The organism is Methylophilus sp. E2MeOHC9 (assembly GCF_058744375.1).
On sequence record NZ_CP196024.1, the window covers coordinates 1722989 to 1953674 of the forward strand.

Consider the following 230686-nt stretch of genomic DNA (forward strand, 5'->3'; position numbering starts at 1 on the left):
TACCCCTTGGCTGCGTCCCTGTGTGGCAAGATTGGCCGGAAGCCAGTGTGTTGCAATAATCAGTCATGGCTCAATACTTTATTATTCACGCGGAAAACCCGCAGGCGAGATTGATACAGCAGGCCGCCCAGTTGATCCAGCAGGGCGGGGTGGTCGCTTGCCCGACTGATTCCAGTTACGCGCTGGTCTGTTCCATGGAATATAAAGAGGCGCAAACACGTATCCGGCGCTTACGTGGCGTGGATGATGAGCATCCATTCACGTTGATTTGCCGTGACCTGGCAGAGATTGGTACTTATGCCAAAGTGAACAACAGCCAGTTCCGCTTGTTGAAGGCACTGACGCCAGGCGCTTATACCTTTTTGCTGGAAGCCAGTCGCGAAGTACCCAGGCGCCTGCAACATCCCAAACGCAGCACTATCGGTTTGCGGGTACCCAAACATATTGTGGTGCAAGCCTTGCTGGAAGCGCTGGATATACCGCTGCTGAGCATGACGCTGCAATTGCCGGGTGATGAGGTGCCTATGTCTGTCGGCTGGGAGATCCGTGAAACCCTGGAGCACCAGGTCGATGCCGTGATTGACAGTGACATCGTGCATGTAGGCGCGACTACCGTGCTGGATTTGACCCAAGACCCGCCCGAGCTGGTGCGTGCCGGCGTCGCTCCCTGGCCTTAATGGAGGTCAGGAAATTAAAGTGGAATTAGAAAGCAAATGGAATTAACCGCTATACAAAAAATCGCAGCTTATGCCTTACCCATTTTGTTTGCGATCACAGTGCATGAAGCCGCGCATGGTTATGCGGCCAAGTATTTTGGTGATCTGACAGCCGAGCGCATGGGACGGATCACGCTGAATCCGTTCAAGCACATAGACCCCATCGGGACCATATTGTTGCCTGCCTTAAGTGTGCTGCTAGGTGGCGTGTTGTTTGGCTGGGCGAAACCGGTGCCGGTCAATTTTGCTAATTTGCGTCGCCCAAAGAAAGACATGTTGTGGGTCGCATTGGCTGGGCCTGCCTCTAATTTTGTGATGGCCATAGGCTGGGGGCTGATACTGGCGAGGATTGAATTGTTTCCGCATTCCGCACAGGATTTTCTGGCGCAGATGAGTATTGCCGGTATCCAGATCAACCTGGTGCTGATGGTGCTGAACTTATTGCCATTGCCGCCACTGGATGGCGGCCGGGTCGCCGTCAGCCTGTTGCCCATGAAAGCGGCGATTGCCTTTTCGCGTATTGAGCGTTATGGCATGCTAATTTTAATTGCGCTGTTATTCACCGGCATATTAAGCATGATTCTTTCGCCGGCGTTGCGGTTTTTCCAGCAGTTACTGACAGTGCTGGTGATGTGATTCGGCAGGGTCGTTACAACGGCCATGCCATTTCAACGCATTACCGTTAAATGCAATCGGCTTAGCGCTTCATCACATCTAAAGTCAGCTTGCTAGGCACCTGATCGTGGTCAGCTTTGACCGCAACAGGGGGCGCTGATGCTGCCCTATCCGCACTCACTCCTGCTTCACTCAATACTTTCTGAATAGCATCCGCACGGGCTTTTGCCAACGATTGCAGGTCAGTTTCAGACACCTGTATGCTGGTAGTCAACGCTTCCTGCGCCTGCGCATAAAACCCAGCCGGGGCTTTTTCCAGTTTGGCTGCCAAACGCTTGAGCAAGCCTTTGTTGGTCAGGCGGTCATGCAAGGCCTGGATCGCTGCTTGCGCTTTGGGGTTATTCAGGTCTATGGGCCCCGCCGTTTGATTTGCTTCCAGGCGCACACCCATTTCTTCGGCTACTTGTTTGCGCAAAGTGGTTTCCTGGATCGCACGCGTGTCTGTCGCACTGTCATAGCCGGGGATGATGCCCAGTTTTAATTGCTGGCGTTTACCCAGCGCAGTGCTGACAGCATGCAGTTTCTCCAGTTCTGGCGGGGAAACAATGGATTTCCCAGGCTCAAACACAATCGCTTCCGGCTTTTCGCTACTGCCAAACAGCTTGCCGAGCGCGCTGAAAGGGGAGGTCACGATTTTAGTCAGCACATTGGTGAAGGCCTTCCACAAAATACTGCCATAACTGAATTTTGGGTCATCCAGGCTGCCGCTGATGGGTAGATCCAGGTCGATCACGCCATCACTGTCTTCCAGAATGGCAATGGCAAGATCCAGCGGCAGATTGGGTGCGTCTTTACTATCGACCCTTTCACCCAGCGTGAGTTTTTTGATGATGAATTTATTCTCGCCAGCCAGTTGCCGCTGTTTGATTTTGTATTCCAGGTTCACCGATAGTTTGCCCGACTCAATTTTGCGGCCGGCGAACTTGCCCGAGTAAGGCGTCAGGTGATTCATTTCAAGATTGGTAAATGCCAGTTTGATATCGGTGAAGTCGGTGGCTTTGAAAGGTTGCAATGCGCCATAGATACGCGCAGAACCATAGTCATCGACTTTGCCATCCAGTTCTACCTGGGCTGTTGCCGCTGGGTTAGTCGAGATGCCATTAATCACCCCGCCAAGCGAGTGAATGTGCGTGCCAAAAGGTTGTGGCAACGACAGGTCGGCAAACTCCAGCTCGGCACCATTGATGCGCAAGGTATCAATCGCAACAGGAAAGTCTGCTGACTTGTTTTTATCATTGCTGTCGGCGGCAGTATTTTTGGAAGGCGTCACCGTGCCTGCCTGGTTTGCGATTGCCGGGTTAGTAGCAGATGCTTCGCTGCCAGCGGATGCCGGGTTGCGCATCACTTTTGAAATATTCAGGCTGCGGTCCGGGTAAATAATGAATTTTGTTTGCGGGTTATTTAGCGTCAGCGTACTGATCTGCAAGCGGTTGGGCGCCAATGACAGTGCCAGGCCATCACCCTGCAGTTTTTCCCAACGTAAAAAAGGTTGCTGGCTGGACTCTTCGAGTAATGACCAGTGATTAACGCTAAAGCCGCCATCAAATGTCGTCGTGCCGTTTGCCGCTTGTTGCAGTTTCCCCTGCACACTCGCACTGCCATCTTGCAGCTTAAGCAGCGCGACTTGCTGGATATAAGGCGCAAAAGGTTTGAGTGACAGATCGGCCAGCGATAATTGCAGGTCCGTTTTAAACGGCGCTGGAGATAACTTCCCCTGGGCGCTGAACTGCCCGCCCTGTTTCAGCTTAAAGGCCGCTTTAAGAGGTAAGGCGCGTGTCATCTGCTGGCTCAGGTCGGCCACTTCAATCCTGCCATCCGTCACATCAAGGATCACCGGTGTGGAGGTGGTTTGGTCTTCAATATGAATATCTGCGTGTTGCAAGGTAAAGCGTTTTAAGCCATATGCCCATGTGGACTTTGTTGCTGGTGCAGGCGTGGCTGTTGATGTGTTCACTGGCTGGGTTTGCATCGCCGGTGTATGTTTGAGTGCAGCCGGAGCGAGTAATGCTTGCCAGTTCAACTGTTGATCAGCTTGCCGGATGACGCTGGTTTTCAGGCCGGTCAGTTGCAAAGCACCCAGGCTGATGTTTTGCTGAGCCAATGCCACGTGACCATCTGTCAGTGCCAGGCTGGCCAGTTGCGCGACTGGTTTATTGTCTGATTGTACGCTGAGCTGATTGGCTTCGGCTTTGACCTGCCTGATCTGTAACTCTGCCTGCTGGGCTACTGTTTGCTGCTCTAGTGACAGTTGCAGGTTAAAGTCAGACACCGTCGCTTCCAGTGGTTTGGCAAATTGCTGGTCAAGGTAGGTGAGTTGCCAATGCGCAAGCGCAATGTTTTCAATAGCGATATGAAAAGGCGTTTCCTGCTTTTCTGCAGCGGGCGTTGCCTCTTGATTGGCTGGCGTTTTTTCGGTGGGCTGCGTCGCCGTCGCCGAGGCAAATGCCTGTTGCCAATCCAGGGTACCATCGGCGCGATGTGTCGCGGCCAGTTTGCCATCTGCCAGCACAATGTTGGCGATAGCGGCGTGGCGTTCGGCCAGGTTCAGGCTTACTTGTTCAACCGACAAGGCAGGCAAGTGGAAAAGGTTTTTTTGCTGGTGCTGTAACTGCAATTGGCCGAATTGCAGGTTCAGGTTTTCAAAACTCAGCTGCGCATGGTCGCTGTGGCTAAAGGCCAGGCCGGGTAATGTGGCATTGGCCGATGCCAGCGACAACGTGGCTTGCGGTTTTTGTAACTGCAGTTGATCCAGTTTAAAAGTAATTGTTTGCGTTGTGATGTTAGTAGCTTGCTGTTGCTCCAGCAGTAACTGTTTGATAAATAACGTAAGTTGGTTCAAGGCCAGGCGATCACCTTGCGCCAGTTTTCCTGCCAGGGCGTGGACTTCTAATTTGGCATCGCTAAGCAATAATCTCGGATGCTGGTTCGGCAGGGAGAAATCATATTTGAGCTGGCTGGAAAAAATCCCGGCATCGGGCTGTAAGGACAGCGATTGCGTATTGACCCATTGCGCGACTTTGGCTATTTGCAAGCCTTCGATCGCCAGCGAGCCTTGTGATGCCAGCGGATTAACGCCGAAATTACCTTTCCATTTTAAAGTGCCGCCCTGGTAAGGCAGTTTGGCCGCAATCAGGTAGTCGCCACGGTCTTCAGGCAGCGTCGAAAAGCCATCCAGTTCAAAGTCCAGCGGCTTTAATGAGGCTTGCAACGGCGTGGCATGATGATCATCCAGGTATTCGATATCGCCCTGGCGGATATCGATATTTTCAATAATCACACGCGGTAGCTCTTTTTCTGGCGGCGTAGGGTCCTCATTTAGTTTGGCGATCAGGTCAGCCCAGTTGAGGCGTCCCTGTTTGGAAATATGCAGGTTGATACGGGGAGAGGATACTGCCACCTGTTTCAGTTTCCAGGCCCAACTGAACAGGCCACTGAATTCCAGATCTACAACCAACTTGTCAAACGATGCCAATGGCGCGCCATTTTGCTCAGTCAGTGCAAAGCGATCTATGGTGGTCGTCAACCGGAAAGGGTCAAACGTGACTTTTTCAACGCTGGCTTTACTTGCCAGTTGCGATTCTGCCACCTTGGGCAGCAACCATTTCGCCAGCGGATTGACGGCCAGCCAGGCAAACAGGAAATAGAACACAACGAGTCCGGCAATGATCTTGGTAATCAGCGATTTGCGCAGTGCGGTAAGTACGGGAGTGAGGCGATTTAACATAGGCAGATAATTTAGCAGATTTGTGCCGAAAAGTGCCATTCACTGCGTGAAATCACGTACAAAGCGATGATTCCAGGTTTGCTGAAGGTGACATATTCATGGTTTTTAATGTATGCTTAAATCATCTCTTTACACAGGATGCTGTTTTCAGCAGTACGTATGGCTTCTGAGCCGGAAAAGTTGTCACATAAACCCTCTTTATTAGAACGATTAAGTCATTTTCTTCTGCGCGAGCCAGAAGATCGCGAGCAACTGGTTGAGTTGCTGCATGGGGCTTATGAAAACCACTTGATGGATGGCGATTCCCTCGCCATGATTGAGGGTGTCCTGCAGGTCAGTGAAATGCAAGTGCGCGATGTCATGATCCCGCGCTCACAAATGGATGTGATTGACATTGCACAACCCGCTGAAACCTTCCTCCCGTTTGTCATTGAAACAGCCCACTCCCGTTTCCCGGTCATTGAAGATAATAAAAATGATGTCATAGGCATCCTGCTAGCCAAGGATTTGTTGCGTTATTACGCTGACCAGTCTTTCGAGTTGCGCGATATGCTGCGACCGGCAGTGTTTATCCCTGAGTCCAAGCGCTTGAATGTATTGTTGAAAGAGTTTCGCAGTAACCGTAACCATATCGCCATTGTGGTGGATGAGTACGGCGGAGTGGCCGGCATGGTCACGATTGAGGATGTGCTCGAGCAAATTGTCGGCGATATCGAAGATGAGTACGATGATGACGAAACCGAAGGTAATATCATCCAGCAAGAGGCTGGTACCTATCGTGTTAAAGCGCTGACGGAAATCGGTGAACTCAATGAAGCGCTGGGTACCCAGTTTAGTGATGAAGAGTTTTCTACCGTGGGTGGCCTGGTGGTGAACCATTTTGGCCATTTACCAAAACGCGGTGAGCAGATTCGCATTGATAACCTGAGCGTCACTGTCGTGCATGCCGATAGCCGTCGCGTACATGTGCTGCTGGTAGAACAATTGCCGGAAGAGCCTTACCCGATAGAATCTGTCTAGTATTTGTGCATGCGGCGTTGGCGCGAACCAATAGTTGTTTTGATTGCCTGACTATCTGAAAAGGAGCGTTAAGATGAAAACACAATCCTGGTTTTATACGCTGGCGGCGGCGTTGCTATCGGTAAGCCAGCCTGCATGGGCTGGCCAGACGACTGAAAAACTTCCTCAGGACGAGCAAGGCTTTGTGAATGCAGTCAGCAAGCTCAAGCGCTCAGAAATTATTGCATTGCTGGGCGAACCTGCGCGTGCAGAAGATGTGAAATTAAAAGACAGTGGCCGCGTGGTGGCCTCTATCTGGCATTACCATAATATCAACAAGGACGAGCAGGGCGCTTTTTACCCTACCACCGAGCTGGATATTATTGATGACCAAGTCAGTGTGATCGTGTTTCTGAATAATGATGGTTCAGATTCTTCGCAAGGTCAGACCTACGAAGTGCAACCCCAGGAAGGGCAACCTTTTTAATAGGGAAGGCTGATTTTTGCTGAGTCATTACCCGAAAATATAAAGGGCGCCTCAGGCGCCCTTTATATTTCACACGAATGATAAGGTCGTTATTTTTTCAGGTTGTCACGAATTTCGCGCAACAGCAGAATGTCTTCCGGCGTGGCTGCAGGGGCTGGTGGCGGTTCAGATTGTTTCAGGCTGTTCATGAATTTAACCATCTGGAAAATAATAAACGCCAGGATAATGAAGTTCAGCACAATGGTAATGAAGTTACCGTAGGCCAGCACGGCGCCTAACTTCTTCGCTTCCACCAGTGCCAGGTCAGCAGATTGGCCATTCAGCGGCACATACATATTGCTGAAATCAAACCCGCCAAAAATCTTGCCGATCACCGGCATGATGATGTCGTTGACCAGCGAGTCAACGATTTTGCCAAACGCGCCGCCTATGATCACACCGACTGCCAGGTCCATGACGTTGCCTTTTAGCGCAAACTGTTTAAATTCCGATGCCACACTCATAGCTGATACTCCTCGAATTGTTAATTTTTGTTTACATAAACTTGCATGAGTGACTATAGTCTTTGATTTGCCTAGTTGTCAATTATCTGCTGCCATTCATTGAAAAATGGGCAGTGTTATATAATGCTGCCATATTAAGCCCAAAGGTCTGGCACCCATCCATGCAGTTGTTTCATACTTTGCGCGAATTGCGCGCGTTTCTTGAGGATCACACTGGCCAGTCTATCGGTTTTGTCCCCACCATGGGCAATTTGCATGCCGGGCATTGTGAACTGGTTCGGCAGGCTAAAAGCCGGGCAGGTATCGTGGTGGTGAGCATTTTTGTGAACCCGTTGCAGTTCGGGGCGAATGAAGATTTCGGTAGTTACCCACGTACATTGCAAGCAGATTGTGAGCAATTGCGCGCCGTAGGTGCAGATGTTGTTTTTGCCCCGGCAGTCGAGGAAATGTACCCTGACTTCAATGGCCAGGATTTGCAGCAGCAAGTCATCGTGCAGCCTCCGCCACTGGCGGATGGTTTGTGTGGTGCCAGCCGACCTGGGCATTTTGCCGGTGTGGCGACGGTGGTGACCAAGTTGTTCCATATGGTGAAACCTGATTTCGCCGTGTTTGGTAAAAAAGACTACCAGCAGTTGATGGTGATCCGGACGCTGGTGCGGCAACTCAATTTTGGTATTGAAATTGTTGGAGTTGAGACCATGCGCGAACTTTCCGGTCTGGCCATGAGTTCCCGTAACGGTTATCTGACCCCTGAGCAAAAAATACAGGCTGCCCAACTGTATGCACAATTGCAACAGGTGCGGGCGGCGTTGCAACATGGCAGGCGAGATTACGAGGCGTTGAGCCAGCATGCTGTTTTGACGCTCAAACAACTGGGCTGGCAGGTAGATTATGTAGAGATTCTTGCACAACATGATTTGAGCACGCCTTCCGCCAGCCAGACGGAACTAGTGGTATTGGCCGCGGCCAAACTGGGTAATACCCGGCTGATTGATAATTGTGAAGTGAGCCTTTAGGAAAATCGTCGCGTTTTTATGAAAATTATTTTGCGCTAAGCTATTGATAACTTTATAATTACGACCTTTTCCGCGCTGGCGGGAATTAACTGAAGGGATGCAATGCAAAGAACCATGTTGAAATCAAAGCTGCATCGGGTGCGTGTCACGCACAGCGAGCTGCACTACGAGGGTAGTTGCGCCATCGATGAAGCCTTGCTGGAAGCTGCCAATATTCACGAATATGAGCAAATCCAGATTTACAACATCAACAATGGCGAGCGCTTTACGACTTACGCGATCCGCGCTGAGCGTCATTCCGGAGTGATTTCTGTCAATGGTGCTGCTGCACACAAGGCAGATCCGGACGATCTGATTATTATCGCCAGTTATTCACAATATACCGAAGCTGAGTTAGCCAGCTATCATCCTCAACTGGTCTATGTCGATACGCATAATCGTATCGTCGAACAAAAAGACCATATCCCGGCGCAAGCTGCCTGAATCCATTGAATGTGCCCATGCAACCTATAGATAAAAATATCTCCCTTGAAGAGATGAAACTGGCCGTCGTCGACGCGCTGGAAGACATTAAAGCGTTTGATATTACCGTCATGGATGTACATAAGATGACGACGCTCACCAGCTACATGATTGTGGCGAGCGGTAACTCCACCCGCCAATGCAAGGCGATTGCGGATAATGTCCGCGAGAAGCTGAAAGAAAAAGGCGTGGACGCACGTGGTATCGAAGGTGAAAAAGATGGTGAATGGGTTTTGGTTGACCTAGACGAGATCGTCATCCATGTCATGGTGCCTGCCACCCGTGCTTACTACAACCTTGAGCAGTTATGGAGCGAGTCGCAGTCGCGACGCGCAGCTTCTTCCGCCGCTTAATCAACGTCATCTGCACCATGTGCGCGCAGACTAGAGTACAAGCTGTACTCAACACTAAAGCCGGAGCAACCTTGCAGGTTCTCAACGATTTTAAGTGGGCTCGCGCACTGGTTTTCTCCCGCTTCACTCTATTCGCCATCGCTGCATGAAGCTAAATATCATCTCGGTAGGACATAAAATGCCTGACTGGGTTGAATCCGCCTGTGCTGAGTATTTAAAGCGCATGCCGCGCGAGCTGGAAACGCGCATCATCGAGATCAAACCCGACAAGCGTGCAGCAGGCAAAAACAGCGAAGTCGTGCAAGAAGCTGAAGCCAAACGTATCCTCGAAGTCGCCGGTAAAGATTACCTGGTGGCGCTCGATGAGAGTGGCCAGGCGGTTACTACGCTGCAATTGGCAGAAAAGTTGAAAGGTTGGCAGGAGCTCGGCCGTGATGTATCGCTGGTCATTGGCGGTGCGGATGGCTTGCACCCGCAATTGAAGGCGCAAGCGCAGTGGCTATTCAGCCTTTCAAAGTTAACCATGCCGCATGGCATGGTGCGTGTGATGCTGGCCGAGCAACTCTATCGCGCGCATACGGTCCTAAGTGGTCATCCTTATCACCGGGAATAATCATGTCTAAAGCTTTGGTCTGGTTGCGTCGTGACTTACGCCTGGAGGATCATGCCGCCTTGTATCATGCGCTGAAGCGACACGAGCAGGTCTATGTGGCATTTGTGTTTGATAGCGATATCCTCGATGCCTTGCCTGACAAACACGACCGACGGGTTGAATTTATCTGGGAAAGCGCAACTGAGCTCAAACACGCGTTACAGCAGTCAGGCGCCGATTTACTGGTCCGCCATGGCAAAGCGCTGGAGGAAATCCCCAAACTGGCGCAACAGCTTGCAGTGGCAGCCGTGTACGCCAACCGCGATTACGAGCCGATGGCGATTGCGCGCGATGCGCAGGTGGCGCAGGCTCTGTTGCGCGCCGACCAAACCTTACATTTATTCAAAGACCAGGTGTTGTTTGAGCAGGATGAGATCCTGACCCAGACCGGCAAGCCTTATGGTGTATTTACGCCTTATAAAAGAGCGCACCTGGCCAAGCTGAATCCGTTTTACCTTAAAGCTTACCCCGTAAAACGCTATCTATCTTCTTTGGCCAATATAGCCAGCGAACCCATGCCGTCGCTGGAAAGCCTGGGTTTCTCCCGCACCAATTTAAAAAACATGCGTTTGCCTACCGGTATCGCTGGCGCGCAACAACTATTTAACGACTTCCTGCAGCGGATAGAAGATTATGAGGATGCACGCAACTATCCGGCCATCAAAGGGGTCTCTTATTTATCGGTGCATTTGCGCTTTGGCACTATCTCGATCCGCCAATTGGCAAATGCGGCCTGGCAATTGTCACTTGTCGGCAATGCGGGCGCAGCCACCTGGTTGAGCGAGTTGATCTGGCGGGATTTCTATTTTCAGGTTTGTTACCACCGGCCGGATTTGCAACTGGAAGGCCGTGCCTACCGCCTGGAATATGACCAATTACCTTTTCCCAACAATCGCGACTGGTTTGCGGCCTGGTGTGAAGGGCGGACTGGTTTCCCGATTGTAGATGCGGCCATGCGCCAGCTGAACCAGACCGGATATATGCATAACCGGTTGCGCATGGTAGTGGCCAGTTTCCTGGTGAAAGATTTGTTGATTGACTGGCGCTGGGGCGAGCAGTATTTTGCCGAAAAATTAATTGATTTTGATTTCTCTGCGAATAATGGAGGCTGGCAATGGGCGGCTTCTACCGGCTGTGATGCGCAACCGTATTTCAGGATTTTTAATCCGCAGTCACAGTCTGAAAAATTTGATGCACAAGGCAAGTTTATCCGTAAATATGTGCCTGAGTTAGCTGCGCTGGATAATAAGGTGATTCATGCACCATGGACAGGGTCAGTAAGCAAGAAAGACCAACTGGTTAGTATGCCGGAAGTGGACTATCCGATGCCGGTTGTAAACCATGCTGTACAGCGGCAAGAGGCGCTAGCACTATACAAAAATAATGTGAAGCAAAAATGACATTTGATGTAGAATAAACTCGTTTTACGCTGCGGTTGGTAAGGTGGTAGTAAGGTTTTCGTTGTAGGTCGTGATTACGTTGTTGCCCTTCAATTTCTGCAATGGGCGCCGTAAAAGTGATTGCAGGGTATTTGTAGGATAGATAAGCTTCTTACATGCCATGACTAAATTTATAAAGGCATTTATATCAATTCGCTTCATCTAAAATATAATGAAAAATATGAAAAAACTAAAATCCGTTTTATTGATTGCATTACTTGTAGGTCTTTCGGGGTGTGCAACCACCAATAAAGACCCGCTGGAAGGCGTCAACAGGGGAATATACAAATTCAATGATGTGGTGGATCAATATGCCATGAAGCCGGTTGCCAAGGCTTACAAAGCAGTGACCCCTTCACCCGTACGTACTGGCATCAGCAATTTCTTCAATAACCTGGGTACTTTGACCACGGTTGTGAATGACCTGCTGCAATTGAAATTCGCGCAGGCATTCACCGATGCTGGCCGTTTTGTGATTAATACCACTTTTGGTATTGCCGGTTTTATTGATGTTGCCAGCAAAGACAATATTCCAAAACACCAGGAAGATTTTGGACAAACCCTGGGCCACTGGGGTGTTGGTCCCGGGCCCTATCTGGTCTTGCCGATTTTAGGCCCTAGCACCGTGCGTGACGCGGGTGGCCTGGCATTTGATACGGTGACATCTGACCCTATCACTTACCTGCACAACACCGGTCAGATTCGTGCCCATAACCAGATACGTTTAGTACAGTTTGTGGATAAACGTACACAATTGCTGGATGCTAAAGACCTGGTAGATGATGCGTCGATTGACCCCTATGCCTTTATGCGTGATGCTTATCTGCAACGCCGCGCCAGCTTGGTTCAGGATGGCATCGTACCGCAAGAGTTGTTGCAGGATGAGTTTGAGCCGGAAGATGAAGAACCAGCTAAAGCGACTTCAGTTGAGCAGCCAGCCGCTGCTGATACGATAGTGTTGCAATCGGATGCGCCAATTGAAGAAAATGTCAGCGCTGTCGCTAGCGAAGTCCAGCAGCCTGCTGTGGAAGAAATCGCAGTTGCTACTGAGCAAGCTGTGTCAGATCAAACAGTGCCTGATGTAGCAGCAGATTCAACTGAAACACCTGCGGCGACACAAACTCAGGAAGTATTGCCGCCGCTGGTTGATCAAGTCAGCCAGCAACCTGCGGACGAAACGGTCGCGACGGAAGAACATACCGCCAATGTAGTGGCCGGAATTGATGAAACGTTGCTGACACTGGAAGTGCCTGCAAAATAATAGCGTTGGCAGCTAGGCAGGCCAGTAAGAAGTCATTCGCCTGAAGTCATCAAGCTTAATAAAAAAGGCTTTGCATTGATTGCAAAGCCTTTTTTATTTGTGTCGCAGCCAGCTTAATCGGCAGAGGCAATCGTCATACGATCAATCAGTATCGAACCGGTCAGTTTTGAGCTGTTCGGAATCGTATCGTTACCAATCGCAATAATGCCTTTCAACATCTCCAGCATGTTGCTGGCAATGGTGATCTCTTCCACAGAGTGAATAATCACGCCTTTCTCTACCCAGTAACCTGCGGCACCACGCGAATAGTCGCCAGTAATCATATTCATGCCATGACCAAGTAATTCGGTCACCAGCAATCCGGTATCCAGTGTTTGCAACAGTTGCTCTAATGACTGCCCGGTCGAACGCACCAGGATATTATGCGAGCCCCCGGCATTACCGGTCGATTGCATGCCTAGTTTCCGCGCTGAGTAGCTGCCCAGCAAATAGCCTTGTAATACGCCATTTTTGACCAGGGTACGCTTTTGGCAGGCAACGCCTTCATTATCGAAAGGGCTGCTGCCTGCGCCTTTGTGGATAAAAGGATCTTCATCGATATGCAGCAACGGGCTGGCAATCGTCTGCCCCAGGCTATCCAGCAAGAATGAAGATTTCCGGTATAAATTACCGCCTGATATGGCGCTGATCAGCGTACCAATCAGGCCACTGGCCAGCGGCGCTTCAAACAGCACCGGATACTGGCCGGTTTTAATCGGGCGCGCGTCCAGCCTTTTTACCGTACGTGAGCCTGCAATCTGGCCCACTTGTTCTGGCGATACCAGATCGTGTGCATCGCGGGCGCTGGTGTACCAGTAATCGCGCTGCATCTGGTTGTTTGATTCTGCAATCACTGAACAGCTGATACTGTGGCGCGAACTAGGGTAGCCGCCCACAAAACCATGGCTGTTGGCATAGGCAAACGCGCCACTCTGGCTATACACGCTCGCGCCTTCACTGTTGCTGATGCGCGAATCGACCGCCAATGCTGCCGCCTCACAGCGTGTTGCCAGGGCGAGGGCCTGCTCGACGTCGATATCCCAGGGATGATGCAGTGACAGGTCTGGAAATTCTGTGGCCATGCGCTCAGCATCTGCCAGGCCGCAAAATGTATCTTCTGCAGTGTATTTGGCAATATTACAGGCCGCCTGCACTGTATCTTTAAGCGCCTGCATGCTCAAATCAGACGTGCTGGCGTAGCCTTTTCTCTGCCCGAAATAAACGGTGACTGAGCAGCCTTTATCGCGGTTGTATTCGATGTTTTCCGTCTCGCCCTGACGCACGGAGACATTCTGTCCAGTGCCAAAACTCACGTCGGCTTCTGCACTACTCGCACCTGAAGCCTTAGCCAATTGAATGATGTCTTGCGAGATTTGTTTGAGTTGTTCCAGTTGCATGCTATGGGCGCTTGTTTTTTGCTTGGCAGTTAAAGCTGGTATCATACCGTGATTTGGCACAGATTGCTTTTCCCATGACCGCAGAACCCCTTGATGAATCTCTCCCCCCCAGTAAAACCAAACTAAAGGCAGAGGCAGATGCCGCGCAGGAAATTGGGCGTCAATTGCTTGAGTTACCGAAAGACAGGTTAAAGAAGTTACAACTGGACGAGGCCTTGAGTGACGCGATTGTAGAGGCTAAACGACTCACCGCTAACGGTGCCATTCGCCGCCAGAAGCAATATATCGGCCGCCTGATGCGTGACATTGACCTGGCGCCGATTGTGGAACAATTACAAAAATGGGAAGGCAAGCATCTCGAAGAGAATGCCCGCTTTCACCAGATGGAACGCTGGCGCACCCGCCTGATAGAAGACGCCAAAGCGTTTGAGTTGTTTCTTGTCGAGTATCCGCGCACGGATGTGCAGCAGATGCGTACACTGATCCGCAATGCGCAAAAAGAGCAGGCTGCCAACAAACCACCAAAAAGCAGCCGTGAGTTATTCAAAATGATTCGTGAACTGGCCGAAGGTACGAGCAGTGCGCCGGATGAGTCTGCTGAATAAAATCAGTGCTAGCGGCGCAATAGATGTACAGCACACTTAAATCAATTACATTTCATTTAAAACAGGCTTGTGCACTTACAGAAGAGTGCCAGCCACCAGGGGAGTGTCGTGCAGAATAATATTGATTTGGAACTGGATTTAACAGGACTGGAAAGCCCTGAACCGATGTTAAGAACCAAGGATGCCATAGACAGCTTGCCGCCTGGGCAGGTGATGCTGGTTAAAACCACGGCATTGGGCAGTGAGCAGAATATCCGTAACCTGATCAGCAATCACCCGGTGACTTTGCTTTCTTTTAAAAAAGAGAATGGGATATTTCATTTCTTGATAGAGAAAACATCCACGTCCGCCACTTCAGCAGATTCAAACAGCTAGGATTCTGTCCTTTTAGGAGGCAGCAAAAACCTCCACGGCTGACGATAGAGCAAGGTCATTAATTCCAGCGCAAATGCTTTCCAGTGCCGGTAACGCACCTGCCGTGATTTCATGGCCACAAAAATAGCCAGGCCAAAACTGGTCAGCAAATTGACTGTCCCCACCACCACAATACCGAGTAACGCTGTGCCCAGCAGGTAATAACTCAACTGAAAATCCAGCGCAGAAAATGCATAGCCGGAGAAGGCCGCGACAAAGGTGACATGGCGGATATCCAGTGGCAAGCCCAACATCACACCTAAACCGGAAGCAAACCCCAGCAGGCAGCCAAAATAGAAGTTACCCGCCAGCGCGCCAAGGTTGTGGCGGATATATTCCGCGATACGCAATAGGCGTTCTTTACCCAGCCAGCGTTGCAAGCGAGGCAGGTTGGCAATGCGTTCCGGGATGCGGTTATAGGCTGCCAGATTGTCATGGTAACCTGCAATCAAGCCAGATAGAAACAGGCAGACGCCAGCCACGGCGGCATATAGTGCGCTGAGGCTGATCAAGGGGTTGTTGGAATCAAGCAGGATATGCGCTTTGGCCTCACCGATAAAATGGTGGCCGCTGTATTGCACCACCAGCCAGTCGATCAACATCGCCATGGGGATCACCACAATCACATTGCCCAAAATGGCGATGGTCTGGCTGCTGGTGGTCTGCGCCACGATGTTGACCAGATTGTGGATGTTTTTACTGTCATGCCCGTCGTCGTCAATGGTGGCGGCGATAGTGGCCGCCGTCATCGCTGGCTGTTTGGTGGCAACGGTGAAATGCAGCAGGTGAATGAGAACAAAGCCCAACCCATAGTTAAGGCTGAAGAAAATGGCTTCGGCCAGGGGCGCAAAATGGTAGCTGGCGATGATGATTTTAAACATGGCCATAAACGCAATGATCACCCCGGCACCCATGGCTGAACCCATCAGCCTGTAATACTCCTGCCGGTGTTGCGCAATATAGTGTTCGCCGGTGTGGCTGGCATTTTCTGTCACGCGCAAAGCCAGTAATTCGGTGTTCTGGCGCCAATAGTCAGACAGATTATTTTTTTTGCATTCCGCATACACCAATTGTTTAAACAGCCGCGCAATCGCATCGCTGACATCGTGCTTGAGCAGCAAACCATGCAAAATATCCACCAGCAATTGCATGCGGTGGATTTGCTGCAGCATTCTTTGCATCAATGCAGTCAATGAAATACTGGTGCCGGTTTTGGCATTCGCCTTGCGGATGTCATTAGTTAATTGTTCGCAACGCTTGAGCACCTCATACAGATGCTGAATATCATCGGCGTTAATCACAGTCAGCGTGAGGAATTTCTGTATCTCGATATTCTGCGTGATAAAAGGTGAGGCATTATTCTCCAGGTCCTCATGCTGTAAGATCAGCTCAGGGTCAAGGCCGGAGGCGGACAGTCGATAAGAGAGTACCTGTAACGCATCCTTCAGTTCCTGGGTGCAACTTAGCTGCTGCGCGTAGTTGCCTTCGCTCAGCGCCAGGGTATGCATAAAGTCGCGCCAGACGGTATTTGGTACGCCGGTGACCCAATAGGCATCACTATTGCGGTAAAAAATCTGCCCGAATACATCTTTCAGGTATTTGGGGTCAGGGACTTCAGGCAGCAGTTTGTGAGAGAAGCGGCGGTAGATTTCGGTAAAAAAGCCGAGGTCAGACTGGATGCCATGCTCTGAATACAGCGAAATGACACTTTTTTCATCCAGCAGGCGCAGGATGCTATTGCGTAACGCCAGGGCGAATTGCGGCTGTTGTTGTAGCAAAAAACACAGTGCCTGTATGGATTTGCTGGCACTTTCGGTATCCGTGGCATGGTGAGGGCGGATGTCTTCAAATAATGCGCGTAGAAACGCAATGTCGTCGATATGACCAGAGGCGATACGCGCAGCCTGATGGTCGAATGTCACTTGAAACATGTGAAACACTTTCTTTTTTTGATAGGGGCGACTATGAGCAGGTAAAGCCTGCTGTTAAAGAGTCACTTGTAATGAGAGTGGTTCAGTTTTTCGCTCGATCTTTAAGGTCACCGGATTGCCCTTGAATCGTTTGACCAGGGCGGATAAAGTCGCAGCATCGTTGACTTTTTCCTGGTTAATACTCAACAACTGATCGCCGCGTAATAATCCGCCTTGTTCGGCGGCTGAACCATGAATCACGGCAATCACACGAACTCCCTCACTTGGTGAAGCCGGCTGGTCACCGTCTTGCGAGGATGGGCGGGATACCAGTTTAATCACGTGTACGCCCAGCACCGGCGGCGGTAGTTTTGCCCAGAAAGTGGCGTAATAGCGATATTTACCCGGCTCGGCAGCGACATCTTTTTCAGTCAGCGATTGGCCTTTTTTAATGGCTTCTTTAATCACCTCCATTTTTGAGGAAGGCGAAGCGTTGCCGGCTTTTTTAACGTAGACCAGAATCGTATCCGCCTGGATAGCGCGTCCATGGCTGCGGGCTTGCTCGGGAGGCACTTCTCCCGATTCAAAAGCGCTGAAACCCATCAGGTCGTAACCGTTTTCCAGCATGTTGATATTGTCATCGTCGCGGCGGTTACCGCTTAGTAACTCAGGCTCTGGGTTGGCTTGCAGTGAATGCAAGTTTCCCTGATTTTGCGCCTGGTAGTTTTTGGCGTAGAGATTGTCATCAGCAAAGGCGGTTGGCGAAGTCATGCATAAAGTCATCATCACCAGCAAAAGCGGCCTGAAAAAAACATGGCTTGATGCGCTGGTTTTAGATGTGAAATGCACTCTGTTGCATAAAACTTTCATCTGCTTTCTCCATAATCAATGACACGTTTTAGTCTGACTCATGTGCCGGGTAATGTTATGATGTGCCGGTACATTAACACAGACTATCTGGATTCTGAGCAATTCAATCCTGCCCGATCCAATCCAGGCCAATGCAACACAAACCTCAACGTTAATAGACCTAAAGTTATGCAAGCACAATTCACGCGTATCGGGCTGGTTTCCATCAGTGATCGCGCATCTCAAGGCGTGTATGAAGATAAGGGTATTCCCTCGCTGTCTACCTGGCTCGAAAACACCCTGATTTCCCCCTTTGAAACCGTTACCCGCCTGATTGCCGATGAGCAGGCGATTATTTCAGAAACACTCAGGCAACTAGTCGATGACGAGCATTGCCACCTGATTCTGACTACCGGCGGCACTGGGCCTGCGCTCAGGGACGTCACGCCAGAAGCCACGCTGGCCATTGCGGATCGCGACATGCCTGGCTTTGGAGAGCAGATGCGGCAAATCAGCCTGCGCTTTGTACCGACGGCCATCTTGTCGCGCCAGGTGGCGGTGATTCGCAAACAATGCCTGATCATTAATCTGCCAGGCCAACCCAAGGCGATACAGGAAACACTGGAAGGCTTGAAAGATGCCGACGGTAAGGTGCTAGTGCCCGGCATTTTTGCGGCCGTGCCTTATTGCCTGGATTTACTGGCAACAGAAAACCACCCTATGCCATATCTGGAAACAGCAGACAATATCGTCAAATCCTTCAGGCCAAAATCTGCCCAGCGCCCCAGCCCCCTTGTTAAAGAATAATTGAATCATGAATTACAAAAGCATTGCTACGCTGATTTTTATCGCGTGTTTCACCATTCTCACCTATTTGTTATTAATGGAAATGCCGCCAAGCAATGATGGCTCACTGTACAAAGATAAGATAGAGCATATTATTGCGTTTGGCGGCGTGACGTTTTGGGGGCTGATGGCTTTCCCCGCGCACCGGCTGCCTATCGCGCTTGGCTTAACTGTGTTTGGTGGCTTAATGGAGGTATTGCAAGGGGTGATGACTACCACGCGACAACCTAGTATTTATGACTGGTACGCCGACCTGGTCGGGATCGCATTGGCATGGGGCATGGTCATCTTGCTACAACGCTGGTGGGTAAAACGGCATGGCTGAGTTTGATCTCATTGCTCAATATTTCACACGTCCCGGTCGCGCAGGCCTGAGTACAGCGGATCTGGGAGTGGGGGATGATGCAGCTTTAATCAGTGTTGCTCCCGGCTATCAACTGGCTATCTCCGCCGATATGTCGGTGTCCGGCACCCATTTTTTTGCAGAGGCTGATCCTTACTCCATCGGGTGGAAATCCATGGCAGTCAACGTCAGTGATATGGCGGCGATGGGCGCAACGCCTAAATGGGCCACCTTATCGATTGCTTTGCCCGAGATTAATGAGGGCTGGTTAAATGCGTTTAGCCAGGGGTTATTCGCGTGCGCCGATGCGTATGGTGTCGCCCTGATCGGGGGAGATACTACGCGCGGACCACTGAATATCGCCATTAATATTTTTGGCGAAGTGCCAGTGGGTAAAGCCATTAAACGTGATGGGGCGCAGGCTGGCGATGATATATGGATCAGTGGCACGCTGGGACAAGCCGCTTTATGGCTGCAACATCGGCTAGCTAAGCTCAACTTGCATGCAGGCGATGTGGCTCATTTTGCGCCTGCCATGCATCAGCCACAACCACGCGTGGCGCTGGGCCTGGCATTACGGGGAATCGCGCACGCAGCGCTCGATATTTCAGATGGCTTGCTGGCGGATTTAAACCATATTCTTAAGGCTTCCGCCAAAGGTGCACAACTGGATTGGACGTTGCTGCCTAAACCGGCATTGCTTACAACTCAATTACCTTTATCAGTGATACAGCAGGCGGTACTGGCAGGGGGCGATGATTATGAGCTCTGTTTTACGGCTTCGCCGCAACGACGTGATGAAATATTGGCGTTGGCAGGCACACTTGCTATCCCTTTAAGCCGGATTGGTAGTATCACCCAAGCAGCAGGGCTAACCGTTTTCAATGGAGAAACCGCTATTGAATTGTCCCAGAAAGGCTATGTGCATTTTGACTGACCATCATTCACATACCGGGCCTCATGCTCTCGAGCCAGACCTTGCGTTGCTTGTCTCGCATCCTTTGCATTTTCTCAGCCTGGGCTTAGGCACAGGCTTGTTCCCGAAAGCGCCTGGCACGGCAGGTACTTTGCTGGGCTTTCCATTATTCTGGATGATCATGTCCTTACCGCCATTGCAACAATGGCTAGGGTTATTGCTGCTATTCCTGTTTGGTATCTGGTGTTGTGCATTTACCGGCCAGGCACTTGGTGTGAGCGATCATGGCGCTATTGTCTGGGATGAGATTGTCGCCATGGCCGCCATCCTGGTGACCGTGCCAATGACCTGGGCCTGGTGGGTGGCTGCATTTGTATTATTCCGTCTGTTTGATATCTGGAAGCCTTTCCCCATCAGCTGGGCAGACAGGCATGTAGGTGGCGGTTTCGGCGTGATGCTGGATGATGGATTGGCGGCAGTCATGGCGATTGTGGTGTTGCAGCTCATACAAAGGGGGTGTGATGTCGTCGCTTGAAACCTTAAGTGCAGAATTAGGTGATGCTTTGCAAGGGAAAAACTGGCAATTGGCGCTGGCTGAATCGTGCACCGGTGGCATGGTAGCGCAGGCAATCACCGCCATTGCGGGCAGTTCTGCGTGGTTTGACCGTGGATTTGTGACTTACAGCAACGAGGCCAAGGTAGATGTGCTAGGCGTACCGCAGTCGCTGATACACTCACATGGGGCGGTGAGTGAGCAAGTGGCGCAGGCAATGGCGGTTGGCGCATTGAAACACAGTCTTGCACGTGTTAGTGCTTCGGTGACCGGTATTGCAGGTCCAGGCGGGGGTTCTTTACAAAAGCCGGTAGGTACGGTGTGTTTTGCCTGGGCTATCAGCGAGGACTCTGAGCGAGCAGCGAAACTGGTGGTAGCAACGCGTCATTTTGAAGGGGATAGAGCTGCTATCCGTCAGCAAGCTGCCAGCCATGTGCTGACAGGCTTGCTAAACCTGGTTAAAGCATCAGGTTTGGGTTAGTGATGATGGTGGCCGTGATCATGGCCACCACGTCCCCAGCCACCACCACGCGGACCGCGTGGGCCGCGGTCATAACCGCGATAGCCGTTATTACCATAACCAAACTGGATGAAACCTTGCGCTGGTGGCGCATAAGCATAGCCTGGCGCACTGTAATAGCTGCTTTGCGGATGGCGGTAAATGACCACTGGCGGTGGTGCGTAATACACCGGTGGCGGCGCGTAATACACGGGCGGCGGCGCATAAGGGTTGCCTATGACAACACCGGCGGACCAGTTATTGTCAGCCTGAGCGGAGAATGCCGCCACGCTTAACGCAATTCCTAAAATGTATTTAATGATGTTCATAAAGGTTCCTCTCACGGAAAACGTTTAATGCTTTCTTGCTATTAAACGTGTGCACCTTATTACGGTTGACAATTCACTGCATTAATCGTTCGAATGCCATATCACTGATGGTCGATTTATGAAATAATTAGCAGTTATTTATCTGATTATATAGCGTTTAAACGAAAAGCGCTTTTTCCTCACACACAAAAGGCAACACCATGGATGACAATAAAAGCAAAGCACTCGCCGCCGCACTTTCCCAGATTGAAAAGCAGTTTGGCAAAGGCTCTATCATGCGTATGGGCGATGCTGATATCGGTGAAGATTTACAAGTGGTATCCACTGGCTCATTAGGCCTGGATATTGCACTGGGAGTAGGTGGTTTGCCCCGTGGGCGGATTGTCGAAATCTATGGTCCTGAATCCTCAGGTAAAACCACATTGACCTTGTCAGTGATTGCTCAGATGCAAAAACTGGGTGGCGTTGCGGCATTTATCGATGCCGAGCATGCACTGGACCCGCAATATGCTGCCAAACTGGGTGTGAATGTGCCTGATCTGTTGATTTCGCAGCCGGATACGGGCGAACAGGCGCTGGAAATCGCCGATATGCTGGTACGTTCCGGCTCTGTGGATATCGTGGTGGTTGACTCCGTCGCCGCGCTGACACCACGTGCCGAAATCGAAGGTGAAATGGGCGATAGCCATATGGGCCTGCAAGCACGCCTGATGTCGCAGGCTTTGCGTAAATTGACCGGTAACATCAAACGTACCAATACGCTGGTGATTTTTATTAACCAGATCCGTATGAAAATCGGCGTCATGTTCGGTAACCCTGAAACCACTACCGGTGGCAACGCACTTAAATTCTACGCCTCCGTGCGCCTGGATATCCGCCGTACTGGCGCCATCAAAAAAGGGGATGAAGTCACAGGCTCCGAGACCCGCGTCAAAGTGATTAAAAACAAAGTCGCTCCGCCATTCAAGCAGGCTGAATTCGACATCATGTACGGCGAAGGCATTTCCCGCCTGGGCGAAGTGATCGAGTTAGGCTCTAACGCCAAACTGGTCGAGAAATCTGGCGCATGGTACAGCTACAAAGGCGAAAAAATCGGCCAGGGCAAAGAAAACGCCAAGGAATTCCTGCGTGAAAACCCAGCGATTGCTGCCGAAATCGAAGCGCAGATTCGCGCTAACTCCAACATCCTGGCAGATGGCATGACGGCCGCCAGAACTGAGGATGATTAAACCACTTGCGTCCGCAGCCGGAAAAGTCACTGCGCCAGCGCGCCCTGGAATACTTAAGCAAGCGGGAATACGCCGCAGCTGAACTGGCGCAGAAACTAAAAGCCTATGCCAGCGACGCCGATGATATTGCCGCACTGATTGCAGATTTCAAAACGCGTGGCTGGTTAAGCGATGCCCGTTATACCGAGCAGATGGTACACGCCCGCCAGGCCAAATTTGGCGCTGCCCGGGTAGCCAATGAGCTGCGAGAGAAGGGCATTGATGATACGCTGGTGGCTGAGGCAGTGGCTGTATTGCAGGTAAATGAAGTGGAACGCGCCAGCGAAGTCTGGCGCAAAAAGTTTAAAGCGTCCCCGACAACGCGTGAAGACTGGGCGAAACAAGCCCGTTTTTTACAGAGCCGGGGGTTTACGTTTGATGTAATCAAGAAAATTTTGAATAGACACGCAGAAGATGACAGTCCAGAAGACTACAGTTAGTTACGGCAGTAACCCCAGCAGCAAACAGATCCGCCAGGCTTTCCTGGATTTTTTTGCTTCTAAAGGCCATCAGGTCGTGGCTTCCAGTTCGCTGGTGCCCCATGGCGACCCAACCCTGCTGTTCACCAATGCCGGCATGAACCAGTTCAAGGATGTGTTCCTGGGCTTTGATAAACGTGCTTACACGCGTGCAGCTTCTTCGCAAAAATGTGTGCGCGCCGGCGGCAAGCACAATGACCTTGAAAATGTCGGTTATACCGCCCGCCACCATACCTTTTTTGAGATGCTGGGTAATTTCAGCTTTGGTGATTATTTCAAACGCGATGCGATTAGCTTCGCCTGGGAATTGCTGACAGAAGTCTACGCCTTGCCCAAAGAGCGCCTGATGGTCACGGTTTACGCTGAAGATGACGAAGCGTATGACATCTGGCACAAAGAGATAGGCGTGCCTGCAGATAAGATCGTACGCATAGGCGATAACAAGGGTGCGCGTTATGCATCTGATAACTTCTGGATGATGGGTGACACCGGCCCTTGCGGCCCCTGTACCGAGATTTTCTACGACCACGGTGCACATATTCCTGGCGGCCCTCCGGGTAGCCCCGATGAAGATGGCGATCGTTTTATCGAAATCTGGAACAACGTGTTCATGCAGTTCAACCGCGATGAAGCGGGCGTGATGCATCCGTTACCAAAACCATCGGTAGATACCGGCATGGGTCTGGAGCGGATTTCTGCCGTCCTGCAAGGCGTACACGCCAACTACGAAATCGACTTATTCCAGGCGTTGATTAAAGCAGCAGCCCGTGAAACCAATACCGCTGATCTGGATAGCCCCAGCCTGAAAGTGCTGGCTGATCATATTCGTGCGTGCTCTTTCCTGATCGCTGATGGCGTGATTGCGGGCAACGAAGGCCGTGGTTATGTCTTGCGCCGTATTATCCGCCGTGCGATTCGTCATGGTTACAAATTGGGCTGTCGCGCAGCATTTTTCCATAAACTGGTTGCCGATTTAGTCCTTGAAATGGGCGAAGCTTATCCTGAACTGGTCAGCAGCAAGGCGCGCATCGCTGAAGTGCTCAAACAGGAAGAAGACCGTTTCTTTGAAACGATTGAAAATGGCATGCAGATTCTGGAAACCGAATTGGCAACCAAGCCTGCAGTTTTCAATGGTGACTTGGCCTTTAAATTGCACGATACCTTCGGCTTTCCGCTGGATTTAACTGCCGATGTTTGCCGCGAACGTGGCGTCACCGTCGATACCGCTGGCTTTGATGCAGCCATGGCGCGCCAGAAAGAGCAGGCGCGGTCGGCTGGTAAATTCAAGATGGCGCTTAACCTGGAGTATGAAGGCCAGGCCACCAGTTTTCACGGCTATGACAAGCTGGAAACCCCCGCCAAAGTGTTGGCCCTTTACAAAGATGGTAGCCCGGTGAAATCATTGAATGAAGGAGATCTAGGTGTCGTGGTGCTGGATGACACGCCTTTCTATGCCGAATCTGGCGGCCAGATTGGCGATAGCGGTGAACTCAAATCTGCTAACGGTATTTTTGCAGTGGAAGACACCCAGAAGATCCAGGCCGCAGTATTTGGCCACCATGGGGTGCTGAAAACCGGCACCTTGGCTGTAGGCGACACCCTGACTGCCAAAGTCAATCTGCAAGCGCGCCATGCGACCATGCGCAACCACTCGGCCACACACCTGATGCACAAAGCTCTGCGTGAAGTGCTGGGTGAACATGTGCAGCAAAAGGGCAGCCTGGTCGATACTGAAAAAACCCGTTTTGACTTTGTACACAATGCACCGGTCACCGATGCGCAAATTGCCAAAGTCGAAGCCATCGTCAATGCAGAAGTGCTGACCAATACCGACACGCTGGCCAAATTAATGGATATTGAAGCCGCGCAACAAACCGGCGCCATGATGCTGTTTGGCGAGAAATATGGCGACGAAGTGCGGGTGCTGGATATCGGGACTTCAAGAGAGTTGTGTGGCGGTACGCACGTGCGACGTACCGGTGACATCGGCCTGTTCAAGATTACATCTGAAAGTGGCGTCGCTGCCGGTGTGCGCCGTATCGAGGCGACCACGGGTGAAGGCGCACTGAAACTGGTGCAGACGCAACAGGCCTTGATCAATCAGGTCGCGGGTGAATTAAAAGCGCCTGCACACGAGCTGCCGGTTAAAATTTCCCAGGTACTGGATAACGTCAGGACCCTGGAAAAAGAGCTGGCACGCTTGAAGTCCAAACTCGCCAGCGCACAAGGTGATGACCTGCTCAGTCAGGCACAGGATATCCAGGGCATCAAGGTACTCGCGGCGAACCTGGAAGGTGCAGATGCCAATACCTTGCGCGAAACCATGGATAAACTGAAGGATAAACTCAAATCGGCCGCGATTGTGCTGGCCAGTGTGACTGACGGCAAAGTGAGTTTGGCAGCAGGTGTCACGGCAGATTTGATCGGAAAACTCAAAGCGGGCGAGTTGGTCAACCATGTTGCGGGCCAGGTCGGCGGTAAAGGCGGCGGCAAGCCGGATATGGCAATGGCAGGTGGTACAGATGCCAGCCAGTTACCGCAGGCGCTGGCCAGCGTCCCTGAATGGGTAAAGCAAAAATTAAATTAATTTTATCGTTAGCATTTATTTGATAGTTAGAGCGAAATAATGGCATTAATTGTACAAAAATACGGTGGAACCTCAGTCGCAAATCCTGAGCGTATCCGCAATGTGGCAAGGCGTGTTGCGCGCTACAAAGCCATGGGTCACCAGGTCGTGGTGGTGGTATCGGCCATGTCCGGTGAAACCAACCGCCTGATTGCGCTGGCCAAAGAAATCATGCCGGATCCTGATCCACGTGAACTGGATGTCATGTTGTCTACCGGTGAGCAAGTCACCATAGGCATGACAGCGCTGGCCTTGTCAGAGCTTGGCATTAAAGCCAAGAGTTACACCGGTTCACAGGTAAGAATCCTGACCGATGATGCGCATACCAAAGCACGTATCCTGGATATCGACCAGCACAACCTGAAGAAGGACCTGGATGACGGTTATGTTTGTGTCGTGGCTGGTTTCCAGGGTGTAGATGCCAATGGCAACATCACGACGCTGGGCCGAGGTGGTTCTGATACCACTGGTGTTGCCCTAGCTGCTGCTTTGGGTGCTGACGAATGCCAGATTTATACCGATGTCGATGGCGTATACACCACCGACCCACGTGTGGTGCCTGAAGCGCGCCGCCTGGAAAAAATCACCTTTGAAGAAATGCTGGAACTGGCTTCACAAGGTTCCAAAGTATTGCAGATCCGCTCAGTGGAATTTGCCGGTAAATATAAAGTGAAACTACGTGTGCTTTCCAGCTTTGAGGAAGAAGGCGATGGCACACTGATTACGTTTGAAGAAAATGAGGAAAACATGGAAGATCCAATCATCTCCGGTATCGCGTTTAACCGCGATGAGGCGAAAGTGACTGTGGCTGGCGTACCAGATAAACCTGGCATTGCTTACCAGATTTTAGGCCCGGTGGCGGACGCCAATATTGATGTGGACATGATCATCCAGAACGTAGGCGCCGACGGTACTACAGACTTCACCTTCACCGTACACAAAAATGAGATGAGCAAAGCGCTCAGTATTTTGCGCGACAAAGTCCAGGGCCATATCCAGGCACGTGAGATCAGCGGCGACGATAAAATTGCCAAAGTTTCTGTGGTTGGTGTGGGCATGCGTTCACACGTTGGCATTGCCAGCCAGATGTTCCGTACCCTGGCTGAAGAAGGTATCAATATCCAGATGATCTCTACCAGTGAAATTAAAATTGCTGTGGTGATTGAAGAGAAATATATGGAATTGGCAGTGCGTGTATTACACAAAGCTTTTGCTTTGGACGATGCATAAGCTGATCAAAAACATTCTTTCATTTTGCGTTGATTTACGAAGGCTTTTCGCGTACTATGGCGGCCTTCGATGCAGTAGCAATACTGTGTTGAGCAGTAATATTGCATAAGTTTAAAACGGTGAGCTGGCCGAGTGGTCGAAGGCACTTCCCTGCTAAGGAAGCATATGGGCTTAAACCTGTATCGAGGGTTCGAATCCCTCGCTCACCGCCAAAAATCTTAAACTTGTGTTATAATGCTGTCCTTGTTGCAACAGCGTTGTAACAACCTTGGCGCCCGTAGCTCAGTTGGATAGAGTATTTGGCTACGAACCAAAGGGTCGGGCGTTCGAATCGCTCCGGGCGCGCCAAAAATAAAAGCCTTGTTTCGTTAGAAACAAGGCTTTTTTCTTTCCCATTTCCCCTCAAGCCTAAACAGTAAAAAAGATGCGTCATTTTTCTCAGCAAGCACTTTTCTATCGCCGCTTACAAGAAAAGAAATATGTGTTCGAAAAGCGTTTGCCTAGCGGCTGCTTTTTTGTAAAGAAATTAAAATCCTGGCGCGCATCGTATTGAGTACTGTCGCTATCTACATCCCGGCATAGCGAGAGGGTTGTCAGGTATGGTATCCTCTAGCTTTGTTTTTTCAATGGTGTTTTAGTGTCTCTTAATGCTTGTTTGGCGCGGATTGCAGACGATATGCAGCAGGTGGATGTCGTCGTTCGCCAGTCTTTGTCATCCCAGGTGCCGCTGATTAACCAAATTTCAGAATACATCATCCATAGTGGTGGCAAACGCCTGCGTCCGGCATTGGTATTAATGTCTGGCGATTTGGCTGGTGGTGTCACGCCAGCGCATCATCAGCTCGCAGTGATTATCGAGTTTATTCACACTGCTACCTTATTGCATGATGATGTGGTGGATGCCTCAGACCTGCGTCGTGGCAAATCCACGGCCAACCATGTGTATGGAAACCCTGCCAGCGTGCTGGTAGGTGATTTTTTGTATTCACGTGCTTTCCAGATGATGGTCAAATTGCAGAATATGCGCGTGATGGAGATACTGGCGGACGCGACCAATACGATTTCTGAAGGCGAAGTACTGCAGTTGCTCAACGTGCGCAATATTGGTGTCAGTGAGCAAGACTACCTGCAAGTGATCCATTTTAAAACGGCTAAGCTGTTCGAAGCGGCCACGCGCCTGGGGGCGGTGCAACGCCGGGCAAGCCCGGCACATGAAGAGGCGCTGGCAACGTATGGCATGCATTTAGGTACGGCATTCCAGTTGATTGATGATGTGCTGGATTTGACCGGCGACAGTGACAAGATAGGTAAAACACTGGGTAACGACCTGGCAGAAGGTAAAGTGACTTTACCTATGCTGTATGCGATTCAGCAAGCACCGACGGCGCAGGCTGACCTGGTGAAACAGGCATTGCTGGAAGGGCAGGTAGCACAATTAGAGCAAGTGCTGGAGATCCTGCATGCGGTCAAAGCATTTGATTATGTACGTTCGGTGGCGCAGAAAGAGGCGCTGCTGGCCTGTCAGGCGCTAGATATTTTTGAATCAGGTGCCGCCAAGCAAGTATTGCTGGATCTGGCACAGTTTTCGGTCAGTCGCCAGCAGTAGCGCTGCAGCATGCGGTTGTAGTGCATGCTGCGCTGGTTCACTTGATGGGCTAGTTTTAAAAGTAGCCCGATTTAAGGATTTACTAGTTAAGCGCTATCGGTTCACCACTCACGTGGTAATAACTTAATCGCGCGCATTCATTGGTAGCGTTAGTCAACGCGCCGTCAAACAGCGACTCACCATTGACATCGACCACCGCATAGCCATTATGATAAAGCGTCACTTCTGCTTGCAAGGCATGGTCTGAGCGGCTGGCAATCGTTGGCATGCCATGTTTGTGTGAGGCGCGCATGGCGAAGCTGACACAATTTTCCTCTTCCTCTTCACTGTAGACTTCCCAGTGTGATTGTCCGGTCAGGTTTGCCAGCCATCCTGGCAGGTCGACTTCTACGCGGCAGATCACCGGTTCATCCCAGGCAGGGTGTTCAACCTGGCCCAGCTCAACTTCGGTAGGCGGCGTGAATTTGATTTGATCAGACATAGGCAACTTCCTTCACTAGTAAGATTCAGATGCGAAGTCACTCAACGGGAGTGGCATTCTCATCTTACACATAAATGGTGACATTAAATCTGTTTTCAAGCCGGTCATTTCTGTTTTGAAGCAGGCTTTGCCCGGCATACGCGGCTTTTAATCTTGCTTACTTGTATCAACGATGAGATGATGCAGCAACCTTAATAGTGTTATCGGTATCATGACAGAATTCCTTGAACCTGTTTTAAGTTTGTTAAAAACGCAACCCCATTTCTTTCAGGGTGTCTGCCTTGTCCTGGGCTTGCTGGTGGGTAGTTTCCTCAATGTAGTGATACACCGCCTGCCCAAAATGATGGAGCGTGAATGGCATGCCAATTGCCTGGATTTACAGGGGCAGGCGGTGCCAGAACAGCCAAAATATAACCTGGTGGTTCCGCGTTCCTCCTGTCCTCACTGCGGCCACATGATAAGCGCGCTGGAAAATATCCCGGTCATCAGTTACCTGTTTTTGCGTGGACGATGCAAAGCCTGTAAAGCGCCTATTTCAATCCGTTATCCGCTGGTAGAAGCACTGACTGGTGCATTGTCATTCGCGATGGCCGTGCAATATGGTTATAGCCATTTGACATTGTTTGCACTGATATTTGTCATCGCCTTGGTTGCTTTAACCTTTATAGATTTCGATACCCAGTTATTGCCGGATGATATTACCTTGCCATTACTGTGGCTGGGCCTGCTGCTTAACCTGAATAGCGGATTCACGGATATTACCTCTGCTGTCGTTGGCGCCATGGCTGGTTACTTGGTGTTATGGGCAGTGTATTGGCTATTTAAACTTGTCACCGGCAAAGAGGGCATGGGTTACGGCGACTTTAAATTGCTGGCGGCGATTGGTGCCTGGTTTGGCTGGCAATTACTGCCCGCGGTGATATTGCTAAGCTCGGTCGTCGGCAGTGTGATAGGCATAGGTTTGATTCTATTCAAAGGCAAAACCCGCCAGACCGCCATCCCGTTTGGCCCCTTCCTGGCACTCGGTGGCATCGCTGCCTTGTTCTACGGGCAAACGCTGTCCGCTTTCTATTTGATGCCTTAAATGAGTGCCAGATGACAGAAGTAGTGTGTTATGACTAAAGTGGTAGCCGTTACCGGCGGTATAGGCAGTGGTAAAAGCGAGGTATGTAAAACCTTTGTTGAGCTTGGTGTTCCCGTTATTGACCTGGATGAGATCGCACATGCGATGAGCGCCCCTGGCAGTACTGCCATGCAAACCGTGCGGCAAACATTTGGTGATGCCATGTTTGCAGAGAGTGGCCAGTTAGACCGGGCCAGGCTGCGCGAGCTGGTGTTTGCAGACCCGGATGCGCTGGATAAGCTTAATCTGATCATGCATCCGGCCATCCGTGCAGAGGCAGCGCGCCAGATTGCACAACACTCAGCTTCTGCTTATGTGGTGTTGGCGATCCCGTTACTGGTCGAAAGCCGTGATGACTGGTCTATGATCGATCATGTACTGGTGGTGGATTGCAGTGAAGAAACGCAACTGTCGCGCGTGATGCAACGTAGCGCATTTTCAGAGGCGATGGCGCAAGCGATTATTGCCGCGCAAAGTAGCCGCCAGGAACGCCTGGCGATTGCAGATTCCGTGATTGAAAATGATCAAAACTTGCAAGATTTGCACGAAAAAGTGCTTAAGTTTCATCAAATTTTCTCAAAAACTTGCCAGTGAGTAAAAAGGGTTTCATAATCAGGCTTTTATTGCATACTTTTCAAGTATCAGCTGACAGAAAAGGCTGCCGTGTCGAGCTACGAGTTTCCATTTAACGAGCGCATCAGAACATATCTCCGCCTGGAAGATCTGTTTGTAAAGATGTTGCACCACATAGAAGTAGGCCATGAGGTAAACCATCATGTGGCGCTGCTGACGCTGCTACAAATCCTGGACCTGATCGATCGTGGTGATTTGAAAGTCGATTTACTACAGGAGCTGGACAGGCATAAAGTCCAGCTTTCATTCTTGCAGAACAATCCAAATATCGACCAGAATGCATTAGGCGATACGCTGGCTAGCCTGGACCGTTGTGCTACGGCATTGCGGTCAGATCACCAGAAGCTTGGCCAATCGCTACGCGATAACGACTGGTTGATGAGCGTGAAGCAACGCGCAGGCATCCCTGGCGGCGTGTGTGAATTCGATTTACCTTCGTATCGCCACTGGTTGTATCTGGCGGTCGAACGACGCAGGACTGACTTTAGCCAATGGCTGACGCGGCTCATGCCCATGTACGAAGCCATTCGTATGATTCTGCAATTGCTACGTGGTAGCGGCCAGGTGTTATCACTGGTGGCGCATAAAGGCGCTTACCAACAGCAGTTATCCGGCCATAAACCTGCACAATTGTTGCGGATTGAAATCGGCCACGACGAGTGCTTCCCTGAGGTGAGTGCCAACAAGTACGCCATCAATATCCGTTTCCAGAAGCTGGATTTCGTGCAAAGGCCCAAAGCCTGCGAGCAAGATATTCCTTTCAAGATGATCATCTGTAACTTTACCGGCCCAGGACACAATTAATGCAAACAACGGTGAAACCACGCCAGGTGGCGTGCCCGGGCTGTGGCGAATTAGCTGAGTATTCAACCGCGAATGCCTACCGGCCATTTTGCAGTGAGCGTTGCAAACTGATGGATCTGGGCGATTGGGCCACGGAAAAATTCAGGATTCCTGACGCAACACCACCAGACCTCGACGAAGCTGAGTGATTAGCACGCTTGGCCGACCATGAATATGAAAGCACTCGCCAGTTTTCTGCTCAAACTGATGTCAGGCCTGATACTAGCCACTGGCATTGCGCAGGCAGATGTCGCTATCAGTGATGCCTGGGTGCGTGCTTCCAATCCTGGCCAAACTGTAGCCGCCGCTTATCTCACGTTAAACAGTCACGAGAATTTGAGTCTGGTGTATGTGGAAACCGGGCGCGCTGGCACGACTGAACTGCATAGCATGACCATGCAAAATGGCGTCATGAAAATGCGCCATGTGGAAGCGTTATCTATTCCAGCCAAAAAACCGGTAAAGCTGGCACCAGGCGGCTTGCACCTGATGCTGTTTGAATTGTCCAGCCCGTTTAAAGTGGGTGAGCAAATCAAATTCCGGCTGTGTTTTAAAGACGATACGGGCAAGATTCATGAGCAATTCGTCAGCCTGCCAGTCAGAGCAGCTAATTAAGCCGCATACACTGAACCTGATCCGTTCTGGATTCTGTAGCTTCGCACAGCAGGCTTTATTGGCTGGTGTTGCTGGTGCCATTAACATAATTTTTCTCCTGCCTTCCTTAACTTACTCCCCGTCCAGTCGTTATCAATGTGCAGACCTGTTATCTATTCGAGATGCATGTCTATTGATGATCGGTCATAATTTTAATAACAGGTTATAGTGCAATGACAACCAATGCATTGCAGCGTATGCGTACCGGAGAACTGGCGCTCGGTATGTTTGTCGCTGAATTAGACATTCCATGGCTGGATAGCCCATTTATCTTGCAGGGCTTCCTGATAGAGAATGAAACGCAACTGAATGAGTTGCGTACCTTATGCCGTGAAGTCATGGTAGATAAAAATATGTCTACAGGTGGGCATTTTGCGCCACAAAAACGTGAGAAAGCCGCTGGTGTTGCTCGCGCTACTTCTGCCACGCAGGTAAATGAGCGTTCAACCAACGTTACGCGTAGCCGTACTTCATCCTCACCAAATAGTTTTTTAAAAGTGGTGCATGCCTTGCGCGAAGGCAAAGTGCCGCCCGTGGTGGATGTGGCATATCCTCAATCAGTCTCTCCGGCATCAGCCCCTGCGTCTGCGCAGGCAAAGCCAGCGCCGGCGCCAGCCCCTCAAAAACATCATAAGCAAGCCTCAGTATCATTCTGGAACCGGCTTTACAGCTGGCTTTACGGCCTAAGCACGCCGCAGAAGAAAAATGCGGATAGTGACCTGATCAAACTGCAAAAAACAGCTTCTGCGCACCCGGAAACGGCCGCTGCAAATATTCCGGTGGAACTGGAGATTGTCGAAGTCTATCCGCAGTTTGCCAAAACAGAGGCGGATACCCGCGATGTGTTTGAAAAGATTGCCTTAGGCGCCAATGTTGACCTGGTACACGTCAGCCAGTCGCTCGATAATATGTTGCAAAGCATTGAGCGCAACCCGGATGCGTTGCTGTGGCTTTCCCGCCTCAGGCAAACCGATGATTATGCTTACAACAAGGCGTTGTATGTCAGCATCAATATGATGGCATTCGGCCATTTCTTGTCCTTGCCGCGAAAACAGGTGAAAGATTTAGGCATGGCTGGCTTGTTCCAGGATCTGGGCAAGATCCAGATCCCTACCGACATCCTGCAAAAACCAGGCCGGTTGGAAGAGAGCGAATTCCTGCTGGTCATGCAGCACGTGCAGGCCAGCCTCGATACCTTGCGCTCTAATACTGATATCAGCCAGGATGTGATGCAGATTGTGGCGGAACACCATGAGCGTTTTGATGGCAGCGGTTATCCCAATCAGCTGGCAGGTCCCGGCATTTCATTACTCGGGCAAATTGCCGGCATTATGGATACCTACTGCGCCATGACCAGCGATAAACCTTATGCCAAAGGCATGTTCAGCCACCAAGTGCTGGAACACTTATATACCAGCAAGAATGAGAAATTCAGCGAATCATTGATTGACCAGCTGATCCAGTTTTTTGGTATTTATCCGGTCAGTTCGCTGGTCGAGCTCAATAGCGGCGAAGTCGCCGTGGTGATTCAGCAGAACCAGATCCGGCGCTTGCAGCCGCGCGTCATGATATTGCTGGATACGCAAAAAATCCGCATGAAATCGCCGGTCACCCTGGATCTGATCCACGGTCCGCTGACACCCGCTGGTGAGCCTTACAGAATCGTGCGCGGGTTGCCGCCGGATTGTTACGGGCTTAACCCGGCACACTATTACGATTAAGCCATGCAATACATCCCCCAATCTGAGCACGCAGCGCGCCTTGAGACTGACAAGCCGCTACTGAAACGATCATTCAGGCGTTACCAGCCGCTATCAGCCGATGCATTGGCGGCACGCCTCATGCAATTTGGCTTGAAACCTGCAGATGTCACCCGTAGTGCGCTTCACCTGGCGCAAACACAAGTAGCGCAGATACAAACGCATTTAATGAGTGAGCCGCAGGCGAACACAGCGCTGGTACAACAATATATCGATGCGCTTGAGCGTCTGGGCCAACGCCATGATTGGTATGCATTTGCAGAGGCAATCAATGACCTGGCGGTGATCTGGATCGACCTGTACGCAGAGGGCGTTTCTATTACGTCTGTGGATACATTATTAAGTGCCATATCCGTTCCACAATGGTTCTCAGTATCTAAAACGCGAGCGCTTCAGCACTGCCTGTCGCATTTGTTGATAGAGTCAGCCGCCAGGTATGACCATACTGCGCTCGAGTTCGCCAGGCGTCATCATCAGCATAGCCATTTGCCGAACGGGCGGCTGCTGATTGAACAATTGCAGCAATTGCTGATTTTTAGCCAGGCCGAAGCAGGCTTGCTGCTGATCAGCTTTAAACTGAGTTCTACCATGCTGGATGGCCATCGCCACCGTATGCCTGAAGTTGCAGTCGAAATCATCAAGCGCCTGCAACAAAGCCTGCCCAAAGACCATACCTTGTTTCACCTGGATTCATATGAGTTTGCGGTGTTGTCGCCGCAATTAGACCATACCGTGAAACTTGACCTGCTATCGGCAAAACTGCGCCGACCTTTTGAATTCACCGTGAATGCCAATCATCAGCTTTTTTCGGTGAGCCCGGTGATCGGCGGTGTTTGCCGCGATGCCACGCACAAAAAAGCCGACGATATGCTTTCGCAAGCGCGCCTGGCGCTGGAACATGCAGATAACACTTACCAAGCTTTTGCCACGTACTCGGAGGCATTGAGCCGGCACGCGGATACCAATGCACAATTGCGGCAAGATGTGCTGGAGGCGTTCGAGAATGACCGCATGGCCTTATATTTGCAACCGATTGTGGATACCTATACCGGCCAATGCATGGGTGCTGAGGCCTTGTTACGATGCCGCAATGCACGCGGTGAATTCATTCCGCCGCCTGTGGTGATCGAAGTGCTGTACCAACAAGGCTTGGGCAACATGTTTATCCGCTGGCTGATTAATACTTCGTGCCGCTTAGCCAGCACGATTAAACAGAAAACGCAGCAACCTATTTTTCTTTCCATTAACCTAACGGCCGATGATTTGATCAACCGGGAACTACCTTATTTGCTGGGTCAGGCATTAAAATTATGGGGAGTAGAAGCCAATATTTTTACACTGGAAATCACCGAAAACGGCTTGCTGGTGGACGAAGAAACCGCCGTCGAAATCATGCGCGAATTCACCAGCATGGGTTGCCGCATGGCGCTGGATGATTTTGGCACCGGCTACTCCTCCATGTCACGACTGCGTAATTTGCCCATAGATCTGGTTAAAATCGACCAATCCTTTGTCCGTAACGTGGCGCATTCAGCACAAGACCGTGCCATCGTCCAGGGCATCATCACCATGGCACATGGCTTGGGTAAAAAAGTCGTGGCCGAAGGCGTGGAAGATGCCGATTGCCGGGCGATCATCGAGTCATTGCAATGCGAGAAAATCCAGGGCTATTACTTCTCCAGACCCTTGCCCTTTGAACAGTTTTTAGCATGGATAGAGCAGGGGCAAACACCCGCTGCGCAAGCCGTCACTATGGGGCAGCAGGCGACTGTATAAAGTGTAGGCGCCATTTGCTGCATGCCTGCAGTTATCAAGGCAATTAGAAAGATCAGTCTGAAGTGAATTTTTACTGAGTTTAAGGCTCATATCTGGGCGACTCATGTGAATACATGAATCATTCAGTCAATCAATCATCCTCACTGCCTATACTAACAACAATACATGCCTAATTTTTACACCAGCGCGCTCATCGTCATGGGTTTGTTAACCAGCGCCTGTTCGCCGGTGAATATACTCAATGCGGTGATTTCCGATAAAGCGTATCGGTTGACCAGCGGTGTTGCCTATGGTGATTTGCCCCGGCAAACGCTGGATATCTACACCCCGAAAAACCAGTTGAAAGGTAAGGCAGCAAGTAGTACTACAGGAAACGAGCGCCTGCCTGTGGTGGTGTTCTTTTATGGCGGCAGCTGGGATTCCGGCAATCGCGGCAGTTATAAATTCATAGGCGAAGCCATGACTTCGCAAGGGTTTATCGCCGTCATTCCCGATTATCGCGTTTACCCCGAGGTGCTATTCCCCGGCTTTATGGAAGACCCCGCCAAAGCCGCCAAATGGGTCAAATTACATGCGGCAGAGTTTGGCGGTGACCCTGAACGTGTTTTCCTGGCAGGCCATTCCGCCGGTGCGCATATCGCGGCTATGCTGGTGCTGGATCCAGAGTTTCTCGCCAAGCAGGGCAGCAAACCGCAAGACTTCGCTGGCATGATAGGCCTGGCTGGCCCTTATGACTTCCTGCCGCTAAAAAGTAATCGATTGAAAACGATTTTTGGTCCTGAAGACCAGCGGCCTAAATCGCAACCTATCAACTTTGTCACCGGCAACAATCCACCCATGTTATTGATGGTAGGCACCAAAGATGGCACGGTGTGGCCCAGAAACACTTACAACCTGGCGGCCAGAATCACAGCTGCAGGCGGCCCGGTTGAAGTGGCTGAATTTTCGGGATATGGCCATGTCGATATGGCCGCCAAACTGGCAAAACCTTTGCGCGACGAGCGTATGCTAAATACGATGGCGGATTTTATAAAACAGCACTAACGCTGTATTTACACATTAGCGCTGCATTTTTATATTAAAACGTAGAGAGATACAGGTTCTCCACTTGTTCTCTGGCCCAAGGCGTTTTGCGCAAAAACTTCAGGCTGGATTTCACCGATGGGTCGTTCTTGAAGCAATTGATATTCACTTTTTGCGCAAGCTTCTCCCAGCCATAGTGATCAGCGAGCCTGACCACTATGTTTTCAAGCGTAATACCATGCAATGGATTGTTGGACTGGGAGAGGTTACTTGTGGTCATTTCAACGATAGTTTAATTATTGGTTGATAGAGGCAGCAATTTGCTTGTAAGTAGATTTCGCCACCGATTCGCAAAGTGAATTCATGCCAAACCATGCATTCGCAGAATAATCACTCGCCGTAAATAGTTTCCCTTTATAGTTTACCTTCACGCCCAGCCTGTCCTTGCCAGCCATAAACCCAAACAGTGCCCGGTTTGCGGGGTTGCGTTGACGAAAGTCAATAATTGAAACCTCGGCCGTCTCTTCTTCTGATAAAGCGTAATTGTGTTGACTTGCCTCTGCTGTATAAGTTTTCTCAATCAGTGGAATCACCTTCTCGTTGATCGGGCAATCGCCACAATCCCAGCGGATACTGAGTTTGGGAATTTTTCTAGAGATCGTCGCTGGCTCAGATTCTGGTACTGGAGAAGGAGATGCCTCGACTACTTCATTTACTGTCGATATTTCTGAAGACTCTTCGGCAAAGGCAGGGAAAGCAACAAAGGACTGGGATAATACAAATACTGAGGTGGCTAAAAAATGTTGAATTTTCATCATGATTCCAAGAGAGTAATTAATAGGTAAAGCTGTTTTAATTTGAAACGTCCCGAGTGAACCAAAGAATACTTGAATATGTATAAATAATCCAAACCAGTTTTTAATGTTTTTCCTGATTAGATTGCGCTGCACGCAGTCGTAACGCATGAAAAAGCGTAGGCACATCATGAGTCCACTTCCTTAGCGTGAACGAAATGGCCAAACCTTCTATTTCTGCCACGATGCCCATATAGATAGATAAAGTCACGAATATGCCCTCATGATTGAAAGCAAGTAGAGACATAAACCCCAGGAAAAGAAAAATCCCCCAAAGCTTGGACGACCACATGTGATAGCTGGTCTCACGCCGATATTTATAGTAATCAATAGCATATCTAAGTATTTCTAACGCAAAAAGTATGAGGATCGCTAACAGGCGATCTTTAATGGCTTGCGGATGTAAAAGCCATGCTGCCCATGCAGCACATACATAAAAAATCGAATCCGCAATACTATCAAGGCGGCGCAAGCCTTCGGTGGCGATATTCAGTCTGCGGTCAATCATGCCATCAAAAATGTCAGACAGAAAAGCGATGGTCAGGCACAAGCCAAAGGCTATTGGGTGAGGCCATAAAAAAGCAAGCAACACGACTACAGGACCTAAAATGGCGCGAGTGACAGTTAAAGCTAAAGGGATTTTTATCAGTAGTGTCACGATAAATGTAATGTTAAGAAGGGTCGTTTTCCGGCCTGTTTGAATGATGAGGCAGCCTGTTTACTTTGAGCATTTAACACCAACTACAGTGTTTACTTTATCTTTTCTCCAACCCGTCTCACGCCAACGATAAATGCCTGGGGAGACCACAGAGAGTTCCCACTCGACCAAGCTTCCATCTTCTCTTGTCCTAGTTTCATTGTCGTATCGAATCACTAACGTTCGGTTTGTAGCACTTATAATTGTTGCTGAATAACGGTCAGTAGTTTCACCAGTGTCCAGCTTCCACATTCTGTCTAGGAGGATATGGAATTTTTTTTCGTTTGGTTTAATCTCCATCTTGAAATGCAGATTATCTGGAGAGCATGCTAGTTGGTTGTTGTAACTTTCCGCCCAATCCCCGGAAAGTTGCTTGGCATTAAAAGGAAAGCTCTCTGAATTGGCAGTGTATGGAATTGCCGCAACTGCAAATAATATGAATGCTAGTGAGTTTTTAATTTTTTTATTCATTCGTTCACTTTCAAATTTGCATACTAAATAAGGGTGGCCGTGACGTCGCTTGCGATACCAGATTGACAGAATTTACTTCCAGATCGCGCGTTGCATCGCGATCCCACGCGCGCCATTTGCCTGTGCTTTGGAGAGATGTTCCGAATGCATGCCACCCAGCCCGTAGACGGGAATTTCCAATCCATTCAGCATAGTCTCAAACTTTTCCCAACCAAGTTCTAGCGCTTCTGGGTGGCTTTGTGTTGGCAACACTGGCGAGAGCAGGGCGAAGTCAAGTTGCAGGGACTGCGCTTTTTGTAATTGATCTACATCATGGCATGAGGCGCCAATCAGCAGGTGGTCTGGTTTGATCGTCATTGCCATCAGGCGCTGGCTGTTCAAGTGTACGCCATGGTAACCGAGTTGTATGGCTTGCTCCGGGCTGTCATTTAACAGGCAGCGGCAGTCATAAGCGGCGCAGAGTGACAGCACCTGCGCACTTAACTTGGCTAGGTCATCTGCGCTGAGTTGCGACTCGCGGATCTGCAGTAGTTGCAGGCCTTGGTCCAGTTGCTGCTTCAGCGCTTGCAAGAATGCTAGCTCGCCCATCTCTTGCACATTGCTGATGGCGTATACAGGCGGTAATGAGAGTGCTTGCATGATGGGGGCATTGGCAGGCAGCACAGGGCTGACATTGAGCTTTTGCGGGTGTTGCCAGGCGAGTTGCTGGCCTTCTCTTGCGTGTAATTCGCCTTGCCATTCGCTCACAAAAAAGAAATGCAGTAATACGGTTTTGGCTTCTGCATCATGCGTGGCCGGGTAGTCATATCGCCGTTTGATCCAGGGTTGTATCTGGGTTGGGGTAATACCCAGTTCTTCCTGCGATTCACGGATCAATGCGTGTTCCGGGCTTTCTCCGCTTTCAATCTTGCCACCGGGAAACTCCCACCAACCTGCCCAGCCTTTGCCTTGCGGGCGGCTGGCGAGCAGGTATTCGCCGGTGGGTTTGGTCAGGATGGCAACGGCGACTTGGACGAGTTTGGTCATAAGTTTTATTTAATGGCGCATCATTGCGCGCGTATGCAGGTTAAGAATTGGTTTTTAAGAAAAGTCCGGCGTCAGCATTTTCGTTAAAGTGTTGTTTTTTCTGTCACGAGTTTTACCGCTAGGCTTTTAATTGAAGCTTGCCGGCATAATCCTTGGCAAACTGGAAAGCGACGCGGCCACTGCGGGCACCGCGGGTATGGTAAAACTGCAGGGCGGCATGCCTGGCGGTTTCATCCATGCTTACGCCAAAGGTTTGCAGCCAGTGTTCGGCAATGTTCAGGTATTCATCCTGGTCAAAACTATAGAAAGACAGCCACAGGCCAAAGCGTTCGGCGAGGGAGGTTTTCTCATCAATGGTATCGTTGGGGCGGATCTCGCCGGTTTTTTCCAGCACCGGCTGGTTATCGGCCATGTATTCCGGCATCAGGTTCTTGCGGTTGGAGGTGGCGTATACCAATACATTCGATGACGCATTTTCAATCGAACCATCCAGAATGACTTTCAGGGCTTTATAGCCGGTGTCATTCGCCTCAAAGGTGAGGTCGTCGCAGAAGATGATGAATTTCTCCGGGCGGTTCCTGATCAGTTGCGTGATCTGCGGCAGGTCGGTTAAATCCTGCTTGTCGACTTCAATCAACCTTAAACCTATCTCTGAATAAGCATTCAGCAACGCTTTGACTAGCGATGATTTACCCGTGCCACGCGCACCGGTCAGCAGCACGTGGTTGGCGGGCAGGCCTTGCAGAAACTGTTTGGTATTGCGGACCACTTCCGCTTTTTGTCTATCGATAAACCGGATATCTTGCAGCGAAACCGCGTGTGGATGTTCGACGGCTTGCAGTTGGCCTTGTGCGCCATGTTTGACCCAACGCCAGGCGGTGACTTGCCAGTTAGGTTCAGCCAGCGGTGCAGGTAACAGGGTTTCCAGGCGCGTGATGAGTTGCTCGGCGCGCTGTAGCAGGTGTTCAATCGAATTCATGCGGATTTTCTTAGATCATGGAGTAGGGTGAGGGGCTATTGTACACAATGCCGGAAGTGGCTGTCAGCGTAAGCGTTGCTTTGCTGATTGTAAAAACCTTGGCGCAAAAAATAGTAGCTTTGTGTTAACTTGTCAGGCTTATATTTAGTCACGCTTTTAATCCCAATAGGTCACTTACTATGCAACACAAAAAGATTATCCTGGCATCACGCAGCCCGCGCCGTGTCGAGCTGCTGGCGCAACTAGGCGTGCAATGCGAGATCGTCCCGGCGGATATTGATGAGTCCTGCCTTACAGGTGAAGATCCGGCTGTCTACGTTCAGCGACTGGCAAAAGCCAAAGCGCTGGCCATTGCCGCCACACATGCAGGCCGCGGACTGGCTATCCTGGCCGCAGATACCACCGTAGCATTGGGGCAAGAGATTCTGGGTAAACCAGCGGATGCAGATGAGGCGCTGGCGATGTTATCCCGCCTGAGTGGTAGCGTGCATCTGGTGCATACGGCGGTGGCTGTTTACCAGGTGGGTGAGGTGCACTGTTTACTCAGCACCACGCGCGTAGAAATGATGTCGGTGCCGATGGCTGTATTGCAGGATTATGTCGCCAGCGGTGAACCGATGGACAAAGCCGGTGCCTATGGCATACAGGGGCGTGCGGGCGCCTGGATCGCGCGTATCGATGGTAGCTACAGCGGGGTGATGGGCTTGCCACTGCATGAAACGGCGCAGTTGTTGCACGCGTGGTAAACTCTGGGAAAAACGGTAACGGTTTGGGATCGGGTAAAGCAAAATGTCATTGGCGCAGGAAGTATTAATCAACGTCACGCCGCAGGAGACGCGCGTGGCGATCCTGGAGCAGGGTGTGGTCCAGGAGTTGCATATTGAGCGGGCATCTTCGCTGGGCATTGTCGGTAACATTTATCGTGGCACCGTGGTGCGGGTGTTGCCAGGCATGCAATCCGCGTTTGTGGAAATCGGCCTGCCACGCGCGGCCTTTCTGCATGCGGCCGATATTATGGCGTGCCACTCTGAAGAAGGTGATGTCAAAACTGACAGGCCGATCCAGGAAGTGCTGCATGAAGGCCAGTCCATCATCGTACAAGTGATTAAAGAGGCGATAGGCACCAAGGGTGCTCGGCTGACTACTGAAATCAGTATTGCCGGACGTTTTCTGGTTTATTTGCCGTTTCAAAAACATATTGGCGTCTCGCAGCGCATTGATATAGAAGAAGAACGCGAGTTTTTGCGCAATCGCTTGCTGGGCTTGTTGCCGGAACAGCGTGAAGGCGGTTACATCATCCGCACCATGTCAGAAAATGCCACGGACGAAGAGTTGCTGGCTGATATCGAGTATCTGCGCAAGGTGTGGAGCAAGATACAGACGGAGAGCACCACCGTTGGCGAACGCTCGCTGATTTTTTACGACCTGAGTTTGCCGCGCCGCATATTGCGCGATGTGGTGTGCAAGGAAACCACCAATATCCGCGTTGATTCGCGCGAAATGTTCGAGCGGCTGAAAGAGTTTGCCGAGTTGTATGTATCGCACGCAGTCAAACCGCTCACGCACTACAAGGGCGAGCGCTCATTATTCGAGTTTTATGATATTGAAAATGAGATCGAAAAAGCACTGTCACGCAAGGTCGAACTGAAATCAGGCGGTTACCTGATTTTTGACCAGACAGAGGCACTCACTACAGTCGATGTGAATACCGGCAGTTTTGTCAGTGGCAAAAACCTGTCCGACACCATTTTTAAAACCAATCTTGAAGCCGCACAAACCATTGCCCGTCAGTTGCGGTTGCGCAACCTGGGCGGCATTATCATTGTCGACTTTATTGATATGGATGAAGATGCGCAGCGCGAGGCCGTGCTGGAAGAGTTACGCAAAGCGGTGATGCTGGACAGGGCGCGTATCAACGTCAATGGCTTCTCTACGCTAGGCCTGGTAGAACTGACCCGCAAACGCACACGTGAAAGCCTGGCGCATTTGCTGTGTGAGTCGTGCAAGGTTTGCCAGGGGCGCGGCGAGTTGAAAACGGCGCAAACCATCAGCTATGAAATCATGCGTGAATTGTTGCGTGAGTCGCGGCAGTTTAAAAGTGCCAACGCATTCAAAATCCTGGCCTCGCCTGAAGTCATCAATATGCTGAGTGATGAAGAATCACAAAGCCTGGCCAGCCTGTCGGATTTTATTAAAAAACCAGTGACTTTGCACCCGGATACCCAGTACGGGCGCGAAGAGTTCGATATCGTCTGGATGTAAATTAAATGCCGGGCGCCTAGGCAGACGCCCGGCATTCGCATTAAAAAATACTGTTAGCCAGGCCTGGCAACACGATATGGCTGATCATTTGCAGCAGGATCAGTGCAACCAGTGCCGAAAAATCAAAACCCTGAACCTGCGGCAACACCCGGCGTAATGGCTCAAGAATAGGGGCGGTGAGCTGGTTGAGCACACCATAAATCGGGCTGTAAGGATTCACCCAGCTTAAAATGGCCATCAGCAGAATGGCATAGAAAAATACATCTACGATCTGCCCCAGCACACCAAAAATCGCCTGCCATACCCACAATACCGGGGAAGCGCCTGCGCCTACCAGTATTGAGATCAGGGCGAACAGGAGCACCTGCATCAGGAAAGCGAGTATCAAGGTCGACATATCCCATTGCCTGACCGGGCGTATCAGTTTGCGCGTCGGTTTGACCATGAAATCAGTCAGTACCATGGTCATTTGCCCAAGCTGGTTTTGAAACGAGGTACGAGTCCATTGCATCAGGAAACGCAACACCAGTAAAAACGTCAAAATGCCGAATACCGTCCTCAGCAAAAATACAGTCATCTCACCTAACATTATTGTCCTCCCAGTTCGTCGCCCAGGGTTTTTGCCCGGTTGGCCGCTTGTTGTGCCGCATGTTGCATAATGGCATGAATATTGTGCTGATTCAGGCTCAGCAGGCCTTGTTCGGTAGTGCCGCCCTTGGAGGTGACTTGCTCGCGCAGGGTCGCAATCGGTGTTTCGCTTGCTGCGGCCAGCAGGCTGGCGCCTTTGAACGTCGCGATACTGAGTTGTAGTGCCTGTGATTGCTCCAGCCCCAAGGCAACGCCCGCTGCGGTGAGTGCTTCAATCAGTAAAAATACATAAGCCGGGCCACTGCCAGAAATTGCGGTGACGGCATCCAGTTGTGCTTCTTCCGTTAACCACACCACCTCGCCTGCTGCTTGCAACAGCTTATCTGCTAGTTGGCGCTGTTCGGCATTGACATCGGTAAGCGCAAACACGCCGGTCACGCCTGCCTGGATTTGCGCCGGGGTGTTTGGCATGGTGCGTACCAGTGTGCGATAGCCATTTAACCAGCGGCTAAGATCGGCGGTACGAATGCCAGCTGCGACAGAAATCACCAGTTGCGATTGCAGGAATGGCGCAAGGGACTCTGCCACCGCTTTCAACTGCTGTGGCTTCACGGCCAGCACGATCACATCCACTTGTAATGCCTGCCCAGATAAAGCTTGCACCGCGCGCACGCCCAGGTTTTTCTGTAATTGATCATGCTTGCTGGCATCGGGGTCAATCACGGTAATCTGCTGCATAGGGAAGGCACGCTGTTTCAGGCCTGTGATCAGGGCTTGTGCCATATTCCCGCCACCGATAAAGGCAATACGGGGTGATGCGAGTGAAGACATGGTTAAACAGCTCCTTTGGTAGCTACATCTGAATCAGGGGAAGGTTTGGGCAGGCGCGCACCAAAAATGGCAGTGCCTATACGCACCAGCGTGGCACCTTCGGCAATGGCGGCATCGTAATCACCGCTCATGCCTATGGAAAGGGTATCGAGTTGCAGGCCGTGCGTATTTAAATGCTCAAACAGCGCGCGTACCTGCCGAAATTGGTCACGTTGTGCGGCAAAATCTTGCTGTGGTGCCGGGATAGCCATCAACCCGCGCAGGTGCAGCTGCGGCAATTGTTTGATCTGTAAGGCAAGTTCCAATAGCTCCTGGCCACTGGCACCACTTTTGCTTGCTTCCTCACTAATGTTCACTTGCAGGCAAATGTTGAGCGGTGGGCGTTCTGGAGGACGTGCATCTGACAGGCGTTGTGCGATTTTTAAACGGTCAACCGAGTGTATCCAATCGAATTGACGGGCAATTTGCTGTGTTTTGTTGCTTTGAATCGGCCCGATAAAGTGCCATGCTATTGCACAGTCCTGTAACTGCGCCTGTTTGGTGAGGGCTTCTTGCAGATAGTTTTCACCAAATACGGTTTGGCCCGCTGTGTAAGCGGCACGGATAGCATCAGCAGGTTGTGATTTACTGACGGCACACAGCGTGACATGTTGCGACATATGAAAACGCGCTTTTGCTTGTGCAATCTTTTGCTGTATATCAGCAATATTGTCAGCAGGGGCGTGAATAGGGGCGGTCATGGCTGGGAAGTGCGAGCTCTGGTATGCAGGTTAAATAACAAAATAACATTATATAAATAATCACTGGAGTGAATTATGGATATTTCAGATTTATTGACGTTTTCTGTCAAAAATAAAGCGTCAGACTTACATTTATCCTCCGGTTTGCCGCCGATGATCCGTGTCCATGGCGACATCCGTAAGATCAATTTACCTGCCATGGATCATGCTGAAGTCCATCGCATGCTATATGACATCATGAATGATACCCAGCGCAAGGTGTATGAAGAAAAGCTGGAATGCGATTTTTCGTTTGAAATCCCTGATCTGGCACGTTTCCGGGTAAACGCGTTTAACCAACAACGCGGCGCCGGCGCGGTATTCCGTACCATTCCGAGCAAGGTGTTGACTCTGGAAGAGCTGAATGCGCCGAGAGTGTTTAAAGACCTGGCCGATACGCCACGCGGCATCGTGCTGGTGACCGGGCCTACCGGTTCCGGTAAATCGACTACGCTTGCTGCGATGGTTGATTACATCAATGAAACACAAATGTCGCATATTCTGACCGTGGAAGACCCGATCGAATTTGTACATGGCTCAAAAAAATCGCTGGTGAACCAGCGTGAAGTCGGCCCGCATACCCAATCGTTTGATAACGCCTTGCGTTCTGCCTTGCGTGAAGACCCGGATGTGATCCTGGTAGGTGAGATGCGTGACCTGGAAACCATACGTCTGGCACTGACAGCGGCTGAAACCGGCCACCTGGTGTTTGGTACATTGCATACAAGCTCCGCCGCCAAAACCATAGACCGTGTGGTCGATGTGTTCCCGGCGGCTGAAAAAGAAATGGTGCGCTCCATGCTGTCAGAATCTTTGCGGGCAGTGATTTCGCAAACACTCTGCAAAACCAAGGATGAACAGGGTCGCGTCGCTGCGCATGAAATCATGATAGGCACACCGGCGATCCGTAACCTGATCCGCGAAAACAAAATCGCGCAAATGTATTCTGCTATCCAGACCGGGCAAAACGTGGGTATGCAGACGCTGGACCAGAACCTGCAAGACCTGGTGAAACGCAACATCATCAGTGCTGGTGAAGCGCGTACCAAAGCGGCCAACCGCGATTCGATTATTGGGTAAGACACACCATGGATAGCATACAAACTGGCGCAGATCAGGCCCAGACAGAGAAGTTCGTCAATGACCTGCTCAAACTGATGGTGACAAAAAAAGCGTCTGACTTGTTTATCACTGCGGGCTTTCCGCCGGCGATGAAGATAGATGGCAAACTGACACCGGTTTCCTCACAAATACTGAATACACAGCAAACCGCCGAAATCGCGCGGGCAGTGATGAATGATAAACAGGCGCAGGAGTTCAAGGAAACCCGGGAATGCAATTTTGCCATTAGCATGTCCACCGTCGGCCGCTTTCGCGTGAATGCATTTATCCAGCGCAGCGCAGCCGGGCTGGTGTTCCGCGTGATCAATACGAATATTCCAAAGTTTGAGGATTTGAAACTGCCGCCAGTGCTCAAAGACGTCATGATGTCCAAACGCGGGCTGGTGATCTTTGTCGGCGGCACCGGCTCAGGAAAATCCACTTCAATGGCTGCCATGCTAGGCCATAGAAACGAAAGCAGTTACGGGCACATTATTACCATTGAAGACCCGGTAGAATTTATCCACGGCCATAAAAACTGCATCGTCACCCAGCGCGAAGTCGGCGTCGATACTGACAACTGGCATACGGCGCTGAAAAACACCCTGCGCCAGGCGCCGGACGTGATTATGATAGGCGAAATCCGTGACCGTGAGACCATGGATTATGCGATTGCCTTCTCGGAAACCGGGCACCTGTGCCTGGCGACCTTGCATGCCAATAGCACCAACCAGGCGCTGGACCGGATCATTAACTTTTTCCCGGAAGAACGACGTCAGCAATTGTTGATGGATTTATCGCTCAACCTGCGTTGTATCGCTTCACAACGGTTGATTCCCAAAGTGGATGGCAGTGGCCGGGTGGCCGCAGTTGAGGTTCTGCTGCATTCACCGCTGATCTCAGACCTGATTTATAAGGGCGAAGTGCACGCGATTAAAGAAATCATGGCCAAATCACGTGAACTGGGCATGCAAACCTTTGACCAGGCATTATTTGAGCTATATGAGGAAAGCAAAATCACCTATGACGATGCTTTGCGCAACGCCGATTCAGTCAATGATTTAAGGCTGAAGATCAAGCTGAACAGCAAGATCCCTAATTTGGAAAACCAGGATCAAAGCAGGATTTCTAACCTGGATATTTTATAAAGTCATTCTTTGGGTGCAGCATTGATACTGCGCCCATCAACAGGCCACCGCTCAATGGTATGAACGGTGGCCTTGTTGTTTTCAGACTGCGTGAATGGTTGGCTGTACGTTCAGTTGCAGTGTTTCCTGCTGGAACACCAGTTCACCGCTGGTGATGGTCGCGGAGACTTTGCCGGACAATGACTGGTTCAGGAAAGGCGTATTCTTGCCCTGGCTGACCAGTACACGGCTATCTACACGCCATTCTACTTCCGGGTCGTAAATCACGACATCGGCAATGGCGCCAACCTTCAAAGTACCCGCAGCCACACCGAGGATATTGGCTGGGGCCTGTGTGATTTTCAGCAGTGCTTGCGCAGGCGTAAGTTTGGCTTGCGCTGCCCATTTCAGGGTCAATGGCAGTAATAGTTCCAAAGCCGATGCACCGGGGTGGGATTCAGCAAACGGTAAGGCTTTGGCATCATCATCGACCGGGGTGTGGTCGGAGCAAATAGCATCCAGTGTGCCATCCAGCAAGCCGGCACGTAATGCATCGCGGTCACGCTGCGTGCGCACCGGTGGTTTCAGGTGCACCATGCTGTCAAAAAATCCGATATCCATTTCTGTCAGATGCAAATGCTGGATGCTGACATCGGCAGTCAGGCTAACGCCAGCTTGCTTGGCCTGGCGGATCAGTTCGACAGATTCTGCGGTAGAAACGCGCGCAATATGCAAGATGGCGCCGGTGTTTTGGGCAATGCGCAACATGGTTTGCAGGGCGATGCTTTCAGCTGCCACCGGAATGCCTTTCAGGCCTAGCCTGGAAGCAACTTCGCCATCATGGGCTACCCCGTTTTTCGCCAGGTAAGGATCTTCTGCACGCATAAACAGGGTGTAGCCAAAAGTGGCAGAGTATTCAAACGCGCGCCACAGCACTTGTGTGTCGACAATCGCGGTATCTGCTTGTGAGAAACCAACGCAACCTGCCGAGGTCAGCGCAAACATTTCTGTCAGTAAGTGGCCTTCCAACTGGCGGGTGACGGCACCTAGCGGATAGACATGGGCCAGCGCATGTGACTTGGCACGGTGCTTGAGCATTTCAACCAGGCCGGGTTCATCCAGCACCGGGTCAGTATCCGGCGGGCAGGCCAGGCTGGTGACACCGCCGGCCATGGCCGCACGCAGTTCACTCAGCAGGGTGGCTTTATATTCACTACCGGGTTCGCGCAAACGTGCGCATAAATCCACCAGGCCGGGCAGTACCCATTTACCATGCGCATCCAATGTCTGGTCTGCTTTGAAGCCAGCTGGTGCATCGCCGATGGCGACGATTTTGTCTGCGCTGATATAAATATCTTTGACGTCATCCAGCTGCTGGCTGGCGTCCATCACGCGACCTTGTTTGATGACTATGTTCATGCGGCGTTGCCTCCCCCCAGAATCGCCATCACCGCCATACGCACTGCGATGCCATAGGTGACTTGCGGCAGAATGACCGATTGTTTGCCATCTGCCACGCTGGAATCGATTTCTACACCACGGTTCATCGGGCCAGGGTGCATGACAATGGCATCTGGCCTGGCCAGTGTCAGTCGCTCCGGGGTCAGGCCAAAGGTCTGGAAGAATTCTTGTGTACTTGGCAGCAGGGCGCCAGACATGCGTTCGTTTTGCAGGCGCAGCATCATGATCACATCGACATCTTTCAGGCCTTGATCCATATTGTGGTAGACCTGCACACCGAGTTTTTCAACTTCGGCAGGCAATAAAGTTCGCGGGGCAATGACGCGGATTTCAGGCACACCCAGAGTGGCCAGCGCATGGATTTCGCTACGTGCCACGCGGGAATGGAGTACATCGCCAACAATCGCTACGCGCAGGTTATGCATCTCTGGTTTGTATTTGCGGATGGTAAATACATCGAGCAAACCCTGGGTAGGGTGCGCATGGCGGCCGTCACCGGCATTAATGACGCTGATATGTGGCGGTACATGCTGCGCAATAAAATGCGCGGCGCCGCTCTGCTGGTGGCGGACGACAAACATATCCGCATGCATGGCAATCAGGTTGTTGACGGTGTCGAGTATGCTCTCGCCTTTGGATTGTGATGAGGTACTGACGTTCAGGTTTAATACGTCGGCAGACAAACGTTTGGCAGCGATCTCAAAGGTAGTGCGTGTACGTGTACTGTTTTCAAAAAACAGGTTGCAGACAGTTTTACCTCGCAGCAGCGGCACTTTTTTGATTTCGCGTTCAGCCACGCCAACAAAGTTTTCGGCGGCATCCAGAATATCAGTGAGGATGCGTTTGGGCAGGCCTTCGATACTGAGCAGGTGTTGCAATTGCCCCTGCGCGTTCAGTTGCGGGTTATACATGTTAATTGGCTCCATTATCTGCAGGAGAGTTGGCTTCAGGCGGTTTGGAGGTTGTTTGGCTGGCGTCTGTCACACTGAGAAGTAATCGTCCCTGGGTGTTAATGGAAAGCTCGAATGCCTGGTGCGGTTGCAGTGGAATGTCGGCACCGATAATGTCCGGGCGTATCGGTAATTGCGCGCCACCGCGGTTGATCAGCGCTGCCAGCTCTATCAAGCCCGGGCGGCCATAATCAAATAGTTCGTTAATGACTGCGCGCACGGTACGGCCAGTATAAAAAATATCGTCTATTAAAATGATGTGCCTGTCATTGACGTCAAAAGGGATATGGCCAGGCTGGGCGGTTGTTTTCATGCCGCGTCTGGCGTAGTCATCGCGGTACATGGAGGCATTCAGTTTGCCATGCGCGATGTCGCGGCCGAGGTCGTTTTGCAGGCGTTGCAACAGTTTTTCCATCAACCACACGCCGCCGGTATAGATGCCGACCAAAGCGGTGTTGTCATGGATGCGCGGTTTTAATTGGTCGTAAAGCTGATCCAGTAGTTGTTCGGGGTCAGGCAGTATCATGAGAGTCCTGTGCTATGAACGTGAGTGATAAGCGTCAAAGTAAGATTGTAATATAGTTTGTGCGGCAACCTGGTCCAAATGTTGTTTCTGCGCGCGGCCCCTGATGCCTGCCTCACGCAGTGACTGCGCTGCTTCGGCCGAAGTCAGGCGCTCGTCTACCATCATCACCGGCAGGTTAAAGCGGCCTTCCAGCCGCTGGGCAAATTTTTGTGCCAGCGCGGTCATGGCATGGGCATCACCATCCATGGTCATCGGCAGGCCTACGATCAGTAACACCGGTTGCCATTCCTGCAAGAGTGAGGCTATCTGGTCAAACTTTCCGGCATTGTCTTCTGCGGCGATGGTCAGTAAGGGGTGCGCCAAGGCGAGCAAGGTCTCGCCCACCGCCACGCCTACACGTTTTTCACCAAAGTCAAACGCGAGCACGGTGCCGCTGATATCAGGGTAGCGGCGTTCTCTAATAGGCAGGTGGCTTTGATTCAGGGGTTGCTTGCCGTGCTTGAGCGCTTCAGGCATGCCCTGCCACCTCGGACAGGGTGGCATAATCCACCCCAAGTTGCTGCATGGCCCATAACACCTTGTCATCGTTTGGCAGGGTGAATATGAGTTTATGCAGATGTTCGCTGTCTTCCAGGGGTAAAGTGAGCCAGGCATTCGCCTGGATCTCATCCTCCAGCTGGCCGGAAGACCAGCCGGTGTAACCGAGGGCGATAAACATATCCTGCGGCGCCTCGTCGCGGGCCGCTGCTTCCAGGATATCCTTGGAAGACGTCATCGCCAGCCCTTCAGACAAACCTAAAGTCGTATTGAATTCTGTGGCAGGCGTATGCAACACAAAACCGCGTTCGACTTGCACCGGTCCGCCAAAATGCACCAGTCTATCCTGCTGATGCGGGGCATCACACGCCATTTCAAGTTGTTCAAACAAGTCGCCGACATTGAGTTGCAGAGGATGGTTGAGGATCATGCCCATGGCCCCATCATCATCGTGACTGCAGATCAGGATCACGCTTTTGCTGAAGTAAGGGTCTTGCATGGCCGGCATGGCGATCAGGATCTGGCCGGTCAGGTTTAATCGTTCGTTGATGTCAGATAAAGGTAATTGTTCACTCATACAGATGGCGCTTCCTCTTCACTGAGGTAGCCGGTGATTTCCAGGCCGAAGCCATCCATGCTTGGCATTTTGCGCGGCGCGGCCATCAGGCGCATTTTTTTCACACCCAGGTTCAGCAAGATCTGTGAGCCTATGCCGTAATTACGTAACTCCTGATTGAGAGTGATTTTCTGGTCAGCCCGCAAAATCCTGTCTGTCAGCCCCAGCCCATCTTCATCATGGTTAATCAGCACAATGACGCCACACGGAGCGTTGCTGATGGTGCGCATGGCTTGTAACAGATTCCAGCTATGCGATTGATGGCTGCTATCCAGCAGGTCTATCATGGATAAAGGCTCGTGTACGCGCACCAGGGTTTCTTCAGCGGTTTGCGGGTCGCCTTTGACCAGTACCAGATGGGTTTCCTGCGCGATATTGTCGCGATAGGCGATCAGTTGCATGGGCCCGTAAGCTGTTTCAATTTTGCGCTCGGCACTGCGTTCAATCAGGGTCTCATGCGCGGCACGGTAATGAATCAGGTCGGCAATGGTGCCGATGCGGATGTCATGCTCGGCAGCTACTTGCATCAAATCCGGCAGGCGCGCCATTTCACCGTCATCTTTGAGGATTTCGCAGATCACGCTGGCAGGTTCGCAACCGGCCAGTTGCGCCAGGTCGCAGCCCGCTTCAGTGTGTCCGGCGCGCACCAGTACGCCGCCGTTCATCGCCCCGATCGGGAAGATATGGCCCGGGCTGACGATATCGGTGGCATTGGCGTTTTTGGCGATGGCTGCGCGGATAGTCGTGGCGCGGTCGGCGGCTGAAATGCCCGTGGTGACACCTTCTGCCGCTTCAATCGATACGGTGAAGTTGGTGCCCAGGCGCGTGCCGTTTTTGCGGGTCATCGGTGGCAAATTCAGCTGGCGGCAACGTTGTTCTGTCAATGTCAGGCAAATCAGGCCACGGCCATACTTGGCCATAAAATTGATGTGTTCTGCGGTGACGAATTCAGCCGCGATCACAAAGTCGCCTTCGTTTTCCCTGTGTTCGTCGTCTACCAGGATGACCATTTTTCCGGCACGGATGTCGGCAATAATCGCTTCAATAGTACTGATCTGTGCCGACATTATTCCTGCTCCCAGGCTTGCATGCGCTCAACATAGCGCGCGATTAAATCAATTTCCAGATTCACTGCATCTCCGGGTTTGGCAAACTGCATGATAGTGTGTTGCATGGTATGGGGGATCAGGTTGATGCTGGCTTCATCCTGCGTGATGGCATTGACTGTCAGGCTGACGCCATTCACACATAATGAGCCTTTTTGTGCGATATATTTGCTCAGCGCATGCGGGGCACGCACTTTCAGCAACCAGCATTCGCCTACGGGTTCCAATGCGGTAATGGTGCCTACGCCATCGACATGGCCGGTAACGAGGTGGCCGCCAAGCCGGTCAGCCAGCCGCAAGGCTTTCTCCAGGTTCACCGGCCCGGGCTTGCTTAGCCCGGAGGTGACTTCCAGCGTGACTTTAGACGCCATCACTTCAAAAGTATTGTGGTCCAGGCTGGTCACGGTGAGGCATACACCATTGACGGCGATGCTATCCCCCAGCTGGACATCTTGCAGACCTAAATCGGAAGCTTCGATACGTAATGCGCGATCGTCGCCGTGCGTGACTACGTCGGCGATGTGGCCGACGGTTTGAATAATCCCAGTGAACATGGTGTGATTTTATCAGTGCTGCATGCTAAAGTAATCACATTCCCACAACATTTTTCATAATCCAATATTTTTTCATACTTGGCCGGGTGAGCATATGCGTTTAGATGATCTGGAAGAAAGTCAGCATGTAGAAGACAGTCGTGGCCGTGGCCTGATCGGTGGCCGCAGTATCGGCATAGGCACAATTGCCATTGCACTGGTGGTGATGTATTTCGGCGTAGACCCCAATCTGGTCCTGAACCTGGCGCAACAAGGGCAGCCTGCTGCGCAAACTTCAGCTGCGCCTGCAGATAGCAATGACCCAAAAGTGAAGTTTGTTGCCAAAGTCTTGTGGAGTACCGAACAGGTCTGGCAAGAAATATTCACTTCGGCAGGCAAGCAGTACAGCGCGCCCAATCTGGAGATTTTCGGAGGTGCCACGCAAACCGCCTGCGGCCAGGGCCAGGCAGCGATGGGGCCGTTTTATTGCCCGGCCGACCAAAAGGTCTATATCGACCTGAGTTTTTACCAGGAACTGCAAGAGCGTTTCAAGGCGCCTGGTGATTTTGCGCAGGCTTATGTGATTGCGCACGAGGTAGGTCACCACGTTCAAAACCTGCTGGGCACTTCGCAAAAAGTGCAGCAGGCAAGGCAACAGGCTGGCTCAGAAGCCGATGCCAATGCTTATTCGGTCAAACTGGAATTGCAGGCGGACTGCTATGCCGGTGTGTGGGCGCACCATGCCAACCAGCAATTCCGTATCCTGGAAGACGGTGATATTGAAGAAGCGCTACGTGCAGCCACCGCCATTGGCGATGACACCTTGCAAAAGCAGGCGCAAGGCTACGCGGTGCCAGACAGCTTTACCCATGGCAGTGCCGAACAACGGGTGCAATGGTTTAAAACAGGGCTGCAATCCGGCAGCGTGAACGACTGCAATACATTTAAAACATCAGCATAGCAGTATGGAATTTAAGGTATGACCCAACAAGGTAATTCTGCGCCCGCATCTGCAACCGATCTGCCAGACGATCAACATCTGATTGAAACCACGATTTCCAGCGAGATTCTGGCACAGGGCAACATGCTCACCGTACGCTATGACGAAGCGCGCTTGCCCAATGGCACTGTGAGTGGCCGTGAGTATGTCACCCATCCTGGCGCTGTGGTAGTCGTGGCGTTGACCGAAGATGGTGGGGTGGTGCTGGAAAGGCAGTTCCGCTATCCACTCAAACAGGTATTTATAGAACTGCCAGCCGGTAAGATCGATCACGGTGAACCCGTATTGCAGACCGGCCAACGCGAGTTGCTGGAGGAAACCGGCTATCGTGCCACTGCTTGGGTGAAACTGGGTATCCAGCATCCTTGTATCGGTTATTCGAATGAGGTGATTCATATCTACCTGGCAACCGGGCTGGCCTTGGGCGAGCATGCCAGGGATATTGATGAAGCAATGGATGTGTTTGTCTGGCCATTTGCACGTGTGATGCAAGCGATTGAAACCGGAGAAATCACCGATAGTAAAACCATGGGCGCCATGTTGCTGGCTGAGCGTTATTTGCGTCAGCATCCCGTATCAGGATTGAGTATTTAGAGAGAACGTGAATGAAGGTATTACAGATAGGCTGCGGTGGTTTAGGTACCTTGATCGCGCAGCAAACCCTCACGCATGGGCATGAACTGACGATAGTGCGTCGTTCCAGACAAGGGGTGCCGGAGGGTGCGCAGGTATTGCACCTGGATGTGGTTGCCGATGAGGCGTTGCCGGCGCTGGCTGAATTGCAGCCTGAAATCCTGCTCTATTGCCTGGCGCCCGTAGAAGGACAGTCTTATCAGCAAACCTATGTGCAAGGTTTAAAAAATGTACTGGCGCAAGTGTCCAAATCGGCGTTGCGGCACGTATTTTTTATCTCCAGCACCGGCATTTATGGCGAACATCAGGGTGAGTTCATTGATGACAGCACTGCCGTATTACCGGCTGACGCTGATGGGCAGGTCATGCTGGATGCCGAGCGTCTGCTTTATGATTTGCCCTGCGGGCATTCTGCTTTACGCGTGTCGGGTATTTATGGCCCGCAACGGTTGTATTTATTACGCGCCGTGCAAGATCCGGCCCGCTGGCCTAAGCATGCGCACTGGACTAACCGTATTCATGAGCAGGATGTGGCGCGGGCGGTGGTGCATTTGTATGAGCAGGTGGCGAACCAGGCGGTGTTGCCCGCGCATTGTATTGTAACGGATGGCGTGCCTGCCTTGCAGCACGAGGTGTTGCAGTGGATGGCGGGTCAATTGCAAGTGCCGTTGCCAGATACGCCGCCTATGCAGCCGCAATCTGGCAAACGTATCACCAACCAGTTTTTGCCGCAAAGCGGGTTTAAGTTGCAGTTCGCCGATTATCAGGCAGGTTATGCCGCGATATTGGCCGCTAAGTAATGATTGCCAGTCTTTAGTTGAGTGGTCCGGTGCGTAAGTCATCCCATTTTGGTTACAAGGTAGAAAGAATTTGCTAACGATGTTGAAAGTATTACTTGTTGCCGGGCTGATATTCAATAACGTGGTCGCCGTTGCTGATGACGGAGAGGGCTTTCAGTTATGGGTAGCCGCATTGCGACAAGAGGCGCTGACTCTGCATATTGCGCCGCAAGCGGTCGATGTGACGCTCAACCAGGTGACTTACCTGCCAAAAGTGATAGAGCTGGATCGTAAACAGCCTGAGTTTGTCACCAGTTTCTCAGCCTATGTGAACCGCCGTATCAACCAGCGCGTGGTCAATAAAGGCAAGCAGATGCTGCAGGATTACCAGGGCGTGTTGTATGTGGTCGAAGAGTTGTACCAGGTGCCCAAGGAGGTCCTGGTGGCTTTTTGGGGGCTGGAAACCAACTTTGGCGGCTTTATGGGCGATATTCCGCTTGCCTCGGCGCTGGCCACATTGTCTTATGAGGGGCGGCGTGCCGAATTCTTCAAGCGCGAGCTACTCAACCTGATGCGCGTGGTCGAGCGCGAGCATAGGTACGATAGCCCGGTCACTGGTTCCTGGGCGGGCGCCACCGGGCACATGCAATTTATGCCGAGCACCTTGCTCAAATATGGTGTGGACGCGGATGCGGATGGCAAAATTGATATCTGGGGTTCGTATCCGGATATATTCAGTTCAGCTGCCAATTATCTGTCACAGGCAGGTTGGCAATCAGGTAAGCCCATCAGCCTGCTGGTGGCGCTGCCACCCGGGTTTGATTACAGCCAGGCGCAGTTGCAGCTAAATAAACCGGTGAGTGAATGGGTCAAACTTGGCGTAGTCGGCATACCTGAAAATGCATTGAATCTGCTGCAAGCAGCCATCATTCTGCCGCAGGGTTTTGATGGCCCTGCCTATATGGTATTCCCTAATTTTGATGTGATCATGCAGTGGAACCGTTCGGTGAATTATGCGCTGAGTGTGAGCCTGTTGAGTCAGCAATTACGGCAAGATATGTATACGCTGGCGATGCCGCCCGAACCGCCAGCCCTCAGCTACCAGCAAATGTGGGCATTGCAGGAAGCGCTGAATGCAAAAGGGTTTGACAGCGGCACGCCGGATGGCTTTCCCGGTGCTAAAACACAGGCAGCCATCCGCCGTTACCAGGCGACGCAAAAACTTCCCCTGGATGGTTATCCTGGGGTGGAGATATTTAACCGCCTGACGTCAGAACCTTGATGGCGCGATGGTAAACTTGCTCACTTGCGGGTTTTGAACCATCCGGTCACGCTCATACGGGCTTGTGTTGCCGGTAGGACGGCATGCCAGAACCTGTCCGATAAAAACAATACCAGCCTGCCACCTATTGGTGCAATATTGATATGAGCGGCCTCTGGCAAAGGCGCCGCAGTGTGCTGGCCGGTATATAAACGTAATTCCCCGCCTGCGTCTTTCGGCCAGACCTCATTTAAATAGATAATCAAAGTCAGTGCGCGGGAGCCCGGGCCTTGTTTGTGCTGGTGGAACTGGTCTATATGCGTGCTATAGCCTGCGGAACCGGCTGGGTAGACTGCAAAATGTGTTTCAATCTCGTCCAGCCCCATCATCAGGTTTCTATTCACCAGTAATTTCAGCTCGGCTAGCAGCGCAAAATATTGGCGCACAGTCGGGTGTTCGTCGCTTTCATCCAGCCAGGCGATCTGGTCTCCGCGCAATGCCGGGTTGGTGACAGCGTTTTTGCTAGTACCCGCCTGATGCATGGCACCTTCTTGCTGGCTGGCCAGTGCCAGAGTGCGCAGGGATGCGATCAAGTCGTCAGGGATAAACCGATCAATCACACAATAGTGCTGGCGAGTCAGGGTGTCGAGTAACTGCGTTGCCATGTCGTCAGGCAAAAGGGCGGGGGCGATATCGTTGGAATTCATGGCGATATTATAAGGCGGATACCATTGCCTATCAGCCTGCTTTCGGATAGAATGCGCAACCTTATTGATTTGCAGCATGACTGTGAATTTATAGTCGCGTAGCTCAGCTGGTTAGAGCACCACCTTGACATGGTGGGGGTCGATGGTTCGAGTCCATTCGCGACTACCAGATAATAAAAAGCCACCTCAGTGAGGTGGCTTTTTTGTTTTGAGCTATTTTTGGGGTGATGCCAGGGTTTTTATGCCCTGTCTGGACAGGACGCATACGGTGTCCCGTTGCGGATTTTTCACGCGCTGTGCGATAATGTTTGTTTGGCTGTAAAGTAAGCGCCATGCGCTTGTTTTTATAGTGATTTTAACCTGAGTGAGAGAGATACATGCCTGTAATACGCTTGCCTGATGGGTCTACCAGAAGCTTTGAGCAGTCGGTGACCGTGGCGGATGTCGCGATGAATATTGGTGCCGGTCTGGCAAAGGCTGCATTGGCAGGCAAAGTCACGCAACCAGGACAAGAAGCGAAACTGGTGGATACCAGTTACCTGATTGAACAGGATGTCGATCTCGCTATCATTACCGATAAGAACGACGAAGGCCTGGATGTTATCCGGCATTCTACCGCTCACTTACTGGCTTATGCAGTCAAAGAACTGTTCCCCGATGCGCAGGTCACCATAGGCCCGGTGATTGATAATGGTTTTTACTATGACTTCAGCTACAAGCGCCCATTTACACCGGATGACTTGGCCGCCATTGAAAAGAAAATGGTCGAGCTGGCCAAAAAAGACGAAAAAGTGGAGCGCAAGGTATTGCCTCGCGATGAAGCGGTCGCCTATTTCAAAAGTATCAACGAGCATTACAAAGCCGAGATTATTGCCAGCATCCCCAGCAATGAGGATGTGTCGCTATATTCAGAAGGTGGCTTTACCGATCTGTGTCGCGGCCCGCACGTGCCAAATACCGGCAAGCTGAAAGCGTTCAAACTGATGAAACTGGCCGGCGCTTACTGGCGTGGCGACAGTAATAACGAAATGTTGCAGCGTGTTTACGGTACTGCCTGGCGCAATAAAGATGAGCTGGAAGCTTATTTGCATATGCTGGAAGAAGCCGAAAAGCGCGACCATCGCAAGCTTGGCAAGCAGCTGGATTTCTATCATATGCAGGACGATGCACCTGGTATGGTGTTCTGGCATCCGCGCGGCTGGGTGATCTGGCAAGAAGTCGAGCAATATATGCGGGCCAAGTTCAAAGAGTACGACTATCAGGAAGTGCGTACGCCGACAGTGCTGGATAAAACCCTGTGGGAAAAATCCGGCCACTGGCAAAACTACCGCGACAACATGTTTGTCACGCAATCGGAAAGCCGCGATTACGCAGTCAAGCCGATGAACTGCCCCGGACATATCCAGATTTTCAACAGCAGCCTGCATAGCTACCGTGATTTGCCTTTGCGCCTGGCGGAGTTTGGCTCGTGCCACCGTAACGAGCCTTCTGGCTCCTTGCACGGCCTGATGCGCGTGCGCGGCTTTACCCAGGATGACGCCCATATTTTCTGTATGGAATCGCAAGTCGAAGCCGAAGTAGCAGACTTCATCAAGATGTTGTACGAAGTTTACAAAGACTTCGGTTTTGATGATGTGATCGTCAAGTTATCTACCCGCCCTGAAAAACGTGTCGGTACTGAAGAAGCCTGGGATATGGCGGAAACTGCATTGGCCAATGCCATTAAAGCCAATGGTCTGGAATTCGAATACCAGCCGGGCGAGGGTGCCTTTTATGGCCCGAAAATCGAGTTTACACTGAAAGATTCACTGGGCCGGATGTGGCAATGTGGCACTATCCAGCTTGACCCTAACTTGCCAGAGCGCTTGGGGGCAGAGTATGTCGCTGAAGATAATTCACGTCAGAGGCCTATCATGTTGCACCGCGCCATCGTCGGCTCCATGGAGCGTTTCCTTGGTATCCTGATTGAAAACTTTGCTGGCGCGATGCCAGCGTGGCTGGCACCAGTGCAGGTCATGGTGTTGAATATTTCTGATGGCCAAGCCGATTATGTACGCCAAGTGGTTGAAAGTTTGAAGAAAAATGGCATTCGATGCGATTTTGACTTGAGAAATGAGAAGATTACCTATAAAATACGCGAACATAGTTTGCAGAAGTTGCCATACCTGATCGTGGTGGGCGACAAGGAAATGCAAAATGGTCAAGTGGCCGTACGTACCAGAAAAGGTGAAGATCTGGGTGTGATGACGGTAGACGCGTTTGTAACGCGTGTGCAGCAAGACATCCAAAGCAAGGTCTGATTTTCCTTGGTGCCGTGCGGCTTTGTTTATTGTTTAGGGGATTGTTATAGCTCAAGATAAAGATACACGCATCAATGGCGATATTACCGCGCCACAAGTGCGTTTAGTTGGTGTAGATGGCGAACCGTTAGGTGTGATGACTCTGAGAGAGGCCTTTGCCAAAGCGGAAGAAGCTGATATTGATATTGTTGAAATTGCACCAAATGCTGCACCACCAGTGTGCCGTTTGATGGATTATGGCAAATTCAAATACGCCGAGAGCAAACGTCTGCATGAGCAAAAGCTGAAACAAAAACAGGTGCAAATTAAAGAGGTCAAGTTCAGGCCCGGCACCGATGATGGCGATTACAACATCAAGTTACGTAATATCATCCGCTTTTTGGGCGATGGTGATAAAGCAAAGATTACTTTGCGCTTCCGTGGGCGTGAGATTACGCACCAGGAATTTGGTTTGGCCCTGTTAAAACGTCTGGAAGCGGATTTGTCAGAGCACGCTTTGGTTGAGCAATATCCTAAAATGGAAGGCCGCCAAATGGTGATGGTGCTTGCACCGGCAAAGAAAGCGATACCAGTCGTGAAAAAAGCAGATAAACCTGCTGAAAAAGAAACGCCAGCCGCTGAATGATTTCGGCGCAAAAGTTTTAAAGCAATACATAAAGTTTTTTTGGAGTAATACGGCTAAATTGGCTGCCTAGTTACTCTCTATTCAACCTCTAAGGAGACCAAAATGCCAAAGATGAAAACAAAGAGCAGCGCCAAAAAGCGCTTCAAGTTCTTGGGTAATGGTAAAGTGAAGCGTACGCACTCTCACTTGCGCCATATTCTGACCAAGAAAACCACCAAGCAAAAACGTAAGCTGCGCGGTACTTCCATTATTTCTGCAACTGATGTCAAACGCGTTCGCGCAATGATGCCAACACAATAAGGAGACCGATATGCCTAGAGTAAAACGTGGCGTCATAGCCCGCGCAAGACACAAGAAAGTTTTAAAAGCCGCTAAAGGTTACCGTGGTCGTCGTAAGAACGTTTACCGCGTTGCCAAGCAGGCAGTGATGAAAGCCGGTCAATACGCATACCGTGACCGTCGTCAGAAAAAACGGCAATTCCGTACTTTGTGGATTGCGCGTATCAACGCTGCAGCCCGTGAAGCTGGTTTGACATATAGCCGTTTCATGAATGGCTTGAAAAAAGCTGCGGTTGAAGTAGACCGTAAAGTATTGGCTGACCTGGCTGTGTTTGATAAAGCTGCTTTCGCTAAATTCGTAGAATTGGCAAAATCAGGTTTAAGCGCCTAGTCTGACCTAACGAAAAAAGAGGCTGCGGCCTCTTTTTTTTATTTCAATCGCTGTACAAAACACAATTGCTAGAAAATATACCTATGGCCGATCTTAATCCCTTAATCGCAGAAGCACAGCAAGATTTTGCTAACTGTCATGATGTGCCTGCCCTGGAAAATGCCAAAGCTAAATACTTGGGAAAATCTGGCGCGCTCACCGAAGCCTTAAAAGGCCTTGGCAAACTGTCTGCCGAAGAACGTCCGGCAGCCGGCGCTGCGATTAATGTGGTTAAACAGGCGGTAGAGCAGGCACTCAATGCGCGCCGCGACAGCATTCTCGCCGCTGAACAAGCCAAACAACTGGCAAGTGAAAGCATTGATGTCACCTTGCCTGCCCGTACCCAGTCTGCTGGCGGCTTGCACCCGGTGACGTTGACTTTACGCAGGGTAGAAGCGCTGTTTCATTCGATTGGATTTAGCGTGGCGAATGGCCCCGAGATCGAAACGGATTTTTATAATTTCACTGCGTTGAATATTCCTGATAATCATCCTGCACGTGCCATGCATGACACTTTCTATGTGGATAGCGGTAATGACAGCATGGAGCATGTGCTACGTACGCACACGTCGCCCGTGCAGGTGCATTACATGCAAGATAACACGCCTCCGCTGAAGATTATCGCGCCTGGCCGTGTCTATCGTGTGGATTCCGATGCCACCCATTCACCTATGTTCCACCAGGTGGAAGGTTTATGGGTCGATGAGCAGATCAGCTTTGCCAATTTAAAAGGCGTGGTGCAGGATTTCCTACAGAAATTCTTTGAACGCGATGACCTAACGGTGCGTTTCCGCCCTTCATTCTTCCCGTTCACCGAACCCTCTGCCGAAATGGACATGAGCTGGAACGGCGGCTGGCTGGAGATTGGTGGTTGCGGCATGGTGCATCCTGAAGTTCTTAAGCACGTGAATATCGACAGCGAAAAATACCGCGGCTTTGCCTTCGGTCTCGGTGTCGAGCGTCTGGCCATGCTGCGCTATGGTGTGAATGATTTACGTCACTTTTTTAATAATGACCTGCGCTTTTTGCAGCAGTTTATTAAATAACCGCCCGTTACTTTTAACTCTGATTAATTAGGTAAAGACAAGAATATGCAGTTCTCAGAACAATGGTTACGCTCTATGGTCAATCCAGCGCTGGATACTGCGCAATTGGGTCACGCATTGACCATGGCTGGTCTCGAAGTGGAGGAGTTGACCTCGGTCGCACCTGCTTTTAACCGCATTGTTGTTGCAGAAATTCTGGAAGCGGGCAAGCATCCGGATGCAGACCGTTTGCAGGTCTGTAAAGTCAATGTCGGCGGCGAGATACTGCAGATCGTATGTGGTGCAGCCAATGCCCGTGCGGGCCTGAAAGCGCCTTGTGCCCTGGTCGGTGCCGAGTTGCCAGGCATTAGCATCAAGCAGGCCAAAGTGCGCGGTGTCGAATCCTTTGGCATGATGTGTTCAGCCAAAGAACTGGGCATTGCCACTGAAGCGAATGGCATTCTAGAGCTGCCAGCGGATGCACCAGTCGGGCAGGATATCCGTGAGTATCTTGACCTGAACGATCACACATATACGCTCAAGCTCACCCCAAACCGTGCCGATTGCCTGAGTATTCTCGGTATTGCACGCGATGTGGTCGCCATGACCGGCGCGCCTATACAAGCGCCAGCCATTCAGACAGCAACTGTCGATAGCCAACACACCAAGGCCGTCACAATTGCCGCCAGCGAGGCATGCCCAGCCTATTACGGCAGGGTGGTTGAAGGCGTCAATGCACAAGCTGCAACGCCAGATTGGATGGTGCGCAGACTTGAACGCAGCGGCATCCGCAGCATCAGCGCCCTGGTTGATATCACCAATTACGTATTACTTGAACTAGGCCAGCCATTACATGCCTTTGACCTGAACTTGCTGCAAGGCGATATTCAGGTGCGTTTTGCGCAAGCGGGCGAAAAACTGGCGCTACTGAACGATACTGAAATCACTTTAAAAACGGATGACCTGGTGATTGCAGATGCTAATGGTCCAGTCGCTTTGGCTGGTATTATGGGCGGCAAACCTAGCTCAGTCAGTGATGCAACACAGGCTATTTTCCTGGAAAGTGCGTTCTTCACGCCAGATATCATGGCCGGCAAAGCACGTCGTCTGGGCCTGAGTACTGACTCTTCCTACCGTTTTGAACGTGGCGTCGATTTCGGCAATACCTTGCAAGCATTAGAGCGCGCAACTGCGCTGGTGCTTGAGATCTGTGGCGGCAAGGCCGGTGCAGTCACCACCAGCACCAACCAGTTGCCAGCACGTAAACAGGTCACCTTGCGCTATGACCGATTGATTTCAGTGCTTGGCATTGATATTAGTGCAGCGCAAGTTGGCCAGCTACTGACGCAATTAGGATTCGTGTATAGCGAAACCAGTGGTGTGTTTAAAGTCAGTGCACCTAGCTTCCGCTTCGATATTGCGCGTGAAGAAGATTTAATTGAAGAAGTCGCGCGCCTGCATGGCTATGAACATATCCCTGCATTGACGCCAGTCGCTTCACAAGCCATGCTGGCCGCGCCGGAAGCCCAGCGTCACCCCGATCACTTGCGTGACGTCATGGTGCAGCAAGGCTACCAGGAAGTCATCACCTACAGCTTTGTCGATGCTGCCTGGGAGCGTGATCTGTACGGCAACCAGCATCCAATCTCCCTGAAGAATCCAATCGCCAGCAACCTGAGCGTGATGCGCTCTGGTTTATGGGGTGGTTTGCTCGATACTTTGAGCTACAACCTCAATCGCCAGCAATCGCGCGCACTGTTATTTGAAGTAGGCAGCAGATATGCGCGTGAGGCACAAGGTTATGTTGAAACCCTGGCTTTATCCGGGCTATGTTACGGCAATGCATTGCCTGAGCAATGGGGCAGTGCAGCCCAAGCCTTTGATTTTTATGATGCGAAAGCACACGTTGAGGCCTTGTTTGCCCAGCCAGTACGTTTTGTGTCTGAGCAGCATCCGGCATTACATCCTGGCCAGTCAGCGCGTATTTTCGTCGGTGAAAAAGCCGTTGGCTGGCTGGGTAAACTACACCCGCAATGGCAACAGCAATATCAATTGAATCAGGCCTGTTTCCTGTTTGAAATTGATGCAGAAGCTATCCAGGCCAGTCAGGTTCCGGCTTACCAGGAAGTCAGTAAATTTTTGCCGGTGCGTCGCGACCTGGCCATGGTTGTTGAGCAAAATATCTCTGCACAAGACATGATAAATGCCATTATTGCAGAGAAAATTCCGCAGCTGCAAACAGTGAAATTGTTTGATGTTTACCAGGGAAAAGGCGTGCCAGAAAACAAAAAAAGCCTTGCATTTCTTGTACTTATGCAAGATACTGGCAAAACTATGGTCGATGAGGAAGTGGATGCAATCGTGTCACAAATCCTCAAAAATTGGTCATCAAATTTTTCTGCAGCACTACGTTAAATTTCGAACATCGCTACGATAGTTTTTGAACATCACTAGGATAGTTCTTGAAATAGTGCCAGGATAATTTCGAAATAGTATCTGGCATATTCTCTGGGAAAATCATTGGATTAAACCCGAATAACCAGTTGATTTAATACTAGCGTCATCTCACATAATAAGAAGGTTCAGGGGATCGTTAATGACACTCACAAAAGCTGACTTGGCTGATTTGTTGTTTGAACAAGTCGGGTTAAACAAACGTGAAGCCAAAGACATGGTGGAAGCGTTTTTTGAAGAAGTGCGTAATGCACTGGAAAACGGCGATAGCGTAAAACTTTCCGGATTCGGTAATTTTGAATTACGCACCAAATCCGAACGCCCAGGCCGTAACCCAAAAACAGGTGAAGAAATACCAATTTCGGCACGTCGCGTGGTGACTTTCCATGCCAGCCAAAAATTGAAGTTACGGGTTGAAGAGCATTACGCAGAACAACCCTTGCAAGCCCAAGCATAATTTAATATCCAGACATGGTCGAAGCGCAAAAAATCACGTTACCGCCTATCCCCGCCAAGCGCTACTTCACCATCGGTGAGGTCAGCGAGCTTTGCGGTGTAAAACCACACGTATTGCGCTACTGGGAACAAGAGTTTACCCAGCTCAAGCCGGTCAAACGCCGCGGCAATCGCCGTTACTACCAGCATCATGAAGTCCTGCTGATCCGTAAAATCCGCGAACTGTTGTATGAGCAGGGGTTCACCATCAGTGGCGCACGTAATCGCCTGGATGGTGTAGAAGAGAAAGCCGATAAAGCAGGCCGCCTGGCCGCTGAATCTGCGGCTAGCTTGAATACAGCAGCTCTTGCTGCTGAAGCTTCAAGATTACCCTCTGTCGATATTCTGGCGTTAAAAGAGCAGATCCAGCAGGTCATTAACCTGCTCAAAGTCGCCGCTTAATCAGCCTTCCAAATACACAAAACCGCATATTCTGCTTAGCGAATATGCGGTTTTGTTTTATAATTCAGCCTTCTTTTCAGGCGGGTTCCCGCTTGAAATCAAATGTCGGGGCGTAGCGCAGCCTGGTAGCGCACTTGCATGGGGTGCAAGGGGTCGTGTGTTCGAATCACACCGTTCCGACCAACATCAAATCTACACAAGTCCTGTCACATTCATCATCATTTATTTTTGCGCTGATCTAAGTATTGATCACCAGCTTTATGATTTGCCGCATACATTTCATCTAGCCTTTTATTCAATGCGTCACATTTATCTTTTAGCTGTTCGGAATCTTCTAGCCCATCATTAAGGTGTGCCATTGCAACATCATATCTCTGGTTTTTCTGCTTTTGCGTTAAGCCTGGTTCATTCATGGATGCATTGATTTCTTTCATCCGCTTTATGCGAATGTTTGATTTGCTTGAATATTTAGCGCATGTTGCTTCTTGCTCAGCTTCAATTTTTTTGATTTCGGCTTTAGAAAATGGCATTGCCTTTTCATAAGTATTAGTTGTGGTGATTGATTGCTGCGCGCATGATGCAGTGAGTAAGACAGCCAAAGAAATTATTACTCTTATCACAATAGGCCTTACCTTCTACACGTAATTTGAAATACAGGTTGTGTCAGGTTTCGCATTTTATCGATGTTTAAGGATCCTTGATGGTGCGAAATAAGAGCCTCGAACCTTTCATGCTATTGATAAACTTGCGTTTGTAAAGTCATCTACCGGCGGATATCACTGCCATTAAAACAACACAAAGTTTCCTAGAACCCTGTTAAATGGCGGGTATTCTCAAATTTTAGGCACTGATATCAGTGGCAACGGCAGCCTGGCTAGTGGTTTGTTTTTGTGAGGGGTGGTGGGCAGAAAAATGCCGGGAGAGCGCTTCGCTCAGCGGCGCTGGCCTGTTGAGGTAAAAGCCCTGTGCATATGCGACACCCATTTCGTTCAGGCAGTCCAGCGTAGCCTGATCTTCCACATATTCAGCAATGGTTTGAATGTTCATCGATTCAGCCACGCTTTGAATGGCTTTGGCCATCGCCAGGTCCACCTTGTTGATGGTGATATCTTTTACGTAAGCGCCATCCATTTTGAGAAAGTCTACCGGTAAGTGTTTCAGGTAGCTGAAAGAAGACATGCCACTGCCAAAGTCGTCCAGCATAAATCGTGTCCCCATCGCTTTTAATTCAGTAATCAATTTGATGGTGTGGTCGATATTGATGATGGCAGAGGTTTCCGTGACCTCAAAGCAGACATGGCTGGGTGAAATCTCATAGTTGGCAAAGCAGTTTTTAATATAGGGCAGCAGGGTAGCGTCACCTAAAGACATGCCGGAAAGATTGATGCTGACGATAAATGGCTTAGTGGCCGATTGTGTTTTGAATAATGGCTGCAATGCCATAAATGCGTGCTGAATCACCCAACGATCGATTTTGGTCATCAATTGATAACGTTCGGCGGAGGGCAGGAATTCGGCTGGAGGAATAATGCCGCCATTTTCGTCGCGCTTACGGATCAGGATTTCGTAGAAAGGCGGCAGCTCTTTCTGCTGCATGGGGAATATGCCCTGGCAATACAGCACAAAGTCATTGTGTTCTATGGCTTCGTTAATGCGTAATACCCATTCCATTTCAACGTGGCGCTTGAGTAACACATCATCTTCAGGATGGAACAGGTGAATCTGGTTACGGCCATTATCTTTTGCGACATAGCAGGCTGCATCTGCATGGCGGGTGACCTGGCCCACATCTTTCAGGTCTGCGGTGACTTCAACAATGCCGATACTGATGCCGGTCTGGAACAGGCGGCCTTCATGCATGAATCTGAATGCTTCTACCATTTGGCGCAACTGCGCTGCGATCTCGATCGCTTTTTCAACCTGGCAATAGCTCAGTAATAAACCGAATTCATCGCCGCCCAGCCTGGCAAAAGTGTCTTCAGCACGAATACGCTGACTCAGGATCATGCTGATCTGCCTGAGCATTTCATCGCCAGCAGGATGGCCGCAGGTGTCGTTGATCACACGGAACTGGTCCAGATCCATATAGCAAAACACATGGTTGGCTTTGTGCTGTTTCACGTCTTCCAGCGCTTGTTGCAAACGCCTTTCCAGTTCCTGACGGTTGACCAGGCCAGTTAAGGCATCATGCCGTGCCTGGTAACGTAATTGCGCCTGGGCATCCTGGATACGATGACGCATGTCGGCTTCAACATGCTGCATCTCTCTGGAAATCTCATTGATCGTGGTTTGCAGGGAATGGATTTCCGGCAAGCTGTTTTTGACCTGACTGATGTGCTGGTTACCCACCACAAAACGTTTGAGCGCAGCCGTCATTTCGCGTATGGGTTGGCTGATAGAACGGCTCACCCAATACACCAGCACCGAACATAGCATTAGCCCCAGGGTGATGTAACCGATATTCCGGATAAATGCCTGACGGTGATCTTCTACCATCGCGGCTTTATCAATGGCGACAAACACATATCCTAGCAGGGCGTGCTTAGCTTCTGTGGTGAAAATTCTCACCATGGTCACGTCATGCGTAGCCTGCTGCATCACATGGGTATCTTGCTGTGGTAATGATTCGTCCACGATGAAAGAAGCGCCAAGTTGCGCCAGCGGGCGGTTAGCCGCATCGGAAATCATTAATGAAAGATAAGGCTCACGGTCAAGCTGGCTGGCTTTTAGCAAACGATCAATGTAAGGGCGGCCATGCAGCTCTGATTGATTATGCACAACGGCAGAGAGGAATTTTGCGGTGGTTAACGCATGTTGGCTCAGCTTGTCTTCATCGCTCTGCAATTGCTTTTGAAAATCAAATAGCAAGAAGGAACAGGATAAAGCAAATACTGGCGCAATCACCAGTAATAGTAGTCTGGACTGAATACCTAAGGTTTGGAAAAATTGCATGGTTCCAGATAATTCATTTAATTCAAAGCAACGGCTAATACGTAGTGATGATCATGGTCAATGGCGCTTGCTGCAGTCATGACATCCCCCCAGATTTCGTGTATAAGTCCAAAAGATACTTAAGGTAACATTTTATCTGCTGTGTTTTACCAAGCCAGCAAAGTTTACCAGATCGCTAATCCGGCCCGCCAGCAAGTTGAACCAGCCAGCAGATTGTTAACTTGTTTTTGCAGAAGAGTGTATTTGTTTTTTCATGATACAGCAAATTTATATCACAGATTATTTGTCTGATGCAGCCGCCGAATCCGCGGCGGTGATTCAGCGTATTACCGATCAATGCCCCTTGCTTCTGAAAGCTGACTGGCAAGTAGATGCTGCCACGCCGTTGAATGCTTTATTTAGCACCTTGCACGATGTAGATCGCACACCTGGCGTATCAAAAGTGGCTGCAGTCCTGCGTGGACGGCAGGCTTCGATCACCGGTGTGCCTGCGTTATGTCTGTTGCCAGTGCATCTGGGTTTACAGCGAGATACTTTTTCGCTGCAGGGAACCGTTCAAATGTCGCCAGAGAGTTATGCGTATTTGACGGAAACCCTGCAACAGCACTTTCAGCAGGATTTTATCGTACATGCCACCGCCGACCAGCGATTCTGGTGGATACAGCCCCTGAATCCGCTTGAAGTACAGTGCTCCTGGCCGCAAGACTGTTTATACCAGCAGGCATTTCAGTGGCAGCCACAAGGCACACACGCTTCGTTGATACGGCAATGGACCAACGAAAGCCAGATGCTGCTACACCAGTTTTCTAATGCCCCTCACTTGCCGGGCTGGCCGGAGCAATTGAATAGTCTCTGGTTTGCCAGTGTGCCGGAAATGCCGGTATGGAAACATCGCTGGCAAGCTGTTTTTGGCGCCGGGGTTGTGTTTGACGGCTTGCGTGTATCGCAGTTGCCGGCCGTGAAGCAGTGTTCAATGGCAGAGGCGCTGGAAGATGAAACCATCACTAACGCGCTCATGGTCGTTGACCAGATAGAACAGGTGGACTGGCATCGTCTTTCTGCTGCATTGATGAAAGGTCGCATATCCATGCTTGAGATCACCTTGCCACTTGCAGAGCGTAGCGTAAAAGTGACTTATAAAAAGCGCTATCGCTGGCAGTTCTGGCGCAAGACGCATACCTTGCCGGGCCTGTTTGAAAAACTTGAAGCGTCATTGCCAACCTTTAAATTACCAGCGTCCGTTTGAGCGTGTGGTCGTTATCCGGAAATAAAACTCAGCAAAGATGAAGATTCAGCAAAGACAATACACAACTAGCGCGTTGCAGGCCTTGCAAGCGCAGGGCTTACCCGAAATATTGGCCCGTTTGCTGGCAGCCAGGCAAGTGTCAGCCGATGACTGGGGCTTGCAGGAGATGCCGCACTTGCTCAAACCGCAGGCGCTGACTGGCTGTGGCGAGATGGCCAGGCTGCTGGCAAATGCCATCCAGGAAAAGAAAAAACTCCTGATCATTGGTGATTATGATGCTGATGGCGCGACTGCCACCAGCGTGGCCATGCGTGGCTTAAGCATGATGGGGGCGCAGGTGGATTTCCTGGTGCCTAACCGGTTTGAATATGGTTATGGCTTAACGCCTGAAATTGTCGCGCTAGCCTCACAACAGCAACCGGATGTGATCCTGACAGTAGATAACGGCATTGCCAGCATTGATGGCGTCAGCGCGGCGAAAGCCTTAGGCATGCAGGTGTTGATCACCGATCACCATTTGCCTGCCGAACAAACCCCGATAGCAGATTGTATTGTGAACCCGAATCAGCGGGGCTGTGATTTTCCGAGTAAACATCTGGCTGGTGTCGGGGTGATGTTTTATGTACTGATTGCCTTGCGGGCCGAACTCAAGCAACGTGGTTTATTGGCAGGCGAGGAAGTTCACCTGGGAAGCTTGTTGGATCTGGTGGCTTTAGGTACCGTGGCTGACCTGGTTAAACTGGATGCGAATAACCGTATCCTGGTACGGCAGGGCTTAAAACGTATCCGGCAAGGGTTGGCTTGTCCTGGCATCCTGGCGATTTTAAAACTGGCCGGGCGCAATGCCGAGCAAGTCACTGCACAAGACTTGGGATTTTATGTTGGCCCACGCCTGAATGCAGCTGGCAGGCTGGATGATATGACGATTGGTATCCGTTGCCTGCTGGCGACCACGCCGCAAGAAGCCATGATTTATGCGCAGCAGTTACACGTATTAAATGCCGAGCGCAAACAAATCGAAGCCGAGATGCAGTGGGATGCCATGGCTGACCTGACGCAGGACTTTCAAGATAGCCAATACACCATCAGTGTGTTTCAGCCAGACTGGCACCAGGGTGTGATTGGTATCCTTGCCTCACGCATTAAAGAGCGTTTCCACCGGCCGGTGATTGCATTTGCCGATGCTGGTGATGGCCTGATCAAGGGCTCAGGGCGTTCGATTGCCGGGCTGCACCTGCGTGACGCCCTGGATCTGGTGACCAAGCTGCAACCTGATTTGATCCTCAAATTTGGCGGGCATGCCATGGCCGCCGGCCTGAGCATACGCGAACAGGATTTTGCCCTTTTTCAGCAAACGTTTGAGCAAGTAGTGCAGCAACTGATTAATGCGGAAACGCTGCAACAAGTGCTGGAAACAGATGGCGCGCTAGCCGTACAGGAAATGACGCTACACAATGCAGAAATCCTTGGCCATCAGGTATGGGGTCAGGGCTTTCCACCACCTTTGTTTTATGATGATTTTGAAGTCATACAGCAACGCATCCTGGGTGAAAAACATCTTAAACTACGTTTGCAAAAACAGGGTGCGCAGTTCGAGGCCATTTATTTCCAGCATGCGACCTTGTTGCCTGATCAGGTGACACTTGCTTATGCCCTGCAAATCAACGAATTTAATGGCGCCAGGAATCTGCAATTACAAGTGGTACATGCAGACATAGCCTGATGCCGGACATACGTATTTAAATTCCCCCGGGCAAGTTGCATGCATCCTGCCGTTTCCAGGGCGGGGGTTCAGCCAGGGTTTTCTAGCCAGACAAGATTTAGCCTTAGGGCGAAGCTCTTAAATACGGTAAAATACAGCCTTCATTCAAGAGGTTAAACATGGCGCGTCCATTTAAAACACCTAAACCAGGTTCCCCCGCAAAACGTCCAGCAGCACCCCAGCCACCTGTTGCAGAAGTAGAAGGCGACGAGCCGGGTGCTCCCGCACGTGCCGGACATCGCTTGCATAAACTGCTGGCACTGGCAGGGTTCGGGTCGCGGCGCGATATGGAAACACTGATTGAAAGTGGCCGCATCACGATTAATGGCCAGGTGGCAGTGTTAGGGGCCGTCGTCATTGAGCAGGACATCGTGCGCCTGGATAGCCGTATTCTGCACTTGCCGTTTGAACCGGAATTACCGCAGATATTGCTGTACCACAAACCGGAAGGCGAATTGGTCAGCCAGGATGACCCGGAAGGGCGCGCCACGGTATTTGATAAATTACCCAAGATCAAACAGGGTAAATGGATTGCGATTGGCCGCCTGGATATGAACACCAGTGGCTTGCTGATCTTTACCAATTCAGGTGAGTTAGCTAACCATTTTATGCATCCGCGTTATGAAGTCGAGCGCGAATATGCCGTGCGTATCCTGGGGGAACTGACAGAAGACCAGCTCGCGCAACTGAAACAGGGTATTGAGCTGGAAGATGGCCCGGCCAACTTCGAGAGCATCCACGCCAGTGGTGGCGAAGGTGTCAACAAATGGTATCAGGTCGTCATCAAAGAAGGCCGTAACCGCGAAGTACGCCGCTTGTTCGAGGCATTTCACTTGCCAGTCAGCCGTTTAATGCGCGTGCGCTTCGGCCCGATCAATTTACCGCCACGCCTGAAGCGCGGCACCATGCTCAAGCTGGAGCAAAAACAGGTGGTGGGTATTCTGGAGTGGGCAGGTTTGCCGGTGCCACACAAACCACTCAAGCAATTAAGCCCGCGTGAAAAAGACCGTGCGACCAGTGTGTTTGTGCCTAAAGTACGCAAACAACGCCGCAGCCTGCTGGAAAGCGCGAATGGCCCAGCGCCTGCAGAAAAACCTGCACGTCCTGCACCGCCACCGGGCTCTCGCCGTATTCGCCAGGATTCAGATTTAAAACAGGCTTCACGCCAGAATGCACGCGTGAACACGGGTGCTAAAAAGCGCAGTGACAGGGATCGCGGACGTGGTTAACTGCTTAAATAAACCTCACTGAGGTTTATTTAAGCGAATATGAGGCGCGTGGAGTAAGTTGTTTTTACGCTTGATGCGTCTCAAGCAATGACCCGGAATCAATCTTCAAAATACTCAATCTGATTCCGTTAGCTCGCTTGCTCAATGCTGGTATGGGTTGGTCGTTAAACCATGGTTGCACCGCAAGCGATGACCGTCTATAACCAGTCCCTGGACTGGGGAAGTAACGTTTTGTTTGGGTCGCCTTAGCTTTACTCCGCTTGCAAACCAGCTTCAGTCAGGTCTTCTTTGGTCAGCATAAACACAAACTGGTCACCACCGCTGGTATCCAGCCAGGTGAATGGCAGGTCAGGATAAGCCTCATGCAATGCATCGCGGTTGTGGCCAATCTCTACGATCAGTACGCCGCCATCATTCAAGTATTCGCTAGCCTGCGTCAACAAGGTGTGCGTATGATCAAGTCCGTCATCGCCGCTACCTAATGCCAGTTGTGGTTCCTGGCGATATTCTGCCGGCAGTTCAGCCATGCTAGGTGCATCGACATAGGGCGGGTTACTGATGATCACATCATATTTGCGCCCTTTGAGTGCGGCAAACATATCGGATTGCACTGCTTGTACCTGGTCTTCCAGGCCGTAGCGCTGGATATTGATATTGCTGACATCAATCGCATCCGGTGAGATATCGATGACATCGATATGCGCATTGGGGAAAGCTTCAGCCAGTAAAATACCCAAACAGCCAGAGCCAGTGCAGATATCGGCGGCGGATTCGACCATTTCAGGAAACTCTACCCACGGTTGCAAGCCATTTTCCAGCAGTTCGGCGATAAACGAACGTGGCACAATCACACGTTCATCGACATAAAATTTATATCCGCGCAGCCAGGCTTCATTGACCAGGTAAGCGGTCGGCGTGTGCTCGATGACGCGTTTCTCGATCAGGGTAGCCAGGTGCTGGTTTTCTTCCGTGGTCAGGCGCGCATCCAGGAAGTTATCCAGGGTGTCATGTGGCAGGTGCAGGGCGCTCATGACCAGCCAGACGGCTTCGTCATAGCTGTTGTCCGTGCCATGACCATAAAAAATATCTGAATGTTCAAAACGACTCACCGCGTAGCGCAGCCAGTCACGAATGGTTTGTAGAGTGTTGGTCATCAATTTATTTCAGCAGTAATTGCATGGTGCGTTTGTAGGTTTCTTTAAGCGGTTCGATATCAGCCACCGCCACACATTCGTTTAGCTTATGAATCGTGGCGTTCAAAGGCCCGAACTCAATGACTTCGCGGCAAATATCGGCAATAAAGCGCCCGTCAGAGGTGCCGCCTGTGGTCGATAATTCAGGCGTGATGCCGTAACTTTGTTTAATCGCCTCGCTGATGGCTGCCACCAGTTCACCGCGTGGCGTGATATAGGACTGGTTATGCTCCCAGTCCAGCGTATATTCCAGCGCATGTTTATCCAGAATGGCATGCACACGTGAGCGCAGGCTGGTTTCTGCACTGCCTTGGCCATCGACTTCAGGGCAATAGCGGAAGTTAAACAATATCTCGACTTCGCCCGGCACGACATTAGTTGCGCCGGTGCCGCCATTCATATTGGAGATTTGCCATGAGGTAGGCGGAAAGTATTCGTTACCGTTATCCCACACTGTTTCTACCATGTCTTTAATCGCCGGGGCGACTAAATGAATCGGGTTTTTCACCAGGTGCGGGTAAGCAATATGGCCCTGAATACCTTTGACGACGAGCTTGCCGGATAAAGAACCACGACGACCATTTTTAATCATGTCGCCCACCAGCTTGTTGCTGGTTGGTTCGCCGACGATGCAATAATCAAACGTTTCGCCGCGCGCCTGTAGCGCTTCTACCACTTTCACGGTGCCTTCAATCGCAATGGCTTCTTCATCCGAAGTCACCAGCAAGCCAATCGAACCCGGATGATCCGGGTTTTCAGCAATGAATTCTTCAATACTGGTGATAAAAGCTGCCAGTGAGGTTTTCATATCTGCTGCACCGCGGGCATACAGCATGCCGTCTTTAATGGTCGGTTCAAACGGCGGGGTATGCCATTGATCCAGCGGGCCCGTGGGTACTACATCGGTGTGCCCGGCAAATACGATCAGTGGGCTAGTCGTGCCACGTCGCGCATAGAAATTGTCTACCTCGCCAAAGCGCATGCGTTCGATCTTAAAGCCGAGAGGCTCCAGGCGAGCGATCATGGTTTCCTGGCAATCGGCATCTTCCGGTGTCAGTGAGCGGCGTTTGAGTAAATCAATGGCAAGTTCCAGCGTCTTGGACATAAGCATTATTCTTTGGCAAAAAGTTGGGAGTAATCGGCTTCGTTAAAGCCAAGCGCGATGATCTGATCGTTATTGACCAGTAACGGCCGTTTAATGACTGAGGTTTTGTCCTGCATCAGCGGCAATGCACTGGCTGCATCTACCACGGCATTTTTTTCGGCGTCACCCAGGTTGCGCCAGGTCATGCCACTACGGTTGACCAGCTTCTCCCAAGGTTGCTGGGCTAGCCATTGTTGTGCGGTGGCGGTGTCCAGGCCGAGTTTTTTAAAATCGTGGAATTCATAAGCGATGGCGTGCTGATCCAGCCAGGCGCGCGCTTTTTTGACGGTACTGCAATTGGGGATGCCGTAAAGTTTCATGGCGATAATTTTTGTGCAAAGAAACTATTTTACCAGCCAGTGACTTGGGCGTTGCAATTTATTCGGAGCATACGGCATGGATGGCGCATTCAGGTTGAATGCAGGCGACGAGCGTGAAGGTTAAAACAGGCTTTTGGTGGTGGACCTGAGTTGCAGTTCACTGAATACATCAAACAGGAATTTCTGTTCTACCGGTTTAGAGAACAGGTAGCCTTGCATCTGGTCGCAGTTGATGCTGACCAATGCCTGGCGCTGATCTTCATCTTCCACCCCTTCAGCGACGACATTCAGGTCCAGGGCATGCGCCAGTTTGACGATAGCTTCGACAATAGACAGCGAGGTTTTTGAAGCGGCTACGCCTTTGGTCAATGACCTGTCCAGTTTCACTTCGCTGATCTCCAGGTCTTGCAGATGCGTCAGGCTGAATGGGTGCAAGCCAAAATCATCCAGTGATATTTTCAAACCCTGTTTCTTGAAGTGGCGCAAGGTTTCCTTGAACTGGGCCTGGTGGTGGATAGCCGTGGTTTCCGAGACTTCCAGTATCAGGTTACGCGCTTCCACCTGATGTTGTTCCAGGATGGATTGAATATGTGTATCCAGGTGTTTGTTCCTGAATTGCTGGTTAGACAGATTGACAGAAATACTCAGGTCTATGCCTCTATCCCTGGCCTGGCTGATGGTGCTGCAGGTTTGCGAAATGACCCAGGCGTTGATTTCTTCAATCATGCCAAAGCGTTCGGCTGCCTCGATAAAGTGGGTAGGCGAGAGCAGGCCGCGGGTCGGGTGCTGCCAGCGTAGTAACGCTTCTGCGCCATGCACCAGACGGGTGACGGCATCGACCTTGGGCTGGAACAGCAGCCTGAATTCCTGCTCGCTGATGGCTTTTTTCAGCTCAATGCGCGTTTGCTGCATTTCGTCTGAAGCCTGCTCGATTTCGGCATCGAAGAAGCGGTACTGGTTTTTACCGTTTTCCTTGGCCTTGTACATGGCGGCATCGGCATTCAATTTGAGTTTTTGCAGATTGCCATCCTGCGGATACATGGAAATGCCGATAGAGCAGGAAATCTCGATCACGTGATTTTCAATGACGAAGGTTTCACGCAAGGAATCGATAATGCGCTGGATGACAGTCACCGCGCTCTGGTGATTTTCGATCTCACTAAGCACTGCAATAAACTCATCGCCACCGGCACGCGCCACGTAATCACAATTACGGATGGCATTGCTGATGCGTTTGGCCACCTCGATCAATAGCAAGTCACCTATGTGGTGACCAAACTGGTCGTTCACCGGTTTAAAGTGGTCAAGATCGATATAGGCGAGCGCCAGGGACTCACCATTGCGGTCACAGCGATTGGCGCTGATGGCGAGATGCTGGTTGAGCGCATCACGGTTAGGCAGATGGGTGAGCGGGTCGTAGGCGAGGAATTTTTTGTTGGCGGTTTGCGTATTGCGGAAAGTCAGTTTGCTTTGTGTGATATCGACATTACGCTCATAAAAAATCACCAGGATAAACGAGGTGATAAACAGCAGCACCGGTGCCAGTGTGAGCAGCAGCACCAGGTAATTGCCCGCCTGGTCGGTAGGCTGGCCGATAAACATATTGTTGTGCAGGATGCTGAGATTGATCGCTGCATGCGAGGCCAGGAAGCCAAGTGCTATTTCAATTGAAAACATCACTTTCAGTCGTTGCAGGGCTTTGCCTTCATAACTCTTGATCCACAGCATGGTGACAATGGCGAGTGCGGATGTCAGGCAGGTGAGGAAAAATGCAAATAAAGCAGTCCAGGTATCAATGCGGGCGTTAATCGTACCGGCGCTGATCTGGTAGAAATAGGAAAGCAGGTAACCACTGATGGCGGCTGCGAATGACGCGTATAGCAGTTCACGCAAAGGTAGTTTTTTCTTGTTGACGGTATTCAGTAACGAGAGTGCGAGCATATATGCGCACAACAGGCTACCGATAAAGTCGACCGGGTGTTCAGTGATTTTGGGGAAGTTATCTGCGGACATCTGATAGCCGCAATGTAGCAGGAATACGCCCAGCGCAACGATAAGCGCATTTTTCCTGAGCATGGAATCGTGGTGTTTGGCAGTGACTTTACGTAGTCTGTCCACCAATTCAAACGCAAAATAGCACCCGACCACACTGAGTGTGAACAGAATCGGGATAAAGAGTTGCGTTGTAGTCATATGAGTAATTACACGATTATTTTGATTGTTTGTGTTGTGACACTACTACGGTTTTTAACTTGTACGTTTTGTTACTTGATCTTTGCTGCTTGTTGAGTGTTTCTCCACATTAAATACTTCCTGTTTTCATACATCATGACGGGAATCAAATGAATAACGACCTTTACAACTGATAACTTGAGCCCGGCCTGAAAGTCAGACCAGGTCAAGCTATGGCATACGCAATCACCCAGGCTAGGCCTGGCAAGGTGTAGGCAATGATTCCCGTTGCTACAGGCCTTGAATTAAATGCCGCGTAATAATTCGTTAATGCCAACTTTGCTCAATGTTTTAGCATCGACTTTTTTCACGATCACAGCGCAATACAGGCTGTATTTGCCATCACTTGAAGGCAGGTTGCCGGACACAACAACGGAGCCTGCTGGCACGCGGCCATAATGCACTTCGCCAGTTTCGCGGTCGTAGATTTTGGTGGATTGGCCAATGTATACGCCCATTGAGATCACGCAGTTATCTTCTACCACTACGCCTTCAACCACTTCAGAACGCGCGCCGACAAAGCAGTTATCACCAATGATGGTTGGGCCTGCCTGTACAGGTTCCAGCACGCCGCCGATGCCTACGCCACCGGACAAATGCACGTTTTTACCGATTTGCGCACATGAGCCGACAGTCGCCCAGGTGTCGACCATGGAACCTTCACCGACATAGGCGCCGATGTTCACATAAGAAGGCATGAGTACGGTGTTTTTGGCGATGAAAGAGCCTTTACGCACGATCGCATTTGGCACAACGCGGAAGCCACCGGCTTTGAAGTCTTCTTCAGTATAGTCGGCAAATTTCGGGTCTACTTTGTCAAAATAGCGCGTCACGCCATCGTCCATCAGGTAGTTATCTTTCAGGCGGAAAGACAGCAGCACGGCTTTTTTCAGCCATTGATGCGTTTCCCATTGCTGGGTGTCGCCGATACGGCTGGCCACACGCAGTTTTCCAGTGTCGAGGTCATCAAGAATGGAAGCAACGGTTTGCTTGATTTCTGCGGATGCATTCGCAGGGTTGATGTTGGCGCGGTCTTCAAAAGCCGCCTCAATAATGCTTAGACGTGGATCCATGATGCTCTCTAATGATAGGGTGATAGTAAACCCGAAATTTTAACCTAATTTCGGGTTTTTAGTGCTGATTGTATGTGGTTGCGGTTGTGCCACGCTTGGTGGCAGTTATTTAGATTTTGCCGCCAGGTAAAGTGGCATCACCTTAGGCGTTAACGCTTGCAAATCCTTGATGCGGTTTTCGCTGGAAGGGTGGGTGCTTAAAAACTCCGGCGGGGCTTCTTTATTGGCCGCCATCATTTTCTTCCACAAGCTGACAGCCGCTTCAGGGTTGTAGCCAGCGCGCGCAGCTAACTCCAGGCCCATGCGGTCGGCTTCGCGTTCCTGTTCCCTGCCATTAGGCATGGAGAACAGCAACTGGCTGCCCATGCCGGCGCCTTGCGCAGCCATGCTGCCGGCTGTACCGCCAACCACTGTCGCCAGGGCCTGCAAGCCAAACTGCTGGATATACGCTTGTGACATACGCTCGCGACCATGTTCACGCAAGGCATGCGCGATTTCATGGCCAATCACTGCGGCCAGTTCGTCGTCTGTCGCATTCAGTTTTTCAGCCAGGCCAGAGAACACCATGATTTTGCCACCCGGCATACAGTAGGCATTCAACTGGTCATTCTTTTCGACATTGACTTCCCATTTCCATTTCGCTGCATCCGGGCGGAAAACGCCAACCTGGGCAATCAGCCGGTTTGAAATGGTGGTGACACGGTTCAATAAGGCTTTATCCGCATTCAGGGTGTTGTTTTTCTTGGCAGTCTGCAATGTTTCGGTATAAGACTGTGATGACATCTCATTGACCGTGCTGGTAGGCAGCAGCAATAACTGGCTGCGCTGCACGCCGGACACACTGTTATTGGTGGTGCTGGCGCAAGCAGAAAGCAAGGCACACATGACGGCGACAGAGGTGGTTTTAATCAATGACATTTGTTTTTCCTTTCTCGATGCTGGAGCGTTTCCAGTCTGGATAAAGCGTTATTTTCTTATACTGTTTTTGTGTGGCAGCAGCATGTTACCACCCCTAGATCTTGACTTGTGAACCCAGTTCTACCACCCGGTTAGGCGGTAACTTGAATTGGTTGGTAATGGTTTCCGCCGTCCTGAACAAGCCAATGAAGATCTTTTTACGCCAGAATGCCATGCCTGGCTTATCCGAAGCAATCAGACTCTCTTTGCCGACAAAGAAAGAGGTATCCATGGTATCCAGGGTCAGGCCTTGTGCTTCTGTCAATGCCAGGTCACGCGGCAGGTCAGGCTCATCCATATAGCCATAACGAATGGTGACACGATAGAAACCATAGGCCAGGTTTTCAACCGCGATGCGTTCTTCCTGGCTGGTATAAGGGTAATCTTCAAATCGCACGGTCAGTATGACCACGCTGTCATGCAAGACCTTGTTGTGTTTGAGATTATGTAATAGCGCATGGGGCACGCCGTCCGGGTTAGGCGTCATAAACACGCCGGCGCCATTCACACGGGCTGGCGGATGTGCGCCTATCGCCTGGATAAACGGCACCAGTTCCATGGATTCTGATCTGAGGATGCGATATAACAATGCGCGCCCGGTTTTCCAGGTCCGCATCAGTGTGAAGATGATCAGCCCCATCAATAACGGCACCCAGCCGCCATCAGGGATTTTGAGGATATTGGCGGTAAAGAAAGACAAATCAATCACCAGGAACACCGAGATCAGGCAAGCGGTTTTAAATTTGCTCCATCCCCATAAGTGATGGAAGACCACCGCTGCCAGCAAGGTGGTGATGACCATGTCGCCGGTCACGGCAATGCCGTAGGCCGCAGCCAAATCACCAGAGCTGCCGAAAATCACCACCAGGCCCATGGTGGCGAGCATCAGGCCCCAGTTCACTCTTGGCATATAGACCTGGCCCTCGGTCTGTTCAGAGGTGTGTGCAACGTGCATGCGCGGGATAAACCCAAGTTGCAATGCCTGGCGTGAGACTGAGAACGCACCGGTGATCACGGCCTGAGAAGCAATCACAGTGGCCAGCGTGGCTAATAGAATTAATGGAAACAGCGCCCAGTCCGGGGCCAGGTGATAGAAAGGGTTCTGGATAGATTCAGGGTCGGCAAGAATAAGTGCGCCCTGGCCGAAATAGTTACAGATCAAGGCAGGTAATACAAACAAAAACCAGGCCAGGCGTATCGGTTTGCGGCCAAAATGCCCCATATCGGCATACAAGGCCTCGGCACCGGTGACCGCGAGGACGACAGCGCCTAGTGCGATAAAGGCAATTTTGGGTTGGGTGCTAAAAAACAGGTAAGCATAATAAGGGCTAAGTGCTTTGAGGATTTCAGGGTGGTGGCTGATATTGATGACGCCGAGAATGCCAAGCACTGCAAACCAGGTCAGCATGATAGGGCCAAAAAACGCGCCCATCACCGCAGTGCCTTTGCTCTGTGCCCAGAACAACAGGAAAAGCACAAATAGCGTGATAGGCACTATCCAGTCATCCAGTTGAGGCGCAGCAACCTCCAGCCCTTCCACTGCCGACAATACCGAGATCGCCGGGGTGATCATGCCATCGGCATAAAACATGCAGGCGCCGATAATACCCAGCATCATGATGCGTTTACGCTGGTCCGGCTCGCCACCTGCATAACGGCTTGCCAGTGACAGCAGCGCCATAATGCCGCCTTCACCGCGGTTATCTGCCCGCATGATAAAAGCCACATATTTAAAGGAAACAATGAGCAGAAGCGCCCAGGTGATCAACGATAAAATACCGTAAACATTGTCTTGCGTGAGTAGAAGTGGGTGATGGCCTACCGCAAATACTTCTTTCATCGTGTAGAGGGGGCTGGTTCCGATATCACCAAATACCACCCCTAGTGCGGCAAGCGCCATAGTATGGAGTGCCGCGGGCTGACTTTTTGTATTGTCCATTGTGTGAACGACGTAAAGCAAACGGTCATTATCTGTCAATTTGACGGCTTAACCAAAGACTTTCGCTACCGCTCGCGTATGGATATGTTAATAATATTTAATAAGTATTAATTGTCAGTTTTAGCGATTTGCGTGACCACGACCTCGGCAGCGCCCTGGTGCAAAGTCAGTCGCAAAGACTCGTCTTTTGCCAGTTGCTGCGAGTCTGTCACCGGTTGGCCATCTGCTTTCTGCACAATGGCATAACCACGCGCCAGCACCTGGTGTGGGTTGAGCTGTTGCAGGCTGGTCGAAAAATGTTCCAGTCGTCGCGATTGTTTATGCAACAGGTTTTGCATGGCTAATTGCAGACGGTGCTGCCATTGCTGTAGCGATTGTTTTTGCTGCTGCAATTGCTGCGTTGGAGAAACCAGCCTGCGCGATAAGTAATCCAGCGTTTGCGCCTGCTTTTGCAACAGGGATTGCATGGCACGCATCAGGCGCGCTTGTGATTGCGTGAGTTGTGAACGCAACTGTGACTGGTCAGGGCAAGCCAGTTCTGCAGCGGCTGTCGGTGTCGCTGCGCGCAGGTCAGCGACAAAATCAGCAATGGTAAAGTCGGTTTCATGCCCAACGCCACTGATGGTGGGCAAACGGCAATCTGCAATGGCGCGTGCCACCACTTCTTCGTTAAAAGACCATAAATCCTCAATACTGCCGCCGCCCCGGCAAATCAATAATGTATCCACTTCCTGTCGCTGATCGGCCTGGCGGATCGCATTGGCAATCAGTTCTGCCGAGCCTTTGCCTTGCACCGGCGTCGGGTAAATGATCACCGCCATGCCAGGGTAGCGTCGGCGTATCGCCGTTAACACATCGCGCAAGGCCGCAGCATCTGGCGAGGTGACAACACCGATACGTTGAGGGTCTGCAGGAATGGTTTTTTTGCGGGATTGGTCAAACAAGCCTTCGGCCTGCAAGCGCTGTTTTAATTGCTCATAGGCTTCATACAGACGCCCTAAACCGGCTGGCTGCATAAATTCAATGGTCAGCTGGAAATCGCCACGTGCTTCATACAGGGTGACCGTCGCGCGCGCTTCAATCGAATCGCCTTCACGCGGCATGTTTTCCACCAGGCTGTTGCGCCCTTTGAACATCACGCAACGCACTTGCGCCTTGGCATCCTTGAGTGAAAAGTACCAGTGGCCACTGGCCGCACGGGTGAAGTTGGAAATTTCACCGCTGATCCAGAACAACGGGAAACTGGTTTCCAGTAGCTCTTTGGTGAGTCGTGTCAGGTCGCTGACACTTAAGAATTGCTTGGAGGAGGTCGATAACAAACTAGCCATAGGCGCACATTATCCAACAGCCGGTTGTGATTTGGCTATTTTTCTGTCACACCCGGCAAGATTTTTTCTGCGAACCCGGCAAGCTGCAAGATATAAAAAATTAAATAAAAAAATACCTTTTACCTGTGCCTGGTACCCCAACTTTCACACGCACGGCGGGCACTTTGTCGGCGTGCACGAGTCCCTAAGTAGAGAGTCAGGCATTGAGAGGTTGCTATCGCCATACCTAAGAGGGTGTCAAACATGCAAGTAAACACACACGCATATGCAGCGCGCAAGACAGGCTTGTTGATTTCACTATTGTTTACCATGGCGTATCTCACGCTATGGTCGTTGTCGTCTTATGCTGACGATGAAGTGGTCATGAATCAGCCAGCAGAAGAGATTGCAGGCGATGCAATTCCCCAGGCAAATGAGCCTGTGCCCAGTTACAGCCGCGAACAGTCAAAGATGCAGAATGAAGGCTACAAGCAATTTATCAAGTTGCAAACCAGCCTGGCTGCAGGCACTAAAAACGCGCTTGGTTTAAGCAGTTATGAGCAGGCGTATACCCATTATTGCGCTCTCGCTGGCGAAGCACACAATGCCGATGCGCAATTTGCCATGGGCTGGTTTTACAGCACCGGTAAAGGCGTAGAAGTGAATCATGATATTGCGGCGCGCTTTTTCAGCCTGGCGGCGATTCAAGGCCACAGGGACGCCAGGGAGTGGCTGGATAAAGAGCCGGGAAATGTCGAGCTGGCGAAACTGCCTGCATGTATGCATAGCCAGGAGAATTCTGCTGCTCAAATGTTGTACCGCAAGCGCGGGCCGGTGTATCAACTGGTCAAAAAACATGCGCCAAGCTATGGCGTGGATGTGGATCTTGCCATGGCGGTGATTGCGGTGGAATCCGGCTTTAACCCGAAAGCCACCTCGCGCAAGAAGGCGCAGGGCCTGATGCAATTATTGCCGGATACGCAGGCCAGGTTTCATGTCAAGGATGCTTATGATCCCGAGCAGAATATCAAAGGCGGGTTGTCGTATCTGCGCTGGCTGATCACTTATTTCAAAGGCGATGTAGAGCTGGTCACGGCAGCCTACAACGCGGGCGAAAATGCGGTGCAGCGGCATCAGGGCATCCCGCCTTACCCGGAAACACGTAATTATGTGAAACGCATTGCCGTTTACTATAAAAAGAAGCATCACGAAGTCAGGCAAAAATCAGCCATGCGCCAAAGTGATATTGCACTAGCGGCATCCTGAACCAGCTTTTTTAATCAAACATTCAATAAAATTCGAGAACCATATAGCAGCCTGAGCCATCATAAGCACGATATCTATTACAATTTCAGTCTTATTCAATGCGCGGGAGCAAGCAATGTGTCAATGGTTTAAAGGGAAGGGCGGCTATGTACTGGGGTTTCTGGCCTGTTTTGGGATCGTAGCATTGGCTCTTGCGATACAGGTACATTACAACCTGGAACCCTGTCCACTCTGTATTTCACAGCGTATTATTTTTATGAGTATAGGTGTGCTGTTTCTCGTGCATGCTTTTGTGCCGCCTAAATCCTGGTTAAGCACCGGTCTGGTCGTGGTTGAAGTGCTCACCGCTTTGGGTGGCGTAGGCGTCGCCATTCGCCACTGGTGGTTGCAAGTACACAAGGACGAAATCATCGCCGACTGCGGCGTAGGCTTTGATTACATGTTTGAAAACTTCCCGTTGAAGAAGGCATTGACGCTGGTGTTCCGCGGTACCGGCGATTGCGCTGCGATTGACTGGACTTTCCTCGGGCTGACCCTGCCGCAACTCGGCCTGATCAGCTTTGTGTTATTTGGCGGTTATGCCGTATTCCTGTTTCGCGTGCGGCGCTGCAATCGTTGATTGCCAGCCTATCTTTATAAAGTGATTGCTTCATAGAATACCGCCCTGGTTTTAAGCCAGGGCATTATTTTTTACAGCATGGCAGATTGCCTGGAAATCGTCTCATGCCACTCCTGAAACTGGCTTTCGCATGAATGCTCAGCCAGCTGCGGCACCATATCATTAGGGATGTCGGAGGCGCGTAATTTGGCTGTTTCCCGTTTCACGCAACCCAGGTATTTGGCTTTGGCATAAATCTCTTCGGTGTGCATGCTGGCAATGGCCTGATCAGCCTGGTTGAGAGATTGGCACAATGGTGCTTGCTGGCTGCTCGAAGCGTAGCTGGTATTCTTTTGCATATGGATCACGTTGGCAATATCCTCACCCCGCTTGTGTATCCAGCCTTCCAAAATCTCGTTACCGCAACTTTCGTTCTGGCAACGCATGACACTCTTGATCAGCCATGCTGCCTGCTTGGTCATACGCTCTTCCGAAATGCCGCAGTTATGGATGACATCATGCGAGCGTGACATATACAGCTTGTAATTGGCGCGCCAGCTGGCATGGCTGGCACAAGCGACTTTGCGCAAGGGGTTGGACATCGCGCATTGCTCAGTGGGCATGCTTTGCAATCGCTCGGGTGCTTTATTGCCAACCCGGCGGCAAGCCAGTGAAATCGCCTGGCCATAAGCCTGTGTGATGCCCCAGAACGATAGTCTGGCACGGCTGAATTCCGGGCTGTTTTTCAGTGTGCCATCATTTTTCCAGTCCAACGTTTCTGAGGACATGTTCGATTTATGAAAGACTACCTCACGTTCAGCTTCCATAGAGAACTCACTGCACGACGCCTGTACAAATTTGGTGGTGATGGTGTCGTCATGATCGTCTGCCCTGAGTTTGAAACGGATCATATCGTCGAGTTGCCCGACTTGTAGTGAGTCCAGATCGACCGCTACCGTAAGGAATTTTTCGCGGCCTTGGACGGTTTGCCATTGCTCTGCATGCGCATTTGAACTGATGCATAATAAGGCGGCTACAAACACTAAACTTCTAAACAGCATAAATGAAGGTTAAACCGAAAAATAAATGGGAACGCTCGCTAAGATAACTTAAGCGATAGCTGAGGAATATACACTATTGCGACCAGCCTGTTTGGCTTCATACAGTGCTTTGTCAGCACGATTGATGAGTTGCGAAAGCGTATCGCCTGGTTGCAAAACGGCCACCCCGGCACTGATGGTAATAGGCCCTGACTCGTTGATCTGCAAAGCGTAGATATGTTTGCGTATCTTTTCGGCCAACTGGCAAGCCTGTTTCATTGTGGTACGTGGTGCATAGATGATTAATTCATCGCCGCCCCAACGCACGGTGATGTCATAAATGCGGCTGTATTTTTTCATACAGGTGGCGACGCTTTTCAGCACCGTGTCGCCCAGCACATGGCCGTAAGTATCATTAATTGTTTTGAAATTATCGATATCGATCAAGATCAGCGCATCCGCTGTTTTCCTGTTGGCAGCGGGGAGGGAGGCTGCAAATGTGGTTTCAAAGTGGTGCCGGTTGCTGAGTCCGGTGAGGTGATCGGTGCTGGAGAGCCTGGTTAAATTAAGCTTTTCCATTTCCAGCGCAGAGTTAGCGGCGGCCAGTTGCTCTGTACGTTGTTTGACCTGGGCTTCCAAGTCGCTATTCAAGGCTTTTAAATAGCTGGTTTGCGTTTCACGCAGGCTCTCGTAATTGTGGATGATGAAAAACTGCGCCAACAGGTAAAAACCCAGGCTCAGCAGGTCCAGATTAGTATAGTCAGAGGGGAACAACTCCAGCACATGATTGCCTATCACCAGGGAAAGCAATATGGCCAGCATGGAGTAACCGGCGACACGTCCTTTCAGGTAGAACGCCGCAGCGAGGATAAGTAATAACAGGCCGCTACGCGTTGCATTGCCGGTACCGACAAAAAATACGGTGAGAAACTGTACAAAGCATAGCCAGAGGGCGATGCTGGCGATCAGCTCCACCATTTTGTGGTATCTATGCAGTATCCAAAGCAGTATGAAGGCAACGCAGGAGAACAGCAGATCGACTTTGCCGAGGAAAGGGTTGACGTTCCAGCGGATCATACTCATGGCAAGTGAGGCCAGCCCGGCAAATGTGAAAACGTTGTTAAGGAAAATGACTTTATAGCGAACGTTAACGGTGTCGGTTAACTCCGGAAAAAGCTGGATCGGACGTAACATGACGACCAGCACCTTGCTAATCCAGTTTTTCAATATTCGTTTCCCTTGGCAATTATTGTTTTTGTGATGCGGTCAGTTTATGTAAAATGGCTACTTCGTCAGCTAACTCAGGAACACCATGAGAATTTTACATATATTAAGCTGGCGAGTGTATTAAATTATCACCTCAATTCTGGATATTTGGATGACAGATAATTCCGGGTCCGGAAAAACCTCTGTCGGTCGGTTATGAAACCATATAAAACTTTAGATGCCTTTGTCGGCAATACGCCACTAGTCGCTTTGCAGCGCATCAACCCGAATGCCAGCAACACGATTTTGCTCAAGTTAGAAGGCAATAATCCAGCCGGTTCTGTCAAGGATAGGCCTGCCTACAGCATGATCCTGCGGGCAGAACAGCGTGGCCAGATCAAGCCTGGCGACACCCTGATCGAAGCCACAAGTGGCAATACCGGCATTGCGCTGGCCATGGTGGCCGCCATGCGCGGCTATAAAATGATCTTGGTGATGCCGGAAAACCAGACCATAGAACGCAGGCAAAGCATGAAAGCGTATGGCGCTGACCTGGTGCTGACACCCAAAGATGGCAGCATGGAACTGGCACGTGATGTGGCGATGAAAATGCAGGCAGAAGGCGAAGGCATCGTCCTCGACCAGTTTGGCAACTCAGATAATCCGCTGGCGCATTATGAAGGTACCGGGCCTGAAATCTGGCGCGATACAGAAGGCAAGGTCACACATTTTGTTTCTAGCATGGGCACCACTGGCACCATTATGGGCACGTCGCAATACCTGAAAGAACAGAATCCGGCCATTCAAATTATCGGCGTACAGCCTGAGGATGGCGCCCAGATTCCAGGCATACGTAAATGGCCTGAAGCGTATATGCCGAAAATATTTGATGCCAAGCGCATAGATGAACTGCGCTATGTCAGCCAGAAGCATGCTGAAGATACGACACGCAAACTTGCCCAGCAAGAAGGTATTTTCGCCGGGATATCCAGTGGTGGGGCTTTGTATTCAGCCTTGCAACTGTCTAAAGAAGTGAATAATGCCGTGATTGTTGCCATTGTGTGTGACCGCGGTGATAGGTATTTATCTTCTGGAGTGTTTCCTGACTGATGCGTAGTTGGTGCCTGAGCCTGATTCTCTGGTCAGCACAAGCCTGTGCCATTGCCCAGATCAGCCTCAGCGCAGATAGCATCAGCAGTGACCTGTTTCAACTGGACCAAGCCAATGCTGTGCTGAATCTACACAGCAAGCAGCAAGTAAAAATCACCGCCCGGCGCCTGCAACTGGGTGATGCCACACTGGATAAACCGAATATCTCGCTGGATATCAGCCAGCGCCCGACCTTGCTGATCACTTCTGATCAACTGCAAATGCAGCCTTACCAGGTCAGGCATCCGCGCATCTTCCTGGATTACCGCCAGAAAACCCCGCAACCAGTATTGTCGCTAGATGCCGAAGTCAAGGCTTTACACGACGAAGTCTGGGGCAAGTTCCACCTCAATTGTCTAGTTCCTGCGCAGGCGGCCACTGAGACCTGGCGTTGTGAGGACGGGCTGTATGTCGATAGCCGTTCGCATATCCCGTTTAATCTATTAGTGACGCCGACCTGGAAAAGTATCAATAAAAGTGGCGAGATGGCAAAAGGTGTAGACCTTGAATTATCAGTCAACCAGGCAAAGTTCAGCGATGCGGAAGGTTTGCATGCGGCAGATAAGCTCACCGGAAAAGTCAATCTTTCTGCGCACGAGCAGGCTGGTGGCTGGCGCTGGCAAGGCGTATTTGACTGGCAACAAGGTGAATTATTCTGGCAACCGTTTTATTTTTCCGATGGCAACAAACGCTTCGAGATACATGGCTTTTACCGCCAGCCGTATATGGATATCGAACAGGCCACGCTTAGTTTGCAAGGGGTAGGCACGCTGCACAGCCAAAGCCGCGTCAACCTGGCCAGCAAAGAATTCGAGTTTTTAAAAGTCGATGCCAGCGATGTGGATTTTAATGGCGTTTACCAGGCCTTTATCCAGCCGCTGATCCCCAACTCCGCTTTCGGGCACTTGAATGTATCTGGCAAGGCTGACTGGTCATTTGAAGCCAAGGGATTGCAGCCACTGAAATTCCATCTGCATATTATGGATGCCAGTGTGGAAGACCAGCTAGGCAAATTTGGCTTTAGCCATTTGAATGCGGATATCCCCTGGGATTACGAGCAGCCTAAACAGATCTCCATGGGTTACCAATCCGGACATATTTTAAAGATCCCGTTGGGGCAAACCAAATGGCAAGCTGAAGTGAACCGTTATTCAATCACATCGCCCAGCCTGAAGCTGCCTATCCTTGATGGCGCATTGGACTTTCAGGATATTTCTGCCGCCTGGATCAACCAAAGTATGGTCTGGCATGTCAAGATGCATATGCAGCCTATCAGCATGTCGCAGTTCAGCCAGGCGTTGGATTGGCCCACCATGCGTGGCCAGATCACCGGCGCGGTGCCATTGATCACTTATGCCAACCATGAGTTGCGTATGACAGGTGACATGCAGTTCAGGCTGTTTAATGGCATGGTCGGTATGTCGGACCTGGATATCGATGACCCATTGGGTGCGGTGCCTAAATTACATGCCAATTTCACTATGCGCGATATCGACTTGGGCGAGATCACGCGCACCTTTAACTTTGGCTCTATCAGTGGCAAGCTGGAAGGCGATATCAAGCACTTGCGGCTACAGAACTGGAAACCGGTGTATATGGATGCCGTCATCCAGACCGCGGATGGCCCGTTTGAGAAGAAGATCTCGCAGCGTGCAGTGGAAAATATCACTGCGTTGGGCGGGGAGGGTACGGCGGCCGCCTTGCAGCGGACGTTCCTGCGATTTTTCAAAGAGTTTGGCTATGAAAAAATAGGCCTGCGCTGTGAGTTGCGTGGAGATATCTGCAAAATGGGTGGCGTTGAAGCGATCCCGGATGGCTTTGTCATTGTCAAAGGTAAAGGCGCGCCTTCAGTCAATGTCAATGGCTACACTAAATATGTGAGCTGGAAAGATGTGCTGGCACGCATGCAACGCGTGACGGATAGCAATAGTAAGATCATCATTGATTAGATGGCAGGTCGAAAAATTGACTAACGATGCCTGAAGCAAGTCAAAAGCAGTAATTGATTACTGGAAAGGAAGCAGATTGAATTTTGCGATGGATAAACAATATATGCGCTGGCTGCGCACAGGGGTATGGATGACTACCACCATAGTACTGACTGCGTGCGTCACCATCAATATCTATTTCCCGGCGGCGGCGGCAGAAAAAGCGGCTGATAAGGTCATTGATGAAATCTGGCAAACCCCGGCCGGGCAAACACCGGCATCTGTTCCAAATGCATCACCTAGCCCAAATCCGGCGCCTGCAGCAGCACCCGCTGTTGCTCCGGCTGTTAATCAGGAGTCTGCCCCATGAATATCATCACCACAACAATGCAGCAATGGCTGCTGCAAATGCAACTATTTAAGCGCCAGGGCTATCACATCTTTAACAAGATGTTATTCAGCATGATGGTGTTGGGTTTATTCACAACGCAAGTGCACGCTGCAGCCGACCTTGATGTGAATACCCCGGCGGTTGCCGCAGTGAAAGCCAGTATGCAAAGCCGCCACCAATTGCTGGCACCGCATTATCAGTCAGGCGCAGTGGGTTTAACCGCTGATGGCTTTGTCGCCGTGAAAGACGCTGGTTTGGTGCCGCTGTCCCAACGTAGTGCGCTGGCGGCGCTGGTCAAAGACGAAAATGCTGATCGCTCGCGATTGTATCAAGGCATTGCTGCCGCAAATGGTCACCCCGAGTGGGAAGGTGAGATACAGCGCACCTTTGCCCAACGCTGGATAGACCGGGCGCAATCTGGCTGGTTAGTGCAGCGCGACGGGCAGTGGGTGAAGAAGTAATGTATAAGTGATTGTATATAAAGGGTTTATCGGGAGATTTCAAACAAGTCGTGAAATGAACGTTTGGCATGTGATTTTTTTACTGCCATGACAAATCGAAAAACAAAGCAGTAAAAACACCAGATTTCAGTTTCAGGCATGGTCATTGCATACAAATAAAGTGCATATTGCGATGGAAGGAGTTTGTTGTGGCAAATAATCTTTTCGTTCTACCTCGTCTGGGCCAAACTATCCGGCAGGAGGATTCAGGCATTTACTACATCCTGAATCAGCAAACCGGCCGCGTCCGTTCCCTGATACAACTGGCGCGTGAAAATCTGCACTGGTATATCTTGCAGTTACAGCCGATTGCCGATGGCCTGGATTATCGATGGTCTGTGTTGTCGCGCGAAAATGATTGCGCGCTGAAGGCAGCGACTGACAGGCAAATCGCACATTATTTTTCCAAACCCGAATACACCGAGCCTGTCGGCGCATGGCAAGTGATGCGCAATGCAGACTTTGGTTTTGGCAAATTCACCCCGATCGAAGCACCAGAGGATATCAGCTACGCCATCCTGACGTTTGAAGGGGATGAGATGAAAGCGCCTATCCGGTTACACAAGGCGCCGACGGAGTGGCTGCAAGAAAACAATCAGCAAGACATTTTGCAACTGGAAATCGCCTGATATTGAACAACTGATCGGCTTGTTCAGGGCGCGAATGTCGTGAACAAGTCGATGTTGCTTATTCCCTTTCAGCTGCAAACAGTTTAAAGCGGTGTATTTTCGGCTGGTGAGGTCGCCATTGCCTGTGATATGGTTACGACCATATTATTTTTGTGGGGCAATCCTGCTGGATTGTGGCTCTTATGCTTCGCAGCCTTGTGTTTGATATCGAAACCATTCCCGATGTTGACGGTATACGTCAATTGCACGACCTTCCTTTGAGTTTGAGTGACACTGATGTCGCCAATATCGCTTTTCATCAACGCCGCCAGCAAAATGGCACGGATTTTTTACCGCATCATTTACAACGCGTGTGTGCGATCTCTTGCGCCATGCGTGAAGGCAACCAGTTCAGGGTCTGGACATTAGGGGATGAATCGTCAAGCGAGGCAGAAATCATCCAGCGCTTTTTCGATGGTATAGAAAAATACACGCCCAATTTGGTGAGCTGGAATGGCGGCGGTTTTGATTTGCCGGTCTTGCATTACCGCGCCATGGTGCACGGCATTGCCGCGCCACGGTACTGGGACCTGGGTGAAGATGACAAAGAATTCAAATGGAATAACTACATCAGCCGCTATCACACGCGGCACCTCGATCTGATGGATGTACTGGCGATGTATAGCGGTCGCGCCAATGCACCGCTGGATCAGATGGCCCAGTTAAGTGGTTTTCCCGGCAAGCTGGGTATGGACGGCAGCAAGGTGTGGCAGGCCTACCAGGATGGCGAGATCAAAGCCATCCGTGATTATTGCGAAACCGATGTTGCTAACACGCACCTGGTCTATTTACGTTTTTTGAAGATGCGTGGCCATTTAACGGACGCGGTTTATGAAGATGAGATTAGGCTGGTGCGTGAAACGCTGACTGGATATGGTGGCACACACTGGCAACAGTTTCTAGAGGCCTGGCGCCCAGTCAGTTAAGCCCGTAAGTTAGCGGCTTCTCTTACATAAACTCAAGTCAACTGCTGGCCGGTAACGCCGCCCTGGTGTCATTGTTGATCTCGTCAGGCGTGGCGTCCTCTTGCCTGTTCTCTTCGCGTGAGTCTTCATCAAGCTGGCTGTTTTTCCAGTTTAAAATGACGCGCTGTGATTTTTTAGCGGTATGGTTGAAGGTGTAACGCTGCGTATGGCCCTGATAACTGGCAATCACCGTATATTTGCCGCCAGGCAGGCTTAACAGTAATCTTGGCGCTGCGTGCTCGAGGCTGAACACGGTCTGTTTTTTTGCATCTAGGATACTGATATTGACGTCATCCACCAGGCGGCCGATTTTGCCTTCAGAAAACAGGAAATATAAATTGAATTGTTTTTTGAGTGATTCCAGCGCTTCGACTTCTTCTGAGCCTATGCCACCAGTTACATAACTCACCCCCTGTGCATCCTGCTGTATGGCGATCTCATCTGCCTGGCAGGCTGATGATGTGCAGAGCGCCATCACCAGTGCAATACTCAGACTCCATTGTTTTAACATATGGTCTCCCTTATTTTGCAGTGCTTGTTGAGGGATTGTAAGCCCAATTCAGGTAAAATAATAGCTATGAGAAGCAACCGTCAAAGAACCCGCCTGTCGCCAGCGTCCATGGCGAAACAAACTCCCCGCATCGCTGTCATCGAATCCCTGGACCAGGAAGGCCGCGGCGTCGCCCATGTCGATGGCAAAGTGGTTTTTATTGAAGGGGCCTTGCCATTTGAAAAGGTGCGATTTGCCACGCATTTTTCAAAGCCTACTTATGAAGTAGCGGCGACACTGGAAGTGATCAAATCATCCAGCCAGCGCGTCACACCTGGCTGTAGCTATTTTGGCACCTGCGGTGGCTGCGCCATGCAGCATCTGGAGTTTTCCGCGCAAGTGGCTGCCAAGCAGCGCCTGCTGGAAGCCGATTTGTGGCACATAGGCCGTATCAAACCTGAAAAGATGCTGCCACCGATCCAGGGTACGCCCTGGCAATATCGCCATAAAGCCCGCCTGCGGGTGAAATATGTGGAGAAAAAAGGCGGTGTGCTGGTCGGGTTTAATGAAAAAGGCACCAGCTTTGTGACTTTTATGGATAGCTGCCAGGTGCTGCCTAAAGCGATCTCTGACCTGATCGTGCCGCTCAAAGAATTGATCGGCCAGTTAAGTGTGAAACAATCGTTGCCACAGATTGAACTGGCGGTAGGTGAAGATGCGACCGTGCTGCTGCTGCGTATCCTTGAAGCGTTGGAAGAACGTGACCTGCCTTTGCTGCAAGCCTTTGAAGCAGCGCACGGCGTGCAATTCTGGACGCAGACCAAAGGGCCGGATACAGCCAAGCCCTTGTTCGGGCATAGCGATCGTTTGCATTACAGCCTGCCGGAATACAATCTTGAATATCCGTTCAGCCCGATAGAGTTTACCCAGGTCAATCCTGGCATTAACCGTGTCATGATCCGCCGCGCCATGCAGTTGTTGCAACCGCAGGCGGGCGAGCGCATTGCCGACTTTTTCTGTGGGCTGGGTAACTTCACCTTGCCGATTGCCCGTAGCGGCGCGCAAGTCTATGGCGTGGAAGGCGCGCAGGCGCTGGTAAAACGTGCGATTGAGAACGCCAGTTTAAATCACATCCACAATGTGGAATTCGCTGAATCAGACCTGTTTGATATGACGCCGGAACTGTTGCAAGGCCTGGGCTACTTTGATAAATGGCTGATCGATCCGCCACGCGATGGCGCGATGGAGTTGATTAAATCATTATCTGACGATGGCACAGGCTCACCCAAACGCATTGTCTACGTCTCATGCAATCCTTCCACCCTGGCACGCGATGTGGCGATCCTCACACAGTCCAAAGGTTACCAATTGAAAGCGGCAGGCGTTTTGAATATGTTCCCGCATACCGCGCATGTAGAATCCATCGCACTGTTTGAAAGAGCCTGACATGTCGGTGAAGAAAATCGCCGTCGGATGCCAGCTGGTGCTTATGCTGGTGTTATCCGGCTGCCAGCCAGGCAACGAGCCACGTGCCCTGGCGTTTGCGGTAGCGCAAGCCCCTGTGAACCTGGATCCCAGGTTTGCCACGGATGCCGCTTCCGAGCGCATCAATCACCTGCTTTACCAGCGGCTGGTTGAATTCGATGCGGCCTCGCGTGAAGTCGCAGGGCTGGCCTCATGGCAAATGCAGGATCCGCAACATTACCGCTTTCACTTGCAACAACCCATCGCCAGTTTTCACGATGGCAAGCCACTCACCGCTGCCGATGTGAAAGCGACTTATGAAAGCCTGTTGCAACTCAAAAACTCGCCGCATACGGCTGAATTCAGGCATATACAACGTATTAGCACACCGGATGCGCAAACCATTGATTTTGAACTGAGCCGCCCGGACCCGCATTTTGCCGCACGGCTGATCATTGGTATTTTGCCAGCGGAAAAGATTGCCGCCGGACATGATTTTGGGCATGCACCCGTAGGCAGTGGCGCATTTAAACTAGACCACTGGGACAGTGAGCTACAATTAACCAGGCTTAGTGACGGCCTTAAAGTGCGCTTCAGTGAAGTCAAAGACCCGAATGTGCGCGTGCTTAAACTGCAACGTGGCGAGGTCGACCTGATTCAAGGTGATTTGCCGCCGGAATTAATCAAATACCTGCAAAAACAATCCAATATTACGGTGCAAACGGTGGTCGGCGCCAATTACTCCTACCTGGGCTTGAACGTGCAGGCGGAGTTTTTGCGTGATGTCAGGGTCAGGCGTGCCATTGCGCATGCGATTGATACACAGGCGATTATCGATAAAGTGATGGTCAGCCATAGCCGCCAGGCGAATGCCATCTTGCCGCCAGAGCACTATGCAGGCAACCCGGCATTGCAGGCTTACGGCTATCAACCGGCGCTGGCGCGTAAACTATTACAATCAGCTGGTGTTAAATTGCCATTAACGCTGGTTTATAAAACCAGCACTGACCCGCAACGTGTGCGATTAGCCACTATTTTGCAGGCGCAAATGCAGGCGGCAGGGATTGATCTACAAATCAAAAGCCTGGACTGGGGCACCTTTTTTGCCGATGTGCAAAAAGGTAATTTTCAGATGTCGGGGCTAACCTGGGTCGGCATCAAAACACCTGAAATCTACGCCAAGGTATTTGGCTCAAACAGCATGCCACCGGCCGGATTTAACCGTGGTGGTTACCGCGATGCTACGCTGGATACCTTGCTGAAGAATGAGGACTGGCCAGCTGCCACCCGCCGTATCCATGAACAATTGCCGTATATCCCACTGTGGTATGAAGGGCAATTTGCGGCTTATCAAAGCAGTGTCAAATCCTATCAACCCATGCCGGATGGCAATTGGGATGGCCTAGCGAGTATCGTTTTCCAGCCCGTGCAACAGTAAATATTACCAGCGCTATTTAGGCATGCACGCCAAACCAGTGGCCTATCAATGCGGTTGCGGCCATGGCGAGCGCACCCCACACCACAATACGACTGACCCCTTTCCACACGCTGGCACCGCCTGCCCTGGCGGCCACTGCACCCAATACAGCCAGGAAGGGTAAGGTACTGACAATCAACCAGGTTTGTACCTGTGCGTGAGGGGCTAGCCAGGCCGTGAGTAAAGGCAGGGCGGCACCGCTGGCAAAAGCGAGTGCCGAGGCCAGCGCCGCATGCAAGGGGTTGGCCTGGTTCAGCTCATGCAATCCCAATTCATCACGTGCGTGCGCTGCTAACGAATCATGATGGGACAACGCCTGTGCGACCTGGTGTGCCAGTGCTGGCGATAATCCACGCTGTATATAGATGCCAGTCAGTTCCCGCAACTCGCTGTCCGGATTCTCCTGCAGTTCCCTGGCTTCACGTGCGAGGTCAGCCTGCTCGATATCCATTTGCGAACTGACCGACACGTATTCGCCGGTGGCCATGGAAAGCGCGCCTGCCACCAGCCCGGCGACGCCAGTCACAAGCAGGGCGTTACTCTCAGTACCGGCAGCCGCCACCCCCATCAGCAAGCTGGCGGTGGAAATAATGCCGTCGTTTGCGCCTAGTACAGAAGCCCTGAGCCAGCCACTGCGCTGTAAAAAATGCATTTCATGATGCGGCATGATGAGTTTTCACCAAAATAGAATGGCTGTGATTGTAATGTAAACACGGGGTCAGTGTCTGCGCGAGCGCAAGGCGGTGTTGTTTTGTACCTGCCATCCCCATCTATAACTACTTACTTGCTGGGTCTGTATTCCGTTCGTTTTGCACGCCATCTCGCTCGATTACCTATGCCAGTGTTTCTTTTTGATATTCATGGCGCGCAGCAGCCTGGCATGAAATCCGCGCCCTATGCCTGATTGTGAATCTAATCCGGCGCAAATCGCTTAGAATAATGTTTATGCATATAGAAATATCTATTCCCGAACAATCACTGACCTTGTTTGACGACAAAGGCGCGCGAGTGAGCCGTTATGCGGTGTCCACTGCCGCCAATGGTGTCGGATGTATAAAAGACAGTGGCTGCACGCCGTTAGGCACACATATTATCCGTGCCAAGATTGGGGCAGATGCGCCTGAGAATACGGTGTTTGTTGCCCGTAGGCCAACCGGCGAAATCTTTACACCAGACCTGAAAACGCAATTTCCTGAGCGCGACTGGATATTAACCCGCATTCTTTGGTTGAGTGGCACGGAACCAGGCAAAAACCGGCTGGGCAATGTCGATACCATGCAGCGCTATATCTACATTCACGGTTCACCAGACCAAACCGAGTTTGGCACGCCTGGCTCACATGGGTGCGTGCGTATGCGCAATGCGGATCTAATCGCCTTGTTTGACCAGGTCCCGGTAGGTGCAACGGTGAATATTATTGATGACGATGCATACGGACAGGAAGAAAAGCATCAGGCAGCTGGTGATCAACCCGTAGCAAGTCAGGCTTGCGAAAACCACACGAGTCAAAACAAAGCTAGTCAACAGCAGGCTAGTCAATACCAGGCAAATAGCGATCAATACGGAGCGGATAATTAAGCGCATCACCACATTGTTACCCGTGATTGTAGGGGTGCTTTGCCTGACCTTTGCCTTGTTACATATGGTGCCGGGCGACCCAGTGGATGTCATGCTGGGGGAATCAGCCAGCACGGCAGACCGGATGATGTTAAAGGCACAGCTTGGGTTGGATCAGCCACTGCATGTGCAATTCGGGCAGTATGTCTACAATCTGCTCAAAGGTGATTTCGGGGTTTCCATCCATACGCAAACGCCGATCACGCAACTGCTGGCAAAAGCCTATCCGGCTACGCTGATACTTGCCGTGAGCGCACTTGGTATCGGATTATTGATAGGGATTCCGTTAGGTATCTGGTCTGCTTTAAAAGCCGGGCATTGGCAGGATGTCATGGTGACCATGATCAGCATACGCCTGGCCGCTATGCCTGCTTTCTGGCTGGGGCCGGTGCTTATGCTGGTGTTTGCCGTATGGCTGGGCTGGTTGCCGGTCAGTGGCATGGGCAGTCCCGCTGCTATCATTTTGCCGGCACTGACACTAGGGCTGGGCTTGAGCGCTATTTTGACACGCATGACACGCACCAGCCTGCTGGAAGTACTGAATGAAGATTATATCAGGACTGCGCGTGCCAAAGGCCTGAGTGAGCGGCAGGTGTTATTGCAGCACGCATTACGTGCAGCGCTGTTGCCTATGGTCACTATCGTTGGCCTGCAAATGGGCAGCCTGCTGGCTGGCGCGGTCATCACCGAAACCATTTTCAGCTGGAACGGCATAGGCCGCCTGCTGGTGGATAGCATAGAAAAGCGCGATTACCCGGTGACGCAAGCCTGTGTGCTGGTGATCGCATTGAGTTATGTGCTGATTAATCAGGCCACTGATCTGGCCTATCGCTGGCTGGACCCACGCACCAGAGGCGCACGATGAAGGTTTTTTCATTGGCTACCCTGGCTTTTTGGTTGTTTGCAGTGATCATTGCGCATATTGCAGGTTCAAACCCCAACCACACCGATCTCGAGGCGATTTTGCAATGGCCTAGCCCGCAACACTGGTTGGGGACAGACGACTTGGGGCGCGACATTCTGGCACGTGTCATCCGTGGCGTGGAAGTGTCTTTTCTGGTCACCTTTGTGGTCACGGCAGTGACGATGACGATTGGGATCAGCATCGGTTTAATCGCCGGTTACAAGGGCGGCAAGTGGGATCATTTCTTGATGCAACTGACGAATATTTTTCTGGCCTTCCCCGGTATTTTGCTGGCGATTGCCTTTGCCGCCGTATTGGGAGCGGGCATTAATAATTTGATTCTGGCCTTATGCCTCACCGGCTGGGTGACCTATGCGCGCTTGTCACGCGGGCAGACCCTTGCATTGCGTGAGCGTTTGCATGTGCTGGCGGCCGAGTCGCTGGGTGCTGGCGCGTTACGGGTCATGCTGCTGCATATTTTTCCGCTAGTGATTTCAATCCTGTTGGTTGAGGCCGCTTATAGTATGGCGAGCGTCATGATTGCCGAAGCGTCACTGTCTTTTCTTGGCCTGGGCATTCAGGCACCTAACGCTTCATGGGGCGCCATGTTGCGGGATGCGGTCAGGTTTATGCTGGTGGCCCCACATTACGTGTTGACCGTGGGGATATGCATGATGAGCCTGATCCTGGCGATCAATCTGGGGGGCGATGTGCTGCGTGACAAACTGGATGTGCGCAGCAAGACCAGACCATGAAAAGAGTCAGCTGATGAGAAAACAGTATCGTTATTATGACCTGATCATGGCGGCGTTTGCCGTGGTGCTGGTCTGCTCTAATATCATTGGTCCAGGTAAAATCACCGAGATCCATGCACCACTGATAGGTTCGCTGACTTTTGGCGCGGGCATTATGTTTTTCCCTATCAGTTTTATTTTTGGCGATATCCTCACAGAAGTGTATGGCTATTCCGCCTCCAGGCGCGTCATCTGGACCGGGTTTATTTGCCTGGCTTTTGCCAGCCTGATGGCGTGGGTCATCGTCGCGTTGCCACCGGCGCCAGAGTGGCATGACCAGGCTGCTTATCAATCTGTATTCGGGTCTACAGCACGTATTGCCATCGCTTCACTGGTGTCATTTGTGGCAGGGGAGTTCGTAAACTCGTTTGTCCTGGCCAAAATGAAGATACTCACCCGCGGGCGCTGGTTGTGGAGCCGTACCATAGGTTCGACCCTGTTTGGGGAAGCGGTAGATACGATATTGTTTTTCCCATTGGCATTTTATGGTTCGGGCGAGTTTCCAGATGCTATGATGCCGCAAATCGTGTTGGCGCAATTTATCGCCAAAGTGCTGGTCGAAGTTGCTTTTACACCAGTCACTTATAAAATCGTCGCTTTTCTAAAACGTGCAGAAAATGAAGATTATTACGACACGCATACTGATTTCAGCCCGTTTAAACTTTAACACGGGATAATCATCCATACTTTATCCCATACACTTTGCCTATCGGAACCCCATTGAACCAAATTAACTGGTACGAAAAAAACAAAACACAAGCGGCTGACTGGCAATCAGAAGCAGGCAACTTGCCGCCCAAAGCCGTGGTCCTCGCTGACGATACCACCAAAGCCGACGAAGCTTATCGCCTGGCATGCGAAGGCACCGCCTTGCTTTACCGTGGCGACTTTCAAAACGCCAAACAACTCTTGCAAGCTATCACGCGGCGTGTTGACCGCAAACCTGTCAAACCAGCCGCCACCTTGCTGGAAAGCTTTCACCAGCACCGTGCGCGCCAAATCGGTCGTGCCAATATCACTAACAAAGTGTTGATTGAACTGAAATACGGCCAATGCGATTTACCACGTGCACCAGATGTAAAAGCAGCAGTGCAGGCCGCGCTCATCGTTGATGAGAAAAAAGACAAACTCCCCGCCAGGCTGGTGTTGTCATTGCGAGAGCTGCTAGGCATGGTAGGTGCTTATGAGTGGCGCAAGAAAGGCGTGCCTATCCATGCGCTCAATGCCAATATCCATGCGCACTACGGCGTCTATTCACCTGTTAGGGGTGAGTATCTGGACTTGATTGACCAGGCGCCGCTTAACAGCCCGCAAGTGGCCTGGGATATCGGTACCGGGACTGGCGTGATTGCTGCTGTATTAGTCACGCGTGGCGTGAAGCAGGTGATTGCAACGGATACTAATCCGCGTGCATTGATTTGCGCTGCCGAAAACATACAGCAGTTGAATATGCAAACCAATATCCAGGTGGTGCAGGCAGATTTGTTCCCGGAAGGAAAAGCAGACTTGATCGTGTGTAACCCACCATGGTTGCCTGCAAAAGCCAATACCACGATAGAGCAAGCCGTGTATGACCCCGATAGCCAAATGCTGAAAGGCTATTTAAGCGGCTTGAAAGCCCATTTGAATCCAAATGGCGAGGCCTGGCTGGTGATGTCTGATCTGGCCGAACTGATCGGATTGCGTGAGCCAGAGGCACTGGCTGGCTGGATTGCCGAGGCGGGGCTGGAAGTGATTGAACGCTTAAATACACAGCCCAGACATGGTAAAGCGCAAGATAAGCAAGACCCGATATTCGCGGCGAGGTCTAAAGAAGTGACCAGCCTTTATCGTTTAAAATTAAAGTAAACCAGTTCTTTTAACAGGAAAACATCAGGAAACATTATGTCTTTAGGTCCCGTGATGCTGGATGTGGTTGGCAAAGAATTAACCGCCGACGATATCCGTCGTTTGCAACATCCGCTGGTGGGTGGCGTGATTCTGTTTGCGCGTAACTTTGAAAGTGGCGAACAGCTCAAAGCGCTCACTGCCAGTATTCACGCCGTACGCCAGCCGCCCTTGCTGATTGCGGTGGATCACGAAGGCGGGCGCGTGCAACGCTTCCGCGAAGGGTTTACCAAGATCCCGCCTATGCGCGAATTTGGCCATATCTGGGATAAGAATCCGCGTAAAGCAAAAGAGCTCGCTGTAGAAGCTGGCTATATCCTCGCTGCCGAGTTGCGTGCACACGGTGTCGATTTCAGTTTCACCCCGGTGCTGGATATGGATTACGGCGACAGCCTGGTGATTGGTGATCGTGCGTTCCATCGTGACCCGCAGGCGATCAATGAACTGGCATTCAACCTGATGCAGGGCCTGAAAAAAGGCGGCATGGCCGCGGTCGGCAAACATTTCCCTGGCCATGGTTTTGTGGTGGCCGATTCGCATGTGAGTATCCCTGTCGATGACCGCGAGTTCGACCAGATTGCGCAGAATGATATGCAGCCCTTCCGGCAGATGATTGATGAAGGCTTGCATGCGATTATGCCTGCGCATGTGATTTATCCTAAAGTGGATGAGAAACCGGCTGGCTTCTCCCCGCGCTGGTTACAAAAAGTGTTGCGTGAGCGCCTTGCGTTCAACGGTGTCATTTTTAGCGATGATTTAAGCATGGAAGGCGCCACCGTAGCAGGTGACGTCACTGCGCGAACACTGGCTGCATTAAATGCTGGCTGCGATATGGTGCTGCTGTGCAATCGTCCCGACCTGGCAGATGAATTGCTGGAAAACCTCGAATGGAGTATTTCAGCACAAACGATTGCACGCCTGGCGCGCATGCACGGTGGCCATCACCCGGCAGATATGGTCGCGCTACGTGAATCGGCTGAGTATGTCGATGCGGTAAAAAGAGTAGGGCTGGTTGGCTTAAAGGAAGCAGATTTGTTTGCATAAAGGCTTTATTCTCTGGTCAGGATAAAGTAAGCTCATCAGTTAATAATAAGTAATATTTTCAGACTCAATCATCGGTAATCGCTATGAAATGGATTGTTCTAGGGGTATTTTTAGCATCTGTCAGTTATGTGCACTTTCGTGGCAAAGTGCGGCATAAATTTTACCGTCAGATATTTGATCACTCCGGTATTGTGTCGCCGTTCAATGTGTTCTTATACCTGTTCTCCAAAGCGCCAACGACGCCTTATGTGCAAGTCAGTGAGTTCCCTGAATTAAAAGTGATCAGCGACCGCTGGCAGGATATCCTCAAGGAAGCCCTGCATGTGCGTGACCAGGAACGCATAGCCGCCGCAAAAAACAATAATGATGCCGGATTTAACTCATTCTTTAAAACAGGCTGGAAGCGTTTTTACCTGAAGTGGTATGACGCAGAACACCCTTCAGCCAGTATTTACTGCCCGCAGACAGTGGCTTTGCTGCAAAGTATCCCCAGTGTCAAAGCGGCCATGTTTGCCGAGTTGCCGCCAGGTGCGCATTTAAATCCGCATCGCGACCCCTACGCAGGCTCATTGCGCTATCACCTTGGGTTAACAACGCCCAATAATGACTTGTGCTATATCAAGGTAGATGGCGAAGATTACAGCTGGCGTGATGGGCAGGCGATCATGTTTGATGAAACCTATATCCATGAAGCCTATAACAAAACAGACCAAACCCGCATTATCCTGTTTTGCGATATCGAACGCCCCATGCGTTATGGCTGGGCGCAAGCCGTCAACCGCTTTTTAGCCAACACTATCGTGACCGCCGCCAGTTCGCCTAATGAAGAGGGCGACCAAACGGGCGTCATTAACCGCTTGTTTCACTATGCCTGGGTGGTGGGTCAGTATCGACGCCGCTTTAAACGCTGGAACAGGACGGTCTACCAGATCACCCGTATTCTGTTGATTGCATTGGCCGTTTATGTCATTTGGAAGATTTAGGCTTTATTGGTAAATAATCAAAAAGTGATGATTAAACTTGAAACTTTGTCCATTTACCCTTATCTTAGGTATTGAAACTTAAAAGGTTCTTGAAGTTAAAAGTAATAACGATTTATTTGAGAGGAAGAAAATATTATGTCAGATATGCAAGTTTTAGGTCGTGAGGGTAGCTTATCCAATACGCAGAACCGCGTGTTGCGTAACACATACGCCTTGCTCGGCTTGAGCATGGTGCCTACTGTGATCGGTGCTTATGTCGGCCTGCAAATGAATTTTGGCTTTTTGGCAGCGCATCCATTTATATTCGCCATTGGCTTTTTAGCAGTGATGTTTGGTATGTTCAAACTGATCGCCGTTAACCAGAATAGCAGTATCGGTGTCTGGTTATTGCTTGCCATGACTTTTGCCTTCGGCATCATGCTGGGCCCGATTCTCCAATTCGCATTGCACTTAAGCAATGGTGCTGAAATCGTTGGTTTGGCTGCAGCCGGTACCGGGATCACCTTTTTGACACTGGCTGGTATCGGTTCTTCACCAGCACGTGACTTCAGTGGCATTGGCAAATTCCTGATGATAGGCTTGATCTTGGCTATTGTGGCTGGCCTGGCAAATATGTATTTCCAGATCCCAGCATTATCACTGGCTATTTCCGGCGTTTCCGTACTGATTTTCTCTGGCTACATTCTGTATGACGTAAACCAGATCGTACGTGGCGGCCAGACAAACTATGTCATGGCAACCCTGAGCCTGTACCTGGATGTGTATAACTTGTTCGTTAACCTGTTAAACATTCTGCTGTCCCTGCTTGGTAACCGCGATTAGTCATTAATCGTTGTTGAAAGAACCCGCTTCGGCGGGTTTTTTTATGTCTACAACCATATCGCCGTTAAATTTATGTTTTAGGGTTGTTTGCAACCAGGCTGGTTAAATGCAACCAAATTAATTGATTGTAATGTTGTATTAAGGTCGCAACTATATGATTATATTGATAAAAAATATATAACTGACATGGTTTGATTTTTGCACTTCCCCTGCTAATGGGGGAAGTGAAGTGATAAACAATAAATTAAAGTCAGTGCTGTTTCTAGCAGCTTATTCATGTGTGTCGATTGCTGCCGAGGTCAGTGACGAATCCGTAAATAACAATACAAAAGCGGCAGAGTCAAATGCAACGATTCAATTAGATGAGATTGAGATCAAAGCGAAGCGTCGCCGTATCATCACGCCGCTACCCGGGTTGCCGATAGATAGGGAAACTGCTACCACTAACATTCAGAGCGCAACAGCTAAAGAAATTTCTGAGTCCAAAGCGACAAACGTGACTGAATTTCTTAATAGTAATATGCAGTCAGTCAATGTGACGGACTACACTGGTAATCCATTTCAACAGGATTTGAATTACCGGGGGTTTACAGCTTCTCCTCAAATCGGCACGCCGCAGGGTATTTCTGTGTATCTAGATGGTGTGCGCGTCAATGAGCCTTTTGCCGAGGTGGTGAATTGGGATTTAATCCCCATGAACGCCATTTCAACTTTAAATATTATTCCTGGATCGAACCCAATGTTTGGTCAAAATACGCTAGGTGGCGCATTAGCAATCACTACAAAGGATGGTTTTTCAGATCATTTTTTACGTGCGCAACAACTCGTTGGTGATTGGGGGAGAAAACAAACACAATTTTCTAATGGTATACATGGCGACAGAGTTGCTTTGTTTACTGCGTACACGCATTTTAACGAAGATGGTTGGCGTGTGAATTCACCAAGTAACGTCCGTCAGCTCTTTAACAAAGCGACAGTTCGTTTTGATGCAGGTCAAATTAACTTGACGGCGTTAAATGTGGATACGTCGCTGATTGGTAACGGAGTGTTACCTATCGAAATGGCTGAAGTTGACCGCAAACAGGTATTTACTTCACCTGACGAAGCTAAAAATGGATTGGAACATTATAGTGTGTCTGGGACATGGTATGTAAATGATAGGATAAGCCTATCTGCCCTCGGATATCGGCGAGGCTTGAATCAGAATGCTGTTGGTGCAGACATTTATCAGGGTTTAAGAAGATTACAAGTTTTGAGTAGTGGGTTAGATGCAAACTCTGATGGGTTAGATGATCGATTCATATCATTAAACGGCATCCTTAATCAATCCTCATTAAAGTCTAATGCTGATGGATTTTCACTGCAAATGACGTATGAAGGTGATAAGCATCAAATTGCTATCGGTGCTGGTTTAGATCAAAACAAGATTGACTTCTTGCAATCTCAATCACTTGGCTCCCTTGATGCGAACCATGTCTTTCATTTTACAAATGATCCTTGGTTTGCCGATCAGGATAATCAATTCTACATACAGACTAGTGCTCCGGGCATCATCCGAAATGATTTGACAGGCTCCAGTCGAAGCAAAGCTATCTTTTTTACCGACACCTGGTCTCCGACTGAAACCTTACATGTTACGTTCGGCTCACGATTAAGCTGGTCTAACGTGAAAAATGAGCTTAGATCTGATCGTGGCAATGATATGTATAACTTCCGACCACAGTTTTTTTTACCTCAATATCAAGCGTGTGCAGACATTAAAAAACTAGCTACCGATTTCAATCGGTTTATATGTACTACTGGAGACTACGATTATCGAAGCTTTAATCCATCTTTAGGAGCGGCTTGGGAGGCCAAAGAGAATTTAACAGTATATGGAAATGTTAGCCGTGGCTCGCGTGTCCCTTCTGTGATTGAGCTTGGATGTGCGAAGGACCATACCGGGTTAGAAGGGACTAGCGACAATTTTCAATTTGGTTGCACTATTCCAACTTCATTAACAGCCGACCCATATTTAAAGCAGGTACGATCAACGGGATATGAATCCGGTGTGCGTGGAACGGTAGGTGGCTTTGATTGGAATTTTGGTGCGTTTAGAACAGACCTTACTGATGACATTCTATTCATTCCACTGGGGCAAAAAAATAGAGGGGTCTTCGATAATTTTGGAAAAACTCGCCGTGAAGGCCTTGAGATGGGTTTAAAGGGAGTTTGGGGGAAAAGTACTTTTGGTTTGAATTACACCTGGATGAAAGCTACTTTTCAAAGTAGTTCGCAATTAATCAATGATGCCAATAGTAGTAACTCAGCAGGGACATGTCCGACTTGCGGACAAGCTTATGTATATGTCGCCCCGGGTGATCAATTACCAGGGATGCCGAATCATATAGTACAGGCCAACTGGAACTATCTAGTTACACCCGAATTTGATTTTACATTGAGTATGGTCGCTCACTCATTTTCGTATGTTAGAGGTAACGAAAATAATGATCACGTGCCACGCGCAGGAGCGAGAGTTAACAGCACTCGCGATTTGTATGATTATACCGGTGAAGGAAAAATTTCAGGGTATGCAGTATTCAATTTGCGAGCTAATTATCGCTTCAATAATGGTATTTCATTATTTGCCAGGTTGGATAATCTTTTTAATAAAGAATATGCGACGGCCGGCAATCTAGGTCGTAATCCATTTAGTCCACAAGGTGCGTTTCAAGTCAGTGCACCACTCGATTCTGGTGGAAATCCAGTTTTGGATTCAAATGGTAACTTTGTTCGTTTAGATAATAATTGGGTAAATTCTACTTTTATTAGTCCTGGTGCACCGCGAGCAGCTTGGGTTGGCATAAATTTCGATTGGGGCTGGGATAAGGTTAAAAAATCCCAGAGTTTAAAAGATCAACCTGATTAGCTGAAGCCGTTGCAAACTGGTTTATGGTGGTGGATGGTTTTTTGGTTGGCTGTTTAAAGCCACCATTTATTTTTCCCATACATTTTTTTGATGTTAATTATATTTAAGAAGGGAATATTTTCAGGATATGAGGCTTTAAGTTGCAGTAGTTTTAATTTTATAACTATCTGAAATATATGATTTTTAAATGAATTTTGATGGTTTTTCTTTGAAATGAAAAATTAAATATTTGTTGTTCTATGGTTCATGGCACATCGTTTGCGTTAAACAAAATTGATGGCATTAAAACTATTACAAATATGCATCATGGATTAGAAGTTAGTTTAAAAACTATATTTAGGAGAAATAGCAATGAAATTAAAATCATTGGTGCTAGCAACATTGTTGACCGTTTCTGCGACTACGGCTTACGCTGGGAATTATGTCCAATTGACAAATGGTAATGGAACGATCTTAAGTACCGTAAATGGCGGCATAAAGAGCGGAGCTCAAAACCCAAATGCTGACCAGTTTCATCTCTTGGTTCAAGATGCAACTTATTTACCTGGATACGAAGCCAGCAATCCGAATGGCTTTGTCGTTGCCTCTACAATTGATTACGCCACTCACGTAGGCAATCCCAACAATCCGGCCAACATTAAAAGCACAGGAACATTAACGCTGCTGGATTGGCGAGTGACTACCGCTGTAGATTTGTCTCCAAACTCTAAACAAGCAACGATCTATGATTTTGTTTATCAAGATAGTGCTGATGGTAAGCTGGTTTTTGCAACTCGCTATTTAAATCAAGTTGCAAACAATGAAGAGGCAAACTTCCTCTATCGCTATAACTTTTCTACAACGGGTACTTACACTCCTCAGGTAGCTTGGCTATTTTCAAGCGATAACGATTTGCGCATGTATGAAGCTGCGCTTACAGATGACCACAGCTTTAATTCTGTCGTAAGTTACAACCAAAATGTAGTTCGTCAAAAAGGTGACTTCAGTGTTTCTGAGGGTAATCCCTGGAGTGGATTGTTTTTAGTAAAGACTGATGCTCAATACTATTCCCTGGGTTCAAAAGCTATCGGCTATTTTCAAGCTGGTGAAGAGGGACAGCCAGTTGTTGGCGGTTTTATCAGTGGCTTCGTAGCATCAGCAACTGCGGTGCCTGAGCCGGAAAGCTATGCCTTGATGATTGCGGGGCTGAGCTTGGTAGGTTTTGCAGCACGCCGTCGTAAAGGTAAAGGTGTCGCATAAAACTACATGCCATGAAAAAAAAGGAGCGGGGAGCATAAGCAACCCCGCCATTTAATTAATTTCAATTTGTGAGGAAAGAATACTATGAAAGCAACAATCTTGAAACAATCTTTTGCTGTTGCAGCCTTCGCGCTGGCAGCTACATCTAGCGCTTATGCGGGTGGTTTTGTTAATGTTTTAGATAATGGCGCTCGTACAGGGGGTAGCACAAACAATCCTAGTACTGACCCGTTTTATTTGACGGCTGGTATCTCATCAACATGGACACTGCAAAATTCAGTCACTTCAACTGTTTATTCACCGATCAACAGTGCCGCAGTCGGTATTTTCACTGATTCAGTATGGCTGGATAGCGCCACTAACTCATATATCATTGGTAGCTATTTCCAGTTAGACAACGATGTAAATGGCATTACAGAAATCAACTCTATCGTACGTAGTGGTTTTTCTGATTACGCAGGTACGATTTCTGCGGCTTGGATATTTGCTTCTGACATCTACTCTTCTGCCCCGGTAGATGGATACCGTTTACGTGACCCTTCACGTTCTGATTACTATCAGAACGGTTCAAATGGCAACCCTGCACCGAGTGACCCTGCACCAGTCTATAATTCAGCAACTGCAAACACAGGCGCTTATTATGATGCAGACAAAGTGGCTATCCGCACCGACGTGAGTATTGATGAAGACAGCCCAAACAGTGCGTTGTATTTGCTGAAGATTAGTGCTGATCAATACAGAATTGATTGGACAGCAAATGCTGTGCACATTGTTCAAGGTGGTTCTGTATCCGAAAATGGCCGTATTCGTCAGGATATGTTCTTGAGCGGCTTTGCTGTAACCGCTGTTCCAGAAGCTGAAACATACGCCATGATGATGGCTGGTTTGGCACTGATTGGTACGATTGTTCGCCGTCGTAAAACTGCTTGATTTACTTTAAGTAGTGATAAATAAACCCGCCGATGGCGGGTTTATTTTTTGTGGCTTAGGTGTGGGTGCAAAGGGTTATGCAGTAATGATTTTACTTTTTGGTTTTCTCAAGTCGCCGTTGTTTGAAAAAAGCACTTAATAGCGTTCCACATTCCTCGGTCATTAAATCCCCCGTCACTTCACAGTGATGATTCAGTTTTTGTTCTGCCATTAAATTGATCACGCTGCCACAGCAACCCGTTTTAGGATCGCTGGCGCCATACACTAAGCGGGAAATACGTGCGTGCTGGATGGCGCCGCTGCACATGGCGCAAGGTTCCAGGGTGACATACAGGGTGCAATCCACCAATCGGTAATTACCCAGATGTGCAGCCGCTGCACGCATGGCCTGGATTTCAGCATGTGCGGTGGGGTCGCGCAGGCTGATGGGGGCATTCTTGCCGCGACCAATCACTACGCCATTTTTAACAACCACTGCACCCACTGGGACTTCACCCAGGGTGGCGGCTTCTTCAGCGAGCGCAATGGCCATGCGCATGTATTCTTGGTCTTGCATGTGTTTATTTGCTGCTGGGTTTGTCGGCCAGGCGGATCAGGATATACACCAGGCTCATGGTGAAGGCGCCAGCAAGCCAGATGCCGATTTCCTGATAGGTTGGGGTGGCATCCTGCACCGGTAACACGATCAATTTGCGCAGGAACATGACCAGGACGACTTCGACGAAGGTTTCAACCAGCAGCTTGTGGCCGCGCAGATAGCGGATCTCGGCTGAGATCAGTGCAGAAATAGACCATAGCAGCATCAATGTGCCCAGGGCACGTAAAAAGCCGTGTACCAGCGTGTTGGTCGAGGCAGCTTCTTTAACGTCGATAAAAAACAGCCAGGTGAACATGATCACCGAGATGGCGAGTGCCAGGCCGATAATGATGTGAGCGAGGCCATTCAGCCACAGCATGGCTTTGATGGCGATGCGGTTGAGCGGTTCGAACTCTTCGGGTAATTGTTCTTGTGACATGGGGCTTCCATCAGACAATGCAGATGAAATGATAAATCATTTGCTCAGCAATTGCTCCAGTGACAGTTGCGAGAGATGCTTGATGAGCCATTGCATGGCCTTGCCCATGTCAGCAGGGCGTTGTTGGCGCCAGGCGATAAACGTCGGTGCGACCGGCTTGGGTTCTGCCACTTGTTTAATCAACAGCAAGCCTTGTTCGGCTGCCGCTTGCGCCATTTGTTTGGGTAAGTAGCCGATGGCGATGCCGGAAATCTGTGCCTGAAGTTTGGTGCGCATGTCTGGTACCGTCAGGGTGTCTTGCCCTGTGAGGATGCCGGAAGTGCGTGGCGGCAGATTGCGCGAACTGTCCGCCGCGGCAACGACGCGGTGTGGCACGATATCATTGGCGTTTAATGGTTCAGGCACGGATGCGAGTGGATGATGTGGTGCGATGGCAAACACAAACTCCAGCTGGCCGAGCAGGTGTGTGCCAAATCCATTGCCAGGAGGGGAATCGCCCGGCGCACCAATTGAAATATCCGCACGATTTGTTTGCAAGGCGTCCCAACTGCCGCCGTAGACCTCGCGTAAAAGCTTTACCCGGGTACCAAAGCCTTGCTGGTAGAAAGATTGCAGTAAGTTGAAGATCGCTTCAAAGTCAAACAGGTCACTGATGGCGATGGTAATATCAGTTTCAACGCCGGTCGCAATCCTTCTTACCCTGCATTCCAGTGTTTGGGCAGCGTCCAGCAAATAACGACCTTCTTTGAGTAACTCTGCGCCCGCCTGGGTCAGGGTGGCGCGATGACCGCTACGGTCAAATAACTCTATGCCTAGATCTTCTTCGAGTTTACGCACGGTATAAGTCAAAGCAGAAGGCACGCGATACAAGGCTTCAGCTGCCGCCGCAAAGCTGCCTTTGCGGTCTATCATATCGATCACTTCCAGTGCTTCCAGGCTGAGTTTAATGCTCATAATTTCTTGATCAAAAAAATTGAATGACTGATGCAAAATGTTTTGCTATCAATCATGTTAGTGTTTTTTTATCATACATTTAATCTTTCAAACGGAGTGAATAAATGTTGAACATTCGCCCTTCCAATACACGTGGTTACGCCAATTATGGCTGGCTGGAAAGCTTTCATAGTTTTTCTTTTTCCAGTTATTACGATCCGGCCCATATGGGGTTTTCAGTGTTGCGTGTCATTAATGACGACAAGGTTGCGCCGAGCAAAGGCTTTGGCATGCATGGCCACCAGGATATGGAGATCATCACCTATATGCTGGCCGGTGAGTTGCGCCATACCGATAGCATGGGTAACGGTTCCGTCATCCGCGCTGGCGATGTGCAGCGCATGACGGCCGGTACTGGCGTACGCCACAGTGAGATGAATGCTTCTGATGAAACCACTGCGCATTTATTGCAGATATGGATCACGCCAGACACACTGAACCTGGCACCGGGCTATGAAGAAAAAAACATTCCGGTAGAAAGTAAATTGAATCGCTGGGCGCTGATCGCCTCGCCCGATGCATGGGATGGTTCATTAAAAGTACATCAGGATGTGACACTCTGTGCCACATTGCTCGAGGTTGGCCGCAGTTTGCCGCTGGAAGTCAGCGAGGGCCGCAGTGCCTATATGCATGTCGCGCGTGGCGAGGTGGAGATAGACGGCGAGCGGTTGAAGACTGGCGATGCGCTCAAGATAGACACCGCTACGCAGTTAGAGATGCGTGCGCATGAAGAGAGTGAAGTATTGTGGTTTGATTTACCTGGCAGTGCCGATTAATTTTGATATTAACGATCTTTAAATTTAAGGGAGTACAAAAATGACGCAAGTTTCAATTGTGTATCACAGTGGTTATGGTCATACCGCCGAGCAAGCCAAAGCGGTTGCACGCGGGGTTGAGAAAGTGGAAGGCGTAAAGCTACACCTGTTAACCGCAGAAGAAGCCCAGCAGCAATGGGATGTGTTGAAAGCCAGTGATGCGATTATTTTCGGTAGCCCGACCTATATGGGCTCCGCTTCTGCTGCTTTTAAGACTTTTATGGAGGCCAGCTCAGAGAAGTGGTATGTGCGCGAGTGGCAAGACAAGATCGCCGCCGGATTCACCACCTCTGCCAGCCAAAGTGGCGACAAGCTGAGTACCTTGATCCAGTTGGCCGTGTTTGCAGCGCAACATGGCATGATTTGGGTAGGGCAAGATTTGTTGCCGGGGAACAATAGCAGCAAGGGGTCGGTCAACGATTTAAATCGTTTGGGTGGTTTCTTGGGCGCCATGGCACAGGCGAATGCAGATCAAGGCCCTGAATTTGGCCCGATTCAAAGTGATTTGCTGACTGCCGAGCATTTGGGTGAGCGTGTTGCCACCATTGCCAAACGATTTTCTGTAACTAAATAACAATCCAAAAATAAATAAGGAGTAAACAAGTGAAAAAAATATTCTTAGCTATCAGCATGCTGGCAGCGTCTCAGGCCTGGGCTGCCCCCGAAACATACAACATTGATGCCAGCCACAGTTTTGCCAATTTCAGTATCCGTCATGTGGTTGCTAAAACTTCCGGTACTTTTAATGATGTGACAGGTGTGATTACACTTGATCCTGCTAATCTAAACACCGCGACAGTGCGTGCCACCATTAATGTCGCCAGCGTCAACACCGGGTTTGCTAAACGCGATGAGCATATCAAGGCCGATAAGTACCTGGATGTCGCCAAATATACGCAGATCCAGTTTGAGAGTACCAAAGTCACCGCTTCAAACCAGAATCAAGCTATCTTGCAAGGTAAATTGACTATTCATGGTGTGACAAAGCAAGTGGATATCCCTGTGCGCGTATTAGGTTATGGCGCTGACCCTTGGGGTGGCCAGCGCGCCGGGTTTGAGGGTCATGTGACAATCAAAGCCTCTGATTACGGCTATGGCTGGGCAACGGGCGCCAATGCGCCAGTCGGTGACGAGATTGAAATCACCTTGTTGATTGAAGGTGTCAAAGCTAAATAACGTTTATTGATCACAGCACAAATACGGATGCCTGGCGCACATGCGCTACGCTCCGTATTGTCGTTTTAAAGTTTCTTGAAATGTAAACATGGAGAGTGGTATGGCATTGGATTTATTTTCCCCGGCAAAGCTAGGCGCAATCAGTTTGAAAAACCGCGTGGTGATGGCACCACTCACGCGTAATCGTGCAGGCGAGGGCGGTGTGCCGCAAGCGATTAATGTCACCTATTACGAGCAGCGCGCCACAGCGGGCCTGATTATTACCGAAGCGACTCCGATTTCACCGATGGCACATGGCTACCCGGCATTGCCAGGTATTTATACCGATGCGCAGATCGCCGGCTGGAAAGAAGTGACTGATGCAGTGCATGCCCAGGGCGGCAAGATTGTGATCCAGTTATGGCACGTAGGCCGCATTTCTCACCCAAGTTTGTTACCTAACCAGGCGCAGCCTGTAGCGCCTTCGGCAATCAAGCCGGCCGGCCAGGCGTTCACCTATCAGGGTCTGCAGGATTACGTCACTCCACGCGCGCTCGAGCTGGATGAGTTGCCTGTCATCGTACAAGATTATGTACATGCAACGCGCTGCGCGATTGCCGCAGGGTTCGATGGGGTGGAAGTGCATGCCGCCAATGGCTATCTGCTAGACCAGTTTTTACGAGATGGCAGTAACCACAGGCAAGATGCTTACGGTGGCTCAGTGGAAAACCGCACGCGCTTATTGCTGGAAGTGGTGCAGGCTGTGGTCGACACTATAGGTGCGGATAAAGTCGGCGTACGTATCTCGCCAGTCAACCCGTTTAACGATATGAAAGACAGCCAGCCGCAGCAAACTTTTAACTATGTTGCCAATGCATTAAACCAGTTTGACCTGGCATACCTGCATGCAGTGGAAGGTGGTATCCATGGTGGTGGTGAGTCTGAGCCGTTTGATTTTGATGCACTGCGCAAGCTGTTTAAAAATGGCTACATTGCCAATTTGAGCTATGACAAAGAGCGCGGCAATGCGGTGATTGCAAGTGGTCATGCCGACGCCGTGGCTTATGGTGTGCCATTTATTGCCAACCCTGACCTGGTCGAACGATACGCGAAAAATGCGCCATTGAATGAAGCAGACTCTGCGTCGTTCTACGGTGGAAATGCACAAGGCTATACTGACTACCCGTTTTTAACCGCTTAATTTTTACCGGGTTTTTATCCTCAGTGCTTGTCGCTCACAGTGTGCGGGCGTAGAATTCGCGCAAAGCAAATTCAATTGAGCTAACGCTCCGTACAATGTGAGTTAATTTTCTGCATGTCCCAACCTGACCTGAACACCCCATCCAACAAATTAGTTGTCGCCAACTGGAAAATGCATGGCAGCCTGGCGCTGAACCAGGCCTTGATCCAGGGTTATCTGCACGGATTGCAAGCCCTGCCGCAAACCGATGTTGTCGTCTGTGTACCTTATCCTTACATGGCACAAGCGCAATCATTATTGGCGTCGACCCGGCTTGGCTGGGGCGCGCAAAACCTGGCCAAGTTTGAGCAGGGCGCTTATACCGGTGAAGTCGGTGCCAGCATGCTGCGTGATTTTGGCGCGCAGTACGTGATCATAGGTCATTCCGAGCGCAGCACTGCCTATTGCGAGTCAGATGAAAACATTGCTGAAAAAATGATGGTCGCCAAACGTCACGGCTTGAAGCCAATTCTGTGTGTCGGTGAAACTTTGCTCGAGCGTGAAGCCGGCGTCATGGAGCGCGTGGTCGGTAAACAACTGGAGACCATTATCAGGATGTTTGGCGGCGAGGCTTTTGCGGACACGATTGTTTCTTACGAGCCGATTTGGGCGATTGGTACTGGCTTGGCTGCGACGGCAGAACAAGCTGTCGCCATGCACCAGTTTATTCGCGACACGGTGGCAAGTGCCGATAAATCAGCCTCTGCCACGTTAAAAATCCTTTACGGGGGCAGCGTAAATCCACAAAATGCGGTACAATTATTAAATCAGAAGGAAATAGATGGTGCGCTGATCGGCCGTTGCTCACTGGATGTAGAGCAATTTATAAAAATATGTCAGGCCGTCCCTGTAAAATAGCATCTCTAGCTAAGTAACAAGCGTGCCACAAGCGCAATTGTTACTCATTTATCGGATTAAAGGATTATGGAAAACGTCATTCTCGTCATTCATGTGTTGGCAGCTGCTTCAGTGATTGGCCTGGTCTTATTACAGCACGGCAAAGGCGCTGACATGGGTGCAGCGTTCGGAAGTGGTGCCTCAGGTAGTTTATTTGGGGTTTCCGGCTCTTCCAATTTGCTCAGTAAGCTGACATCGATTTTTATTACAGTATTTTTTGCAACCAGTTTGACGCTGGCATTTATGTCCAGTCATAAAGCGGGTTCTGGCAGCGTGGTGAAAGCCCCGTTGACACAACAGGCTCCGGCCGAAGGCAAAGCGGTTGAACCCGCCAAGCCGGTTGAAAATACACCCAAAGATATTCCAAACTAGTTTTTAAAGCCGTCGTGGTGGAATTGGTAGACACGCTATCTTGAGGGGGTAGTGACGAAAGTTGTGCGAGTTCGAGTCTCGCCGACGGCACCAGTGACGTCATGTGTGTTCTGGCTGTGATTGTGTTTTGATTGCAGGGCTGATACATTTTAACGACGTTGGCTGTTTGGGAATTGTTTGCTTGGGCGTGTTTCGTTGTGTGCTTGTCAGGCCGTTAGGTTTGCAGTGAAATGACTTGTTAACATGATCGATGAAGGCAAATCAGTGTTAGAAAATTATTTCCCGATTTTAATGTTTACCCTGGTGGGCTTGGGCGTTGGCCTGGGGCCTCTCATCGCTGGTAAACTGGTCTCTCCGCATCGCCCTGATGCGGAAAAAAACTCTCCTTACGAATGTGGCTTTGAAGCGTTTGAAGACGCGCGTATGAAGTTTGACGTGCGCTACTACCTGGTCGCCATTCTGTTTATCCTGTTTGATCTCGAAATCGCTTTTCTTTTCCCGTGGGCGATCGTCATCCAGGAAATTGGTCCGGCCGGTTTTTGGGCCATGATGGTTTTCTTGTTTGTGCTGGTCGTCGGCTTCATCTTTGAGTGGATGAAGGGGGCTTTGGAATGGGACTGACAGGAATGCAACTGATAAGAGCGGGGTTGATGCTATGAGCATTGAAGGCGTACTGGAAAAAGGCTTTGTCACCACTACCCTGGATACGGTGATCAATTACACGCGTACCGGTTCTTTATGGCCGATGACGTTTGGTTTGGCCTGTTGCGCGGTTGAAATGATGCATGCCGGCGCAGCGCGGTACGACCTCGACCGTTTCGGCATTGTTTTCCGCCCCAGCCCACGGCAATCGGATGTGATGATCGTCGCCGGGACACTGGTGAACAAGATGGCCCCGGCCCTGCGTAAAGTCTATGACCAGATGGCAGAGCCACGCTGGGTGATCTCTATGGGTAGCTGTGCCAATGGCGGCGGCTATTACCATTATTCATATGCAGTTGTGCGCGGTTGTGATCGTATCGTGCCTGTCGATGTGTATGTGCCGGGTTGTCCACCGACAGCCGAAGCCTTGCTTTACGGCATCATCCAGCTGCAGAAGAAAATCAAACGTACCAATACCATCGCCAGAACTTAAATAGTCAGCCCAAGAAACTACACTATGTCCGCAAAACTAGAACATTTGTCCGCACAGCTCAAGTTAGCACTAGGTGATGGCGTGGTGAAGCTGGAGCAAAAGCTGGGCGAGATCACCGTTGAAGTGCATGTGAAACATTTGCTGGCGGTGGCAGATAAATTGAAAACCCATGCCGAGCTCAGGTTTGAGCAACTGATTGATTTGTGTGGTGTGGATTATTCCGATTATGCTGATGGCCGCTGGGAAGGCCCGCGCTTTGCCGTGGTGTTGCATCTGTTATCTGTCGGCCTGAACCAGCGAGTGCGCATCCGTGCCTTTGCCGCCGACGATGATTTTCCTGTTTTCCCAACCCTGGTTGATGTCTGGCCGGTCGCCAACTGGTTCGAACGGGAAGCGTTTGACCTCTATGGCCTGATGTTTGAAAACCATCCAGATTTACGCCGCCTGCTGACCGATTACGGTTTTGTCGGCCATCCGTTCCGTAAAGATTTCCCCATGATAGGCAACGTGGAAATGCGTTATGACCCGGTGCAACAACGGGTCGTCTATCAACCGGTATCCATCGATCCACGTAACAACGTGCCGCGCCTGATCCGCGATGAAGGAAAGCATCATGGTTAATCGTTTAACCATTTCCATCATCCACAGTCATTCATTCTCTTTTCAAAGTTCTGCCTTTGCGTTGGCTGAATATTGCATGTTTGGGGCTTGCTAGCTATGGCAGAAATTAAGAATTACACCATGAACTTTGGTCCGCAGCACCCTGCGGCGCATGGTGTGTTGCGTTTGGTACTTGAGCTGGATGGTGAAGTGATCCAGCGTGCAGACCCGCATATCGGCTTGTTACACAGAGCGACCGAAAAACTGGCCGAAAATCGCACTTACCTGCAAAGTGTGCCTTATATGGACAGGCTGGATTATGTCTCCATGATGGCCAACGAGCATGCGTATGTGATGGCGATTGAGAAAATGCTGGGCCTGGAAGTGCCGATACGTGCGCAGTATATCCGCGTCATGTTTGACGAAATTACCCGTATCCTCAATCACTTGCTGTGGCTGGGTGCGCATGCGCTAGACGTGGGGGCGATGACGGTATTCCTGTATGCCTTCCGTGAGCGCGAAGATCTGTTCGATGTGTATGAAGCCGTTTCCGGCGCGCGTATGCATGCGGCGTATTACCGCCCGGGTGGTGTCTATCGTGACCTGCCGGAAAAAATGCCGCAGCACCAAACCACCAAATTCCGCAGTGAAGCCGAAATCAAGAAACTGAATGAGAACCGTCAGGGTTCCATGCTGGATTTTATCGAAGATTTCACCAACCGTTTCCCTACCTATGTGGACGAATACGAAACCCTGCTGACAGATAACCGTATCTGGAAACAGCGTACGGTAGGTATCGGCGTAGTGACGCCTGAGCGTGCACTGGCACTAGGGCTCACCGGGGCCATGTTGCGTGGTTCAGGTATCGCCTGGGATTTGCGCAAGAAACAGCCTTATGAAGTCTATGCCAAGATGGATTTTGATATTCCATTGGGCGTGAACGGTGACTGTTACGACCGCTACCTGGTGCGCGTGGAAGAGATGCGCCAGTCCAACCGTATTATCAAGCAATGTATAGACTGGTTACGCGTCAATCCCGGCCCTGTCATCACGGATGATAACAAGGTGGCGCCGCCTAACCGCGAAGGCATGAAAACCAATATGGAAGACTTGATCCACCACTTCAAGTTATTTACCGAAGGTTTTCACGTCCCTGTAGGCGAAGCCTATGCCGCGATTGAGCATCCTAAAGGCGAGTTCGGGATTTATATGGTGTCAGATGGCGCCAACAAACCTTATCGCCTGAAAATACGGGCGCCGGGCTTTGCGCATCTGGCAGCGCTGGATGAAATGACCAGAGGACATATGATCGCCGATCTGGTGGCGATTATTGGTACACAAGATATTGTGTTCGGCGAAATCGATAGATAACCGGATTGACGTGATAAACCGGGATCGAAAAGATATTAAGGTACAAGCATGTTAAGTGCAGAAGCTATAGAAAAAATAGAGTACGAGCTGTCCAAGTATCCTAAAGACAGGCGCCAGGCGGCAGTGATGTCAGCCCTGCGCATTGTGCAAATGGAACGCGGCTGGTTATCCAAGGAAAGCATTTCCGAAGTGGCGAAATACCTGCGCATCCCGGAAATCGCTGCACTGGAAGTCGCGACTTTCTACAATATGTATGATCTGGAACCGGTCGGCGAGCACAAGATCACCATCTGTACCAATATCTCCTGCATGCTGCGCGGCTCTGATGAAATTGTCGAGCACCTGCAACACAAGCTCGGTGTCGGTTTCAATGAAGTCACTGCCGATGGCAAGTTCTGTTTAAAAGAGGGCGAGTGCATGGGCTGTTGCGGCGGTGCGCCATTGTTGCATGTGAATAACAGCCAGATGCATGAGTTTTTGACCACTGAAAAAGTGGACGCGCTCATTAATGAGTTAAATAAGGGCTGAAGGAACCATTGATGGCAAAAACTTCAACTACCTCAATTCAGCAAGCCGCAGTGGTGAAAACCGATCTGGCCGGGCAAACGCTGGTCACCTTGCGTACCCTGACAGAAGAAAATCCTGCCTCACTCGCTACCTATGAAAAACTGGGTGGTTACGTACAGCTTAAACGGCTGGTAGCGGAAAAAAGCAAAGCGCCTGAAATCATCAGCCAGATCAAAGTCTCCAACTTGCGCGGACGTGGCGGGGCGGGTTTCCCCACCGGCCTGAAGTGGAGCTTTATGCCGCGTTATTACGACGGCACCAAGTATTTGGTGTGCAATACCGATGAAGGCGAGCCAGGTACCTTTAAAGACCGCGATATCATCCGCTACAACCCACACCAGTTGATCGAAGGCATGGCGATTGCGGCTTATACATTGGGCGCCCGCGTCGGTTACAACTATATCCACGGTGAAATCTGGCAGGATTACGAAATATTCGAAGCCGCACTGGCAGAGGCGCGTGAAGCCGGCTATCTGGGTGAAAACCTGTTTGGCACTAATTTCAGTTTTGATCTCTATGCCGTGCACGGCTACGGTGCTTACATCTGTGGCGAAGAAACCGCCCTGATTGAATCCATCGAAGGTAAGAAAGGCCAGCCACGCTTCAAGCCGCCATTCCCGGCTAGTTATGGCGTATTTGGCAAGCCGACCAACGTCAATAATACCGAAAGCTATACTTCAATTCCGTGGATCATGCAGCATGGCGGCCAGGCATTTGCCGATTTAGGCGTGCCAAATTCAGGCGGCAGCAAGTTATTCTCAGTGTCAGGCCACGTCGCAAAACCTGGCAACTATGAAATCAAGATGGGCACGCCTTTTAAAGACCTGCTTGAAATGGCAGGCGGTATCTGGAAAGGCCGGCAACTGAAGGCAGTCATCCCTGGCGGCCCATCAACTGCAGTGATGCCAGCCAGCGCGATTGAAAATGCCACTATGGATTACGATGGCTTGAGCAAAGCCGGTTCCAGTCTGGGTGCGGGTTCCATGATTGTGATGGATGAAACCACCTGCATGGTGAAAACCCTCAAGCGACTGAGCTATTTCTTTTATGAAGAAAGTTGCGGTCAATGTACGCCGTGCCGTGAAGGCACTGGCTGGGTCTACCGCATCATTGAGCGTATTGTGAATGGCAAAGGCAAGATGGAAGACCTGGATTTGCTGACAGATTTAAGTAATAACATTTCCGGCCGCACGATTTGTGCACTCGGGGATGCCGCAGCAACGCCGGTGTTGAGCTTTATCAAACACTTCCGCCCAGAATTTGAATATTACATACAGCATGGTAAATCCATGGTGGATGGTAAATAAAAATCTATTTTTGAGATCAGCTCAACAAATAAATTTTAGAGATAGCAGACATGTTAAATATCGAAATTGACGGCAAACCACTAGAGGTCGAACACGGCAGCACCATTATTGATGCTGCGGATGCGGTAGGCATTGCCATTCCGCGTTTCTGCTATCACAAAAAACTCTCGGTCGCCGCCAACTGCCGCATGTGCCTGGTGCAGGTCGAAAAATTTAACAAACCGCTGCCTGCCTGCGCCACACCAGTGGCCGATGGCATGAAGATTTTCACCCGTAGCAAAGCCTCTGTCGAGGCGCAAAAAAGCGTGATGGAGTTCCTGCTGATCAACCACCCGCTGGATTGCCCGATTTGCGACCAGGGTGGCGAGTGTGATTTGCAGGATATCGCGGTGGCTTACGGTGCTTCCGGTTCACGTTACACGGAAGAAAAACGTGTGGTGTTCAACAAGAATATCGGGCCACTGGTGAGCACTGATATGACACGTTGCATCCAGTGTACCCGTTGCGTGCGCTTCCTCAAGGAAGTCGGTGGCATGCAGGAGCTGGGCCTGGTCAACCGTGGCGAACATGCTGAAATCACTGCGTATGTCGATCAATCCGTCAACTCCGAACTCAGTGGCAACATCATTGATTTATGCCCGGTAGGCGCGCTGACCAGCAAGCCGTTCCGTTATTCTGCACGTAGTTGGGAGCTGGTGCGCAGGCCTTCGATTGCCCCGCATGATGGCCTGGGTTCACATGTAGAAGTGCACGTCAAAGATAACAAAGTCATGCGCATTCTGCCGCGTGAAAAAGAGTCGATCAACGAGTGTTGGCTGTCTGACCGCGACCGTTTCTCCTACGAGGGCCTGAACAGCCCGGAGCGCCTGAAAGTGCCTATGATCAAGCACAACGGGCAATGGCAGGAAACCGATTGGAAAACAGCGCTGGAATTTGCCGCAGGCCAGCTGAAAGACATCACCAAACAATATGGTGCTGACGCCTTGGGCGTGCTGGTGTCACCTAACAGCACCATGGAAGAAGGCTACCTGATCAAGCAACTGGCCGACGGCCTGGGCTGTGGCAATGTGGATTACCGTTTGCGTCAGACCGATTTCCGCCTCGATGGCAAGCGTACCGGTACGCCATGGATGGGCTGCAATATCCAGGAAATCGAAGAGCTGGACCGTATTCTGCTGATAGGTTCCAATATCCGTAACGAGCATCCATTGTTGGCGCAGCGCATCCGTAAAGCCGTCGCCAATGGCGCTGAATTGAGCATCGTCAGCCCGCTAGACAATGATCCATTGATGGACATTGCACACAAAGTGATTGTGCGTCCTAATGATATGGTGAACGTGCTTGGCCAGATTTTAAAAGGCATGTCCGGCCTGCAAAAACTGTCGCTGTGCCTGCCACCGACATTGAACAAGTTACTCGAAGAAATTAAGATACGTCCAAACACGCAGAAAATCGCGGAAAGCCTGGCCGGTATCCGCGAAGACCTGATCCTGATTGCGCCTAAAGTCGGTATTTTCCTCGGCAATATGGCGCTCAGCGATCCGCGCTTTACTGAGATGTACAGCATGGCAGAAGCCATAGGCGGTATCAGTGGTGCCAAAGGTGGTATTTTGCCACCGGCCGCCAATAGCACTGGTATGCATATGATAGGTGTGATGCCTTCAGCCACCGGCATGCACGCACGTGCCATGCTGGAAGTGCCACGCAAGGCCTATCTGTTATTGAACATCGAACCTGAGCTGGATTGCCAGCACGCGGCACTGGCCAATGACGCCATGGCAAAAGCCGAGTGCGTGATCGCATTAACCGCGTATAAATCTTCTGCCCTGGACAACGCCGATATCCTGCTGCCGATTGCGCCGTTTACCGAAACTTCCGGTACTTTTATGAGTATGGAAGGCCGCGTGCAAAGCTTCCAGGCTGTGACACGTCCACTAGGTGAATGCCGTCCGGGCTGGAAAGTCTTGCGCGTGCTCGCGAATACTTTAGGCCTGTCAGGGTTTGACTACAACAGCTCCGAAGAAGTGAAAAATGCAGTCTTCAACGGCGAAAAACCTTCTGCTGTGGTCTGGCGTAGCCTGAATAACAACCTGAAAGAGCTGGTTGAAATCCAGGTCAATATCAAGAAACTGGGTTTACAGCGCATCGGCGAAGTGCCGCAATATGAGTCTGACCCTATCGTACGTCGCTCAGCCCCTTTGCAGAAAACAAAATACAACATTCGCCCGATGGCACGCATGCATGGTGAGCAACTGGCAGAGTTAGGCTTGCAGGATGGCGATATAGTGGTGGCGCGCCAGGATAAGGGCAGTGCAGTACTCAAAGTGCGCTTGGATAACCATGTAGCCAAAGGCTGCGTCCGCGTAGCAGCGGCACACCCGCTGACTGTGGGCCTTGGTGACCTGATGGGTGATATCACCATTGAAAAAGCAGCCGTCGAGCAAGTGGCGATTTACGAAAAACAACTGACCGAGATGGCATAACATGCAATTCTTCTCTGAATTATTTGGATCCTACTGGCCAGATGTGCAACTGGTGACATGGACGCTGGTAAAAATCATTGCCATTGTGCTGCCACTGATGATTTGTGTCGCTTACCTGACTTATTTCGAGCGCAAAGTCATCGGCTATATGCAAGTGCGTATCGGCCCTAACCGGGTTGGTCCGTTTGGTTTGCTGCAACCAATCGCAGATGCGTTAAAACTGCTGTTTAAAGAAATCATCCTGCCTACCGCGTCGAATAAGGTGTTGTTTTTTATCGGCCCTATCCTGACCATTGCGCCGGCTTTCGCTGCCTGGGCGGTGATCCCGTTTGATGCAACGCTGGTGTTAGCCAATATTGATGCCGGTTTGTTGTATATCCTGGCCATGACTTCAGTCGCGGTATACGGTGTGATCATTGCCGGTTGGGCATCCAACTCCAAATACGCGTTTCTGGGCTCGTTGCGTTCAGCCGCGCAAATCGTGTCTTACGAGATCGCCATGGGTTTCACGCTGGTTGGCGTGCTCATGTGTGCCAACTCACTCAACCTAGGCAAGATTGTCATGGGCCAGGAGGGCGGTTTCTGGCACTGGTACTTTATTCCTTTGTTCCCGCTATTCATCGTGTATTTCATCAGTGCTGTCGCCGAAACTAACCGCGCCCCGTTTGACGTGGCCGAAGGTGAGTCCGAGATCGTGGCTGGTTTTCACGTCGAATATTCAGGCATGGCGTTCGCGGTATTCTTCCTGGCGGAATATGCCAACATGATACTGGTGTCCATGCTGGCGGCTTTGATGTTCCTCGGTGGCTGGTTATCACCACTGCCATTCTTGCCGGATAGCATTTTGTGGCTGTTTGGCAAAGTCGCTTTCCTGTTGTTTATGTTTTTATGGTTCCGCGCGACTTTCCCGCGTTACCGTTATGACCAGATCATGCGTCTGGGCTGGAAAGTATTTATTCCAATCACACTGGTATGGATAGTCGTGGTGGCCGCCATGATGCAAACGCAGTGGGCTTATTTGTTCCATTAATGAATTACAAACATTGGACAATGCACAACCAGGGATAACAGAAACCTTACCATGTTGAACGCGATTAAAAATACATTAGGCAGTTTGATGTTATGGGAAATGCTGAAAGGCATGGCCCTGACAGGACGCTACTTCTTTGCCAAGAAAATCACCATTCAGTATCCGGAAGAGCGGACGCCGCAGTCGAACCGTTTCCGCGGTTTGCATGCCTTGCGCCGTTACCCGAATGGGGAAGAACGTTGCATCGCCTGCAAATTATGCGAAGCCGTGTGCCCGGCGATGGCGATCACTATCGAATCTGACCAGCGTGAAGATGGCAGCCGCCGGACTACCCGCTACGATATTGACCTGACCAAGTGTATTTTTTGCGGTTTTTGTGAAGAGTCCTGCCCGGTAGACAGCATTGTTGAAACGCGCATATTTGATTACCACGGTGAACAGCGCGGCGACTTGTTATACACCAAAGAGATGTTGCTGGAAGTAGGCGATAAATATGAGGCGGAAATCGCTGCCGATCGTACCCAGGACAAAGCATATCGCTAGGCGCGAACAGGAAAATCCATGATATTTACCGATATAGTTTTTTATGTGCTGGCAGCGATCCTGCTGTTTTCCGGCATTCGCGTCATTACAACCCGCAACCCGGTGCATGCAGCGCTGTTCCTGGTATTGGCTTTTTTTACCGCCGCGGGTATCTGGCTGCTGCTTGAAGCAGAGTTTCTCGCCATCGCCCTGATACTGGTTTATGTAGGGGCGGTGATGGTGCTGTTCCTGTTTGTGGTGATGATGCTGGATATCAATATCGACAAGCTGCGTGAAGGCTTCTGGTCTAACCTGCCGTTGGCACTGACATTTGGTGTGGTCATGATGGCTGAGATGGTCATTGTGTTATCCGCAAAAAATCTTAATCCTAGCCAGGCGGTGACAGCACCTGATGGTTTCAGCAATACTGCTGCGCTGGGTAAAGTGCTATATACCGATTATTTGCTGCCGTTTGAGCTGGCCGCCGTGGTGCTGTTAGTGGCCATGATTGCGGCGATCGTGCTGACGCTGCGTGAGCGCCAGGATAACAAATCCATGAACCCGTCCGAACAGGTGAAAGTGAAGCGTAGCGACAGGCTGCGTATTGTTTCTATGCAAGCTGAAGTAGAGCCACCAGCACCACCCCCGGCACCAGAGGAGAAAAAATAATCATGGTCGGCTTGTCTCATTACCTGATTTTAGGCGCCTTGATGTTTGCCATCAGCGTGATTGGTATTTTCCTCAACCGCAAAAATGTGATCATTCTGCTGATGGCGATTGAGCTCATGCTGCTGGCGGTGAATTTGAATTTCATTGCCTTCTCGCATTACCTGAACGATATTGCTGGCCAGGTATTCGTGTTTTTCATCCTGACGGTGGCGGCGGCTGAATCAGCGATTGGCCTCGCCATCCTGGTTGTGCTGTTCCGTAATCTGCATACTATCAATGTTGACGATCTGGATCAGTTAAAAGGTTAAGTGTAATGACAATCAAACAAATCCTGATGCTTATCCCTTTGCTGCCATTGCTGGCTGCAGCGGTCGTTGGCTTATTCCGTAATTACATTCCACGCTGGGCTGCACACGTCATTACCATTGCAGGTGTCGGCGCTGCGTTTGCTTTGTCCGTGAGCATACTCAACCAGACGCTGGATGGCTTTACCCTGAACGAATCGGTATACACCTGGCTGGATTCAGGCGACATTCATTTTGAAGTCGGTTTCCTGATCGACAACCTGAGTGCCATGATGATGGTAGTGGTGACTTTCGTGTCATTGATGGTGCATGTGTACACCATAGGCTATATGCATGAAGACCCAGGCTATAGCCGTTTCTTCAGCTATATCTCCCTGTTTACTTTCTCCATGCTGATGCTGGTAATGAGTAACAATTTCATGCAATTGTTCTTCGGCTGGGAAGCGGTCGGCCTGGTGTCTTACCTGCTGATTGGTTTCTGGTTCACGCGTCCGACAGCAATTTATGCCAACCTGAAAGCTTTCCTGGTGAACAGGGTAGGTGACTTTGGTTTCCTGCTGGGCATAGGCATGGTGCTGTATTACTTCGGTAGCCTCGATTACGCCACCGTATTTGAGCGTGCGCCTTCGTTAGCAGAGACGCAAGTCAATCTTCTGGGTAGCTGTTCCTGGTCATTGATGACGGTGACTTGCTTGCTGTTGTTTGTCGGTGCGATGGGTAAATCGGCGCAGGTGCCTTTGCATGTCTGGCTGCCAGACTCCATGGAAGGCCCGACACCTATCTCAGCCTTGATTCACGCGGCGACCATGGTCACCGCCGGTATTTTCATGGTCGCGCGTATGTCGCCGCTGTATGAATTATCGACCACGGCTTTATCCACCGTGATGGTAATTGGTGCCATTACCGCCTTGTTTATGGGCTTCCTGGGCATAATCCAGAACGATATTAAGCGCGTGGTGGCTTATTCCACGCTGTCACAGCTGGGATATATGACGGTCGCGCTTGGGGCTTCCGCCTATTCAGTGGCCATTTTCCACTTGATGACACACGCATTCTTCAAGGCATTGTTATTCCTGGGGGCGGGTTCTGTCATCATGGGCATGCACCATGATCAGGATATCCGCAACATGGGTAACCTGAAGAAATACCTGCCGATCACCTGGATCACTTCGCTGATCGGTTCGCTGGCTTTGATCGGGACGCCATTCTTCTCAGGCTTCTATTCCAAAGACAGCATTATTGAAGCAGTTGAGTTATCGCATATCCCCGGTAGTGGTTTTGCTTACTTTGCCGTGATCGTCGGTGTGTTTGTCACTGCGTTCTATTCTTTCCGTCTGTATTTCCTGGTCTTTCATGGCGAAGAAAAATGGCGCCAGGCATCGCCTGTCCATGCCGGGCATGCTGATCAAAATCACGATGCACATGACACGCACGATGCACATACTGACGCGCACCACGACGATCACGCCCATGATGATGCCCATCACCACGGCCTGGGGCCGAACGATGATCCGCATGAGCCAGGCTGGGTGGTGACGCTGCCATTGATCCTGCTGGCAATACCATCGCTGCTGATCGGTTATTTCGCATTGGAACCCATGGTATTTGGCGATTTCTTCAAAAACGTGATTTTTGTCAATCCTGAAGCGCATCCGGCGATGGAGCATTTGGCACATCACTATCATGAGTTTATGCATAGCCCCGCAGGCATGGCGATTCATGGCTTTGCCAGCTTGCCGTTTATCCTGGCTGCATCCGGCGTGTTGCTGTCCTGGTTCTTCTATATGAAACGCCCGGATATTCCGGCAGCGATCAAACAGCGATTCGACCTGATTTACCGCATACTGGATAACAAATACGGTTTCGACAGTTTTAATGAGAAATTCTTTGCCGGTGGCTCACGTTACCTGGGTCGCTTGCTTTGGAAATTCGGCGATATCACATTGATTGATGGCGCAATGGTCAATGGCACTGCCAGGACCATGGGCAAGATCGCTGCCAGATTACGTAATGTGCAATCAGGCTTAATTTATCACTACGCTTTTGCAATGATTATTGGCGTATTCCTTCTCATGTCTTTCTTTGTAAAAATTAATTAATGATGCAAGCCGACCTCACAAGTATTTCATGGTTAAGTCTGGCCGTCTGGCTCCCGGTATTCTCCGGTGTGCTGGTATTGCTGCTCGGGGGTGACCACAAGGCGACATTGACGCGTTGGCTGGCATTGGCGGGCAGTCTGGTCAGTTTCCTCGTCACTATTCCGCTGTATACATTGTTTGATGTTCAGGATGGCTTCTTCCAGTTTGAAGAATTATTGCCATGGATCCCCGCGTTCAATATGCACTATCACCTGGGCGTAGATGGTTTCTCCATGCCACTGGTGTTGCTGACCAGCTTTACTACCGTGATTGTGGTGCTGGCAGGCTGGGAAGTGATCACCAAGCATGTTGCCCAGTATATGGCGGCCTTCCTGATCATGAGCGGCATTATGATAGGCGTGTTCACCGCGCTGGATGCGATTCTCTACTATGTGTTCTGGGAAGCGATGCTGATCCCCATGTTCCTAGTGATCGGTATCTGGGGCGGGCCTAACCGCGTCTATGCCACGGTCAAGTTTTTCCTGTATACCTTGCTTGGTTCCTTGTTGATGCTGGTGGCATTTATCCACCTGTATCACCAGACCGGCAGTTTTGAACTGGCTGATTACTACTTGCTGCCACTGAGTATGCAGGCGCAGATCTATATTTTTATCGCCTTCTTTATGGCGTTCGCGGTCAAGATCCCGATGTGGCCGGTGCATACCTGGCTGCCGGATGCGCACGTGGAAGCCCCGACTGGTGGTTCCGTGGTGCTGGCGGCGATTGCGCTGAAGTTGGGCGGGTATAGTTTCCTGCGTTTCGCCATGCCGATTGCGCCGGATGCTTCACATTACTTTAGTACCGCCATGATCGTGTTGTCATTGATTGCGGTGGTTTATATTGCGCTGGTCGCCCTGGTGCAAACCGATATGAAGAAACTGATCGCGTATTCTTCAATCTCCCACATGGGCTTTGTGACACTGGGCTTTTTCATGTTCAGCCAGCTGGCACTGGAAGGGGCGGTGATGCAGATGATCTCGCACGGCTTTATTTCTTCTGCCATGTTCCTGAGCGTCGGTGTGCTGTATGACCGTGTGCACAGCCGGGAGATTTCAGCCTATGGCGGTGTTGCCAACAAAATGCCGGTATTCGCCGGATTTGCGGTACTGTTTGCCATGGCGAATAGTGGCTTGCCTGGTACCTCAGGTTTTGTCGGTGAGTTTATGGTGATTCTGGCCGCAGTGAAGTTCAACTTCTGGGTAGGTTTTGCGGCTGCTACCACGTTGATCTTTGGTGCAGCCTATACCTTGTGGATGACGAAACGGGTATTTTTTGGTGATGTCGCCAACCACCATGTAGCAGAACTGACAGATTTGAATAAACGCGAATTCCTGATCCTCGGTATTCTGGCTGTTTTAGTGATCGGCTTTGGTCTGTATCCGCAGCCGATTACTGAAGTGATGCAGGCGACTAGTAGCGAATTCCTGAAACATATGGCGATTTCAAAATTGCCGGTCACAGGCTATTAAGGCAGGATGTTAGAAAATGGATAATATGCAATTCGATTTGCTCGCCCTGTTGCCAGAACTGGTATTGCTGGGCATGGCCATGTTTATTTTGCTGCTGGATTTATTTATCCTGCCGCAAAACCGTTCCATCATTTATGGCCTGAGCCAGTTCACACTGTTTGCGGCGGCATTCTTTACCTTTAAAACCCATACGCCTGCGGTCGGCTTTGCCTTTTCGCACATGTTCATCGACGATACGCTGTCAGATGTGATCAAGATGATGATGTACCTGGGAACGTCATTGATTTTTATCTATAGCCGTAAATACCTGCAGGACCGCAACCTCTACCGCGGCGAGTTTTACGCCATGGTGCTGTTTGGTTTGCTTGGCATGATGATCATGGTTTCAGGTCATAACTTACTGACTATTTATATCGGCCTGGAACTGCTGTCTCTGTGTCTATATTCACTGGTGGCGTTTGACCGCGACAACCCGCGCGCCTCAGAAGCCGCGATGAAATATTTTGTACTCGGCGCGCTGGCTTCAGGCATGCTGCTGTATGGCATGAGCATGATTTACGGCATGACCGGCAGCCTGGATGTCAGTGATATTGCTAATAGCATCATGCAGCAACACAAGAGCCCGATATTGATCATGGGGCTGGTGTTCCTGGTCTCTGGTATCGCCTTTAAATTTGGCGCGGTTCCTTTCCAGATGTGGGTGCCGGACGTGTATCAGGGATCGCCAACGCCCATGACGCTGTTGATTGGTTCTGTGCCCAAACTGGCAGCCTTTGCGATGACGGTGCGTTTGCTGGTACAAGGCTTGCATCCGCTAGCGCAAGACTGGCAGGATATGTTGATGCTGATGGCGATCCTATCCATCGTCATTGGTAACTTCAGTGCTATTGTACAAACCAACCTTAAGCGCATGCTGGCATATTCCACCATCTCGCATGTCGGCTTTATCCTGTTCGGCATGATGAGCGCGAATGCCAACGGCTTTGCCTCCAGCTTTTTCTACATCAGCACTTATGTACTGACCTCGATTGCGGGTTTCGGTATTATTCTGCTATTGAGCCGCCAGGGCTTTGAAGCGGAAGAAATCGATGATCTGAAAGGTCTCAACCAACGCCATCCGTGGTTTGCTTTCCTGATGTTGATCATTATGTTCAGCATGGCCGGTATCCCGCCAACCATTGGGTTCTATGCCAAGTTCACCGTATTGCAAGCTGCGTGGCAGGCCGGGTTCACCTGGCAGGTTATGCTGGCGGTATTGATGGCAGTGATTGGTGCTTTCTACTACCTGAATATCGTACGCAAAATGTATTTTGACGCGCCCGTGGATAACGCACCGCTGACTGCCCCGGTAGATATGCGTTTTGTATTAAGCGTACATTCGCTGGCATTACTGGGCCTGGGCTTGTTCCCTGAGATCCTGCTCAGTGTCTGTGGCCGTAGTTTGTTGATGAGCCTGCAATAATGTTGACCAAGTTTTTATATCTGGTATTGATGCTGTTTATGGCCAATCTGGGCTGGATCTCGGATAAATGGCTGGGTATCGCTGGTAGTATCAATCAATTATGGCAACGCTTTGCGGTGTTGTTGCCTGCCTATTTCATCACACTAGTGATCGCCTATTTCGTCGAGCAGCTGGTCATGGGCCAGGTCTGGCCTCAAGGCTGGGAGTTTTACAGTATCACCCTCTGCCTGTTCCTGGTATTTTCATTTCCGGGCTTTGTCTACCGCGTGTTGTGGAAATAGCACCACGTCATATTAGTTTCACGAATCCTTCACGATAGTTTCAAGCATCACAGTCACACTGGCTACACCTAAGTAGTCGGTTTACTCCAGCATAGCCGGGATAACCCCGGAAAGGACCTGTGATGCTAAAACTACAACAAACGTTGGGATGGGTGCAATCGGTGGATAGCCGGTTGTGTGTCAAAGTCAGTCATACCGGGCAATATCGTTTTATCCGCCACTCGTTTCGCGCTATCTCGCGCATGGGTGATGGCATGTTCTGGTACCTGCTGATGCTGGTGATCGCCGTCACTCAAGGGCAACATGGTTTATATGTTTGCCTGCAAATGCTCACGGTCGGCCTGACCGGCACTTTAGTTTACAAATGGCTCAAGCATCGCACCAGCCGCCCAAGGCCATTCCAGGTACGTCAGGATGTCTTGTTAAGCGGAACGCCGCTGGATTACTTCAGTTTCCCCTCTGGCCATACCTTACACGCTGTAGCATTCGGCATGGTGGCTGTGCAGCATTATCCTCAGTTGTTTCCGATTATTTATCCGTTTGTGGTATTGGTTGGAATTTCACGGGTGGTCTTGGGACTGCATTATCCGAGTGATGTGTTGGCCGGTGCCGGGATAGGGTATGTGTTAGTGGCACTCTATTCACCGCTGTTTTAAACTGGTTTGTCGTCGAAAAAAAACGGATGCAGTAGCATCCGTTTTTATTTGCTGATGACGACATATGGCATTTAAGCAATTGATCACTCGCGTGCGATGTCTGCGCAGCTTTCAGGTGTATCCCTTACAAATGATTGATACGGGCAATGACTGACGCCATTTCGTGATTTTGCTTTTGATCATACTCAAGTAAGCCCTGTATCACTCCTAGCTGGTTCTCAACCGTTTGATTCTGGCTGGCTTTGCATTTACTTATCAGACTGATAATCTCTATTTCAATGCCAACAATAGCGCGTATCAGTTTATCTATAAAATCAGCGGGTGCATCGTCAAGCCGCCACGGCTTTTCAAATCTGCTTTCGTGAGCTGCAGTCAGTATTTCAAGATGCGCGCGCAACCACTCGGCATCATCTATGAGCTTCAATTTGCCGTGCGCATGCACCACCACATAATTCCAGGTCGGAACCACCATGCCAGTGCGAGCCTTCGTTGCATACCAGGAAGGGGAGATATAAGCATGCGGACCATGGAAAAGCGCCAATACTTCCTTGCCCTCCATGATTTCTTTGCATAGAGGATTGGCTCTGGCAATGTGCCCGCTCAAGCTGCCTGGTGCATTTTCCTTTTGTGCAAAATGCAGTGGCAGGTGATTGGCATCAACATTATTTGATGAGGTTGATATTAGTGTGGCCAGTGGGTATGCCCGCATGATCTCGTGCAAGGCATCCGTATCGGTCTCAGAAAAATGTTTTGGTATATACATGCGGCAATGATTTAAATTGGCTAAAGCGGAATAAGTTGGCCTCTGACCAGCACAAATTGCTGCTGTGCCTGCGTGGCAGGATGACACAAGGCACCTGCAGAGATATTAGCTACGCATACGGGGCGGCTGCCATCAGAAGCGATGTTGTTTGTAGACGTGTCTTGAGGGTGTATGCATAAATAGATGCCTGCCACTGCAATACTGATGATGAAATATTTCATACGGACTCTTGTGTTTGATATATGCTGCATCATAATCATGAACACATGTACACTACATGTACAATTTATAAACAATTAAACACACTGTACCGGGTCTATTGCCATGCCAGTTACGCAAGCGCTGATTACATTAAATCCACTGGAATCTGTCCCGCTTGTTGAGCAGGTCGTGACAGGGGTCAAACAGCTGGTGGAACAGCGGGTATTGCGCGCCGGTACGAGGTTGCCTTCCATCCGCGATTTCGCCGTGCAGCACGGCATCAGCCGCTTTACCGTCGTTGATGCTTACGACAGGCTGGTCGCGCTGGGATATCTGCTCTCAAGGCGCGGTTCAGGGTTTTATGTCGCACCGCTGGCGAAAACCGAAGAAATGACGCCGCAAACGACTTTCCTGGAGCGGGCAGATGATGTGCTGTGGCTATTACACAATACTTTCAGAGATGTCCCCGATGTAGTTAGGCCAGGGTGTGGCTGGTTACCTGGCGATTGCCTGGATGAAAAAGTCATTCAAAAAAGCCTGCATGAGCTTTCCCGCAAGTCCGGGTCATTTTTAACCGCTTATGGTGATGTCAGCGGCTATCTCCCTTTACGTCAGCAACTCTCTCAAAAAAACCTTGCCGATATTGGTATCAGCGCAGATGCGCAACAGATCATCATGACCAATGGTGCATCGCATGGGCTTGATCTAGTGGCCAGGCTATTTATCCAGCCGGGCGATGTGGTGCTGGTGGATGATCCAGGTTATTACACCTTGTTTGGCTACCTGAAGTCCTTAGGTGCCAGGCTGATAGGCGTGCCTCGCCTGATCAATGGCCCGGATATCACTGTATTGCAACAGCATCTTGAGACGTATAAACCTAAACTTTTCTTCACCAATACCGTTTTACATAACCCCACCGGCACTAGTACCAGCGCTGCCATCGCTCACCAGCTATTGCAACTGGCAGAAAAATTTGGCTTATATATTGTCGAAGATGATATTTATGGGGATTTTCACTCGCAGCATGCGACGCGGCTGGCCGCACTCGACCAGCTGAACCGGGTCATTTATGTCAGCAGTTATTCCAAAACCATTTCAGCCAGCATGCGGGTAGGCTTTATTGCCTGCCATCGCGAGCTGGCAATGCGGTTGCTGGATCTGAAACTGCTCACAGGACTCACCACTTCGGAAATCAACCAGCGCATCATGTACCAGATCCTGGTAGAAGGGCGGTATCGTAAACATATTGAAAAGATACGCACACGGCTGGAAATCAAGAGGGGGCAAGTGATACGGGCGTTAGAAGCGTGTGGATTACACATTCACGCTGAACCGGCTGGCGGCATGTTTGTGTGGGCACAGCTTGCAAATGAGCGCAATGCTGCTGAAGTGGCCACCATGGCATCCAAACAAAATATCATGCTGGCACCGGGTAATTTGTTCAGGCCTTACCAGGAGCCATCCTCATGGTTGCGCTTTAACGTGGCGCATTGCGATGATCCCAGGATTTTTGCATTGCTGAGTTCGCTTTAAGTAGGAGATATTGCCAAATAGCATCTAAATCTAAGTCAATTTTGCGTGATGAATGATTGCTTTTATGCCCTGTGGGCTTTGAAAACTAATGATTTTTTTGATTTTTAAATCGTTTATCAAATTTTTGTTGCCAATCTCTAATATTCCGTGCATAGTGTGCCCTCACGAAGTTCAAGTAGTGTCGTTGTTCTATGGTTCTATCTTTTGGTGTATCGTTACTTCCCGCCATCTTGATCCTCGTTATGGGCATTAGCCCGAATTATCAATTTTCATTCAAGGATTTATTATGGTAACAGGTTCAGTTAAATGGTTTAACGACTCAAAAGGTTTTGGCTTCATCACTCCTGACAATGGCGGCGAAGATTTATTCGCACACTTCTCTGCGATTCAATCTGCAGGCTTCAAAACTTTGAAAGAAAACCAACGCGTGAGCTTTGAAGTAGCGACTGGCCCTAAAGGTAAGCAAGCTGCAAATATTCAAATCATTGAATAATTCAATGCATGTCCGCAAGGCTGATTAATCGGCCTACCGGAAAAGGGCCCGGAAATTCCGGGCTTTTTTTATTGTAAAAGGATGCTGAATGGCAAAAGAAGAATTAATTGAAATGCAGGGTGCAGTCACCGAAATCCTGCCAGATGCACGCTACCGCGTAAAGCTGGAAAACGGTCACGAATTGATTGCTTATACCGGCGGCAAAATGCGCAAACATAAAATCCGTATCCTGGCAGGTGACAAAATCACCATTGAAATGTCACCGTACGATATGGATAAAGGCCGTATTATTTTCCGTCACCTAGAACCGCGCAAGCCTTTCTAACCTGCCCGTCAGTTATATGCGAGCAGGCCTGCCAGCTGGCAGACCAGCCTCGCGCTCGCCTTTTCTACAAGCGCATGCCTAATCATTGTCTTTGATTAGTCGTTCAGTTAGCCGTAATAACCACGGCGCCACCAGCAGAATACTGATAAATACGATAGGCCAGGCCACCACAATGCTGGTCAACCATTTTTCAAACAACAACGCCACCGGTACACCATGAATGAGCAGAATAGAGATGCTCACAATATTCACAGTCACCAGTGACATCAGCACAGCGAATAGTAGTTGGCGCTTCCTGGCCACTTGTGGATGAGCGCTGCTTACCATGGCAATGCCTGGTCTTCATGAAAATAACCACCTGTAGGCCCGTTATCGTCCAGTGTCGCCAGGCGCACGGATGTTTTCCAGCTATCACTGATTTCCATAGGCGCATCAGGGCCGCCCAGATCCGTTTTTACCCAACCAGGGTGCGCAGAATTGACTTTAATGCGGCTATCTTTCAAGGCATGCGCCAGGTGGATGGTAAACATATTCAAGGCTGTTTTTGAAGCGTTGTAAGCCAATCCTTTTGCGACATCGATAGGGGAGTCGGGTGTGCTATGCAAGGTTTGAGAGCCGAGTATGCTGGATAGATTGACAATGCGTGCGGCAGGCGCGTTTTGCAATAGTGGCAGTAAGGCTTGCGTCAATGCCACCACTGCGAAGAAGTTGGCTTCAAACGTTTCTTTCAGGGTGTCCTGGTCAACAGTAAACGTGTTGTTCTGCCCGATCAGTGTTTCTTTCAATATGCCGGCGTTATTAATTAAGATATCCAGTTTGCCAAAACGCGATTGCAAGGCTTCAACCACCTCCTGAGGTGAGTTCGACAATGCAGCGTCATAGTGCAGATATTCAGCATCGATACCTTTAGCTTTTAGTTCTGCTACTGCGTTAGCACCTTTCGCATGGTCGCGTGCGCCAAGAATAATCTTTATCCCTTGTTCACCCAAATGCTTTGCGGTTTCAAAGCCAATGCCGCGGTTTGCGCCAGTGATAAAAGCGATACGTTGTTGGGAAGTGCTCATGTTGAATTTCCTTTTCATTTGACATTATTTAAATTAAATACCAATCGGTAAATAAATAATACTGTTGATGTTTAAAGGTGTCAACATATTTTATACCAAATGGTATAATAATTAAAAATTTGATCAGGTAACGATGATGAACGCATCAGTAACTCCTAAAAAACGTGGTCGGCCAGTGGCTTTTGATTACGATATTGCGCTGGAAAAAGCGATGCATGCTTTTTGGCAGCATGGCTATGAAGGGACTTCCATGGCGACCTTGATGGCTGCGATGGATATGAATAAAGCCAGTATTTATGCCGCTTATGGCAGTAAAGAGGCTTTGTTTCAGAAAGCGGTAGAGCGCTATGTGCAAGGGCCAGCGGGTTTTATCGGCTTGTCCTTACAGGCACCGACTGCCGCAGAGGTGATACATACATTACTGACGCAGGCTGCCAGTATGCTGACGGAAGAAAGTCATGCTGCCGGTTGTTTGGTGACTAAAGGTGCGCTGGCTGGTAGTGCTGAGGCTGCCAACATGCAGGCTTTGCTTAGTGGGTATAGAAATACGATAGAGCTAAAGCTAGGCCAACGCTTTGAACGTGCCAAGTCAGATGGGGATTTAGCACCTGGAATGGATACGGCAGCATTGGCTAAGCTGGTCATGACTTTACATCAGGGTATGACAGTACAAGCGGTCAGTGGAGTGAAACAGCCGGAACTGCTGGCAATGGTAACCATGGCTACGCAGCTGATTCACGCCTATGTGGGCACCGGGCAGCCGGTGGAGACATAGGCGCTATTTGAAATCAGGTGGCGTTGTGCACCAGGGTGATGGCTGCCAGTTTTGCACGTGTAGCCGCACCGGTGTTTGGTGCAAGACGTTCTACCAGGGCCGCGCCTTCAAACAATATGGTTAATTGCTGACCCAGGGCTTCCGGATCTTTGGCGCCTGCATTGCGGGCAATCTTGCATAAGTAGGTTTGCAGCTCTACCGACAGCACGGCCGAATATTGATTGATAGGGTGCTCAGGGTCTGGGAACTCCACAGCGGCAATGTGGAAGGGCAAACCGTGAAACTCTGGCTGTGTGATCCATTGCTCCAGCAGTTCACACAATTGAATCAGCAATTCAATCGATTCGGTTCTTTGTGTCGCCAGTTGCGCATTGAGCCAGGCATAAAACTTATCAGACTTCTCACGCAAATAGGCTGTGATCAGCAGGTTTTTGCTGGGGAAGTGCTTATATAGCGTGGCTTTGGCAACGCCAGCTTCCATGATAATCGTATCAACACCCGAAGCCTGGATGCCTCTGGTATCAAACAGGCTACTGGCTATGGTTAATATTTTCTCTCGCATGTTCATCACTTATCCTTTTTTCCCATCACTGGGATATCCCGATTTTTAGCTTATGGTCTTGGTAAACGTTCGCGTCCTTGCGGGCGCATGAGTTCTTGCGGATACAGGCAGCTGACGTATCCAAGCGCTTGTCGTAATTGCTCCACATGGCCGACATCTACCTTGCCTTTCGTTACAAACATGATAAACGCCTCACGCTGTGCATCAGGCAGCATCGCCGCCTGCGGCAGTTGGCAACTGCCAGCTTGCATCTTCTGATACGCCAGGTTTAACAGGCTGATGGTGACCGGATCAGCTGTACCACTCGTTTCACTTAACTGCGCTTCTTCATAGGGCGAATATTCAGAAGGCACAGGCTGGTATCCCGGCGTGGCCATCGTCATCCATACCACACAGAGCGTCATCAGCAAGCCCAAAGACAGTGAGCGTTGTAATGATTGCCCGCCTAACTGCGCATGGACTGATTGCTCAAACAGATGCCAGGCTGTGTCTTCCCCCGTTTGCGACTGCACCCGGATGGCGCCTACCGCCTGAAAAAACCATTGGTCCAGCAGGGTAGGCGATACTTCTGCCACCGAACTTTGCTGCGCCTGGTCTATCAATTGGCGGATATGCGAAATATCCTGTGCATTTAATGCAGCGCTTGCTCCAAAAGCCGCCACGCGTTGCGTGTTCCACGCTACTAAATGGTGGCGCAGCCGGTAAAACGGCGCATGCCTGCCCCATTGCTTTAACCCGAGCTGCCACAGGCCATGCAATGTGTAAGCCTTCGCTGTACGCATACAACGCTGGCCTGTCTTATTCACAATCGCTAGTACATTCACGCTGATAACCCCTAAAAATCTTCTTGCTTTTTTTTCGATGGCTGCAGTAGACTAGAAATAAGTGAACAGACCTGTCTGCATATTAGCGTGGCAAACCACAAATTGCAACCAGTTCTTTAGCACCTTTTCCAGAAGCTACTTTGGCATCATAGCCCCGGCTGAATTTGTAAACAAGGGATAACCATGACATCCGTATCAATCGAAACACAATTGACCGAGTGGCGCGACCATGCGCTGACACTCGAAAACGAAGTGAAAAAAGTAGTGGTCGGCCAGGACAAGGCGATACGTGCGATTAATATCGCCATTTTCGCCCGCGGCCACGTGCTGCTGGAAGGCGGTGTAGGCGTCGGTAAAACAACCTTGCTGCAATCGATCGCCCGTGGTTTGGGCGGTGCTTACGAGCGTATTGAAGGCACTGTGGATTTAATGCCGAATGACCTGATCTACCATACTTTCCTCGGTGAAGATGGACGCCCGAAAGTAGAAGAGGGGCCGTTGCTGCGCGCAGGTGAGCAACTGTCAGTATTCTTCTTTAACGAGATCAACCGCGCCCGGCCACAGGTGCACGCACTGATGTTACGCGTGATGGCTGAACGTCATATCAGCGCGTTCAAAAAAGAATATCGTTTGCCGCACATGCTGGTGTTCGCTGACCGAAACCAGGTGGAAAAAAACGAAACTTTTGAGATTCCGTCAGCCGCGCGTGACCGCTTTATGATGGAGATCCCGATCGAGATTCCAGATGACCGCGCGCTACGCAAAGCCTTGATGTTCGATGTGAAGTTCCAGCATGCCGAGCGCCTGACGCAGCAAGTGAATGCGGGTGTATTGGCTTATGATCAACTGAATGCTTTCTCCGATGTATTACAAAGCCATATCCGTTCTAGTGATGTGCTCGAAGACTATGCGCTGGATTTGTGGGAATCCACACAGAAACCATCTGCCTTCGGCATCCAGCTCGACAGCGTGGATGTCAATCGCCTGATCCATACCGGCGCCAGCCCTCGCGGCATGGGGATGCTGTTGAAAGCAGCGCGCGTACATGCCTGGCTGATGAACCGGGATAGTTTGTTCCCGGAAGATATTCATGCGGTGTTCCATGAAATCATTGCGCATAGACTGGTGCTCAACCCAATGTTTGAGAGCCGCCGCACCGAGTTGTCGCGTGAACTGACCAACCAGATCCTGGCTTCAGTCAGCGTGCCTGCCAAGGCTAAAGCAGCATGATTCCAGACTACGCCCAGCCTTTTTTCTACCAGGTGCCCTGGCGTTCAGCCAGCGTGCACACGGGTGAGCACCTGGGCATACAGCGTGGTCCGGGTGATGAATTCAGCAAGCATGTCTCACTGGTTGATTATCCGGATGCCAGGCGTGTGGATTTACGGCAAACCATACGTGACCCTTACGAGCAGATTCAGGTGCGCGTATTCAAGCAGGAAGCTTCTTCGCCGCTGTATGCCGTATGTGACCTATCTAGTTCCATGCAGTTTCAGGGGCAGATACGCAAGCTGGATACGGTGAAAGCCGTGGCGGCATCGATTGCCTGTTCAGCGCATGAGAATAGCGACCTGTTTGGTTTAGTGAGTTATGACCAGCATGTGATCCCGCATCTGAGTATGCCTCCCGGGCATCATGCGCATCAGTCGTTTGCCACCATTGCCGAACTCGGTGATTTTCGCAGTGCCCGCCGTGATGGCAGTGGCATCGTCGAAGCGGCAGGCTTATTAGGCCAGCAAAAAGGCCTGGTGTTCTGGATTTCGGATTTTCATTTGCCATTGTCGCTGATAGAGCATGGCTTGAACCTGATGGCCAATCACCAGATCATTCCCATCGTGTTGTGGGATCCGCTGGAGTACCAACGTTTACCGCGTTTTGGTTTTGGCAATCTGCAGGACCCGGAAACTGGCGAGCAAAAAACTATTTTCTTCCGTCAGGCTATCCGCGCGCAGTTCGTCGAGATGTTTGAACAACGTAAACAGGCGCTGGATCAACTGTTTGCGCGGTTTGATATCCGGCCTCTGTATGTCGATGGGCGCTTTGAAGCGGCCTTGCTGTCGGACTATTTTGAACAACTTATCCATTAGAGTGTGCTGATGAAACAGATTTTTTTAGGGTGGTTGATCGCCTGTGTATGCCCCAGCCTGGTCTTTGCCGAAACGCCCGCCGCGCAAGTACAGGTGCTCAGTGTGCATAACCCGGCTTCTTATGCCGGGATACAGATCGGTGATGTGTTGCAACGCACGATTCGGCTCTCGGTGGCGGCCAATGATCAGCTCAATGACAGCAACCTGCCGCTCAAAGGCTTGCAACGCAATGGCGTTGAACTCAGGCAACTGAAAGTCGATAGCCAGAAGCAAGGTGACAAGCAAGTCTATACATTGGTATTCGATTACCAGGTATTTGCCAGCAGTGGCAAACCAGTGCAACTGCAACTGCCAGCCGAACAACTGACTTTTAACAGTGGTGCCACCGTGGCCTTACCTTCCTGGCGTTTCTGGCTCATGGCGCAGTTGCCAGACCAGTTGCAGAAAGCCAAACAAAGTGTGATTGCGCAATATCCCCCGGCATTGCTGGATACGCAGACGCCGCAGCGCGGGTTCGTCCTGAGCTTGCTGCTGGCGGTGATAGGCAGCCTGGTATTACTTTACCGGCATGCCGACTGGACGCTCTTGCCTATGGTCAATAGCCAGTTTGCCCGCGCTTATCGCAAACTGAAAAAGCTGCCGGCGAATGCCGAAGGCCAGAAGCAGGCAGCCCTGGTCGTGCAAGATGCCCTGAACCAGCGTTTTGGGCAGCAAATGCTGGCTAAACATGTGGCTGAGTTTGTCGCGCAACAGCCTGGCTTTAAACCGCTAGAGCAGGAACTGCATACTTTCTTCGCCCAGGCCAATGCAGTGCTGTATAGCGGGAAAGCCGATGACGCTGCGGCTTATCTGCAGCAATGTAAAACATTTACGCGCCAGTTGCGCGATTGTGAACGGGGCGTCTGATGCATTGGTTACACCCGTGGTTTTTGCTGCTGTTACCAGTAGTCGCCGTGCCTTTCCTGTTGAAAAGCCGGCATGCGCAATCTTATTCCTGGTTGCAAATGGTGCCTGCCGACCCCTTCTCTGATACTGCCAATCGCCTGGTCAAAGCCGCGACCTCGCTCATGTTGCTCTGCCTGGTGCTGGCGTTGGCCAGCCCGCAAGGCGATAGCCACCAGGAGCAAAAAGTCGGCAAAGGCGCACAAAGCGTCTTTGTGATAGACCGCAGTGTCAGTATGGATCACCCGTTTGCCGGGCAAAGTACCGGCGGGCATGCGGCAGAAATCAAGTCCGCCGCTGCCAGGCGCTTGATCACCGCGTTTATTGATTCCCGGCCGGATGACATGATGGGCGTGGTTGGTTTTACCAATTCTGCCTTGTATGGCATGAAGATTACCACCAACCGTGATGGCATCCACTCGGCGATCCAGGCAGCCACTGGCCCGGCCTTGAACCAGACCAATATCGGCGCTGGTATTACCAATGCCGTGACTTTGTTTGAAAACATCGCCAGCACAGGCTCACGCGCCATTGTATTGCTGTCGGATGGCGCCGGTAAATTAAGTCCGCGCGTGAAATACCAGATACAGAAACAGCTGACAGGTAAAAAGCTCAATCTGTACTGGATTGTGCTGCGCGAACCGGATGACATCAGCATTTTCAGTGACAACGTTCATGAAGAAGAGCGTACACCGGAAGCGATTTCGCTGGACAGGTTTTTCCGTTCACTGAAAGTCAAATACAAGGCCTTTGAGGCGGATAACGCCACGGCGCTGGAATCAGCCTTGCGCGAGATCGACGCCAAGGAAAAGAATGTCATTCAATACGCCATCATGATTCCCGGACACGACTATGCCAAGGATCTGATCGTGGTGGCCTTGTTGTTAGGCTTGGGCTTGGTGCTGGTTAAACATATAAGGATGTACTAATGGCAACACATGCAAAAAAAGCCAACTGGCTATGGGGTAGCATCACCGTCGCAGGGATCATAGGCGCGGCCTATTTTGGCTGGCAGTTACAGTCCCTGCAGGCACTCAACCAGAAAATCCAGAGTGGTAGTTTGATCAAAGACAAAGAGTATCCCTACTTGCAGCGATTCACTGCCGCTTATGACCAGGGTAAACACAACGATTACAAACACGCGGTGCAGACCTATGCGCAGCTGCTGGAAGTGTCGCCACCAGAAGCCGAGTTGCCGCATATCCATTTCAATATCGGCAATAACCTGTTTTTGTCCGGCTTAGTGCGTACTGTGAATGAGGATGGTTCTTTCCAGGATGAAGCACGCTATGCGTTTACCCAGGCGAAAATCGCTTATGAGCAGTCACTGCGTTTGCAGCCCGCGGATAAAGCCGCCAAGTTCAATTTGAGTTTATTGCATTCTGTCATGGCGCGCGGCATGCAGGCGGGTGCCAAAGACCAGTCGCACATGGAACTCAGTAATCTGCCGATTGGATTGCCATAATGAAAGTCATTGCATGGCTGAAACAGTATTATGAACCGGTGCTGTATCTACTCGCATTGGCTTTGCTGGTATTGGCGCTGGTGAAACCCAGCATACAGCTCAGGCAGCAGGTGCAGCATTATCTGCTGATCACCGATGTGTCACAGAGTATGAATGCGGAAGATGAAACGCTGAACCAGAAAAAAGTCAGCCGTATTGCTTATGCGCAGCACCTGATGAAGCAGATCGTGCATAAAGCGCCGTGTGGTACTTATTTCAGTTTAGGTATTTTTGCCTCTGATAACGTCGCCATGCTGCAAACGCCGCTGGAAGTCTGTAAAAACCTGGATGTGATCACTGATGGCATCGATCACCTGGAGTGGCGCATGGCCTGGAAAGGCAACAGCCGCCTGAGCTTTTCTGTGCATGCTGCGACGCATATCTATGATGCGCTGAATCAACCGGCACAAATGCTGTTTTTTACGGATGGCGATGAAGCGCCTCGCGTGAATGTGACCATCAAGCAGGATCTGAGTGGGGTGCAGATAGGCGAGTTCTTTACGTTTGTCGGCGTCGGTGGCCCGGAAAAAGTGGCGATTACCCGCTATAACACGGCGAACAAGCCAGTGGGCTATTGGCCAGTCAGCGAAAATAACAATGCAGGCGCGGTGGGCGTGACTTATGCTGACCCGAGCAGTGATGAGCCGGACCCGCCGGTGGCGTACGCCGAATATGACCGCATGTTGTCACAACTGGAAGAAGAGTACCTGAAGGAACTGTCTGCCGAATTTAAAGGCAGTTACATCAAAGGGCAAGACCAGCAGGCTTTCTATCAATCCATAGCGGCGAAAAAAGCCACCGCTAGTTTTGTCACAGACTATCCGTTGCGCGTGGTCTATTTAGTGCTGGCAATCGTGCTGGTATTAGCCAGTTATCTGCCAGATGTGCTTTATCGCAGACGCGTTGAGGCCTGATTCACGCGTTTAATCATTGTCTGGCACTAGTGTCAGGCAAGTGATTTCTGAAGGGGAGCCAAACCGGTTTGGCGGCCCCCAGTAGCCAGTACCCCTGTTCACATATACCCACAAATCTTTTAAACGATGCAGGCCAGCCACATAAGGCTGTTGCAGTGGCACCAGGTATTTCCACGGCCAGAATTGCCCGCCGTGCGTATGCCCGGAAAGCTGTAGATCAAAGCCCGCAGACTCGGCCGCCTTGGCACTGAGTGGCTGGTGCGCCAGCAGGATCTTTGGCGCATGTTGCGGCGCACCGGCAATCGCTGCATGCGGGTCACTCTGGTGATGGTCATAGAAGGAACCTGCGGTGACGTCTGTCACCCCCGCCAATACCAAAGTTGCTCCGTCATGCGATAGTTGCACATGCTCGTTCAGTAAAACGTTTATCCCCAGGCGTTTTAACTCCTGAATCCAGTCAAGTGCGCCAGAATAATATTCATGGTTACCGGTAACAAAGAAACTGCCATGACGCGCAGTCAATGAAGCTAACGGTTGCGTATGGGTGGAGAGTTCACTGACACGGCCATCTACCAGGTCGCCAGTAATGGCAATCAGGTCAGCTTCTAGCGTATTCACGCGATTGACGATACGGGAAAGATAGTTTTTCTTGATGGTAGGCCCAACGTGGATATCGCTGATTTGCACGATGCGAAAACCGTGCAGGACAGCTGGCAGGTTGCGCAAAGGCACCTTGATTTTCACGACACTGGCTAATCTGCGCGCATTGAAGAAACCGATCACAGTGATAGCCAGTGCGCCCAGGACAGCCAGCAAAGCCGTATTCTGTTCGAGGGTTATGAAATCTGCCTGCACCATATGCATGGCGTCTAACCCTGCTACCAGCAGCAGGAAAACATCGCGTAGCAGGGTCAACACCAGTAGCGAAGAAAACACGCCCATCAGTGTCATGGAAATCCAGCTGCTGATATCGCGTAGTGCCTGATCGCGGAAACGGCGTGCCAGAAATGCGATGGGTTGCAACAGTGTCGAGAGAATCAGGAAGCTCCAGCCTGACCAGATCACCCAGTCTGGCCAGGCCAGGTTGTTGAGCAAACGTGTGCCTATGTAATAGTGTAAAACACTGACCAGCGTGGTGACAGTGAGCAAAAAGCGTAGGGGTGGCATGCGAGCGTGGGGTGGGGGTGGCGGGTGCGATAGTGGTTAGATGGTGGCAACGCTCATAGATTCAAGTCAGACAGCAAGTATTCCGAGGTAAAAGCATCGGCCGATCACTAGAAGTCACGCGAATGCCTGCTAGCATTTCAGCATGCTCAGCTAGCTATCAGGCTGGTTAAACCATTGGTGCTGGTACTGCTCAAAAGCGCTGATGGCGCGGGTAGGTCGTAGCCTGGCGTCTTGCAGGCATTTGCGGCGCCAGTCATCCAGCTGTTCCATGCCCAGATTCACCTGCTCGGCATGCAATGAAGGGAACGAGCCATTCAGCAATTGCGGCAGGTCTTGCAAGGCCAACCCCACCTGGTCACGGTAATAGCCGAGTTTGTGTTCAAACTCGTTATCCAGCCTACCATAGCGACGCAACAAATATTGCGGAATACGCGACAGGCGCAATGCCTGGTCGGCAGTGGCCAGCCGGGAGACTGCTTTTTCAACGATGCCAGGCGCGCATTGCATGGTTTGCGTTAAGGTCTCGACGATGGTTTTGCGGTGTATACGCAACAGTTTGGAAGGTGACGGAATGTCTGTGGTCTGCAGGTAAGCATCCATGGCCCATTCGGCAGCCGCATGTGTGAGCACACTGTGGTGCTGCCATTTGGCCTCAAAGGTAGGCACAAAGTGCTGGTGGGCCACTACATCGGTGAGTAAGTGCACGTTATAACCTATGCCTAAGGCCAGTTGCCTGTCGTTGCGGGTATGTAGCAACTGCTGGCCCATGCCCCAGCCATGGCTGTGATTAAAGGTGCGCGAGACCACCGCCAGATCGGGCAGGCAGGCGCCCGCCAGTACCAGAGTAGGGTAGCGGCGCATCACGCCCAACCACGGCAAAGGCAATAGCGGCAATGTTTGCAGCCAGCTATGGGTGTAGGCCACATGTGAATACAAGCCCCAGGCGTGTGCTTCGCCCGGCATGGCAATCAATATCAGCAGCATCAATGAACATTGCAGGAGTCGCTTTTGCATGTGCGCACTCTGCGCTCGTGAGATGACAGATCAATGACGGTTGTATGACGTTGATATGAAAGCGATTTTCGTCATAAAAGCATCACGAACGTTTGTTAAAGTATGTGAGAATTGTTTACATGGAACCGGTCTACGGCACTTTGCATGAAAATATTGATGATTTCAGATGTGTATTTCCCGCGTGTAAATGGCGTTTCCACCAGCATTCGCACGTTTGCAGAAAGTTTACGTAGTGAAGGGCATAGCGTGCACCTGATCGCACCGCAATATGCTGAATCGATGGAGAGTCATCTGAGTGCAGATGAAGCCTGGATCACACGCATTGAGGCGCGCAAGATCGTATTCGATCCTGAAGATTATTTAATGAAGTGGTCAGCACTGGTGGCTTACATAGAAAGCCTGCATCCCGGTGATTACGATATGGTGCATATCCATACCCCCTTTATTGCCCACTATGCCGGGCTTAAAATCGCCAAGAAACTGCAAGTGCCGGTGGTGGAAACCTATCACACCTTTTTTGAAGACTATATGCACCATTACTTGCCGTGGGTACCACGCAAGTTTGCGGTGAATATCGCGCAATGGGTATCGCGCAAGCAATGCCAGCAGGTGGATACCGTCGTGTCACCTTCAGGGCAAATGCGTGATGTATTGCAACAATATGGAGTGACAACGCCCATTAGCGTGATCCCTACCGGTTTGGATGCTTCCCGTTTTGTGCCAGGCGATGGCGCAGCTTTCAGGGAGAAATATGGTATTCCTGCACAACAACCTTTGCTGATGTTTGTTGGACGGGTGGCGCATGAAAAGAATATCCAGTTCTTGCTGGAAATGTTGTCGCTGGTCATCCAGGATCATCCCGAGGTTTTACTGGTGATCACCGGTGAAGGCCCGGCTGAAGCGATGTTGAAGAAAATGACTAAGGATAACGGCCTGCAACAGAACGTCATGTTCCTGGGGTATCTGGACCGTGCTGTTGGCCTGAATGCCGCTTACCGTGCTGCGGATATTTTTGTGTTTGCTTCCAAGAGTGAAACACAAGGCCTGGTATTGCTGGAAGCCATGGCACAGGAAACGGCAGTGGTCGCGATTGCGGAATTGGGTACGGCTTCGATTTTACGTCAGGAGCAAGGCGCGCTCATTGCGCAGGATGATGAACTGCATTTTGCCGAGCAAGTGCAAACCCTGCTGATCGACCATCAACTGCGTGAACGTATCGGCAAACAAGGCAAGCGTTATGTGGAGCAAGTGTGGTCCAGTGAGGCGCAGGCGAAGAAATTGATTGAGTGCTATGACCGTTTGCTGTTGAACAACCTGCCGCTCGCAGCTTCTATCGCTGCATAAGCTACGTTGGTAGCCGGCACGTTTGCCGCGCTACCAACGCACCATCTCTTCTTTAGAACTTTTCCCTATGGTCTTGACGTAGCGCTTGCTGCGCGCCAAGATGTGGGCAGACTTGTACTGTAAAGTTGCAAGCAAAACAAACGTTCATCAGGAAAGAGTTATTCGACTGGAATATTGCAAACCATGTTGTGCATACCTTTTTGTTTTTTGACCGCCAAGGTTGAATCAAGGATAACAAGTCAGTTATTCAATTGCATGATGCAGATTCCGGAAGATTCCAGCGTATTAGGCAAAAGTTTCGTAGCGTTGGAACTACAGGTGTACTGCTTTAATCAATACAACTTAGAACTCGAACTGATTATTTTTAATAAAAACGCTTAGGAGTGAAAAATGGCAGCATATTTAATTGCAGATGTATTACTGAAGGATGATAAGTGGGTCCCTGAATATGCAAAGCATGTTCACCTGATTGCCGAAAAGCATGGTGGACGATATTTAAGCCGTAGTGCCAATATTGACGTACTTGAAGGTCAACCATTGGAAAATACATTGATCGCTTTGATTCAGTTTCCGAATAAAGAAGCCGCATTAGCGTTTGCGAATGATCCGGAATATGCGCCTTACTCCCAAGCCAGGCAAGATGGCACTGAAAGCCGTTTTCAGCTGATAGATGATACGGATGTTGCAGGTACTATCCCTTATCTTTCTAAATAACAGGTCGATTCATCTGAGAGAGGTTAGCGAAGATGAATGCTTAAGTGTATTAAAAAGCGCTATAAAAAAAACGCCGCAAATTGCGGCGTTTTTTTTGACAGTATTGGATTAACCAAACTTACCGGTAATGTAGTCTTCGGTTTCTTTACGGCCAGGATTAGTGAAGATCTTGTCGGTATCATCATACTCAATCAGCTCACCCAGATACATATAAGCCGTGTAGTCAGACACACGCGCAGCCTGTTGCATGTTGTGCGTCACCACCAGGATAGTCAGTTTGCTGCGCAGTTCTACCATCAGCTCTTCAATGTTCGCAGTAGCAATCGGGTCCAGCGCTGAGGTTGGCTCATCGAACAGCATGATTTCCGGGTCAGTCGCCAACGCACGGGCGATACACAAACGTTGTTGCTGGCCACCAGACAGGTTGAATGCCAGGTCATGCAAGCGGTCTTTCACTTCGTTCCAAAGTGCTGCGCCTTTGAGCGCTTCTTCCACTTTGTCATCCATGATGCGTTTGTTGTTTTCACCACGCACGCGCAAGCCGTAAGCCACGTTCTCATAAATCGATTTCGGGAACGGGTTAGGTTTCTGGAACACCATGCTGATGCGCATACGCACTTCAATCGGATCCACACCGCTATCCAGCACGTTGGTGTTATCCGGGTGCATCACAATCTGGCCCTGGTATTTATTACCTGGGTACAGGTCATGCATACGGTTGAAGCAGCGCAGGAAGGTAGATTTTCCGCAACCTGAGGGGCCAATCAACGCAGTGATCTTGTTCTCGTACAAAGGCATGGAAATACCTTTGAGTGCGCGGGCGCCGTTGCTATAAAAGAAGTTTAAATCGCGTGCTTCGGCTTTAATCGGGGTAGTTATTGTGGCCATGATGTTTTCTAAATCCTGTGTGGCATTACCATTTAATATTTTTACGAATTTTGTAGCGTAACCAGATTGCGCCACCGTTCATCAACAAGGTGACAACAATGATCAGTGCGCCAGTGGCAGCCGCATTGACGTGAAATGCATGGTCAGGGCGCGACAGCCAGTTAAACATTTGAATCGGCATCACGGTGAAACCTGAAGAGAGCCATTCAAAGTTAAGAAACGGCGGCTCTGTCGTGATAGGTGAGGGCGGCAGGAAAGCGATGAAGGTCAGCGCACCAATCGTGATAATTGGGGCAGTTTCACCCAGTGCACGGGACATACCGATAATGACACCTGTCAAAATACCACCGTAAGAGTATTTGAACACATGGTCATACACCACTTGCCATTTGGTGGCGCCGACGCCATACGCGGCTTCCCGGATCGAGACGGGGATGGCGCGGATCGCCTCACGTGTCGACACGATCACAATTGGCAGGATCAACAAACCCAGAGTTAAACCGGCCGTGAGTATGCTTTGGCCAAAACCCAGGATATAGACAAACAGGCCCAGTGCCAGCAAACCGTAAATAATAGAAGGCACACCAGCCAGGTTAGACACGTTGATTTCAATCAGGTCAGTAAACCAGTTTTTTGGCGCATATTCTTCCAGGTACAAACCTGCTGCCACACCAACCGGCACTGCTGACAGGAAGGTCACGCTCATTACCAGCAGTGAACCTACCCAGGCGGAAAGCAAACCAGCACGGGCTGCGCGACGTGAAGGGAATTCAGTCAAGAACTCGAGGTTGAATTTTGGGTAGCCATCGGCAATCAACTGCCAGAACAGTAACATCAACGTCATCAGGCCAAACATCAGGCATAACAGTCCCAATGCGGCAAACAGAGTGTCGTTACGCTTGTGGCGTTTAATCATGGCGCGTACTTCGCCCAGATTTTCAAGTACAGAAGCTTTATGTTCCATTTGGTATCTTTCCTGCTTCTTCCGGTAGGTTGGCTAGCCGCAGTGTATCGTTGTTATGTGTCAGTTTTGCGTCAAAGGTCACGTGAGTGATTAGTAATTCTCACGGTAACGTTTGCGTACCCAGTGGCCGACGATATTGAAGGACAATGTCATCGCCATCAGCACCAGGCCCGCGGCAAAAATACTTTGATAGCCTATGCTGCCATGCGGCAAATCACCCATCGCTACCTGCACAATATACGCCGTGATAGTCGCCGCGCTCTCTAGTGGATTGAAAGTCAAATTAGGTTGCTGGCCGGCCGCAATCGCCACCACCATGGTTTCACCGACTGCACGTGAAATCGCCAGGATGTAAGCTGCCACAATCCCGGAAATCGCCGCCGGCGTAACAACTTTTACTGCCGTCTGGAAACGAGTAGCACCCATGGCATAAGAACCTTCACGCATGCTCATAGGTACGGCGCGCATGGCATCTTCAGACAGGGAAGCGATGTAAGGAATAATCATGATGCCCATCACGATACCGGCGCCCAGCATGTTGAAGCTTGGCAGATCAGGATAGATGGATTGCAGTAATGGCGTGACAAAAAACAGGGCAAAGTAACCAAATACCACTGTTGGTACACCGACCAGCAGCTCAAGGATAGGCTTGACGATTTCGCGTGTTTTATGGGAAGCAAATTCAGACAGGAAAATCGCCGAAATGGTGCCGATAGGCACAGCGACTGCCAGGGCGATCGCAGAAGTCGTTAAGGTACCTGATACCAAAGGCATGATGCCGTAGTGCGCATCTTCAAACAGTGGCGTCCATTCGGTATCGGTAAAAAACTCGACCACAGAAACGGTTTTAAAGAAGCTCAGTGATTCGTAAAGCAATACGCCCACGATGGCAAAGGTCGTCGCTACGGCCACCAGTGCCGCCATCATCAGTATCAGTTCAATAATGCGTTCTTTGACGTTTCTACGGATGTTTTTAGCCAGTCTCGGGCTGATGGGCAGTTCCACGGGTGCTTGCATTGCTTGAGTCGCCATAATGTTGAACTTTAGAAAAGATCAAAAAGTAATGATCTGTCGGGGTAAGAATTTTAGCGGATAATCCGCGCTACAGGCCGAATAGTCACGAAAAAAGGGGCTTTTCAGCCCCTTTCATCATTACTTGATACGGGATAACAGGTCAGTGATCTTGATGCCGACCTCTGAAGTACCGTTAAAACCAGTGCCTGGTTTCATGGCTTTAAAATGCGTTTTCACCGCATCGTAATCTTCTTTAGGCAAAGGCACGTACTTCACTTCTTTCACCAGTTCTGGCGCATTTTCCAGGTAGAAGTTAATAAAAGCTTTCACTTCCGGCTTGAATGCGGCTGAAGTCGCGTTCACATAAATAAACAGTGGGCGTGCCAATGGCTGGTAAGTACCGTCCATCACAGTGGCTTCAGAAGGTAATACAGGTTTGCCACCTTCTTTAGCAACGATAGGCACCGCTCTCAGCTTGTCAGTATTCTCCAGGTAGTAAGCCAGGCCAAAGTAAGCCAAACCGCCCAGGTTGCCTGAAACACCTTGTACTAAAACGTTGTCATCTTCTGAAGGGGTGTAGTCTTTACGGCTGGCTTTAGATTTGCCATTGACTGCTTCAGTAAAGTAATCAAACGTACCTGAGGATGTGCCTGGACCATACAGGTTCAAAGCTTTGTCAGGGAAAGTTGCGTTAACCTGCTTCCAGTTTTTAACGGAAGAGTTTGGCTCCCAGATTTTTTTCAGTTCAGCGACTGTCAGTTGTTTTACCCAGTCATTTTTACCGTTTACAACAACGGTCAACGCATCGTAAGCAATCGGTAACTCGATAAACTGTACGCCACCTTCTTTACACAGGTCGATTTCTTTTTGTGTGATCGGGCGGGAAGCATCAGAAATGTCGGTTTCGCCACGGCAGAATTTTTTGAAACCACCACCAGTGCCTGATTCGCCCACAGTAACTTTGATCCCTTTGGTACGCTGAAACTCTTCAGCGACGGCTTCGGTGATCGGGTACACAGTGCTGGAGCCGTCGATTTTAATAATCTTGTCAGCGGCAGTCGCTGTGTGGGAGAAACTGAACGCTTGCACAATCAGTGTAGCGATCAAAGTAGTGCGGAACAGCTGGGTATTCATTTATACACTCCTGTGTGTGTGGTGTTGTCTTGCAATGCGTGAATCTTAGAAACTTTATATGACAGAAATGTGACAAAAAATAAAAAAGGCGCACCAGGCGCCTCTTTTTCATGACAATTTTCTTACAGCACGCTTTCACCGATATGGTAGGCAATCGCCGCCATGATGGCTGCGCAGGGAATAGTCAGCACCCAGGCCCAGACAATTCGCGATGCTAGCCCCCAGCGTACCGCTGTCATGCGGCGGGATAGTCCGACCCCAACAATGGCGCCGGTAATGGTATGGGTGGTGGAAACCGGGATGCCTAAGCTGGTCGCCAGGAACAATGCAATAGAGCCAGAGGTTTGCGCTGCAAAGCCACCGGTCGGGCGGATTTTGGTGATGCCCATGCCCATGGTACGCACGATGCGCCAGCCGCCAAACAGCGTGCCCAGACCCATCGCCAGCTGGCAGGCAATCACCACCCAGAACGGCACATGAAAATCACCTTGCAAATAACCATTGGCAAATAGCAATACCGTGATGATGCCCATGGTTTTTTGTGCGTCATTGGCGCCGTGACCAAGGCTGAACAATGAAGATGAAATGAATTGCATTTTGTTGAAGCGGCTTTCGACTTTGTAGGGCGAAGAGCGCTGAAACAGCCACATGATGGCTATCGATAACAGCAACGCCAGCAACATACCGAACAGCGGGGAAAGAATGATGGCGATACCGGTACTGATCAGTTTGCTACCGATGATCACGCCTTTGGTGCCTGAGTGTGCCATGCCAGCGCCAATCAGGCCGCCAATCAGGGCGTGTGACGACGATGAAGGAATGCCGAACCACCAGGTGATCACGTTCCAGGCGATCGCGCCAAACAGGGCACCAAAGATGATGGTGTTGTTGACAATGTTGGGGTCTATGATGCCTTTGCCCACCGTATCTGCCACATGCAAACCAAAAAACAGGAAAGCGACAAAGTTAAAGAAGGCGGCCCAGATGACGGCTGCCTGCGGGGTCAGCAATCGGGTGGAAACCATTAATGCGATTGAATTGGCCGCATCATGAAAGCCATTCATAAAATCAAATATCAGGGCGACGAAGACTAGCACCGCCATGACGATAATCACGTGATCCATGATTGCGTTCCTTAGATTCGTTCTAACACAACGCCGTGAATCACATCCGCGACATCCTCACAGCTATCTACGGCCTCTTCAAACAGATCATACAGTTGCTTGGAACGAATCAGCGTGCGCGCATCATGGTCTTCGGCAAACAACCTGTGCATGCCGGAGCGCATGATATGGTCCGCTTCGCCTTCAATGGTGCTGATTTCTTCACAGGCGCGCAAAATACGTTCGGCATTCTTCATGTCCGACAGCATATGCACGGCATCGCGTACTTTTTCCGCTGCACGTAACAGGATCTGCGCCAATGCCACCATTTCAGGCGTGAATTTGGTATGACCGTAGATTTCCGCGCTTTGCGGAATCGCTTCCATATAATCAATGATATCGTCCAGCGCCATCGCCAGTTCACGGATTTCGCGGCGATCAAACGGGGTAATAAAGGTTTTATGCAGGGAGAGCAGGATCTCTTTGGTGTATTCGTCCGCTTCGGATTCGATTTTGCGGATCTCGGCAAAATGGGTGTGAAACCCGGCCTGATCTACCTCTGCGGCCATTAATGCCAATACTTTGGAACCACGCACAGCACAGTCTGCCAAACGGTTAAACAGCACAAAGTAGTTATCGTTTCTAGGGCTGATTGCAGCCATAATGCGGCCAAAGGTGGCATGCGCCATTGAGGACTCCCGGACGGTTACAAGGTTTTGTGACCGTGATTTTACTATTTTGTGACAGTGTATGTGACAAAAATATGAATTCTTTACTAAATTGATGCCTATAGACAGCCCTGAATCACACGCCAGGCTGCGGTATAATGCTGGTTTTACTCACTGACCAATCGAAAAATGGAAGCTGAACACCTCAATAGTATCGCCAATGCACTCAGCGATCTGACGCAACGTCACCTGGCCCTTCGGGGGTATCTTTGACTACGAAAACAAAGAGCAACGCTTAGCTGAAGTCAATGGCCTGCTGGAAGACCCTAAAGTATGGGACAACGCAGAAAAGGCCCAAAACCTGGGCAAAGAAAAACGCATGCTGGAAACCGTAGTCATGACGCTGGACGATGTGCATCAGTCATTGTCTGATAGTCGCGAATTGTTTGAGATGGCGCGCGAAGAAAACGATGACGACACCTTACTGAGTGTAGAAGCAGATACGCAAAAGATAGAAACCATCATTGCTGCCATGGAATTCAAGCGTATGTTCTCGCAACCCATGGATGCCAATAATTGCTTCATCGAATTCCAGTCCGGCAGTGGCGGTACCGAGGCGCAAGATTGGGCCGGTATGTTATTGCGCATGTATTTGCGTTATGTAGAGCGTAAAGGCTTTAAAGTAGAAGTGCTGGAAGAGTCCGAAGGCGATATCGCCGGTATTAAAGGCGCATCCATCAAAGTGAGTGGTGATTACGCTTTTGGCACCTTGCGGACGGAAAGCGGCGTCCATCGCCTGGTACGTAAATCCCCGTTTGATGCCAACTCCAAACGCCACACCAGTTTTGCCAGCGTGCAGATATTCCCGGAAGTGGATGATTCGATCGAAATCGACATCAACCCGGCCGATCTTCGTATCGATACCTACCGCGCCAGTGGTGCCGGTGGCCAGCACATCAACAAAACCGATTCTGCGGTGCGCATTACCCATTTGCCAACCAATGTAGTCGTGCAATGCCAGAATGACCGTTCGCAACACCGCAACCGCGAAGAAGCGATGAACATGCTGAAAGGCGCTTTGTATAATCTGGAATTGAGTAAGCGCAACGAAGAAAAGCAAGCTTTGGAAGACGCCAAAACTGATATCGGCTGGGGTCACCAGATCCGCAGCTACGTGCTGGATCAGGGCCGTATCAAAGACCTGCGTACCAATGTGGAAATCGGTAATACACAGGGTGTGCTGGATGGTGATCTGGACCCGTTTATTATGGAAAGTCTCAAGCAGGGGCTGTAAAAAAACCGGTTTTTCCAATAAAAAGAGCAGCGTAATCGCTGCTTTTTTTATTGCCTGGCTATTTAGTCAGGCTGGCCGTCAACATACAGCCAGTGCCCGTTTTCAAGGCTAAAACGGCTATGTTCAGTCAGTTGTTCTTTTCTGAGTTTGCCGCTCTGGAATGTGGCCACGAACCTGACAAACGCTGTATTGGCGTCGCGTTGTTCATGTGACAGCACCTGGAGTTTCAACCACTTAATCCCACCTAAATCTTCCAAGGTTAAATTTTTCGGGCGGGTATCCTCATGCCAGGTTTGTAAAATATAGGCGGGCAATTTCAACGCATAGGCGCTGTAACGCGAACGCATCAAGCGCTCGGCATCAGGCGCAGCTTGCCCATCATGCAATGGCTGGCAGCATTCTTTGTAGGATTTGCCGCTATAGCAGGGGCAGGCATTTTTCATGAGGGCAACCAGTCTCTAAAATTTTAAATCTGATGACACGCTTTGCTGCGAACGCAGTTCAGCACATGTCAAAATAACGCCTGTTGCGCAGCAGGCGGCGCAGCCAGTAGCTTATCGATGTCAATTTCAAATATGCCCAGTTTGCCTGCGCAAGGCAGCAGTGGTAATGGTCTTGCCTGCTCAAATAAAAAACCGAAATATTCCTGATGCACGCCGCCAAAATGGGCGCGTTGCTCACGACTAATGCCCGCAGGTAGCTCGCCAGGTTTGCTACATAACACCAGTTTGGCGATGCCAACCACGCCACCATATTCCAGTTTGTCCCTGTCGGGGATGGGCACATCCGTATTGGATTTTATGTGCTGGTAATATGCTTCATACAAGCCTTTGCTGGCATGAATCAGGATAGGGCCCCGGTATTGCGTGCCCCAGCTGCGGTCATCAACCAGCAAGTAACCGTTTGCGATCAGCCAGGCAAACGGTTGCTTGAGCGATAAGGCCTTGAGGGTGCCGGACGGCGCTAAAATGGACATGGTCTGGCTGCCAGTGTACTCGGCTGCGTTTAGGCGATTTCCCGTGTTTCCATAAACTGGATATCCGGGTAACGCTCTTGCGCCATTTGCAGGTTGACGCGGTTAGGTGCCAGGTAAACATAATCATCAGCACTATCCAGGCCGACGTTAAAACCATATTTATCGGCAATCGCCTTCAAGTCGGCATCAGAGCCTTTCAGCCAGCGTGCGGTGTAACAGTCATAGGGCTCGAATATCATATCGACACCGTATTCATGTTCCAGTCTGTGGGCGACCACGTCAAATTGCAACATGCCGACTGCGCCCAAAATCAAATCATTCGACAGCAGGGGGCGGAATAATTGCGCGGCGCCTTCTTCTGAGAGTTGCTTGAGGCCGATCTGCAATTGCTTCATTTTCATCGGGTTCTTGATCCGCGCACGGCGGAAGAATTCCGGCGCAAATGAAGGGATGCCGGTGAACTTAAGCGCTTCGTTTTCGGTAAAGGTGTCGCCCAGTTTGATGGTGCCGTGGTTGGGGATGCCGATAATGTCGCCGGAATAAGCTTCATCCATAATGGTGCGGTCTTGCGCCATAAACGTGATGGCGTTATTGACGTTAAGCATTTTGCCTGAAGCCACCTGCTTGATCTTCATACCGCGCTCAAAACGGCCGGAGCATACGCGCAAGAATGCGATACGGTCACGGTGTTTAGGGTCCATATTCGCCTGGATCTTGAATACAAATCCGGCGAATTTTTCTTCATTGGCAGCTACTGAGCGGGTGGCTGTGTTGCGCGCTTGCGGCGGTGGCGATAAGTCTACAACGGCGTCCAGCAAGGATTGCACGCCGAAGTTGTTCACGGCGGAGCCGAAGAAGACAGGTGTCTGCTTGCCGCTTAAATAACGTTCTTTGTTGAATTCGTTAGACGCACCGCGTACCAGTTCAATATCCACACGTAATTCTTGCGCCTGGTAGCCAATCAGCTCGTCCAGTCGCGGATTATCTATGCCCTGGATGGTTTCCGAAGTGCCTTTTTCTGCACGTGGGTCAAAAAACAAAATGCTGTCGGTGACCAGGTTATACACGCCGCGGAAGGTTTTACCCATGCCGATCGGCCAGGTCATGGGTGCACATTCCATGCCTAAGGTGGTTTCGATTTCGTCCAGCAATTCAATCGGCGCGCGGCTCTCGCGGTCCAGCTTGTTGATAAAGGTGATAATCGGCGTGTCGCGCATACGGCAGACGTTAAGCAGTTTGATGGTTTGCGTTTCCACACCATTCACAGAATCGATCACCATAACAGCGGAATCCACCGCAGTCAGGGTGCGGTAAGTATCTTCAGAGAAGTCATCGTGACCAGGAGTGTCTAGCAGGTTGACCATATGCTCGCGATACGGGAACTGCATCACGGAGGAGGTCACGGAAATGCCACGCTGCTTTTCCAGTTCCATCCAGTCAGAGGTGGCATGACGCGCCGCTTTACGGCCACGCACTTCACCGGCGACCTGGATCGCACCACCAAACCACAACAGTTTTTCAGTCAGCGTAGTTTTACCCGCATCCGGGTGAGAAATGATAGCGAAGGTGCGACGGCGTTGGACTTCTTGCTGCAAACTGGACATGAAAAAATAGCGGCTCGTTTAAAAGCCGCTATTTTAACCTATCCAACTTGTTTAACCTATTGAGAGCCGAGGCCCTGAACTAGCCATGTTTGGTTTGATCCACAGGCGATTGACTTATTTCCGCATCAGGAAAATCGCGATGGCGATAAACACGCATAAAATAATCAAGCCTTCCAAGTGCATTCAACCCGTGGTTAATTCACAGCCTGTTTCAACTGGTCCAGAATCGCCGGGTTATCCAGAGTGGAAATATCAGAAGTGATTTCTTCACCTTTTGCCAGGCTGCGTAGCAAGCGGCGCATGATTTTACCGGAACGTGTTTTCGGCAGGTTATCACCAAAGCGGATTTCGTCTGGCTTGGCGATCGGGCCGATTTCCTTGCCTACCCATTCGCGCAGTTCGGCGACGATTTTTTTGGCTTCTTCGCCTTCCGGCCGTTTGCCTTTCAACACAACGTAGGCGACCACAGACTCGCCTTTGATCGGGTGTGGTTTACCGACGACTGCAGATTCGGCTACTAAGTGGTTGGAAACCAGGGCGGATTCGATTTCCATGGTGCCCAAACGGTGACCGGAAACGTTCAGCACATCATCAATCCGGCCCATGATGGTAAAGTTGCCGGTGGTGGCATCACGCACTGCGCCATCGCCCGCCAGGTAGATTTTTCCACCCAATTCAGCCGGGTAATAACTGGCTTTAAAGCGCTCCGGGTCGTTGTAAATGGTGCGTATCATTGATGGCCATGGTTTTTTGATCACCAGCAGGCCACCAGTGCCCCAGGGCAGGTCATTGCCTGTTTCATCCACCACATCGATATCAATACCGGGAAAGGGCAGGGTACAGGAGCCTGGCACCAGTTTGGTCGCACCTGGCAGTGGTGTAATCACATGGCCGCCGGTTTCGGTTTGCCAGAAGGTATCCACAATCGGGCAGCGGCTGCCACCCACTTGCTCGTAATACCACATCCAGGCTTCCGGATTGATGGGTTCACCCACCGTGCCCAATAAGCGCAGGCTGGATAAATCATATTGCTTGGGGTGCGTCGCCGGGTCGGATTCACCGGCTTTGATCAATGAGCGGATCGCGGTAGGCGCCGTGTAGAAAATGCTGACTTTGTGGCGCTTGATCATTTCCCAGAAACGGCCAGCGTTAGGGAAAGTCGGGATGCCTTCAAACACGATCTGGGTCGCGCCTATTGCCAATGGGCCGTAGGTGACATAGCTATGGCCGGTAATCCAGCCCACATCGGCCGTACACCAGTAAATGTCGTCTGGCTTGATATCAAACGTCCAGCGCATGGTGTTCATGGCATGTAGCAAATAGCCCGCAGAGCTATGCTGCACGCCTTTTGGTTTGCCGGTAGAGCCGGAGGTATAAAGCAGGAATAATGGATGTTCGGCATTGACCATCACCGGTTCACATTCATCTGCCTTGCCTGCGATCAGGTCATGCCACCAGGTACAGTTGTTACCCCAGGCGACTTCCTGGCCGGTTTTTTTGAACACCACAATATTGCGGATGCTGTCACAGCCGCCCATGGCAATGCCTTCATCCACCGCCTGCTTGAGCGGCAAGGTTTTACCGCCCCGGAACTGACCGTCTGAAGTAATGACAGCGACTGCGCCAGCATCAATAATCCGCTCATTCAGGCTTTTGGCCGAAAAGCCGCCAAAAACCACCGAGTGGATAATGCCCAGGCGTGCACAGGCCTGCATGGCGACAATCGCTTCTATGCCCATAGGCAGGTAAATGATGACGCGGTCACCCTTAACCAGGTTTAAAGATTTCAGGCCATTGGCGAACTGGCATACCTGGTGATAGAGCTCTTTGTAAGTGATGTTTTTGACGTCGCCATTATCGGCTTCGAAAATAATGGCGGTCTTGTTCGGGATAGTTTGCAGGTGCTTATCCAGGCAGTTGGCCGAAACATTTAATTCGCCGTCCTCAAACCACTTGTAAAAAGGCGCTTGCTCTTCATTCAGTGTTTTTGTGAATGGTTTGTGCCAGATCAATAATTCGCGTGCCAGTTTGGCCCAGAATCCCTGGTAATCCTGTGCAACTTCTTTGCACAAACGGTTGTATTCCTCCATGCTGCCCACCGCTGCCTGGCTGGAAAAGTCTGCGCCCGGCGCAAATGCGCGGTGTTCATGAAGTACAGATTCGATAGACATAACGTCCCCCAAAAATCAATGTCAAAAAATGAAAGTCTGAGTGAACCTCAGGTATTATTATTCTGGTTCTGATTGACCAACTCTCCGAGCACACAAGACACCACATAAGAGCGATATCCCATGCAACAGCTTGACCAAATTCTAACAGAAAAGCAGGTGCCGTCTACAGAAGCGGCCTATTTGCTACATGCAGCGGCGTGCAGCCCGTTTTTTGCCAGATTCGTTACAAAACATACAGATTCTCTGACTGATTTGTTAGATAACTTATATAAGACCTATCAGACTGAAGATGTGTATGCATTGTTCTTCAGTGAAAAATATTTAGAAGAATCTGTTTTTTTGCAACATATCCGGCAGATCCGCCAGCGCCTGATGGCGCACATGATTGTGCGGGACCTGAATGGGCTGGCTGATTTTGCCGAGGTAGTGGAAATCACCAGTGCGCTGGCTGAGTCGGCGATTACTGCAGCAGCGGACTTTTACCATGACGAGCTGACCAGGACTTATGGTACGCCACGCGATGCACAAGGCCACGCGCAGCAATTAATCGTGGTTGGCATGGGTAAGCTGGGTGGACGTGAACTGAATGTGTCATCGGATATCGACCTGATTTTTGCCTATGAGCAAGAAGGCGAAACCGACGGTGAAAAATCCATCAGCAACCAGGATTTCTTTACCCGGCTAGGCAAAAAACTGATTACTGCACTGGATGATGTCACTGCCGATGGCTTCGTGTTCCGTATGGATATGCGCTTGCGCCCGTTTGGGTCGGAAGGGGCGTTGGTCTGCAATCTGGATGCACTGGAAGACTATTACCAGAACTACGGCCGTGAGTGGGAGCGTTATGCCTGGATCAAGGGCCGCGTGGTCTATGGCCCTGCGGATGCGTTAACCAAACTGATCCGGCCCTTTGTCTTCCGCAAGTACCTGGATTTTAACGCCTATGCCTCCATGCGCGATTTAAAAACGCAAATCCAGCGCGATGTGGTGCAACGCCGCTTATCCAATAATATCAAGCTGGGCCGCGGCGGTATCCGCGAGGTTGAGTTTATTGCGCAGGTGTTTCAACTGATCCGTGGCGGGCAACTGCCGGATTTGCAGATCAAACCTACCCTGGCTGTGCTGACACGCCTGGCCGAGCGGGGTATGTTGCCCGAGGAAGATGTGGCCGCGCTCAAGGAAAGCTATATTTACCTGCGTAACCTTGAGCACCGGTTGATGTATATTGATGACCAGCAAACACAGGATTTACCGGATTCAGAGACTTACCGGCAATATCTGTTGCGCATGCTGAAACACACGGTGTGGGAAGATTTTATTGCCGAGTTGAATATACACCGCGACCGGGTACAGCGCTTTTTTGACGATACTTTTAAAGACCAGCAAAGCAACGATTTGCAACAGGAAACCGCCATCTGGCAAGGCACCATCCCGGCGCCGGAGGCTGAGCAATGGTTGCAAACGCAAGGTTACACGCGGTCTGGCGAACTGTTGCAGTTACTGAAAACCACACGCAGCAGCCAGAAGATCCAGCAGTTACCTGAACAAAGCAGGCGCCGCCTGGACCAGTTAATGCCATTGCTGTTGCGTGAGGCGGTGCAGCAGCAAAGCACGGTGCCGGATACCGCCTTGATCCGCACACTGGACCTGCTGGAAAGTATCTGTCGCCGTGCCAGCTACCTGGCGTTGCTTGCCGAGTTTCCAGATGCTTTGTCGCTCATCGTGAAACTGTGCGCTGCCAGCCCCTGGATTGCGCAGTATGTGTCTGCACACCCGGTTTTATTGGATGAATTGCTCAATAAACAAACCCTGTTCAAACGCCTGGATGCCGCGCAGTTGAAAACCGAATTGACGCAGCACATGGCGCATCTGGCAGGCGATGTCGAAGCGCAAATGGATGCCATGCGCCACTTTAAACATGCCAATGTGCTGAAGATCGCTGCCCAGGATTTAATGACTGCTTTGCCGCTGGAAGCGATTTCTGACGATTTGAGCGCGCTGGCAGAGGTGGTTCTGCAGGTCAGCTTGCACACCGTCTGGCAGAATATCAGCTTTAAACATAGGGAAGCGCCGCAGTTTGCCGTGATCGGCTATGGCAAACTAGGCGGTAAAGAACTGGGTTATCTGTCTGACCTGGATATCATCTTTTTGTACGATGATGATGCCGACAATGCACAGGAAGTCTACGCCCGTTATGCGCAACGTCTTAATACCTGGTTCAATACGATCACCAATGCAGGCTTGCTGTACGAAACCGACTTACAGCTCAGGCCGGATGGCAATAGTGGTTTACTGGTGAGCAGCGTGACTGCATTTAACGATTACCAGGAAAGTAAGGCTTGGGTGTGGGAACATCAGGCCATCACCCGTGCGCGCTTTGTGGCCGGGGAGGCCGCGGTGGGCAAGCAGTTTGAACGTATCCGCCTGGATGTATTAAAAACACGGCGTAAGCAAGCGGATGTTCAGCCGCAGATCATAGACATGCGCCAGAAAATGCGCGCCTCGCATCGCTTTGATGCTGCCAAGTTTGATTTAAAGCATGAGGCTGGCGGCATTATTGATGTGGAGTTTATGGTGCAGTATCTGGTGCTGTTACATGCGCCGGATTATCCTGTCCTCACCGAGAATATTGGCAATATCGCCTTGCTTGGCGTGTTGGCCGAGAATAATCTGATTGATGCACAGCTGTCAGAACAGGTGCAGCAGTCTTATCGCCAATACCGGGCATGGATACATGCCAGCAAATTGCAGGGTGAGCCTGCCAAAGTGGATAAGGCGCTGGCGGAACCGCTGCAACAACCGGTGATTCAGCTGTGGCAGGCGGTATTCGGGGCCTAGTTGTCAGTGTTAGGCGGGTAGGGCTGGCGCTTATATCCCCCAGCGTAACCCTGCAGTGTGCACCGGGCTGTCCCAGTGCTGTGTGATCTCTTCATCGAGTAAGCATACCGTAATGGACGCGCCCGCCATATCGATGGCAGTGGTGTAGTTACCAACCAGGCTGCGCGCAATGCTAAAGCCTTTTTCGGCCAGTAAACTAGCTGCCTGGTGGTAAATCAGGTACAACTCCATCAAGGGCGTGGCACCCAGGCCATTCACCAGTAGTAACACCTCACCGCTTGCTGGTAATTGCTTGGTTGCAATATCGTGCAGAATAGCAGCGACCATATCACTCACAATCGCATCTGCTTCGCGCATGGCTTCGCGGCGGCGGCCCGGTTCACCATGTATGCCGACGCCCATTTCAATCTCAGTTTCGGAAATATCAAACGTAGGCCGGCCAGCCGCCGGGACGGTGCAACTGGTCAGTGCCACACCTATGCTGGAGGTGCGCAAATTGATTTTCTCGCCCAGTGTTTTACATGCAGCAAGATCGGCGTCAGTTTCCGCCAGGCTACCCACACATTTTTCTACAATCACAGTGCCAGCCACGCCTCGGCGGCCTGTGGTGTACGTGCTGTTGACTACAGCACAGTCGTCTGAAGTGTAGATCGTGGCATGTTCAAATGGCAACATTTCAGCTGCCATTTCAAAATTCATCACATCGCCCGCATAGTTTTTGACAATAAACAGTACGCCTTTATCAGCATGCACGGCTTCCGCTGCGGCCAGCATCTGGTCGGGCGTCGGTGAGGTAAACACCTGGCCAGGACAGGCCGCATCCAGCATGCCTTTGCCCACATAACCGGCATGTAAGGGTTCGTGGCCCGAACCACCGCCGGAAATCACAGCGACCTTGTGTTGCGCTTTCAGCTTGCGGGTAACAAAAGTGGGTTCAAACTGCACTTCTACCAGGTCCGCATGGGCAGTGGCAAACCCGCGCAGGCTTTCGGCCAGCATATGATCTACATTGTTCAGAAATTTTTTCACTTTAATTCTCCTGTGCGCTAGCTTGAATTGGCGTCGCGGACTGATGGCATGGATTGTTGGTTATTGCGGTTGCGCCAAGACCTGGTCGCATACGGCATGTATCATCACTTCGCAGCTTTTGGCACCAGCATCAAGATGGCCAATGGCACGTTCTCCCAGGCCTGAAGCCCGGCCTTTGGTGGCAAGCAGGTTACGCGTGGATTCCAGGCCTTCGCTGGATACTGTCTTTAATGTCGTTGCGATTTCTGCAGTTGGCTTACCTTGTTCGGCCAGTTGCTTGAATGTATTAGCGACCGGGATCAGCACATCCAGCATGGTTTTTTCGCCCGCCTGCGCCTTGCCACGTTGCATAATGGCCTGTACACCTGCCTCAAAAGCGTGAGCGATGTCTTTGGTAGAGGGCGCATCAGTTGTTTTGAGTGTTTTGCCCATGCTCATAAAAAAGCTGGCAAACAAAGGGCCGGATGCGCCGCCTATGGTGCTTAGTAATTTCATGCCGATTTTATTCAGTGCGTCGGCGGCTGATAAAGGGGCCAGCTCTGCCGAGATAGTGGTGATCGCCTCACAGCCGCGCTTCATATTAATATAGTGGTCGCCGTCGCCGATTTCCCTATCCAGACTTTCGATATCCGCTTCATGTGCCAAAATGGCTGCGCGGATGGCTGCAGCCATGTGATTGATTGTGTCGCTATTCATAGTGAAGGTAGTGTCATCATTAAATTGTCGGGCATTTTGGCAGTTGTATTGCTACATGACTAAAACATTTTGTTTGTTAGAAAGTTAGATTTTCCCGTTTGCCGCATTAGGTGTTTTGCTCACGAACGTTTAAAATGCCGTCGCTGTCCTCGTGGTGAAACAGGATATCACCAGCCCCTCCTAAGGGCTAGTTTCAGGTTCGAGTCCTGACGGGGACACCCCTTCCGTATGAATAATCGTGGTAAGTGCTTGAAAACAAGCGTTTTCTGCCATATAATTGCGGATTGACTTTTTGGTCAATTAACTTGGCATGTATTCACATAGGGTGCCCGCAAGGGTGTTATTGAATGCATGTGAATGAATAACCCTTTGAAATAGAAAGACTTATTATGTCAGTGACTATGCGTCAAATGTTGGAGGCTGGTGTTCACTTTGGTCACCAGACTCGTTACTGGAACCCGAAAATGGCTGAGTTCATTTTTGGTGATCGTAACAAAATCCATATCGTTAACCTTGAAAAAACCCTGCCACTGTTTGAAGATGCGCAAAAATACGTGCGTACCCTGGCAGCAAACAAAGGTCGTATCCTGTTCGTAGGCACTAAGCGTCAAGCCCGCGATATCGTAAAAGAAGAAGCACAACGTGCCAGCTGCTCGTACGTGAACCACCGTTGGTTGGGTGGTATGCTGACTAACTTCAAAACTGTTAAACAGTCTATCAAGCGTTTAACCGAGTTCGAAAACATGTTGCAAGATGGCAGCATCGAGAAATTCGGTAAAAAAGAAGCTTTGGGCATCAAGCGCGAGATCGAAAAACTCGAGCGTTCCATCGGTGGTATTAAAGAAATGGGCGGCTTGCCAGATGCGATTTTCGTGATCGACGTTGGTCATGAAAGCGGCGCTATCACTGAAGCACGCAAACTGGGTATTCCAGTGATTGGTATCGTCGATACCAACAACTCACCAGATGGCATCACTTACGTGATTCCTGGTAACGATGACTCATCCCGCGCGATTCGTTTGTACGCACGTGGTATGGCTGATGCAGTGTTGGAAGGCCGTGCTAACGCGATTTCTGAAATCGTGAAAGCTGCGCAAGAAGAAACAGCACCAGCAGTAGCGCCTACAGAGGCTGTTGCCGAGTAATCACTCGCAGCGAAAAAAGGGGCTATGCGCCCCTTTTTCTATTGGCATCGCATGCAATATGGCTGACACACAGTCAGTGTATTGTTGATAAAGAATATTTAGTAAATCCTCAAGCAGGAATCCTAACAAAAGGAGTAGTAAATGGCTGAAATTACCGCAGGCATGGTGAAAGAGTTACGTGAGCGCACCGATGCCCCAATGATGGACTGTAAAAAAGCATTGACTGAAGCTGAAGGCGATCTGACACGTGCTGAAGAGATTCTGCGTGTGCGTTTTGGTAACAAAGCAAGCAAAGCTGCTGGCCGTGTTGCTGCTGAAGGTACGGTTGGTATCAGCATCGCTGCTGATGGCAAACTGGGCACTTTGATCGAAGTGAACTCAGAAACAGACTTCTGTGCTAAAAACGAAGAGTTCCTGAAGTTTGTCGGTGACCTGGCACAAGTCGTGAACGAAAATAACCCGGCTAACATCGACGCGGTTGGTACCGTGCCTTTGCGTGGTGAAACCGTTGAAGCTGTGCGTGCGCAACTGGTTGGTAAAATTGGCGAAAACATCACGCCACGCCGTTTTGTGCGTACTGAAGCCAAAGGCCAATTGTTTAGCTATGTACACGGTAGCAAAATCGGTGTGCTGGTGGACCTGGTAGGTGGTGACGAGACTTTGGGTAAAGATATCGCCATGCACATTGCGGCTGCAAAACCAAAATCACTGGATGCTAGTGGCGTTGATGCTGCATTGATCGATGCTGAGCGCCGTGTTGCGATTGAAAAAGCCAAGGAAGCTGGCAAGCCAGAAGCCATGCTGGAAAAAATCGCTGAAGGTACCGTGCAGAAGTTCTTGAAAGAAGTCACACTGTTAAGCCAGACTTTTGTGAAGGATGACAAACTGTCTATTGAGCAATTGTTGAAAGCGAACAATGCTTCTGTTGCTTCATTCACCATGTATGTGGTGGGCGAGGGCATTGAAAAAGCGGTTGTGGATTATGCAGCTGAAGTAGCGGCAGCAGCTAAAGTTTAATCGCTTTAAAACGCTGACAATAAAAAGTGGAATCCGTGGATTCCACTTTTTTTATGCGTAAGGGGTCGGTTTACGGCCCAAGAAACCGTGTTTTGTGATTAAATAGGCACATTTTGAGTTTGGGAAAAATAGCAATGGCACAACCTGTTTTTAAGCGTGTTCTCCTCAAGTTATCCGGTGAAGCGCTGATGGGCGATGATGCTTACGGCATCAATCGTGAGACGGTGAATGCGATTGTCTTGCAAGTCAAAGAAATCGTCGACATGGGCGTGCAAGTCGGTATCGTGATCGGTGGCGGTAATATTTTCCGCGGCATCGCACCCGCAGCCGAAGGTATGGACCGCGCTACCGCGGATTATATGGGCATGCTGGCGACGGTCATGAATGCCATGGCGTTGCAGGATGCCATGAAGCATGCAGGCGTGGCTGCGCGCGTACAAAGTGCGCTGAATATTGAAGCCGTGGCTGAGCCATACATTCGCGGCAAAGCGATTCGTTACCTGGAAGAAGGCAAGGTCGTGATTTTTGGCGCCGGTACTGGCAACCCTTTCTTCACTACCGATACGGCAGCAGCCCTGCGTGGTGTGGAAATCGATGCGGAAATCGTATTAAAAGCCACCAAGGTGGATGGTATTTACACGGCTGACCCGAAAAAAGACCCTACCGCGACCCGTTATGACACTGTGTCTTACGATGAAGCGATCAATAAAAACCTGAAAGTGATGGATGCCACGGCATTCACCTTGTGCAGGGACCAGAAAATGCCGATTGCGGTATTCAGTATTTTCAAGGAAGGCGCCCTGAAAAGCGTGATCCTGGGTGAGAATGAAGGCACACGCGTCAGGGCTTAAAGCCACTGGGGTGTGTAGAAGTAAAGCGAGATTGGAGAGCAACCATGGTTGAAGAAATTAAAAAGTCTGCTGAGCAGAAAATGCAAAAGTCACTGGAATCATTAAGGACTGACCTGGCGAAAGTGCGTACCGGACGTGCGCATGCCGGCCTGTTGGATCATGTGATGGTGGAATACTATGGCTCATATGTGGCGGTCAACCAGGTCGCCAACGTCAACCTGGGCGATGCGCGTACCATCAACGTGCAGCCTTATGAGAAAAACATGATTGCCAAGGTTGAAAAAGCCATCCGCGACAGTGACCTAGGCCTGAACCCGGCCACCAATGGCGATTTGATCCGCGTGCCTATGCCTATGCTCACGGAAGAACGCCGCAAGGATTTGACCAAGATCGTGCGCACCGAAGGTGAAGGCGCGAAAGTAGCCATTCGCAATGTGCGTCGTGATGCCAACGATGCTTTGAAAAAGCTGGTGAAAGACAAAGCGATTTCAGAAGATGATGAGCATCGCGCACAAGACGAAGTGCAAAAAATGACCGATAAAGCCGTCGCTGAAGTCGATAAACTGCTACAACAAAAAGAAACCGATTTGATGGCAGTGTAAGCTGCTATCTGGCTGAGCGTAAATATTTTGGGTTTCTTTTCCAGTTCTACCAAGCAGGTCCCCTACACCAATGAGCTGCCACAACATGTGGCGGTGATTATGGATGGGAATGGACGTTGGGCAAAAAAACGATTCTTACCCCGGGTAGCGGGTCACCAGCGCGGCCTGGAGTCTGTCAGGCAATTGGTGAAAGCCTGCGTGCGCCTGGATATCAAATTTCTCACCTTGTTTGCGTTTAGCAGTGAAAACTGGCGCCGTCCTCCTGAAGAAGTGACTTTCCTGATGGGCTTGTTTCTGGAAGCCCTGGAGCGCGAAGTCAGCAAACTGCATGAGGCCAATATCATCCTCAAACTGATTGGCGACCGTAGCCTGTTTAATGAAGTGTTGCAGCAGAAAATGCTGGAAGCCGAACAAAAAACCGCGGCTAACACCGGGCTAACGCTCTCGATCGCGGTGAACTATGGCGGCCGCTGGGATGTGGTCAATGCGGTGAATACGTTATTACAAGCTAATCCTGGCCAGGTCACGGAAATCAGTGAGTCTGACCTGACTCCTTACCTTTCCATGCCTTATGCACCCGAGCCGGATCTGTTTATCCGCACCGGCGGTGAGACGCGTATCAGCAATTTCCTGTTATGGCAGCTGGCCTATACTGAGCTTCATTTCACGCCCACTTTATGGCCTGATTTCGATGATGCGGCGTTTGAGGAAGCATTGGCTTCCTATCGTCAACGCGAGCGTCGTTTCGGGCGCACCAGTGAACAATTCAGCACCGATAGCAACCCCTCTTAATCTATGTTGAAAACCAGAGTCATTACGGCACTTGTGTTGCTGGGGCTATTTCTCCCGGCGTTGTTTTTCCTGCCTATGCTATGGTGGGCGTCTGCCATGCTGCTGCTGACGCTGGTCTGTCTGCGTGAATGGGCAGGCTTTCTGGAGTTAAGCCCGCTGCAGACACGCATTTACCTGGCCATTTCTACAGTCACTGGCGTCAGTCTGCTGGTGTTGTTGCAGCAATGGGGCTTCCACTGGTTTTTTTATCGTGCCCTGCAAGTGTTTATGGGAATGACTTTTTTCTGGTTGGTTGTTGTGCCAGTAGCGATGTTTTTTAACACTTTTTTTAAACAGCGGCTGGTGAATCTTTTTCTCGGCTGGTGTTTGATGCTGTCGTTGTGGATGGCTTTGGTCACGGCGCAGGAAATCAATCCTTACGTCTTGCTGGTGATTATTTCTACCATCTGGCTGGCAGACAGCGCGGCTTACTTTTTCGGCAAGCAGTTCGGGCGGCATAAACTGGCACCGGCCATTAGTCCGGGTAAAACCTGGGAAGGCGTGCTGGGTGCTTTGCTGGCCGTTGCGGTGTATGCTGTCACTTTGAAAGCCACCGGAGCAGTAGCAACCTGGTGGGTATTGCCGGGCCTGTGGGTGATCACGATTGTCGGCATATACGGCGATTTATTTGAATCCTTTTTCAAGCGTCGTGCCAATTTGAAAGACAGCGGGCAATTCTTGCCTGGGCATGGCGGATTATTAGACCGTGTCGATGGTGTGATCCCGGCCCTGCCGGTCGGCTTGTGCCTGGTGTTCTGGTTTCATTACTGGCAACAGACTTATTCATTTTAAAAGGCCACTTTGCAATACGTCACCATATTGGGTAGTACAGGCACCATCGGTCAGCAGACGCTGGATGTGATTTCACAGCATGCCGACAGGTATGCCGTGTTCGCCCTGACTGCACACCAGAATGTGGACGCCATGTTGCAGCAATGTGTGCGTTACCAGCCGCAATATGCGGTGATGCAGGATGCAGAGGCTGCGCAACGATTGCGTCATCGATTGCAAGCCGAAGGCTTTGACATTGAAGTGCTTTCCGGTGTGGAAGGCCTGATCGAGGTCTCGGCGCACGACGCTGTACATGCCGTGATGGCCGCTATCGTTGGCGCTGCCGGGTTGCTGCCTGCGCTGGCCGCCGCCAGGGCAGGCAAAAAAATATTGCTCGCCAATAAAGAAACGCTGGTGATGGCTGGCCAGCTATTTATGGATGCAGTTAAGCAGGGGCAGGCGACTTTGCTGCCGATAGATAGCGAACATAACGCCATCTTCCAGGCGATGCCGGGTCAGCCGTATGATGATCTGGCGGATGTCGGTGTGAACCAGATCATCCTCACCGCTTCCGGCGGGCCGTTTCGCTGCTACAGCAAGGCGCAGCTGGCTGAAGTGACCCCCGCATTGGCGTTGCAGCATCCAAACTGGGTGATGGGCGCAAAGATCACCGTTGATTCTTCTACCCTGATGAACAAGGGCCTGGAAGTGATAGAGGCGCATTGGCTATTCAATGCACGCCCGCAACAGATTGAAGTGGTGGTGCATCCGCAAAGCGTGATTCACTCCATGGTGTCGTATGTCGATGGCAGCATCCTGGCGCAATTGGGTAACCCGGATATGCGCACGCCGATTGCCTATGGCCTTGGTTACCCTGAGCGCATTGCCTCTGGCGTGAAACCATTAAGTCTGGTGGAGATCGCTAAACTGGAGTTTGAAGCGCCTGATACCGACCGTTTCCCCTGTTTGCAACTCGCCTATGACGCCCTGGCCGCCAGCGGAACCGCACCAGCTGTGCTCAATGCGGCCAATGAAGTAGCCGTCGCTGCTTTCCTGCGCGATGACATTCATTACCTGGATATTCCGCGGCTGCTAGATGAAACGCTGCAAAAACTGCCTGTCGAAAAAGTCACTTCTATCGATCAATTACTGGAAATCGATGCCCAGGCCCGTGCCTGTGTCCAGAAAGCCATCGCCAAAACGACCATCGCACCTGCCTATAAAGCGGTCGCGCTATGATGTCGGCATTGGCATTTATCGTCGCTATCGGGGTGCTGGTCACTATCCACGAGTTTGGCCATTATCTGGCTGCGCGTAGCTGTGGCGTCAGGGTGCTCAAGTTTTCAATCGGTTTTGGCAAGCCTATTTTCCAATATCAGCATACGCCGCAGTCCACACAATGGGTGTTATCCTGGATCCCGCTAGGCGGCTATGTCAAAATGCTTGATAGCCGCGACAGCGAGTCGCTAGAGTCCCACGAATCTCCAGCGACGATGCCCGACTGGTCCCGCGCTTTTGACCGGCAAAACGTCGCCGCCAAAATGTGGATTGTCTTTGCCGGCCCATTGGCGAATTTATTGTTGGCATTTGTGTGTTACTGGGGGCTGATCGCGCAGGGCGAAGTGGGTTTGAAACCTTACATCGGGCCAGTAGAATCCGGTTCACTGGCGGCGCAAGCAAAGTTACGCTCAGGCGACCTGGTGGTTTCCCTGGATGGCAAGCCGATAGGTACCTGGCAAGATGCGCAATGGCAGTTGCTCGAGGCTTGGGTGGCACATCGCTCACTTAACGTAGTGACGCGCACGGTGCAGGGCGAGTCACATACGCATGTGCTGGCCATGTCCAAGTTGCCTGGCGAGCCTGAGGGCGATGTCTTGCAAAAAGTGGGTATTTCCATGCTGATGCCAGTGATCCCTGCCGTGGTGGGGGAGATTCTGCCAGGCTCGGTCGCCGAAAAGAGTGGATTGCAGGTTGGCGACCATATTGTCAGAGTGAATAATAAGCCAGTTGAAGACTGGCAACAGTTCGTCAAATTGGTCAGAGCCAACCCGTCACAGCCATTAAAAGTGGAATACCAGCGCGGTAGCGAAACCTTGCAGGTTAAATTGCTGCCTGAAACGGTGGTCGAAGCCGGGCAAAAAATCGGCCGCCTGGGTGCAGGTGTCAATATGGATGCTGTCGACCTGAAGCCATATCGCATAGAACGCCATTACACGCTGACAGAAGCAGCGGTGCGTGCAGTGTATAGAGTGCAGGAAACGATTGTGTTCACATTGAAAATGATAGGTAAAATGCTCACCGGGCAGGCATCGCTGAAATCGATCAGCGGCCCTGTGAGTATTGCGGATGCGGCAGGCGAAACCGCAGGCTTGGGCCTTAAACCGTATATCGGCTTTATCGCACTGCTGAGTATCAGCATCGCAGTCATGAATCTGCTACCAATACCAGTATTGGATGGCGGGCATTTGTTGTATCATATGGCGGAATTGATTCGAGGAGAACCTTTGCCTGACAGGGTGCTGGAGATTGGCCAGCGCCTTGGTTTGGGGTTATTGGGTGCATTGATGTTTATTGCGTTTTTTAATGACATTAATCGTTACCTGGTAGGTTGAGAGCATAGTTAATGAGAATAAAGTCTAGTTCCAAGTTATTGTTGTGCCTGTTAACAGCAATTATCCATCTGAAAGCCTACGCGACAGAGCCGTTTGTCATCTCTGATATTCGTGTAGAAGGCTTGCAACGTACCGAAGCCGGTACGGTGTTTAATTACCTGCCTATGCAGGTAGGTGATGTGATGAGTGATGAAAAGGCCGCACAGGCGATCAAATCGCTGTATTCCACCGGTTTTTTCAAGGATGTACGTATTGAAAATGACGGTGACGTACTGGTGGTGACCGTGCAGGAACGTCCTTCTATTTCACAGATTGATTTCAGCGGTAACAAATCTTTCCCGACCGATAAGATGAAAGAGGGCCTGAAGCAGATCGGCATTGCCGAAGGCCAGATCTTCGATAAAGCACAACTTGACCGTGCCGAGCAGGAAATCAAACGTCAATACCTGTCACAAGGTAAATACAGTGCCGAAGTGAAAGCCGTTTCCAGCCCGCTGGAACGCAACCGTGTTTCTATCCGGTTTGAAATCACAGAAGGCCCGGCTGCGAAAATCCGTGATATCAACATTGTTGGTAATCACTTGTTCACCACTGAAGATCTACGCGCCAACTTTTTGCTGACCACGCCAAACTGGATGAGCTGGTGGAATAAAGATGACCAGTATTCCAAACAAAAACTGACGGCTGACCTTGAAGCACTGCGTTCGTTTTATATGAACCAGGGTTACCTGGAGTTTTCCATCGATTCAACACAGGTATCGATTTCGCCAGACAAGCGTGATGTGTATATCAACGTCAATATTACCGAAGGCGAAAAATACAACATCAGCAAAACCAAGCTGGCCGGTGAGATGTTGTTGCCTGAAGAAGATTTGCGGAAACTGATCAATATTCAGGACGGTGATGTGTTTAACCGTCAAAAAGTGACAGATGCCAGCAAAAACATCAATGACAAGCTGGGTGAAGAGGGCTATGCGTTTGCCAACGTAAACGCAGTGCCTGAGATCAACAAACTTGAGCATACAGTTGCCTTTACCTTCTTTGTAGATCCAGGTAAAAAAGTCTATGTACGCCGTATCAATGTACAAGGCAATACCAGAACACGTGATGCGGTGGTGCGCCGTGAGATGCGCCAGCTGGAATCTGCCTGGTATGCAGGCGATAAGATCAAACGTTCCAAAGAACGTATCCAGCGCCTGAACTTCTTTGACAGCGTTGAACTGGAAACGCCATCTGTCCCGGGTATTAACGACCAGGTGGATATGACGGTGACGGTGGCTGAAAAAGCGACCGGTAGCGTACAGTTCGGTGCTGGTTTATCCAGTAGTGATGGTGTGGTACTGGGCTTTAACGTTAACCAGCCTAACTTCCTGGGCACGGGTAACCGGGTAGCACTGCAAGTGAACACCAGTAGCTACAACACGGTGTATTCATTGTCTTACACCGACCCTTATTACACGCCGGATGGCATCAGCCGTGGCTTTGATGTCTATCGCCGCGATGTGGATACCAGCAGAAGAAACTCCTCGACGCTGAACGTCGGTACTTACAACAGCCAGTCATATGGTGTGGGGATGCGTTTCGGCATGCCTATGTCTGAAATGGATTTCCTCAGTGCCGGTGTGACGCTGGATATGACCAGTGTTGACTTATCCGCTGACAGCCCTATCCAGTACTTGCGCTTCTGCGAAAACAGCAGTGGTTGTAGCAGTAACTCGATTGTACTTAACGCTGGCTGGACGTATGACTCGCGTGACAATATTCTTTTCCCACGTCGCGGTGTGCTGCAACGCTTGTCGGGTGATGTTTCCCTGCCAGGTTTAGACTTGCAGTACTATAAGATCAACTACCAGCATAGCTGGTATAAAGACCTCGGCAAGGATTTCACCCTCATGCTCAACGGTGAAGCAGGCTATGCCAACAGTTATGGTGATAAGAACTATCCGTTCTTTAAAAACTTCTATGCCGGTGGTGTGAACAGTGTGCGTGGTTTCCTGAACTCCTCACTGGGCCCGCGTGACGTGAACCCGACAACATTGTCAGATTTCGCTATTGGTGGCACAAAACGGATGGTGGGTAATATTGAGTTGTTTATGCCTGTACCTTTTGTATCGCAGTCTAACCAGTTCAGGCTGAGTGCGTTCCTGGATGGCGGTGGTGTGTTCGGTAAAGATGATGCGATCAATTCTGAATACCTGCGGTTCTCAACCGGTATTGGTGTGACCTGGGTTTCCCCGTTTGGTCCTTTGAAACTGGTGCTGGCCAAGCCGCTCAAAGAAAAAGATTACGACGATACGCAAACATTACAGTTCCAGTTTGGACAACAGTTTTAATGACAGACTGGGTTAAATCAGCAACAATGCCCGGGCGGAAAGGGATGGCTGCATGAGAAATATTTTGGTGTTGTGGCTAAGCCTGTTGCTATGGAGCGGTCACGTCTGGTCCGCTGATTTCAAAGTGGGCTACGTGCAAGTAGATAAGCTGCTGCAAGAAGCGCCGCAAACGGTAGAAACCGGTAAAAAGCTGGAAAAAGAATTCAGCCCTCGCTCGCTGGATCTGGAAAAACTGCAAAAGCAGATTCGTGACATCGAAGCCCAGTTGGATCATGAGCGTAGCAATGTCAACGAGTCAGAGCGCCGTGTCAAGGAACGCCAGTTGAACAATATGCGCCTGGAATTCCAGAGCAAGCAGCGTGAATTGCGCGAAGATATTAACCTGCGCAAGAATGAAGAATTGGCTGTGTTGCAGGAGCGTATCAATAAAGCCGTGCAAACCGTCGCCGAAAGCGAAGGGTATGACCTGGTTGCTTACAGCGGTATTGCATACGCCAGCAAACGTATCGACATTACAGATAAAGTACTCAAGCTGCTGGGCAAGAAATAGGCTTGCGATATAAAGCAAGAAAGCATTTTTAAGGTCAAATAAGTCCATGGCGCAACTTTTTTCATTGCAAGACATTGCGGCGTCATTGGGTGGCGAAGTCAATGTTGGGCTTTCTACCGCTACTCCCCGGGAAATAACAGTCTCACGCATGTCCTCGCTGGCGCATGCGCAAGCTGGTGCCATCAGTTTTTTCAATGACACCAAATATACGCAGTCCCTGCAAAGTACACTCGCCACGGCGGTTATCCTGCGCCCTGAGCACCAGCACCTGACCACATTACCATGCATACTGACTGACAATCCTTACGCTTATTTTGCCAAACTGTCTGCGCTGTTGAATCCGCCCAGGCAATATACCCATCATGTGCATGCCAGCGCTGTGATTGGCTATGAAACCAAGCTGCCAACTGACCTGACCATTGATGCCATGGCCACTATTGGCGATCGCGTGACTTTGGGTAAAGGCGTACGCATCGGTGCAGGCTGCGTGATCGAGGATGATGTCACGATTGGTGCGCATACTATTTTGGAACCGAGAGTAGTCATTAAACATGGCACAGTCATTGGTCATGATTGCCATGTTTTTTCCGGGGCTGTGATTGGAAATGATGGTTTTGGTTATGCCGAAGAACAAGGCCAATGGGTTAAAATACCGCAAGTAGGGCGCGTGGTGATAGGCAACCATGTCGATATCGGTGCCAATACCACCATAGACCGCGGCGCTTTGGATGATACTGTCATTGAAGATGGTGTGAAGTTGGACAATTTGATACAGGTCGCCCATAATGTCCGCATTGGCGCGCATACCGTGATTGCAGGCTGTACAGGCATTGCTGGAAGCGCCGTGATAGGGCAGCACTGTAAAATCGGTGGCGCTGCGATGATACTGGGCCACCTGCAGATCGTTGATGGTGTGACGATATCACCCGGTTCCATGATCATGCGGTCCATCCAGCAACCGGGTACCTATACTGCGCTGATGCCTTTCCAGAAACATGAAGACTGGCTAAGGACAGCTGCAAATATCCGGCATTTGGAACAAACCAACCTCAAGCTCAAGCAGCTTGAGCAAGCAATAAGTAGTATAAAAAAACATACAGAAGATTGAGAGAATTTATGGCTGAGAATGCAATGAATAGCATGGATATTCATGAGATTTTAGAACACCTGCCGCATCGTTACCCGTTTGTATTAGTGGATCGTGTACTGTCGATAGAGTTGGGTAAAGAAATCGTGGCGGTAAAAAATGTCTCAGTGAATGAGCCATACTTTCCAGGCCATTTCCCGTATCATCCGGTCATGCCAGGTGTGCTGATCGTAGAGGCCATGGCACAGGCGGCAGCCATCCTGTCGTTCAAAACCATGAATACCAAGCCGACTAACGACTCTGTGTATTACTTTGCCGGGATCGATAATGTCCGTTTCAAGAAACCAGTGTCTCCCGGAGACCAGATTATCCTGAACGTCAGGATAGACCGTATCCTTAAAGGCATCTGGAAATACAATGCAGTCGCCAAAGTGGCTGACGAAGTGGTGGCTGAAGCCAACATGATGTGTATTCTCAAAGCAATTGAAAAATAACCTCTTATCTCCATTTTGCTGGCGGTATGCAGCACACAATTAAAAGATGCAAAGCCTGATCCATCCTACTGCCATTATTGACCCCAAAGCTGAACTGGATAGTTCAGTGGAAGTGGGGCCTTTCACGACTATTGGCGCCGGTGTGCGTATAGATGCCGGCACCAAGGTCGGCTCACATGTGGTGATAGAAGGCCCGACCACCATCGGAAAACACAACGAGATTTTTCAATTTTCTTCCCTGGGTGCCAAACCGCAGGACAAGAAATTCAAAGATGAACCGACCCTGCTGGAAATCGGCGACCACAATACCATACGCGAGTTTTGTACATTTAACCGCGGCACCATCCAGGATAAAGGCACGACAAAAATTGGCGACCATAACTGGATCATGGCCTATGTGCATATCGCGCATGATTGTATCGTCGGTAACCACACCATCATGGCCAATAATTCTTCGCTGGCTGGCCACGTGACGATTTACGATTACGCCATCCTCGGTGGCTTCACCCTGGTGCACCAGTTCTGCCAGATCGGCGAGCACATCATTACCGCCGTTGGTTCTGTGGTGTTCAAGGATATTCCGCCTTACGTCACCGCGGCTGGTTACGATGCGCAACCGCATGGCATCAATGCCGAAGGCCTGAAACGTCGTGGATACAGTGCAGAAGCCATCCAGCAGATCAAGCGCGCCTACAAAGTGTTGTATCGTCAGGGTTTGTCATTCGAAGAAGCAAAAGTGGCGTTGGCCGCGATGGAACAATCTTGCCCTGAGATTGGCCTGATGACCCGTTTTCTCGCGCAAACCACGCGCGGCATTGTGCGTTAACTTAAAAAACTATGGCGAAGATTGCAATGGTGGCGGGCGAAGCCTCCGGTGACTTGCTGGGTTATCACCTGATCCAGGAACTGAAATCACTGCACCCTGACATCGAGATATTCGGTATCGCAGGGCCCAAAATGATGAGTCTCGGGGCGAAATCGCTTTACCCGATAGAACGTCTTTCTGTACGCGGTTACCTGGAAGTACTCAGGCACCTGTGGGGCCTGCTGAAATTACGCAAAGAGCTACTCAAGCAGATCCTCAAACAAAAACCCGATGTATTCATTGGTATTGATGCGCCTGATTTCAATTTCTGGCTAGAGAAGAAACTCAAGGCCAAAGGCATCGCCACCATCCATTATGTCAGCCCGTCCATCTGGGCCTGGCGCAAGAATCGCATTCACAGTATCAAACGTGCGGTGTCGCATATTCTGGCATTGTTCCCGTTTGAACCTGCGCTCTATCAGCAGGTAGGCGTGCCTGTGACCTATATTGGTCACCCGTTGGCGGATGCACTGCCTATGGAGCCGGACGTGCCGCAGATGCGCGAAAAACTCAAATTGAAAAAGAACAGTGTGGTGATTGCGCTCCTGCCTGGCAGCCGCCAGTCAGAAGTGATTTTTCATGCTGAACTGATGCTGGAAAGCGCGATTTCTTTTGAGCGCCTGATGCGTGAGAATGGCAAAAGCGTGCAATTCCTGGTGCCACTGGTGACGCGTGAGACACGTGATATCTTCCAGAATGCCTGGCATCAGTTACTGACTCAAAAGCCAGACGTGCAGATTGATATGCAGATCATGTTTGGCCATGCGCACGAAGCCATGATCGCCGCCGATGCCATCGTCGTTGCTTCAGGCACGGCTACGCTGGAGGCTGCTTTGCTCAAAAAACCTATGGTCATCACTTACAAGATGTCCAACATGAGCTGGCAACTGCTGAAGCGCATGCGGTTACAACCTTACGTGGGTTTGCCAAATGTACTCGCTGGAGAATTTATTGTGCCGGAGTTGCTGCAAAAGGACGCTAACCCCGAGCAGATCGCACAAACCCTGTATAACTTGCTGGCCGATAAAACCGGTTTGGCCGAGTTGCGTGAAAAGTACCGTACTATCCACGCCCAACTCAAACAGAACAGTGCGCAAAAAGCCGCTGCGGTCATCAAACAGTTCCTGCCTGCTGCATGATGATAAAACTATGCGGTATTGATGAAGCGGGCAGGGGGCCATTAGCCGGTGCGGTGTATGCCGCTGCTGTGATTCTTAATCCTGAACGCCCCATTGCCGGCCTGGCAGACTCCAAAAAACTGTCTGAAGCCAGGCGTGATGCACTCGCGATTGAAATCAAGACACATGCACTGGCCTGGGGGGTCGCCAGCGTCAGCGCGCAGGAAATCGATGAAATCAATATCCTGCAAGCCAGTATGCTGGCGATGCAGCGCGCCTACCAAACCATGGTGACGGATTTTGGGATACAGGCCACGCTGATTCAAGTCGATGGTAATCGTAGCCCGAAATTTGATCTGCCCTGCGAAGCTATCATTAAAGGTGATAGTAAAGTCGCCGAAATCTCAGCGGCTTCTATTCTCGCCAAAACTGCCAGGGATGCTTCGTTATTGGCGCTGGATGCACTATATCCACAGTATGGATTTGCGCAGCACAAAGGCTACCCGACTGCTTTGCACCTTGCACGTCTGGCAGAGCACGGAGTGACGTCGGAGCATAGACTCAGTTACGGGCCGGTCAAAAGATTGCTGGTTTAAAATTATCCAATTTCAATCTTATCAAAGCCGCATCAAGCAAAAAACCGCTCAATCGAGCGGTTTTTTTGATATGAAGTCACCTGTAAGGTTATTCAATCAATAGTTCTGTTTTGCCTGGTTTACCATTCATATCCTCAGCGTCAGGTAATGGGTCTTTTCTGGCGGTGATGGCAGGCCATACTTGCGACAGGCGCGCATTCAGCTCGATAAAGTGCTGCTGGTCAGCCGGGACATCATCTTCTGAGAAAATGGCTTCAGCCGGGCATTCTGCCACGCACAGCGTGCAATCAATGCACTCATCCGGGTTGATGGCGAGGAAGTTTGGACCCTCAACAAAGCAGTCGACCGGGCAGACATCTACGCAGTCGGTATATTTGCACTGAATACAATTTTCGGTTACTACATATGTCATATTTTCAAATCCTTTGCGGCTTGGTTACAGCCAGAACGATATTTTATTGCAAATTAATCTAATTGACGATGCGGCGTGTGTTTAATCAAACAATCATGCCAGCGCCAACGGTATTGTTACTGCTTTCGTCGATGACGATGAAGGCGCCGGTCGCACGATTCTTATCGTAGCTATCCACCATTAACGGCTGTGCCAGTTTAAAGCTGACACGCGCGATATCATTCATTTTCAGATCAGCAGTAGTCTGTTGCTCCAGGGTATTCACATCTACCTTGTATTGAATGCTGCCTATCTTGGCTTTCGATTCGCGGCTGGTATGGCGTACGATGTAAGTGCGCGCGGTAGAGAGTGGTGTTTCTGACAGCCAGCAAACGTGTGCTTCTATCTGTTTCACAGGTTCTATCGCTTCAGCCGTTTTCACGATCATATCGCCACGTGAGGTATCGATTTCGTCTTCAAGCAGCAGGGTGACACTTTGTTCGGTTTGCGCGCTTTGCAATTGCACATTGCCCAGTTGGATGGCTTTGACTTTAGACTGGTAGCCATTCGGCAATACAGTCACTGCATCACCTACTGCGATATCACCAGATTCTACGCGACCCATAAAGCCCCTGAAGTCATGCAGTTCAGGATTGGCTGAATCATGCGGGCGGCACACAAATTGCACCGGGAAACGGAAAGCTTCAGCCTTTTCGCTATGCGCAGCGGGCACGGCTTCTAAAGTCTCCAGCAACGTCTCGCCCTGATACCAGTTCATATTCTCCAGGCGGTCTACCAGCATATCGCCATTCAAGGCAGACATGGGAAGAAACTTGATGTCGCGTGCCTGCGCCAGGCCGATCTCGCTGGCGAAAGCAATGTAATCTGCTTTGATCTTTTCATAAATGGCTTGGTCATAATTCACCAGATCCATCTTGTTTACAGCGACCACAATGTGCGGAATACCAACCAGGTGCGCCAGATAACTATGACGGCGTGTCTGCGTCAACACGCCTCTGCGCGCATCAATCAGGATAATCGCCAGGTTGGCCGTTGAAGCGGCAGTCACCATGTTGCGGGTATATTGTTCGTGACCAGGCGCATCGGCAATGATGTATTTACGCGTGCCGGTGCTGAAATAACGGTAAGCGACATCAATGGTGATGCCTTGCTCGCGCTCAGCCTGCAGGCCATCAGTCAGCAATGACAAATCAACGGCTTCCATACCGCGTTTGCTGGAGGTGCGCTCAATATTGCTCAGCGTATCGGCCAGAATGGTTTTTGTGTCGTATAGCAAACGACCGATTAAAGTGCTTTTGCCATCATCCACGCTGCCGCAAGTCATAAAGCGCAGCAAAGAATCATTGTGTTGTGTTGTCATAATTTTCGCTCAATTAAAATGCTTGAGAAATTCTTGGGGAACGTTCAGAGCAAGGCGCCTTGCGCGCAAAAACCGGTATGTAAATCAAGTACATGAGGATTTTGAGCACCACGCAACGCCGCTATGGATGTTACCCATGGATTTATCTGCATTTTTTAGAAATAGCCTTCTTTTTTACGCTGCTCCATCGAAGCCTCGGAAGTCTGATCATCCAGACGGGTCGCGCCGCGCTCAGTAATGGTAGTCGTCGCAGTTTCGAGTACGATTTTGCTGACATCACCCGCATCAGAAATCACCGGTGCTGTACAAGTGATATCACCCACAGTGCGGAAGCGCACTTGCATATTGATCACTTCTTCGCTGGCTTTAGGCTGATTGATCAGGCCGCCATTCGACAGCGGTACATTGACCGGGAAAATCGAGCCGTGGCGCATAACGATATCGCGTTGATGTGCGAAGTAGATGCTTGGCAACTCCAGTTTTTCGCGCTCGATATATTGCCAGACATCCATTTCAGTCCAGTTGGAAATCGGGAACGCGCGTATGTTTTCACCCTTGTGCACACGGGCGTTGTACAGGTTCCATAGTTCAGGGCGCTGGTTTTTTGGGTCCCATTGGCCGAATTCGTCACGGAAGCTCATGATACGTTCTTTGGCGCGCGCTTTTTCTTCGTCTCTACGGGCACCGCCGATGCAGCAATCAAAGCCGAACTCTTCAATGGCTTCGAGCAAGGTCACTGACTGGTGTTTATTACGCGGTTCGTCTTCTGATTTCAATACCACAGTGCCACGTTTCATGGAATCTTCTACCGAACGCACGATCAGTCGCTCACCCAGCTCAGCTGCACGCTGGTCACGGAAGTTCACTACTTCTAAATAGTTGTGGCCGGTATCGATATGCAATAGCGGAAAAGGGAAGCGGCCAGGGCGGAACGCTTTTTCAGCCAGGCGTAAAATGCATAATGAGTCTTTACCACCCGAAAACAGCAATACCGGGTTGGCGCATTGGCCAGCGACTTCGCGCAAAATATGAATGGCTTCAGCTTCCAGCCAGTCGAGGTGAGACAAAGGTTGTTTTGTAGTCATTTCAATCTTCTATCAATCAGCTACAGATGCTTGGTAAGTATGCATCTGTCGTTACTTTTTAACATGCAGTCCGCATTCTTTGTTGGTCGGGTCTTCCCACCACCAGCGGCCGGCACGGATATCTTCACCCATGGCCACTGCCCGCGTGCAGGGGGCGCAGCCTATGCTGGGGTAAAACTGGTCGTGCAGGGCGTTGTACGGCACGTTGTGCAAACGGATATACGCCCAGATTTCTTTCTCTGTCCAATCACTGAGAGGATTGAATTTTTCCAGTTTATTGCCTGCGTCGTATTCACGTGTAGGCAGGTTGCTGCGTGTGGTGGCCTGTTCGGCACGCATGCCGGTCACCCAGGCCTGCTTGCCAGCCAGTGCACGCTGCAACGGTTCTACTTTACGCATGCCGCAGCAGGCTTTGCGCAGATCAATGCTTTCATAAAAGGCATTGATGCCTTTGCCGCGCACATAGCTCTCAACCGCTTCATGCTTGGGGAAAAACACCATTGGTTTGATGGCATAAGTATTTTCTACATCACCCATCAAGGTGTAAGTTTCGGCAGGCAGGCGGCCGGTATCCAGCGAAAAAATCTCGATCGCCAGGTTTTCTTTCGCGATCAGGTCGGTGAGCACCATATCTTCAGCACCATAGCTGTTGGCAAAGGTGATCGCTGGAAATTCGGCGGCAGCCGCTTGCAGTAATGCAAGCGCTTGCGCACGCTTGGCTTGCACACTGGCAACCAGTGCATCAGTAAGTTCAGGGCTGGTGGCCGGGTTTTTGGCTGCCGGCTTGAGCATGCTGACAGCAGCACTCATGTACGGTTTACTCTCCGCCACACCGGCACATCATCGACTGCCCCCTGATAAGGCTGGCTGAAGTCATTGAGGCTGGCAACCGCTTCTTGTGCCGAACGATCTGCACGGACCAGGAAGCTGTTAAAGCCTGAACGTTTATGGAAGAACAGTTGGTCACGCAAGACATCACCAATCGCACGTAACTCGTTTTTGTAACCAAAACGGGTGCGCAGCCAGTTGCCCAGGGTGAAAATACGGCCATCAGCAAAGCGCTCAACAAACACGGCGATCAATGGCAGGGTGTTGATGTCAGAAAACTCTGCCTGCAAGGCTTCGGCGGTCTCATGGGTTGCCAGCACAATGCCAACGTCACCAGCGTCAAAACGCGCTTGCAATTCAGCTTTGCGCGCCTGCCAGATGGTCAGCGGTAGCAGTATTTTGCCGGTGGCCGGGATTTGCGTGTCAGCAATCTGCTCAGGTGTGAAGGTGGCTTCGCCTGTCAGTTTAAACAGGACGACCTTACCCGCCTGTTTACGCACAGATTCTTCACCCGGGGCAGGCGGTATCACGCGTGTCCATTCGTCCTGCACGATTTCGGCAACGCCATCGGCATTCAAGCGGATCAGGTTGCTCATGCCGTGGCTCCTTTTTTCTGGTCTGCATACACATGCGCTTTGAACGGCGCGATGCCTAAGCGGCGGGCAGTATCGATAAAACGTTCATCTTCATGACGTTCACGGATATACACTTCTATCAGTTTCTGCACTACGCCAGGCATTTCTTCGGCAGAGAAAGAGGGTCCGATCACGCTACCTATGCTGGCATCGTTACCTTGTTTGCCACCAATGGTGACCTGGTACCATTCGGAACCGTCTTTATCCACACCCAGCACGCCAATATGGCCTACATGGTGATGGCCGCAGGCGTTCATGCAACCTGAAATGTTCAGTTCGATATCACCGATTTCATACAGGTAATCCAGATCATCGAATTGCAGTTGAATCGCTTCTGCAATCGGGATGGATTTGGCATTGGCCAGGCTGCAGAAATCACCGCCAGGGCAGCAGATGATATCGGTCAGCAAACCAATATTCGGTGTTGCCAGGCCCGCTGCACGTGCTTTTTCCCACACTGCAAACAAGTCTGACAATTTCACATCCGCCAGAATCAGGTTTTGCTCATGAGAAGAACGCAGTTCGCCAAAACTGTAAGCGTCAGCTAAATCCGCCACTACATGCATTTGTTCACTGGTGATATCGCCTGGCGCTTTGCCGTGCGGTTTGAGTGACAAAGTCACTGCACGGTAGCCAGGCACACGGTGTGGTTGAATATTGCGTTTTACCCAGGCAGCGAATGACAGGTTGCAAGCAACAGCCGCATCAAATGAAGCATCATGTGCAGGCAATGTTTCATAGGGCATAGGCTCAAAATGCTTAGCCACACGATCAAGCTCTGATTGGGTGATGGTGAGTGGGCCATCTTTTAAATGCGCCCATTCTTCTTCCACCTGGCGTTTGAATTCTTCAATGCCAAGTGCCTTGGCCAGAATCTTGATACGCGCTTTATAGGCGTTATCACGGCGGCCATGCACGTTATAAACGCGGATGACGGCTTCGCAGTAAGAAAGGATATGACGCCATTCCAGGTGCTCGCGGATCACCATGCCCAGTATTGGCGTACGGCCAAGGCCACCGCCGACCCAGACTTTGATCGCCATCTCGTCGTTGCTATCTTTATAAAACTCCAGGCCGATATCGTGCGCTTGCACGATGGCGCGGTCTTGCGTTGTACCAGACACTGCGATCTTGAATTTACGAGGTAACAGGGCGAATTCCGGGTGGAATGTGCTCCATTGGCGCATGATTTCGGCGATTGCGCGCGGATCAATGATCTCGTCCGGCGCAATCCCTGCAAACTGGTCGGTAGTGATATTGCGGATGCAATTACCTGAAGTCTGGATGGCGTGCATCTCAACCGTGGCAAGATCAGCCAGGATATCCGGCGTATCTTCCAGTTTAGGCCAGTTCAGTTGCAAGTTCTGGCGGGTGCTGAAATGGCCGTAACCACGGTCATACTTTTTCGTGATATCTGCCAGTTTGCGCAGCTGTTTGCTGGAAAGCAGGCCATAGGGAATCGCGATACGCAACATAGGCGCATGGCGCTGTATATACAGGCCATTCTGCAAACGTAGCGGGCGGTATTCTTCATCAGACAGCTCGCCAGCGATGTAGCGGCGGGTCTGGTCGCGGTATTGCGCGACACGTTCATTAACAATTTGTTGGTCTATAGGGTCGTATTTGTACATGCTTGAATCACTTTTTCGCCATATGCGAAGAGGCAGTATTTTAATGGAAAACCAGCTTAAAGCCTACATAAATCAATATCATAGCCAGTACAATACGCACCCAGTGCTCGGCAACCCTAGAACTCATGTGGCTGCCAAGGTAGATGCCGGGGATAGAACCTATCAATAATGTACCCAGCAAGGTGTAGTCTATCGTGCCCAGAGTGGCATGTCCTGCACCTGCCACTAGCGTCAATGGCACCGCATGCGCGATATCACTGCCGACAATAGTGGTGATCTTTTCTTTAGGGTAGAGCATGATGAGCGCGGTTACGCCCAATGCGCCGGCACCTACTGAAGTGAGTGTCACCAATCCCCCCAGTATGATGCCGAGCATGACAGTTGCCATGGGAACATAGCGCTCAGGCACCCACTCTCCATTTGAAACTAAAGAATGCAGCTTGTTGCGCAGCAATACGGCTACAGAAGTGATAATCAGCGCAATGCCCAGCCAGAACTTAATGGTGGAGACAGCATTACCAGATTGCAAGTCCATATTCTGCAACGCCCATAACGTGACCATGGAAGCAGGTACGCTGCCTAGTGCCAGGCGTTTGACGATACGCCAGTCAATGTTCCCCAGTTTGCCATGTGCAAAAATACCGACGGATTTGGTGATGGATGCATACAACAGGTCTGTGCCAACAGCGACTGCGGGTTTGATGTTATAAACCAGCAGCAGGATAGGGGTCATTAATGAGCCGCCACCAACGCCGGTAAGGCCCACCAAAAAGCCGACAATAAACCCTGCCAGTATGTATCCGAATTCCATGAGGAGTATCTTCTAAACTTTAGTGCGCGAAATGTACCAGATTTTTAATTATTGATTTAATAACCAGTTGTTCTATGATATAGCTTTTGGTTATATTGAGCTGGTAATGAAATTCCATCAATTACGCTATGTACACGAGGTTGTCCGGCAGCAACTGAACATCTCTTCCGCGTCAGAAGTCCTGCATACTTCCCAGCCCGGCGTCAGCAAACAGATCCAGTTGCTGGAAGAAGAACTCGGCCTGCAGATATTCCAGCGTAATGGCAAACGCCTGATAGGCGTGACTGAGCCTGGTCGGAAAATCGTTGACCTGGCGGCGCGCGTGATCCTGGATATGCAGAATATCAAACGTGTTGGCGATGAATATAGCCAGGAAGACAGCGGCGAACTGACCATTGCCACCACGCACACGCAGGCGCGCTACCGCTTGCCCTCTGCGGTCAAACAATTCATGGCGCAATACCCCAATGTCAAACTGGCGATCCATCAGGGCAACCCGGCGCAAGTCACCGAGCATGTGGCTTCAGGTGAAGCGGATATTGGCATTGCCACTGAAAACATCAGTGACGATGAACGTTTGTCCTGCCTGTCCTGCTATGAGTGGAACCGTTGCCTGGTCGTCCCGCCGCAACATCCTTTGCTGGAAAAAAGCAGGCTTACGCTCAAAGACCTGGCTGATTACCCGCTCATTACTTATGACTTTGCATTTACCGGCGGTACACTGGTCTCGAAAGTGTTCCACGACGCAGGCTTGCAACCGAATGTGGTGTTTACCGCGATCGATGCCGACGTGATTAAAACCTATGTCAACCTCGGCCTGGGGATAGGCTTGATCGCCAATATGGCCTATGACGAAACGCGCGACGCGCCGCTCAAAAGCCTGGATTGCAGTCACCTGTTCCCCAACAGTACGACGTTTTTGGGCGTCAGGCGCGACGCGTTTTTGCGTGACTATATGCTGAATTTTATTACCATGCTGTCGCCGCAATATGACAAACGCACCGTGCAGCGGGCGTTTCACCAGGACCTTTAATTGAAAGCGGTGATTCATTTGTAACTATAGTCACCAATCAGCATCCGGCTTTATGCTGTCATAGGCTGGATATTCAGAATAAGGGATTCTTATGCGTCACTGGCTTGCTTGCGTGTGTTATTTGCTGTGGTTGATGTTACCGATGTGCTTGAACGCAGCCCCCCTGAATGATCAGGCCCATGTGCGTGTGATCGGCCATGGCATGCCGGATGTTGACCTGGATAACGCGATTTACGAAGTGCCGGTTGCAGCCAATGTCAGCTACCAGGATCTGGTGGATAGCTTGAAATCCCTTTCCGAAGGCATGAATTTTGTCAGCCCGGCCAATTTCCCGATCGGCGAACATATGAAACTGCGCGGGCAGGATCCACAAGGCATCAAGGAAGTACGTACATTCTGTAATCTGAGTATGGGCACCGAAATTATCCTGGATCATCCCGAGTTTCTGGTGTTTGCGCCTTGCCGAGTGGCCATTTATGAAAAACCGGATGCACAAGGCAAACGGCGCCTATATTTAGGACTGGACAGGCCGACGCATGATTTAAAGAATATCAAGCATCCCACGGCCAGGGCGCAGGCCTCTGCCCAGCAACTGGAAGATGCGCTCATCAGCCTGATGGAAAAAGCACGACGCGGCGACTTTTAAGTGCCTAAGCGCTTTTAAAGCACATGCTTTTTGGCTGACTGCCTTCCCCTTTTCCAGCCCTTCACCTATACTCAAACCAACCCATTATTTATCCGAGTCCTTGCCATGATAGAACCCATGCTCATCGCCAAAAATAACGAAACCGACAGCGTGATGCTGCCAAGAATGGCTAACCGCCATGGCCTGATCGCCGGGGCGACCGGGACTGGTAAAACCGTGACCTTGCAAAGCCTGGCCGAGCAGTTTTCACGTATTGGTGTGCCGGTGTTTATGGCGGACGTAAAAGGGGATTTGTCCGGCATGAGCCAGGTCGGTGGCGGCAATGCCAAAGTCGAAGCGCGCGTGCAACAACTGGCACTCACTGGCTACACTAATAAAGCCTATCCTGTCATGTTCTGGGATATGTTTGGCGAAAAAGGCCATCCGGTACGCACCACCCTGAGTGAAATGGGGCCGTTACTGCTTTCACGCATGCTCAACTTGAATGAGGTGCAAAGCGGCGTGCTGAATGCCATTTTCAAGGTGGCAGACGACAATGGCATGTTGCTGCTGGACCTCAAGGATTTACGCGCCATGGCGCAGCATTGCGCCGAAAATGCAGCGACCTACCAGACGCAATACGGCAATATTTCAACCGCCAGCGTGGGCGCGATCCAGCGGTCATTACTGCAACTGGAAACCGAGGGCGGCGATGTGCTATTTGGTGAGCCAGCGCTGAACCTGGAGGACATGATGCAAACCGATGCCAAAGGCCTGGGTTATATCAATATCCTGGCGGCGGACAAGTTGCTGAATGCACCACGCGTGTATGCCACTTTATTGCTATGGTTATTATCCGAACTGTTTGAAAAACTACCGGAAGTCGGCGACCTGGAGAAACCAAAACTGGTGTTTTTCTTTGATGAAGCGCATTTGTTATTTAATGATGCGCCTGCCATGTTGATGCAAAAGATCGAACAAGTGGTGCGCCTGGTGCGTTCTAAAGGTGTCGGTATCTATTTCGTATCGCAAAACCCGCTGGATATCCCGGATGTCGTGCTCGGGCAATTGGGCAACCGCGTGCAGCATGCTTTGCGCGCATTTACGCCACGTGACCAGAAAGCGGTACAAGTCGCGGCGCAAACTTTCAGGGCGAACCCCAAATTGAATGTAGCGACCGTGATCACCGAGTTAGGGGTAGGCGAAGCGCTGGTTTCGTTTCTGGATGAGAAGGGCGCACCCACACCGGTTGAGCGTACCTTTATCTGTCCGCCGGAAAGCCGGGTTGGCCCGGCTACCGATGCCGAGCGTAACCAGGCGATGCAGCAATCACTGGTGGCCGGTGTGTATGACAAACTGGTGGACAGGGAATCGGCCTATGAGATCCTCAAACAGCGGGCTGAACAGGCCGCTACTGCCACCCAGGAGAAAGCAACACAGGAGCAGGAATCTTCTTCAGGATTCGATTTGGGGGGCATCCTCAGTGGTAAATCGAGTCGTTCGGACTCGGTGCTGGAATCGGCCGCGAAATCAGCGGCACGTGCCATTGGCTCACAGCTGGGGCGAGCCATCATCAGGGGCGTGCTGGGGTCTATTCTCGGGGGCAGCAAGTCTAAACGCTAATCAAGACACCATTTGAATCTCAGGACACTGGAAAACGCATGTTAAGCGATATCGAAATAGCACAAGCAGCGACACTGCAGCCCATACACGATATCGCGCAGCAATTGGGCCTTGCGCCTGCTGACTTGCATTTTTACGGCCAGCATATGGCCAAGTTAACGCAGGCGACAGTGAATCAATTACACGCACGGCCCGCCCGCGCGAAACTGATCCTGGTCACGGCTATTAATCCTACCCCCGCAGGCGAAGGCAAAACCACCACCACGGTGGGATTAACCGATGCCTTGAACCTGGCGGGCTATAAGGCACTGGCCTGTTTGCGCGAGCCTTCCCTGGGGCCGGTGTTTGGCATGAAGGGCGGCGCAACCGGCGGTGGTTATGCGCAGGTAGTGCCTATGGAAAACATCAACCTGCATTTCACGGGTGATTTCCACGCCATCAGCGCTGCCAATAACCTGCTCGCTGCCCTGGTAGATAACCATATTTACCATGGTAATGCGCTGCAGTTTGACCAGGTCAGCTGGCGCCGCTGTATGGATATGAACGACAGAGCGCTACGCAGAATCACGATTAATCAGCCAACTTCTTATGACACCGGTTTTGATATTACCGTGGCCAGTGAGGTGATGGCGATTTTTTGCCTGGCGACTGATCTTGCGGATTTAACCCGGCGCTTAGGCCGTGTACAAGTGGGTGTCTCGCTACAGGGCGCGCCTATCCTGGCCAGCGATTTACAGGCCGAAGGCGCGATGACCGCTTTACTGAAAGATGCTTTCCAGCCTAATCTGGTGCAAACGCTGGAAGGTTCGCCCGCCGTGGTGCATGGCGGCCCGTTTGCCAATATCGCGCATGGCTGTAATAGCCTGGTCGCCACACAGACGGCGTTGCGCCTGGCCGATTATGTGGTGACGGAAGCGGGTTTTGGCGCCGACCTTGGCGCTGAAAAATTCATGGATATCAAATGCCGCCAGTCTGGCCTGCGGCCGGATATGGCGGTGATAGTCGCCACCGTGCGGGCACTGAAATATCATGGTGGCGTAGAAGTGGCTGATCTGAATAATGAAAATTTGCCAGCGCTCTCAGTCGGTATGGCTAACCTGAAAAAACATGTAGATAACATGCGCCAGCATTTTGGTTTGCCGGTATTGGTCGCACTGAACCACTTTACACATGATACCGAGGCTGAAGTTGCATTGTTACAGTCCTCTGTTGAATCCTGGGGAAGCAGCTTGCATGTTTGCCGGCATTGGGCACAAGGTGGTAAAGGTGCGCTTGACTTGGCACATGCGGTCGCCAACATGGCGCAACAAACAGCCAGTCCAACATTGCTCTATCAGGATGATTTATCACTGACTGCTAAGCTGCAAGCCATTGCACAATCATTGTATGGTGCTCAGGATGTGACATTCAGCGCGCAGGCAGAACAACAGTTAGAGGCCTTAGCCGAAGCAAGTCGCGGATTGCCGGTGTGCGTAGCCAAAACACAATATTCATTATCCTGTGATGCCAAGTTACGCAACGTACCGGAAGGGCATACCTTGCATGTACGCGAGTTGCGATTATCGCGTGGTGCCGGTTTCGTTGTCGCTGTATGTGGCGACATCATGACCATGCCCGGCTTGCCGAAACAGCCCGCCAGCCACCGTATCAGCGTTGATGCCAGTGGTAGAATAAGCGGCCTTTCCTGAAATCTTAGTCATGCAGACGTTTAGTCAACTCGGCCAGGCCGATCAAACCATCAATAAATCACGCTTTATCGCCCGTGCTGGCCGTTGTGAAAACGAGCGTGAACTCGCATTGTTTTTACGCCAGTTTGCCAGTGAACATCAGAGTGCAGGCCATTTGGCCTATGCTTTCCGCATGAAAACGGCTGAAGGTATCGTGGCACGTTTTTCTGACGCGGGCGAACCTGCGGGCACCGCCGGTAAACCGATACAGCAAATGCTGGACGGGCAAAATTATGTCAATTGCTGTGTGGCGGTGATACGTTATTATGGTGGCATTAATCTCGGCACTGGCGGCCTGGTACGCGCCTATGGCGGCACCGCAAAGCTGGCGATGGAGCAGGCAGGCAGCATCCCTTTTGTTGAAATGGTGCACCTGAAAATTTCAACGACTTACAAACGTGTCGATGAACTGACCCGCGAAGTGCAGAAATTGCATGGTGAGGTGCTGGACAAACAGTTCGATGAAGCCGTGCATTTCCTGCTGAAATTACCCATTGATGCGGCAAAGCATTTACAGTCCAAATATTAGCCACTTATGATGAAAGCCCGGAGTCTGTTGTGACCCAATCGCAAAAATTCGATATTGCTACCTACGTCTTAATGGCTGTTTTGATGTGGCTGGTATTGAAAGTACAACTGCTGCCAGCGTTGCTGGCGGGTTTGCTGGTATACGAGCTGATTCATGTCATTGCGCCATTGATCGCGCGCCGCTTACCGGGAAAATACGCCAAGTGGCTGGCGGTCGTATTGTTGGCAACATTGGTGATAGGCTTACTAGTCGCCATCGGCATGAGCATTATTACCCTGATCCGCAGTGACACAGGCGGGCTGACCATGTTGTTTGACCAGCTAGCCAGAATCATTGAGGATTCACGCCAGGTATTGCCCGTATGGCTCAATGACCGTCTGCCGGATGATGCGATCACTTTGCAGCATACCGTTATTGAATGGCTGCGTGCGCACTCTGCTGACTGGCAACTGCTGGGCAAAGAGGCCGGCCATCATCTGGCGCATATCCTGATCGGCATGGTCATTGGCGCCATGGTGGCCTTGCATGATGTGCAGACCAAAACCAACCAGCGCCCATTCGCACAGAGCTTGTTACAGCGCATCACGCTATTTGCGCAGGCGTTTAAAAATATCATCTTTGCCCAGATCAAAATTTCGGCCGTGAATGCCAGCCTGACAGCGGTGTACCTGGCGATTATCTTGCCACTGTGTGGCGTACATCTGCCGTTCACCAAAACCATGATTGTGATCACCTTCCTGGTCGGTTTATTGCCAGTCGTTGGCAACCTGATTTCTAATACCGTGATCGTGATCGTGAGTATCAGTCATTCATTTTTGGTAGCGATTGGGTCACTACTTTTCCTGATCGTGATTCACAAGCTGGAATACTTTTTAAATGCACGCATCGTGGGTAGCCAGATCCGAGCGCATGCCTGGGAACTGCTGGTAGCCATGCTGTTGATGGAAGCCACGTTTGGCTTGCCGGGCATAGTGGCAGCACCGATTTATTACGCCTATATTAAAAGTGAGTGCCGCGAGCGCGGCTGGGTGTAGCAATAAAGTGTTGATCATCAATAAGGCCCGCAATTGCGGGCCTTATTGATAGTGTAGTGAGTATTACTTCAGCTTATACAAACGGCTCTCCAGGGTTTTACCGCCACTGATCTTATCTATCTGGTCACCACTCACCAGGCTGAGCTGCGCTACACGGTCATCCGGGTGCGGGTGGGTCTGGAATAGTAAAGCCACGCTGCCATCGTTATTACTCATGGTTTCCATATCCTGCAACACTTCTGCCAGCCCATAAGCCTCGTAGCCGGCGCGCGCCGCCAATACCGTGCCCATGCTGTCGGCTTCATACTCGGCACTTTTATCCAGGTTACGGGCGCTGATTTCAGCACCGGTCGTCACGGCCCGTTGCGTGAGTTTATTTTTGCTGATTTTTTCTTTCAGGAAAGAAGTACCAGCATCCATCAGTGCCTGTTTCTGCATGACTTTCAGGTGATGCCTTTGCACGATGTGTGCAATCTCATGCCCTAACACCCCGGCCAGTTGTGCTTCGCTGGTCAGTCGTTGATACAGGCCCTTGGTGATCAGCACATAACCCCCTGGCGCAGCAAACGCATTCACGGCGCTGCTATCGATGACACCAAAGTGCCAGGGCAGGCTGGTACGCTCGGATTGGCTGGCGACCCAGCGCCCGACTTTATTGACGTATGCTTGTAATTTATCATCATTGACCAGCGGCGCAGCACCGAGAATAGTCCCGGTCACATTGCGGCCAACGGCGATTTCATCTTCCTGGCTAGGGTTTTTCCAGTTGATATTGGCTAATTTATCCTGGGCAGACGCATTCTGGTTATCGGTGGCTGTTGCAGGCTGCTCAGCCTTGTTGTTGCCACCCAGCTGTTCATTCACTGCATCCTTCAGTACGCCTTTCAGGTCTAGGGCAACAGCGCTGCCAGCCATCATGCCGCTGCATAATGCCAGCATGACTGCCTGTTTTAACAGGGCCTTGTTCAATGGATTATGTTTCATTGCTGGCTACCTCCCAGAAAATAAGGGTACTGGCGACTACTCAAACCGCCGCTCGCAGCGAATTGTTTCGCTTCATCCGCGCTCACTGTGTAGCTTTCCAGTTTCTTGGTTTCTGCTTCATTGAATTGTGCGGTTTTTAAATCCTCGGCGCTCAGTCCGCGGATACCTGTCGTCGATACTACTTTGCCAGTACCGCTGCGGCCGGTAGCAACGCCGACGACACCGGCCACATTATTGCCACTGGTGGTATTGCGTTTCACCGTTAATAAGCGCACCCAACCGCTCTTGCCTGCGGATTTGATCTGCAACCATGCGCCTTTTTTATTCAGGATATCTACGGCATCATTTTTATTCACATTGCCGACGACTTTAGCGTCGCTAAAGGCATCGGCGCGCAGTTGGTCAGGTTTCAATACCACACCGGTGTCTGCTGCGATTGCGCTGCTGCAACAACAGGCAGCGAGTAGCGCGACCAGTCTTTTCTTTATCATGTTTCTTTTTATCATCTAGGTGTCTCAACTTTCTCCGTGGTTGATAAATGCGCCTGCTCAAGCTGGATCATGGCTTGTGCAAACAGGAGTCGCCATTGCGCCGCCAGCTGGTCGGCACGGTTGACGATATTGCCCTGGTGCATGCCATAACGAATGGTCGGGTGATTTGGTAGACCGAGCTTGCTCAGTAATGAAGGTAATTGTGCTGCCAGCTGTTGCGCATCCTGGTTGGCTGCTTCGCGATAAGCGGTTTCCGGCTTGTATTGCCAGCTGACAATCACCATGTCACCAAACAAGCCCCAGATACCGCTTTGCGTCCCCAGCAGGATATCGCTCTGGTTGGGTGCACGGCAGGCGAATTCAATTTCTTTGCGTACCAGTTTCATGACTGCATCGCCCAGGGTTTCCGGGCTTTCGATCACGATAGGCATCAGCAACACTTCCAGTTCTTCACTATTAGAAGTCAGCCCGAATGCCAGCCAGCGCTGCAAGGCGCGGTCGGTGGCCAGTGCATAAATCTTGGCGATACCAAAATAAGCCACCGCCCAAATGATGGGCGCGGCGAGATCGAGATAGGTATGGATGAAATTGATCGCCAGGTAAGACAACACCAGCAGGCCAATCTGGCTACCGGTAAAGATGCCGTTGAAACGGTCGCGGTCAACCTTGAAGTAAAACGCCAGTGTAGTCAGCCACACCAGTAACAGGCTCAGCAGGATATAAGGCAGTTTCCCGCGCCAGACCTTCAGGTAATCCTGGTGCAGGGTGTTATCCAGCGCTGTTGCCAGAATCTCCACCCCGGGGAATTGCTTATCCATGGCGGTGGGTTTGATATCAAACAGTGCCGGCGCGGTGGAGCCTATGATGACGATCTTGTCCTTGAATTCATCCTGCGGACGCTTGGGCTGCGAGCTGGCGCTATCGGTATACACTTCGCTGAAAGAAACATACTGATAGGTAAACGGCTTTCCACGCCAGTTCAGCAGCATGTCATCCGGGGTGCTGCCGGTTTCAAACTTCAGGGCATCCGCCACCAGCAAGGGCAGGGCAGGCAAGGTCCAGCCTCTGTCGTGGTGACGCATGCGGTATTGGCGGACGACGCCATCATTGTCTGGGTAAACATTATGCGTACCCATGCGCTGGTCTTTCCAGGCCCCTTTGAAATAGGGCGGGATAGCGGCAAAAGTGGCCTGCAGGTCTGCGTCAGGCTCGTGCGCCAAGCCCGGGATCTGAGCATAAGTGAGCTGGCTTTTGCTATCCTGGCTGGCGTCTAGCCTTAACAACGGGAAAAAGCAGTTTTCACAGGCGGTAATGACATCATTGAAATAACTGTCGCTATCGGGGTTGTAAACATCGGCATCCGAGAACACCACGTCGAAAATAATCGCTCTCGGTTGCTGGCGCTGGATATTCTCCACCAGTTCGCCTATCACCTGGCGCGGCCACGGCCAGCGGCCATATTCCTTGGACATGGCGTCCAGGCTGGCTTCATTGATATCGATAATGACGATCGCAGGGTCGGCAGCCGGTTTGAAAATGCGGTTTTTTACCATCAGGTCGAACGCCTTGTCGCGCATGTTCTGGCCGACATGAAACACGCCTGCATCCAGCAGGATCACCACGCTGAACAAGAGTGCCAGGTAGAGGTAAAAGTTATTTTTCAGCCTGCGGGTCAGGCTGGCCAGCCAGAAACCCAGCATGAGTTTTAGTTTTAGCATATCGCTCCCTTGTGGTGGCCGCTTAGGCCAGGGTGGGGGTTGTCATTATTGGGGTTGGTATTGTTTTGCCACGCCTGCATTGACCCAAACGGGCCATTGAGCGCCAAGTGTAATAGTCCTATTCTAGCAACATCACAAATGCGCAGGGCCGTTTATGAGTGTAAATCTGAAAATTGTATTTTTTGGATTGATGGTACTCATGATCATCAGCATGATGGATGCCTTTGTGTGATTGTGTCGTGTTTTCAAGTTTAAAGTCATTTATAACCCCGTCTCTACGGGGTTTTTTCTTTTCTGGCATAGTATAAAGCGCTGCCCACACCCGTCTGCCAACCAGCCTATAGTCTTACCAGTCACACAACCTTCACGTGAGTGCAACCTTTCTGCCACAGATGTTTTTAACAATACTCAGGTAAATGCGCTGGTGCAAATGCTGGCGTAAAAGTTAATCACATACAATCAGGGAGAACATACATATGAAGCTTAACTCTTGGGCGATGACTGGCATGCTGGTAATGGCGGCACTGTCACCTGCAACACAAGCGGCCGAATTGATTCAAAACGGTGGGTTTGAAACGCACGGTGCGGATAATTACGATATCACCGGCTGGCAAGTGGCCGAACAAGGTGTTTTCGGCAGTGTGCTGGCACAGTCAGGCACCACGACTGAAGTGACTGGCAACACCACTGTGGGCGCGTATCAGGGTAGCTACTATGGCTTGCTGGATAACTATGGTTTATCCGGTAATGCTTTATTCCAGAGTTTCAGCACCGGCGCGGTTTCTTCAGCGACTTTAAGTTTCCAGATGTTTGTGAATAACCAGAACGCCAGCAGCCATGTGGATGCGGCAGGCCTGGATTACAGCGTGGATGCGACTGATAACCCGAACCAGCATGTGCGTGTGGATGTGCTGAAAGCCGGTAGTGACCCATTTTCAACCAGCAGCGCTGACGTATTGCAAAGCCTGTACCTGGGCGGCGCGAATGGCGTGCTGAGTGCTAACAACTACATCAACTACCAGTTTGACCTCACTTCCAGCCTGGCGGCTGGTGGTAACTACGTGTTGCGCTTTGCTACCGTAGCTAACCAGGGTTCATTGCAACTGGGCGTAGATAACGTCAGCATCAATGCGATTTCTGCGGTGCCGGAAGCTGATTCAGCGGCCATGTTGCTGGCAGGCCTGGGCCTGATGGCAGGTGTGATGCGCCGCCGTAACAATGCCTAAATTAAAAACTACGATAAAATCTACATAATTAAAGGAAAACATCATGGACTTTTTAAACTTGAAACGCACAGCTGTCGTCGCCATGCTGCTGGGCTCACAATTCGCACTTTCTAATATTGCACAGGCTGAAGATGCTCAGTTCTGGCTGAATGATGGCGCTGCCAGCCTGAATGACAGCAAAAAGCTGGCACCAAATGCCAAAAAAGCCAAAAACATCATCCTGTTTGTCGGTGATGGCATGGGTATCTCCACCGTGACCGGCGCACGTATTTTTGAAGGCCAGTTAAAAGGCATCGATGGCGAGCGTAACAAGCTGTCATTTGAAGAATTCCCTTACGTGGCCTTATCAAAAACCTACTCTACTAACCAGCAGACTTCTGACTCTGCACCGACCATGACTGCGATTATCTCTGGTGTCAAAACCAATGATGGCATTATTTCGCTGAACCAGTCTGTGCCAAGAAATGAAGCGAATCCAGCGGTCATCAATGCGAATAAAGTGACCACGTTGCTTGAACAAGCTGAAACAGCCGGAAAATCTACAGGCGTGGTATCGACTGCACGTATCACACACGCTACACCTGCTGCGACTTACTCGCATACTTCCAACCGTGACTGGGAAGGTAACGCAAACCTGTCCGCTGCCGCTGCCGCCAATGGCGTGAAAGACATTGCTGCACAGTTGATCGACAACTTTGGCACCGGCAAAATCGGTGATGGTATTGACGTGGTATTTGGTGGCGGTCGTAGCTATTTCCTGCCAAACACAGTGACCGATATCGAAGGTACTAAAGGTCGTCGTACCGATGGCCGCAATCTGCCGCAAGAGTATGTCAGCAAATTTGGTGGTGTGTACATCCAGGACCAGAACGGATTCAACGCATTGAATCCAGTGACCACCAACAAAGTCATCGGCCTGTTCAATCCATCTCATATGGAGTTTGAACAGGACCGTGCTAACGACATTGCAGGCGAGCCTTCATTGGCTGAAATGACCGGTAAAGCGATTGATATCCTGAAGAAAAACCAGAATGGTTATTTCCTGATGGTTGAAGGTGGCCGTATCGATCACGCTTCACATGCAGGTAACGCGTACCGTACTTTTAAAGATGCAGTGGCATTGTCTGATGCAGTACGCGAAGCTGCCAGCAAAGTGAACCTGAACGAAACGCTGATCATCGTGACGGCTGACCATAGCCACACATTGACTATCGGTGGTTATCCTAAGCGTGGCAACCCTATCCTGGGTAAAGTGGTTGAGCCAGGTAAAACAGCGCCAACTCTGGCTGCTGATGGCAAACCTTACACGACAGTGAGTTTTGCTAACGGCCCTGGCTATCATACTAACTCTCCAGGCGAAGCTGTTTACAATGAAGCCATTGCTGCCGGCCGCGTGGTTGATATGTCAGGTGTGGATACCGAAGATCCTGATTTCCACCAGGAAGCATTGGTACCATTGAGCTCTGAAACCCATGCCGGTGAAGAAGTAGCGATTTACGCGATTGGCCCTAAATCTTACCTGGTCCATGGCGTGCAAGAGCAAAGCTATATCTACCAAGTGATGAAAGATGCTTTCGGTTATTAATTGAAAGTACAGGTCTAGTTACTATTAGCTGTAATGCAGGGCGGCAATCTGTCGCCCTGTACCACTTGATGGAAAGAAATATGAAGAAAACTATTCAAACGGTAGGGTTGGCTGCGATGCTTATGGTAGCCGCCAAGGCCAGTCTGGCCGAAGAAATCGTCAATGCACGTTTTGAAACGACACAGTGTGCAACGCCTTGCACAGATGCTTCGGCCAAACGCTTGCAGTGGTGGTTAATGCGTGAAGACGACCAGGTTGAGATCCGCCACCTTTACCAAAATGGCCAGCCAGCACACAACAGCAGCCTGTGGATGAAGAAGCCTGCGGGGCAATATAACTATAGTTATCTGATGCATGAAGATGGCCGCGCCATTGATTACTCGGATGTGGACCTGAAAATGCTGGCGATTAAAACCGACACCAATATCTGGCAGGTGAAATCACAGCTGATCGCCGATGAAGAGCTGGCAAAGCTGAAAAAAGTGCCGACGGATAATCAGAAGCAATATGGCCAGGATGTAGAGAAATACGTTGGTGAACTGGGTAACGGTATTCGCACAGAAGTATTGTGGATGCCGGCGCTGAAATTGCCATATTCAGTGCAGTACCACTATCCTGAGCATACGGTCACTATCCAGATGCAGGCTTTGCAAACCGGAACGCTTGCTGCCACTGATGCAGCTGTGCCGCCTAAAGCCAGCCTGACCACGCTGACTAATCTCCAGCACGTGGATTATGCCGATTTGGGCGATATGGAACATAACCCTTCAGAAATGCAGTGGCTGGCCCGTGCCCACGGCGCACCTGGTTTGCAGGCGCATAGCCATTAAGCTTCGCCTGGCTTGCAGGCGCATAATCATTAGATAGCGCCTGATTCAGAGCGCATCAATATTCAACTTTGTCGCTGATCTACAGTGAGTCTCTCGTCCTGGGAGACTCACTCACATTTCGTTGTAATTTTCCTGAGTCCATGTGGCGGCTACTGTCATCGGCTATAATGCCGGCATGGCACTTCAAATTATTCAATTACTGTTATTGCTGCTGATTATCGGCATATTGATCTGGTATTCACGCACACAACAACAGACATCGCAGCAAGCCTCCCAACAAGCATTGACTCAACTGCTTTCGCAGCAACTGGAAGAAAAGCACCGTTTGATGATGAGCGAGATGCATCAATCGCTGAATCTGCTGGCGGACAGGTTGCAAAGCCTGAATGCCGACCAGCAAGACCGCTTGCGCGCGCAGTTGTCACAGGAGCTGACCGCAACACGCGACTCCATGCAGACATTGCGGGTAGCGATGCAGGAATTGCAGGTGGCCCAGCGCGACCATTTAACCCAAAGCACAGAGCAGCTCAGCCTGAGTTTGCGCAATGGTTTGTCTGAACAGGGCATGTCTCAGCAAAACCTGCTCAAGACCGCGTTGCAAACGACTACGCAGACATTGACGCAAAGCGTTGAAGCCCTGACCAAGATTGTGGATTCGCGCCTGGAAGAAATGAGCGGCAAGGTCTCAGAGCGCCTGGAAGCCGGATTCAAGAAGACCAACGAGACTTTTGTTAGCGTCATGGCGCGCCTGGCCACCATTGATGAAGCACAAAAGAAAATCGATGGCCTGAGCGTCAATATGGTGAGCTTGCAGGAGTTATTGGGCGATAAACGCAGCCGTGGCGCATTTGGTGAAGTGCAACTGGAAGGGCTGGTGCGCAACGTACTGCCAAGTAACAGTTTTGCCATGCAACACACTTTCAGTAATGGCGCGCGTGTGGATTGCGCTTTGTTCCTGCCTGACCCAACGGGGACGGTGGCCGTAGACAGCAAATTCCCGCTCGAAAATTATCACCGTATGTATGAAAGCAGCCTGGGCGAAGTATTGCAGGCGCAAGCAGGCAAACAGTTTAAGGCTGATATCAGGAAACATATCGACGATATCAGTAACAAATACATCATCGCCAATGAAACCTCGGATGGCGCCGTCATGTTCATCCCTGCCGAAGCGGTATTTGCCGAAATTCATGCTTATCATAGTGAAGTGGTCGACTATGCCATGCAAAAGCGCGTGTGGCTGGTGTCACCAACCACGTTGATGGCTGTGCTCAACACCGCCCGCGCAGTGCTGAAAGACGTGGAAATGCGCAAGCAGGTACATATCATTAAAGATGAGCTGGGTAAGTTGAGCAAGGATTTCAGCCGCTTTGATACCCGTATGAAAAAACTGGCGGATAATATTCGCCAGGCGCATGAAAATGCCCAGGATGTGCATATCAGCAGCCAGAAAATCACCAGACGTTTTGCCCAGATTGAGAAAGTAGAACTGGCGCAGGAAGAAGGGCTGGACGCGATGGAGCTGCTGGAAGAGTTAGAAGAGATCGAGAAGAGCAAGCCGTTATGAAGATTACCATTTTGTATTTTGCGCGCATCAAGGAAGTCGTTAATTATTCCTCGGAAGATGTCGTATTGCCTGAAGGCGTAGAGACCATCATTGCTTTAAAGTCATGGTTATCCAAGCGTGGTGCTACCTGGCAGAAACTGTTTAGTGGCAGTGGTGTGGTACGTGCTGCCATCAACCATGAGCTGGTGGATGATATGGCCACCATGGATGATGGCGACGAAGTGGCGTTCTTCCCGCCGGTCACCGGAGGCTAAGCTTGAGCGCGCCTGCCTATCTCAACATCTCTGTACAGCCGGAAGACTTTGACACCGGTCTTGTGCTGCAGCAGCTGAGGGCAGCAACGCCGCAAGCAGGCGCATTGGTCAATTTTGTCGGGCTGGTGCGGGATATGTCTGCAGATGGCAAGCTGGATGAGATGGTCATTGAACACTATCCAGGGATGACAGAAACGGCTTTGCAGCAGATTGCCGAACAAGCCTGCCAGCGTTGGCCCTTGCTGGGCGTACGTGTCATTCATCGTGTGGGCGCGCTTGCCGCGCAAGCGCAGATTGTGCTGGTTGCCACTACCAGCCTGCACCGGCAAGCAGCATTCGAAGCCTGCGCTTTTATCATGGATTATTTAAAAACAGAAGCCCCGTTCTGGAAAAAAGAAATTGGCGATTTTGGCGAGCGCTGGGTCGAAGCCCGCGCCTCGGATGAACATGCCAGACAACAGTGGCAAAAGAATAGTAGAAAGTCACCGAAATGATGCAAGTATTAAATCCTGATGAAATGACGGTTTCACACAAACTGTCGCCTATGTCATTTGAATCTACGCAAGAGTTGCTGGATGCTTCTGATTTAAGCCTCACAGACTATGGCTGGAAATTACAGCCCGAAGCGCAAAAGACCTTGATGATGGGCTTGTCCATACAAGAGGGTGGTTGCAATGTGCTGGTGCTGGGCACGCCTGGTTCCGGACGTGCCAGCCTGAGCATGGCAGCCATGAAAGCCTCGGCAGTGACGGGTATCGATAGCTCGCTGACTGACCTGGTTGCGCTCTATGATTTCAGTCAGCAGTCCTGTGCCAATTACATCAAGCTTCCGGCGGGGCTGGGTTCGCAATTGCGGACTGTCATGGATGCGTTTATCAAAACGCTCATGGTGGAAATGTCACAGTGGCTGGACAGCAATGGCCAGGTCAATCTTTCGCAGGCGGAAGTCTGGCTGGAAGAGCGGGTGGACAGCCTGCGCACGCAACTGAGCAGTGCCAAGTTGTCGCCTTTGTTTAATGTGATCAAGCCAGAAGTCCTGGCCTATCTGCAAGCCTGGCAACAGCTGGGTAGCGAACCTGAAGGCAGCAACGATGGCCTGGTCAATGAAGGGTTTTTATCGCGTTTCCGCGTGAATTTGCTGGTGGATCAGCGTGCCAATTTAACGGCGGGCGTGAAGCAGCCTATTGTTGAAGAAAAAGACCCCGGCTTTGCCGCGTTATTCGGCATGCTGGAAAACGCAGCCGGCGAAGCCGCGCAATGGCCTGAGTTTCTGCGCCTGCGCGCCGGTAGTGTGCATAAAGCCGATGGCGGCATGCTGTTACTGCATCTGCGTGACCTCATGCAGGATGAAAACAATGGCGGTGCGCTGCTGGAAAAGCTGTACCGCTTGATGCGCAATCGCGAAGTGCAGATCGAAGACTGGGCCAACCATGCCCAGCAAGGCGCGGGCGGTAATCGCCATGGCGCCTTGCCTGTGCATGTGAAGGTGATCATGATCGCCACACGTGAAGATTATTATGACTGCCTGGAAGCGCAGCCGGATTTCTTTGATTTTTTCCCGGTCAAGGTCGAGTTTGAAGAGCGCGTCGTCGCCTCGCTGGAAAACTATGCATGGGTAGCGGGTTATATCGCGCAAAAATGCCAGCAGCACAGCCTGCCGCATTTCAGTGGCGCGGCCGTGAATGAGCTGCTGCATTTTATGCACAGGCTGGAAGAAGACCAGGGCCGCATCAGTATCCGCTTCGCGCATCTGGATCAACTGATGCATGAGAGTGTCGCAGCGGCAGCAGATGCACGACTGGTTACCGATGCGCATGTGAAACAAGCGCTCTCAGCACGCCTGTTACGCCAGCAGTTTTTTGAGACGCAAATCCGTGATTCGATTATCGATAATGAGTTATTGATCCAGGTGCATGGCGATGTCGTTGGCCAGGTCAATGGTTTGACGCATATCGAGCTCGGCGATGCCAGTTTTGGCTCGCCTATCCGTATCACGGCGCGTTGTTACCCTGGCCGCAGTGGCGTGATCAATATCGATCGCGAAGTCGAGATGAGCGGCCCCAGCCATGATAAAGGCATCTATATTCTGCAAAACTGGCTCAGCGCCAGCTTCTGGGCACTGGCACCGTTAAGCCTGAGTGCATCACTGGTGTTTGAACAGGAATACAACGGTGTGGAGGGCGACTCAGCCTCTTGTGCCGAGTTGTTTGCCTTGTTGTCGGCACTGACCGGCTTGCCTATCAAGCAGGGTATCGCCGTGACTGGTGCACTCAACCAGTTTGGCGAAGTCATGCCGATTGGTGGCGTGAACGAAAAAATTGAAGGTTATTTCCGCGTCTGTCAGGCTCTGGGCCTGAATGGCGAGCAAGGCGTAATCATCCCTAAACGCAACCAGCGCCATCTGGTGCTGGATGAAAGCGTGGTCACGGCGGTGAATAATGGCATGTTCAAAATTATTACCATAGACCATGTGCTGGAAGGCATTGCGCATCTCACCGGTAGCGAAGCCGGCGAGCAGGAAGCTGATGGCACCTACAGCGGCAATACGCTGATGGCACGCGCACAAACCGTGCTGGCCAGCTTCAGGAAGACGCTGGAGCGTAACCAGGCGCATATGGCCTATGTTCAACCGCCGGCAGATAGTAGCAAGCTTTAATCTAACGCCATGGCCAGAACGCACAATAAAAAACCGGATAAACAATCGCCTGCCGAAAAAGACGAAGACGGCAGTTGCCGTCTGGATAAATGGTTATGGGCAGCGCGGTTTTTTAAAACACGCAGTCTGGCAGCGGATGCTGTGGATGGCGGCAAGGTGCGCGTAGACGGTGACCGCGCCAAAAATGCCAGGGAAATGAAGCCAGGCATGCGCGTCAGCATTAAAAACAAAGATATGCAGATAGAAGTCGAAGTGCTGGCGCTTAGCAATGTGCGCCGTGGTGCGCCAGAAGCCGCATTACTGTACCGGGAAACGGAAGAAAGCCTGCGCGTACGGCAACAAGCGCAGGAGAGCGGCGCCGACCACTTTGCAGAGCGGGATCGCGGGTTAGGGCGCCCGACCAAGCGGCAAATGCGGGATATCCAGCGCTTTACCGGTCGCGATTAAATAATACGCAGGCTAGTTTGGCTTAGGGTACGGCGTCACCGTACCGGTTTTGGCTACAGCCTGCGCTCGGCACGATACATCTAGTTTCTGGAAAATACGTTTCAGGTGATTTTTAACCGTATTCGCGCTGATATCCAGGATCATGCCTATCTCAAGGTTGGTTTTACCACCGCGCACCCAATGCAGGATTTCCTGCTCGCGATCAGATAATCCACCTTGCGCCATGCTATCAAGTAACTCTTCGTCTTTCACAATCGGTTTCAGGTGGCCGACACGGCGGATGGCCGCATCCACATGCGGCATAATCATGCCCAGAAACTGGTCCGGCACATGAAACTCGCGTGTGCGATCAAAAAACACATAGATACAATCATTCTTGCCGCGCGTGTCGCGCACACCATATACCAGCAATGAATGCATTTTCATTAATTGCTGGGTGAAGGCATTGGGCGATTGCGCATGAATGCCGCTGGCGTCAAAACGGTTGATGACATACCATTTTTCGTCATTTTCCAGCCAGCGCTTGTGCAGGTTGCACATCAGGTAATTCACAATGGCTGAATCCTGCAGCAAACACTGGGTGGTGACTTCAGGCAGCGAAGAAGACACATCAAAATGCAGCTCACCCGTGCTGAAATTGCCCCATGTCGCCAATAGCGCGTCATGGCGCATCAGCGGATGAATGTCTTGTTTTAACCAGTTGAAAAAATCAACATGGCGTTGAATGGCGTATGAGTTCTGGATGGCATGCAGAACTCCCTCCCAATGTGTTTGTTTTTTTTGTGCCAGCATGGAGATACCTCAAAGTTATGATGCGCAGGGCAGGCTTCACCCATGCACATTTATGGTTTAACTTTGTTTACGGCAGCAGTCGCTGGCTTCTTTAATATGGGTCGATTCAGAACATGTGCAACGAGCTTCGTAGAAACTTGATAAGGATCAAGCAGAATGCGGCTTTAAATACTGTCTGGCAGCGGCCTGGCAAGACTTGCGTTAAAATGAATGAATGTTTTTTTGTCGTGTCTGAACTTGATAGTCGATAAGCCATGCAGGGTAAAGGTATGTTAAACAAGCTTCCTAATGGGGTACGTTATTCCAGTCACAAAGAGTGGCAGCTATTAAAAAGGCTGCCCAAATGGTGGTTGCTGGGTACGCTGGTGTTCGCAGGCCCGATTGCCTATACCTGGTGGCAACAGGAAGATCTCCTTTCGCAGAACATAGAGCGTACCTCAATGTTTCTCGGCCTGCTTTTCACATTCTGGTTTTTTATCGGCGCCATGATGATAGGGCTGGTGGTCATTATTATTATGAAAGGCCCCGGTTATGTGGCCGACCCTTATTACCTGCCTAAAGAAGACAAAAGCCTGGAAAACAAAGTGAATAGTGATTAGGCCGTCCGGATTCAAGATAAGTCCTTGATTTACACTGGACTTATAGTCTATAATCGCACGCTTTTCCAACCTTGCCACACCTGATTTCGCATTCGGGGTGGCTGATAACCGTAAGGAGATTACATGCGACACTATGAAATCGTGTTTATTGTTCACCCAGACCAGAGTGAACAAGTGCCTGCGATGATCGAGCGCTACCGTGCTCAAATCACAGGTAATGGCGGCAACATCCATCGTCTGGAAGACTGGGGCCGTCGTCAACTTGCCTACCCAATTAATAAAGTACACAAAGCCCACTACGTGTTGATGAACATTGAAGTGAGCCAGGAAGTGCTGGAAGAGTTGGAACACGGCTTCAAATTTAACGATGCTGTATTACGTCACCTGACTACTTCGACTAAAACAGCCGTGACTGCACCTAGCCCAATGATGAAAGAGGAAAAATCCAAAACCATCGTTGGTGATGCGCCAGCAGCTACTGCAGCTACTACTGAGGCAGCCGCTTAATCGTTGTGAATACGCTGGTGATCGCCGCGACGGTACAAACGATTGAACCGTTACGCTATACACCAGCCGGGTTACCCTTGTTGCGTTTGCAGTTGCAACATGATTCAGAACAGCAAGAAGCTGGCCTGAATCGCAAAGTGCAGTGTCAGTTACCCGCAGTGTTGATTGGTGAAAAAGCCAGTCTGCCATTGCAAAGCGGAGATCGCATCAAAGCCAAAGGTTTCCTGGCCCAGCGCAGTGCAAAAAGCACACAAGTGGTCATGCATATACAAGAGATACAGCTAATACAGCATACAGAATTGAAGGAGTTATAAATGGCAAGAGATATGTACAAACGCCGCCGTTACTGCCGTTTCAGTGCAGAAGGCATCAAAGAAGTTGATTACAAAGACGTAGATCTGTTGAAAGACTTCGTTTCTGAAAACTTCAAAATCATTCCAGCCCGTATGACTGGTACTAAGGCTAAATACCAACGCCAACTGACAACTGCGGTTAAACGCGCACGTTTCCTGGCGCTGATGCCTTACACAGACAAACACCCAGGTTAATCGGCGGCTTAGGAGAATAACATGCAAGTAATTTTATTAGAAAAAGTAGCAAACCTGGGTGGACTGGGTGATGTGGTTCGTGTGAAAGATGGTTACGGCCGTAACTTCCTGATCCCACAAGGCAAAGCCAAACGAGCAACAGAAGCCAACCAGGCTGAGTTTGCTGCGCGTCGTGCTGATCTTGAGAAACAACAGGCTGATTTGTTAGTTGTTGCGCAAACACGTGGCGAAAAACTGGCAGGCTTTGCGTTAACGATTGCGCAAAAAGCCGGTGTTGACGGCCGTTTGTTTGGTTCTGTGACTAACCTGGACATTGCAACTGGTTTGCAAGCACAAGGTCATGAAGTGAAAAAATCAGATGTACGTTTGCCTAACGGTCCGTTGAAAAATATCGGTGAGTTTGCTGTTAGCATTGCACTGCACCATGATGTTGTTGTTGATATCAATGTCACAGTGGTTGCAGAAGCTTAATTTAAGCTTTTAGCAAAACTTGAAAAAGGCTACTTCGGTAGCCTTTTTTTATTGTGCTTGGCGCAACAGAGCTTAATGGATGTTTAGACTGTGAGTGGCTAGTTTTCTCGCCTTTTGGGAAAGAGTTAATAGATATCTCTTTGGATGGTTAAGCTTTCTCTTTCGCTGTTTCATTACACCCTTCCTTTTCGCCCCTAGGCGAGTGACTTTTCTTTGCTTGCCCAAAGAATAAGTCACCAAAAGAAAGGGCACCCTAGCTTCCGCTTGATTCCTGCGTTGCTCATCAACGTGGGCGTCCAACGAAACTCGCCCTAGCGGCTTGCACACTACGCAAGCCACCGCGGAGCTCAAACAGGCGCTGGCCGACAACCCCCACGCTGCCTGCGCTACTCGGCGCGTCAGATAGGGGCCCATGCAAACCACCACGCGGTGACTTATACTGAAATTCATCACATTGCATCTCGCCGACACACTGAAATAACACAAGGCAAACGGACAAAATGACCAACAAAATAGTTTGTTGGTCATTTGCGTTAGATCTTTTAGAAAGTCTCTTCGCGCCCTCAATGCTATACGTTTAACCCATATTTCATCGTGGTGGTTTTTAAACGGGCCCCTATCTGACGCGCCGAGTAGCGGAGGCAAAATAAGGAGGAAGGGAGCGACTGTCTGAGTTCCGCGGTGGCTTGCGTTGTGTGCAAGCCGCTAGGGCGAGTTTCGTGACCGCTTATTTTGACGAGCAACGCAGGGAACAAGCGGAGGCTAGGGTGTCTTGTTCTTTGCCTTCTTTCTTATGGACAAGCATAAGAAAGAGGGTCGCCTAGGGGCGAAATAAAATATTTCAAATGTCAAAAATGTGATTTTGAATTAATCACTGGTTCACGCTTTATATTAAACCCCAGTCTCAAAGAAAAATCTGCTTACTTTTATCCACCTAACATTCACAGTTAATTTTAAAACTCGAAAATGCCGATTCGCTTTTCGGTATAATCGTCAGATGGCTGACGAACAACTAGAATTTCTCAAACTCCCTCCGCACTCCATAGAAGCCGAACAGTCTGTCCTCGGCGGTCTGTTGCTGGACAATGAAGCGCTGGATAAAATTGCCGATCTTTTATCCGGCCAGGACTTTTACCAGCACGACCACAAACTGATTTACGAACATATCACCAAACTGATTGAGCGTAATCAGCCGGCAGATATTGTCACCGTGGCCGAATCTCTTGAGAGTTCAGCGGAGCTTACTACGATTGGGGGCGTGGCTTATCTTGGCGCACTGGCACAAAATACACCCACTGCCGCTAATATCCGCCGCTATGCAGAAATCGTGCATGACCGCTTTGTCATGCGCAAGCTGGTTGCGGTAGGTACTGATATTGCTGAAAGTGCTTATCTGCCGAATGGGCGTAATGCGCAGCAATTGCTGGATGAAGCCGAAGCCAAGATTTTCCAGATTGCGGAAGGCGGCAACCGCAAGAGCCAGGGCTTTTTGGGTATGCAAGTGCTGTTGCCGCAAGTGGCAGACCGCATTGATTACCTCTATTCGCGTGAAAACCATTCTGATGTGACGGGTACGCCTACCGGCTTTAGTGACCTGGATTCTATGACTTCCGGCCTGCAGGGCGGTGACCTGGTGATTATTGCCGGTCGTCCTTCCATGGGTAAAACGGCTTTTGCCATTAACATTGCCGAGAATGTGGCGCTGGAAACCAATAAGGCCGTGGCTATCTTCTCGATGGAGATGGGCGCAACACAGCTGACGACGCGTATGATCGGTTCGATCGGACGTCTTGACCAACACAAAATGCGTAACGGTAACCTCGAAGATGAGGACTGGGAGAAGCTTACAACTGCGTTAGGCAAGTTGAACGAAGCGCCGATTTATATTGATGAAGGGGCTGGTTTAAGCAGCTTTGACGTTCGTGCACGTGCGCGGCGTCTGCACAGGCAGACTGGTGAATTGGGATTGATCGTAATCGATTACTTGCAGTTGATGACATCACCTGCTGGTCGGTCAGGTGAAAACCGCGCGACAGAAATTTCCGAGATTTCACGCTCGCTCAAGGCATTGGCAAAAGAGCTCAATGTGCCGCTGATTGCTATCTCACAGCTTAACCGCAGTGTGGATCAACGCCCAGACAAACGCCCTGTCATGAGTGACTTGCGGGAATCCGGCGCGATTGAGCAGGATGCCGACATCATTATGTTCGTGTACCGCGATGAATACTATAACCCGGACAGTGCTGAAAAAGGGTCTGCCGAGATCATTATCGCCAAACAGCGTAACGGCCCGATTGGCCGCGTACGCCTGACCTTTATGGGCGCGCATACCCGCTTTGAGAATTATGCCAATGCGGCGTATATGCAAGACGAATACTAGGGCGCCGAATGAATATGCGTCCTATCGTTGCTCATGTTTCAGAAAAAGCGCTCGCACATAACCTGGCACAAGTCCGGCGTTATGCGCCGCAGGCCAAAGTACTTGCTGTGGTCAAAGCCAATGCTTATGGCCATGGTTTGCTGAATGCCGCGCGTGGATTAAAAGAAACAGACGCGTTTGGTGTGCTCAATATCAGCGAGGCAGTGACGTTGCGTGATGCGGGTTACCAGCATCCTATCCTGTTGCTGGAAGGCATTTTTTCTGCTGAGGAAATGACACTGGTTGATCATTACAAGCTGGATACGGTGATCTCTCATCGCGCCCAGCTGCAATGGTTACTTGAAAGTCAGCCAAATATGCCGTTGCGGGTATACCTTAAACTGGATAGCGGCATGCACAGGCTGGGCTTTCAGCCCGTCGATTACCAGGCAGCGCTTGATCAACTAAGCACCAGTGCGAATGTCAGCGAAGTGGTGCTGATGACTCATTTTGCGAATGCTGATCTGGTCGATGGCGTCACGCAAGCCATGCTCAAAGTGGAACAAGTGATGACCGCGCAACCATATAAGCGCTCGCTGGCAAACTCGGCCGCTGTCATCCAACAACCACAGACTCATGCCGATTGGGTGCGCCCGGGCATCATGCTCTATGGCGCCACCCCGATTGCGGAGAAATCCGCTGCCTCACTTGGATTAAACCCGGTGATGACACTGCAATCTGGCTTGATTGGCGTGCAGGAGATTGAAGCGGGGGAGAGTGTAGGCTACGGTAGTTTATTCACCGCAGACCAACCTACCCGCGTCGGCATTGTCGCTTGCGGCTATGCGGATGGTTATCCCCGGCATGCCCCCACCGGTACGCCGGTTGCTGTCAATGGCGTACTCACGCGAACATTAGGCCGCGTTTCTATGGATATGCTGGCGGTAGATATTACCGATATTCCAGCAGCAAATATCGGCGCTAGTGTAGAGCTATGGGGGAATCTGGTGCCTGTAGATGCAGTCGCACAAGCCAGTGGCACCATAGGTTATGAATTGCTATGTGCAGTGACTGCACGTGTGCCTATGCACGTGATTGATTAACAAATAATAGCCTTACCCAATAAGCATCATTAAGGTTTTCATGGCTAAAGCTAAAACACAATATACCTGTACCGAGTGCGGTGCCTCAGAGCCCAAGTGGCAAGGCCAGTGCCCAAGCTGCCACGCCTGGAATACCCTGGTGGAAAGTGTGCCAGAAGTGGCTAGCCAGAGCCGCTTTGCCAGTTTGGCACCGACGGCACAGTTGCAAAAACTGGCCGAGGTTGAGGCACAGGATGTCTCGCGTCAGCAAACCGGTATTGCCGAGTTTGACCGTGTGCTGGGCGGTGGCCTGGTGGCAGGTGGGGTAGTATTGATTGGCGGGGACCCAGGGATTGGTAAATCTACGCTGTTATTGCAAACAGTGTGCAAGGTGTCGCAGAATCTGAAATCGTTTTATATCAGCGGCGAAGAGTCTGCGCAGCAGATCGCCATGCGTGCAAAGCGGCTGGGGCTGGATGCCAGCCAAGTGGATGTGCTGGCTGAGATCAATCTGGAAAAAATCAGCCAGGTATTACAGCAGCACCAGCCTGACCTAGTGATCATTGATTCTATCCAGACCGTCTATTCCGAAGCGTTGCAGTCAGCACCCGGTTCGGTGGCGCAAGTGCGTGAATGTAGCGCGCAATTGACGCGTATCGCCAAACAATTGGGTATCAGCATGATACTGGTCGGCCATGTCACCAAAGAAGGTTCACTGGCCGGTCCGCGCGTGCTGGAGCATATTGTCGATAGCGTGCTCTATTTTGAAGGTGACCAGAATTCGAGTTTTCGGTTGATCCGCGCCTTTAAAAACCGCTTCGGTGCTGTCAATGAGTTGGGCGTGTTTGCCATGACTGAAAAAGGCTTGCGCGAAGTCAGTAATCCGTCAGCCTTGTTTTTGTCTCATCACGACACCCCTGTTCCAGGGTCATGCATCACGGTGACTCAAGAGGGCACGCGTCCATTATTGGTTGAAATACAGGCATTAGTTGACACCTCCCATGCTCCAAACCCCAAGCGACTGTGTGTGGGGCTGGAGCAGAACCGCCTGGCGATGTTGCTGGCAGTGTTGCATCGTCATGCCGGTGTCGCCTGTTTTGATCAGGATGTATTTATCAATGCAGTCGGTGGCGTGAAGATCAGCGAGCCGGCTGTGGATCTGGCAGTGCTGCTGTCTATTGTTTCATCCTTTAAAAATAAGCCATTACTCAACAAATTGATTGTGTTTGGCGAAGTCGGGTTAGCGGGAGAAGTGCGGCCAGTACAACGCGGGCAAGAGCGTTTAAAAGAAGCGGCCAAGCTGGGCTTCACCCATGCCATTATTCCCAAAGCCAATGCGCCTAAGGGTGGCGTACCTGGCTTGCATATTGATGCGATCGACCGCCTGGAACAAGCTATCGATTTGTTGCGTGGATAAAAAAATGGCAACGATGTCAGGGAGTGGCATCGTTGCCTTGAGTGGTGGTTGTTCAGAAGAGGGTGAACAGCCACAGGGAAGCGGTACTGATATTTGCTGCGCGTCGCGTATTGCTTAGCCTTCATGCTTGAAGTCTTTCACTGTGCCCGCGGGCATTCACGGGCAACTGCCTCTCATTCAAAAAATCCTGCTTTTTATTAGCCCGGTTGTTTGTGATGGCTATGTGTTGATCCAGCAGTTGCAGTATAAGCAATTCGATCAACAGGGTCAGTTACATAGGGCAGGGTTTTGTAGCAATGTGTAGCATTGCTGATACACATTGCTCGCCTGTATTTATAAGGCTACGCAAGATATGTTTGCTCTGTTTTTTCACAAAAAGTTCATGCAACTATTCATGAAACTTGCTTGCCATAATCAGTGTGGATTACCACACGCATATGACAAGAATATGACGGTGAATAAAAAAACGGAACAGGAGCCTAAAAATGAAAAAAACACTCATATTAATTCCCTTGCTGTTAACCGCTTGCGCAAGCATGCAGCCAACACCGCAAACAACCAGTAATGGCAAGGCTGGTTACAAACTGACCTGTAGTGAATTCAATACGACAGTGGAGCAATGTAAAGTAAAAGCCAGTGAGCTGTGCTCACATGGTTACGAAGTAGATAAGCATCTGACTTTCAGGGAAACCTACCCGGACAGCGGGGATGGGATCTATATGCCCGCGAGGAACCATGTGGTGGTTGCCTGCAAGGAATCCTGAACGCTTGGGGTGATATAAAAAAGGTCAGGCGTTAGCGAGTAACGTTTCGGCAGCTGCCATCCCGCTCATAATGGCACCTTCAATGGTGGCAGGGTAACGGCCTGCAATATAGTCGCCTGCCAGGTAGATGTGTGGTTGTGTCGTCATGGTCTGGGGACGCGCTAGATCAGGCGTGCAACTAAAAGTCGCACGTTTCTCGGTGATGATTTGTGTCCAGGCCGGCTGTGCGAGGTGCATGCCATAGCCCGCTAATGCCTGATTTAACTCCTTTATACATTGTTGTACCAGAGTGTCTTTATCGCTACTTAATACGCCATGCGCACTGATCACAACCGCCAGTAATCCTGGCTGATCACAGCATACACCACGGTCAAATACCCATTGCGCAAATCCATGACATAAGCCCATCATCGGCAATGGCAGCTTGGTTGTGGGCGGGTATTGCAGATACACTGTTGTAATCGGCTGGTAGTCAAATGCCGGCAGGGGAATGTCGCTGGTAATCGTTTTAAGTTGATGCGGGCCTGCGGCGAGGATGATATCGTCAAAGTCTTGCACGCCTTGGGCGGTTTCGAGCACGCATTGCGAGCCTTCACGCCTGGCTGCGAGCACAGACGTACGTAGAAACACTTTGCAACCTGATGCAGTGATGGATGCTAATAAAGGCGTGATCAGGCTGCTGGATAAGTCGGATTTTAAAATCAAAAAATCACTGTCAGACCGTTGTTGCTGAAAACTGTCACGCAGCACATTTAAGAAAATCTGGGCGCTGGCGCTTTGGATCGGTGTGTTTAATGCGGCCAGGCACAAAGGCTCCCATAACATCCTGATCACCGTTTCTGTCTGCTGGCCTTGTGTTAACAGGCTCGCCACGGTGGTGTCTTGCGTTAATGTGTATGCGGATTGTTTTAACTGCAACATCCAGCGTATGGCCCGCCACTTGCTGGTGAAACTCAGTCCACGCGCGGTGAGCAATGCCCACAATAAATGTAGCGGTGCAGGCAAGCAGGTGGGGGTGACGAGAGACATACGATCTGCGCCGTGATGCATATGCAACGCCAACGGCAATCGGGTGAATATCTGCGCAGGATCCAGGCCCGCTTCACGTAATAATGCGAGCGTGGCGCGATAAGCCCCGATAAAGATATGCTGGCCATTATCCAGCATGGCTTCTGCATGCGGCACGCCACGCGCACGGCCACCGGCTTGTGGTGCCGCTTCAAATAGCGTTACCTGCTGCCCCTCGCGCAACAATGTATGTGCGGCCGATAGCCCGGCCAGCCCGGCACCAACGATGGCGACATTGCGCGGTGTGTGCTTATGCATGCCAGTGAGCTAGCGGCGCTTGAACCATACGCCCAGGGCCAGTTTCAGTTTCCTGAAAGGCGGCAGTATGACTTTGTGGCTAAGCACCAGATTCGGGTCTTGCCGGATTTCCTGTAGTAAAGCGCGATAAATGGCTGCCATCATCAGGCCGGGCAATTGCGTTTTGATATCAGTTTGCGGCAATTGGCTCATGGCTTTGTCATAAAACATTTCTGCACGCTCAATTTGTTTGAGTAACAAAGCTTGTGTCTGTGCCGATGCCTGGCTTTGCAGTATCTGCTGTTCAGTGACGCCTGCTTTTTCCAGTTCATCAATCGGGATGTATATCCTGCCGCGCCTGGCATCTTCGCCAATATCGCGGATGATGTTGGTGAGCTGGAAAGCCATGCCCAAGTCATGCGCATAAGCTAACGTGGATTGATCACGATAGCCAAAAATCTGCGCCGAGAGCAGGCCGACCACACTGGCGACGCGGTAACAATACAATGCCAGTTGCTCAAAATCGGCATAGCGGTTGTATTGGGTATCCATCTGCATGCCATCGATGATTTCGACGAAGTGCGCCTCCTGCAGAGCAAACGTTACAACCACAGGTTTTAGCGCTTTGGTGACCGGATGCTGCGGCACTTCATGGAACAAGCGATGTATCTCCTGTTTCCACCACTGCAATTTGGTTTGTGCGATCTGGTAATCAGTACATTCATCGACCACATCATCCACTTCACGGCAAAACGCATACAGTGCCGTCATGGCTTCGCGCTTATGTTTGGGCAAGAACAAAAAACTCAGGGTAAAGCTGGAACCGCTTTGTTTGGTTTTCTGCTGGCAGTATTGTTGCGGGGTCATTGTTTAAACAGGGCTTTCAGCAAAATAATCGGCCAATCAAAAGCATTCAGTGTTGGTCGGTGATGGTAGATATCGCCACGGCAACGCTTTAATTTATAAATGATTCGTTCGCCACCGGCGACTATCATGCGCAGTTCGAAGCCGATACGGCCAGTCAGTTGGCGGCCTAGCGGCTTACCCGCGAGCAGTAATTGCTCGGCGCGGGCTACATTGTACAAAAAGAATGCCTGCCAGGCGCTATCCAGTCGCTGGTCACGTAAATCCTGTTCTGTGATACCAGCGGCTCGCATTTCGTCCTGGCATAAGTAAATACGCCCGGTTTGCCCATGTTTTTGCAGGTCTATGGCGATGTCCTGGTAAAAATTAATCAGCTGTAAAGCTGTGCAAATCTGGTCGGACCAATCCCTATGCTGCGGCGTATCCGCAACGTACAGTTGCAACATCAGCCTGCCGACCGGGTTGGCTGAGCGACGGCAATAATCCAGCAGTTCAGCAAAATCGGCATAGCGGGTTTTGACGACATCCTGCTTAAACGCGCTGATTAAATCCAGCAGCGATTGCACTTCCAGCTTGTGGCTGCTGACCACTTGTTGCAGTGTTTTGAATAACGGGCGCTCTGCCTGGATATAAGCCTGGATCAGTAACAACTCATCTTCGTAAACTTGCAGTGCCTGCAAACGCTGGGTTTCGCTGGCGTCGCCTTCGTCGGCAATATCATCCGCTTCGCGCGCAAACTGGTAAATCACGCTCACTGCGTAACGCAAATGGGCGGGTAGCAGCACGGAAGCGACCGGAAAGTTTTCATAATGTGTGTGTGCCAGGGTCACACTGGCCGGTGTCGTCACGGGCTTGGAAATGGCTTGCATGGCTTAAGTATGCCATAAATCCGTGATACGCTTACGCCTTGCACATTAACCTGCGGTAAAGAAAACTGAATGTTGGAGAGGATAGGATGTTAGGCATTATTGGGGGCACCGGGCTGACAGAGCTCACCAATCTGAATATATCAAAACGCCTGATTGTGCGCACGCCGTACGGCAAGCCTTCGCAACCTTTGGTCTTCGGCGAAATCAATGGCAAAGAAGTGGTGTTTCTCGCGCGTCATGGCGGCGGCCACACCATACCGCCGCATGCGGTCAATTACCGGGCCAATATCTGGGCACTGCATTCGGTGGGCGTGACCGATTTGCTGGCAGTGGCAACCGTGGGCGGCATCAGCAATAGCCTGATCCCAGGCGATATCGTATTGCCGCACCAGATTCTGGATTACACCTATGGCCGCGATAACACCTATCACGACGGCGTAGAGCTACCAGTGAGGCACATTGACTTCACCCTGCCTTATTCGCAAACCATGCGCGAGCGTTGCCTGAAAGCATCAGCAGATGCCGGTTGTCATTTGGTGGAGGGCGGCATTTATGCCTGCGTGCAAGGGCCAAGACTGGAGACAGCCGCGGAAATCGACCGCTATGAGCGGGATGGTGCCACCGTCGTTGGCATGACAGGCATGCCAGAAGCCGTGCTGGCAAGAGAGCTGGGCGTGGCTTATGCCGCCATCTGCCCGGTAGCCAATTTTGCGGCAGGCCGTGGCGACAGCGCACAAGCCATCCATTTTGAACAGGTCATGCCTTTGTTGCAGCAAACCATGGACAAAGTGCGTTGTATTATTGCGCAATGTTTATCTGACCATCAATGCGCAACCGTTTAACCATTTTATTGTTTTTGATGGAGCCTGATTGTGGCCATTAAACCCGTGCTGAGAATGGGCGACCCTGTACTGTATCAAGTCGCAGAAAAAGTCACCCAGTTTGATACGCCTGAATTGCATGCCTTGATCCAGGACATGCATGACACCATGACTGAAATGAATGGTGCCGGTATCGCCGCGCCTCAAATAGGAGTGAGTTTGCAGGTGGTGATGTTTGGCGTTGGCAAGAACCCGCGTTACCCGGATGCCGAAGAAGTCCCTTTTACCATATTGATCAATCCTGAATTGACGCCGATAGATAACGAAGAAGAAGATGGCTGGGAAGGGTGCCTGTCTGTTCCCGGCATGCGCGGCGTGGTGCCACGCTATCAAACCCTGCATTATCGTGGCTTTGACCCGCAAGGCAACGTTATTGATCGCACTGCCAACGGCTTTCATGCACGGGTGGTGCAGCATGAATGTGACCACTTATTTGGCATCCTTTACCCCATGCGTATCCGCGATATGACAAAATTTGGCTTTAATGATGTACTTTTTCCTGGAATAACGCTTCCAGATGACTGATATTTTGCTATAATCCTGCCTTCCGGAAGAGTGGCAGAGCGGTTTAATGCTACAGTCTTGAAAACTGTCGAGGGTTCACGCCCTCCGTGAGTTCGAATCTCACCTCTTCCGCCAGTTACCAAGATGCCGCATGATTGCGGCATTTCTATTTAAAGTTTTTATAATCACTTTAATTTATTAAGGAATTGTCATGACTCAAATCATCATCGACCACAATCCATCTGAAGAAAAATTGAATGACCTGGGCGTAAAAAGCTGGAATACCTGGGATTGCGCTCCTTCAAAATTCCCTTTGGATTTCACTATGACTGAAAAAGCCTATGTATTAGAAGGCGAATTCAAAGTGACTCCACAAGGTGGCGACACAGTGACTATCAAAGCTGGTGACTATGTTGAGTTTCCAAAAGGCCTGAAATCCCAGTGGGAAGTCGTTAAGCAATTGAAAAAACACTACAAACATTTCTAATCGATTGTTGTAGCAAGTATTCAATAAAAAAACCCTGCATCGCAGGGTTTTTTCTTTTTGGTGCCAGGCTTGTTTAAATCATTAAACTTTGAAAATACGCATACGATTTAAACGTAATAAGCATCACTCTCTAGCAATGTAATCAATATCAACCTACAATCTCACCCTGATTGAAAAATCAAACGCCTTGGGGTGGCTAACGCCTGAGATCTCGCGCAAGTGAGGAACCCAATGAACCTGACCCAGATAATGCTGGCGTAGGGACAGGCAGAGCATCTACAACGCAAATGTTTTTGATTTGTTGTCCTATCAACAAATCTACTCACGTCATTGTCACTCTCCCCCTGTCCTTTTTATGTGTCTTAATAGAAAGGATTACCTTGAAACCGATTACAAAACCGCTGTCCCTGATTGGGCTTTTACTGACCGCGCAGGCGTTTGCCGCAGAGGACGACGAGGCAGTGAAACTGCCCGATGTGGTGGTGAGTGCAGATTTTCGCCCCAGCACCGCGCAGAAAACTGCTGTCAGCCTGACCGAAATTGACAAAGAAACCATAGAGTCACGTGGTGCGCAGCATCTGGAAGAAGTCTTGAACCTGGCGCCGAATGTCAATGTGTCAGCAGGGGCGTCGCGAGGACGCTTTTTCCAGATTCGCGGGATGGGAATACTCAGCCAATATGATAATCCGGTGAATCCATCCGTTGGTTTGATCATTGATGGCATCGACTTTAGCCGCCTTGGTGGTGCTGCAACCCTGTTTGATATTGATGCGATAGAAGTGTTGCAGGGCCCTCAGGGCACTAAGTTTGGTCCCAATGCCATTGCGGGCGCCATCACCATGCGCAGTGCCGAACCCACCAAAGAATTTAAAATGCGTGTGCAAGCCGGTGTGGGTGAATATAACACGCGTAATTTTGGGGTGGCGGTAGGCGGGACTATCGTCGAAGATCAGTTACTCGGGCGCGCCTCGATTTACACGCACAAATCTGATGGCTATATGCAAAACGACACCCTGGGTCGTGACGACACGCAAAAGCAGGATGAGCTGACCTTCCGTAGTAAATTCAAATTATTTGCGACTGAGGATTTGACCCTGGACTTCACTTTGATGCATGTGAATGTGGATAACGGCTATGACGCATTTACCCTGGATAACTCAAGACGCAGCAGAGCCAACCAGCCTGGTGCAGACACTCAGAACACCAACGCTTTTGCGGTGAAAGCCAATTGGCAAGCCTCGGATGCAGTCATTATCCAGTCTGAAGCCAGTTATTTAAACTCTTCATCCACCTACAGTTTTGATGGGGATTGGAGAACAGAGAATGACTTTGAGAAGCATAATCGGGACCGCGATAATTACTCGTTTGAGCTACGTGCATTATCCGATAAAGCTGGCCGAATTTTTAATGGCTCCACCGACTGGACGGTTGGTGTGTATCGTTTTGTGCAGGATGAGCATTTCAAGTCACGTGTCGATTACAGAAGTTTTGGGCCTGACGAATTAACACAGTTAAGAGGCAGGTACAAAACAGAAAATACGGCTTTGTTTGGGCAACTGGATAGTCATTTAACCGACAAACTAACACTGGTATCAGGTTTGCGTGTAGAGGATTTTAAGGCCGACTATTCTGATCGTGGATTCGTTAGCTCAGTCCCTAGCAGTATGCAAAAGCGTTTAGACGAAGTGCTTTTTGGCGCCAAATTGGGCCTGAATTACCAGGCGAATGCCGATCAGTTACTGTATACCTCGTTAACGCGCGGTTATAAACCTGGTGGCATCAACAACAAGGCCAATTTGCCGCAAAACCAGCGACAGTTTAATACCGAGTACATGTGGAACTTTGAAACAGGACTGAAATCGAGCTGGCTGGATGGCACCTTGATCACCAATCTGGCGGCTTTTTATGCAAAACGCCTGGATGCGCAAACACATAGCTCTGCGCAGATAGCGGGCACTGGCAATTTTATTGAATTCTATGACAACGCTGCCAGAGCGACACACCAAGGTGTGGAAGCCAGCCTGGATTGGTGCTTGACGGATCAATTCCGCATCATGGGTTCACTGGGTTTGCTGGATGCGAAATTTGATAGCTATCAAAACCTGGATCCTACTGCGTACAGTGCGCAAGGTCGCCAAGTCGCCCATGCACCCAGATATACTTTTAATTTGGGTTCTGAGTTCTATGCGAATGACGCCTGGACAATACGCGCCAATGTGGAAGGTAAAGATAGCTTCTACTTTTCAGATAGCCACAATGCTAAATCAAACGGCTATGCTGTGTTAAACGCTAGCGCTGATTACAAGTATGATAAACATTGGAAAGTCAGCGTATGGGCGAGAAACTTATTCGATAAAGACTATGCTACGCGCGGATTCTTCTTTGCTAACAATCCGGCCAATAACTTTGCTGTAGATGAAAAGTATGTTCAGTATGCTGAGCCTCGCATCGCTGGCATCACGGTCACTTACGATTATTAAACAGGGGAGGGCGTGATTGCCCTTTTTGATTTTATACATATTGGAGTTTGTATGCGTATTTCTGTCGATATTAGTTTGTACCCCTTAACCGAAGGCTATGTAGAACCCATTCTGGCGTTCATCAATAAACTCGAAGCCAATCCAGATCTGGTGGTGAAGCGTAATAGCCTGGCGACGCAAGTGTTCGGCGAATACCGGGCCGTGATGGATTGCCTCGATGAGGAGATGGAAGCGGTGTTTAATGCGATACCACACAGCGTGTTTGTCATGAAGTTTATTGGCACAGACAGGGCTGATGTTGTCGATGTATAACAACACACTCGTTCACTTCTTCGGTATTTCCTCACCATGAACCAAGATCATTTTCAGGCTATCCTGACGGCATTCCAGCAAATGTCCCCCTGGGAAATTGCCGCTGCACTGATGGGCGTTGCCTATATTTTGCTGGCGTCAAAAGAGTCACAATGGTGTTGGCCATTTGCCTTTTTCAGCACGCTGGTTTACACCGTACTGTTTTGGGAAGGCCAGCTTCCCATGCAGGCGTTGCTGAATTTTTATTATATGGGCATGGCGATTTATGGTTTTTGGCTGTGGCATAAACACGGCAAGCAAACAGACATATTGCAGATTAGCCGCTGGCCTTGGCTCTGGCATGTTGGGTTTGTCGCGGTTGGTGTTGCTGTGAGTGCTTTAGTGAGTACCTATTTGCAAAAAACCGGGCAATCGCAAAGCCCTATGTTAGACGCCTATACCACGGTGTTTTCTGTGATGAATACCTGGTTGATCGCCAGGAAAGTGTTGGAGAACTGGCTATATTGGGCGGTGATTGATGGCGCTGCTACGATTTTATATGTGCAGACCGGCTATTACGCAACTGCGGCTTTATTTGTGTTGAATACGATTCTGGCAGTGGTTGGCTTTATCAGTTGGGTGAAGCTTTACCGGCAACAAGCTAGGTAAATAACACTTTGGCGAATGACATTGCGCTTTATATGCGCTGCATCCATGTTGCCAAATCATTTTCACCCAGCACATTCATCAAAAACAGCAGTAGCTGGTAGCAGGCTGTATGTGCCGTGTGTTCAGGCCAGGGATGCGTTTGAATGTAGAGCTGTTTAAATAACGCCAGTTGCGCGGGCGTTAATATATATTCCAGCAACACCAGGTCCAGCGCACGCGGCGCAATCACAAACGCATCAAGATCAATCAGCGCTAGGTCATTGGTGCCTGAATAGCGAAATTGATCCCAACGTAAGTCCAGCATCATGGGTACAAACTCAGTTTCCTCGATACTCTTCGCGTGCGCTAACACTTCAGCGAGTAACGCTTCGTCAATCACCGTATCGTGCTGCCTGGCCAGAAGCGCAAGGGTTTCTTGCAAACGGCTGGCCCAGTCTGTCGCAGTGAATTGCGGATCATGCAGCGTGCCCCAGCGAGGGTAAGTACATTGGTGCAATTTCGCGATATGTTCGGCTAGCTGTATCACCCAGTGGTCGCTGATATGTTCTGGTTCTACATCCTTGCCCGTCAGAAAGCGGGTGAGTATAAAGCGGTGATCGCTTGCCGCGACAAAATCAGGCACAGGAAGCACACCATTTTCCTGCAAGAAATGGTGTGTTAAATGGATACTGCCCAAGCTATTTGGAAAGTCCGCTGCAAACAAATGGTTTGCGCCTGACCAGAAGGGGGATTTTGCTATGGTCGACTCATTACAGACTTTCAGCACCATTTCACCGTCGGTCGTTTGGCAGTAAAAAAGCCGGTGCGTGCTGTCCGCAAACTTATTCGGGATAGCACTTGGTTGGGCAATCAGTGTAGGTAAACTGGCTTGTTCAGAGGATGTGAGCTGCGGATAGGTAAACATGGTAAAACTTACATTTTAGCCATCAGGTGATTGACTTTGTAAGCCGGCTAAAGCTCACTGAATGCGGATTTAAGCGCATTGATTTGTGCTTCGTTCAAAGGCTGGCCATCACTGGTTGAGATCAGGAAACTATCTTCCACGCGATTACCCAGGGTGTTCACTTTAGCATTGTGCAGCGCTACATCATGGTTGAGTAGCACAAGCGCCATGCTTGCCAGCAAGCCCGGCCTGTCGTTGGCAACCACGTCCAGTTGCTGTAGCTGTTGCTGCTGATCGTGATGTGCGCTGGCCGGATGGATAAAGATTTGCGTAGGCAAGGGCATATGTTTGACTTGCCTGCTGACGCGTCCCCGGATAGGCGTAGGCAGCGCTGTGGTGCCGGATAATTGTTCTGTCAGGCCTTGCTCGATATGCTTCAGTAAGCCGTTATAGCTGATCTGATGCGTATCAGGTTCAAGCACAATGAAGTTATCCAGCGCATAGCCATGGGTGGTGGTGTAAATCCTGGCTTGTACGATGTTGTATTGCATGCTGTCAAAGAAATGGCAGATGCGCGCAAAAATCTCTTTCTGGTCACGGCTGTAAATCATCACCTGGATCCCATCGCCTTTAGGGCTAAGGCGGGCACGTACAATGGCGGTTTCTGTGCGTATATGCGGGATCAGTAAACGGCTTTGCCAGGCAATCTCATCACTGTCAAAACGGTTGAAGTAGTTTTCACCAAATGCCTGCCACAAAGGCTGTACCGAGTCTTCTTTCAGGTTGAAACTGCTGAGTTTTTGCAAGACTTCCTGCTTGCGCAGGCTTAGCTGTGCTTCGGTATTCAATGACTGCTGCAATACGCGCCGCGTTTGCAGGAACAGGCTTTCCAGCAGTTTGGCTTTCCAGGCGTTCCACACATTAGGGCTGGTGCCGCGGATATCAGCGACCGTCAATAAATACAAGGCAGTCAGGCGGTATTCAGAGCCCACTAGTTTTGCAAAGCTTTCAATTACATCCGGGTCAGACAAATCACTTTTCTGTGCCGTGCTGGAGAGCTTGAGGTGCGCTTCTACCAGCCAGGCGACCAGGTCACTATCTGCTTTTGGCAAACCATGCTTCTGGCAGAAACGCTTGGCATCAATCGTGCCAAGCACCGAATGGTCACCGCCACGGCCTTTGGCGATATCGTGAAAAATACCTGCCAGGTAGAGTAAGTGCGGTTGGCTGAATTCGGCAAATAGCTGGCTGCAGAGCGGAAACTCATGTCGCAGCTCAGGTTTTGCAAACCGGCGCAGGTTGCGCAGGACGTTCATGGTGTGCTCATCAACCGTATACACATGGAACAAGTCATGCTGCATTTGCGCAATGACACGGCCAAACACGGGAATATAACGTCCCAGGATGCCGTAACGGTTCATACGGCGCAAACTGCGGTGTACGCCTTCACGCGATTGCAAGATTTGCAGGAACAGTGCCTTATTGGCCGATTGCTGGCGGAAAGCATTATTGATTAATGGTTGCGCTGCCTGCAAGGCCCTGACCAGCGGTGCGCTAAATCCTGCGATCGCAGGATGTTGCTGTAATAACTGAAAACAACGCAAGATGGCTTCTGGTTTGCGTTGGAACAGGTCTGGCGTTTGTGCACTGAGCAGGCCCTGGGATAACACGAAATCTTCATCAATGACGGTGGCAAGCTCTGTTTGCGGGCTGACCCGGGCATGCATCAATTTCAGTAATACTTCATTTTCGATGATGATGGCTTTGGCGCTACGGTAAAACCCTTGCATCAATTGCTCGCTGGCGCGTTTTTGCAAAGTGGTCTGGTAACCCATTTGTTCAGCCAGCGTATTCTGAAAGTCGAACACCAGCCGGTCTTCGCGCCGTTTAGCCATCAAATGCAGCCGGATGCGCAGGTTTTGCAGTAAGCGCTCATGATTTTTAAGTTGTCGTGCCTGCGTATGGTTGAGCAGGCCAACCTGCACCAGGTCTTGCCAGTCGTTGCCCAGCTCCTGGCTTTGCGCGATCCATAAGATCATATGCAGATCGCGCAGGCCCCCCGGGCTTTCTTTGATATTCGGTTCAAGGTTGTAGGCGGTATCGTGGAATTTGGCGTGACGGATTTGCTGTTCGCGTAACTTTTCGGCAAAAAAGCGTGGTTTGTCCAATTGCGCGTGCAGCGATTGCATGAGCGTTTTGAAAGTGGCTTTATGACCGGTCAGCCAGCGCGCTTCCAGCAAATTGGTCATGATAGTGACATCAAGCTGCGCCTCGGCCAGGCACTCACTCAGCGATCGCACGCTATGGCCAATATTCAGGCCGATATCCCACAATGCCCCTATCAGAGACTCGATCTCTGTCTGCAACGCAGCAGGGCAATCCTCTGGTAGCAGGATGAGCAGGTCGATATCCGAATGGGGGAACATATCGCCGCGGCCATAGCCACCAACCGCGATCAGGCTGACTGTGGCAGGTAACTGGAACGTAGACCAGATATCACGTAACAGCTGATCCAGGTGACGGGTATTCTGCTGTAGCAGGACTTTGGCATTTGGTTTTGCCAGGTAGGCGGCGGCGAGTTGCTGCTGTGACAGTTGGAACGACTCACGCCACTGCTTGAGTTGTTCTTTGGCGATCACTGGCATTGGCGTGTGGGGGTTACAGGGTTGGGCGTGGCGGAGTGCCGTCAGAAACTGTCATGATTTCAAAACCATCCTCTGTGACGACAATGGTATGCTCCCATTGTGCAGACAGGCTGCGGTCTTTGGTCACTACCGTCCAGCCATCAGACATGAATTTGATATCGCGGCGACCCGCATTGATCATAGGCTCAATGGTGAAAATCATACCTGGTTTGAGCGTCACGCCAGTGCCAGGTTTGCCATAGTGCAGCACCTGCGGTTCACAATGGAATTTCTTGCCTATACCATGGCCACAAAACTCACGCACAACGCTGTAGCCGTTTTTCTCGGCGAAAGATTGGATCGCATAGCCGACATCGCCCAGGCTGTTGCCTGGTTTTACTTTTTCGATACCGCGCCACATGGCCTGGTAGGTGATGTCGCATAAACGTTTGGCTTGCGGAGAGGGCGTGCCCACCATAAACATACGCGAAGTATCGCCATGGTAGCCATCTTTGATCACAGTGATATCCAGGTTGACGATATCGCCATTTTTCAGCTCTTTTTCACTGGGTACACCATGGCAGATCTGCTGGTTGATCGAGGTGCAAATGGATTTCGGATAGGGCGTGTGACCATCCGGCGCGTAATTTAACGGTGCCGGGATCGCCTGCTGCACATTCACGATGTAATCGTGGCAAAGCTGGTCTAGCTTATTGGTGGTGACCCCCGCGACGACAAAAGGCGTGATGTAATCCAGTACCTCTGATGCCAGGCGCCCGGCCACGCGCATTTTTTCAATATCTTCGGGGGTATGTAGAATAATCGCCATAAATTTGTTCACACGGGAACCGGGGCAAATTTGCCTGTTCCTGAAATTAAGTCACAAAAATTGCATTCTAACATAGCAGATTGGGTCTAATGCCTAAAGAAACAAGCCTTTTGTGGCTTTGAGGCAGCCTTTTGCAGCGTGAGGATGATGAAGTCATGATTGAAACTGGCAGTGAATTCAGTGGCTCATCAGCACATGCTGCAAAACGGCATTGTTCTATACTCGGGCGGATAAAACTCAAGCAGGGGCGTTTAAATGGTGACACTTAGCGAGGCAAGAGCCAATCGGAGCATTTCCGACTGGGTGAAGTTTCTTGAAAATGCGGATATTCCCGTATTGCGGCAAACCGCCAGGGAACTGGCCCAGCTACGTGAACGCGAGGATGAAACAGGTGCACGCGATATCACGCGGGTGGTGATCAATGACCCGCTGATGACTTTCAAAGTGCTGACCTTTGCCAATAATCACCGCAGCAGCCACCAACTGCAAGACCTGGTGCAGGTTGAGCAGGCGATTATCATGATGGGCACCAGTACTTTTTTTGAACAGATCCCCACCGTACCGCATGTGGAAGAGATGTTGAACCAACATGTGGCTGCACTGGTTGATTTGATTAAACTGGTCGTACGTGCCCACCGCGCCGGTTATTTTGCGGCTGAGTTTGCTTCACACCTGATGGATCTACATGCGGAAGAATTGCGCGTGGCGGCTTCTTTGTATGACTTTGCCGAAATGCTGATGTGGTGTTTTAACCCTGTCCCCATGATTGAAATCCATCAGCGCCAGCTGGCAGATTCAACCTTGCGTAGTCGTAGTGTGCAACAGGAAGTATTGGGTTTCAGGATACTGGATTTGCAGGCGGAACTGGTGCGTGCGTTTAATTTGCCTTCGTTATTGACTGACCTGATGGATGAGCAGCGTGCGCATCTGCCACGCGTGCGCAATGTGCAGTTTGCAGTGAACCTGGCCAGGCATTCTGCCGATGGTTGGGAAAATGCCGCCTTACCGGACGACTACAAAGACATTGCGCAGTTGCTGCATGTCGATGTGCCACGCGTCATGCACATCGTTGGTGTGCCTCACGCCGAATAACGCTTTATTCTGCGCGGTAGCTCTGGCTCAGTACATCGGTAATCGCCTGATGTACTTGATCAATTAGGGTTTCCCAAGAGGTGCCAGGCGCTTGCCGGAATAGTCGCATGCCTGGGTACCATGCGCAGGTTTCCGGCTGTTGCAGCCAGCGGAAATGCGCTTGTGCCGGCAATAACAGCCACACCTGTTTGCCCAGCGCCGCAGCCAGATGCGCGACTGCTGTATCCACCGAGATAATAAAATCCATCTGCATGATCAGCCCGGCGGTATCGCTAAAATCCGATAGCAATGGGTGATGGCATTCCAGCATGGGAAAACGCTTGAGCATAATGTGGTCTTCACGCCGAAACTCTTTTTGCAAACTGTGCCATTCTACTTCCATTTTCAATAAAGGCGCCATCAAATGCAGCGGGATGCTGCGCTGGCGGTCATATTTATTATTTGCGTCGCCGCACCAGTTCACCCCGATACGTAAGCGCCTGGCCGGGCCTAGTAATTGTTGCCAGGGTTGCTGATGACGCTCCGCAACCTGCAGATAGGGCAGGGCAGCCGGGATGGTTGTGGTGACTGTATTGAATGCCATCGGCAAGCTCAGCATAGGGCAATAGGTATCAAAATGCGGCAATGCGCGGCCATCCTGCCGGATGACCTGTATCGCCACATCGTGGCCCCATAGTTCATTGAACAGGTTATACAGGGCATCAGGCACTGCTACTATCATCTGGTTGGGCTTGAAGCGCTTGACCAGGTCAATATAGCGGCAAAACTGCACGGTATCGCTCAGCGTTTGTTCAGCCAGGATTAAAATCGTTTTGCCAACCAGCGAAGTATCACCTTGCCACAATAGTTGGCTATCAGGCAGTTGCGTGCCTGGCAAGGCCTGCCAACGTGATTCATACATGGGCCAGCCATCTTCGTATTCACCACGCGCCAGTTTTAACATGCTCAAGACATAGCGTGCCTGTACATGGCCAGGCGCATATTTCAATGCCGTTTCCAGGTACTGATAAGCCTCATCGGCATCGCCGTTTTCATACAAGGCCAGCCCAAGATTGCAGTAAGCAGAAGCATAACCAGGGTTTAACTGTAACGCCTGCCTGAAATCAGCGATAGCTTCGGGATATTTGCCCAGCTGGCATAACACAACGCCCCGGTTATTGTAGGGCACCGGTAAGTTGGGTTGATAGGCGATGGCGTGATGAAACGCACGCAGCGCCTCTGCGGGTTGTCCTTGCAGTTGCAATATCAACGCACGCTGGTGATGCGCTTCAGCAAAGTCCGACTGAATCCTGATGGCAGCGTCCATGCAGGCCAGTGCCTCTGCGGGCGCCTGCAATTGCTGGTGTAACACGCCCAGCCGATAGTGAAAATGCGCATGTTCAGGATGTGCGGTGGCTGCCTGTTTAAGCACTGCGACGGCCTGCTCAAACTGCTGGGCTTGTAGCATTAAATCTACACATTCGGTAAAGGCCTGAATGTGTTGGGGATCCAGCTTGGTCACCGTACGCAGGCGCAAAATCGCCTCTGATGTGCGCCCCATGTTTTTCAGTGCACGTGCATCCAGGTAGTAGCTCTGTGCCTGCCGTGGATCCAGCTTGATCGCCTGTTTGTAAGCGTCATGCGCCGCGGCAAACTGCTGGGTACGCATCTGCAAATTGGCCAGCTGTAACCTTAATTGCAGCGCCTTCGGCTGTAAGCTGATGGCCTGCAACAGATACTGCTCGGCAGCATGAAACTCATCATTCTGCAGCATCAAGCCTGCCAGTTTCTGGTAGGCCTCCCATCGTTGCGGGTCAGCGGCAATCTGTTTCAGCAGTTTTGCAATGGCTTCATTATTCATGGGGGGAGGCTGCAACACTTAAGACGTTTGCGTATGACCTTAAAATGACAGATGGCGGATTAAGGTACAATAAGCAGCTGGATGCGTCAACGACCCATCTGCCAGTGTGGCCATGTTTAGAAAGGAAAAGTACCAATGTTCGTCAAACTGATCATGTATGGATTGCTATTGTGGTTAGCTATTTGGGGCTATCGCCAATATCAACAACCCTCTGCGCGGGTCAGCGTCGGTATGAAAGCCCCTGATTTTACCTTACAGGATGCGCAGGGCGAAAAACGTCGCCTGACCGACTGGCAAGGCAAATGGGTAGTCCTCTATTTTTATCCTAAAGATGATACCCCGGGCTGCACTAAAGAAGCCTGTCATTTTCGTGACGATATCCAACAGATCCACGCCCTGGGAGCTGAAGTCATCGGCGTCAGCGTTGATACCGTTGCAAGTCACGCAGGTTTTGCGCACAAACATCGTTTGCCATTCCCACTATTGGCAGACACCAATGGCCAGGTCGCGGATGCCTATGGTGCCTTATTCAACCTGGTGGTATTCCAGGTAGCCAAGCGCACCACCTTTGTCATTGATCCGCAAGGCACCATTGCGGAGATTTACAGCAATGTGAACCCTGATGGCCATAGTGATGCCATTATTAATGACCTGAAGCGGCTCTCCGCTTTTTAAGAAGAATCATGATGCAAGCACTCTCCCTGATCGTCGCACACGCAGATAACCGCGTGATAGGGCACAACAACCAGTTACCCTGGCACCTGCCGGAAGATTTAAAACGTTTCAAGCAACTCACCATGGGGCACCATATTGTGATGGGCCGTAAAACCTACGAGTCACTGGGACGCTTATTGCCGGGTCGGACAACGGTGATCGTCACGCGTGACCTGGGTTACAAGGTCGAAGGTGCAAAGGTAGTGCATTCCATCCCTGAAGCGCTGGCGGCTTGTGCGGGCGATGATGAGCCTTTCCTGATCGGCGGTGCGGAATTGTATGTGCAAGCGTTGCCGCAGGTGACACGTTTATACCTGACACGCGTACATACCCAGGTGGAGGGAGATGCTTTTTTCCCGCCACTGGAAATGAGCGAGTGGGTCCTGGAATCGGAGCAGACGAACCTATCCGAAAAAGGGTTGCAGTATAGCGATATGGTTTATCAGCGACGCAGTGTAAAAGATTGATTGATGGTTATTGATCAGTTGTTCTAGATAATTCTCTAACCGGGCGTGTGGCTGGATGTCAAAGGGCGGGTTGCAGGGGGTATTTTGCGAAGGAGGCGGCTGGCTTGTTTGCGAGAGTAGATGCTTTCTGTAACAGCCCGTCATACTGATGGAGCGTCTAGCAGGGTGTTTTCAGAGTCAGAGTATGCTCTACGGCTCGCTTATGTTAAATCTGCTACGTATTTAAAATTGTCGTCATTCAGGCGCGGGGTGGCGCACGGGTTTCTCAGAGCATGCTTTGAGCCTGTGTAACGGCTGATTTATGGGGCAGTTAATCCGCCCTGCAATACGGATACGCCACCGTTCGTCATTCTGGCGAAGGCCAGAATCCAGGCAAGGTTCATGCACCTCTTGGTTACAGTAGAGAGCGAGTGTTTCATTTACAGGTGGTTTTAGAAAGTAATTCTTTGGGTGGTTCGGCGCTCTATTGCACTATTCTTTTTCGCCTCTAGGCGAGTTACTTTTCTTTGCTTGCACAAAGAAAAGTAACCAAAAGAAATGCACCCTAGCTTCCGCTTGTTCCCTGCGTTGCTCATCAGCGTGGGCGTCCAACGAAACTCGCCCTGACAAGCCACACAGAACGTGGCTTGTTGCGGAACTCGAACAGCCGCTGGCCGAAACCTCCCACGCTGACTGCGCTACTCGGCGCGTCAGATAGGGGCCCATGAAAAGCACCACACGGTTACTTAAGTGAGACTTCTCACATTGCATCCCGCTCAACCAGTGAAATAAACCAAAGCAAGAAAGCCCAACAAACCAATTCAATTGCTTTGTTGGGCTTTATTGCTTTAGAAATTAAAGAAGTCCCTTGGCGCCCTGAATTCAAAACGTTTAACCAACACTTCATCGTGATGGTTTTAACCGGGCCCCTATCTGACGCGCCGAGTAGCGGAGTCAAAATAAGGAGGAAGGGAGCGACTGTCTGAGTTCCGCGGTGGCTTGCGTCTTTTCCAAGCCGCTAGGGCGAGTTTCGCGACCGCTTATGCCTAAGTCCGGCAAAGCAACGGACGAAAGTCCTAGTTCGAGCAACGCAGGAGATAAGCGGAAGCTAGGGTGTCTTGTTCTTTGCCTTCTTTCTTATGGACAAGCATAAGAAAGAGGGTCGCCTAGAGGCGAAAAGCAGCAGAACATAAAGCCATAAAACTCCAACCATTCATCCCGCTAACTCCCTAATCCAATCAGCGAACCCTAATCATCCTGCTTAACACAATCAACAAAATACTCCGCTTTACCATTCACCAATTGCTTCACCAA

Annotated in this window: 232 protein-coding genes, 6 tRNA genes, 2 pseudogenes and 1 riboswitch (2 of these 241 cut by a window edge); of the genes and pseudogenes, 160 read left to right on the forward strand and 80 right to left on the reverse strand. The window is 50.6% G+C overall.

What is annotated here, in order from left to right; translation table 11 throughout:
- The 3 genes in view from ACSSVF_RS08305 to ACSSVF_RS08315 are tightly spaced (at most 36 nt apart) and all read left to right on the forward strand, a layout consistent with a single transcriptional unit that may run on beyond the window.
- Window positions 1-59, forward strand: partial view of a 3',5'-nucleoside bisphosphate phosphatase gene (locus ACSSVF_RS08305; protein WP_492402755.1) — the 3' portion only. It extends 793 nt beyond the left edge of the window; only the last 59 of its 852 coding nucleotides appear in the window; its start codon lies off the left edge, out of view; the stop codon is at window positions 57-59.
- 6 nt (window positions 60-65) lie between these two features.
- Complete coding sequence (locus ACSSVF_RS08310; protein ID WP_492402757.1) at window positions 66-677, forward strand: L-threonylcarbamoyladenylate synthase; 612 nt, start codon at window positions 66-68, stop codon at window positions 675-677.
- Window positions 678-713: 36 nt separating this feature from the next.
- On the forward strand, window positions 714-1352 hold the full coding sequence (locus tag ACSSVF_RS08315) for a site-2 protease family protein (protein WP_492402759.1): 639 nt from the start codon (window positions 714-716) through the stop codon (window positions 1350-1352).
- Window positions 1353-1413: 61 nt separating this feature from the next.
- Here the strand turns inward: ACSSVF_RS08315 and ACSSVF_RS08320 are convergent, their stop codons facing one another.
- Entirely contained in the window at window positions 1414-5115 is a 3702-nt protein-coding gene (locus ACSSVF_RS08320) for a DUF748 domain-containing protein (RefSeq protein WP_492402761.1), read from the reverse strand.
- Between the two features lie 159 nt (window positions 5116-5274).
- Between ACSSVF_RS08320 and ACSSVF_RS08325 the strand changes: the two genes are divergently transcribed.
- A complete protein-coding gene (locus ACSSVF_RS08325; protein WP_492402763.1) occupies window positions 5275-6135 on the forward strand; it encodes a CorC family transporter in 861 nt (286 codons plus the stop codon).
- Window positions 6136-6208: 73 nt separating this feature from the next.
- Window positions 6209-6601 (forward strand): hypothetical protein, encoded by a 393-nt coding sequence (locus tag ACSSVF_RS08330; protein ID WP_492402764.1) that lies wholly within the window; start codon window positions 6209-6211, stop codon window positions 6599-6601.
- Between the two features lie 89 nt (window positions 6602-6690).
- Here ACSSVF_RS08330 and mscL read toward each other — a convergent pair whose 3' ends face one another.
- Window positions 6691-7104, reverse strand: coding sequence for a large conductance mechanosensitive channel protein MscL (mscL, locus tag ACSSVF_RS08335; protein WP_492402766.1), 414 nt, complete (start codon window positions 7102-7104; stop codon window positions 6691-6693).
- A 161-nt stretch (window positions 7105-7265) separates the two neighbouring features.
- Here mscL and panC point away from each other — a divergent pair, with 161 nt between their 5' ends.
- From panC to ACSSVF_RS08365, 6 genes and pseudogenes are all read left to right on the forward strand, one after another.
- The gene (gene panC / locus ACSSVF_RS08340) at window positions 7266-8120 is read left to right on the forward strand and encodes a pantoate--beta-alanine ligase (protein WP_492402768.1); all 855 of its coding nucleotides are present in this window, start codon (window positions 7266-7268) and stop codon (window positions 8118-8120) included.
- 102 nt (window positions 8121-8222) lie between these two features.
- The gene (gene panD / locus ACSSVF_RS08345; RefSeq protein ID WP_442584308.1) at window positions 8223-8603 is read left to right on the forward strand and encodes an aspartate 1-decarboxylase; all 381 of its coding nucleotides are present in this window, start codon (window positions 8223-8225) and stop codon (window positions 8601-8603) included.
- Between the two features lie 17 nt (window positions 8604-8620).
- Window positions 8621-8995 (forward strand): ribosome silencing factor, encoded by a 375-nt coding sequence (gene rsfS, locus ACSSVF_RS08350; protein ID WP_492402770.1) that lies wholly within the window; start codon window positions 8621-8623, stop codon window positions 8993-8995.
- Between the two features lie 145 nt (window positions 8996-9140).
- Window positions 9141-9608: a 23S rRNA (pseudouridine(1915)-N(3))-methyltransferase RlmH gene (gene rlmH, locus ACSSVF_RS08355; protein WP_492402772.1), complete on the forward strand. Its 468-nt coding sequence runs from the start codon at window positions 9141-9143 to the stop codon at window positions 9606-9608.
- Window positions 9609-9610: 2 nt separating this feature from the next.
- Window positions 9611-11047, forward strand: coding sequence for a cryptochrome/photolyase family protein (locus ACSSVF_RS08360; RefSeq protein ID WP_492402774.1), 1437 nt, complete (start codon window positions 9611-9613; stop codon window positions 11045-11047).
- A 220-nt stretch (window positions 11048-11267) separates the two neighbouring features.
- Window positions 11268-12002 (forward strand): annotated as a pseudogene (locus ACSSVF_RS08365) (MlaA family lipoprotein); the annotation flags it as partial.
- 458 nt (window positions 12003-12460) lie between these two features.
- On the opposite strand, the gene pmbA reads toward ACSSVF_RS08365, so the two are convergent.
- Window positions 12461-13783, reverse strand: a complete 1323-nt coding sequence (pmbA, locus tag ACSSVF_RS08370; RefSeq protein WP_492402776.1) for a metalloprotease PmbA — start codon at window positions 13781-13783, stop codon at window positions 12461-12463.
- Between the two features lie 74 nt (window positions 13784-13857).
- Between pmbA and yjgA the strand changes: the two genes are divergently transcribed.
- Together yjgA and ACSSVF_RS08380 are read left to right on the forward strand one after the other, a co-directional pair.
- Entirely contained in the window at window positions 13858-14388 is a 531-nt protein-coding gene (gene yjgA / locus ACSSVF_RS08375) for a ribosome biogenesis factor YjgA (protein WP_492402778.1), read from the forward strand.
- Between the two features lie 108 nt (window positions 14389-14496).
- Entirely contained in the window at window positions 14497-14763 is a 267-nt protein-coding gene (locus tag ACSSVF_RS08380) for a sulfurtransferase TusA family protein (protein ID WP_492402780.1), read from the forward strand.
- On the opposite strand, the gene ACSSVF_RS08385 is transcribed toward ACSSVF_RS08380, so the two are convergent.
- Both ACSSVF_RS08385 and ACSSVF_RS08390 read right to left on the reverse strand, forming a co-directional pair.
- A complete protein-coding gene (locus ACSSVF_RS08385; RefSeq protein WP_492402782.1) occupies window positions 14760-16733 on the reverse strand; it encodes a site-specific recombinase in 1974 nt (657 codons plus the stop codon). The two genes, ACSSVF_RS08380 and ACSSVF_RS08385, sit on opposite strands and share 4 nt — an antisense overlap.
- Window positions 16734-16787: 54 nt before the next feature.
- Entirely contained in the window at window positions 16788-17483 is a 696-nt protein-coding gene (locus tag ACSSVF_RS08390; protein WP_492402783.1) for a PDZ domain-containing protein, read from the reverse strand.
- Between the two features lie 267 nt (window positions 17484-17750).
- On the opposite strand from ACSSVF_RS08390, the gene mog reads away from it, so the two are divergent.
- Genes mog through ACSSVF_RS08415 form a run of 5 tightly spaced genes read left to right on the forward strand, consistent with a single transcriptional unit; the run spans window position 17751 to window position 20700 of the window.
- Window positions 17751-18368 (forward strand): molybdopterin adenylyltransferase, encoded by a 618-nt coding sequence (gene mog, locus ACSSVF_RS08395; protein ID WP_492402785.1) that lies wholly within the window; start codon window positions 17751-17753, stop codon window positions 18366-18368.
- Window positions 18369-18375: 7 nt separating this feature from the next.
- Window positions 18376-18732 carry a VanZ family protein gene (locus ACSSVF_RS08400; protein WP_492402787.1) on the forward strand — a complete coding sequence of 119 codons (357 nt, stop codon included), beginning with the start codon at window positions 18376-18378 and terminating at the stop codon, window positions 18730-18732.
- Window positions 18725-19687 carry a thiamine-phosphate kinase gene (gene thiL / locus ACSSVF_RS08405; RefSeq protein WP_492402788.1) on the forward strand — a complete coding sequence of 321 codons (963 nt, stop codon included), beginning with the start codon at window positions 18725-18727 and terminating at the stop codon, window positions 19685-19687. Before ACSSVF_RS08400 ends, thiL begins: the two co-directional genes overlap by 8 nt.
- Window positions 19671-20201: a phosphatidylglycerophosphatase A family protein gene (locus ACSSVF_RS08410; RefSeq protein ID WP_492402791.1), complete on the forward strand. Its 531-nt coding sequence runs from the start codon at window positions 19671-19673 to the stop codon at window positions 20199-20201. The genes thiL and ACSSVF_RS08410 overlap by 17 nt, the downstream gene beginning before the upstream one ends.
- Window positions 20188-20700 (forward strand): CinA family protein, encoded by a 513-nt coding sequence (locus ACSSVF_RS08415; protein WP_492402793.1) that lies wholly within the window; start codon window positions 20188-20190, stop codon window positions 20698-20700. The genes ACSSVF_RS08410 and ACSSVF_RS08415 overlap by 14 nt, the downstream gene beginning before the upstream one ends.
- Here ACSSVF_RS08415 and ACSSVF_RS08420 read toward each other — a convergent pair.
- Complete coding sequence (locus tag ACSSVF_RS08420) at window positions 20697-21047, reverse strand: hypothetical protein (RefSeq protein WP_492402794.1); 351 nt, start codon at window positions 21045-21047, stop codon at window positions 20697-20699. The two genes, ACSSVF_RS08415 and ACSSVF_RS08420, sit on opposite strands and share 4 nt — an antisense overlap.
- 200 nt (window positions 21048-21247) lie before the next feature.
- On the opposite strand from ACSSVF_RS08420, the gene recA reads away from it, so the two are divergent.
- From recA to ACSSVF_RS08455, 7 genes are all read left to right on the forward strand, one after another.
- The gene (gene recA, locus ACSSVF_RS08425) at window positions 21248-22276 is read left to right on the forward strand and encodes a recombinase RecA (RefSeq protein ID WP_379031410.1); all 1029 of its coding nucleotides are present in this window, start codon (window positions 21248-21250) and stop codon (window positions 22274-22276) included.
- Between the two features lie 5 nt (window positions 22277-22281).
- On the forward strand, window positions 22282-22755 hold the full coding sequence (recX, locus tag ACSSVF_RS08430) for a recombination regulator RecX (RefSeq protein WP_492402797.1): 474 nt from the start codon (window positions 22282-22284) through the stop codon (window positions 22753-22755).
- The gene (gene alaS / locus ACSSVF_RS08435; RefSeq protein WP_492402799.1) at window positions 22730-25381 is read left to right on the forward strand and encodes an alanine--tRNA ligase; all 2652 of its coding nucleotides are present in this window, start codon (window positions 22730-22732) and stop codon (window positions 25379-25381) included. The genes recX and alaS overlap by 26 nt, the downstream gene beginning before the upstream one ends.
- 39 nt (window positions 25382-25420) lie before the next feature.
- Window positions 25421-26650, forward strand: a complete 1230-nt coding sequence (locus ACSSVF_RS08440; RefSeq protein ID WP_492402801.1) for an aspartate kinase — start codon at window positions 25421-25423, stop codon at window positions 26648-26650.
- Window positions 26651-26768: 118 nt separating this feature from the next.
- Window positions 26769-26862 (forward strand) — tRNA-Ser (locus ACSSVF_RS08445).
- Between the two features lie 59 nt (window positions 26863-26921).
- Window positions 26922-26998: transfer RNA gene (locus ACSSVF_RS08450), tRNA-Arg, on the forward strand.
- A 328-nt stretch (window positions 26999-27326) separates the two neighbouring features.
- Window positions 27327-28256, forward strand: coding sequence for a polyprenyl synthetase family protein (locus tag ACSSVF_RS08455; RefSeq protein ID WP_492406330.1), 930 nt, complete (start codon window positions 27327-27329; stop codon window positions 28254-28256).
- An 82-nt stretch (window positions 28257-28338) separates the two neighbouring features.
- Here ACSSVF_RS08455 and ACSSVF_RS08460 read toward each other — a convergent pair whose 3' ends face one another.
- Window positions 28339-28737: a hypothetical protein gene (locus ACSSVF_RS08460; protein WP_492402803.1), complete on the reverse strand. Its 399-nt coding sequence runs from the start codon at window positions 28735-28737 to the stop codon at window positions 28339-28341.
- 211 nt (window positions 28738-28948) lie between these two features.
- Between ACSSVF_RS08460 and ACSSVF_RS08465 the strand changes: the two genes are divergently transcribed.
- From ACSSVF_RS08465 to ACSSVF_RS08500, 8 genes are all read left to right on the forward strand, one after another.
- Window positions 28949-29821, forward strand: coding sequence for a prepilin peptidase (locus ACSSVF_RS08465; RefSeq protein ID WP_492402805.1), 873 nt, complete (start codon window positions 28949-28951; stop codon window positions 29819-29821).
- A 30-nt stretch (window positions 29822-29851) separates the two neighbouring features.
- Complete coding sequence (gene coaE / locus ACSSVF_RS08470; protein WP_492402807.1) at window positions 29852-30454, forward strand: dephospho-CoA kinase; 603 nt, start codon at window positions 29852-29854, stop codon at window positions 30452-30454.
- A gap of 69 nt (window positions 30455-30523) precedes the next feature.
- A complete protein-coding gene (gene zapD / locus ACSSVF_RS08475) occupies window positions 30524-31297 on the forward strand; it encodes a cell division protein ZapD (protein WP_492402809.1) in 774 nt (257 codons plus the stop codon).
- Window positions 31297-31485, forward strand: a complete 189-nt coding sequence (locus tag ACSSVF_RS08480) for a DNA gyrase inhibitor YacG (protein WP_492402811.1) — start codon at window positions 31297-31299, stop codon at window positions 31483-31485. The genes zapD and ACSSVF_RS08480 overlap by 1 nt, the downstream gene beginning before the upstream one ends.
- Before the next feature lie 19 nt (window positions 31486-31504).
- On the forward strand, window positions 31505-31951 hold the full coding sequence (locus tag ACSSVF_RS08485) for a copper chaperone PCu(A)C (RefSeq protein ID WP_492402813.1): 447 nt from the start codon (window positions 31505-31507) through the stop codon (window positions 31949-31951).
- Window positions 31952-32163: 212 nt separating this feature from the next.
- Window positions 32164-33711 (forward strand): cyclic di-GMP phosphodiesterase, encoded by a 1548-nt coding sequence (locus ACSSVF_RS08490; RefSeq protein WP_492402814.1) that lies wholly within the window; start codon window positions 32164-32166, stop codon window positions 33709-33711.
- 3 nt (window positions 33712-33714) lie between these two features.
- Entirely contained in the window at window positions 33715-35526 is a 1812-nt protein-coding gene (locus ACSSVF_RS08495; protein WP_492402816.1) for a putative bifunctional diguanylate cyclase/phosphodiesterase, read from the forward strand.
- A gap of 165 nt (window positions 35527-35691) precedes the next feature.
- The gene (locus ACSSVF_RS08500; RefSeq protein WP_492402818.1) at window positions 35692-36570 is read left to right on the forward strand and encodes an alpha/beta hydrolase; all 879 of its coding nucleotides are present in this window, start codon (window positions 35692-35694) and stop codon (window positions 36568-36570) included.
- Window positions 36571-36604: 34 nt separating this feature from the next.
- On the opposite strand, the gene ACSSVF_RS08505 is transcribed toward ACSSVF_RS08500, so the two are convergent.
- The 6 genes from ACSSVF_RS08505 to ACSSVF_RS08530 all read right to left on the reverse strand — a co-directional run bounded on the left by ACSSVF_RS08505 (window position 36605) and on the right by ACSSVF_RS08530 (window position 40576).
- Window positions 36605-36829 (reverse strand): VF530 family protein, encoded by a 225-nt coding sequence (locus tag ACSSVF_RS08505; RefSeq protein WP_492402820.1) that lies wholly within the window; start codon window positions 36827-36829, stop codon window positions 36605-36607.
- Between the two features lie 16 nt (window positions 36830-36845).
- Window positions 36846-37535: a hypothetical protein gene (locus ACSSVF_RS08510; RefSeq protein ID WP_492402822.1), complete on the reverse strand. Its 690-nt coding sequence runs from the start codon at window positions 37533-37535 to the stop codon at window positions 36846-36848.
- Window positions 37468-38061 (reverse strand): CDP-alcohol phosphatidyltransferase family protein, encoded by a 594-nt coding sequence (locus ACSSVF_RS08515; RefSeq protein ID WP_492402824.1) that lies wholly within the window; start codon window positions 38059-38061, stop codon window positions 37468-37470. Before ACSSVF_RS08515 ends, ACSSVF_RS08510 begins: the two co-directional genes overlap by 68 nt.
- A gap of 60 nt (window positions 38062-38121) precedes the next feature.
- Window positions 38122-38571, reverse strand: coding sequence for a hypothetical protein (locus tag ACSSVF_RS08520; protein WP_492402826.1), 450 nt, complete (start codon window positions 38569-38571; stop codon window positions 38122-38124).
- A gap of 72 nt (window positions 38572-38643) precedes the next feature.
- Window positions 38644-39597: a Nudix family hydrolase gene (locus tag ACSSVF_RS08525; protein WP_492402828.1), complete on the reverse strand. Its 954-nt coding sequence runs from the start codon at window positions 39595-39597 to the stop codon at window positions 38644-38646.
- Window positions 39598-39715: 118 nt separating this feature from the next.
- Window positions 39716-40576: an ATP-binding protein gene (locus ACSSVF_RS08530; protein ID WP_492402830.1), complete on the reverse strand. Its 861-nt coding sequence runs from the start codon at window positions 40574-40576 to the stop codon at window positions 39716-39718.
- A gap of 179 nt (window positions 40577-40755) precedes the next feature.
- Between ACSSVF_RS08530 and ACSSVF_RS08535 the strand changes: the two genes are divergently transcribed.
- A complete protein-coding gene (locus ACSSVF_RS08535) occupies window positions 40756-41322 on the forward strand; it encodes a Maf family protein (protein WP_492402832.1) in 567 nt (188 codons plus the stop codon).
- 49 nt (window positions 41323-41371) lie between these two features.
- Window positions 41372-42838: a ribonuclease G gene (gene rng, locus ACSSVF_RS08540; RefSeq protein WP_492406331.1), complete on the forward strand. Its 1467-nt coding sequence runs from the start codon at window positions 41372-41374 to the stop codon at window positions 42836-42838.
- 40 nt (window positions 42839-42878) lie between these two features.
- Here the strand turns inward: rng and ACSSVF_RS08545 are convergent, their stop codons facing one another.
- The 3 genes from ACSSVF_RS08545 to ACSSVF_RS08555 are packed head-to-tail and all read right to left on the reverse strand — an operon-like array spanning window position 42879 to window position 44997.
- Window positions 42879-43427, reverse strand: coding sequence for a YggT family protein (locus ACSSVF_RS08545; protein ID WP_492402834.1), 549 nt, complete (start codon window positions 43425-43427; stop codon window positions 42879-42881).
- On the reverse strand, window positions 43427-44257 hold the full coding sequence (gene proC, locus ACSSVF_RS08550; RefSeq protein WP_492402836.1) for a pyrroline-5-carboxylate reductase: 831 nt from the start codon (window positions 44255-44257) through the stop codon (window positions 43427-43429). The genes ACSSVF_RS08545 and proC overlap by 1 nt, the downstream gene beginning before the upstream one ends.
- 2 nt (window positions 44258-44259) lie before the next feature.
- Window positions 44260-44997, reverse strand: a complete 738-nt coding sequence (locus ACSSVF_RS08555) for a YggS family pyridoxal phosphate-dependent enzyme (protein ID WP_492402838.1) — start codon at window positions 44995-44997, stop codon at window positions 44260-44262.
- Between the two features lie 75 nt (window positions 44998-45072).
- Here ACSSVF_RS08555 and ACSSVF_RS08560 point away from each other — a divergent pair, with 75 nt between their 5' ends.
- Both ACSSVF_RS08560 and ACSSVF_RS08565 read left to right on the forward strand, forming a co-directional pair.
- The gene (locus ACSSVF_RS08560; RefSeq protein WP_492402840.1) at window positions 45073-46116 is read left to right on the forward strand and encodes a type IV pilus twitching motility protein PilT; all 1044 of its coding nucleotides are present in this window, start codon (window positions 45073-45075) and stop codon (window positions 46114-46116) included.
- A gap of 8 nt (window positions 46117-46124) precedes the next feature.
- A complete protein-coding gene (locus tag ACSSVF_RS08565; protein WP_492402841.1) occupies window positions 46125-47285 on the forward strand; it encodes a PilT/PilU family type 4a pilus ATPase in 1161 nt (386 codons plus the stop codon).
- Between the two features lie 81 nt (window positions 47286-47366).
- Here ACSSVF_RS08565 and ACSSVF_RS08570 read toward each other — a convergent pair whose 3' ends face one another.
- The 7 genes from ACSSVF_RS08570 to ACSSVF_RS08600 are packed head-to-tail and all read right to left on the reverse strand — an operon-like array spanning window position 47367 to window position 53014.
- On the reverse strand, window positions 47367-48683 hold the full coding sequence (locus ACSSVF_RS08570) for a dihydroorotase (RefSeq protein WP_492402843.1): 1317 nt from the start codon (window positions 48681-48683) through the stop codon (window positions 47367-47369).
- Entirely contained in the window at window positions 48680-49636 is a 957-nt protein-coding gene (locus tag ACSSVF_RS08575) for an aspartate carbamoyltransferase catalytic subunit (RefSeq protein ID WP_444701222.1), read from the reverse strand. The genes ACSSVF_RS08570 and ACSSVF_RS08575 overlap by 4 nt, the downstream gene beginning before the upstream one ends.
- Window position 49637: 1 nt before the next feature.
- A complete protein-coding gene (pyrR, locus tag ACSSVF_RS08580; protein ID WP_492402845.1) occupies window positions 49638-50201 on the reverse strand; it encodes a bifunctional pyr operon transcriptional regulator/uracil phosphoribosyltransferase PyrR in 564 nt (187 codons plus the stop codon).
- Between the two features lie 12 nt (window positions 50202-50213).
- Entirely contained in the window at window positions 50214-50717 is a 504-nt protein-coding gene (gene ruvX / locus ACSSVF_RS08585) for a Holliday junction resolvase RuvX (RefSeq protein WP_492402847.1), read from the reverse strand.
- Window positions 50710-51315: a YqgE/AlgH family protein gene (locus ACSSVF_RS08590; protein ID WP_492402849.1), complete on the reverse strand. Its 606-nt coding sequence runs from the start codon at window positions 51313-51315 to the stop codon at window positions 50710-50712. Before ACSSVF_RS08590 ends, ruvX begins: the two co-directional genes overlap by 8 nt.
- Window positions 51312-52421 carry a bifunctional 3,4-dihydroxy-2-butanone-4-phosphate synthase/GTP cyclohydrolase II gene (gene ribBA / locus ACSSVF_RS08595; RefSeq protein WP_492402851.1) on the reverse strand — a complete coding sequence of 370 codons (1110 nt, stop codon included), beginning with the start codon at window positions 52419-52421 and terminating at the stop codon, window positions 51312-51314. The genes ACSSVF_RS08590 and ribBA overlap by 4 nt, the downstream gene beginning before the upstream one ends.
- Complete coding sequence (locus ACSSVF_RS08600) at window positions 52421-53014, reverse strand: riboflavin synthase (protein ID WP_492402853.1); 594 nt, start codon at window positions 53012-53014, stop codon at window positions 52421-52423. Before ACSSVF_RS08600 ends, ribBA begins: the two co-directional genes overlap by 1 nt.
- A 94-nt stretch (window positions 53015-53108) precedes the next feature.
- Here ACSSVF_RS08600 and ypfJ point away from each other — a divergent pair, with 94 nt between their 5' ends.
- From ypfJ to ACSSVF_RS08620, 4 genes are all read left to right on the forward strand, one after another.
- Entirely contained in the window at window positions 53109-53954 is an 846-nt protein-coding gene (gene ypfJ, locus ACSSVF_RS08605) for a KPN_02809 family neutral zinc metallopeptidase (protein ID WP_492402855.1), read from the forward strand.
- 18 nt (window positions 53955-53972) lie between these two features.
- On the forward strand, window positions 53973-54587 hold the full coding sequence (locus tag ACSSVF_RS08610; protein ID WP_492402857.1) for an NUDIX domain-containing protein: 615 nt from the start codon (window positions 53973-53975) through the stop codon (window positions 54585-54587).
- An 11-nt stretch (window positions 54588-54598) separates the two neighbouring features.
- Window positions 54599-55426 (forward strand): NAD-dependent epimerase/dehydratase family protein, encoded by an 828-nt coding sequence (locus tag ACSSVF_RS08615; RefSeq protein WP_492402859.1) that lies wholly within the window; start codon window positions 54599-54601, stop codon window positions 55424-55426.
- Window positions 55427-55505: 79 nt separating this feature from the next.
- Window positions 55506-56687 carry a lytic murein transglycosylase gene (locus ACSSVF_RS08620; protein ID WP_492402860.1) on the forward strand — a complete coding sequence of 394 codons (1182 nt, stop codon included), beginning with the start codon at window positions 55506-55508 and terminating at the stop codon, window positions 56685-56687.
- A gap of 20 nt (window positions 56688-56707) precedes the next feature.
- On the opposite strand, the gene ACSSVF_RS08625 is transcribed toward ACSSVF_RS08620, so the two are convergent.
- Window positions 56708-57451 carry a 2OG-Fe(II) oxygenase gene (locus ACSSVF_RS08625; RefSeq protein WP_492402862.1) on the reverse strand — a complete coding sequence of 248 codons (744 nt, stop codon included), beginning with the start codon at window positions 57449-57451 and terminating at the stop codon, window positions 56708-56710.
- 14 nt (window positions 57452-57465) lie between these two features.
- Between ACSSVF_RS08625 and ACSSVF_RS08630 the strand changes: the two genes are divergently transcribed.
- The 10 genes from ACSSVF_RS08630 (at window position 57466) to ACSSVF_RS08675 (ending at window position 65566) form a co-directional block, all read left to right on the forward strand.
- Window positions 57466-57542 (forward strand) — tRNA-Val (locus ACSSVF_RS08630).
- A 208-nt stretch (window positions 57543-57750) separates the two neighbouring features.
- Window positions 57751-59673, forward strand: a complete 1923-nt coding sequence (thrS, locus tag ACSSVF_RS08635; protein WP_492402863.1) for a threonine--tRNA ligase — start codon at window positions 57751-57753, stop codon at window positions 59671-59673.
- Window positions 59674-59770: 97 nt separating this feature from the next.
- Window positions 59771-60298: a translation initiation factor IF-3 gene (gene infC, locus ACSSVF_RS08640; RefSeq protein ID WP_492402865.1), complete on the forward strand. Its 528-nt coding sequence runs from the start codon at window positions 59771-59773 to the stop codon at window positions 60296-60298.
- A 102-nt stretch (window positions 60299-60400) separates the two neighbouring features.
- On the forward strand, window positions 60401-60598 hold the full coding sequence (gene rpmI, locus ACSSVF_RS08645; RefSeq protein ID WP_019881750.1) for a 50S ribosomal protein L35: 198 nt from the start codon (window positions 60401-60403) through the stop codon (window positions 60596-60598).
- 10 nt (window positions 60599-60608) lie between these two features.
- Window positions 60609-60968 (forward strand): 50S ribosomal protein L20, encoded by a 360-nt coding sequence (rplT, locus tag ACSSVF_RS08650; RefSeq protein WP_379031113.1) that lies wholly within the window; start codon window positions 60609-60611, stop codon window positions 60966-60968.
- Window positions 60969-61051: 83 nt separating this feature from the next.
- Complete coding sequence (gene pheS, locus ACSSVF_RS08655) at window positions 61052-62053, forward strand: phenylalanine--tRNA ligase subunit alpha (protein ID WP_492402868.1); 1002 nt, start codon at window positions 61052-61054, stop codon at window positions 62051-62053.
- Between the two features lie 45 nt (window positions 62054-62098).
- A complete protein-coding gene (pheT, locus tag ACSSVF_RS08660) occupies window positions 62099-64447 on the forward strand; it encodes a phenylalanine--tRNA ligase subunit beta (protein ID WP_492402870.1) in 2349 nt (782 codons plus the stop codon).
- A 181-nt stretch (window positions 64448-64628) separates the two neighbouring features.
- Window positions 64629-64943, forward strand: a complete 315-nt coding sequence (locus tag ACSSVF_RS08665) for an integration host factor subunit alpha (RefSeq protein WP_055826063.1) — start codon at window positions 64629-64631, stop codon at window positions 64941-64943.
- 14 nt (window positions 64944-64957) lie between these two features.
- Entirely contained in the window at window positions 64958-65383 is a 426-nt protein-coding gene (locus tag ACSSVF_RS08670) for a MerR family transcriptional regulator (RefSeq protein ID WP_492402872.1), read from the forward strand.
- Between the two features lie 106 nt (window positions 65384-65489).
- Window positions 65490-65566: transfer RNA gene (locus ACSSVF_RS08675), tRNA-Pro, on the forward strand.
- 35 nt (window positions 65567-65601) lie between these two features.
- Here the strand turns inward: ACSSVF_RS08675 and ACSSVF_RS08680 are convergent.
- Together ACSSVF_RS08680 and ACSSVF_RS08685 are read right to left on the reverse strand one after the other, a co-directional pair.
- Window positions 65602-66003 carry a hypothetical protein gene (locus ACSSVF_RS08680; protein ID WP_492402874.1) on the reverse strand — a complete coding sequence of 134 codons (402 nt, stop codon included), beginning with the start codon at window positions 66001-66003 and terminating at the stop codon, window positions 65602-65604.
- Between the two features lie 220 nt (window positions 66004-66223).
- On the reverse strand, window positions 66224-68335 hold the full coding sequence (locus tag ACSSVF_RS08685) for a putative bifunctional diguanylate cyclase/phosphodiesterase (RefSeq protein WP_492402876.1): 2112 nt from the start codon (window positions 68333-68335) through the stop codon (window positions 66224-66226).
- 253 nt (window positions 68336-68588) lie between these two features.
- On the opposite strand from ACSSVF_RS08685, the gene ACSSVF_RS08690 reads away from it, so the two are divergent.
- The 3 genes from ACSSVF_RS08690 (at window position 68589) to rluB (ending at window position 72572) form a co-directional block, all read left to right on the forward strand.
- Window positions 68589-69581 carry a hypothetical protein gene (locus tag ACSSVF_RS08690; RefSeq protein ID WP_492402878.1) on the forward strand — a complete coding sequence of 331 codons (993 nt, stop codon included), beginning with the start codon at window positions 68589-68591 and terminating at the stop codon, window positions 69579-69581.
- 37 nt (window positions 69582-69618) lie between these two features.
- A complete protein-coding gene (recJ, locus tag ACSSVF_RS08695; RefSeq protein WP_492402879.1) occupies window positions 69619-71304 on the forward strand; it encodes a single-stranded-DNA-specific exonuclease RecJ in 1686 nt (561 codons plus the stop codon).
- 158 nt (window positions 71305-71462) lie between these two features.
- On the forward strand, window positions 71463-72572 hold the full coding sequence (rluB, locus tag ACSSVF_RS08700; RefSeq protein ID WP_492402881.1) for a 23S rRNA pseudouridine(2605) synthase RluB: 1110 nt from the start codon (window positions 71463-71465) through the stop codon (window positions 72570-72572).
- 251 nt (window positions 72573-72823) lie between these two features.
- On the opposite strand, the gene prmB is transcribed toward rluB, so the two are convergent.
- The 8 genes from prmB to xseA form a co-directional block, all read right to left on the reverse strand.
- A complete protein-coding gene (gene prmB, locus ACSSVF_RS08705; protein ID WP_492402882.1) occupies window positions 72824-73726 on the reverse strand; it encodes a 50S ribosomal protein L3 N(5)-glutamine methyltransferase in 903 nt (300 codons plus the stop codon).
- Window positions 73727-73730: 4 nt separating this feature from the next.
- Complete coding sequence (gene dapE / locus ACSSVF_RS08710; RefSeq protein ID WP_492402884.1) at window positions 73731-74870, reverse strand: succinyl-diaminopimelate desuccinylase; 1140 nt, start codon at window positions 74868-74870, stop codon at window positions 73731-73733.
- 5 nt (window positions 74871-74875) lie between these two features.
- Window positions 74876-75229, reverse strand: coding sequence for an ArsC family reductase (locus ACSSVF_RS08715; protein ID WP_492402886.1), 354 nt, complete (start codon window positions 75227-75229; stop codon window positions 74876-74878).
- Between the two features lie 120 nt (window positions 75230-75349).
- Window positions 75350-77422: a bifunctional diguanylate cyclase/phosphodiesterase gene (locus ACSSVF_RS08720; RefSeq protein ID WP_492402887.1), complete on the reverse strand. Its 2073-nt coding sequence runs from the start codon at window positions 77420-77422 to the stop codon at window positions 75350-75352.
- A gap of 284 nt (window positions 77423-77706) precedes the next feature.
- Window positions 77707-78534, reverse strand: coding sequence for a 2,3,4,5-tetrahydropyridine-2,6-dicarboxylate N-succinyltransferase (gene dapD, locus ACSSVF_RS08725; RefSeq protein WP_492402889.1), 828 nt, complete (start codon window positions 78532-78534; stop codon window positions 77707-77709).
- A 105-nt stretch (window positions 78535-78639) separates the two neighbouring features.
- The gene (locus ACSSVF_RS08730) at window positions 78640-79452 is read right to left on the reverse strand and encodes a M48 family metallopeptidase (protein ID WP_442586880.1); all 813 of its coding nucleotides are present in this window, start codon (window positions 79450-79452) and stop codon (window positions 78640-78642) included.
- 94 nt (window positions 79453-79546) lie between these two features.
- Complete coding sequence (locus ACSSVF_RS08735) at window positions 79547-81430, reverse strand: potassium transporter Kup (RefSeq protein ID WP_492402892.1); 1884 nt, start codon at window positions 81428-81430, stop codon at window positions 79547-79549.
- Between the two features lie 107 nt (window positions 81431-81537).
- Window positions 81538-82758, reverse strand: a complete 1221-nt coding sequence (gene xseA / locus ACSSVF_RS08740) for an exodeoxyribonuclease VII large subunit (RefSeq protein ID WP_492402894.1) — start codon at window positions 82756-82758, stop codon at window positions 81538-81540.
- 243 nt (window positions 82759-83001) lie between these two features.
- Here xseA and ACSSVF_RS08745 point away from each other — a divergent pair, with 243 nt between their 5' ends.
- Together ACSSVF_RS08745 and ACSSVF_RS08750 are read left to right on the forward strand one after the other, a co-directional pair.
- Complete coding sequence (locus tag ACSSVF_RS08745; RefSeq protein ID WP_492402896.1) at window positions 83002-84003, forward strand: lytic transglycosylase domain-containing protein; 1002 nt, start codon at window positions 83002-83004, stop codon at window positions 84001-84003.
- A 115-nt stretch (window positions 84004-84118) separates the two neighbouring features.
- The gene (locus ACSSVF_RS08750) at window positions 84119-84622 is read left to right on the forward strand and encodes a disulfide bond formation protein B (RefSeq protein ID WP_492402898.1); all 504 of its coding nucleotides are present in this window, start codon (window positions 84119-84121) and stop codon (window positions 84620-84622) included.
- Window positions 84623-84693: 71 nt separating this feature from the next.
- On the opposite strand, the gene ACSSVF_RS08755 is transcribed toward ACSSVF_RS08750, so the two are convergent.
- Together ACSSVF_RS08755 and ACSSVF_RS08760 are read right to left on the reverse strand one after the other, a co-directional pair.
- Window positions 84694-85644: a hypothetical protein gene (locus ACSSVF_RS08755; protein WP_492402900.1), complete on the reverse strand. Its 951-nt coding sequence runs from the start codon at window positions 85642-85644 to the stop codon at window positions 84694-84696.
- Between the two features lie 66 nt (window positions 85645-85710).
- Window positions 85711-86868, reverse strand: a complete 1158-nt coding sequence (locus tag ACSSVF_RS08760) for a GGDEF domain-containing protein (protein ID WP_492402902.1) — start codon at window positions 86866-86868, stop codon at window positions 85711-85713.
- Between the two features lie 195 nt (window positions 86869-87063).
- On the opposite strand from ACSSVF_RS08760, the gene cysM reads away from it, so the two are divergent.
- The 6 genes from cysM (at window position 87064) to ACSSVF_RS08790 (ending at window position 92409) form a co-directional block, all read left to right on the forward strand.
- Entirely contained in the window at window positions 87064-87957 is an 894-nt protein-coding gene (cysM, locus tag ACSSVF_RS08765) for a cysteine synthase CysM (RefSeq protein WP_492402904.1), read from the forward strand.
- On the forward strand, window positions 87957-89945 hold the full coding sequence (locus ACSSVF_RS08770) for a hypothetical protein (protein ID WP_492402905.1): 1989 nt from the start codon (window positions 87957-87959) through the stop codon (window positions 89943-89945). The genes cysM and ACSSVF_RS08770 overlap by 1 nt, the downstream gene beginning before the upstream one ends.
- Window positions 89946-90048: 103 nt before the next feature.
- Complete coding sequence (locus ACSSVF_RS08775; protein ID WP_492406332.1) at window positions 90049-90294, forward strand: hypothetical protein; 246 nt, start codon at window positions 90049-90051, stop codon at window positions 90292-90294.
- An 80-nt stretch (window positions 90295-90374) separates the two neighbouring features.
- Window positions 90375-90776, forward strand: coding sequence for a YdbL family probable chaperone protein (locus ACSSVF_RS08780; RefSeq protein WP_492406333.1), 402 nt, complete (start codon window positions 90375-90377; stop codon window positions 90774-90776).
- A 188-nt stretch (window positions 90777-90964) separates the two neighbouring features.
- Complete coding sequence (locus ACSSVF_RS08785) at window positions 90965-91444, forward strand: hypothetical protein (protein WP_492402907.1); 480 nt, start codon at window positions 90965-90967, stop codon at window positions 91442-91444.
- A 182-nt stretch (window positions 91445-91626) separates the two neighbouring features.
- Entirely contained in the window at window positions 91627-92409 is a 783-nt protein-coding gene (locus tag ACSSVF_RS08790; protein WP_492402909.1) for a 3'-5' exonuclease, read from the forward strand.
- Between the two features lie 37 nt (window positions 92410-92446).
- Here the strand turns inward: ACSSVF_RS08790 and ACSSVF_RS08795 are convergent, their stop codons facing one another.
- Window positions 92447-92959 (reverse strand): hypothetical protein, encoded by a 513-nt coding sequence (locus ACSSVF_RS08795; protein WP_492402911.1) that lies wholly within the window; start codon window positions 92957-92959, stop codon window positions 92447-92449.
- Window positions 92960-93025: 66 nt separating this feature from the next.
- Here ACSSVF_RS08795 and rlmD point away from each other — a divergent pair, with 66 nt between their 5' ends.
- Complete coding sequence (rlmD, locus tag ACSSVF_RS08800) at window positions 93026-94384, forward strand: 23S rRNA (uracil(1939)-C(5))-methyltransferase RlmD (RefSeq protein WP_492402913.1); 1359 nt, start codon at window positions 93026-93028, stop codon at window positions 94382-94384.
- A gap of 1 nt (window position 94385) precedes the next feature.
- Window positions 94386-95840: an ABC transporter substrate-binding protein gene (locus tag ACSSVF_RS08805; protein ID WP_492402915.1), complete on the forward strand. Its 1455-nt coding sequence runs from the start codon at window positions 94386-94388 to the stop codon at window positions 95838-95840.
- A 16-nt stretch (window positions 95841-95856) separates the two neighbouring features.
- Here ACSSVF_RS08805 and ACSSVF_RS08810 read toward each other — a convergent pair whose 3' ends face one another.
- Window positions 95857-96546 carry a VIT1/CCC1 transporter family protein gene (locus ACSSVF_RS08810; RefSeq protein WP_492402917.1) on the reverse strand — a complete coding sequence of 230 codons (690 nt, stop codon included), beginning with the start codon at window positions 96544-96546 and terminating at the stop codon, window positions 95857-95859.
- A gap of 278 nt (window positions 96547-96824) precedes the next feature.
- Between ACSSVF_RS08810 and ACSSVF_RS08815 the strand changes: the two are divergent.
- The 11 genes and pseudogenes from ACSSVF_RS08815 to ACSSVF_RS08865 form a co-directional block, all read left to right on the forward strand.
- Window positions 96825-97304, forward strand: a pseudogene (locus tag ACSSVF_RS08815) (L,D-transpeptidase family protein); the annotation flags it as partial.
- A 145-nt stretch (window positions 97305-97449) separates the two neighbouring features.
- Entirely contained in the window at window positions 97450-98361 is a 912-nt protein-coding gene (nikB, locus tag ACSSVF_RS08820; RefSeq protein ID WP_492406334.1) for a nickel ABC transporter permease, read from the forward strand.
- Complete coding sequence (locus ACSSVF_RS08825; RefSeq protein WP_492402918.1) at window positions 98358-99155, forward strand: ABC transporter permease; 798 nt, start codon at window positions 98358-98360, stop codon at window positions 99153-99155. The genes nikB and ACSSVF_RS08825 overlap by 4 nt, the downstream gene beginning before the upstream one ends.
- A gap of 13 nt (window positions 99156-99168) precedes the next feature.
- Window positions 99169-99861, forward strand: a complete 693-nt coding sequence (locus ACSSVF_RS08830; protein ID WP_492402920.1) for a queuosine precursor transporter — start codon at window positions 99169-99171, stop codon at window positions 99859-99861.
- Between the two features lie 53 nt (window positions 99862-99914).
- Window positions 99915-101042, forward strand: a complete 1128-nt coding sequence (locus ACSSVF_RS08835) for a methyltransferase (protein ID WP_492402921.1) — start codon at window positions 99915-99917, stop codon at window positions 101040-101042.
- 36 nt (window positions 101043-101078) lie between these two features.
- Window positions 101079-102125 carry a beta-N-acetylhexosaminidase gene (gene nagZ / locus ACSSVF_RS08840; RefSeq protein ID WP_492402923.1) on the forward strand — a complete coding sequence of 349 codons (1047 nt, stop codon included), beginning with the start codon at window positions 101079-101081 and terminating at the stop codon, window positions 102123-102125.
- An 83-nt stretch (window positions 102126-102208) separates the two neighbouring features.
- Window positions 102209-103108, forward strand: coding sequence for an aspartyl/asparaginyl beta-hydroxylase domain-containing protein (locus ACSSVF_RS08845; protein ID WP_492402925.1), 900 nt, complete (start codon window positions 102209-102211; stop codon window positions 103106-103108).
- Window positions 103109-103243: 135 nt separating this feature from the next.
- Complete coding sequence (locus ACSSVF_RS08850; RefSeq protein WP_492402927.1) at window positions 103244-103930, forward strand: Bax inhibitor-1 family protein; 687 nt, start codon at window positions 103244-103246, stop codon at window positions 103928-103930.
- 229 nt (window positions 103931-104159) lie between these two features.
- The gene (locus ACSSVF_RS08855; RefSeq protein WP_492402929.1) at window positions 104160-106838 is read left to right on the forward strand and encodes a TonB-dependent receptor; all 2679 of its coding nucleotides are present in this window, start codon (window positions 104160-104162) and stop codon (window positions 106836-106838) included.
- A 351-nt stretch (window positions 106839-107189) separates the two neighbouring features.
- Window positions 107190-108077, forward strand: coding sequence for a PEP-CTERM sorting domain-containing protein (locus ACSSVF_RS08860; RefSeq protein WP_492402931.1), 888 nt, complete (start codon window positions 107190-107192; stop codon window positions 108075-108077).
- 84 nt (window positions 108078-108161) lie between these two features.
- Complete coding sequence (locus ACSSVF_RS08865) at window positions 108162-109007, forward strand: PEP-CTERM sorting domain-containing protein (RefSeq protein WP_492402932.1); 846 nt, start codon at window positions 108162-108164, stop codon at window positions 109005-109007.
- Between the two features lie 91 nt (window positions 109008-109098).
- Here ACSSVF_RS08865 and tadA read toward each other — a convergent pair whose 3' ends face one another.
- Genes tadA through ACSSVF_RS08880 form a run of 3 tightly spaced genes read right to left on the reverse strand, consistent with a single transcriptional unit; the run spans window position 109099 to window position 110977 of the window.
- A complete protein-coding gene (gene tadA / locus ACSSVF_RS08870) occupies window positions 109099-109563 on the reverse strand; it encodes a tRNA adenosine(34) deaminase TadA (RefSeq protein WP_492402933.1) in 465 nt (154 codons plus the stop codon).
- Window positions 109564-109567: 4 nt separating this feature from the next.
- Window positions 109568-110023 (reverse strand): phosphate-starvation-inducible PsiE family protein, encoded by a 456-nt coding sequence (locus ACSSVF_RS08875; protein ID WP_442586854.1) that lies wholly within the window; start codon window positions 110021-110023, stop codon window positions 109568-109570.
- A gap of 36 nt (window positions 110024-110059) precedes the next feature.
- Entirely contained in the window at window positions 110060-110977 is a 918-nt protein-coding gene (locus ACSSVF_RS08880) for a LysR family transcriptional regulator (RefSeq protein WP_492402935.1), read from the reverse strand.
- Window positions 110978-111081: 104 nt separating this feature from the next.
- On the opposite strand from ACSSVF_RS08880, the gene ACSSVF_RS08885 reads away from it, so the two are divergent.
- The 23 genes from ACSSVF_RS08885 to ACSSVF_RS08995 all read left to right on the forward strand — a co-directional run bounded on the left by ACSSVF_RS08885 (window position 111082) and on the right by ACSSVF_RS08995 (window position 131490).
- Window positions 111082-111792, forward strand: a complete 711-nt coding sequence (locus tag ACSSVF_RS08885) for a pirin family protein (RefSeq protein ID WP_492402936.1) — start codon at window positions 111082-111084, stop codon at window positions 111790-111792.
- A 40-nt stretch (window positions 111793-111832) separates the two neighbouring features.
- Window positions 111833-112405, forward strand: a complete 573-nt coding sequence (locus ACSSVF_RS08890) for a flavodoxin family protein (RefSeq protein ID WP_492402937.1) — start codon at window positions 111833-111835, stop codon at window positions 112403-112405.
- Between the two features lie 29 nt (window positions 112406-112434).
- Window positions 112435-113007: a YceI family protein gene (locus ACSSVF_RS08895; RefSeq protein WP_492402939.1), complete on the forward strand. Its 573-nt coding sequence runs from the start codon at window positions 112435-112437 to the stop codon at window positions 113005-113007.
- A gap of 100 nt (window positions 113008-113107) precedes the next feature.
- Window positions 113108-114187 carry an alkene reductase gene (locus ACSSVF_RS08900; RefSeq protein WP_492402940.1) on the forward strand — a complete coding sequence of 360 codons (1080 nt, stop codon included), beginning with the start codon at window positions 113108-113110 and terminating at the stop codon, window positions 114185-114187.
- A 114-nt stretch (window positions 114188-114301) separates the two neighbouring features.
- Window positions 114302-115084, forward strand: a complete 783-nt coding sequence (gene tpiA, locus ACSSVF_RS08905) for a triose-phosphate isomerase (protein ID WP_492402941.1) — start codon at window positions 114302-114304, stop codon at window positions 115082-115084.
- A 66-nt stretch (window positions 115085-115150) separates the two neighbouring features.
- Entirely contained in the window at window positions 115151-115495 is a 345-nt protein-coding gene (secG, locus tag ACSSVF_RS08910; RefSeq protein WP_492402943.1) for a preprotein translocase subunit SecG, read from the forward strand.
- Between the two features lie 8 nt (window positions 115496-115503).
- A tRNA-Leu gene (locus tag ACSSVF_RS08915) sits at window positions 115504-115588 on the forward strand.
- Between the two features lie 171 nt (window positions 115589-115759).
- Window positions 115760-116116 carry an NADH-quinone oxidoreductase subunit A gene (locus ACSSVF_RS08920; protein WP_379030973.1) on the forward strand — a complete coding sequence of 119 codons (357 nt, stop codon included), beginning with the start codon at window positions 115760-115762 and terminating at the stop codon, window positions 116114-116116.
- 34 nt (window positions 116117-116150) lie between these two features.
- Entirely contained in the window at window positions 116151-116630 is a 480-nt protein-coding gene (locus ACSSVF_RS08925; protein ID WP_055825969.1) for a NuoB/complex I 20 kDa subunit family protein, read from the forward strand.
- Between the two features lie 24 nt (window positions 116631-116654).
- The gene (locus ACSSVF_RS08930) at window positions 116655-117251 is read left to right on the forward strand and encodes an NADH-quinone oxidoreductase subunit C (RefSeq protein WP_492402945.1); all 597 of its coding nucleotides are present in this window, start codon (window positions 116655-116657) and stop codon (window positions 117249-117251) included.
- A gap of 96 nt (window positions 117252-117347) precedes the next feature.
- Window positions 117348-118601, forward strand: a complete 1254-nt coding sequence (locus ACSSVF_RS08935; protein ID WP_492402947.1) for an NADH-quinone oxidoreductase subunit D — start codon at window positions 117348-117350, stop codon at window positions 118599-118601.
- Between the two features lie 48 nt (window positions 118602-118649).
- Window positions 118650-119129: an NADH-quinone oxidoreductase subunit NuoE gene (gene nuoE, locus ACSSVF_RS08940; RefSeq protein WP_379056352.1), complete on the forward strand. Its 480-nt coding sequence runs from the start codon at window positions 118650-118652 to the stop codon at window positions 119127-119129.
- 11 nt (window positions 119130-119140) lie between these two features.
- On the forward strand, window positions 119141-120475 hold the full coding sequence (gene nuoF, locus ACSSVF_RS08945) for an NADH-quinone oxidoreductase subunit NuoF (protein WP_492402949.1): 1335 nt from the start codon (window positions 119141-119143) through the stop codon (window positions 120473-120475).
- 50 nt (window positions 120476-120525) lie between these two features.
- Window positions 120526-122958, forward strand: coding sequence for an NADH-quinone oxidoreductase subunit NuoG (gene nuoG, locus ACSSVF_RS08950; RefSeq protein WP_492402951.1), 2433 nt, complete (start codon window positions 120526-120528; stop codon window positions 122956-122958).
- A 1-nt stretch (window position 122959) separates the two neighbouring features.
- Entirely contained in the window at window positions 122960-123988 is a 1029-nt protein-coding gene (gene nuoH / locus ACSSVF_RS08955; RefSeq protein WP_492402953.1) for an NADH-quinone oxidoreductase subunit NuoH, read from the forward strand.
- 51 nt (window positions 123989-124039) lie between these two features.
- Window positions 124040-124531, forward strand: a complete 492-nt coding sequence (gene nuoI / locus ACSSVF_RS08960) for an NADH-quinone oxidoreductase subunit NuoI (protein ID WP_379030951.1) — start codon at window positions 124040-124042, stop codon at window positions 124529-124531.
- 18 nt (window positions 124532-124549) lie between these two features.
- Entirely contained in the window at window positions 124550-125179 is a 630-nt protein-coding gene (locus ACSSVF_RS08965) for an NADH-quinone oxidoreductase subunit J (protein WP_492402955.1), read from the forward strand.
- Window positions 125180-125181: 2 nt separating this feature from the next.
- Entirely contained in the window at window positions 125182-125487 is a 306-nt protein-coding gene (gene nuoK / locus ACSSVF_RS08970) for an NADH-quinone oxidoreductase subunit NuoK (RefSeq protein WP_055825950.1), read from the forward strand.
- Between the two features lie 5 nt (window positions 125488-125492).
- Complete coding sequence (gene nuoL, locus ACSSVF_RS08975) at window positions 125493-127583, forward strand: NADH-quinone oxidoreductase subunit L (RefSeq protein WP_492402956.1); 2091 nt, start codon at window positions 125493-125495, stop codon at window positions 127581-127583.
- A complete protein-coding gene (locus ACSSVF_RS08980; protein ID WP_492402957.1) occupies window positions 127583-129091 on the forward strand; it encodes an NADH-quinone oxidoreductase subunit M in 1509 nt (502 codons plus the stop codon). Before nuoL ends, ACSSVF_RS08980 begins: the two co-directional genes overlap by 1 nt.
- A gap of 16 nt (window positions 129092-129107) precedes the next feature.
- Window positions 129108-130553 carry an NADH-quinone oxidoreductase subunit NuoN gene (gene nuoN / locus ACSSVF_RS08985; protein WP_492402959.1) on the forward strand — a complete coding sequence of 482 codons (1446 nt, stop codon included), beginning with the start codon at window positions 129108-129110 and terminating at the stop codon, window positions 130551-130553.
- The gene (locus tag ACSSVF_RS08990; protein ID WP_492402960.1) at window positions 130553-130834 is read left to right on the forward strand and encodes a DUF2818 family protein; all 282 of its coding nucleotides are present in this window, start codon (window positions 130553-130555) and stop codon (window positions 130832-130834) included. Before nuoN ends, ACSSVF_RS08990 begins: the two co-directional genes overlap by 1 nt.
- Window positions 130835-130956: 122 nt before the next feature.
- Entirely contained in the window at window positions 130957-131490 is a 534-nt protein-coding gene (locus ACSSVF_RS08995) for a phosphatase PAP2 family protein (protein WP_492402962.1), read from the forward strand.
- 124 nt (window positions 131491-131614) lie between these two features.
- Here ACSSVF_RS08995 and ACSSVF_RS09000 read toward each other — a convergent pair whose 3' ends face one another.
- Both ACSSVF_RS09000 and ACSSVF_RS09005 read right to left on the reverse strand, forming a co-directional pair.
- Window positions 131615-132253, reverse strand: coding sequence for an FMN-binding negative transcriptional regulator (locus tag ACSSVF_RS09000; RefSeq protein WP_492402963.1), 639 nt, complete (start codon window positions 132251-132253; stop codon window positions 131615-131617).
- 20 nt (window positions 132254-132273) lie between these two features.
- The gene (locus tag ACSSVF_RS09005; protein ID WP_492402964.1) at window positions 132274-132474 is read right to left on the reverse strand and encodes a hypothetical protein; all 201 of its coding nucleotides are present in this window, start codon (window positions 132472-132474) and stop codon (window positions 132274-132276) included.
- Between the two features lie 103 nt (window positions 132475-132577).
- Between ACSSVF_RS09005 and ACSSVF_RS09010 the strand changes: the two genes are divergently transcribed.
- The 3 genes from ACSSVF_RS09010 to infA all read left to right on the forward strand — a co-directional run bounded on the left by ACSSVF_RS09010 (window position 132578) and on the right by infA (window position 134805).
- Complete coding sequence (locus tag ACSSVF_RS09010; RefSeq protein WP_492402965.1) at window positions 132578-133987, forward strand: aminotransferase-like domain-containing protein; 1410 nt, start codon at window positions 132578-132580, stop codon at window positions 133985-133987.
- Between the two features lie 286 nt (window positions 133988-134273).
- The gene (locus ACSSVF_RS09015) at window positions 134274-134480 is read left to right on the forward strand and encodes a cold-shock protein (RefSeq protein ID WP_018985697.1); all 207 of its coding nucleotides are present in this window, start codon (window positions 134274-134276) and stop codon (window positions 134478-134480) included.
- Window positions 134481-134568: 88 nt separating this feature from the next.
- A complete protein-coding gene (gene infA, locus ACSSVF_RS09020; protein WP_055825931.1) occupies window positions 134569-134805 on the forward strand; it encodes a translation initiation factor IF-1 in 237 nt (78 codons plus the stop codon).
- A gap of 78 nt (window positions 134806-134883) precedes the next feature.
- Here infA and ACSSVF_RS09025 read toward each other — a convergent pair whose 3' ends face one another.
- On the reverse strand, window positions 134884-135132 hold the full coding sequence (locus ACSSVF_RS09025; protein WP_492402967.1) for a DUF2798 domain-containing protein: 249 nt from the start codon (window positions 135130-135132) through the stop codon (window positions 134884-134886).
- Window positions 135126-135869 carry an SDR family oxidoreductase gene (locus ACSSVF_RS09030; protein WP_492402969.1) on the reverse strand — a complete coding sequence of 248 codons (744 nt, stop codon included), beginning with the start codon at window positions 135867-135869 and terminating at the stop codon, window positions 135126-135128. Before ACSSVF_RS09030 ends, ACSSVF_RS09025 begins: the two co-directional genes overlap by 7 nt.
- A 133-nt stretch (window positions 135870-136002) precedes the next feature.
- Between ACSSVF_RS09030 and ACSSVF_RS09035 the strand changes: the two genes are divergently transcribed.
- Window positions 136003-136644 carry a TetR/AcrR family transcriptional regulator gene (locus ACSSVF_RS09035; RefSeq protein ID WP_492402971.1) on the forward strand — a complete coding sequence of 214 codons (642 nt, stop codon included), beginning with the start codon at window positions 136003-136005 and terminating at the stop codon, window positions 136642-136644.
- A gap of 13 nt (window positions 136645-136657) precedes the next feature.
- On the opposite strand, the gene ACSSVF_RS09040 is transcribed toward ACSSVF_RS09035, so the two are convergent.
- Together ACSSVF_RS09040 and ACSSVF_RS09045 are read right to left on the reverse strand one after the other, a co-directional pair.
- Window positions 136658-137212, reverse strand: coding sequence for a TetR/AcrR family transcriptional regulator (locus ACSSVF_RS09040; RefSeq protein WP_492402973.1), 555 nt, complete (start codon window positions 137210-137212; stop codon window positions 136658-136660).
- Window positions 137213-137256: 44 nt separating this feature from the next.
- Complete coding sequence (locus ACSSVF_RS09045) at window positions 137257-137988, reverse strand: hypothetical protein (RefSeq protein WP_492402975.1); 732 nt, start codon at window positions 137986-137988, stop codon at window positions 137257-137259.
- Between the two features lie 225 nt (window positions 137989-138213).
- Between ACSSVF_RS09045 and ACSSVF_RS09050 the strand changes: the two genes are divergently transcribed.
- Genes ACSSVF_RS09050 through ACSSVF_RS09075 form a run of 6 tightly spaced genes read left to right on the forward strand, consistent with a single transcriptional unit; the run spans window position 138214 to window position 143477 of the window.
- A complete protein-coding gene (locus tag ACSSVF_RS09050; protein WP_492402977.1) occupies window positions 138214-139260 on the forward strand; it encodes an AAA family ATPase in 1047 nt (348 codons plus the stop codon).
- Window positions 139257-140117, forward strand: coding sequence for a DUF58 domain-containing protein (locus tag ACSSVF_RS09055; protein ID WP_492402979.1), 861 nt, complete (start codon window positions 139257-139259; stop codon window positions 140115-140117). The genes ACSSVF_RS09050 and ACSSVF_RS09055 overlap by 4 nt, the downstream gene beginning before the upstream one ends.
- Window positions 140118-140126: 9 nt before the next feature.
- On the forward strand, window positions 140127-141023 hold the full coding sequence (locus tag ACSSVF_RS09060) for a hypothetical protein (RefSeq protein ID WP_492402981.1): 897 nt from the start codon (window positions 140127-140129) through the stop codon (window positions 141021-141023).
- Complete coding sequence (locus ACSSVF_RS09065; protein ID WP_492402982.1) at window positions 141023-141988, forward strand: vWA domain-containing protein; 966 nt, start codon at window positions 141023-141025, stop codon at window positions 141986-141988. The genes ACSSVF_RS09060 and ACSSVF_RS09065 overlap by 1 nt, the downstream gene beginning before the upstream one ends.
- On the forward strand, window positions 141988-142524 hold the full coding sequence (locus ACSSVF_RS09070) for a hypothetical protein (RefSeq protein WP_492402984.1): 537 nt from the start codon (window positions 141988-141990) through the stop codon (window positions 142522-142524). Before ACSSVF_RS09065 ends, ACSSVF_RS09070 begins: the two co-directional genes overlap by 1 nt.
- Entirely contained in the window at window positions 142524-143477 is a 954-nt protein-coding gene (locus ACSSVF_RS09075; RefSeq protein ID WP_492402986.1) for a vWA domain-containing protein, read from the forward strand. Before ACSSVF_RS09070 ends, ACSSVF_RS09075 begins: the two co-directional genes overlap by 1 nt.
- Before the next feature lie 9 nt (window positions 143478-143486).
- Here ACSSVF_RS09075 and ACSSVF_RS09080 read toward each other — a convergent pair whose 3' ends face one another.
- Window positions 143487-144644 carry a metallophosphoesterase gene (locus ACSSVF_RS09080; protein ID WP_492402987.1) on the reverse strand — a complete coding sequence of 386 codons (1158 nt, stop codon included), beginning with the start codon at window positions 144642-144644 and terminating at the stop codon, window positions 143487-143489.
- Window positions 144645-144794: 150 nt separating this feature from the next.
- The gene (locus tag ACSSVF_RS09085) at window positions 144795-145658 is read right to left on the reverse strand and encodes a zinc dependent phospholipase C family protein (protein WP_492402989.1); all 864 of its coding nucleotides are present in this window, start codon (window positions 145656-145658) and stop codon (window positions 144795-144797) included.
- Between the two features lie 144 nt (window positions 145659-145802).
- On the opposite strand from ACSSVF_RS09085, the gene ACSSVF_RS09090 reads away from it, so the two are divergent.
- Both ACSSVF_RS09090 and ACSSVF_RS09095 read left to right on the forward strand, forming a co-directional pair.
- On the forward strand, window positions 145803-147002 hold the full coding sequence (locus ACSSVF_RS09090) for a glycosyltransferase (RefSeq protein ID WP_492402990.1): 1200 nt from the start codon (window positions 145803-145805) through the stop codon (window positions 147000-147002).
- A gap of 390 nt (window positions 147003-147392) precedes the next feature.
- Complete coding sequence (locus tag ACSSVF_RS09095; RefSeq protein ID WP_492402992.1) at window positions 147393-147716, forward strand: DUF1330 domain-containing protein; 324 nt, start codon at window positions 147393-147395, stop codon at window positions 147714-147716.
- Window positions 147717-147824: 108 nt separating this feature from the next.
- Here the strand turns inward: ACSSVF_RS09095 and pstB are convergent, their stop codons facing one another.
- The 6 genes from pstB to ACSSVF_RS09125 all read right to left on the reverse strand — a co-directional run bounded on the left by pstB (window position 147825) and on the right by ACSSVF_RS09125 (window position 153508).
- Entirely contained in the window at window positions 147825-148604 is a 780-nt protein-coding gene (gene pstB / locus ACSSVF_RS09100; protein WP_055825903.1) for a phosphate ABC transporter ATP-binding protein PstB, read from the reverse strand.
- Window positions 148605-148629: 25 nt separating this feature from the next.
- Window positions 148630-149568, reverse strand: a complete 939-nt coding sequence (gene pstA, locus ACSSVF_RS09105) for a phosphate ABC transporter permease PstA (protein WP_492402994.1) — start codon at window positions 149566-149568, stop codon at window positions 148630-148632.
- A 90-nt stretch (window positions 149569-149658) separates the two neighbouring features.
- Window positions 149659-150585: a phosphate ABC transporter permease subunit PstC gene (gene pstC, locus ACSSVF_RS09110; RefSeq protein WP_492402996.1), complete on the reverse strand. Its 927-nt coding sequence runs from the start codon at window positions 150583-150585 to the stop codon at window positions 149659-149661.
- A 135-nt stretch (window positions 150586-150720) separates the two neighbouring features.
- Window positions 150721-151716: a PstS family phosphate ABC transporter substrate-binding protein gene (locus ACSSVF_RS09115; protein WP_492402998.1), complete on the reverse strand. Its 996-nt coding sequence runs from the start codon at window positions 151714-151716 to the stop codon at window positions 150721-150723.
- A 122-nt stretch (window positions 151717-151838) separates the two neighbouring features.
- Window positions 151839-152840: an inorganic phosphate transporter gene (locus ACSSVF_RS09120; protein WP_492403000.1), complete on the reverse strand. Its 1002-nt coding sequence runs from the start codon at window positions 152838-152840 to the stop codon at window positions 151839-151841.
- Between the two features lie 11 nt (window positions 152841-152851).
- The gene (locus ACSSVF_RS09125; RefSeq protein WP_492403002.1) at window positions 152852-153508 is read right to left on the reverse strand and encodes a DUF47 domain-containing protein; all 657 of its coding nucleotides are present in this window, start codon (window positions 153506-153508) and stop codon (window positions 152852-152854) included.
- Between the two features lie 168 nt (window positions 153509-153676).
- On the opposite strand from ACSSVF_RS09125, the gene prfB reads away from it, so the two are divergent.
- Window positions 153677-154781 (forward strand): peptide chain release factor 2 gene (prfB, locus tag ACSSVF_RS09130; protein ID WP_492403004.1). Its coding sequence is split into 2 segments (ribosomal slippage): window positions 153677-153757 and window positions 153759-154781, totalling 1104 coding nucleotides; the frame shifts between segments, so codons are not numbered across the junction.
- A 62-nt stretch (window positions 154782-154843) separates the two neighbouring features.
- Here prfB and ACSSVF_RS09135 read toward each other — a convergent pair.
- The 4 genes from ACSSVF_RS09135 to acs form a co-directional block, all read right to left on the reverse strand.
- Window positions 154844-155224, reverse strand: a complete 381-nt coding sequence (locus ACSSVF_RS09135; protein ID WP_492403005.1) for a YchJ family protein — start codon at window positions 155222-155224, stop codon at window positions 154844-154846.
- A 68-nt stretch (window positions 155225-155292) separates the two neighbouring features.
- The gene (locus tag ACSSVF_RS09140; RefSeq protein ID WP_492403006.1) at window positions 155293-155757 is read right to left on the reverse strand and encodes an ASCH domain-containing protein; all 465 of its coding nucleotides are present in this window, start codon (window positions 155755-155757) and stop codon (window positions 155293-155295) included.
- Between the two features lie 29 nt (window positions 155758-155786).
- Window positions 155787-157361 (reverse strand): peptide chain release factor 3, encoded by a 1575-nt coding sequence (locus ACSSVF_RS09145; RefSeq protein ID WP_492403008.1) that lies wholly within the window; start codon window positions 157359-157361, stop codon window positions 155787-155789.
- A gap of 194 nt (window positions 157362-157555) precedes the next feature.
- Window positions 157556-159532: an acetate--CoA ligase gene (acs, locus tag ACSSVF_RS09150; RefSeq protein WP_492403009.1), complete on the reverse strand. Its 1977-nt coding sequence runs from the start codon at window positions 159530-159532 to the stop codon at window positions 157556-157558.
- Window positions 159533-159652: 120 nt separating this feature from the next.
- On the opposite strand from acs, the gene glnE reads away from it, so the two are divergent.
- Window positions 159653-162370, forward strand: a complete 2718-nt coding sequence (gene glnE, locus ACSSVF_RS09155; protein WP_492403011.1) for a bifunctional [glutamate--ammonia ligase]-adenylyl-L-tyrosine phosphorylase/[glutamate--ammonia-ligase] adenylyltransferase — start codon at window positions 159653-159655, stop codon at window positions 162368-162370.
- Window positions 162371-162400: 30 nt separating this feature from the next.
- On the opposite strand, the gene dhaK is transcribed toward glnE, so the two are convergent.
- Together dhaK and dhaL are read right to left on the reverse strand one after the other, a co-directional pair.
- A complete protein-coding gene (gene dhaK, locus ACSSVF_RS09160; protein WP_492403012.1) occupies window positions 162401-163399 on the reverse strand; it encodes a dihydroxyacetone kinase subunit DhaK in 999 nt (332 codons plus the stop codon).
- 60 nt (window positions 163400-163459) lie between these two features.
- The gene (gene dhaL, locus ACSSVF_RS09165) at window positions 163460-164095 is read right to left on the reverse strand and encodes a dihydroxyacetone kinase subunit DhaL (protein WP_492403014.1); all 636 of its coding nucleotides are present in this window, start codon (window positions 164093-164095) and stop codon (window positions 163460-163462) included.
- A 389-nt stretch (window positions 164096-164484) separates the two neighbouring features.
- Between dhaL and rpsB the strand changes: the two genes are divergently transcribed.
- From rpsB to rnhB, 15 genes are all read left to right on the forward strand, one after another.
- Entirely contained in the window at window positions 164485-165240 is a 756-nt protein-coding gene (gene rpsB, locus ACSSVF_RS09170) for a 30S ribosomal protein S2 (protein WP_492403016.1), read from the forward strand.
- A gap of 141 nt (window positions 165241-165381) precedes the next feature.
- Window positions 165382-166257 (forward strand): translation elongation factor Ts, encoded by an 876-nt coding sequence (tsf, locus tag ACSSVF_RS09175; RefSeq protein WP_492403018.1) that lies wholly within the window; start codon window positions 165382-165384, stop codon window positions 166255-166257.
- A gap of 134 nt (window positions 166258-166391) precedes the next feature.
- Window positions 166392-167108 carry a UMP kinase gene (pyrH, locus tag ACSSVF_RS09180; protein ID WP_492403020.1) on the forward strand — a complete coding sequence of 239 codons (717 nt, stop codon included), beginning with the start codon at window positions 166392-166394 and terminating at the stop codon, window positions 167106-167108.
- 44 nt (window positions 167109-167152) lie between these two features.
- The gene (gene frr, locus ACSSVF_RS09185) at window positions 167153-167710 is read left to right on the forward strand and encodes a ribosome recycling factor (protein ID WP_379056275.1); all 558 of its coding nucleotides are present in this window, start codon (window positions 167153-167155) and stop codon (window positions 167708-167710) included.
- A 27-nt stretch (window positions 167711-167737) separates the two neighbouring features.
- Window positions 167738-168502 (forward strand): polyprenyl diphosphate synthase, encoded by a 765-nt coding sequence (gene uppS, locus ACSSVF_RS09190; RefSeq protein ID WP_492403023.1) that lies wholly within the window; start codon window positions 167738-167740, stop codon window positions 168500-168502.
- Between the two features lie 3 nt (window positions 168503-168505).
- Window positions 168506-169333, forward strand: a complete 828-nt coding sequence (locus ACSSVF_RS09195) for a phosphatidate cytidylyltransferase (protein ID WP_492403025.1) — start codon at window positions 168506-168508, stop codon at window positions 169331-169333.
- Between the two features lie 9 nt (window positions 169334-169342).
- The gene (gene ispC, locus ACSSVF_RS09200) at window positions 169343-170551 is read left to right on the forward strand and encodes a 1-deoxy-D-xylulose-5-phosphate reductoisomerase (RefSeq protein ID WP_492403026.1); all 1209 of its coding nucleotides are present in this window, start codon (window positions 169343-169345) and stop codon (window positions 170549-170551) included.
- Window positions 170548-171924: an RIP metalloprotease RseP gene (rseP, locus tag ACSSVF_RS09205; protein WP_492403028.1), complete on the forward strand. Its 1377-nt coding sequence runs from the start codon at window positions 170548-170550 to the stop codon at window positions 171922-171924. Before ispC ends, rseP begins: the two co-directional genes overlap by 4 nt.
- An 11-nt stretch (window positions 171925-171935) precedes the next feature.
- On the forward strand, window positions 171936-174257 hold the full coding sequence (gene bamA / locus ACSSVF_RS09210) for an outer membrane protein assembly factor BamA (protein WP_492403032.1): 2322 nt from the start codon (window positions 171936-171938) through the stop codon (window positions 174255-174257).
- A gap of 52 nt (window positions 174258-174309) precedes the next feature.
- Window positions 174310-174807 (forward strand): OmpH/Skp family outer membrane protein, encoded by a 498-nt coding sequence (locus ACSSVF_RS09215; protein WP_492403033.1) that lies wholly within the window; start codon window positions 174310-174312, stop codon window positions 174805-174807.
- 46 nt (window positions 174808-174853) lie between these two features.
- Window positions 174854-175915 (forward strand): UDP-3-O-(3-hydroxymyristoyl)glucosamine N-acyltransferase, encoded by a 1062-nt coding sequence (lpxD, locus tag ACSSVF_RS09220; RefSeq protein ID WP_492403034.1) that lies wholly within the window; start codon window positions 174854-174856, stop codon window positions 175913-175915.
- Between the two features lie 8 nt (window positions 175916-175923).
- Complete coding sequence (gene fabZ / locus ACSSVF_RS09225; protein ID WP_492403035.1) at window positions 175924-176388, forward strand: 3-hydroxyacyl-ACP dehydratase FabZ; 465 nt, start codon at window positions 175924-175926, stop codon at window positions 176386-176388.
- Between the two features lie 46 nt (window positions 176389-176434).
- The gene (gene lpxA / locus ACSSVF_RS09230) at window positions 176435-177214 is read left to right on the forward strand and encodes an acyl-ACP--UDP-N-acetylglucosamine O-acyltransferase (RefSeq protein WP_379056263.1); all 780 of its coding nucleotides are present in this window, start codon (window positions 176435-176437) and stop codon (window positions 177212-177214) included.
- 11 nt (window positions 177215-177225) lie between these two features.
- A complete protein-coding gene (lpxB, locus tag ACSSVF_RS09235) occupies window positions 177226-178392 on the forward strand; it encodes a lipid-A-disaccharide synthase (RefSeq protein ID WP_492403036.1) in 1167 nt (388 codons plus the stop codon).
- Complete coding sequence (gene rnhB, locus ACSSVF_RS09240) at window positions 178392-178967, forward strand: ribonuclease HII (RefSeq protein WP_492406335.1); 576 nt, start codon at window positions 178392-178394, stop codon at window positions 178965-178967. The genes lpxB and rnhB overlap by 1 nt, the downstream gene beginning before the upstream one ends.
- Window positions 178968-179055: 88 nt before the next feature.
- Here rnhB and fdxA read toward each other — a convergent pair whose 3' ends face one another.
- The 7 genes from fdxA to ACSSVF_RS09275 form a co-directional block, all read right to left on the reverse strand.
- Window positions 179056-179379, reverse strand: coding sequence for a ferredoxin FdxA (fdxA, locus tag ACSSVF_RS09245; RefSeq protein WP_492403037.1), 324 nt, complete (start codon window positions 179377-179379; stop codon window positions 179056-179058).
- 85 nt (window positions 179380-179464) lie between these two features.
- Window positions 179465-180739, reverse strand: coding sequence for a sulfate adenylyltransferase subunit CysN (gene cysN / locus ACSSVF_RS09250; RefSeq protein WP_492403038.1), 1275 nt, complete (start codon window positions 180737-180739; stop codon window positions 179465-179467).
- Window positions 180740-180894: 155 nt separating this feature from the next.
- Window positions 180895-181824: a sulfate adenylyltransferase subunit CysD gene (cysD, locus tag ACSSVF_RS09255; protein ID WP_492403039.1), complete on the reverse strand. Its 930-nt coding sequence runs from the start codon at window positions 181822-181824 to the stop codon at window positions 180895-180897.
- Between the two features lie 51 nt (window positions 181825-181875).
- On the reverse strand, window positions 181876-182634 hold the full coding sequence (locus ACSSVF_RS09260) for a phosphoadenylyl-sulfate reductase (protein WP_492403041.1): 759 nt from the start codon (window positions 182632-182634) through the stop codon (window positions 181876-181878).
- Window positions 182631-183248, reverse strand: coding sequence for a DUF934 domain-containing protein (locus tag ACSSVF_RS09265; RefSeq protein WP_492403043.1), 618 nt, complete (start codon window positions 183246-183248; stop codon window positions 182631-182633). The genes ACSSVF_RS09260 and ACSSVF_RS09265 overlap by 4 nt, the downstream gene beginning before the upstream one ends.
- Window positions 183245-184918, reverse strand: coding sequence for a nitrite/sulfite reductase (locus ACSSVF_RS09270; protein WP_492403044.1), 1674 nt, complete (start codon window positions 184916-184918; stop codon window positions 183245-183247). Before ACSSVF_RS09270 ends, ACSSVF_RS09265 begins: the two co-directional genes overlap by 4 nt.
- A gap of 40 nt (window positions 184919-184958) precedes the next feature.
- Entirely contained in the window at window positions 184959-185729 is a 771-nt protein-coding gene (locus tag ACSSVF_RS09275; protein ID WP_492403046.1) for a sulfite exporter TauE/SafE family protein, read from the reverse strand.
- A gap of 106 nt (window positions 185730-185835) precedes the next feature.
- On the opposite strand from ACSSVF_RS09275, the gene ACSSVF_RS09280 reads away from it, so the two are divergent.
- From ACSSVF_RS09280 to ACSSVF_RS09305, 6 genes are all read left to right on the forward strand, one after another.
- Window positions 185836-186762, forward strand: coding sequence for a CysB family HTH-type transcriptional regulator (locus tag ACSSVF_RS09280; RefSeq protein ID WP_442586784.1), 927 nt, complete (start codon window positions 185836-185838; stop codon window positions 186760-186762).
- A gap of 142 nt (window positions 186763-186904) precedes the next feature.
- Complete coding sequence (locus ACSSVF_RS09285) at window positions 186905-187408, forward strand: DUF302 domain-containing protein (RefSeq protein WP_492406336.1); 504 nt, start codon at window positions 186905-186907, stop codon at window positions 187406-187408.
- 105 nt (window positions 187409-187513) lie between these two features.
- A complete protein-coding gene (locus tag ACSSVF_RS09290; RefSeq protein ID WP_492403048.1) occupies window positions 187514-189010 on the forward strand; it encodes a helicase HerA-like domain-containing protein in 1497 nt (498 codons plus the stop codon).
- Window positions 189011-189048: 38 nt separating this feature from the next.
- Window positions 189049-190698: a formate--tetrahydrofolate ligase gene (locus tag ACSSVF_RS09295; RefSeq protein WP_492403049.1), complete on the forward strand. Its 1650-nt coding sequence runs from the start codon at window positions 189049-189051 to the stop codon at window positions 190696-190698.
- A 10-nt stretch (window positions 190699-190708) separates the two neighbouring features.
- Window positions 190709-191266, forward strand: a complete 558-nt coding sequence (locus ACSSVF_RS09300; RefSeq protein ID WP_492403051.1) for an IMPACT family protein — start codon at window positions 190709-190711, stop codon at window positions 191264-191266.
- A gap of 29 nt (window positions 191267-191295) precedes the next feature.
- The gene (locus ACSSVF_RS09305) at window positions 191296-192300 is read left to right on the forward strand and encodes an AI-2E family transporter (RefSeq protein ID WP_492403052.1); all 1005 of its coding nucleotides are present in this window, start codon (window positions 191296-191298) and stop codon (window positions 192298-192300) included.
- A 63-nt stretch (window positions 192301-192363) separates the two neighbouring features.
- On the opposite strand, the gene ACSSVF_RS09310 is transcribed toward ACSSVF_RS09305, so the two are convergent.
- From ACSSVF_RS09310 to ACSSVF_RS09320, 3 genes are read right to left on the reverse strand one after another with little or no spacing between them, the layout of a single operon-like run.
- Window positions 192364-193284, reverse strand: coding sequence for a M48 family metalloprotease (locus tag ACSSVF_RS09310; protein WP_492403053.1), 921 nt, complete (start codon window positions 193282-193284; stop codon window positions 192364-192366).
- Window positions 193281-193775 carry an SH3 domain-containing protein gene (locus ACSSVF_RS09315; RefSeq protein ID WP_492403054.1) on the reverse strand — a complete coding sequence of 165 codons (495 nt, stop codon included), beginning with the start codon at window positions 193773-193775 and terminating at the stop codon, window positions 193281-193283. The genes ACSSVF_RS09310 and ACSSVF_RS09315 overlap by 4 nt, the downstream gene beginning before the upstream one ends.
- A gap of 11 nt (window positions 193776-193786) precedes the next feature.
- Window positions 193787-195493, reverse strand: a complete 1707-nt coding sequence (locus ACSSVF_RS09320; protein ID WP_492403055.1) for a CHASE2 domain-containing protein — start codon at window positions 195491-195493, stop codon at window positions 193787-193789.
- A gap of 476 nt (window positions 195494-195969) precedes the next feature.
- Here ACSSVF_RS09320 and ACSSVF_RS09325 point away from each other — a divergent pair, with 476 nt between their 5' ends.
- The 8 genes from ACSSVF_RS09325 (at window position 195970) to ACSSVF_RS09360 (ending at window position 204055) form a co-directional block, all read left to right on the forward strand.
- Window positions 195970-196719 (forward strand): PEP-CTERM sorting domain-containing protein, encoded by a 750-nt coding sequence (locus ACSSVF_RS09325; protein ID WP_492403056.1) that lies wholly within the window; start codon window positions 195970-195972, stop codon window positions 196717-196719.
- Window positions 196720-196762: 43 nt separating this feature from the next.
- Window positions 196763-198304, forward strand: coding sequence for an alkaline phosphatase (locus ACSSVF_RS09330; RefSeq protein WP_492403058.1), 1542 nt, complete (start codon window positions 196763-196765; stop codon window positions 198302-198304).
- Between the two features lie 80 nt (window positions 198305-198384).
- Entirely contained in the window at window positions 198385-199134 is a 750-nt protein-coding gene (locus ACSSVF_RS09335) for a hypothetical protein (protein ID WP_492403059.1), read from the forward strand.
- A 175-nt stretch (window positions 199135-199309) separates the two neighbouring features.
- On the forward strand, window positions 199310-200698 hold the full coding sequence (locus tag ACSSVF_RS09340; RefSeq protein WP_492403061.1) for a DNA recombination protein RmuC: 1389 nt from the start codon (window positions 199310-199312) through the stop codon (window positions 200696-200698).
- Window positions 200695-200952, forward strand: coding sequence for a molybdopterin converting factor subunit 1 (gene moaD, locus ACSSVF_RS09345; RefSeq protein ID WP_492403062.1), 258 nt, complete (start codon window positions 200695-200697; stop codon window positions 200950-200952). Before ACSSVF_RS09340 ends, moaD begins: the two co-directional genes overlap by 4 nt.
- A 2-nt stretch (window positions 200953-200954) precedes the next feature.
- Window positions 200955-201446 (forward strand): molybdenum cofactor biosynthesis protein MoaE, encoded by a 492-nt coding sequence (locus tag ACSSVF_RS09350; RefSeq protein WP_492403063.1) that lies wholly within the window; start codon window positions 200955-200957, stop codon window positions 201444-201446.
- Complete coding sequence (locus tag ACSSVF_RS09355; protein WP_492403064.1) at window positions 201443-203608, forward strand: Lon protease family protein; 2166 nt, start codon at window positions 201443-201445, stop codon at window positions 203606-203608. Before ACSSVF_RS09350 ends, ACSSVF_RS09355 begins: the two co-directional genes overlap by 4 nt.
- A 9-nt stretch (window positions 203609-203617) precedes the next feature.
- Window positions 203618-204055 (forward strand): RNA-binding S4 domain-containing protein, encoded by a 438-nt coding sequence (locus ACSSVF_RS09360; protein ID WP_492403065.1) that lies wholly within the window; start codon window positions 203618-203620, stop codon window positions 204053-204055.
- 12 nt (window positions 204056-204067) lie between these two features.
- Here the strand turns inward: ACSSVF_RS09360 and epsA are convergent, their stop codons facing one another.
- The gene (gene epsA / locus ACSSVF_RS09365; protein WP_492403067.1) at window positions 204068-204847 is read right to left on the reverse strand and encodes an XrtB/PEP-CTERM-associated transcriptional regulator EpsA; all 780 of its coding nucleotides are present in this window, start codon (window positions 204845-204847) and stop codon (window positions 204068-204070) included.
- A gap of 269 nt (window positions 204848-205116) precedes the next feature.
- Here epsA and ACSSVF_RS09370 point away from each other — a divergent pair, with 269 nt between their 5' ends.
- From ACSSVF_RS09370 to ACSSVF_RS09410, 9 genes are all read left to right on the forward strand, one after another.
- Window positions 205117-205446 (forward strand): hypothetical protein, encoded by a 330-nt coding sequence (locus tag ACSSVF_RS09370; protein ID WP_492403068.1) that lies wholly within the window; start codon window positions 205117-205119, stop codon window positions 205444-205446.
- A gap of 123 nt (window positions 205447-205569) precedes the next feature.
- Window positions 205570-205953, forward strand: a complete 384-nt coding sequence (rpsF, locus tag ACSSVF_RS09375) for a 30S ribosomal protein S6 (RefSeq protein WP_379030734.1) — start codon at window positions 205570-205572, stop codon at window positions 205951-205953.
- A gap of 5 nt (window positions 205954-205958) precedes the next feature.
- Window positions 205959-206267 (forward strand): primosomal replication protein N, encoded by a 309-nt coding sequence (gene priB / locus ACSSVF_RS09380; RefSeq protein WP_444701058.1) that lies wholly within the window; start codon window positions 205959-205961, stop codon window positions 206265-206267.
- Window positions 206268-206501 carry a 30S ribosomal protein S18 gene (gene rpsR, locus ACSSVF_RS09385; RefSeq protein ID WP_024929836.1) on the forward strand — a complete coding sequence of 78 codons (234 nt, stop codon included), beginning with the start codon at window positions 206268-206270 and terminating at the stop codon, window positions 206499-206501. It begins immediately after the preceding gene.
- Window positions 206502-206522: 21 nt separating this feature from the next.
- Window positions 206523-206972 (forward strand): 50S ribosomal protein L9, encoded by a 450-nt coding sequence (gene rplI / locus ACSSVF_RS09390; RefSeq protein ID WP_492403071.1) that lies wholly within the window; start codon window positions 206523-206525, stop codon window positions 206970-206972.
- A 997-nt stretch (window positions 206973-207969) separates the two neighbouring features.
- The gene (gene dnaB / locus ACSSVF_RS09395; protein ID WP_492403073.1) at window positions 207970-209352 is read left to right on the forward strand and encodes a replicative DNA helicase; all 1383 of its coding nucleotides are present in this window, start codon (window positions 207970-207972) and stop codon (window positions 209350-209352) included.
- A 14-nt stretch (window positions 209353-209366) separates the two neighbouring features.
- Entirely contained in the window at window positions 209367-210434 is a 1068-nt protein-coding gene (gene alr / locus ACSSVF_RS09400) for an alanine racemase (RefSeq protein ID WP_492403074.1), read from the forward strand.
- Between the two features lie 40 nt (window positions 210435-210474).
- Entirely contained in the window at window positions 210475-211830 is a 1356-nt protein-coding gene (gene radA, locus ACSSVF_RS09405) for a DNA repair protein RadA (protein ID WP_492403075.1), read from the forward strand.
- A 485-nt stretch (window positions 211831-212315) separates the two neighbouring features.
- Entirely contained in the window at window positions 212316-212594 is a 279-nt protein-coding gene (locus ACSSVF_RS09410) for a hypothetical protein (RefSeq protein ID WP_492403076.1), read from the forward strand.
- Between the two features lie 24 nt (window positions 212595-212618).
- On the opposite strand, the gene hpnE is transcribed toward ACSSVF_RS09410, so the two are convergent.
- From hpnE to hpnC, 3 genes are read right to left on the reverse strand one after another with little or no spacing between them, the layout of a single operon-like run.
- Window positions 212619-213920 (reverse strand): hydroxysqualene dehydroxylase HpnE, encoded by a 1302-nt coding sequence (hpnE, locus tag ACSSVF_RS09415; protein ID WP_492403078.1) that lies wholly within the window; start codon window positions 213918-213920, stop codon window positions 212619-212621.
- A gap of 9 nt (window positions 213921-213929) precedes the next feature.
- A complete protein-coding gene (gene hpnD / locus ACSSVF_RS09420) occupies window positions 213930-214766 on the reverse strand; it encodes a presqualene diphosphate synthase HpnD (RefSeq protein WP_492403079.1) in 837 nt (278 codons plus the stop codon).
- Window positions 214763-215632, reverse strand: coding sequence for a squalene synthase HpnC (hpnC, locus tag ACSSVF_RS09425; RefSeq protein ID WP_492403080.1), 870 nt, complete (start codon window positions 215630-215632; stop codon window positions 214763-214765). Before hpnC ends, hpnD begins: the two co-directional genes overlap by 4 nt.
- 86 nt (window positions 215633-215718) lie before the next feature.
- Here hpnC and ACSSVF_RS09430 point away from each other — a divergent pair, with 86 nt between their 5' ends.
- From ACSSVF_RS09430 to pnuC, 7 genes are all read left to right on the forward strand, one after another.
- On the forward strand, window positions 215719-216474 hold the full coding sequence (locus ACSSVF_RS09430; RefSeq protein ID WP_492403082.1) for an S-methyl-5'-thioinosine phosphorylase: 756 nt from the start codon (window positions 215719-215721) through the stop codon (window positions 216472-216474).
- Window positions 216475-216504: 30 nt separating this feature from the next.
- Window positions 216505-217038, forward strand: coding sequence for a peptide deformylase (gene def / locus ACSSVF_RS09435; protein WP_492403083.1), 534 nt, complete (start codon window positions 216505-216507; stop codon window positions 217036-217038).
- A 24-nt stretch (window positions 217039-217062) separates the two neighbouring features.
- A tRNA-Ser gene (locus ACSSVF_RS09440) sits at window positions 217063-217152 on the forward strand.
- A 76-nt stretch (window positions 217153-217228) separates the two neighbouring features.
- Window positions 217229-217504 carry a cupin domain-containing protein gene (locus ACSSVF_RS09445; protein ID WP_442586752.1) on the forward strand — a complete coding sequence of 92 codons (276 nt, stop codon included), beginning with the start codon at window positions 217229-217231 and terminating at the stop codon, window positions 217502-217504.
- Window positions 217505-217682: 178 nt separating this feature from the next.
- Window positions 217683-217786: riboswitch (TPP riboswitch) on the forward strand.
- A gap of 98 nt (window positions 217787-217884) precedes the next feature.
- The gene (locus ACSSVF_RS09450) at window positions 217885-219984 is read left to right on the forward strand and encodes a TonB-dependent receptor (protein ID WP_492403085.1); all 2100 of its coding nucleotides are present in this window, start codon (window positions 217885-217887) and stop codon (window positions 219982-219984) included.
- A 51-nt stretch (window positions 219985-220035) separates the two neighbouring features.
- Window positions 220036-220296 (forward strand): YkoF family thiamine/hydroxymethylpyrimidine-binding protein, encoded by a 261-nt coding sequence (locus ACSSVF_RS09455; protein ID WP_492403086.1) that lies wholly within the window; start codon window positions 220036-220038, stop codon window positions 220294-220296.
- 36 nt (window positions 220297-220332) lie between these two features.
- Complete coding sequence (gene pnuC / locus ACSSVF_RS09460; RefSeq protein ID WP_492403088.1) at window positions 220333-220944, forward strand: nicotinamide riboside transporter PnuC; 612 nt, start codon at window positions 220333-220335, stop codon at window positions 220942-220944.
- A 28-nt stretch (window positions 220945-220972) separates the two neighbouring features.
- Here the strand turns inward: pnuC and ACSSVF_RS09465 are convergent, their stop codons facing one another.
- From ACSSVF_RS09465 to map, 3 genes are read right to left on the reverse strand one after another with little or no spacing between them, the layout of a single operon-like run.
- Entirely contained in the window at window positions 220973-221848 is an 876-nt protein-coding gene (locus tag ACSSVF_RS09465; RefSeq protein ID WP_492403090.1) for a phosphotransferase, read from the reverse strand.
- A 47-nt stretch (window positions 221849-221895) separates the two neighbouring features.
- Window positions 221896-224472, reverse strand: coding sequence for a [protein-PII] uridylyltransferase (locus tag ACSSVF_RS09470; RefSeq protein WP_492403091.1), 2577 nt, complete (start codon window positions 224470-224472; stop codon window positions 221896-221898).
- Window positions 224473-224485: 13 nt separating this feature from the next.
- Complete coding sequence (gene map / locus ACSSVF_RS09475; protein ID WP_492403093.1) at window positions 224486-225280, reverse strand: type I methionyl aminopeptidase; 795 nt, start codon at window positions 225278-225280, stop codon at window positions 224486-224488.
- 255 nt (window positions 225281-225535) lie between these two features.
- Between map and ACSSVF_RS09480 the strand changes: the two genes are divergently transcribed.
- On the forward strand, window positions 225536-226372 hold the full coding sequence (locus ACSSVF_RS09480; RefSeq protein ID WP_492403095.1) for an HDOD domain-containing protein: 837 nt from the start codon (window positions 225536-225538) through the stop codon (window positions 226370-226372).
- Window positions 226373-226376: 4 nt separating this feature from the next.
- On the opposite strand, the gene ACSSVF_RS09485 is transcribed toward ACSSVF_RS09480, so the two are convergent.
- Window positions 226377-228212: a tetratricopeptide repeat protein gene (locus ACSSVF_RS09485; RefSeq protein WP_492403096.1), complete on the reverse strand. Its 1836-nt coding sequence runs from the start codon at window positions 228210-228212 to the stop codon at window positions 226377-226379.
- A 135-nt stretch (window positions 228213-228347) separates the two neighbouring features.
- On the opposite strand from ACSSVF_RS09485, the gene ACSSVF_RS09490 reads away from it, so the two are divergent.
- Together ACSSVF_RS09490 and ACSSVF_RS09495 are read left to right on the forward strand one after the other, a co-directional pair.
- Window positions 228348-228887, forward strand: coding sequence for a peroxiredoxin (locus tag ACSSVF_RS09490; protein ID WP_492403098.1), 540 nt, complete (start codon window positions 228348-228350; stop codon window positions 228885-228887).
- Between the two features lie 11 nt (window positions 228888-228898).
- Complete coding sequence (locus tag ACSSVF_RS09495; RefSeq protein WP_492406337.1) at window positions 228899-229393, forward strand: dihydrofolate reductase; 495 nt, start codon at window positions 228899-228901, stop codon at window positions 229391-229393.
- A gap of 1227 nt (window positions 229394-230620) precedes the next feature.
- Here ACSSVF_RS09495 and ACSSVF_RS09500 read toward each other — a convergent pair.
- Window positions 230621-230686 carry the end of an Orn/Lys/Arg family decarboxylase gene (locus ACSSVF_RS09500; RefSeq protein WP_492403100.1) on the reverse strand. It continues 2181 nt past the right edge of the window, so the window shows 66 of its 2247 coding nt (coding positions 2182-2247); its start codon lies off the right edge, out of view — the gene reads right to left on this strand; its stop codon occupies window positions 230621-230623.

Coding starts and splice junctions, on each gene's coding strand:
- ACSSVF_RS08310 (WP_492402757.1), top strand. CDS start 66: ATGGCTCAATACTTTATTATTCACGCGGAAAACCCGCAGGCGAGATTG.
- ACSSVF_RS08315 (WP_492402759.1), top strand. CDS start 714: ATGGAATTAACCGCTATACAAAAAATCGCAGCTTATGCCTTACCCATT.
- ACSSVF_RS08320 (WP_492402761.1), bottom strand. CDS start 5,115: ATGTTAAATCGCCTCACTCCCGTACTTACCGCACTGCGCAAATCGCTG.
- ACSSVF_RS08325 (WP_492402763.1), top strand. CDS start 5,275: ATGGCTTCTGAGCCGGAAAAGTTGTCACATAAACCCTCTTTATTAGAA.
- ACSSVF_RS08330 (WP_492402764.1), top strand. CDS start 6,209: ATGAAAACACAATCCTGGTTTTATACGCTGGCGGCGGCGTTGCTATCG.
- mscL (WP_492402766.1), bottom strand. CDS start 7,104: ATGAGTGTGGCATCGGAATTTAAACAGTTTGCGCTAAAAGGCAACGTC.
- panC (WP_492402768.1), top strand. CDS start 7,266: ATGCAGTTGTTTCATACTTTGCGCGAATTGCGCGCGTTTCTTGAGGAT.
- panD (WP_442584308.1), top strand. CDS start 8,223: ATGCAAAGAACCATGTTGAAATCAAAGCTGCATCGGGTGCGTGTCACG.
- rsfS (WP_492402770.1), top strand. CDS start 8,621: ATGCAACCTATAGATAAAAATATCTCCCTTGAAGAGATGAAACTGGCC.
- rlmH (WP_492402772.1), top strand. CDS start 9,141: ATGAAGCTAAATATCATCTCGGTAGGACATAAAATGCCTGACTGGGTT.
- ACSSVF_RS08360 (WP_492402774.1), top strand. CDS start 9,611: ATGTCTAAAGCTTTGGTCTGGTTGCGTCGTGACTTACGCCTGGAGGAT.
- pmbA (WP_492402776.1), bottom strand. CDS start 13,783: ATGCAACTGGAACAACTCAAACAAATCTCGCAAGACATCATTCAATTG.
- yjgA (WP_492402778.1), top strand. CDS start 13,858: ATGACCGCAGAACCCCTTGATGAATCTCTCCCCCCCAGTAAAACCAAA.
- ACSSVF_RS08385 (WP_492402782.1), bottom strand. CDS start 16,733: ATGTTTCAAGTGACATTCGACCATCAGGCTGCGCGTATCGCCTCTGGT.
- ACSSVF_RS08390 (WP_492402783.1), bottom strand. CDS start 17,483: ATGACTTCGCCAACCGCCTTTGCTGATGACAATCTCTACGCCAAAAAC.
- mog (WP_492402785.1), top strand. CDS start 17,751: ATGCAAGCACAATTCACGCGTATCGGGCTGGTTTCCATCAGTGATCGC.
- ACSSVF_RS08400 (WP_492402787.1), top strand. CDS start 18,376: ATGAATTACAAAAGCATTGCTACGCTGATTTTTATCGCGTGTTTCACC.
- thiL (WP_492402788.1), top strand. CDS start 18,725: ATGGCTGAGTTTGATCTCATTGCTCAATATTTCACACGTCCCGGTCGC.
- ACSSVF_RS08410 (WP_492402791.1), top strand. CDS start 19,671: ATGTGCATTTTGACTGACCATCATTCACATACCGGGCCTCATGCTCTC.
- ACSSVF_RS08415 (WP_492402793.1), top strand. CDS start 20,188: ATGTCGTCGCTTGAAACCTTAAGTGCAGAATTAGGTGATGCTTTGCAA.
- ACSSVF_RS08420 (WP_492402794.1), bottom strand. CDS start 21,047: ATGAACATCATTAAATACATTTTAGGAATTGCGTTAAGCGTGGCGGCA.
- recA (WP_379031410.1), top strand. CDS start 21,248: ATGGATGACAATAAAAGCAAAGCACTCGCCGCCGCACTTTCCCAGATT.
- alaS (WP_492402799.1), top strand. CDS start 22,730: ATGACAGTCCAGAAGACTACAGTTAGTTACGGCAGTAACCCCAGCAGC.
- ACSSVF_RS08440 (WP_492402801.1), top strand. CDS start 25,421: ATGGCATTAATTGTACAAAAATACGGTGGAACCTCAGTCGCAAATCCT.
- ACSSVF_RS08455 (WP_492406330.1), top strand. CDS start 27,327: ATGCAGCAGGTGGATGTCGTCGTTCGCCAGTCTTTGTCATCCCAGGTG.
- ACSSVF_RS08460 (WP_492402803.1), bottom strand. CDS start 28,737: ATGTCTGATCAAATCAAATTCACGCCGCCTACCGAAGTTGAGCTGGGC.
- ACSSVF_RS08465 (WP_492402805.1), top strand. CDS start 28,949: ATGACAGAATTCCTTGAACCTGTTTTAAGTTTGTTAAAAACGCAACCC.
- coaE (WP_492402807.1), top strand. CDS start 29,852: ATGACTAAAGTGGTAGCCGTTACCGGCGGTATAGGCAGTGGTAAAAGC.
- ACSSVF_RS08480 (WP_492402811.1), top strand. CDS start 31,297: ATGCAAACAACGGTGAAACCACGCCAGGTGGCGTGCCCGGGCTGTGGC.
- ACSSVF_RS08485 (WP_492402813.1), top strand. CDS start 31,505: ATGAATATGAAAGCACTCGCCAGTTTTCTGCTCAAACTGATGTCAGGC.
- ACSSVF_RS08490 (WP_492402814.1), top strand. CDS start 32,164: ATGACAACCAATGCATTGCAGCGTATGCGTACCGGAGAACTGGCGCTC.
- ACSSVF_RS08495 (WP_492402816.1), top strand. CDS start 33,715: ATGCAATACATCCCCCAATCTGAGCACGCAGCGCGCCTTGAGACTGAC.
- ACSSVF_RS08500 (WP_492402818.1), top strand. CDS start 35,692: ATGCCTAATTTTTACACCAGCGCGCTCATCGTCATGGGTTTGTTAACC.
- ACSSVF_RS08505 (WP_492402820.1), bottom strand. CDS start 36,829: ATGACCACAAGTAACCTCTCCCAGTCCAACAATCCATTGCATGGTATT.
- ACSSVF_RS08510 (WP_492402822.1), bottom strand. CDS start 37,535: ATGATGTGCCTACGCTTTTTCATGCGTTACGACTGCGTGCAGCGCAAT.
- ACSSVF_RS08520 (WP_492402826.1), bottom strand. CDS start 38,571: ATGAATAAAAAAATTAAAAACTCACTAGCATTCATATTATTTGCAGTT.
- ACSSVF_RS08525 (WP_492402828.1), bottom strand. CDS start 39,597: ATGACCAAACTCGTCCAAGTCGCCGTTGCCATCCTGACCAAACCCACC.
- ACSSVF_RS08530 (WP_492402830.1), bottom strand. CDS start 40,576: ATGAATTCGATTGAACACCTGCTACAGCGCGCCGAGCAACTCATCACG.
- ACSSVF_RS08535 (WP_492402832.1), top strand. CDS start 40,756: ATGCAACACAAAAAGATTATCCTGGCATCACGCAGCCCGCGCCGTGTC.
- ACSSVF_RS08545 (WP_492402834.1), bottom strand. CDS start 43,427: ATGTTAGGTGAGATGACTGTATTTTTGCTGAGGACGGTATTCGGCATT.
- proC (WP_492402836.1), bottom strand. CDS start 44,257: ATGTCTTCACTCGCATCACCCCGTATTGCCTTTATCGGTGGCGGGAAT.
- ACSSVF_RS08555 (WP_492402838.1), bottom strand. CDS start 44,997: ATGACCGCCCCTATTCACGCCCCTGCTGACAATATTGCTGATATACAG.
- ACSSVF_RS08560 (WP_492402840.1), top strand. CDS start 45,073: ATGGATATTTCAGATTTATTGACGTTTTCTGTCAAAAATAAAGCGTCA.
- ACSSVF_RS08565 (WP_492402841.1), top strand. CDS start 46,125: ATGGATAGCATACAAACTGGCGCAGATCAGGCCCAGACAGAGAAGTTC.
- ACSSVF_RS08570 (WP_492402843.1), bottom strand. CDS start 48,683: ATGAACATAGTCATCAAACAAGGTCGCGTGATGGACGCCAGCCAGCAG.
- ACSSVF_RS08575 (WP_444701222.1), bottom strand. CDS start 49,636: ATGTATAACCCGCAACTGAACGCGCAGGGGCAATTGCAACACCTGCTC.
- pyrR (WP_492402845.1), bottom strand. CDS start 50,201: ATGATACTGCCTGACCCCGAACAACTACTGGATCAGCTTTACGACCAA.
- ruvX (WP_492402847.1), bottom strand. CDS start 50,717: ATGCCTGAAGCGCTCAAGCACGGCAAGCAACCCCTGAATCAAAGCCAC.
- ACSSVF_RS08590 (WP_492402849.1), bottom strand. CDS start 51,315: ATGAGTGAACAATTACCTTTATCTGACATCAACGAACGATTAAACCTG.
- ribBA (WP_492402851.1), bottom strand. CDS start 52,421: ATGTCGGCACAGATCAGTACTATTGAAGCGATTATTGCCGACATCCGT.
- ACSSVF_RS08600 (WP_492402853.1), bottom strand. CDS start 53,014: ATGTTCACTGGGATTATTCAAACCGTCGGCCACATCGCCGACGTAGTC.
- ypfJ (WP_492402855.1), top strand. CDS start 53,109: ATGCGTTTAGATGATCTGGAAGAAAGTCAGCATGTAGAAGACAGTCGT.
- ACSSVF_RS08610 (WP_492402857.1), top strand. CDS start 53,973: ATGACCCAACAAGGTAATTCTGCGCCCGCATCTGCAACCGATCTGCCA.
- ACSSVF_RS08615 (WP_492402859.1), top strand. CDS start 54,599: ATGAAGGTATTACAGATAGGCTGCGGTGGTTTAGGTACCTTGATCGCG.
- ACSSVF_RS08620 (WP_492402860.1), top strand. CDS start 55,506: ATGTTGAAAGTATTACTTGTTGCCGGGCTGATATTCAATAACGTGGTC.
- ACSSVF_RS08625 (WP_492402862.1), bottom strand. CDS start 57,451: ATGCTGCAAATCAATAAGGTTGCGCATTCTATCCGAAAGCAGGCTGAT.
- thrS (WP_492402863.1), top strand. CDS start 57,751: ATGCCTGTAATACGCTTGCCTGATGGGTCTACCAGAAGCTTTGAGCAG.
- rpmI (WP_019881750.1), top strand. CDS start 60,401: ATGCCAAAGATGAAAACAAAGAGCAGCGCCAAAAAGCGCTTCAAGTTC.
- rplT (WP_379031113.1), top strand. CDS start 60,609: ATGCCTAGAGTAAAACGTGGCGTCATAGCCCGCGCAAGACACAAGAAA.
- pheS (WP_492402868.1), top strand. CDS start 61,052: ATGGCCGATCTTAATCCCTTAATCGCAGAAGCACAGCAAGATTTTGCT.
- pheT (WP_492402870.1), top strand. CDS start 62,099: ATGCAGTTCTCAGAACAATGGTTACGCTCTATGGTCAATCCAGCGCTG.
- ACSSVF_RS08665 (WP_055826063.1), top strand. CDS start 64,629: ATGACACTCACAAAAGCTGACTTGGCTGATTTGTTGTTTGAACAAGTC.
- ACSSVF_RS08670 (WP_492402872.1), top strand. CDS start 64,958: ATGGTCGAAGCGCAAAAAATCACGTTACCGCCTATCCCCGCCAAGCGC.
- ACSSVF_RS08685 (WP_492402876.1), bottom strand. CDS start 68,335: ATGCAATTTTTCCAAACCTTAGGTATTCAGTCCAGACTACTATTACTG.
- ACSSVF_RS08690 (WP_492402878.1), top strand. CDS start 68,589: ATGATACAGCAAATTTATATCACAGATTATTTGTCTGATGCAGCCGCC.
- recJ (WP_492402879.1), top strand. CDS start 69,619: ATGAAGATTCAGCAAAGACAATACACAACTAGCGCGTTGCAGGCCTTG.
- rluB (WP_492402881.1), top strand. CDS start 71,463: ATGGCGCGTCCATTTAAAACACCTAAACCAGGTTCCCCCGCAAAACGT.
- prmB (WP_492402882.1), bottom strand. CDS start 73,726: ATGACCAACACTCTACAAACCATTCGTGACTGGCTGCGCTACGCGGTG.
- dapE (WP_492402884.1), bottom strand. CDS start 74,870: ATGTCCAAGACGCTGGAACTTGCCATTGATTTACTCAAACGCCGCTCA.
- ACSSVF_RS08715 (WP_492402886.1), bottom strand. CDS start 75,229: ATGAAACTTTACGGCATCCCCAATTGCAGTACCGTCAAAAAAGCGCGC.
- ACSSVF_RS08720 (WP_492402887.1), bottom strand. CDS start 77,422: ATGACTACAACGCAACTCTTTATCCCGATTCTGTTCACACTCAGTGTG.
- dapD (WP_492402889.1), bottom strand. CDS start 78,534: ATGGATCCACGTCTAAGCATTATTGAGGCGGCTTTTGAAGACCGCGCC.
- ACSSVF_RS08730 (WP_442586880.1), bottom strand. CDS start 79,452: ATGTCATTGATTAAAACCACCTCTGTCGCCGTCATGTGTGCCTTGCTT.
- ACSSVF_RS08735 (WP_492402892.1), bottom strand. CDS start 81,430: ATGGACAATACAAAAAGTCAGCCCGCGGCACTCCATACTATGGCGCTT.
- xseA (WP_492402894.1), bottom strand. CDS start 82,758: ATGGCTAGTTTGTTATCGACCTCCTCCAAGCAATTCTTAAGTGTCAGC.
- ACSSVF_RS08745 (WP_492402896.1), top strand. CDS start 83,002: ATGCAAGTAAACACACACGCATATGCAGCGCGCAAGACAGGCTTGTTG.
- ACSSVF_RS08750 (WP_492402898.1), top strand. CDS start 84,119: ATGTGTCAATGGTTTAAAGGGAAGGGCGGCTATGTACTGGGGTTTCTG.
- cysM (WP_492402904.1), top strand. CDS start 87,064: ATGAAACCATATAAAACTTTAGATGCCTTTGTCGGCAATACGCCACTA.
- ACSSVF_RS08770 (WP_492402905.1), top strand. CDS start 87,957: ATGCGTAGTTGGTGCCTGAGCCTGATTCTCTGGTCAGCACAAGCCTGT.
- ACSSVF_RS08775 (WP_492406332.1), top strand. CDS start 90,049: ATGCGCTGGCTGCGCACAGGGGTATGGATGACTACCACCATAGTACTG.
- ACSSVF_RS08780 (WP_492406333.1), top strand. CDS start 90,375: ATGTTATTCAGCATGATGGTGTTGGGTTTATTCACAACGCAAGTGCAC.
- ACSSVF_RS08790 (WP_492402909.1), top strand. CDS start 91,627: ATGCTTCGCAGCCTTGTGTTTGATATCGAAACCATTCCCGATGTTGAC.
- ACSSVF_RS08795 (WP_492402911.1), bottom strand. CDS start 92,959: ATGTTAAAACAATGGAGTCTGAGTATTGCACTGGTGATGGCGCTCTGC.
- rlmD (WP_492402913.1), top strand. CDS start 93,026: ATGAGAAGCAACCGTCAAAGAACCCGCCTGTCGCCAGCGTCCATGGCG.
- ACSSVF_RS08805 (WP_492402915.1), top strand. CDS start 94,386: ATGTCGGTGAAGAAAATCGCCGTCGGATGCCAGCTGGTGCTTATGCTG.
- ACSSVF_RS08810 (WP_492402917.1), bottom strand. CDS start 96,546: ATGCCGCATCATGAAATGCATTTTTTACAGCGCAGTGGCTGGCTCAGG.
- ACSSVF_RS08825 (WP_492402918.1), top strand. CDS start 98,358: ATGAAGGTTTTTTCATTGGCTACCCTGGCTTTTTGGTTGTTTGCAGTG.
- ACSSVF_RS08830 (WP_492402920.1), top strand. CDS start 99,169: ATGAGAAAACAGTATCGTTATTATGACCTGATCATGGCGGCGTTTGCC.
- nagZ (WP_492402923.1), top strand. CDS start 101,079: ATGTCTTTAGGTCCCGTGATGCTGGATGTGGTTGGCAAAGAATTAACC.
- ACSSVF_RS08845 (WP_492402925.1), top strand. CDS start 102,209: ATGAAATGGATTGTTCTAGGGGTATTTTTAGCATCTGTCAGTTATGTG.
- ACSSVF_RS08850 (WP_492402927.1), top strand. CDS start 103,244: ATGTCAGATATGCAAGTTTTAGGTCGTGAGGGTAGCTTATCCAATACG.
- ACSSVF_RS08860 (WP_492402931.1), top strand. CDS start 107,190: ATGAAATTAAAATCATTGGTGCTAGCAACATTGTTGACCGTTTCTGCG.
- ACSSVF_RS08865 (WP_492402932.1), top strand. CDS start 108,162: ATGAAAGCAACAATCTTGAAACAATCTTTTGCTGTTGCAGCCTTCGCG.
- tadA (WP_492402933.1), bottom strand. CDS start 109,563: ATGCAAGACCAAGAATACATGCGCATGGCCATTGCGCTCGCTGAAGAA.
- ACSSVF_RS08875 (WP_442586854.1), bottom strand. CDS start 110,023: ATGTCACAAGAACAATTACCCGAAGAGTTCGAACCGCTCAACCGCATC.
- ACSSVF_RS08880 (WP_492402935.1), bottom strand. CDS start 110,977: ATGAGCATTAAACTCAGCCTGGAAGCACTGGAAGTGATCGATATGATA.
- ACSSVF_RS08885 (WP_492402936.1), top strand. CDS start 111,082: ATGTTGAACATTCGCCCTTCCAATACACGTGGTTACGCCAATTATGGC.
- ACSSVF_RS08890 (WP_492402937.1), top strand. CDS start 111,833: ATGACGCAAGTTTCAATTGTGTATCACAGTGGTTATGGTCATACCGCC.
- ACSSVF_RS08900 (WP_492402940.1), top strand. CDS start 113,108: ATGGCATTGGATTTATTTTCCCCGGCAAAGCTAGGCGCAATCAGTTTG.
- tpiA (WP_492402941.1), top strand. CDS start 114,302: ATGTCCCAACCTGACCTGAACACCCCATCCAACAAATTAGTTGTCGCC.
- secG (WP_492402943.1), top strand. CDS start 115,151: ATGGAAAACGTCATTCTCGTCATTCATGTGTTGGCAGCTGCTTCAGTG.
- ACSSVF_RS08925 (WP_055825969.1), top strand. CDS start 116,151: ATGAGCATTGAAGGCGTACTGGAAAAAGGCTTTGTCACCACTACCCTG.
- ACSSVF_RS08930 (WP_492402945.1), top strand. CDS start 116,655: ATGTCCGCAAAACTAGAACATTTGTCCGCACAGCTCAAGTTAGCACTA.
- ACSSVF_RS08935 (WP_492402947.1), top strand. CDS start 117,348: ATGGCAGAAATTAAGAATTACACCATGAACTTTGGTCCGCAGCACCCT.
- nuoE (WP_379056352.1), top strand. CDS start 118,650: ATGTTAAGTGCAGAAGCTATAGAAAAAATAGAGTACGAGCTGTCCAAG.
- nuoF (WP_492402949.1), top strand. CDS start 119,141: ATGGCAAAAACTTCAACTACCTCAATTCAGCAAGCCGCAGTGGTGAAA.
- nuoG (WP_492402951.1), top strand. CDS start 120,526: ATGTTAAATATCGAAATTGACGGCAAACCACTAGAGGTCGAACACGGC.
- nuoH (WP_492402953.1), top strand. CDS start 122,960: ATGCAATTCTTCTCTGAATTATTTGGATCCTACTGGCCAGATGTGCAA.
- nuoI (WP_379030951.1), top strand. CDS start 124,040: ATGTTGAACGCGATTAAAAATACATTAGGCAGTTTGATGTTATGGGAA.
- ACSSVF_RS08965 (WP_492402955.1), top strand. CDS start 124,550: ATGATATTTACCGATATAGTTTTTTATGTGCTGGCAGCGATCCTGCTG.
- nuoK (WP_055825950.1), top strand. CDS start 125,182: ATGGTCGGCTTGTCTCATTACCTGATTTTAGGCGCCTTGATGTTTGCC.
- nuoL (WP_492402956.1), top strand. CDS start 125,493: ATGACAATCAAACAAATCCTGATGCTTATCCCTTTGCTGCCATTGCTG.
- ACSSVF_RS08980 (WP_492402957.1), top strand. CDS start 127,583: ATGATGCAAGCCGACCTCACAAGTATTTCATGGTTAAGTCTGGCCGTC.
- nuoN (WP_492402959.1), top strand. CDS start 129,108: ATGGATAATATGCAATTCGATTTGCTCGCCCTGTTGCCAGAACTGGTA.
- ACSSVF_RS08990 (WP_492402960.1), top strand. CDS start 130,553: ATGTTGACCAAGTTTTTATATCTGGTATTGATGCTGTTTATGGCCAAT.
- ACSSVF_RS08995 (WP_492402962.1), top strand. CDS start 130,957: ATGCTAAAACTACAACAAACGTTGGGATGGGTGCAATCGGTGGATAGC.
- ACSSVF_RS09000 (WP_492402963.1), bottom strand. CDS start 132,253: ATGTATATACCAAAACATTTTTCTGAGACCGATACGGATGCCTTGCAC.
- ACSSVF_RS09005 (WP_492402964.1), bottom strand. CDS start 132,474: ATGAAATATTTCATCATCAGTATTGCAGTGGCAGGCATCTATTTATGC.
- ACSSVF_RS09010 (WP_492402965.1), top strand. CDS start 132,578: ATGCCAGTTACGCAAGCGCTGATTACATTAAATCCACTGGAATCTGTC.
- ACSSVF_RS09015 (WP_018985697.1), top strand. CDS start 134,274: ATGGTAACAGGTTCAGTTAAATGGTTTAACGACTCAAAAGGTTTTGGC.
- infA (WP_055825931.1), top strand. CDS start 134,569: ATGGCAAAAGAAGAATTAATTGAAATGCAGGGTGCAGTCACCGAAATC.
- ACSSVF_RS09025 (WP_492402967.1), bottom strand. CDS start 135,132: ATGGTAAGCAGCGCTCATCCACAAGTGGCCAGGAAGCGCCAACTACTA.
- ACSSVF_RS09030 (WP_492402969.1), bottom strand. CDS start 135,869: ATGAGCACTTCCCAACAACGTATCGCTTTTATCACTGGCGCAAACCGC.
- ACSSVF_RS09035 (WP_492402971.1), top strand. CDS start 136,003: ATGATGAACGCATCAGTAACTCCTAAAAAACGTGGTCGGCCAGTGGCT.
- ACSSVF_RS09040 (WP_492402973.1), bottom strand. CDS start 137,212: ATGAACATGCGAGAGAAAATATTAACCATAGCCAGTAGCCTGTTTGAT.
- ACSSVF_RS09045 (WP_492402975.1), bottom strand. CDS start 137,988: ATGCGTACAGCGAAGGCTTACACATTGCATGGCCTGTGGCAGCTCGGG.
- ACSSVF_RS09050 (WP_492402977.1), top strand. CDS start 138,214: ATGACATCCGTATCAATCGAAACACAATTGACCGAGTGGCGCGACCAT.
- ACSSVF_RS09055 (WP_492402979.1), top strand. CDS start 139,257: ATGATTCCAGACTACGCCCAGCCTTTTTTCTACCAGGTGCCCTGGCGT.
- ACSSVF_RS09060 (WP_492402981.1), top strand. CDS start 140,127: ATGAAACAGATTTTTTTAGGGTGGTTGATCGCCTGTGTATGCCCCAGC.
- ACSSVF_RS09065 (WP_492402982.1), top strand. CDS start 141,023: ATGCATTGGTTACACCCGTGGTTTTTGCTGCTGTTACCAGTAGTCGCC.
- ACSSVF_RS09070 (WP_492402984.1), top strand. CDS start 141,988: ATGGCAACACATGCAAAAAAAGCCAACTGGCTATGGGGTAGCATCACC.
- ACSSVF_RS09075 (WP_492402986.1), top strand. CDS start 142,524: ATGAAAGTCATTGCATGGCTGAAACAGTATTATGAACCGGTGCTGTAT.
- ACSSVF_RS09080 (WP_492402987.1), bottom strand. CDS start 144,644: ATGCCACCCCTACGCTTTTTGCTCACTGTCACCACGCTGGTCAGTGTT.
- ACSSVF_RS09085 (WP_492402989.1), bottom strand. CDS start 145,658: ATGCAAAAGCGACTCCTGCAATGTTCATTGATGCTGCTGATATTGATT.
- ACSSVF_RS09090 (WP_492402990.1), top strand. CDS start 145,803: ATGAAAATATTGATGATTTCAGATGTGTATTTCCCGCGTGTAAATGGC.
- ACSSVF_RS09095 (WP_492402992.1), top strand. CDS start 147,393: ATGGCAGCATATTTAATTGCAGATGTATTACTGAAGGATGATAAGTGG.
- pstB (WP_055825903.1), bottom strand. CDS start 148,604: ATGGCCACAATAACTACCCCGATTAAAGCCGAAGCACGCGATTTAAAC.
- pstA (WP_492402994.1), bottom strand. CDS start 149,568: ATGGAACATAAAGCTTCTGTACTTGAAAATCTGGGCGAAGTACGCGCC.
- pstC (WP_492402996.1), bottom strand. CDS start 150,585: ATGCAAGCACCCGTGGAACTGCCCATCAGCCCGAGACTGGCTAAAAAC.
- ACSSVF_RS09115 (WP_492402998.1), bottom strand. CDS start 151,716: ATGAATACCCAGCTGTTCCGCACTACTTTGATCGCTACACTGATTGTG.
- ACSSVF_RS09120 (WP_492403000.1), bottom strand. CDS start 152,840: ATGGATCACGTGATTATCGTCATGGCGGTGCTAGTCTTCGTCGCCCTG.
- ACSSVF_RS09125 (WP_492403002.1), bottom strand. CDS start 153,508: ATGGCGCATGCCACCTTTGGCCGCATTATGGCTGCAATCAGCCCTAGA.
- ACSSVF_RS09135 (WP_492403005.1), bottom strand. CDS start 155,224: ATGAAAAATGCCTGCCCCTGCTATAGCGGCAAATCCTACAAAGAATGC.
- ACSSVF_RS09140 (WP_492403006.1), bottom strand. CDS start 155,757: ATGTCCATTTTAGCGCCGTCCGGCACCCTCAAGGCCTTATCGCTCAAG.
- ACSSVF_RS09145 (WP_492403008.1), bottom strand. CDS start 157,361: ATGTCCAGTTTGCAGCAAGAAGTCCAACGCCGTCGCACCTTCGCTATC.
- acs (WP_492403009.1), bottom strand. CDS start 159,532: ATGTCTATCGAATCTGTACTTCATGAACACCGCGCATTTGCGCCGGGC.
- glnE (WP_492403011.1), top strand. CDS start 159,653: ATGCAACAGCTTGACCAAATTCTAACAGAAAAGCAGGTGCCGTCTACA.
- dhaL (WP_492403014.1), bottom strand. CDS start 164,095: ATGAATAGCGACACAATCAATCACATGGCTGCAGCCATCCGCGCAGCC.
- rpsB (WP_492403016.1), top strand. CDS start 164,485: ATGTCAGTGACTATGCGTCAAATGTTGGAGGCTGGTGTTCACTTTGGT.
- tsf (WP_492403018.1), top strand. CDS start 165,382: ATGGCTGAAATTACCGCAGGCATGGTGAAAGAGTTACGTGAGCGCACC.
- pyrH (WP_492403020.1), top strand. CDS start 166,392: ATGGCACAACCTGTTTTTAAGCGTGTTCTCCTCAAGTTATCCGGTGAA.
- frr (WP_379056275.1), top strand. CDS start 167,153: ATGGTTGAAGAAATTAAAAAGTCTGCTGAGCAGAAAATGCAAAAGTCA.
- ACSSVF_RS09195 (WP_492403025.1), top strand. CDS start 168,506: ATGTTGAAAACCAGAGTCATTACGGCACTTGTGTTGCTGGGGCTATTT.
- rseP (WP_492403028.1), top strand. CDS start 170,548: ATGATGTCGGCATTGGCATTTATCGTCGCTATCGGGGTGCTGGTCACT.
- bamA (WP_492403032.1), top strand. CDS start 171,936: ATGAGAATAAAGTCTAGTTCCAAGTTATTGTTGTGCCTGTTAACAGCA.
- ACSSVF_RS09215 (WP_492403033.1), top strand. CDS start 174,310: ATGAGAAATATTTTGGTGTTGTGGCTAAGCCTGTTGCTATGGAGCGGT.
- lpxD (WP_492403034.1), top strand. CDS start 174,854: ATGGCGCAACTTTTTTCATTGCAAGACATTGCGGCGTCATTGGGTGGC.
- fabZ (WP_492403035.1), top strand. CDS start 175,924: ATGGCTGAGAATGCAATGAATAGCATGGATATTCATGAGATTTTAGAA.
- lpxA (WP_379056263.1), top strand. CDS start 176,435: ATGCAAAGCCTGATCCATCCTACTGCCATTATTGACCCCAAAGCTGAA.
- lpxB (WP_492403036.1), top strand. CDS start 177,226: ATGGCGAAGATTGCAATGGTGGCGGGCGAAGCCTCCGGTGACTTGCTG.
- rnhB (WP_492406335.1), top strand. CDS start 178,392: ATGATAAAACTATGCGGTATTGATGAAGCGGGCAGGGGGCCATTAGCC.
- fdxA (WP_492403037.1), bottom strand. CDS start 179,379: ATGACATATGTAGTAACCGAAAATTGTATTCAGTGCAAATATACCGAC.
- cysN (WP_492403038.1), bottom strand. CDS start 180,739: ATGACAACACAACACAATGATTCTTTGCTGCGCTTTATGACTTGCGGC.
- cysD (WP_492403039.1), bottom strand. CDS start 181,824: ATGACTACAAAACAACCTTTGTCTCACCTCGACTGGCTGGAAGCTGAA.
- ACSSVF_RS09260 (WP_492403041.1), bottom strand. CDS start 182,634: ATGAGTGCTGCTGTCAGCATGCTCAAGCCGGCAGCCAAAAACCCGGCC.
- ACSSVF_RS09265 (WP_492403043.1), bottom strand. CDS start 183,248: ATGAGCAACCTGATCCGCTTGAATGCCGATGGCGTTGCCGAAATCGTG.
- ACSSVF_RS09270 (WP_492403044.1), bottom strand. CDS start 184,918: ATGTACAAATACGACCCTATAGACCAACAAATTGTTAATGAACGTGTC.
- ACSSVF_RS09275 (WP_492403046.1), bottom strand. CDS start 185,729: ATGGAATTCGGATACATACTGGCAGGGTTTATTGTCGGCTTTTTGGTG.
- ACSSVF_RS09280 (WP_442586784.1), top strand. CDS start 185,836: ATGAAATTCCATCAATTACGCTATGTACACGAGGTTGTCCGGCAGCAA.
- ACSSVF_RS09285 (WP_492406336.1), top strand. CDS start 186,905: ATGTGCTTGAACGCAGCCCCCCTGAATGATCAGGCCCATGTGCGTGTG.
- ACSSVF_RS09290 (WP_492403048.1), top strand. CDS start 187,514: ATGATAGAACCCATGCTCATCGCCAAAAATAACGAAACCGACAGCGTG.
- ACSSVF_RS09295 (WP_492403049.1), top strand. CDS start 189,049: ATGTTAAGCGATATCGAAATAGCACAAGCAGCGACACTGCAGCCCATA.
- ACSSVF_RS09300 (WP_492403051.1), top strand. CDS start 190,709: ATGCAGACGTTTAGTCAACTCGGCCAGGCCGATCAAACCATCAATAAA.
- ACSSVF_RS09310 (WP_492403053.1), bottom strand. CDS start 193,284: ATGAAACATAATCCATTGAACAAGGCCCTGTTAAAACAGGCAGTCATG.
- ACSSVF_RS09315 (WP_492403054.1), bottom strand. CDS start 193,775: ATGATAAAGAAAAGACTGGTCGCGCTACTCGCTGCCTGTTGTTGCAGC.
- ACSSVF_RS09320 (WP_492403055.1), bottom strand. CDS start 195,493: ATGCTAAAACTAAAACTCATGCTGGGTTTCTGGCTGGCCAGCCTGACC.
- ACSSVF_RS09325 (WP_492403056.1), top strand. CDS start 195,970: ATGAAGCTTAACTCTTGGGCGATGACTGGCATGCTGGTAATGGCGGCA.
- ACSSVF_RS09330 (WP_492403058.1), top strand. CDS start 196,763: ATGGACTTTTTAAACTTGAAACGCACAGCTGTCGTCGCCATGCTGCTG.
- ACSSVF_RS09335 (WP_492403059.1), top strand. CDS start 198,385: ATGAAGAAAACTATTCAAACGGTAGGGTTGGCTGCGATGCTTATGGTA.
- ACSSVF_RS09340 (WP_492403061.1), top strand. CDS start 199,310: ATGGCACTTCAAATTATTCAATTACTGTTATTGCTGCTGATTATCGGC.
- moaD (WP_492403062.1), top strand. CDS start 200,695: ATGAAGATTACCATTTTGTATTTTGCGCGCATCAAGGAAGTCGTTAAT.
- ACSSVF_RS09355 (WP_492403064.1), top strand. CDS start 201,443: ATGATGCAAGTATTAAATCCTGATGAAATGACGGTTTCACACAAACTG.
- ACSSVF_RS09360 (WP_492403065.1), top strand. CDS start 203,618: ATGGCCAGAACGCACAATAAAAAACCGGATAAACAATCGCCTGCCGAA.
- epsA (WP_492403067.1), bottom strand. CDS start 204,847: ATGCTGGCACAAAAAAAACAAACACATTGGGAGGGAGTTCTGCATGCC.
- ACSSVF_RS09370 (WP_492403068.1), top strand. CDS start 205,117: ATGTTAAACAAGCTTCCTAATGGGGTACGTTATTCCAGTCACAAAGAG.
- rpsF (WP_379030734.1), top strand. CDS start 205,570: ATGCGACACTATGAAATCGTGTTTATTGTTCACCCAGACCAGAGTGAA.
- rpsR (WP_024929836.1), top strand. CDS start 206,268: ATGGCAAGAGATATGTACAAACGCCGCCGTTACTGCCGTTTCAGTGCA.
- rplI (WP_492403071.1), top strand. CDS start 206,523: ATGCAAGTAATTTTATTAGAAAAAGTAGCAAACCTGGGTGGACTGGGT.
- dnaB (WP_492403073.1), top strand. CDS start 207,970: ATGGCTGACGAACAACTAGAATTTCTCAAACTCCCTCCGCACTCCATA.
- alr (WP_492403074.1), top strand. CDS start 209,367: ATGCGTCCTATCGTTGCTCATGTTTCAGAAAAAGCGCTCGCACATAAC.
- radA (WP_492403075.1), top strand. CDS start 210,475: ATGGCTAAAGCTAAAACACAATATACCTGTACCGAGTGCGGTGCCTCA.
- ACSSVF_RS09410 (WP_492403076.1), top strand. CDS start 212,316: ATGAAAAAAACACTCATATTAATTCCCTTGCTGTTAACCGCTTGCGCA.
- hpnE (WP_492403078.1), bottom strand. CDS start 213,920: ATGCATAAGCACACACCGCGCAATGTCGCCATCGTTGGTGCCGGGCTG.
- hpnD (WP_492403079.1), bottom strand. CDS start 214,766: ATGACCCCGCAACAATACTGCCAGCAGAAAACCAAACAAAGCGGTTCC.
- hpnC (WP_492403080.1), bottom strand. CDS start 215,632: ATGCAAGCCATTTCCAAGCCCGTGACGACACCGGCCAGTGTGACCCTG.
- ACSSVF_RS09430 (WP_492403082.1), top strand. CDS start 215,719: ATGTTAGGCATTATTGGGGGCACCGGGCTGACAGAGCTCACCAATCTG.
- ACSSVF_RS09445 (WP_442586752.1), top strand. CDS start 217,229: ATGACTCAAATCATCATCGACCACAATCCATCTGAAGAAAAATTGAAT.
- ACSSVF_RS09455 (WP_492403086.1), top strand. CDS start 220,036: ATGCGTATTTCTGTCGATATTAGTTTGTACCCCTTAACCGAAGGCTAT.
- pnuC (WP_492403088.1), top strand. CDS start 220,333: ATGAACCAAGATCATTTTCAGGCTATCCTGACGGCATTCCAGCAAATG.
- ACSSVF_RS09465 (WP_492403090.1), bottom strand. CDS start 221,848: ATGTTTACCTATCCGCAGCTCACATCCTCTGAACAAGCCAGTTTACCT.
- ACSSVF_RS09470 (WP_492403091.1), bottom strand. CDS start 224,472: ATGCCAGTGATCGCCAAAGAACAACTCAAGCAGTGGCGTGAGTCGTTC.
- map (WP_492403093.1), bottom strand. CDS start 225,280: ATGGCGATTATTCTACATACCCCCGAAGATATTGAAAAAATGCGCGTG.
- ACSSVF_RS09480 (WP_492403095.1), top strand. CDS start 225,536: ATGGTGACACTTAGCGAGGCAAGAGCCAATCGGAGCATTTCCGACTGG.
- ACSSVF_RS09485 (WP_492403096.1), bottom strand. CDS start 228,212: ATGAATAATGAAGCCATTGCAAAACTGCTGAAACAGATTGCCGCTGAC.
- ACSSVF_RS09490 (WP_492403098.1), top strand. CDS start 228,348: ATGTTCGTCAAACTGATCATGTATGGATTGCTATTGTGGTTAGCTATT.
- ACSSVF_RS09495 (WP_492406337.1), top strand. CDS start 228,899: ATGCAAGCACTCTCCCTGATCGTCGCACACGCAGATAACCGCGTGATA.